This window comes from Shewanella sp. SG44-2 (genome assembly GCF_014164215.1).
Lineage (GTDB): Bacteria > Pseudomonadota > Gammaproteobacteria > Enterobacterales > Shewanellaceae > Shewanella > Shewanella frigidimarina.
Map to the genome: position 1 here is coordinate 57,672 of NZ_JACJEU010000003.1, position 223,554 is coordinate 281,225.

At 41.3% G+C, this 223,554-nt stretch carries 179 protein-coding genes and 8 tRNA genes (1 of these 187 cut by a window edge); 132 read left to right on the forward strand and 55 right to left on the reverse strand.

Features of this window, described 5'->3' with window-relative positions; all coding sequences use genetic code 11:
* Positions 1-1,775, forward strand: partial view of an OmcA/MtrC family decaheme c-type cytochrome gene (locus tag H5181_RS03085; protein ID WP_182750203.1) — the 3' portion only. Its footprint begins 583 nt before the window's first position; 1,775 of the gene's 2,358 nt are visible here — the last part of the coding sequence; the start codon falls outside the window, past its left edge; its stop codon occupies positions 1,773-1,775.
* A gap of 646 nt (positions 1,776-2,421) precedes the next feature.
* On the opposite strand, the gene H5181_RS03090 is transcribed toward H5181_RS03085, so the two are convergent.
* From H5181_RS03090 to punC, 7 genes are all read right to left on the reverse strand, one after another.
* Positions 2,422-3,957: an MFS transporter gene (locus tag H5181_RS03090; RefSeq protein ID WP_182750204.1), complete on the reverse strand. Its 1,536-nt coding sequence runs from the start codon at positions 3,955-3,957 to the stop codon at positions 2,422-2,424.
* Between the two features lie 282 nt (positions 3,958-4,239).
* On the reverse strand, positions 4,240-4,578 hold the full coding sequence (locus H5181_RS03095; RefSeq protein WP_011636389.1) for a PBPRA1643 family SWIM/SEC-C metal-binding motif protein: 339 nt from the start codon (positions 4,576-4,578) through the stop codon (positions 4,240-4,242).
* Positions 4,579-4,793: 215 nt separating this feature from the next.
* Positions 4,794-7,700, reverse strand: a complete 2,907-nt coding sequence (locus H5181_RS03100) for a valine--tRNA ligase (protein WP_182750205.1) — start codon at positions 7,698-7,700, stop codon at positions 4,794-4,796.
* A 33-nt stretch (positions 7,701-7,733) separates the two neighbouring features.
* On the reverse strand, positions 7,734-8,183 hold the full coding sequence (locus tag H5181_RS03105) for a DNA polymerase III subunit chi (RefSeq protein ID WP_059746519.1): 450 nt from the start codon (positions 8,181-8,183) through the stop codon (positions 7,734-7,736).
* Between the two features lie 466 nt (positions 8,184-8,649).
* Positions 8,650-9,333: a hypothetical protein gene (locus tag H5181_RS03110; RefSeq protein ID WP_182750206.1), complete on the reverse strand. Its 684-nt coding sequence runs from the start codon at positions 9,331-9,333 to the stop codon at positions 8,650-8,652.
* Positions 9,334-9,567: 234 nt separating this feature from the next.
* Positions 9,568-10,350, reverse strand: coding sequence for an ABC transporter substrate-binding protein (locus H5181_RS03115; RefSeq protein WP_182750207.1), 783 nt, complete (start codon positions 10,348-10,350; stop codon positions 9,568-9,570).
* A 188-nt stretch (positions 10,351-10,538) separates the two neighbouring features.
* Positions 10,539-11,822, reverse strand: coding sequence for a purine nucleoside transporter PunC (gene punC / locus H5181_RS03120; protein ID WP_182750208.1), 1,284 nt, complete (start codon positions 11,820-11,822; stop codon positions 10,539-10,541).
* 203 nt (positions 11,823-12,025) lie between these two features.
* On the opposite strand from punC, the gene punR reads away from it, so the two are divergent.
* Positions 12,026-12,928: a DNA-binding transcriptional activator PunR gene (punR, locus tag H5181_RS03125; protein WP_182750209.1), complete on the forward strand. Its 903-nt coding sequence runs from the start codon at positions 12,026-12,028 to the stop codon at positions 12,926-12,928.
* Between the two features lie 110 nt (positions 12,929-13,038).
* On the opposite strand, the gene pepA is transcribed toward punR, so the two are convergent.
* Positions 13,039-14,547: a leucyl aminopeptidase gene (gene pepA, locus H5181_RS03130; RefSeq protein ID WP_011636398.1), complete on the reverse strand. Its 1,509-nt coding sequence runs from the start codon at positions 14,545-14,547 to the stop codon at positions 13,039-13,041.
* Between the two features lie 272 nt (positions 14,548-14,819).
* Between pepA and lptF the strand changes: the two genes are divergently transcribed.
* Together lptF and lptG are read left to right on the forward strand one after the other, a co-directional pair.
* Positions 14,820-15,932: an LPS export ABC transporter permease LptF gene (gene lptF / locus H5181_RS03135; RefSeq protein ID WP_182750210.1), complete on the forward strand. Its 1,113-nt coding sequence runs from the start codon at positions 14,820-14,822 to the stop codon at positions 15,930-15,932.
* On the forward strand, positions 15,929-16,987 hold the full coding sequence (gene lptG, locus H5181_RS03140) for an LPS export ABC transporter permease LptG (protein WP_182750211.1): 1,059 nt from the start codon (positions 15,929-15,931) through the stop codon (positions 16,985-16,987). The genes lptF and lptG overlap by 4 nt, the downstream gene beginning before the upstream one ends.
* A 145-nt stretch (positions 16,988-17,132) precedes the next feature.
* Here the strand turns inward: lptG and H5181_RS03145 are convergent, their stop codons facing one another.
* From H5181_RS03145 to H5181_RS03160, 4 genes are read right to left on the reverse strand one after another with little or no spacing between them, the layout of a single operon-like run.
* Positions 17,133-17,642 (reverse strand): RDD family protein, encoded by a 510-nt coding sequence (locus tag H5181_RS03145; protein WP_011636401.1) that lies wholly within the window; start codon positions 17,640-17,642, stop codon positions 17,133-17,135.
* Positions 17,643-17,669: 27 nt separating this feature from the next.
* Positions 17,670-17,924 carry a DUF2960 domain-containing protein gene (locus H5181_RS03150; protein ID WP_011636402.1) on the reverse strand — a complete coding sequence of 85 codons (255 nt, stop codon included), beginning with the start codon at positions 17,922-17,924 and terminating at the stop codon, positions 17,670-17,672.
* Between the two features lie 15 nt (positions 17,925-17,939).
* Positions 17,940-18,290 (reverse strand): DMT family protein, encoded by a 351-nt coding sequence (locus H5181_RS03155; RefSeq protein WP_011636403.1) that lies wholly within the window; start codon positions 18,288-18,290, stop codon positions 17,940-17,942.
* Between the two features lie 10 nt (positions 18,291-18,300).
* Positions 18,301-18,795: a GNAT family N-acetyltransferase gene (locus H5181_RS03160; RefSeq protein ID WP_182750212.1), complete on the reverse strand. Its 495-nt coding sequence runs from the start codon at positions 18,793-18,795 to the stop codon at positions 18,301-18,303.
* Between the two features lie 117 nt (positions 18,796-18,912).
* On the opposite strand from H5181_RS03160, the gene H5181_RS03165 reads away from it, so the two are divergent.
* Positions 18,913-19,500, forward strand: coding sequence for a DsrE family protein (locus H5181_RS03165; RefSeq protein WP_259396927.1), 588 nt, complete (start codon positions 18,913-18,915; stop codon positions 19,498-19,500).
* Positions 19,501-19,517: 17 nt separating this feature from the next.
* Here the strand turns inward: H5181_RS03165 and H5181_RS03170 are convergent, their stop codons facing one another.
* From H5181_RS03170 to H5181_RS03180, 3 genes are all read right to left on the reverse strand, one after another.
* Complete coding sequence (locus H5181_RS03170) at positions 19,518-20,261, reverse strand: ABC transporter substrate-binding protein (RefSeq protein ID WP_182750213.1); 744 nt, start codon at positions 20,259-20,261, stop codon at positions 19,518-19,520.
* Between the two features lie 50 nt (positions 20,262-20,311).
* Positions 20,312-20,956, reverse strand: coding sequence for a DUF2913 family protein (locus H5181_RS03175; protein WP_182750214.1), 645 nt, complete (start codon positions 20,954-20,956; stop codon positions 20,312-20,314).
* Positions 20,957-21,112: 156 nt separating this feature from the next.
* Complete coding sequence (locus H5181_RS03180; RefSeq protein WP_259396928.1) at positions 21,113-21,691, reverse strand: DUF4136 domain-containing protein; 579 nt, start codon at positions 21,689-21,691, stop codon at positions 21,113-21,115.
* A 193-nt stretch (positions 21,692-21,884) separates the two neighbouring features.
* Here H5181_RS03180 and H5181_RS03185 point away from each other — a divergent pair, with 193 nt between their 5' ends.
* Positions 21,885-22,196, forward strand: a complete 312-nt coding sequence (locus H5181_RS03185; RefSeq protein WP_041413424.1) for a DUF1289 domain-containing protein — start codon at positions 21,885-21,887, stop codon at positions 22,194-22,196.
* A gap of 9 nt (positions 22,197-22,205) precedes the next feature.
* On the opposite strand, the gene H5181_RS03190 is transcribed toward H5181_RS03185, so the two are convergent.
* The gene (locus H5181_RS03190) at positions 22,206-22,793 is read right to left on the reverse strand and encodes a TetR/AcrR family transcriptional regulator (protein ID WP_041412809.1); all 588 of its coding nucleotides are present in this window, start codon (positions 22,791-22,793) and stop codon (positions 22,206-22,208) included.
* 162 nt (positions 22,794-22,955) lie between these two features.
* On the reverse strand, positions 22,956-24,377 hold the full coding sequence (locus tag H5181_RS03195; protein ID WP_182750215.1) for a coniferyl aldehyde dehydrogenase: 1,422 nt from the start codon (positions 24,375-24,377) through the stop codon (positions 22,956-22,958).
* A gap of 257 nt (positions 24,378-24,634) precedes the next feature.
* On the opposite strand from H5181_RS03195, the gene H5181_RS03200 reads away from it, so the two are divergent.
* Positions 24,635-25,066, forward strand: coding sequence for a universal stress protein (locus H5181_RS03200; protein WP_011636412.1), 432 nt, complete (start codon positions 24,635-24,637; stop codon positions 25,064-25,066).
* A gap of 39 nt (positions 25,067-25,105) precedes the next feature.
* Here the strand turns inward: H5181_RS03200 and H5181_RS03205 are convergent, their stop codons facing one another.
* The 3 genes from H5181_RS03205 to H5181_RS03215 are packed head-to-tail and all read right to left on the reverse strand — an operon-like array spanning position 25,106 to position 28,071.
* The gene (locus tag H5181_RS03205; RefSeq protein ID WP_182750216.1) at positions 25,106-25,666 is read right to left on the reverse strand and encodes a DUF924 family protein; all 561 of its coding nucleotides are present in this window, start codon (positions 25,664-25,666) and stop codon (positions 25,106-25,108) included.
* A 4-nt stretch (positions 25,667-25,670) separates the two neighbouring features.
* Positions 25,671-27,350, reverse strand: coding sequence for a PH domain-containing protein (locus H5181_RS03210; RefSeq protein WP_182750217.1), 1,680 nt, complete (start codon positions 27,348-27,350; stop codon positions 25,671-25,673).
* Positions 27,343-28,071, reverse strand: coding sequence for a PH domain-containing protein (locus H5181_RS03215; protein WP_245423118.1), 729 nt, complete (start codon positions 28,069-28,071; stop codon positions 27,343-27,345). Before H5181_RS03215 ends, H5181_RS03210 begins: the two co-directional genes overlap by 8 nt.
* Before the next feature lie 253 nt (positions 28,072-28,324).
* On the opposite strand from H5181_RS03215, the gene H5181_RS03220 reads away from it, so the two are divergent.
* The 20 genes from H5181_RS03220 to dinB all read left to right on the forward strand — a co-directional run bounded on the left by H5181_RS03220 (position 28,325) and on the right by dinB (position 46,647).
* The gene (locus H5181_RS03220) at positions 28,325-28,651 is read left to right on the forward strand and encodes a winged helix-turn-helix domain-containing protein (RefSeq protein WP_011636416.1); all 327 of its coding nucleotides are present in this window, start codon (positions 28,325-28,327) and stop codon (positions 28,649-28,651) included.
* A gap of 41 nt (positions 28,652-28,692) precedes the next feature.
* The gene (locus H5181_RS03225; protein ID WP_059746502.1) at positions 28,693-29,661 is read left to right on the forward strand and encodes a magnesium transporter CorA family protein; all 969 of its coding nucleotides are present in this window, start codon (positions 28,693-28,695) and stop codon (positions 29,659-29,661) included.
* A gap of 30 nt (positions 29,662-29,691) precedes the next feature.
* On the forward strand, positions 29,692-30,351 hold the full coding sequence (locus H5181_RS03230) for an alpha-ketoglutarate-dependent dioxygenase AlkB (RefSeq protein ID WP_182750218.1): 660 nt from the start codon (positions 29,692-29,694) through the stop codon (positions 30,349-30,351).
* 272 nt (positions 30,352-30,623) lie between these two features.
* Positions 30,624-30,923, forward strand: coding sequence for a BolA family transcriptional regulator (locus tag H5181_RS03235; RefSeq protein ID WP_011636419.1), 300 nt, complete (start codon positions 30,624-30,626; stop codon positions 30,921-30,923).
* Positions 30,924-31,087: 164 nt separating this feature from the next.
* The gene (locus H5181_RS03240; protein WP_182750219.1) at positions 31,088-32,212 is read left to right on the forward strand and encodes a TRAP transporter substrate-binding protein; all 1,125 of its coding nucleotides are present in this window, start codon (positions 31,088-31,090) and stop codon (positions 32,210-32,212) included.
* An 87-nt stretch (positions 32,213-32,299) separates the two neighbouring features.
* Entirely contained in the window at positions 32,300-32,809 is a 510-nt protein-coding gene (luxS, locus tag H5181_RS03245) for an S-ribosylhomocysteine lyase (RefSeq protein WP_011636421.1), read from the forward strand.
* Positions 32,810-33,011: 202 nt separating this feature from the next.
* Positions 33,012-35,087 (forward strand): TonB-dependent receptor, encoded by a 2,076-nt coding sequence (locus H5181_RS03250; protein ID WP_182750220.1) that lies wholly within the window; start codon positions 33,012-33,014, stop codon positions 35,085-35,087.
* A 457-nt stretch (positions 35,088-35,544) separates the two neighbouring features.
* Entirely contained in the window at positions 35,545-36,879 is a 1,335-nt protein-coding gene (locus H5181_RS03255) for a Na(+)-translocating NADH-quinone reductase subunit A (RefSeq protein ID WP_123883911.1), read from the forward strand.
* Positions 36,879-38,078 (forward strand): NADH:ubiquinone reductase (Na(+)-transporting) subunit B, encoded by a 1,200-nt coding sequence (locus H5181_RS03260; RefSeq protein ID WP_011636424.1) that lies wholly within the window; start codon positions 36,879-36,881, stop codon positions 38,076-38,078. Before H5181_RS03255 ends, H5181_RS03260 begins: the two co-directional genes overlap by 1 nt.
* Positions 38,071-38,856: a Na(+)-translocating NADH-quinone reductase subunit C gene (locus H5181_RS03265; RefSeq protein WP_182750221.1), complete on the forward strand. Its 786-nt coding sequence runs from the start codon at positions 38,071-38,073 to the stop codon at positions 38,854-38,856. The genes H5181_RS03260 and H5181_RS03265 overlap by 8 nt, the downstream gene beginning before the upstream one ends.
* Entirely contained in the window at positions 38,856-39,488 is a 633-nt protein-coding gene (locus H5181_RS03270; RefSeq protein ID WP_011636426.1) for an NADH:ubiquinone reductase (Na(+)-transporting) subunit D, read from the forward strand. Before H5181_RS03265 ends, H5181_RS03270 begins: the two co-directional genes overlap by 1 nt.
* Positions 39,489-39,493: 5 nt before the next feature.
* Complete coding sequence (nqrE, locus tag H5181_RS03275) at positions 39,494-40,102, forward strand: NADH:ubiquinone reductase (Na(+)-transporting) subunit E (RefSeq protein ID WP_011636427.1); 609 nt, start codon at positions 39,494-39,496, stop codon at positions 40,100-40,102.
* Positions 40,103-40,148: 46 nt separating this feature from the next.
* Positions 40,149-41,396: an NADH:ubiquinone reductase (Na(+)-transporting) subunit F gene (nqrF, locus tag H5181_RS03280; protein WP_011636428.1), complete on the forward strand. Its 1,248-nt coding sequence runs from the start codon at positions 40,149-40,151 to the stop codon at positions 41,394-41,396.
* 122 nt (positions 41,397-41,518) lie between these two features.
* Positions 41,519-42,532 carry an FAD:protein FMN transferase gene (locus H5181_RS03285; RefSeq protein WP_102037564.1) on the forward strand — a complete coding sequence of 338 codons (1,014 nt, stop codon included), beginning with the start codon at positions 41,519-41,521 and terminating at the stop codon, positions 42,530-42,532.
* Between the two features lie 85 nt (positions 42,533-42,617).
* On the forward strand, positions 42,618-42,842 hold the full coding sequence (gene nqrM / locus H5181_RS03290) for a (Na+)-NQR maturation NqrM (protein WP_011636430.1): 225 nt from the start codon (positions 42,618-42,620) through the stop codon (positions 42,840-42,842).
* A 233-nt stretch (positions 42,843-43,075) separates the two neighbouring features.
* Positions 43,076-43,546 (forward strand): bacterioferritin, encoded by a 471-nt coding sequence (gene bfr, locus H5181_RS03295; protein WP_011636431.1) that lies wholly within the window; start codon positions 43,076-43,078, stop codon positions 43,544-43,546.
* A 12-nt stretch (positions 43,547-43,558) separates the two neighbouring features.
* Positions 43,559-44,026, forward strand: a complete 468-nt coding sequence (gene bfr, locus H5181_RS03300) for a bacterioferritin (protein ID WP_059746496.1) — start codon at positions 43,559-43,561, stop codon at positions 44,024-44,026.
* A gap of 337 nt (positions 44,027-44,363) precedes the next feature.
* Positions 44,364-44,849, forward strand: a complete 486-nt coding sequence (locus H5181_RS03305) for a hypothetical protein (protein ID WP_259396929.1) — start codon at positions 44,364-44,366, stop codon at positions 44,847-44,849.
* 1 nt (position 44,850) lies between these two features.
* Positions 44,851-45,369 (forward strand): ankyrin repeat domain-containing protein, encoded by a 519-nt coding sequence (locus tag H5181_RS03310; RefSeq protein WP_182750222.1) that lies wholly within the window; start codon positions 44,851-44,853, stop codon positions 45,367-45,369.
* Positions 45,370-45,567: 198 nt separating this feature from the next.
* The gene (dinB, locus tag H5181_RS03315; protein WP_182750223.1) at positions 45,568-46,647 is read left to right on the forward strand and encodes a DNA polymerase IV; all 1,080 of its coding nucleotides are present in this window, start codon (positions 45,568-45,570) and stop codon (positions 46,645-46,647) included.
* A gap of 109 nt (positions 46,648-46,756) precedes the next feature.
* Here the strand turns inward: dinB and H5181_RS03320 are convergent, their stop codons facing one another.
* Positions 46,757-48,220, reverse strand: coding sequence for an aminoacyl-histidine dipeptidase (locus tag H5181_RS03320; protein ID WP_182750224.1), 1,464 nt, complete (start codon positions 48,218-48,220; stop codon positions 46,757-46,759).
* A 182-nt stretch (positions 48,221-48,402) separates the two neighbouring features.
* Here H5181_RS03320 and H5181_RS03325 point away from each other — a divergent pair, with 182 nt between their 5' ends.
* The 4 genes from H5181_RS03325 (at position 48,403) to H5181_RS03340 (ending at position 54,808) form a co-directional block, all read left to right on the forward strand.
* Positions 48,403-49,941: a leucyl aminopeptidase family protein gene (locus H5181_RS03325; RefSeq protein WP_182750225.1), complete on the forward strand. Its 1,539-nt coding sequence runs from the start codon at positions 48,403-48,405 to the stop codon at positions 49,939-49,941.
* Between the two features lie 900 nt (positions 49,942-50,841).
* Positions 50,842-52,131 carry an NCS2 family permease gene (locus H5181_RS03330; protein ID WP_011636439.1) on the forward strand — a complete coding sequence of 430 codons (1,290 nt, stop codon included), beginning with the start codon at positions 50,842-50,844 and terminating at the stop codon, positions 52,129-52,131.
* A 282-nt stretch (positions 52,132-52,413) separates the two neighbouring features.
* The gene (gene proB / locus H5181_RS03335; RefSeq protein ID WP_182750226.1) at positions 52,414-53,523 is read left to right on the forward strand and encodes a glutamate 5-kinase; all 1,110 of its coding nucleotides are present in this window, start codon (positions 52,414-52,416) and stop codon (positions 53,521-53,523) included.
* A gap of 10 nt (positions 53,524-53,533) precedes the next feature.
* Positions 53,534-54,808, forward strand: a complete 1,275-nt coding sequence (locus H5181_RS03340) for a glutamate-5-semialdehyde dehydrogenase (RefSeq protein WP_182750227.1) — start codon at positions 53,534-53,536, stop codon at positions 54,806-54,808.
* 82 nt (positions 54,809-54,890) lie between these two features.
* On the opposite strand, the gene H5181_RS03345 is transcribed toward H5181_RS03340, so the two are convergent.
* On the reverse strand, positions 54,891-55,226 hold the full coding sequence (locus H5181_RS03345) for a hypothetical protein (RefSeq protein WP_182750228.1): 336 nt from the start codon (positions 55,224-55,226) through the stop codon (positions 54,891-54,893).
* A 768-nt stretch (positions 55,227-55,994) separates the two neighbouring features.
* On the opposite strand from H5181_RS03345, the gene dnaK reads away from it, so the two are divergent.
* The 12 genes from dnaK (at position 55,995) to secF (ending at position 72,256) form a co-directional block, all read left to right on the forward strand.
* Positions 55,995-57,911, forward strand: coding sequence for a molecular chaperone DnaK (gene dnaK, locus H5181_RS03350; protein ID WP_011636443.1), 1,917 nt, complete (start codon positions 55,995-55,997; stop codon positions 57,909-57,911).
* Between the two features lie 111 nt (positions 57,912-58,022).
* Positions 58,023-59,153 (forward strand): molecular chaperone DnaJ, encoded by a 1,131-nt coding sequence (gene dnaJ, locus H5181_RS03355; RefSeq protein ID WP_011636444.1) that lies wholly within the window; start codon positions 58,023-58,025, stop codon positions 59,151-59,153.
* Between the two features lie 103 nt (positions 59,154-59,256).
* The gene (locus H5181_RS03360; RefSeq protein ID WP_182750229.1) at positions 59,257-60,489 is read left to right on the forward strand and encodes a DEAD/DEAH box helicase; all 1,233 of its coding nucleotides are present in this window, start codon (positions 59,257-59,259) and stop codon (positions 60,487-60,489) included.
* Between the two features lie 122 nt (positions 60,490-60,611).
* The gene (locus H5181_RS03365) at positions 60,612-61,418 is read left to right on the forward strand and encodes a M48 family metallopeptidase (protein WP_182750230.1); all 807 of its coding nucleotides are present in this window, start codon (positions 60,612-60,614) and stop codon (positions 61,416-61,418) included.
* Between the two features lie 79 nt (positions 61,419-61,497).
* Positions 61,498-62,115 carry an FKBP-type peptidyl-prolyl cis-trans isomerase gene (locus H5181_RS03370; RefSeq protein ID WP_101085769.1) on the forward strand — a complete coding sequence of 206 codons (618 nt, stop codon included), beginning with the start codon at positions 61,498-61,500 and terminating at the stop codon, positions 62,113-62,115.
* Positions 62,116-62,198: 83 nt separating this feature from the next.
* Positions 62,199-63,011: a 4-hydroxy-tetrahydrodipicolinate reductase gene (gene dapB / locus H5181_RS03375; RefSeq protein ID WP_182750231.1), complete on the forward strand. Its 813-nt coding sequence runs from the start codon at positions 62,199-62,201 to the stop codon at positions 63,009-63,011.
* A 174-nt stretch (positions 63,012-63,185) separates the two neighbouring features.
* Complete coding sequence (carA, locus tag H5181_RS03380) at positions 63,186-64,343, forward strand: glutamine-hydrolyzing carbamoyl-phosphate synthase small subunit (RefSeq protein WP_123883885.1); 1,158 nt, start codon at positions 63,186-63,188, stop codon at positions 64,341-64,343.
* A gap of 23 nt (positions 64,344-64,366) precedes the next feature.
* Positions 64,367-67,588: a carbamoyl-phosphate synthase large subunit gene (gene carB / locus H5181_RS03385; RefSeq protein WP_011636450.1), complete on the forward strand. Its 3,222-nt coding sequence runs from the start codon at positions 64,367-64,369 to the stop codon at positions 67,586-67,588.
* Between the two features lie 230 nt (positions 67,589-67,818).
* Complete coding sequence (greA, locus tag H5181_RS03390) at positions 67,819-68,295, forward strand: transcription elongation factor GreA (protein WP_011636451.1); 477 nt, start codon at positions 67,819-67,821, stop codon at positions 68,293-68,295.
* A 449-nt stretch (positions 68,296-68,744) separates the two neighbouring features.
* Positions 68,745-69,380: a hypothetical protein gene (locus H5181_RS03395; protein ID WP_182750232.1), complete on the forward strand. Its 636-nt coding sequence runs from the start codon at positions 68,745-68,747 to the stop codon at positions 69,378-69,380.
* Between the two features lie 136 nt (positions 69,381-69,516).
* Positions 69,517-71,328, forward strand: a complete 1,812-nt coding sequence (gene secD / locus H5181_RS03400) for a protein translocase subunit SecD (RefSeq protein WP_182750233.1) — start codon at positions 69,517-69,519, stop codon at positions 71,326-71,328.
* Positions 71,329-71,332: 4 nt separating this feature from the next.
* A complete protein-coding gene (secF, locus tag H5181_RS03405) occupies positions 71,333-72,256 on the forward strand; it encodes a protein translocase subunit SecF (RefSeq protein WP_182750234.1) in 924 nt (307 codons plus the stop codon).
* A 67-nt stretch (positions 72,257-72,323) separates the two neighbouring features.
* Here secF and yhbY read toward each other — a convergent pair whose 3' ends face one another.
* Complete coding sequence (yhbY, locus tag H5181_RS03410; RefSeq protein ID WP_011636455.1) at positions 72,324-72,623, reverse strand: ribosome assembly RNA-binding protein YhbY; 300 nt, start codon at positions 72,621-72,623, stop codon at positions 72,324-72,326.
* 90 nt (positions 72,624-72,713) lie between these two features.
* Between yhbY and rlmE the strand changes: the two genes are divergently transcribed.
* The 14 genes from rlmE (at position 72,714) to rpsO (ending at position 85,866) form a co-directional block, all read left to right on the forward strand.
* Complete coding sequence (gene rlmE, locus H5181_RS03415) at positions 72,714-73,343, forward strand: 23S rRNA (uridine(2552)-2'-O)-methyltransferase RlmE (RefSeq protein WP_011636456.1); 630 nt, start codon at positions 72,714-72,716, stop codon at positions 73,341-73,343.
* A 46-nt stretch (positions 73,344-73,389) separates the two neighbouring features.
* Positions 73,390-75,363 (forward strand): ATP-dependent zinc metalloprotease FtsH, encoded by a 1,974-nt coding sequence (ftsH, locus tag H5181_RS03420; RefSeq protein ID WP_011636457.1) that lies wholly within the window; start codon positions 73,390-73,392, stop codon positions 75,361-75,363.
* 123 nt (positions 75,364-75,486) lie between these two features.
* Positions 75,487-76,266: a dihydropteroate synthase gene (folP, locus tag H5181_RS03425; RefSeq protein WP_404948487.1), complete on the forward strand. Its 780-nt coding sequence runs from the start codon at positions 75,487-75,489 to the stop codon at positions 76,264-76,266.
* A 54-nt stretch (positions 76,267-76,320) separates the two neighbouring features.
* Positions 76,321-77,658 carry a phosphoglucosamine mutase gene (gene glmM / locus H5181_RS03430; protein WP_011636459.1) on the forward strand — a complete coding sequence of 446 codons (1,338 nt, stop codon included), beginning with the start codon at positions 76,321-76,323 and terminating at the stop codon, positions 77,656-77,658.
* 139 nt (positions 77,659-77,797) lie between these two features.
* Entirely contained in the window at positions 77,798-78,580 is a 783-nt protein-coding gene (gene tpiA / locus H5181_RS03435; protein WP_011636460.1) for a triose-phosphate isomerase, read from the forward strand.
* 4 nt (positions 78,581-78,584) lie between these two features.
* Complete coding sequence (gene secG / locus H5181_RS03440) at positions 78,585-78,920, forward strand: preprotein translocase subunit SecG (protein ID WP_059746473.1); 336 nt, start codon at positions 78,585-78,587, stop codon at positions 78,918-78,920.
* 13 nt (positions 78,921-78,933) lie between these two features.
* A tRNA-Leu gene (locus H5181_RS03445) sits at positions 78,934-79,020 on the forward strand.
* 81 nt (positions 79,021-79,101) lie between these two features.
* Positions 79,102-79,177: transfer RNA gene (locus H5181_RS03450), tRNA-Met, on the forward strand.
* A gap of 169 nt (positions 79,178-79,346) precedes the next feature.
* Positions 79,347-79,802 carry a ribosome maturation factor RimP gene (rimP, locus tag H5181_RS03455; RefSeq protein WP_041413431.1) on the forward strand — a complete coding sequence of 152 codons (456 nt, stop codon included), beginning with the start codon at positions 79,347-79,349 and terminating at the stop codon, positions 79,800-79,802.
* 31 nt (positions 79,803-79,833) lie between these two features.
* Entirely contained in the window at positions 79,834-81,333 is a 1,500-nt protein-coding gene (gene nusA, locus H5181_RS03460; protein WP_011636463.1) for a transcription termination factor NusA, read from the forward strand.
* Positions 81,334-81,358: 25 nt separating this feature from the next.
* Entirely contained in the window at positions 81,359-84,004 is a 2,646-nt protein-coding gene (infB, locus tag H5181_RS03465) for a translation initiation factor IF-2 (RefSeq protein WP_011636464.1), read from the forward strand.
* A gap of 66 nt (positions 84,005-84,070) precedes the next feature.
* Positions 84,071-84,502: a 30S ribosome-binding factor RbfA gene (gene rbfA / locus H5181_RS03470; protein ID WP_011636465.1), complete on the forward strand. Its 432-nt coding sequence runs from the start codon at positions 84,071-84,073 to the stop codon at positions 84,500-84,502.
* Complete coding sequence (gene truB, locus H5181_RS03475) at positions 84,502-85,455, forward strand: tRNA pseudouridine(55) synthase TruB (RefSeq protein WP_011636466.1); 954 nt, start codon at positions 84,502-84,504, stop codon at positions 85,453-85,455. Before rbfA ends, truB begins: the two co-directional genes overlap by 1 nt.
* A gap of 141 nt (positions 85,456-85,596) precedes the next feature.
* Entirely contained in the window at positions 85,597-85,866 is a 270-nt protein-coding gene (rpsO, locus tag H5181_RS03480; protein WP_011636467.1) for a 30S ribosomal protein S15, read from the forward strand.
* A gap of 1,160 nt (positions 85,867-87,026) precedes the next feature.
* Here the strand turns inward: rpsO and H5181_RS03485 are convergent.
* Entirely contained in the window at positions 87,027-89,063 is a 2,037-nt protein-coding gene (locus H5181_RS03485; RefSeq protein ID WP_182750235.1) for a bifunctional diguanylate cyclase/phosphodiesterase, read from the reverse strand.
* Between the two features lie 396 nt (positions 89,064-89,459).
* Here H5181_RS03485 and pnp point away from each other — a divergent pair, with 396 nt between their 5' ends.
* The 10 genes from pnp (at position 89,460) to deoD (ending at position 102,603) form a co-directional block, all read left to right on the forward strand.
* The gene (gene pnp, locus H5181_RS03490) at positions 89,460-91,556 is read left to right on the forward strand and encodes a polyribonucleotide nucleotidyltransferase (RefSeq protein ID WP_182750236.1); all 2,097 of its coding nucleotides are present in this window, start codon (positions 89,460-89,462) and stop codon (positions 91,554-91,556) included.
* Between the two features lie 146 nt (positions 91,557-91,702).
* Positions 91,703-92,614, forward strand: coding sequence for a lipoprotein NlpI (nlpI, locus tag H5181_RS03495; RefSeq protein ID WP_182750237.1), 912 nt, complete (start codon positions 91,703-91,705; stop codon positions 92,612-92,614).
* Between the two features lie 76 nt (positions 92,615-92,690).
* Positions 92,691-94,271, forward strand: coding sequence for a peptide chain release factor 3 (prfC, locus tag H5181_RS03500; protein ID WP_011636471.1), 1,581 nt, complete (start codon positions 92,691-92,693; stop codon positions 94,269-94,271).
* 274 nt (positions 94,272-94,545) lie between these two features.
* On the forward strand, positions 94,546-95,307 hold the full coding sequence (locus tag H5181_RS03505; RefSeq protein ID WP_182750238.1) for a TatD family hydrolase: 762 nt from the start codon (positions 94,546-94,548) through the stop codon (positions 95,305-95,307).
* A 177-nt stretch (positions 95,308-95,484) separates the two neighbouring features.
* Positions 95,485-96,747, forward strand: coding sequence for a NupC/NupG family nucleoside CNT transporter (locus tag H5181_RS03510; RefSeq protein ID WP_011636474.1), 1,263 nt, complete (start codon positions 95,485-95,487; stop codon positions 96,745-96,747).
* A gap of 362 nt (positions 96,748-97,109) precedes the next feature.
* A complete protein-coding gene (locus H5181_RS03515) occupies positions 97,110-97,949 on the forward strand; it encodes an outer membrane protein OmpK (RefSeq protein WP_011636475.1) in 840 nt (279 codons plus the stop codon).
* A gap of 379 nt (positions 97,950-98,328) precedes the next feature.
* On the forward strand, positions 98,329-99,102 hold the full coding sequence (gene deoC / locus H5181_RS03520; RefSeq protein WP_011636476.1) for a deoxyribose-phosphate aldolase: 774 nt from the start codon (positions 98,329-98,331) through the stop codon (positions 99,100-99,102).
* Between the two features lie 127 nt (positions 99,103-99,229).
* Entirely contained in the window at positions 99,230-100,561 is a 1,332-nt protein-coding gene (gene deoA / locus H5181_RS03525) for a thymidine phosphorylase (RefSeq protein WP_182750239.1), read from the forward strand.
* Positions 100,562-100,573: 12 nt separating this feature from the next.
* Positions 100,574-101,791 carry a phosphopentomutase gene (locus tag H5181_RS03530; RefSeq protein WP_102036815.1) on the forward strand — a complete coding sequence of 406 codons (1,218 nt, stop codon included), beginning with the start codon at positions 100,574-100,576 and terminating at the stop codon, positions 101,789-101,791.
* Positions 101,792-101,892: 101 nt separating this feature from the next.
* Positions 101,893-102,603, forward strand: a complete 711-nt coding sequence (gene deoD, locus H5181_RS03535; protein ID WP_011636479.1) for a purine-nucleoside phosphorylase — start codon at positions 101,893-101,895, stop codon at positions 102,601-102,603.
* A 75-nt stretch (positions 102,604-102,678) separates the two neighbouring features.
* Here the strand turns inward: deoD and H5181_RS03540 are convergent, their stop codons facing one another.
* The gene (locus H5181_RS03540; protein WP_011636480.1) at positions 102,679-103,371 is read right to left on the reverse strand and encodes an AhpA/YtjB family protein; all 693 of its coding nucleotides are present in this window, start codon (positions 103,369-103,371) and stop codon (positions 102,679-102,681) included.
* 162 nt (positions 103,372-103,533) lie between these two features.
* Between H5181_RS03540 and serB the strand changes: the two genes are divergently transcribed.
* Both serB and H5181_RS03550 read left to right on the forward strand, forming a co-directional pair.
* A complete protein-coding gene (gene serB, locus H5181_RS03545) occupies positions 103,534-104,520 on the forward strand; it encodes a phosphoserine phosphatase SerB (protein ID WP_182750240.1) in 987 nt (328 codons plus the stop codon).
* Between the two features lie 118 nt (positions 104,521-104,638).
* Complete coding sequence (locus H5181_RS03550) at positions 104,639-105,547, forward strand: alpha/beta hydrolase (protein WP_182750241.1); 909 nt, start codon at positions 104,639-104,641, stop codon at positions 105,545-105,547.
* A 149-nt stretch (positions 105,548-105,696) separates the two neighbouring features.
* Here the strand turns inward: H5181_RS03550 and H5181_RS03555 are convergent, their stop codons facing one another.
* Positions 105,697-108,081, reverse strand: a complete 2,385-nt coding sequence (locus H5181_RS03555) for a PilZ domain-containing protein (RefSeq protein WP_011636483.1) — start codon at positions 108,079-108,081, stop codon at positions 105,697-105,699.
* Between the two features lie 430 nt (positions 108,082-108,511).
* Between H5181_RS03555 and radA the strand changes: the two genes are divergently transcribed.
* Positions 108,512-109,891, forward strand: coding sequence for a DNA repair protein RadA (gene radA, locus H5181_RS03560; protein WP_182750242.1), 1,380 nt, complete (start codon positions 108,512-108,514; stop codon positions 109,889-109,891).
* Positions 109,892-109,980: 89 nt separating this feature from the next.
* Here the strand turns inward: radA and H5181_RS03565 are convergent, their stop codons facing one another.
* The 4 genes from H5181_RS03565 to H5181_RS03580 form a co-directional block, all read right to left on the reverse strand.
* Entirely contained in the window at positions 109,981-110,346 is a 366-nt protein-coding gene (locus tag H5181_RS03565; RefSeq protein WP_102035935.1) for a PilZ domain-containing protein, read from the reverse strand.
* A gap of 157 nt (positions 110,347-110,503) precedes the next feature.
* Positions 110,504-111,781, reverse strand: coding sequence for a YjiH family protein (locus tag H5181_RS03570; RefSeq protein ID WP_259396933.1), 1,278 nt, complete (start codon positions 111,779-111,781; stop codon positions 110,504-110,506).
* Between the two features lie 443 nt (positions 111,782-112,224).
* Positions 112,225-113,166, reverse strand: coding sequence for a U32 family peptidase (locus tag H5181_RS03575; protein WP_102035933.1), 942 nt, complete (start codon positions 113,164-113,166; stop codon positions 112,225-112,227).
* A 9-nt stretch (positions 113,167-113,175) separates the two neighbouring features.
* Positions 113,176-114,177, reverse strand: a complete 1,002-nt coding sequence (locus H5181_RS03580) for a peptidase U32 family protein (RefSeq protein WP_011636488.1) — start codon at positions 114,175-114,177, stop codon at positions 113,176-113,178.
* Between the two features lie 140 nt (positions 114,178-114,317).
* Between H5181_RS03580 and H5181_RS03585 the strand changes: the two genes are divergently transcribed.
* Complete coding sequence (locus tag H5181_RS03585; RefSeq protein WP_011636489.1) at positions 114,318-114,815, forward strand: SCP2 domain-containing protein; 498 nt, start codon at positions 114,318-114,320, stop codon at positions 114,813-114,815.
* A gap of 117 nt (positions 114,816-114,932) precedes the next feature.
* Here the strand turns inward: H5181_RS03585 and H5181_RS03590 are convergent, their stop codons facing one another.
* Both H5181_RS03590 and yegQ read right to left on the reverse strand, forming a co-directional pair.
* Positions 114,933-115,184: a YfhL family 4Fe-4S dicluster ferredoxin gene (locus H5181_RS03590; RefSeq protein ID WP_182750243.1), complete on the reverse strand. Its 252-nt coding sequence runs from the start codon at positions 115,182-115,184 to the stop codon at positions 114,933-114,935.
* Between the two features lie 12 nt (positions 115,185-115,196).
* Positions 115,197-116,561, reverse strand: coding sequence for a tRNA 5-hydroxyuridine modification protein YegQ (yegQ, locus tag H5181_RS03595; RefSeq protein ID WP_182750244.1), 1,365 nt, complete (start codon positions 116,559-116,561; stop codon positions 115,197-115,199).
* A 247-nt stretch (positions 116,562-116,808) separates the two neighbouring features.
* Here yegQ and H5181_RS03600 point away from each other — a divergent pair, with 247 nt between their 5' ends.
* Positions 116,809-117,651: an HDOD domain-containing protein gene (locus tag H5181_RS03600; RefSeq protein WP_011636497.1), complete on the forward strand. Its 843-nt coding sequence runs from the start codon at positions 116,809-116,811 to the stop codon at positions 117,649-117,651.
* A 124-nt stretch (positions 117,652-117,775) separates the two neighbouring features.
* Positions 117,776-119,278 carry a bifunctional diguanylate cyclase/phosphodiesterase gene (locus H5181_RS03605; protein ID WP_182750245.1) on the forward strand — a complete coding sequence of 501 codons (1,503 nt, stop codon included), beginning with the start codon at positions 117,776-117,778 and terminating at the stop codon, positions 119,276-119,278.
* Between the two features lie 65 nt (positions 119,279-119,343).
* Here the strand turns inward: H5181_RS03605 and H5181_RS03610 are convergent, their stop codons facing one another.
* The 8 genes from H5181_RS03610 to ettA form a co-directional block, all read right to left on the reverse strand.
* Positions 119,344-119,775: a thioesterase family protein gene (locus H5181_RS03610; protein ID WP_123777152.1), complete on the reverse strand. Its 432-nt coding sequence runs from the start codon at positions 119,773-119,775 to the stop codon at positions 119,344-119,346.
* Between the two features lie 34 nt (positions 119,776-119,809).
* Complete coding sequence (locus H5181_RS03615) at positions 119,810-120,496, reverse strand: ABC transporter substrate-binding protein (RefSeq protein WP_257984851.1); 687 nt, start codon at positions 120,494-120,496, stop codon at positions 119,810-119,812.
* A gap of 468 nt (positions 120,497-120,964) precedes the next feature.
* Complete coding sequence (locus tag H5181_RS03620; protein ID WP_404948485.1) at positions 120,965-124,795, reverse strand: EAL domain-containing protein; 3,831 nt, start codon at positions 124,793-124,795, stop codon at positions 120,965-120,967.
* Between the two features lie 523 nt (positions 124,796-125,318).
* Positions 125,319-125,792 (reverse strand): NYN domain-containing protein, encoded by a 474-nt coding sequence (locus H5181_RS03625; protein ID WP_059746445.1) that lies wholly within the window; start codon positions 125,790-125,792, stop codon positions 125,319-125,321.
* A gap of 17 nt (positions 125,793-125,809) precedes the next feature.
* Positions 125,810-128,914 carry a multidrug efflux RND transporter permease subunit gene (locus H5181_RS03630; RefSeq protein ID WP_182750247.1) on the reverse strand — a complete coding sequence of 1,035 codons (3,105 nt, stop codon included), beginning with the start codon at positions 128,912-128,914 and terminating at the stop codon, positions 125,810-125,812.
* Positions 128,914-129,954: an efflux RND transporter periplasmic adaptor subunit gene (locus H5181_RS03635; RefSeq protein WP_404948488.1), complete on the reverse strand. Its 1,041-nt coding sequence runs from the start codon at positions 129,952-129,954 to the stop codon at positions 128,914-128,916. Before H5181_RS03635 ends, H5181_RS03630 begins: the two co-directional genes overlap by 1 nt.
* Positions 129,955-130,273: 319 nt before the next feature.
* Positions 130,274-131,509 (reverse strand): hypothetical protein, encoded by a 1,236-nt coding sequence (locus H5181_RS03640; RefSeq protein WP_011636505.1) that lies wholly within the window; start codon positions 131,507-131,509, stop codon positions 130,274-130,276.
* Positions 131,510-131,797: 288 nt separating this feature from the next.
* Complete coding sequence (ettA, locus tag H5181_RS03645; protein ID WP_011636506.1) at positions 131,798-133,465, reverse strand: energy-dependent translational throttle protein EttA; 1,668 nt, start codon at positions 133,463-133,465, stop codon at positions 131,798-131,800.
* A gap of 261 nt (positions 133,466-133,726) precedes the next feature.
* On the opposite strand from ettA, the gene glyA reads away from it, so the two are divergent.
* The 9 genes from glyA to H5181_RS03690 all read left to right on the forward strand — a co-directional run bounded on the left by glyA (position 133,727) and on the right by H5181_RS03690 (position 141,270).
* Positions 133,727-134,980: a serine hydroxymethyltransferase gene (gene glyA / locus H5181_RS03650; RefSeq protein ID WP_182750249.1), complete on the forward strand. Its 1,254-nt coding sequence runs from the start codon at positions 133,727-133,729 to the stop codon at positions 134,978-134,980.
* Positions 134,981-135,094: 114 nt separating this feature from the next.
* A complete protein-coding gene (nrdR, locus tag H5181_RS03655; RefSeq protein WP_011636508.1) occupies positions 135,095-135,544 on the forward strand; it encodes a transcriptional regulator NrdR in 450 nt (149 codons plus the stop codon).
* A 64-nt stretch (positions 135,545-135,608) separates the two neighbouring features.
* Positions 135,609-136,754 carry a bifunctional diaminohydroxyphosphoribosylaminopyrimidine deaminase/5-amino-6-(5-phosphoribosylamino)uracil reductase RibD gene (gene ribD / locus H5181_RS03660; protein ID WP_182750250.1) on the forward strand — a complete coding sequence of 382 codons (1,146 nt, stop codon included), beginning with the start codon at positions 135,609-135,611 and terminating at the stop codon, positions 136,752-136,754.
* Positions 136,755-136,818: 64 nt separating this feature from the next.
* On the forward strand, positions 136,819-137,478 hold the full coding sequence (locus H5181_RS03665) for a riboflavin synthase (RefSeq protein WP_011636510.1): 660 nt from the start codon (positions 136,819-136,821) through the stop codon (positions 137,476-137,478).
* 124 nt (positions 137,479-137,602) lie between these two features.
* On the forward strand, positions 137,603-138,706 hold the full coding sequence (gene ribBA, locus H5181_RS03670) for a bifunctional 3,4-dihydroxy-2-butanone-4-phosphate synthase/GTP cyclohydrolase II (protein ID WP_011636511.1): 1,104 nt from the start codon (positions 137,603-137,605) through the stop codon (positions 138,704-138,706).
* A 123-nt stretch (positions 138,707-138,829) separates the two neighbouring features.
* Complete coding sequence (ribE, locus tag H5181_RS03675) at positions 138,830-139,306, forward strand: 6,7-dimethyl-8-ribityllumazine synthase (RefSeq protein WP_011636512.1); 477 nt, start codon at positions 138,830-138,832, stop codon at positions 139,304-139,306.
* A gap of 13 nt (positions 139,307-139,319) precedes the next feature.
* Complete coding sequence (gene nusB / locus H5181_RS03680) at positions 139,320-139,724, forward strand: transcription antitermination factor NusB (protein ID WP_011636513.1); 405 nt, start codon at positions 139,320-139,322, stop codon at positions 139,722-139,724.
* Between the two features lie 87 nt (positions 139,725-139,811).
* Complete coding sequence (thiL, locus tag H5181_RS03685) at positions 139,812-140,768, forward strand: thiamine-phosphate kinase (RefSeq protein ID WP_182750251.1); 957 nt, start codon at positions 139,812-139,814, stop codon at positions 140,766-140,768.
* Between the two features lie 10 nt (positions 140,769-140,778).
* A complete protein-coding gene (locus H5181_RS03690; RefSeq protein WP_182750252.1) occupies positions 140,779-141,270 on the forward strand; it encodes a phosphatidylglycerophosphatase A in 492 nt (163 codons plus the stop codon).
* A gap of 119 nt (positions 141,271-141,389) precedes the next feature.
* Here the strand turns inward: H5181_RS03690 and H5181_RS03695 are convergent, their stop codons facing one another.
* The 6 genes from H5181_RS03695 to barA form a co-directional block, all read right to left on the reverse strand.
* Positions 141,390-142,532, reverse strand: a complete 1,143-nt coding sequence (locus tag H5181_RS03695; RefSeq protein WP_182750253.1) for a hypothetical protein — start codon at positions 142,530-142,532, stop codon at positions 141,390-141,392.
* A gap of 71 nt (positions 142,533-142,603) precedes the next feature.
* A complete protein-coding gene (recN, locus tag H5181_RS03700) occupies positions 142,604-144,262 on the reverse strand; it encodes a DNA repair protein RecN (protein WP_059746436.1) in 1,659 nt (552 codons plus the stop codon).
* 128 nt (positions 144,263-144,390) lie between these two features.
* Entirely contained in the window at positions 144,391-145,359 is a 969-nt protein-coding gene (locus H5181_RS03705; protein ID WP_059746435.1) for an AEC family transporter, read from the reverse strand.
* Between the two features lie 88 nt (positions 145,360-145,447).
* Positions 145,448-145,648, reverse strand: coding sequence for a DUF3319 domain-containing protein (locus tag H5181_RS03710; protein ID WP_011636519.1), 201 nt, complete (start codon positions 145,646-145,648; stop codon positions 145,448-145,450).
* Positions 145,649-145,732: 84 nt separating this feature from the next.
* Positions 145,733-146,329: a YjaG family protein gene (locus H5181_RS03715; RefSeq protein ID WP_059746434.1), complete on the reverse strand. Its 597-nt coding sequence runs from the start codon at positions 146,327-146,329 to the stop codon at positions 145,733-145,735.
* Complete coding sequence (gene barA, locus H5181_RS03720) at positions 146,319-149,177, reverse strand: two-component sensor histidine kinase BarA (protein WP_182750254.1); 2,859 nt, start codon at positions 149,175-149,177, stop codon at positions 146,319-146,321. The genes H5181_RS03715 and barA overlap by 11 nt, the downstream gene beginning before the upstream one ends.
* A 102-nt stretch (positions 149,178-149,279) precedes the next feature.
* Between barA and rlmD the strand changes: the two genes are divergently transcribed.
* The 13 genes from rlmD to rpoS all read left to right on the forward strand — a co-directional run bounded on the left by rlmD (position 149,280) and on the right by rpoS (position 163,553).
* Positions 149,280-150,647: a 23S rRNA (uracil(1939)-C(5))-methyltransferase RlmD gene (gene rlmD, locus H5181_RS03725; RefSeq protein ID WP_182750255.1), complete on the forward strand. Its 1,368-nt coding sequence runs from the start codon at positions 149,280-149,282 to the stop codon at positions 150,645-150,647.
* A 184-nt stretch (positions 150,648-150,831) separates the two neighbouring features.
* A complete protein-coding gene (relA, locus tag H5181_RS03730; protein WP_182750256.1) occupies positions 150,832-153,039 on the forward strand; it encodes a GTP diphosphokinase in 2,208 nt (735 codons plus the stop codon).
* Positions 153,040-153,129: 90 nt separating this feature from the next.
* Positions 153,130-153,951 (forward strand): nucleoside triphosphate pyrophosphohydrolase, encoded by an 822-nt coding sequence (gene mazG / locus H5181_RS03735; RefSeq protein ID WP_182750257.1) that lies wholly within the window; start codon positions 153,130-153,132, stop codon positions 153,949-153,951.
* Positions 153,952-154,065: 114 nt separating this feature from the next.
* On the forward strand, positions 154,066-155,703 hold the full coding sequence (locus H5181_RS03740) for a CTP synthase (protein WP_102036125.1): 1,638 nt from the start codon (positions 154,066-154,068) through the stop codon (positions 155,701-155,703).
* Between the two features lie 274 nt (positions 155,704-155,977).
* A complete protein-coding gene (gene eno / locus H5181_RS03745) occupies positions 155,978-157,279 on the forward strand; it encodes a phosphopyruvate hydratase (RefSeq protein WP_101085635.1) in 1,302 nt (433 codons plus the stop codon).
* Positions 157,280-157,379: 100 nt separating this feature from the next.
* Positions 157,380-157,682, forward strand: coding sequence for a cell division protein FtsB (gene ftsB / locus H5181_RS03750; RefSeq protein ID WP_102036124.1), 303 nt, complete (start codon positions 157,380-157,382; stop codon positions 157,680-157,682).
* Between the two features lie 62 nt (positions 157,683-157,744).
* Positions 157,745-158,443 (forward strand): 2-C-methyl-D-erythritol 4-phosphate cytidylyltransferase, encoded by a 699-nt coding sequence (ispD, locus tag H5181_RS03755; protein ID WP_102036130.1) that lies wholly within the window; start codon positions 157,745-157,747, stop codon positions 158,441-158,443.
* 61 nt (positions 158,444-158,504) lie between these two features.
* Positions 158,505-158,984, forward strand: coding sequence for a 2-C-methyl-D-erythritol 2,4-cyclodiphosphate synthase (gene ispF / locus H5181_RS03760; RefSeq protein WP_011636529.1), 480 nt, complete (start codon positions 158,505-158,507; stop codon positions 158,982-158,984).
* Between the two features lie 27 nt (positions 158,985-159,011).
* Positions 159,012-160,085: a tRNA pseudouridine(13) synthase TruD gene (gene truD / locus H5181_RS03765; RefSeq protein WP_011636530.1), complete on the forward strand. Its 1,074-nt coding sequence runs from the start codon at positions 159,012-159,014 to the stop codon at positions 160,083-160,085.
* A gap of 3 nt (positions 160,086-160,088) precedes the next feature.
* The gene (surE, locus tag H5181_RS03770; RefSeq protein ID WP_011636531.1) at positions 160,089-160,838 is read left to right on the forward strand and encodes a 5'/3'-nucleotidase SurE; all 750 of its coding nucleotides are present in this window, start codon (positions 160,089-160,091) and stop codon (positions 160,836-160,838) included.
* Entirely contained in the window at positions 160,835-161,470 is a 636-nt protein-coding gene (locus tag H5181_RS03775; RefSeq protein WP_011636532.1) for a protein-L-isoaspartate(D-aspartate) O-methyltransferase, read from the forward strand. The genes surE and H5181_RS03775 overlap by 4 nt, the downstream gene beginning before the upstream one ends.
* Positions 161,471-161,570: 100 nt before the next feature.
* Complete coding sequence (locus H5181_RS03780) at positions 161,571-162,503, forward strand: peptidoglycan DD-metalloendopeptidase family protein (RefSeq protein WP_404948486.1); 933 nt, start codon at positions 161,571-161,573, stop codon at positions 162,501-162,503.
* A gap of 78 nt (positions 162,504-162,581) precedes the next feature.
* Positions 162,582-163,553 (forward strand): RNA polymerase sigma factor RpoS, encoded by a 972-nt coding sequence (rpoS, locus tag H5181_RS03785; protein ID WP_011636534.1) that lies wholly within the window; start codon positions 162,582-162,584, stop codon positions 163,551-163,553.
* 384 nt (positions 163,554-163,937) lie between these two features.
* On the opposite strand, the gene mutS is transcribed toward rpoS, so the two are convergent.
* Complete coding sequence (gene mutS, locus H5181_RS03790) at positions 163,938-166,523, reverse strand: DNA mismatch repair protein MutS (protein WP_011636535.1); 2,586 nt, start codon at positions 166,521-166,523, stop codon at positions 163,938-163,940.
* 285 nt (positions 166,524-166,808) lie between these two features.
* On the opposite strand from mutS, the gene recA reads away from it, so the two are divergent.
* From recA to H5181_RS03855, 13 genes are all read left to right on the forward strand, one after another.
* Complete coding sequence (gene recA / locus H5181_RS03795; RefSeq protein WP_011636536.1) at positions 166,809-167,873, forward strand: recombinase RecA; 1,065 nt, start codon at positions 166,809-166,811, stop codon at positions 167,871-167,873.
* Positions 167,874-168,641: 768 nt separating this feature from the next.
* Complete coding sequence (gene alaS, locus H5181_RS03800; RefSeq protein ID WP_182750259.1) at positions 168,642-171,266, forward strand: alanine--tRNA ligase; 2,625 nt, start codon at positions 168,642-168,644, stop codon at positions 171,264-171,266.
* Between the two features lie 457 nt (positions 171,267-171,723).
* Positions 171,724-171,921 carry a carbon storage regulator CsrA gene (gene csrA / locus H5181_RS03805; RefSeq protein WP_011636538.1) on the forward strand — a complete coding sequence of 66 codons (198 nt, stop codon included), beginning with the start codon at positions 171,724-171,726 and terminating at the stop codon, positions 171,919-171,921.
* A 1,020-nt stretch (positions 171,922-172,941) separates the two neighbouring features.
* A tRNA-Ser gene (locus tag H5181_RS03810) sits at positions 172,942-173,033 on the forward strand.
* Between the two features lie 22 nt (positions 173,034-173,055).
* Positions 173,056-173,132 (forward strand) — tRNA-Arg (locus H5181_RS03815).
* Between the two features lie 27 nt (positions 173,133-173,159).
* Positions 173,160-173,236, forward strand: a tRNA-Arg gene (locus H5181_RS03820).
* 28 nt (positions 173,237-173,264) lie between these two features.
* Positions 173,265-173,341: transfer RNA gene (locus tag H5181_RS03825), tRNA-Arg, on the forward strand.
* Between the two features lie 8 nt (positions 173,342-173,349).
* A tRNA-Ser gene (locus tag H5181_RS03830) sits at positions 173,350-173,441 on the forward strand.
* 73 nt (positions 173,442-173,514) lie between these two features.
* Positions 173,515-173,591: transfer RNA gene (locus tag H5181_RS03835), tRNA-Arg, on the forward strand.
* A gap of 602 nt (positions 173,592-174,193) precedes the next feature.
* Entirely contained in the window at positions 174,194-174,436 is a 243-nt protein-coding gene (locus H5181_RS03840) for an OadG family transporter subunit (RefSeq protein WP_182750260.1), read from the forward strand.
* A 13-nt stretch (positions 174,437-174,449) separates the two neighbouring features.
* Positions 174,450-176,228, forward strand: coding sequence for a sodium-extruding oxaloacetate decarboxylase subunit alpha (gene oadA / locus H5181_RS03845; protein ID WP_102037461.1), 1,779 nt, complete (start codon positions 174,450-174,452; stop codon positions 176,226-176,228).
* 9 nt (positions 176,229-176,237) lie between these two features.
* Entirely contained in the window at positions 176,238-177,368 is a 1,131-nt protein-coding gene (locus H5181_RS03850) for a sodium ion-translocating decarboxylase subunit beta (RefSeq protein WP_011636541.1), read from the forward strand.
* A 443-nt stretch (positions 177,369-177,811) separates the two neighbouring features.
* Positions 177,812-178,975 (forward strand): alginate export family protein, encoded by a 1,164-nt coding sequence (locus tag H5181_RS03855; RefSeq protein ID WP_182750278.1) that lies wholly within the window; start codon positions 177,812-177,814, stop codon positions 178,973-178,975.
* Between the two features lie 81 nt (positions 178,976-179,056).
* Here H5181_RS03855 and H5181_RS03860 read toward each other — a convergent pair whose 3' ends face one another.
* Entirely contained in the window at positions 179,057-180,307 is a 1,251-nt protein-coding gene (locus tag H5181_RS03860; RefSeq protein ID WP_011636543.1) for a dicarboxylate/amino acid:cation symporter, read from the reverse strand.
* 568 nt (positions 180,308-180,875) lie between these two features.
* On the opposite strand from H5181_RS03860, the gene H5181_RS03865 reads away from it, so the two are divergent.
* The 5 genes from H5181_RS03865 to H5181_RS03885 all read left to right on the forward strand — a co-directional run bounded on the left by H5181_RS03865 (position 180,876) and on the right by H5181_RS03885 (position 187,418).
* On the forward strand, positions 180,876-181,304 hold the full coding sequence (locus H5181_RS03865) for a YqaA family protein (RefSeq protein ID WP_011636544.1): 429 nt from the start codon (positions 180,876-180,878) through the stop codon (positions 181,302-181,304).
* A 66-nt stretch (positions 181,305-181,370) separates the two neighbouring features.
* Positions 181,371-184,214 (forward strand): pitrilysin family protein, encoded by a 2,844-nt coding sequence (locus tag H5181_RS03870; RefSeq protein WP_182750279.1) that lies wholly within the window; start codon positions 181,371-181,373, stop codon positions 184,212-184,214.
* A 325-nt stretch (positions 184,215-184,539) separates the two neighbouring features.
* Complete coding sequence (gene gshA / locus H5181_RS03875) at positions 184,540-186,177, forward strand: glutamate--cysteine ligase (RefSeq protein WP_049763521.1); 1,638 nt, start codon at positions 184,540-184,542, stop codon at positions 186,175-186,177.
* A gap of 2 nt (positions 186,178-186,179) precedes the next feature.
* The gene (locus tag H5181_RS03880) at positions 186,180-186,614 is read left to right on the forward strand and encodes a hypothetical protein (protein ID WP_011636547.1); all 435 of its coding nucleotides are present in this window, start codon (positions 186,180-186,182) and stop codon (positions 186,612-186,614) included.
* 186 nt (positions 186,615-186,800) lie between these two features.
* A complete protein-coding gene (locus H5181_RS03885; protein WP_011636548.1) occupies positions 186,801-187,418 on the forward strand; it encodes a hypothetical protein in 618 nt (205 codons plus the stop codon).
* 248 nt (positions 187,419-187,666) lie between these two features.
* Here the strand turns inward: H5181_RS03885 and purK are convergent, their stop codons facing one another.
* Both purK and purE read right to left on the reverse strand, forming a co-directional pair.
* Entirely contained in the window at positions 187,667-188,749 is a 1,083-nt protein-coding gene (gene purK, locus H5181_RS03890; protein WP_123884296.1) for a 5-(carboxyamino)imidazole ribonucleotide synthase, read from the reverse strand.
* Positions 188,749-189,240 (reverse strand): 5-(carboxyamino)imidazole ribonucleotide mutase, encoded by a 492-nt coding sequence (purE, locus tag H5181_RS03895; RefSeq protein WP_182750261.1) that lies wholly within the window; start codon positions 189,238-189,240, stop codon positions 188,749-188,751. Before purE ends, purK begins: the two co-directional genes overlap by 1 nt.
* 305 nt (positions 189,241-189,545) lie before the next feature.
* Here purE and H5181_RS03900 point away from each other — a divergent pair, with 305 nt between their 5' ends.
* The 4 genes from H5181_RS03900 (at position 189,546) to H5181_RS03915 (ending at position 196,373) form a co-directional block, all read left to right on the forward strand.
* Positions 189,546-191,402, forward strand: coding sequence for a VWA domain-containing protein (locus tag H5181_RS03900; RefSeq protein ID WP_182750262.1), 1,857 nt, complete (start codon positions 189,546-189,548; stop codon positions 191,400-191,402).
* A gap of 21 nt (positions 191,403-191,423) precedes the next feature.
* On the forward strand, positions 191,424-192,041 hold the full coding sequence (locus H5181_RS03905) for a sigma-70 family RNA polymerase sigma factor (RefSeq protein WP_164839198.1): 618 nt from the start codon (positions 191,424-191,426) through the stop codon (positions 192,039-192,041).
* Positions 192,038-192,886, forward strand: a complete 849-nt coding sequence (locus H5181_RS03910; RefSeq protein WP_182750263.1) for a hypothetical protein — start codon at positions 192,038-192,040, stop codon at positions 192,884-192,886. Before H5181_RS03905 ends, H5181_RS03910 begins: the two co-directional genes overlap by 4 nt.
* 202 nt (positions 192,887-193,088) lie before the next feature.
* Positions 193,089-196,373 carry a S41 family peptidase gene (locus tag H5181_RS03915; protein ID WP_182750264.1) on the forward strand — a complete coding sequence of 1,095 codons (3,285 nt, stop codon included), beginning with the start codon at positions 193,089-193,091 and terminating at the stop codon, positions 196,371-196,373.
* Between the two features lie 97 nt (positions 196,374-196,470).
* Here H5181_RS03915 and H5181_RS03920 read toward each other — a convergent pair whose 3' ends face one another.
* A complete protein-coding gene (locus H5181_RS03920; RefSeq protein ID WP_011636555.1) occupies positions 196,471-196,908 on the reverse strand; it encodes an OsmC family protein in 438 nt (145 codons plus the stop codon).
* A 275-nt stretch (positions 196,909-197,183) separates the two neighbouring features.
* Between H5181_RS03920 and H5181_RS03925 the strand changes: the two genes are divergently transcribed.
* A complete protein-coding gene (locus H5181_RS03925; RefSeq protein ID WP_123884292.1) occupies positions 197,184-197,459 on the forward strand; it encodes a hypothetical protein in 276 nt (91 codons plus the stop codon).
* Positions 197,460-197,562: 103 nt separating this feature from the next.
* Here the strand turns inward: H5181_RS03925 and H5181_RS03930 are convergent, their stop codons facing one another.
* On the reverse strand, positions 197,563-198,213 hold the full coding sequence (locus tag H5181_RS03930; RefSeq protein WP_011636557.1) for a DsbA family oxidoreductase: 651 nt from the start codon (positions 198,211-198,213) through the stop codon (positions 197,563-197,565).
* Positions 198,214-198,637: 424 nt separating this feature from the next.
* On the opposite strand from H5181_RS03930, the gene hpf reads away from it, so the two are divergent.
* Positions 198,638-198,994 carry a ribosome hibernation-promoting factor, HPF/YfiA family gene (gene hpf, locus H5181_RS03935; protein ID WP_011636558.1) on the forward strand — a complete coding sequence of 119 codons (357 nt, stop codon included), beginning with the start codon at positions 198,638-198,640 and terminating at the stop codon, positions 198,992-198,994.
* A gap of 313 nt (positions 198,995-199,307) precedes the next feature.
* Here the strand turns inward: hpf and H5181_RS03940 are convergent, their stop codons facing one another.
* Complete coding sequence (locus tag H5181_RS03940; RefSeq protein WP_123884291.1) at positions 199,308-200,381, reverse strand: GGDEF domain-containing protein; 1,074 nt, start codon at positions 200,379-200,381, stop codon at positions 199,308-199,310.
* A 416-nt stretch (positions 200,382-200,797) separates the two neighbouring features.
* Positions 200,798-201,523, reverse strand: a complete 726-nt coding sequence (locus tag H5181_RS03945) for a YebC/PmpR family DNA-binding transcriptional regulator (RefSeq protein WP_011636560.1) — start codon at positions 201,521-201,523, stop codon at positions 200,798-200,800.
* A gap of 608 nt (positions 201,524-202,131) precedes the next feature.
* On the opposite strand from H5181_RS03945, the gene H5181_RS03950 reads away from it, so the two are divergent.
* Complete coding sequence (locus H5181_RS03950) at positions 202,132-202,389, forward strand: TIGR02922 family protein (RefSeq protein ID WP_123777116.1); 258 nt, start codon at positions 202,132-202,134, stop codon at positions 202,387-202,389.
* 87 nt (positions 202,390-202,476) lie between these two features.
* On the opposite strand, the gene H5181_RS03955 is transcribed toward H5181_RS03950, so the two are convergent.
* Entirely contained in the window at positions 202,477-203,073 is a 597-nt protein-coding gene (locus H5181_RS03955) for a TetR/AcrR family transcriptional regulator (protein ID WP_011636562.1), read from the reverse strand.
* A 145-nt stretch (positions 203,074-203,218) separates the two neighbouring features.
* Here H5181_RS03955 and H5181_RS03960 point away from each other — a divergent pair, with 145 nt between their 5' ends.
* From H5181_RS03960 to H5181_RS04015, 12 genes are all read left to right on the forward strand, one after another.
* A complete protein-coding gene (locus H5181_RS03960) occupies positions 203,219-204,262 on the forward strand; it encodes an alkene reductase (RefSeq protein ID WP_011636563.1) in 1,044 nt (347 codons plus the stop codon).
* A 240-nt stretch (positions 204,263-204,502) separates the two neighbouring features.
* The gene (locus tag H5181_RS03965) at positions 204,503-205,825 is read left to right on the forward strand and encodes a leucine-rich repeat-containing protein kinase family protein (protein ID WP_259396936.1); all 1,323 of its coding nucleotides are present in this window, start codon (positions 204,503-204,505) and stop codon (positions 205,823-205,825) included.
* Positions 205,826-206,025: 200 nt separating this feature from the next.
* Complete coding sequence (locus H5181_RS03970; protein WP_011636565.1) at positions 206,026-206,217, forward strand: ribbon-helix-helix domain-containing protein; 192 nt, start codon at positions 206,026-206,028, stop codon at positions 206,215-206,217.
* A 250-nt stretch (positions 206,218-206,467) separates the two neighbouring features.
* Entirely contained in the window at positions 206,468-206,812 is a 345-nt protein-coding gene (locus H5181_RS03975; protein ID WP_011636566.1) for a zinc ribbon domain-containing protein YjdM, read from the forward strand.
* A gap of 737 nt (positions 206,813-207,549) precedes the next feature.
* A complete protein-coding gene (locus H5181_RS03980; RefSeq protein ID WP_011636567.1) occupies positions 207,550-208,158 on the forward strand; it encodes a tetratricopeptide repeat protein in 609 nt (202 codons plus the stop codon).
* A gap of 1,290 nt (positions 208,159-209,448) precedes the next feature.
* Entirely contained in the window at positions 209,449-212,994 is a 3,546-nt protein-coding gene (gene hsdR / locus H5181_RS03985) for a type I restriction-modification system endonuclease (RefSeq protein ID WP_182750280.1), read from the forward strand.
* A gap of 196 nt (positions 212,995-213,190) precedes the next feature.
* The gene (locus H5181_RS03990) at positions 213,191-214,261 is read left to right on the forward strand and encodes a Fic family protein (protein ID WP_182750266.1); all 1,071 of its coding nucleotides are present in this window, start codon (positions 213,191-213,193) and stop codon (positions 214,259-214,261) included.
* A gap of 75 nt (positions 214,262-214,336) precedes the next feature.
* Entirely contained in the window at positions 214,337-215,899 is a 1,563-nt protein-coding gene (locus tag H5181_RS03995) for an N-6 DNA methylase (protein WP_182750267.1), read from the forward strand.
* Positions 215,896-217,455, forward strand: a complete 1,560-nt coding sequence (locus tag H5181_RS04000; RefSeq protein ID WP_182750268.1) for a restriction endonuclease subunit S — start codon at positions 215,896-215,898, stop codon at positions 217,453-217,455. The genes H5181_RS03995 and H5181_RS04000 overlap by 4 nt, the downstream gene beginning before the upstream one ends.
* Positions 217,456-217,457: 2 nt before the next feature.
* Positions 217,458-221,171: a reverse transcriptase domain-containing protein gene (locus H5181_RS04005; protein ID WP_182750269.1), complete on the forward strand. Its 3,714-nt coding sequence runs from the start codon at positions 217,458-217,460 to the stop codon at positions 221,169-221,171.
* Complete coding sequence (locus H5181_RS04010; RefSeq protein ID WP_182750270.1) at positions 221,168-221,644, forward strand: hypothetical protein; 477 nt, start codon at positions 221,168-221,170, stop codon at positions 221,642-221,644. The genes H5181_RS04005 and H5181_RS04010 overlap by 4 nt, the downstream gene beginning before the upstream one ends.
* A 260-nt stretch (positions 221,645-221,904) precedes the next feature.
* A complete protein-coding gene (locus H5181_RS04015; RefSeq protein WP_182750271.1) occupies positions 221,905-223,434 on the forward strand; it encodes a hypothetical protein in 1,530 nt (509 codons plus the stop codon).
* Positions 223,435-223,554: the final 120 nt, after the last annotated feature.

A 223,554-nucleotide genomic window follows, 5' to 3' on the forward strand; every position in this document is an offset into this window, starting at 1 on the left:
TTCGTGCTTATGACGTTGTGATGGCTGATGGCACTTCAGTGAGCGATAAGATTTTATCAACTCCGGTTGATTTTATTCCTGCTACTGGCGAGCTTGCTGTTTCTGCAAAAGACTCAGTGTCTAATGCTGCATGTATTAAATGTCATAGCCCAATGGAAGGTTACGCTGATACTGATATGCGTATTGCCAATATTGGTGCTCACCATAATTACCAAAAAGTTGAAAATTGCGTAGCTTGTCATAACCCAGCTTATGCGGGTGGACAGGACGATCCTGAAAAAGGCTTCAATGCAAACTTCAATGCCATGATCCACACTATCCACGCGGGTCATCATATTGCTGACTCTCTAACTGGCGATGCTAAAAAAGAAGGATGGGGAGAAATTGGTTTCCCATCTGAGCTAAACGAATGTACCGCTTGTCATGATAATGGCACACAGTGGAACGACAACATTTATGCTGAAGCGTGTGTTTCTTGTCACGTTGATGTTGATTTAGCAACCGGTGTCAACCATAGAGGTATTGTGCCTGCTAGTGACGCTGTATGTTCTGGTTGTCACGGTTCAGGTAGCTTAAGCCCAAGTGAAGCACATAATGTTGGCGTGCGTGCAATGGCGACTGACTCTATTGTGTTTGCAGTTAGCAATGTCACTTATGCAGAAGATGCTGTAACCGTTACTATTCCTGAAACTACTAAGAATGGCGTAACAACTCCAGCGTATGATGAAATACAAGATCAGATGAGCGTTACTTTTGATGTAAGCATTGATGGTCAACCTATTGCTGATGGCTTCGATTTTGGTCCTTATGCCAATTATGACGAAATCAAAACAGGTACTGTTGACGCAGATGGCACTTACTTTGTGGGTGCATCTTTAAATCTAACAGGTGCTGTTTCTGCTGGTGGTAAGCTTGTTGTTACTAAAGTAACTAACTTTAACGTGGGTGGTAAGAGCCTTGCCATAACTCCTCGTTTCTCAGTTTGTGCAGATGCAGATGCTAAGTTAATTGCTTGTCAAAATGCGAGTGGCGTAGATCAATACGCGGTTGAGTATGTTGCTGTGACAATGGACACTGCATATTGGAACCTAGTTAATGCAGACGGTTCAGGTGCCAATATTGCTCGTCAAAGCGTACCATCTATGGTTAGCGCAGACGAAGCAAAATGTAGTACTTGTCATACATCGTTAGGTATTGCAAAGCACTACGGTAACGAGCGTTTTGACCAATGTATGGGTTGTCACAACAATACATGGGGTGGTTCATACCATGGCACTGTTGAGTACAAAACTGATGCAGTTGATGCTGATGGCGCACCAGTCTTTGCTATTGTTGAAGGTCTAACTTTCAGCAACCGTGACTTAATGACTGTTTCGCATCGCTTCCACAGCGGCTTATGGGACGACAACCGTGGTTTCCCTGCAATTCATTTGAATTCAGATATGGAAACTGAAGGTTACCCTGCAGTTGCAACTCAATGCTCAGCTTGTCACAAAGAAGATGTCGGTATCTTTGCTGCTGATGGTGGTTTAACGTCAGGTAAACGTTCAATTGCAGTGGATGCAGCAGGAACTAAATTTGTGTCTCCAGTTGCTGAGTCTTGCCGCTCTTGTCATACAAAAGCTTCTGCTCTGACTCACTTTGAGAACAATGGTGCTTATGTCGAAGGTAGTCCAGCATCAATTGCTAATCTACCAGTTGAATCATGTGCAACATGTCATGCCGAAGGTAAAGCTTACGGTGTTGATAAAGTTCACTCTGGTGCAGCGCACTAAATATTTAGATAACTTCTTAATCATCACTTAAGAAAGTAAGTAAGAGGGAGGCAGCAATGCCTCCCTCTTTTTTATTGATTTTATCCATCAGTATATAAACACTTTATGGTCATCCGTTATTTGTACTAGCCCTCGAACTTGATAACATTTAGCATCATTAACGTCTTAATCTCATCCGATTTAAACCAACCCAACCTAATCAAACCTGCTCAATATAGCCAATGCAAATAACTTGAGTTATCGCTATTTAATTGACGACTGAATTGAGATTAATAACACTCAACGTCAACTGAATCATCTAATGTGGTGGCATTTTATCTACAACAGACGATGGCTTAATGAGTCCGACACATCGACGTGTAAATCGTTGCTGCTGAGGCACTCTTGGCTGTAGTTTGGCGCGTGCGATTTGAGGAGTATGATTTATCAATCGATATTGAACCGAGTAAGTAGTAAGCAGGGTAGGTGAGGAGTACTGAATTAATGAACAAGAAGTTATTGGGAGGGAAGTTAATGATTGCGGCTGTTCTATTATGACTCGATTAAAATCTATCGACCTATTTGGGATAAAAAACAAAAAGGAAGCATTGCTGCTTCCCTTTTATCAAATCGGTACTTTCTGGTAAGTACTCTACAGCCTGCTCAACTACGCCAATTGTTGGCGCTGCATCCTTAATAGCCATTTCCCGTAGATGAATATACCTACCGCTGAAATAATCCCAATAGCGGCGATAATATACCAAGCCATGCCGATATTGTTGGCTTGATATAAAGCTTGGGTTAATGCCTGTGGGTCTTGACCTGTTACGCTGACTAAGCGACTAAATGCTTCACCTTGAGGAATGTTAGCAATATCGGTTAAGTTCATACCATGTTCAGACAGAGCTTCACGGGCGATGCGTTCTTTTGACGCGTACATGTCATACAGCTTAGGGCCGAAATAACCTTCCAACGTCCAACCTATGCCTTGAGGAAGCATGACAAAGCCTAAATACATGGCTTTTTTACCTTCAGGTGCGATGTTGCCCATAAATTCGTTTTTCTTGGGGCTAATCATCATTTCGCCGACAGAGAACATGGCAATTGCCAGTACAATCATCCAAGCCGCATTAAATGCACCGACCAAGGCAATGGCTAAAATACTCAATAAACAGCCAACAAACATGGCTGTGGTAATACGATATTTAGCCGTAAGCGCTGCAACAATGAAGCAAGTGGTCATGATCATCCCTGCATTGAGGTTGAGCATACCCTCTGGCATCACTTTTGTGCCGTCATTATTCAAGCCTAACCAGAACTGTAATATGCCGCTGCTGGTGCCTTCTGGGCCAAATAAAGAGGTGACAATGACGCTGGTATCAACCCATTCCGCAATGTGAATAGGCAATACATCAAATAATGAGTTATATAAAAACCAAAAACCAGCAAACACCAGCATGTAGTAAATCACCACAGGCTTTTTTAGTTCTCCTAAGGCATCCTTCCACAATGCTTGTTGTGTTTTCTCCCCTGTTTTTACTTGGCGTGCGCGCTCTAAACGCTCAGCTTTGCCAGGCTCTTTATAAGCTAATAAGAATAAAAAGTTAAACGAGATAATCGCTGCACAGGCGTAAAATACATTATCCCAAGATAATTGACGCATGTGTACCGCAACCAATGGACCTAAAAACCCACCGATGTTAACCACTTGGTAAAAAATCCCCCAAGCCATTGAAGTATTATTTCGGTTAGTTGACAGTACTAAGGTGCCTTGAATACCTGGTTTGAATACCCCGGTCCCCATGGCTAACAACATGGCACCGGCAAGAAAACCCCAGAAGCTGGGGAAGAATGCCATGGTTAAATAACCACATATTTTGATGATGGTAGAAACGAAAATGGTTTCTTTGTAGCCAACACGATCAGAAATCCCGCCAGTTAACACCGGCACGAAGGTTTGTAGTAACGCCCACACGGATATAATAATACCGTAATCGCTTAAATTAATGCCCAGTCCGCCTTCTGAAACAGGCGCTTTGGCGTATAAACCAGCACTGGCTTTGACGCCATAATAGGCAATACGTTCTATTAGCTCCATGCCACCGACAAGCCAAAATATATAGCCTAAACTGGTGATCGCGGCCCACATGCCTAACTGTTTTACTTCACTCAAGTCATTGCCTGAGTGTGAATTAGTGCTCATAAGTCACCCTTTTATTTTATGGTCTGTTTCATTTTTATAACAAAGGCTGACACTTTACCTAAGTTCGTGACTAATACCAAACCCTATCCATAAGTGGCCCGCTCAGAGTGCCGCTTATTTGTGAATTTGTGATGTGGTTACATAGGCAAGTCTAGTTTGTTAAGTGTATACAACGTTAACGCTAGCAATCTAAAGGCAATAAAAAAGCGGATCGTAAGATCCGCTTCAATTTTTTATCATTGGCCCGTTAGTTCTCAACGGGCCTAACGTTGGTGTTACGGTTTAAGCACCGCAACACTTTTTGTACTTTTTACCACTGCCACAAGGGCAAGCATCATTGCGGTTAGGCTTAGCTTCAGAAGTAACCGCTTTAGGTTTATTCAATAAACCGGTTAAATCAACAATGTTTTCAGGCTTATCAGCATCAATAGTGATATTAGCAAAGAGTTGCTGTTCAGCGACCATAGCAGCCACTTCATGTTGGCGAGCTTCGGTTTGAACTGACAATATTAACGGTAACGCTTCCGTGCCCAGTTTGGCTGCACGTTTGGTGTTATAACCACTTTCACCATAAGCTGGCTTAGGGGTTCTACGACCTTTAAAAAAGTATTTATCAGACATGGTTTTGACCCATTAGATAGAATGATGATATTGGCCGAAGCTTATACACCAAAAATGTAAGTTGAGATATCAAAGTTTCAATTTTGAACCAAATAAACCTAATATTATCGCCATGGGTCACATCAACAAAGATAAAAAACCAGCGAGTTATTCGCTGGTTTTTTTAATAGTGCTTTGTTAAACAAAGTAAACCTTAAGACAACAACTTAGTGCAGTTAAATCTTAGCTAATTCGACTTTTTGTTCGTTTAATTTTTCAATGTCACGAGTTAAATCGGTCATCTTAGCGCGTTCTTTATCAATTACCGCAGCAGGGGCTTTAGCCACAAAACCTTGATTAGATAATTTACCTTCAATACGGGCAATCTCTTGAGCAAGCTTTTCTAACTGTTTATCGATACGGGCCATTTCTGCGCCTACATCGATCAAACCTGCCATTGGGATTAATAGCTCCATATTGCCGACTAACTGAGTGCTCGACATTGGCGCCGTTTCACCCTCTGCTAAAATGGTCATCGTTTCGAGTTTAGCCAAACTTGCAAAGAATGTTTGGTTTGCTTCCAGACGAATACGATCTTCGTAGCTCACACCACGCAGTAACGCATTAAGCGGCTTTGATGGGGCAATGTTAAGCTCTGCACGAATATTACGTACTGCTACAATCACTTGCTTAACCCATTCAAGATCGGCCATCGCGGTCGCATCAACTTGATCTGCTTGATAAGTTGGGAATGATGCTAGCATGATGGTATCGCCAGTTACGCCTGCTAATGGTTTGACACGTTGCCAAATCGTTTCAGTAATGTACGGCATAAATGGATGCATTAGACGTTGCATTTTTTCAAGCACATTGACCAAAGTGTGGCGAGTGCCGCGCATTTGCGCTTCAGTGCCATTTTGCATAACAGGCTTGGTTAATTCCAAATACCAGTCACAGAATTGATTCCAAGTGAACTCGTATAAGGTGTTAGCGGCTAAGTCGAAACGGAAAGCGGCCATGTGATCTTCAACGGTTTTCACGGTTTGGTTAAACAAACCAATGATCCAACGATCAGCTAACGATAATTCCATCTCACCTGGTTTGCCATCAACTAACAATTGACCGCAATCTAAAGGCTCGCCAGCTTCATCGCTATCTGGATCCGTCTGCACTTCAGTGTTCATTAACACGTAACGTGACGCATTCCATAACTTGTTACAGAAACTGCGGTAACCATCAAGACGTTTCATGTCCCAGTTGATGTCACGGCCGGTTGAAGCCATTGCTGCTAAGGTAAAGCGCAGTGCATCAGTACCATGAGCTTCAATGCCATCGGCAAATTCTTTACGGGTACTCTTTTCAATTTTTGCGGCAAGTTGCGGCTGCATCATGTTGCCAGTGCGCTTTTCAACTAAGGTTTCAAGCTCGATACCGTCAATCATGTCTAATGGATCAAGTACGTTACCTTTAGACTTTGACATTTTATTGCCGACTTCGTCACGGATAAGACCGGTAACGTAAACGGTTTTAAAAGGCACTTGTGGCTTGCCATCTTCATCTTTAATGAAATGCATGGTCATCATGATCATGCGGGCAACCCAGAAGAAGATGATGTCAAAACCGGTCACCAACACGTCGGTTGGGTGGAAGGTTTTTAAATCTTCTAAATTGTCTGGCCAACCTAAGGTTGAGAATGTCCATAATGCTGAGCTGAACCAGGTGTCTAATACGTCGTCGTCTTGACGTAATACCACAGAGTCAGCAAATTTATGTTTAGCGCGAACTTCTGCTTCGTTACGACCAACGTAGACTTTGCCGTTTTCGTCGTACCAAGCTGGAATACGGTGTCCCCACCATAACTGGCGTGAAATACACCAGTCTTTAATATCGCGCATCCATGAGAAGTACATGTTTTCGTATTGCTGCGGTACAAACTTAATTTCACCGGTTTCTACCGCTTCAATGGCTGTTTTAGCCATTGACTGAACAGCCACATACCACTGGTCGGTTAGTAATGGTTCAATCACCACACCAGAGCGATCGCCATAGGGTACTTTTAAGCCGTGCGGAGCGACTTTTTCAAGTAGACCTAAGCTGTCAAATTCAGCCACGATAGCATCACGGGCTTTAAAGCGATCTAGGCCAACATAACGCTCTGGCAAGGCAATCTCGACGCCTTTGTTTGGGGTGCCATCAGTGTTAATCACTTCAACAAAACTACGTACGGCGGCATCTAAGGTGAAGATGTTGTACATAGGCAGTTGATGACGTTTACCGACTTCATAGTCGTTAAAGTCATGGGCTGGAGTGATTTTTACACAACCGGTTCCAAATTCCATGTCGACATAATCGTCGGCAACAATCGGCACTAAACGGTTAACGATAGGCAATAGAATGAATTTGCCAATTAATGACTGGTAACGTTCATCATCTGGATGTACGGCTACTGCGCTGTCACCTAACATGGTTTCTGGGCGCGTAGTGGCCACTTCTAGGTAATCTTTACCGTCGGCTGTTAATGCACCTTGGGCCAAAGGATAGCGGAAGTGCCACATGTGGCCTTGCTTCTCTTTGTTTTCAACTTCTAAATCTGAAATGGCGGTGTGCAGCTTTGGATCCCAGTTAACTAGGCGCTTACCACGATAAATAAGTTCATCATCGTATAGACGAACAAACACTTCTTGAACCGCTTTTGATAAGCCTTCATCCATAGTGAAACGTTCGCGATCCCAATCAACCGATGCGCCCATACGGCGAAGCTGTTTGGTAATCGTGCCACCAGACTGTTCTTTCCAGTCCCACACTTTATCGATAAAGGCGTCACGGCCTAAATCATGGCGAGTTTTACCTTCTTCGGCTTCAAGCTTACGCTCAACCAACATTTGAGTTGCAATACCCGCGTGGTCGGTGCCAACTTGCCACAAGGTATTTTTACCTTTCATGCGCTCAAAGCGGGTAAGGGTATCCATGATGGTGTCTTGGAAGGCATGGCCCATGTGCAAGCTACCGGTTACATTCGGTGGCGGGATCATGATGCAGTAATTGCCTTTTGATTCATCACCATGCGGCTTGAAGTAACCTTGCTCTTCCCAGTTTTGGTAAAGGGCTTGTTCGATAGACTTTGGGTTGTATGTTTTTTCCATAGGAGCGTTATGTTCTCTATCTAAATTAAGTGTTTATTCAGCTAATGCTTGAGTGCTAGGCGTAATGCCTACATTCTGATATTGACGGTAGCGATTGCGAGCAATACGCTTGAGTTCGTCATCATTAGCGACAAAATCGATAATATGGAGCAAGTTTACCGCAAAACTGGGCATTTGGTCTGCAAGATTAATCAGAACTTGACGACTTTTATTTGGCCCTAAAGTATCAAAACCAATTTCCACAGGTGCACCTGTTACTGGGCCTTCACCTTTTAAGTTGTGTGGTACAAAGGCGTTTGGCTCAAATTGCCACAGTAATTCGTCAATGGCATAAGCTTGCTGTTTGTCTTTACAGTGAATGTAGACGGTTTTTTGTTGGCGATATTGTTGTTCAGCTAACCTGCAAGCCGCTAAATAGAGCGCATCTAATGCACTCATTTGATTATGATTATCAGGCATAAGGTAAAACAAGGCTTGAGTCATGTGGTGATGCTTTTAACAGGTTAATAAGTTGGGCTCGAGTTTACACTAAAATCGTCTGCGGGTTAATGGCCTCGTGATGCGATATTCATATGACGTTGGAATAGATTAATATCCCTAGCGTCAGTTTAATACTGCTAATTAATCCTAAATATATCGCGATCATAATGGATTTTCTACGCCGTTCAGGCAGCAGTTCTATAATTGTAGGATGGCGGTCTGACTGCTGAGTAGGGGTTAAACTGGATCGCCACAATAAAAACCAAATGATGGTTAAGTTGTATGGCGTGTTGTTTATAAGGATTTGTTGCTTTCGCCATGGGCTTAACACTAGTAGTCGACTATAAACCTGTTGCTGATTTATGGATAAGCTAAAACGGGTGGTGACACGGTTGTAATAGACATCTATTTTCTGATTATCAATTAAATGTGTTTTGTGTTGTTTGAGTTCAAATCGCATTGGTTCGCCTTAACGGATTAACTCACATTTTACATGAGTAGGACGAGTCCCTTTGGTGCACTCTTTTAAAGCTCTGCGTTGTGCTTTTAACATTGAGTCATAGCCATAACCGTATCCATATCTAACATTACCCATATCGTTAACCGATACAGCCAGTGCTTTATGGTTTTTAAAGCTTTCAAACTTTATTAACACATCAATAAGCTTTTGATCATGAGTGATAAATTGACAAGCTTTAGGTTGTGGCGTTTGTTCACAGGCTAATGGGTAATGGTCAAATACAGGGTAGGAAATATCGATACTGTCAAACCAAGAAGACCAAGTGGTTTCTTGCCTAGTTATTTGTATATCTGCAGCAATATGAATTTGCAGATGCTGATCGTCAGAATCTTGTTGCCCTAACCAGACTAAGTTGAGTTTATTGTCGTTAGGATGGCCATTGGCAACGAGCACATCGCCAGCGCAATTGTCACACAGTTGCTCGTTAGCTTTTATGATTGATACTTGGGTTGAATGGCCAGTAGCGCCACCGCAGCTTCTTTCAAAGATAACAGCCTTATACATTTTATCTAATGAAAGTGATTCGGTGTAAACGGTATTACCGCACATTTTATTGAGTAGCCAGCCCAATAAAATAGTCATTAACCCAAAAAGCGCTAACGTACTGACTATTGAAATGAGTATCGCCTTCATCAGAACATCCTTTTCAGTGATTTTTATTTCGTTAAATTATATATTTATACTTATTTTGGATTTTATATTAAATTTGTTATTTACATGTAACAAGTTAACCATTGTTTATTCTTAGTCTGTTTGGCTTAGAGAGGATCTTCGGGGAGATAGCATTAAACATATTTAGTGGATAACGAAAATTCGATAGTAAAAATTATCTATTGCAGTTGTTATGTATTGGAAGTGAATGATCCATTATCGCTTAGCAATATCGGTATCAGTTGGAAAATAATCTTGATAAATGGTCTGGTAGATCCCTGATGATTTTAACTCATCAAATGCTTGCTGCCATAATGCAACCGCCTCATCAGTGGTGTCGTTTGAAAACGCAATATATAAGGTAGAGTCGTACAACTTAATAGGAGTACGTTCTATTGAGTTGATATCGATATCGGCTGCTTTTGCCAAAAAAGGCATTACTAGCTCGCTCATCGGCGCAACATCAACTCTGCCGTAACTGAGCATTTTGAGCGATTGTAATTGGGATTTGTCAGTACTGAGGTTAGTGAATCCTTGGGAGTCCAAATAGGTATGGTCAGCATTACCAAGCACTACGCCGACATTTCGGACTCGTTTTAAGTCTTCTAAATCTGCTAGTGATAGTCCGGAATTACGCTTTTGGTAAAAATACACTCCGCTACTAATAATGGGGCCTACCCATTTCATGTTTACTTCTCTTTCCGGCCTTTTAGCAATGACAAATAACGCAGTATTGGGTTGCGACTTTAATAACTGAAAAGCTCTATTAAAGGGGTACATTTCAATGTTGGCTGTTTGCTGGGTATGTAGCATCATCGCTTGAACAATATCGATAGAAAAACCGCTTAAAAGATCATTATCAATGTAACTAAATGGGGGTAATGGATGGGTGATAAATCGAACTTGCGATTGGTCTTTTGCAAATAGATCGCCCGTTGGCGTGAGTGCAAAGCAAACGCTGAGGAAGATGATATAAAGCGTTAAAGGCAAGCGTTTCATTTATGGGTGTGCCACTGCTAATGACATTATCAAGCGGTTGTGTTGCGTCATTCAATCAATTCCTTGTGATTGTTAATTTGAATGTGAGAGTTAACGTTAAGCTGTTCAATAAATAACCTAGCATATGATGAAGTTATAGACAAATTATAACTCCATCATATGATGATTATTTTATCGCCACATCACCATTATTGATCATGTTTAGTGAAGGCTTTAGATAACCTTGCTGGATCAGGAAAAGTAAAATACTGATTTATTTGTGCCCAAGAATCATGACTTTTTATCACGTGGCCAACGGCAACCAATACTGAACAGGCCAGTATTCCCCAACCAATGGCGTTATCACCCGCACTTGCCCAAACTGCCACCAGACTTGATGCCCCAAAAGAGATAGTAATCTGCAAAAAATTTTGTAGTCCTGCAGCTTTGGCCGCGTTATTGCTGAACTCTTGCAGAGCATTATTGACCACAATAGGATAAATCGCGCCATTGCTTCCTGCTAGCAAAGAGAATGCAATGAGCAGTGGCAATATTGTTTCAGTATTGAGGATCACACTGGAGGTAAAAATGGCAGCAACACATAAACCAAACAATATCAGTAAACAGTTTAGGCTGATTTTGGTGCCAAATTTGCGGATCAGTAATTTACTTGAGTAGCCACCAACAATAAACATGATGGTTTGGGGAATAAAACTTAAGCCAATTTCTGTCGCGGCGTACCCATACTGTTCCATGACAGCAGGCCACAACGTTAAGTAAGCAAAAAAAGCGCCTGAACACGCACCAAAAATAACCACATTGCCTAAATATCGCGTATTGGAAAGCAGTTGTTTATAGCGGATATGAGTTTTGCTTTTGTGAACGCTCACTTGTTCTTTAGGCACAAAAAAATACGTCATGGCAATGAGTAATACTGCAATGATACATAAGCTAATAAACACCGCGCGCCAGCCAAAACTATTCAGTATCATTGCGCCAGCAATGGGCGCTAATGCCGGAGACAATGCCACTAAAGGCATAATATTAGAGAAAATATTTTGAGCTTTATCGGCTGGGTATTGCTCAATCACAATCGCTTGCCAAATAACGGCTGCACTGCAAGCACCAATCGCTTGGAAGAAACGAGCAATATTCATCATCAGAATACTGTCACTATTCGCAATCAATGCACTTGCTAGCATAAACAGGCTTAAACCAACAAACAGTGAGTTTCGCTTACCTATTTTATGTACTAATGGCCCATACAATAACTGTCCGATAGCGAGGCCAGCTAAAAAGCTGGTTAACGACATGGCCACTTCTGAAGTGCTTGCATTAAAAGTCCCTTCAATAGATTTGAATGATGGGAGGTACATGTCGGTAGCTACAAAACCTAACATACTCAGTAAGGCTAAATAAAACAGAAACAAATAGAATGTTATATTTGTTTGTTTTGTGTTGATTAATATATTGTTATTGTTCAAATTAGGCATATTTATTTTCGTCAGTTCAATAAAGGTCGCTAGCTTAATGGTTTGCTAAATTAGCTGGAAACGTTTATTTTTGACGGCTGCTATCAAAAATATTGATACCATGATGTAATTACAAGAATGGAAGGTTTCAGTTCAATATCAAACTTTGGATGTGTTATTCACCTTGTGCTGTTAATGTACATTTTCTAGCGAGTTAAATTGATATGCTTTCACAGCAAGTTTTTGAGCTAATAGACGTTGTCGCCCAAACAGGTAGCTTTACTGCAGCCGCGAAAAAATTGCATAAGGTACCGTCTGCTATAAGTTATTCAGTCAAACAAATTGAAACTGAACTGGGAGTCGAGTTATTTATTCGCCATCATCGCAGTGTCAGCCTAACCCCAGCAGGAAAGCATTTCGCCGTAAAAGCGCGCCAGTTTCTTAACGATATGGAGTTAATGAAACGCGACACTCAACGAGTGGCCAATGGTTGGAAGCCTATACTCTCAATTGCATTGGATAATATTTCGAGAACGGATAGCGTTCATGCGTTGATTGCTGATTTTTATCGACAGTTTCAAGATGTGGAGCTGATTATCAGGATTGAAGTGTTTAATGGTGTATGGGAGGCTCTTGCTACCGGAAGAAGTGATATTGCCATTGGTGCGACAACCGCAAATCCAGTTGGTGGGGCATTTAAATTCACTAATATGGGCAATATTGATTGGCTGTTTGTGGTCAGCTCTGATCATCCATTGGCAAATATTATGCGTCCACTTCATGATGATGAGTTGCGTGTTTTTCCGTCTATTTGTCTTGAAGATACCTCTCGTGATATTCCTAAGCGGATTACGTGGATGTTAAACAGTCAACGACGATTAGTAGTGCCCGATTGGCACAGTGCTATTAACTGTTTTGTCGAAGGCTTAGGGGTTGGATATATGCCTGAACATCTGGCTCGACCGTTGATTGAATCAGGTAAGTTAGTCTGTAAAACGCTCCACAGAGTGAAACAACCTAGCCCATGTTGTTTGGCGTGGAATGATGATCAAATGTCACCCGCATTGGCTTGGGTATTGGATTATTTAGGTGATGAAGAGCAATTACATCGTCAATGGTTGGCCTAGTTTTGGTGGCATAGAGTGTTTACTTTACAGACTAATGTATTGACGTCTTCGACAATAAAAAAAGGGTAAAGCCTTAGGCTTTACCCTTTAATATGCGCCAAAGTTAATACTTATTCGCTAATTTCAACACCAGCACGATTAATTAAGAACTGGCTTAAAATCGGTACCGGACGACCGGTAGATCCTTTGTTTGCGCCACTGTTCCAAGCCGTACCTGCGACATCTAAATGTGCCCAATTATACTTCTTAGTAAAGCGAGACAAGAAACACGCTGCAGTAATCGAACCAGCCGGACGACCACCTAAGTTAGTCATGTCGGCAAATGGGCTGTCTAGCATGTCTTGGTATTCATCCCATAACGGCATGCGCCATGCGCGGTCACCACTTTGCTCACCAGCATTTAGCATTTCGTGTGCAAGCGGGTTATGCGAACTAAATAAACCAGAAGCGTGCTTACCTAATGCAATAACACAAGCACCAGTTAAGGTAGCGGTATCAATCACTAATTCAGGGTCAAAGCGCTCAACGTAGGTTAATACATCACATAACACTAAACGACCTTCGGCATCGGTATTCAACACTTCAACCGTTTGGCCTGACATCGTGGTTAAAATATCGCCTGGACGATATGCGTTACCAGCAGGCATGTTTTCACAGCCAGCTAATATACCAATAACGTTGATAGGTAATTTCATTTCACACAATGCTTTCATGGTGCCAATAACACCAGCAGCGCCACCCATGTCATATTTCATTTCATCCATGGCTTCGCCAGGTTTTAATGAAATCCCGCCAGAGTCAAAGGTTAACCCTTTACCGACAAGGACAATTGGCTTTTCTGTACTGTCAACGGCGCCCTGATATTCCATCACAGTCATGATTGATTCATTGGCACTAGCACGACCCACAGCAAGATAAGAGTTCATGCCCAATTTGGCCATTTGCTCTTCGCCAATAGTCGTAACGTTAAGGTTTTCGTACACTTCAGCCATTTGACGTGCTTGAGATGCCAAATACGCAGGGTTACAAATGTTAGGCGGCATGTTGGCCACGTCACGACATAAATGCATACCTGCAGATACGGCTGTTCCGTGTTCAATGGCTCGTTCACCAATGGTGAGTTCACGGCGCGTAGGCACGTTGAATACCATTTTACGTAATGGACGACGAGTTTCGCCTTTACGGGTTTTTAATGCATCAAATGAATACAGGCTATTTTGAGTGCTCTCAATGGCTTGGCGAACTTTCCAATAGGTGTCGCGGCCTTTGACATGCAGTTCAGTTAAGAAGCACACTGCTTCCATTGAACCAGTTTCATTTAGGGTACTGATGGTTTTTGTGATAATTTGTTTGTATTGGCGCTCGTCTAACTCACGCTCTTTGCCACAACCAACCAGTAAAACACGTTCGCTTAGTACGTTTGGTACATGATGCAATAGCAACATTTGTCCTGGTTTACCTTCTAGGTCACCACGACGAAGTAGGTTACTAATGTAACCTTCACTGATTTTATCCAATTGCTCTGCGATACCAGACAGACGGCGAGGTTCGTACACGCCGACAACGATACAGGCTGAACGTTGCTTTTCGGGGCTGCCGCTCTTTACGCTAAACTCCATGAGCACTCCTAGATTCTTAAAGACAAATTTTTATATTTATTAGATAATGTTTGCATTACGCCATCTGGCATATAATCAACGAAAAGGTGATAACTGTTTGGGATTATTAACGAAAAGAGGCGTAAATTGACAGCCAAAATAGATGTTAACCATGACCCCAAAGCACCTTCCGCGCTGGTCAGAAAACTAGCAAAACTGCTGAAAGTAGACAGTTTACATGAAAGTTGCTCTGATACCAGTAAAAAGATAAGTTTAGCCACCGGATCCTACTTGTGATTGTATTTAGATATCTTATTAGTGAAGTTTTAAAAGCACAATTTGCGGTACTTTTGGTGCTGCTAACTATTTTTATTAGTCAACAATTCGTACGCGTGTTAGCCGATGCATCTGATGGCGAATTCCCCGCGTCTTTAGTGATGACATTATTAGGGTTAAACCTGCCTCAATTGACGGTGTTAGTGTTACCGCTGAGTTTCTTTTTAGCAATATTGTTGGCTCATGGGCGAATGTATGCTGAAAATGAAATGGTGGTATTGCATGGCGTCGGTGTGAGTGAATGGTATGTCACTCGCGTAACGTTATTGCTTGCTTTTGCCAATTTATTATTCACGGCTTATTTGTCGGTTTATGTCGGACCTTGGGCTGAGGAACGTCAGAATCAGGTATTAGAAAAAGCACAATCCGAAGCAGGATTAGCAGCCTTAACGCAAGGTCGTTTTCAAGCTAGCCCAAATGGTCGAGCCGTTTTGTTTGTTGAGAAAATAAATAAAGACAATACCTTAGATAAAGTCTTTGTAGCGCAGCTCCCTGATCCTGAAGACGAAAATGGCCTGACAAATATTGTAGTCGCCAATAAAGGTCGTGTGATTGAAGATAATATTGGCAGTCAGCAGTTACAACTTGAAAAAGGCTTCCGTTATCAGGGCAGTCCTAAATCACTCGAACTGCAAGTGATTGAGTTTGGTGGTTATAAAATGGAGATTAAAGAACAGGAGGTTGACGAAAGGCGACGTAAATTATCTGCAATGCCAGTTGACGAATTGTTGGATACTCCAGGACCAGAAGCTGCAGCTGAATTTCAATGGCGACTAGCTATCCCTATCGCGATCCCATTATTGACCTTAATTGCGGTGCCGTTAGCGCGGGTTAATGTACGCCAGGGTAAATTTGCTAAAATGGGCCCCGCTATTTTGCTTTATTTAGGTTACTTTGGATTAATGATTGCAGGCCGAAAAGCCCTGCAAGATGAGGTGGTGCCGCAGTATTTAGGCATGTGGTGGATCCATGGCTTTGCGTTGTTATTAGGGTTGTTGTTACTCATTAAAGAACGCCCTACAGGGATGAAGTTCTTAGGCTTATTTAAACGTAAGCAGGTGATGGCATGAGAATCTTAGACCTTTATATTGCTCGTATGATCGTCAGCACATCAAGCTTGTGTTTACTTATTTTGACTGGATTATCAGGCATCATTAAGTGGGTAGATCAATTACGTTTGGTCGGGCGTGGGGCTTATACCATGCTGGACGCTGGCATTTACGTGCTGTTTTTAATACCACGTGATATTGAAATGTTTTTCCCAATGGCAGTACTGCTAGGTGCGTTAATTGGGATGGGCATGCTGGCATCAAACTCTGAATTAGTTGTGATGCAAGTTTCTGGTATGTCGCGTTTACAAATTACTCAATCTGCGATGAAAACGGCTATTCCGCTAATGATTATGGTTATGGCGCTGGGAGAGTGGGGCGCACCCATTGCGGAGAAAAGTGCAAAAGAGCTCCAAGCGACTAAAATATCGGGTGGCAGTTTGATTAAGTCTCATCGTGGTATTTGGGCAAAAGATGGTGACTTATTCGTTAATATTGGTGAGGTTCAAGACATTAATACGCTCAGTAATATCAGTTTATATGAGTTTAACGAACAACAAGAATTAACCCGAGTGACACATGCAAATTCCGCGGTATTTATTGACGATGCTTGGCAGTTATCTGTGGTTGAAAACACTACGGTTAAAGATGACCGCGTTATTCGTGATCACCTTGATACTGATGTGTGGCAATCTTCGTTAACACCAGATAAGTTGAGTGTGGTATCGGTTAAGCCAGAGGCATTATCCATTAGTGGCTTAATTGACTACCTAGATTACTTAAAGGTTAACCAACAAGATCCTAGTCGTTATGAACTGGCTTTATGGCGCAAGGTTATGCAACCAGTAACAGTAGCTGTGATGATGCTAGTGGCATTATCGTTTGTATTTGGACCGTTACGTACTGTGACCATGGGAGCTCGCGTTCTGCTTGGCGTAGTGGCAGGATTTAGCTTTTATATCAGTAATGAGATATTTGGCCCAATGAGCATTGTATATGAATTGCCCGCGGTGGTGGGGGCAATTGCTCCCAGCATGTTATTTACTGGCTTAGCTTTGTATTACATTCGGAAATAATCAATTGTTTGTTTAGTCGATATTGAAAGTGTATATAAAAATGGCAACCCAAGGGTTGCCATTTTTATTACTTATTTGATGATTTTTTTATTCGTTTTGCAGGCAAGCTAGTTTTGTATGCAGATTCGTTTGGTATGTAGATTTATTATGCACCATGCCAGTTACGCATTTGATTAGCTTCTACTGACAATACAACAACCTCTGAACGAGTCATCATGTCTTGCAATGCTAACTTGTCGGCATTGATGATAATCCACAAGTTACCAATACCCAGTAAAGACCAAATGACTCGAGCGCAGGCAGTAATAAAACTTAAATTTTGACCATTAGGGTGTTGAACCTTAAGTCGCCAAGCTCGCATACCTAAAGTTTGTCCACCTCTGCTCCAAAAAATGGCGTAAAAGCCACCAACACAAATGGCTATCCAGAATTGATACAAACCATGATAAAGCGGAGTGTTGTTGAGTAAGTCTGACACATGCTCGTACTCACCCATGGCAATAAGCCCGGTGCTCTGCAGACCAAAGAAAAAACCAAAACCTAGTGCACCAGCAAACATATAAACGGCAATAGCAAGCATTGAGTCATACGCCATTGCACCTAAACGTCGAACAAAACTCGCTCGTGGGAAATTAGCATGATCTGAATTCAACATAGAGAGCCCTTACGTAAAACTAAATGATTAAATCTCATCATCTTCACGAACAAATTTGATGCTCGTAAAACCAAAACGTGCAAACTCGGTTTTACGAAATTCTTTCTCTGCTTTAGCGCCTTTTTTGGATGTTAACGCAATTTGTTTTTCTAAGATTAGAAACTTTTTCAAATCAATCCCTTCAGCTTCAGCAGCTGCTTCATAAAGATCATGATGTACGTCATAGCTAAAGGCGATAGTTTTGGTTTGGCCTTTAAAGGTATAAATCACTTGGCGTGCCATGGAGAACTCCTGAAATTAATGTAATTCACTTTTAAAAATAAAGAAAACGGCACCTAAAAGGCATAAGCCTGCCCACAAATAATCAAGTTTTAAGGGCTCTTTGAGATACCAAACGGCAAAAGGGACAAATACACATAAGGTGATGACCTCTTGCAGAATCTTTAATTGTCCCACGTTCATCACGGTATAACCAAGACGATTCGCAGGAACTTGCAATAAATATTCGAATAAGGCGATCCCCCAGCTCACTAAAGCCGCGATAATCCAGGGTTTGCTATTTAAGGTTTTTAAATGACCATACCAAGCAAAAGTCATGAAGATATTACTAAGACACAATAAACCGATGGTGATGACAGATGGGTGCATGAGGAAGACCTTATGATAAGGATAAATACAGGTAACATACACCAGCAGGATAACTGTCTAGTGACTTTGTTAGTTTTACTGAGGTAGTGTTTGGCTTGAAGCCTTGTTGCAGCCAGTAAGTATGCGCACCTTGCACAGCCACCAACCCAATGCCATCAACCGCCAAGTTTTTTGCCTGATTGACGATATGATTAAACAACTTTTTACCAATGCCCATACCTTGAGCGCTGGGTGAGATGGCCATGTCATGTAAATACCAGCTATCGGCATTAATCTGGCCACTTATCTCGGTATCCAGTGACGGAGCATCGCCTTGCAACCAAGGATGAACAAGCGCGTAGGCCAACACATTACCTTGTTGTTCAAACACCACACAGCTCGTCGGTGATGCTTGCCATTTACTTTGCATGACACCTAGTGATTCAGGTGTGAGTTCGACATAGCATTGTGCTTGTATTGCCATAATAGCGGGCCAGTCTGTAGTGGTAATTGGGCGGATTGACATATCATTTAGTCTTCATACTTATTGAAGTCATAATTATACTCAGAAACAGCCTAAAACCTAAGCGTTTATCTGTGCTAGAGTAAGCATAAAAAAATAGATATAAGGAATATCAATTTAATGAAAGTCAGTTTACATTCAATGAGTAAAGGCGTTGTTACATCAACATTGGTTACATCGACAGTGGTGATGTTAATTGCGGGTTCATCATTTACAGTAATGGCTGGTGTTGAAGCATTTAAACCCGGCCCTGTGATTAAAGGTTATGGCAAAATCGCTGAAGTAAATAGCAGCTTAGTGATACCCGCTGATATGAAGTTTAAAGTTGCTTTTGATTTGGGAAACGCATCTAAACCTGGAGAATTAAACCGTAGTATCGATACCTTGGCGCGTTTTATTAATATGCACGTTGCAGCAGGCGTTAAGCTTGAGGACATTTCTGTTGCTATGGTGGTGCACGGAAAAGCGGCTAGTGATATGACTAAAGACCGTTTTTATCAACAGCTCAATGCAGGGCAAAAAAATGCAAACAAAGATTTAATTGCACAACTAATAAATAACCAAGTTAAGTTCTATGTGTGTGGTCAAACAGCTGCATATTACGGCATTACACCACAAGACTTATTACCAGGCGTTACCATGGCGTTATCGGCGTTAACTGCACATGCAGTATTAGCGCATGAAGGCTACAGCGTAAACCCGTTTTAGTTAATCATCTTGTTGAATTATCGATTAAATATATCTTGCTTAGTGTATTTGTCGATAATGCTTTGAGTTGTACCATTTTGTTCAAGCTCAGCTATAGCGGCATTAATTTGTGGTAGTAAGGCAGCATGCTCTTTACGAAGGCGCATCACTAAGTGGCCTTTTGAATGAATAGCCGCAAGAGTAATTGGGTTGTTGAGTTTTTTGGCCCAATACAACGCCGGTAAATCACCAGATATAGCTGCATCAACACGATTTTTGTAAAGTGCTTTTATGAGGTCACGTTCAGAAGTAAAGTCGACTCGAATAAATTCAGCATCATCATGGTACAAGTAACCACGTACAGTGCCTATTTCTTTACCTTTGATGTTATCTATACTTTGCCAATCGTTGGCTTTTTCTTCTAAAGTAATAATGTTTTCTTGAATAACGATAATGGGATTTGATTGGACAAAAAGTGCGCCTAATTCTTGATTCGGAAACCAACTAGGACTCACAAAGTCAAAGTCTAATAAGCCAGTATCGAGTGCATAGTTTGTTCTTTTTGGCGGGAAGTTGTGTTTTTCAATTTTAATATTAGCTTTGGCAAGCAGTAACGGGACCAGTTCTCCTAATATTCCAGGCTCTTTTGGAGATGCTGTAATGTAATAAGGCACCCAACTGCTTGATGCGTTGACGTTGTACTTGAGTAAGGTATTAGCTTGAACGGTAGGACCACAAAAAAACATCGCAAAGGAGGTAAGTGCAATAAAGCATTTTTTCATGGTATTTCCCTATTTTTACTGTTGTTTCAATACTACATCAACTTTAAAACTTAATATTGATCAAGACATAATAAACATAAACTCTGGTGTAAATTGCTTGGCATTAATACGTAAGTTTTATGATGTTTGATCAATGAGTTTTTTTTATTGCCTGGACTGAGTAATATACCTTGTTCTAGCGCTAAACGAGCCACCAGCTTTTCATCACCACGAATGTACATTGAGATGGGTTTTACAATTTTCTCATCAACGATGTGTTGATTAAAATCTTTTGCTGAAATAATTAAACTGGATTTACCATCACTGTCGAGTTTTAGTTTTGCATCAATATCGGTATCGGTGATCACTACCCATTCTTGTGCTGTGAGCCCTGCCAACATGTTCTTTAGCCCTGTACCTGTGGCTATTTCACTGTTGTTAGCTTGTTGGTATTGATCGGCAATACAGATTAATAGTCGTTTTAGTTGAGCCCCAGCTCCTTGACTACGCGCTTGACGGATCCAAGCCGTTAAGTCGTCGGCCATTAGTTTTGAAAAACGTTTTGTTTTTAATGACTCAACCATCCAGTTACATAAAAAATGGCTTTCTTGTGCTGGCGTTCTTACCGCTTTGTGTTGTGAAGCCGAGGTGTTTATGGCTTCTATTCCAGCTAGCGCAAGTGTTAATAAAGCTTGGTTATATGTTTCTGTCGTCATGTCAACTGGGTCAATAAAGTAGTGTGATGGCTAGTTTACCGTGTAGTAGCAAATTGCTAAATAGATATTTGTGTTTAGTCGCTTAACCGAGCTGTAGTCTCTATTTGAATAAGCCGCAATTCACTTAACAGTAAGCTACGGCTAAACGATGGTCGATTATTTTTTAGGTGGAAATTGCGCCAAAATTGCTACAACTGTTTGATTAATACCTTTGGCTTTATCTTCACAACCTTGATCAAAGTGGTATTGACCATTGCCACGCCAAATGAGGCGTTTATCTGTGGGATCGATAATATCAATTTGAATGGTTTGAGTTTTTGCTGTGTCACTGCCTAGCGGAATACCAATACTGGTGCCAAGACTAATACCGCCACCAGACCCCCATGTACCCGAGCCTAAACCAATAGAAAGCCCAGAATCTTTTTCTTTGTTTTCAGTCACAAAAGCATAGTTCACTACAAAGTCGGCATTATCGGCTTTAAATACATAACCTTGGTTAAGTAACGTTTGTTTAATATCATTATTAATGCGATCTGCCGTTAACGGATCATCCGTTTGCTTTACAGTGAGTTGGTTGAATGTTTTGAGTGCTGAAAAATTATAATTAACATCATAATCTTGCTTTGGTTTTGTTGCACAAGATGCAAGTAGTACTAAGCCACTCAGCAATAAAATAGGCGTGGTCCACACTGATTTACGTGTTGAATCTTGGCCTGAACGTCTTAAATTTATCATGAGACCCTCCTTATTAACTTGCAATAATGTACAAAATTAGCTCAATTAGTATAACCTTAATATAACAATGTTTAATGCTGGCTTTGGTTGATATGGCAAGCGATGGCTTTCAATCTCAGCTACAAGTGACTATATCGTATATTTAGATGTTAAGTACCAAATTCAATATTAGCTGAGGTTAAGCATTCTAATGATGGAACAGTTAAGTTTTTTTGCGGTACCCAGTCCATGTATCGGCGTTTGTCAGTCTGACCGTCGTGGATATTGTATGGGCTGCCTTCGTAGCCGTGATGAACGTTTTAACTGGATGAGCTACAGCGAATTGCAAAAACAAGATGTGATCCGTTTGTGCACACAGCGCAAACGTCGCCGTCAATATGCCTTACATAAAGCTAAGCAGCTGGAGTTGCAAACCCAGCAAACGTCACACACGCCTCAATTAGATTTTGATAGTGCGTCAACGCCTGCTGATGATGTTGATTTAACCGACTTTAGTTTAGATTAATACTTTTTATTACGCTTTCATTGCCTGCCAAAATAGCCTGAAACTGGCTTTTCTGTGTATCTCGTCATCACCTAAATGCGGGTTGTCGGTAAAAAAACGAATCGCAGCTAAATACTGACCATGACAATTTTCGAGCAATAAAGCATTGGGGATATCAGCGATAATTTGTTGCTGTTTACCTTGAGTAATCAATTCGACAACAAATCCAAGAATGCTATTCATTGCTTGCTTTCTGACGTCAGCATCAATGTCTGCTGACATCGAGTATTGTAGAAAAAAAAGTTGCTTTAAGGGTTGTGCAATGGCCCAATCGATGGCTTTTTGCCATAACGTATTGGCATCTCGTTCGATATCGCCACTAAAATCTGTGCTGCTCACCATGTTGGTAGCAAACTCTTGTTTAATGGATAAAAAAAGCTGATTCATGATGTCTTTTTTTGTCGGGAAATGATGAAACAACGTGCCCGTTGCCACACCAGCCGCTTTGGCTATCGATGCAGTCGATGTCGCATTGAAGCCTTTGTTAACAAACAACTGTAAAGCCGAATGTAAAATGGCTTGTTTTTTATCGGTGGTCACAATCGATTTACTGCTCATTGAGTCAACATGCCTTTTTAATCTATGGTCCATTAATCTTTGGTATTTTTAGCTATGCATCCATCTAGCTATGGATCATTTCTCTTGTCTTTTTTATGACAAACTTTGCTAAGCAAGTATCGCTAATAACAGCAATACTTGCAGTCGCGATGATGAGGAGAGTTAACGTAAGAAAAACTTAATCAATAATTTTTGGATCACCCCGCCATAAGGAGGATGAACAAAAATGCCTGTATTAATTTTGCCACTGTTTAATATGGTTTTAGCGTGACTAAAGGTTAAGAAACCTTCCTTGCCATGATAGTGTCCCATACCAGATGGACCAATACCGCCAAAGGGCGCATCATCGGCGGCCACATGGAATACAGTGTCATTAATACAAACGCCACCAGAATGGGTTTGCTGCAATACTTTTTGCTGCGTTTGTTGCTCGAAACTCATGAGATACAAGGCTAATGGTCGGTCATTTCGGTTGATATAACCTATTGCTTCATCCACCGACTGATAGCTAATAATGGGCAATATTGGCCCAAATATTTCATCCTGCATAATGAGCATGTCGTCTGTGGTATGTGTGACTAGCTGGGTGGCTATTTTTCGCTGAGTTGTTGATATTGGACCATCAATTGCTGAGGTGATTGTTGCACCTTTAGCCTTGGCATCTTCTAGCACCGCCAGCAAACGCTGGTATTGACGGTCATTAATGATATTGCCGTAATCTTGGTTGGTGTCAAAATTAGGGTACATTTTATTAAAGCGACGTTGATAAGCAGCAATAAAGGCGTCAACTTTTTCCGCAGGGCACAATACATAGTCAGGTGCGACACAAATTTGGCCTGCATTTAAACATTTGCCAAAAATAAGTCTTTCTACAGCGGTGTCGATTGGCATGTCTGGAGCGATGATGGCTGGAGATTTACCGCCTAATTCTAATGTTACGGGGGTCAGGTTATCAGCTGCTGCACGCATAACATGGCGGCCAACAACGGTTGAGCCGGTAAACAGAATATGATCAAATGGTAATGCTGAGAATGCTGCGGCTACATCAGCTTCACCTTCCACTAACTCGACTTCATTTGAGTCAAAAATTGTTGCTAGCATCTTGCGCAATAGCGCATTAGTTGCCGGAGTGAATTCCGACATTTTCAGCATTGCTCCATTACCAGCAGCAATAGCGGTGGTTAGCGGACCCATAGATAACATTACCGGGAAGTTCCACGGCACAATAATACCGATTACGCCTAAGGGCTGATATTGCACCGACACTTTAGAAGGGGACAGTAATAAACCAGCATGACGGCGACTGGGTTTCATCCATGACTTAAGATGCTTGATAGTGTAATTGATGTTATTCACACAAGGCATAATATCCGAAATTATGGTGTCGTTTGGCGAGCGGTGACCGTAATCATTAATTAATGCATCGATGATAGGCTGTTGGTAATCAAGTAAAGCTTGCTTTAGCTGGGTTAATTTATCTACCCGAGATTGGTAACTAGGTGCTTGATTGGACTGAAAACGTGCTCGTTGATCAGTAAGTAACTGTCGTAATTGAGTTTGATTATTATCAACGGCCATATTCATTTTCGATCTCCTGCAAAAATAACGATATTGATTTTATAAGCCCGACATTACTCGAGCTAATAAACCGACTGATTAGTCGGTCTGATGTTATGCCTGTTTATGATCTAAAGCAAGTTTTCGCCTTTGATTTGATTTTGATCACTAAGTAAGCTTTTAATACTGACTATACTTAATTTATTAGGATGGAGCCGAGTGTGTTCTCATGAGGCTTGTAATGTCATTGCAAAAGCACACTTTGCATTGTGGAGGAGAATAATATGCGAACACGTAATATTTTATGGCCTACCGATTTTTCTGATACCGCGTCACATGCTTTACGCTATGCCATTGAAATGGCAAATTTATATCAAGTGGGCATTCGTATTCTACACGTTGTAGATCAACCTTTTGGTGATGAGAATTACATGGTTCTTGCGATAACGCCCGAAGAGTTGGCTAAAAGTATGGAAGATGCAGCGGCGAGCAAAATGCATGAGTTATTAGGTCAGTTGAATACTAAATTAAAGATTGAAACGGTTATTCGACGTGGTGATGCCATTGATGAAATTTTGGCCGAAGCTAACAGTGGTGATATTGGTATGGTGGTTATTGCCAGTCATGGTAGAACTGGCCTGTCTCATTTTTTACATGATAACGTGGCTGAAGCGATTGCCAATAAAGCTGAGTGTCCGGTGTTAGTGGTCAAATAAAATCGACGCTATCGTTTACTTATGGTGATTTTCACTAGGTTAAAAGCGAGAACCCGGTTGTGTTAAAAATGCGAGTTCGGCAGCCGTAGATTCACGACCTAAAATGGCATTACGATGTGGATAGCGATTAAATTGCGCAATAATCGCTTGATGCTGTTGCTGGCTTGGTAAATTGTTGGGTGCATATTGTTCAAACAATGGCAACGCTTGCTGGTGGATCTCCATCGATTCGCTATGCATGTATGGCATGATTAAAAATGCAGCCTGGTGCACGGGTAACTCTGCTAAACAACCGAGTGTAACAGCCTGTTGTGCAAGCTCCAACGCGATATTGTCAGCGGAAAATGCGGCTGGAGTATCGCGATAAATGTTTCGCGAAAATTGATCTAATACGATTATTTCGGCCAATCGACCTTGGGCATCTTTACGCCAATGTTGTAATTCACCCTTGATAGCCGCCTGTAATGTGGCGCCATATGTTTTTTTTATCTGCAAATCTAACTCGGTATATTTTACCCACCATTGTTTTGAGGATATTTGAACAAACCAAAAATCGATAATATCGTCTACGCTGACATTTGTTGTTTGTATTTCATTCATTATATTAAATCCAATTTTGGTTATTATTGACTGTGGCATTGAGCGACTGAGCCACAATCTGTTGTGCAACCGATGTGGGAATATACGGAAATACCACGTTGCCACTGGCCAAACCGATTTCAACATAGGCTAGCTGAGCATGCTTTTGGCTTTTAGTTTGGGTAATTTTAACGTGTTGAACTTTTTCAAATGCGACCCGTTTCCATTGTTGACCGAAAAAGCCGCTATGCTGCCAAATAACCTTATCTGCCACTACATATCCCCATTGTTTATAACGAATGTAAATCGCTAACATGATCATGGTTGCAGCAAACCAAGTGAACTCAAAAAACTCAAGGCTATGATGACCATAGTAACCCACAATAGTGAGTACGATAGCTGGAAACAGCGGTAAAACGATTCGCTTTGTCAGCCAATTTATATGGATAGGCTTATAACTATTGGGTAATGCACTTGCGCCGCCACTGAGTTGGGGAATACTAGCTAGGAGTGATTCAATTTCAGTGGACTTTACACTAGGAACGAGCATGTGCTGTTTGGTTTTTTGTTCAACCTCATGGCCTTTGACTTGTTTAAAATATAAGGTCCAGCGGTTAAATAAACGTGCAATAGCGGGTTGTTGAACCTGGACTAATTGAATTCGTTTTATGGCCAGTGCATCTTGTTGATGTGAAATGACACCGCCACTTCGCTGTATTGTTTCATCATGTTTGTCGAGCTGATATGGATGATATTTTAAAATGGCCGCCACAATTGAAATTAACGAAAACAAACTGTAAATCGCAAACAAGGCCACGATTAGCATAATAGTTTGCAAACCAATGTTTTGATGGGTTTGCTGCTGGACCCACAGCCAAAACTGTTGCGCAAGCGGTGAGTCGAATATTTTATCCCAATCTATTTGGCCTGCTATGGGGCCTGCGATAACAGCAAACCAAATAAAATTGTTTTGATAAAAACCAAATAAGACTAAATCAGCTAAACTTTTACGCACAATAGGTTGGGTGTTATCGATGTTTTGTTGACTGTTTGCCTGCTGAAGTTCATCTGTCGAGGTTACTTTTGTATGGCTTAAATTTAACAGTAAACGTTTTAACGTTTGCGCCTGTAATGTATCTAATGCGGCTAAATGAGCTTCATCTTTTTTAGAACCAGCGGTTTCAATCACCAAAGTGCCGAGAGACAACGGCTTAAAGTAAAACGGCTGTTCATAACGAATATGTTGTATTCGGCTTAGCGGTATTTCATCCTTTTTGGTAAATATTAAACCGCGTTTGACTTCAAGTTGATGGTTATGAAGACGAAAACGAAATTTACGCCATTCTATTATCGCAAAAATTGTCACCAGTATTAATAAAACACTCGAGGCCAATATGCCCCACTGCATATCAAAACCTTGTTGCCACCCTGTATACACTATTGGCACGATAGCGAAACCGTTACTGAGGATATTTTTCAACGTACTGAAAATATTACTGACAATTGACCAAGCTGACAATGCTTGCCATTGTTGAAAATCATTTGTCGGATTGTCGTTGAGCTTTGCATCAACGCTATTGTTTTCTGTCTCCCCATCAACAGTTTTGACCGCGTCGGCAACATTTACGGCGAATGACCGATTAGTTTTAATTTCATCAGTATCAATAGGCTGGACATCATCTGATGATGTTGATGACTTATCCATTGTGATTATCCTGTTGAGGAGGTTGAATGGATAACGGATCCGTTTCAGCGTCAGATGACGTTGGATCAATAATTTCAGCTTCGGTGATGAGTAATTGATGACTTGCTGCTGCTTGGCTCAATAAATGTTGACGTAAATGTTCTGCTAAATCGGCATTAAGACCTGGCAGATCTATCTCAGCTAAACCGCTACCGGCACTGAAACATTTTAAAGTGACTAAATTGTATTTTCGCTCGAGCGGCCCTTGAGACAAATTAACATGTTGCAGCCGAGTATAAGGTAGTGCCGTTGTTGATACCCAAAATAAACCTTCACGAAACACCATTTCATGTTTAAACAATCCGTAAGTAATTTTGTGTGCTTTAAGGTGGATAAGCTTTATCACCACAACGGCCAATATCATGGCTGAAACCAAGCCTACTGATGCGATTATCAATGGCAGTGGTTTAGTTATTAATAGAAATGCGCTTAAAACCGTTATGATTATCACCGCCACGACACTGCTAATGATCAATAATAGTTTAGGGTAATTAGGATCAATATTGCTCAGTGGCAACTCGGTAAGTTGAATGTACTCATCTTGGGATAAAAGCGGACCGTGGTCATAATCGTGCGCTATTGTGCTTCCTGCTGAGGACATTGCTGAGGTATCACTTACCGCTAACAGATCATTTAATGGCGGTTGTGCTATAGGACTCTTTGGTTGCGGCGGTGTATCCATGTCTATTGATTTTCCATATTTGATAGCTAGCTATTGTTAAAAACTATAACTAGATTGTCTCTACATAGGTAGTGTTAATCATAGTGGGTTATTGATAAATCAATCAATTATCCTTATATCCATGATTAATTCAGTCACAATGCCGCGATTAATTCAGCCGCATTGGGCTGGCTCTGGCAATAGTGCTTGCGTGATTGACTACAGATGCAGTAATTTCTACTGAGTGATGTAGAGGTAATAGGGTGTGTGAAGGATGTTTTCGAATAATTACGTGATCAATAAATCGCAAAAAGCATTTCTACGAAAATTGTATTTAGCGCACCTGCTGGATGAAGAGCAACACAACTTATTAAGCTTACATAAATTGACTCTTATGCCAAGAAGGACATTGCAAGATGCGATAGCGGCATTTGCTGATATTGGTATTGAAGTGGATTTTGTGCAACAAGGCCAGCGGCATAATGAAGGTTATTATCGCATTTCAACTTGGGGCCCAATCAGTAGCGCCTGGGTGAATAGTCATTTTGAGCAGATTAAACAACACATTGAAACGGCTGGCGAGTCAGAAATGATCCTTTAGGTCGTCTATATTGTAATAATGGGTTGCTGAAAGGGTTATTCATGACGATACAAATACTATTATTTAATGCGCAAGGTCAGCTGTTATCACAAGGTGATGAGACTCTCATGAGCCAGTATGATCCACAACTGCAGCTAATATGGGTCGATATTTCAGGCCAGCATAGCCAAGCGTTTTTCAAGCAATACCCTTTGTTTGGCATTGATCATCTCGATTTTGAAGAAGCACAGCGAGAACGTCACCCACCCCAGTTTGAAGAATATGATTCACATTCATATTTGTTAACCCACGAGCTTATGGCTAGAGATGAGTATCTTTTGCTCGAACGCAGCCAGTTATTGCTGCATGTCAATGACCGCTTCTTGGTTACCCAACACCTGAAACCTTCTATCAGTGTTAACAAAGTGATCCAACGAATTAGTGCACAAGGTTGCCTCGAAAGTACAGAAATGAGCCGAGTCAGTTTTGAATTGATGCGCCAAATTGTGATTGATTATCTGGCGGTGATGTTGGCATTAGAAGAGCGTTTAGGGGAAATAGAAGATGAAATTTTTGATGTATCTACTGATGATTTATTAGCAGAGCTAATCGCTTATAGCAGTAAGTTACAAAAAGCCAAACGTTCGTTTAGTTACCACGAAGAAATCTTGCAACAATTACTTGGCGATGACACCCATCTGCATATTAAGATGGACTATGAACAATTGAGCTATTTATATAATCAGTTTGAACGCCTATCCAGTCGTGCCAGTCTTTATCAAGGTTTAGTGGACAGTTTAATCAATGGTTATATTTCGGTGAGCGCCCATAAAACTAACCGGGTGATGATGACGTTAACAATGGTCACTGCGATTTTTTTACCGTTAACATTAGTCGCCGGCATTTACGGAATGAACTTTGACAATATGCCTGAATTAAAATGGCATTTTGGTTATTTTTCGGTATTAATCCTAATGGCAGTCATTGTGGTTTCAGGTTTATGGATTGCGAGAATCAAGCGTTGGTATTAATTAAGGCAAGCGAGATAAGAGGGTGATTGAGTGGCAGGATTTCAACATGGATTAGATTTTGGTGAGCTACAAAATGGCTTAACTCAAGATACCGTCGTTGTGCCAACGACGACTAACCAAATCAGTCCGCCGGTTACTTGGATTAAAGGTTTTTTGTCCCCCAAGCAGCAACAGTTATTAATGATGGAAGTAGAGCAATACCCATTAGATCGCGTGGAGATTGAAGTCTATGGCAAGCAGCATTTTATTCCTCGCACCCAAGCTTGGTTTGGCGACCAGGGTTGTGATTATCACTATTCAAAATTACACATCACCGCGCTGGCTTGGCCAAAAGTGTTAAGCCGATTACGGGCAAAACTGCTTAGTGAGCATCAAATAGACAGTAACTCAGTGTTAGTTAATCGCTATGCCGATGGCCGTGACTGTATGGGCTGGCACAGTGATGATGAACCTGAAATTATCACCGGTTCGGCAATTGCTTCTGTCACGTTAGGCGCCTGTAGAGATTTTGTTGTGCGCCATAAACCGACGCAAACCAAAGTTACTTTCCCTTTGGCATCAGGCGACTTACTCATTATGCATCCTGGTATGCAGCAACACTGGCAACATGCTTTACCTAAGCGCCTTAAAGTGACTGAACCGCGTATTAACTTCACTTTTCGGCACATTATTGCTAATTACTACCGTTAATTAATGGTGAACTTTTATTGTACAAAATATTCAGGCTTAACAGCAACAAACTGACGAACACATAGGCTGATTATTCGAGTGTGGCCAGCACGTGAGGAGCGACAACATCTGGACCTAGGGGGATCTTAAATAGGTCAATGATGTTAATATGCTTAGATATCAACTTGAGAAAATGTGTGCACAAACTTTAAGTTTTAGCCCGCTTGTTTGACCTTTATTGGGCAAACCAGTACCCTTTGATTTCATCGATATGGATTAATAAGAGTATCACTATGTCTGTCGAACAAATCATTACCGATAAATTGAATCACGCCTTTGCGCCTTTGCATCTTGAAGTGATTAATGAGAGTAATCGTCATCATGTGCCGCCTAACTCAGAAACCCATTTTAAAGTGGTTGTAGTTAGTGATCAATTTAGCGAGCAGCGCTTACTTGCCCGTCACCGTTTGGTAAACCAAGCACTAGCAGATGAATTAGCCAATGGTGTACATGCGCTATCCATAAATGCTTATAGCCAACCAGAATGGCAAGCTTTGGATGAAGTACCTCGGACCCCTAATTGTAAGGGGTAATGGTAATCGTTAATTGTTATTAACGTGCTGACTGAATTATACAAAAAGCCTCGCAGAACATGCGAGGCTTTTTATTTTGTATTCGTAGTGAGGTGATGTTTGTCACTAGTTATGATTATGTTACAGTTATGAAAAGAAGCGTGCGATTGACATAGGATATTTACATGAGCAAGGTGATACAAACCTGCTGGATACTAGGCTTAACGTTATTGTTAGGCTGTCAACAAGAAACGCCTTCAAAGCTAAGTTCTGTTCCGCAAAAAGATTTTATTTCTCACCAAGTTATTGAATGGCGTTTAGCCACGTCATGGCCAAAAAACTTGCCCGGTTTGGGTATGGCTCCGGAACGATTTGCCCAATTAGTCGAGCAAATGTCTAACGGTCGTTTAGTGATTACTGTTTATGGCGCTGGCGAATTAATGCCTGCATTGTCGGTGTTTGACGGCGTAAGTAATGGCACGATAGAAATGGCCCATAGCGCATCATATTATTGGAAAGGTAAAGCGCCTGCCGCCCAGTTTTTCTCATCAATACCATTTGGTTTAAATGCACAACAGATGAATGCATGGCTTCACTACGGCGGTGGCATGGAATTATGGGAGGAAGTTTATCAACCTTTTGGTGTTTTACCGCTTGCTGGGGGAAATACCGGCATGCAAATGGGTGGCTGGTTTAATAAAATCATAGCATCCCCAGAAGACTTTAAAGGGCTCAAAATGCGCTTGCCTGGCTTAGGCGGTGAAGTGCTCAAGAAGCTCGGTGGCGTTCCCGTTGATGCACTTGCTGGCAGAGAATTATACGGCGCACTGCAAACTGGCGCAATTGACGCTGCTGAATGGGTTGGGCCTTATAATGATTTATCGCTAGGGCTGCATCAGGTGGCTAAATACTACTATTATCCTGGCTGGCATGAACCGGGTTCAACGATGGAGTTTTTGATTAACCAACAGGCCTTTTCGACTCTTCCCAATGATTTGAAAATGATTGTTAAAGTCGCTGCAAGAGCCATCAATCAGGATATGTTAGATGATTATACTCAAGGTCATATTGCCGCGATGGATGTATTGCTTAACGAGCATAATGTGCAAGTTAAACTTTTTCCCAACACAGTGATCCGCGCATTAAAATATGCAAGAGATGATGTGCTTGACAGCGAAGCGGCTAAAGACCCGTTATTCAATAAAGTACTTGAGTCTTACATGGCTAACGAGAAGTCTGTAAAGCGCTATTTTAGTTACACAGAAGATGCCTTGAGTCGCTTTGAGTTAGACGACAAAAATCAACAGTAAACTCTCACTGTGACCATGCTTAAATAGTGATATTATCGTGTTATTAGGCTTTATATTGTCAAATTATTATTTACTTTGGAGAAAGCAATGCCTTTATTAGACAGTTTTACCGTAGATCATACACGTATGAATGCTCCAGCGGTTCGCGTTGCCAAGCACATGAGCACACCTAGTGGCGATGCCATTACTGTATTCGATTTACGTTTTTGTGCACCCAATAAAGATATCCTCAGCGAACGTGGCATCCATACACTTGAACATTTGTTTGCAGGTTTTATGCGTGAACATTTAAACGGTGATGGTATAGAGATTATTGATATTTCGCCGATGGGATGCCGAACCGGTTTTTACATGAGTTTGATTGGTCAACCGACAGAAAGTAAAGTTGCAGATTCATGGTTAGCGGCAATGGTTGACGTAACCAATGTAATTGATCAAAAAGATATTCCTGAGTTAAATGAATATCAATGTGGTACTTATGAAATGCATTCATTAGAACAAGCGCAAGATATTGCTCGGATGATCATTGCTGCAGGCGTGAGCGTCAACCAAAATGATGACTTGAAACTGAGTGACGAAATTTTAGGTAACCTTTAATCGAATCGATTAATTGATATCTCAATGAAAAAGCGGCTTTAGCCGCTTTTTTTTGCGAAGCAAATATTAATATGTCGAGTAAACGTTAACGGTACGCTATTTTTATGTAACTGAAACCGTTATTGTAATGGACGAATTTTACTAACTGATTCGTCATTTTAAGCGATTTTTTGCGTGAACAGACACATATACGGAGATTAATATGTCTAACCACCCATTTAGCCTGTCAGTGATAGCAGCCGCAGTGCTTTATGTTTGCCATTCTACCAATGCCGTTGCAGAAACGGTGACCGAGTCTATTGATAACCTTAATAATCAACTCGATTTGCAACAGTCATCGATAAGCCAATTTCATTATCGCCAAAGTGATATAGCATTAGGATTGACCGGCGCGACAGTGTTACCTACCGGACCAAATCAAGATATTACTATCACACATGCTGGCGCCACTGACGGTGTAGCCATTTTACAGGATGGTATTTTCTTTTCTCCTGCGCCTTATTCTGGACAACATTTAGTGTTGCAACCCAATTTAATGCACCAGCAAAAAGTGTCTTTTTCGAGCATGACCAGTGTGACTGAAAGTTCACAAGCGGCTTTTGGTAAGCTTGACTATCAGTCGGTACAAATTAGTCCGCAAAAATATGCAACCGATGTCAACGTTGAAGGCAGTGACAATAATGCCATCAATGGTGGGGCTGTGCTGAGTGGTACTTCGAAGCAAAATGGCATGTTACTGGCAGTAGATTATCAATCTGCATCTGACGATGTGGGTTATCGCGTCGCCCGAGATGCAGATAGTATACAGAAAGATATTCTGTTCAAAATTGCTGCCGATAGTTTACCCGGAGCACGTAACCAACAAACGACAGAATTTAGTTATCAGTACTCATCACAAGAAGCTGATCGCGGAGCGTTGGGGTTAACCAGTGTTGATTTTTCAGTAAATCCGACTCAATTATATTCAGCAGCTAGCACCGACAATACTGAAGGCGAACGTCAACGTTACGTGTTAGCACATCAGCTAATCATGTCATCTACTTCAACGATGGCTACCGACTTTTATTATCAAACCTATTCACAACAATCTCAAGAGATGCAGTTTGTTGATGGTGAGCAAATTAATAATGCGTTGCTGTCTCGTATTGCTATGTTTGAAACAACACCCACCACCGATGGGATGAACTTAGGAGCGTTAACACAAAATAACGATTTCTCTGGGTTTGGTATGCAAACAAAAGGTGTCAGCATGTATGGTCAGCATCAGGTGACTTATAGTGCGCGCTACCATACAGATAAAGCTGAAATGCGTTTAGGTCAACGTGAGTGGTCGTGGAACAATGATTTATCATTGACGCCGACAACTGATGATGAATATGCACTGACGTATACTGACGATGCCTCGGCATTTTCATCAGCGGTAGATACTAAATTAAATTATGGTCAGTGGTCTATCAACCTCGGTTTAGGTTATGAGCATGTCAGTGTTTCTCGTGAGCTTGGTGATGTAAATACGAGCCTTAATGCTGCAGACTTTTCTGATGATGGCTGGTCGCCTTCTATTGAAGTGGCTTACCAGAGTGGGCCGTGGTTAGCCGCGTTACAAGCTAAACAAGCTTGGACAGCCGCTTCAGCCGGTAATATTGAACAAACAGCGCAAGAAGCGTTGCAATATCAATTAGCATTAAGCTACCAACAAGATGCTTTATCGATTGCCATGACGGCTTATATGCATGATTACGATAGCCAACATGTGAGCTGTATGCAGGGCATGATATGTGATTATGAACAAATATCATTACAAGAGAATATTAAGGATGTTTCTGTTGTCGGCGCAGATTTGAGCATAGCGTATGGACTAACATTTGATCACTTTTCAATTCCCTTCAAAGCCAAATACCAATATACCCAAGCTGAAACAGACAATGCTAATTGCAATGAATTGATGGCATGTTTTGCCGCTGATAGCCAATTACCTTGGGTACCAGAACAACAATTGACGTTAAGTTCTGGGGTTGTTTACGGCAATATGTCCATTATGGCGCAAGCTTTGTATCAATCGGAGTTAGGTTATCAAGGTGGGTTTACCAATGAGCGCGCTATCGATAGTCAATGGAAGGTTGATATCGCCGCTACTTACCGTTTGACCGAGCAGCACGAGTTGTATGTTCGTGTTGAGAATTTGTTAGACGAAGAGTTAGTGGCAAATCGCACTGCAATGGGATTCCAAGGACAGTCTGAAATGACCACATACTTTGGTTATCAAGGCCATTTCTAGGTGGTCTTTTCTAGGCATAAGCAATGTTGAATAATATTTAAACGCTGCTTGCTGTGCCTTTTATTTCCAAATACCAACACTGCCCAAGTGATGACTCACTTGGGCAGTGTTATTTGAGGCGTAACTGTTCTTGTAAACAAACAACTAAAATTATTTCTTTAAAAATTAATGCTATAGTTTTTTAAATCAGAATGGAGTAGATAACATTCACTCTTAGGTTCTAATTTAATTAGTCTGATCTAAAAGCCACCGATTGTGTTAGGTATTGGTTTGAAAACACCTATAATTTTCGTGGCGATAGTCTCATATTTGCGGTAAAATGCGCGCGACCAGCGTGATTATGATCGCATTTTCGAGTTAAATCTGCGCTAGCTCAAATGGCAAGTGTTTGTTAACACTTTGTTTTTGTAGCGGAACGTGGCGCATTGTCTTTCCTTCAAACGTAGTGCTTGTGGATATGATTACAATTAAGAAAGGATTGGAACTGCCTATAGCAGGCGGACCAGAGCAAGTTATCCATAATGGCCCAGCCATTAGACACGTAGCGACTTTGGGTGAAGAGTATATTGGCTTACGTCCAACGATGAAAATCAAAGTGGGCGACAAAGTACAAAAAGGCCAAGTTCTTTTTGAAGATAAAAAGAATTTAGGCGTTAAATATACGGCTTTAGCCAGTGGTACTATTTTAGAAATCAACCGAGGTGCAAGACGTGTACTTCAGTCAGTTGTTATTGCTGTGGAAGGTGACGATAGCGTTGCTTTTGCTCAATACGATGCTGATAAGTTAGACACGTTAGACGCACAAGTTGTTCGTGATAATCTGATTGATTCAGGTTTGTGGACTGCTTTGCGTACACGCCCATTCAGTAAAGTGCCAGCTGTAGATGCTACTGCTGCGGGTATTTTCGTTACTGCAATTGATACTCAACCTCTTGCTGCCGATCCTGTGGTAGTCATCGCTCAACATAAAGAAGATTTTGCTAATGGCCTAAAAGTCCTAGCACGATTAACTGAAGGTAAAGTTTACCTATGTAAAGCTCAAGGTGCCGATATCCCTGCAGCTAATGCCCAAGTTCAAGAGTTTGCGGGTAAACACCCAGCAGGTCTTGCGGGTACGCATATTCATCACGTTCTTCCAGCTTCAGCAACACGTACTGTTTGGCATATTGGCTATCAGGATGTGATTGCTTTTGGTCAACTGTTCACCCAAGGTGTATTAAACACTGAGCGTGTGGTTGCGATTGGCGGTCCTAAAGCGAAAAACCCTCGCCTTGTTCGTACCGTTTTAGGTGCTAGCATGGCTGAACTGACTGCTGATGAAACGGTCGGTGATGGTGTTCGTGTGATTTCAGGTTCAGTGTTAAGCGGCCGTACTGCGGTAGGCCCTCAAGCTTATTTGGGGCGTTATCATCAGCAGGTGAGTGTACTAGAAGAAGGTGACGAGAAAGAATTGTTTGGTTGGGCTATGCCTGGCGTAGATAAGTTCTCTATCACTCGTTCGTTCTTAGGTCACTTAAGCCCGTCACGTTTATTTAATATGACCACTAGCACCGGCGGTTCCGACCGTGCAATGGTACCTATTGGTAACTATGAACGCGTGATGCCTTTAGACATTCTACCTACTATGCTACTTCGTGATTTACTCTCTGGCGACTTTGATGGCGCAGTTCGTTTAGGCGCACTAGAGTTAGATGAAGAAGATTTGGCATTGTGTACGTTCGTATGTCCAGGTAAGTATGACTACGGTTCATATTTGCGTGACTGTTTAGATACGATCGAGAGGGAAGGCTAATGAGCTTGAAAGATTTTATCGAACGTATTGAGCCGCAATTTGAAAAAGGCGGTAAGTACGAAAAGTGGTATGCCCTTTACGAAGCGGCTGCGACAGTATTTTACACTCCAGGTAAAGTGAACAAAGGGGCAACCCACGTTCGCGATAACCTTGACCTAAAACGTATGATGATTACGGTTTGGGCATGTACATTTCCGGCAATGTTTGTCGGGATGTACAACGTAGGTTTACAAGCTCAAATAGCGATGGTGGCCGGCTTCGGTACACCTGATATTTGGCAAGTAGGCTTATTTGAATTATTTGGCGCTCAACTCACCGCAGACTCTGGCATTACGTCCTTGATGTTCTATGGTGCGTGCTTCTTCCTACCTATCTATGCAGTAACATTTATTGTCGGTGGTTTTTGGGAAGTACTCTTTGCGTCAGTGCGTGGCCATGAAATTAACGAAGGTTTCTTCGTTACTTCAGTGCTATTTGCATTAACTCTACCGCCAACAATTCCTTTATGGATGGTCGCTTTAGGTATTACCTTTGGTGTGGTTGTAGCAAAAGAAATCTTCGGTGGCACAGGGCGTAACTTCTTAAACCCTGCATTAGCTGGCCGTGCTTTCTTGTTCTTTGCTTACCCATTAAGCATGTCTGGTGATACCTCATGGGTTGTTGCGGACGGCTTCTCTGGTGCAACAGCATTGAGTCAAGCTGCGCAAGGTACTTTTGACTACACTTCAAACGCTAACTGGATTGATGCTTTCATGGGCTTTATTCCGGGTTCTGTTGGTGAAGTATCGACCTTTGCTATTTTGCTCGGTGGTTTAGTCATTATCTACACCCGTATTGCCTCGTGGCGTATTGTGGGTGGTGTAATGTTAGGTATGGTGGCAATTTCTACTCTACTTAATCTTATTGGTAGCGACAGCAACCCGATGTTTGCAATGCCGTGGCATTGGCACTTAGTATTAGGTGGTTTTGCATTTGGTATGATGTTTATGGCGACAGATCCTGTTTCTGCGTCGTTCACAAATAGTGCTAAATGGGCATACGGTTTCCTCATTGGTGCAATGGTGGTGTTTATCCGTGTGGTTAACCCTGCATTCCCAGAAGGTATGATGTTAGCTATCTTGTTTGCTAACTTATTTGCTCCATTATTTGACCACTTTGTAGTACAGGCAAATATTAAGCGGAGGATTGCTCGTGGCTAGTAATAAAGATTCGTTCGGTAGAACGCTATTTGTTGTTGTCGGCTTATGTCTTATTTGCTCCGTGCTTGTTTCAACCGCTGCCGTGGTGTTAAAACCTATTCAGCAAGAAAATAAGTTGTTGGATAAGCAAAAGTATATTCTTGAAGCAGCGAGCCTTATCAACCCTAAAGAAGGCAAAATCACCAAGAAAGATATTCTAAGCAAGTATGAGCAATATGTAGACGCTCGCTTAGTTGACCTTGAAACCGGTGAATTTGTTGAGGGTGATGCTAACCTTTATGATCAACGTAAAGCATCTCGTGATACAGAAACGTCATCTATCCCTGAAAATGATGTTGCCTCAATTAAACGTGTTGCAGATAAAGCTGTTGTCTACCTTGTTCGTAATGACGAAGGTAAACTGACTAGCGTGATTTTGCCTGTTCACGGTTATGGTTTGTGGTCAACGATGTACGCATTTTTGGCTCTAGAAGCTGATCTAAACACTGTGCAAGGACTTGTTTACTACGACCAAGGTGAAACTCCTGGTTTAGGTGGCGAAGTTGAAAATCCAAAATGGAAAGCATTGTGGAAAGGTAAGCAGTTATTTGATGCACAAGGCGACTTGGCTATTAGTGTAACTAAAAACCCTACAGTGGCTAGCTCTGTTCATGGTGTTGATGCACTTTCAGGTGCAACATTGACCAGTAACGGTGTACAACACTCATTGGAGTTTTGGTTAGGTAAAGAAGGCTTTGCAAGCTTTATCGCTAAAGCACGCAACGGAGGGTTAAGCTAATGGCTGACGCTAAAGAACTTAAACAGGTTCTGACCGGACCGATTATCAATAACAACCCAATAGCATTGCAAATTTTGGGTGTGTGTAGTGCACTTGCTGTTACCAGTAAATTAGAAACAGCATTAGTAATGACGATTGCATTAACAGCGGTAACAGCGTTTTCTAACCTGTTTATCTCTCTTATTCGTAATCACATTCCAAGCAGTGTGCGTATTATTGTACAGATGACCATTATTGCGTCTTTAGTAATTGTGGTTGACCAAGTATTACAAGCTTATGCCTATGCCATTTCTAAGCAATTATCGGTATTCGTAGGTTTGATTATTACTAACTGTATTGTAATGGGTCGTGCTGAAGCTTACGCAATGAAAACCCCTCCAATGATGAGCTTTATGGACGGTATCGGTAACGGTTTAGGTTACGGTGCTATTCTATTGTCTGTTGGCGTGGTGCGTGAACTATTTGGTAATGGTTCATTATTCGGCGTAGAAATCCTCAGCAAAATCTCTGACGGTGGTTGGTATCAGCCTAACGGTTTATTACTACTGCCACCGAGTGCATTCTTCTTGATCGGTGGTTTGATCTGGTTGATCCGTACTTACAAGCCAGAGCAAGTTGAAGCAAAAGGGTAGACGCAATGGAACATTATATTAGTTTATTAATTCGTTCAGTTTTCATTGAAAACATGGCACTCGCGTTCTTCTTAGGTATGTGTACTTTCTTAGCGGTTTCAAAGAAAGTGACTACTGCGATGGGCCTTGGTGTTGCAGTTATCGTGGTACTGGCTATTTCGGTTCCTGCTAACCAAATTATTTATCAAGGTTTATTGGCTCCAGGCGCATTAGCTTGGGCTGGTTTCCCTGATGCTGATTTGAGCTTCTTGAAGTTCATCACCTTTATCGGTGTGATTGCAGCACTTGTACAAATTTTGGAAATGGCTTTAGACAAGTATTTTCCACCTTTGTACAACGCGTTAGGTATTTTCTTACCTTTGATTACCGTGAACTGTGCAATTTTCGGTGCAGTATCTTTCATGGTTGAGCGTGATTACAACTTAGGCGAGAGCGTAGTATTTGGTATTGGCTCTGGCATTGGTTGGGCGTTAGCAATTGTATTGCTAGCCGGTATCCGCGAAAAGATGAAATATTCTGACGTGCCAAATGGCTTACGTGGCTTAGGTATTACCTTCGTTTCAGCAGGTCTTATGGCTCTAGGTTTCATGTCATTCTCAGGTGTTTCTCTTTAAGAGACATTGAGAAGACGCATTAATTTGAACCTTTAAGGATAAGTGAATGGGTATTCTTGAATCTACTCCAATAGATGTCTATCTAGGTGTGAGTATGTTTACTGTGATTGTCTTGGTTTTGGTATTAGTGATTTTATTCGCTAAATCAAAATTGGTGGCAAGCGGTGATATCATTATTGGTATTAACGGCGACGCAGATAAAGCAATTAAAACAGGTGCTGGCGGCAAGTTACTTGGCGTTTTAGCAGACAACGGCATCTTCGTATCAAGTGCGTGTGGTGGCGGTGGCTCATGTGGTCAGTGTCGTGTACAGATTAAGTCTGGTGGTGGTGATATTCTGCCTACTGAACTTGACCACATTAGTAAAGGTGAAGCACGTCAGGGTTGTCGTTTATCTTGTCAGGTAAACGTGAAAACTGACATGGAAATCGAACTTGATGAAGAGATTTTCGGCATCAAGAAATGGGAATGTGAAGTTATCTCTAACGATAACAAAGCGACGTTCATTAAAGAACTTAAGCTACAAATTCCTGATGGCGAATCTGTGCCTTTCCGTGCCGGTGGTTATATTCAGATTGAAGCTCCTGCTCATCATGTTAAATATGCTGAGTTTGAAGTGCCTGATAAATACCGTGGCGACTGGGAACACTTCGGTTTCTTCAAGTTAGAGTCAAAAGTAGACGAAGAAACCATTCGTGCCTACTCAATGGCTAACTACCCAGAAGAGTTCGGGATTATTATGTTGAACGTGCGTATTGCTACGCCACCGCCACGTAATTTAACCCTACCTTGCGGTAAAATGTCTTCGTACATTTGGAGCTTAAAAGCCGGTGATAAAGTGACTATTTCTGGTCCATTTGGTGAGTTTTTTGCTAAAGACACAGATGCAGAAATGGTATTCATTGGTGGTGGTGCTGGTATGGCCCCAATGCGCTCACACATTTTTGACCAATTAAAGCGTCTTAAATCTAAGCGTAAAATGAGCTTCTGGTACGGTGCGCGTTCACAACGTGAAATGTTCTATGTTGAAGATTTTGACGGCTTAGCGGCTGAAAATGAAAACTTCAAATGGCATGTCGCGTTATCGGACCCACAAGCTGAAGATAACTGGACTGGTTATACTGGTTTCATTCATAACGTATTGTATGAAAATTACTTACGTGACCATGATGCGCCAGAAGATTGTGAGTTCTACATGTGTGGACCTCCAATGATGAACGCCGCCGTTATTGGTATGCTAAAAGATTTAGGTGTTGAAGACGAAAATATCTTATTAGATGATTTCGGTGGTTAATGAGTTAACTCATCACATTGACATGTAAGTCATGAAATTGCAGCAGTGCAGACAGGGTGGTTAAACACTAGTCTTGCACGCTGCAATTTTTTTTGTTTATTTAATACAAGTGTAAATTTGACATGACTGTAAATTCAATCAAGTTATTGCTATTGCCAGCGTTGTTGTTATTGGTGAGCGCCTGCAGTTCACCAGAGCCTATTATTTCATTATCTGGTAGTACTATGGGTACCACTTATCATATTAAAGTGGTCAACAGTGACCGCTTACCTGAAGCGCAGCTACTACAAGCTGAAATTGACATGGCATTAGAAGTCGTAAACGATCAAATGTCGACTTACCGTTCAGACTCAGAACTGTCTAAGTTCAATCAATTACAAGTTCAACAAAGCGTTAAAGTATCCGCTGATACCATTAAGGTTATCGAAGAGGGTATGCGTCTTTATCAGGAGACTGATGGGGCATTAGATATCACATTAGGACCAGTGGTTAATTTGTGGGGCTTTGGTCCTGATAAACGACCGACAACCATCCCGACTCAAGCTCAAATCGATAACGCTAAAGCTAAGATGGGCATCAAAGAATTGTCGATAAAAGGCTTAACATTAACTAAGCATAATGCAGACCTGTATGTTGACTTATCTTCTATAGCAAAAGGTTTTGGCGTTGATAAGATTGCCGCGATATTAGACAAATATCATGTATCTGGATACTTAGTTGAAATAGGTGGTGAGCTTAATGTTAAAGGTACTAAGGATGACAATACCCCATGGCGAGTGGCTGTAGAGCAACCTACTACAGAAGGCCAAGCCGTTCAGCAAGTGATTGAGCCTGGGACAATGTCATTAGCAACATCAGGTGATTACCGTAACTTTTATCAAGAGAATGGCGAACGTTTTTCACATTTAATTGATCCTCGTAACGGTTATCCTATTAAGCATAAACTTGCCTCTGCAACCGTGTTACACTCTAGTTGTATGACCGCAGATGGATATGCCACTGCGATGATGGTGTTAGGAACTGAGGCTTCATTGGCACTTGCTAAAGAGAAAAATTTAGCAATAATGTTAATTGAGAAGCAAGAACAGGGTTATCAGGTCTATTACAGCGATGCGTTTAAATCGTATGTTAAGTAGCTTCTTTATTTTTTAACTAGTTGATGAAACGACTGATTAATTCAACTAGTAGTACCATAATCTGAATGAGTAATTGGAGTTTGTAATGAGCACATTTATAGCAGCGTTTGTAGTGTTATTATTGTTCTTTTTGTTAATGTCTATCGGCTATATCGTGAAAAAGAAAGCGGTAGAAGGTAGTTGTGGTGGTTTAGGTGTTTTAGGTATTGAGAAAGCATGTGACTGTGACGATCCATGTGATAAACGTAAACGCCGTATGGAAAAAGAGCAAGCTCGCAATGAGTTGCTCAATCAAAATCGAATTATTTAGCATCGTTAATTGCCTAAAGCGAAGGTTAATAGACCAATGCTTTGTAAAGAGCCTTCATTTAGAAGGCTTTTTTTATGTTCGTGTATTGCTAACGAGTTACAAAGCTTAGTTATAATGATAATGGTTATCAATTGTAAGTGTGTGAAAATAAAGGAAAATTTGCTTTTTCTCCTATAGTGTTTTATCCTATTTGTAATTGATCGAGATCACATTATTTATCGAGGGGCATTACTATGAAAGGTCATCCTAAAGTCATCAGCCAACTCAATCGAGTACTCACCTGTGAGCTGACCGCCATTAACCAATATTTTTTACATGCTCGTATGTTTAAGCATTGGGGGTTGGAAAAGCTTAATGAGAAAGAGTATAAAAAATCGATTGAAGACATGAAGCATGCTGACAAGCTGATTGAACGTGTATTGTTTCTTGAAGGTTTACCTAACCTACAACAGTTAGATAAATTGCGCATTGGTGAGCATGCTGAAGAAATGCTTAGCTGTGATCTAGCTGCGATTACTGAACAAATTGCCATTTTGCGTGAAGCCATTAAGGTATGTGAAACTCAGCAAGATTATGTTAGCCGCGATTTATTTGAAGATTTACTCGAAGACGAAGAAGAGCATCTAGATTGGATTGAGTCGCAGCAAGAGCTTATCAATCAAACGGGTATTCAAAATTATCTTCAATCACAAATTAACGACTAATAGGAAATTATCATGAAAGGCCATCCAGAAGTCATCGACGCTTTAAATAGTTTATTAACTGGCGAATTGTCAGCCATGGATCAATATTTTGTCCATGCTCATATGTATGAAGACTGGGGATTCAATGAACTGTATACCCGTATTCTGCATGAGTCAGACGACGAGAAGTTGCATGCAGCTAAATTAGTTCAACGCATTTTGTTTTTAGAAGGCACTCCAGATGTTGGCAGCCGTGAAGCGTTGAATATTGGTAAAGATGTGCAAGAAATGCTGAGAAATGACCTTGCATACGAATATCATGTAGCAGACCATTTACGTAAAGTTATCGCGCTATGTGAAGAAAAAGCGGATTACCAAAGCCGTGAAATTTTAGAAGTGTTATTAGATGACACTGAATCTGACCACATGTACTGGTTAGAGAAGCAACTCGGTCTTATTGAACGTATTGGTTTACAAAACTATTTACAGACCAAAATGTAATGTCTTAATTGATACGTCACATGTTAAATAAGCCCAACTGAGTTTGGGCTTTTTTGTATCATTTCAACACTCATGTGGAGGCTCTGGAAGACAGATTAACCGCATTGGTGCTTGCTTTTTGAACTATTCGTTTAACCTGCAAACAAAAAATAGTCCAAGACATGAAGATTTTATGGGCTATAACAACTCATTAAATAAATTATTTTTGTTTAAAAAACGTTCAGTACCTTCCCCTTACTCTGGAAGAGATACATTAAAAGTGATAATGGTTTTTTTCTAATTAAATTGATATATTTAGTTTTTAATAGGACGTATTTTAAACTATATGGAAATGGAAATGGAAATGGAAATGGAAATGAATAGAAATGTACACCTTAAAAACTTCAAAAGTAGTCAACTCATATTTGATAATGATGAAACTATAATTATTTTAAAGTTCATATTTTCGAGTCAACATTCGATTATTGATGAGTTAGATATTACTGATGAAGTTCGTGAGTTTGCTCAAGGCTTGTTAGTTGAGGCTGTCGATGCATCTTATGCGATGGGATTTATCGACTCTTTATTTCGATCAACAATGAATCCTCAAGATGGTGCTAAAAAAGTCATAATAAAATTTGGGCGCAGCGCTGCAAAACATTGGTTTAGTCATGCAACAGCTAAAGACTTAATGCAAATAAAAATCTATGACAGAGTGAGAGAGCAACTATCATACAGCTTCGGTCGTGTTTTAGTGTTGTATTTAAATGGAATAGCAAAAACAAACAGTCGACATTTTGGTGTTTTAGCTTTTAACCTAAATAACAAAGTTATATGGAGTTAAAATGAAACTTAAGTTACTAATTGGATGCGCTTTTACTATTATTATTATGTATTCATTAGGTGCTATTTATTCTCTTGAAAATAGCCGTGTTGAAGATGTTGTATTATGCAGTGTCGAAGATAATACGCATTACATACCAAATTCGTTCTGTGAATTTTATTTGTTTAATTTTAGATTAACGAAACAAGACTTAGATGATCTTCAGTCTGTAGGTGGCATAGCATTTTTATTTGGCATTTCTAATCAGAAAAAAAGATATGTTTATTTAGATAAATTTATCGACAATGGTGCCTCCGTTAATACTAAAAGTAAGATTGATGGACTACCGCCTCTTCATGCCGCAATCTTACTCAATGATAAAAAATTAGTTGAATACTTACTGAGCAAAGGCAGTGACCCTCAACTGCTAGATAGTCAATTACGGTTAAATGCTTATGATTTTGTACTGTTTTTGAAAAGAAAGAATGACTCAATAAATCGAATTGAAGTCATAAGAATGTTGTCTACAATCAATTTATAAATTGAATAATTTGCTAGATGTTTTAGCTTTTTTCAGAATAATATTTTATTGCGTTTTAGGATGGCTTGAAGCTAGCTTTTTACATTTAAAAATATCTTGAGTCACATTTATTCATTATATTAATAATAAGCAATGATTGAATACTGTTTTTATATACAGTATCATTGTTTCAATTAAGATAATGATGATGGTTATAGAATGCGTAAAATCATTCACATCGATATGGATTGTTATTTTGCCGCGGTAGAAATGCGCGATTTTCCTGAACTACGAGGAAAACCCATTGCTGTTGGCGGCAGAAGTGACCGCCGAGGTGTGATAAGTACCTGCAGCTATGAGGCCCGCAAATTTGGGGTGCGTAGTGCTATGTCCAGTTATCATGCGTTGCAGTTGTGTCCGCAATTGATTTTAGTACCAGGGCGGATGGAAGTGTATAAATCGGTGTCACTGCAAATACGTGAGATTTTTCATCGATACACTGATCTTGTTGAGCCTTTGTCTTTGGACGAAGCGTATCTTGATGTGACTGATTGCGATGCTCACCAAGGCAGTGCGACATTAATTGCCAAGGCGATACGAGATGAGATTTTTGAGGTTACCGGATTAACGGCTTCAGCTGGTATAGCACCCATTAAGTTTTTAGCCAAAATTGCATCCGATTTAAATAAGCCGAATGGACAATATGTTATCACTCCAAATCAAATTGCTGATTTTGTAAAAGACCTACCGCTGAGTAAAATTCCTGGCGTTGGTAAAGTCACTTCAAAAAAGTTAGCCGATATTGGCTTAACCACTTGTTATGATGTGCAGCAATACCCTAAAGTGCAATTAATTGAGGCCTTTGGTAAGTTTGGCCATGTGTTGGCTGAGCGTGCTCAAGGGATCGATTCAAGACAAATCAGCCCGCATCGAGTGCGTAAGTCTGTCGGGGTTGAAACGACATTAGCCAAAGACATTTTTACGTTAGAGCAATGTCATCAGGTATTACCGCAGCTTATTCAAGAGCTGAGTACTCGGGTTCGTCGCAGTGCAAAAGACCGACAGATCCATAAGCAGGTTGTGAAACTGAAATTTAATGATTTTAAGCAGACCACCATCGAGCATCGCAGTGATGAGATTTCGATTAACCTGTTTCATGAGTTATTGCTGCAAGCATTACAACGAAGCCAAGGGCGAGGGATTCGATTAGTCGGTGTGAGCGTTGGCCTAGCGGATGTGACGTTGGCTCCTTCCGAGAGTAGTGTCGATCAAATTACTCAACTCGATTTACAATTTTAGGCGCCCATTTTATAACGGAAACCATACAGAGCAAAAAGGCGACATTGCTGTCGCCTTTCTTATATGGCTTATCAGCCAATTATAACCATAGCCACAATCACTTTACTGATTACGCCTCTTTAGCTGGGATACGCTCTAATACAGCAAGCAGTAATTCCCAATATTGACCAACCGTGGTGATGTTGACCATTTCATCTGGGCTGTGCGGATAACGAATCGTCGGACCAATCGATACCATATCCATGTGCGGATAAGGTTCTTTAAATAAACCACATTCAAGACCTGCATGAATAACCATCACGGTAGGATCTTTTTTATAAATATCGTTATAGGTGTCACGCACAATTGCCATAACAGGTGAGCTAGTGTCTGGTTTCCAACCTGGATAAGCACCGCTTAAATCAATGCTCGCACCCGATAGATTTGATAGTGCGGTTAGCATACCAGTGACTTCTTCACGTCCCGAATCGATTAATGAACGAATAAGGCATAATATTTCTACGCTTTCATCTTCAGTGCTGATCACGCCGATATTTAATGATGTTTCAGTGACGCCTTCTACTTCATCGCTCATGCGGATAACACCGTTAGGGCTAGCATGTAATAAGTCGATTAAGGTATTTTGCGCTTCTTCGTCCATCACTTTTGTTGGTGCATCAATTGCGGCTAACGTGAGTAACATGGCAGGATCAGCTATGGCTAACTCTTCACGCACTAACGCTTGAAATGACTCAATAGCTTGTTTTAATGCTTCAACATTTTCAGCTGGCAACATCAATTGAACGTTAGCTTCACGCGGAATCGCATTACGCAGCGAACCACCACTAAAGCTGACTAGCTCTAAGGCTAATTCGTCACTGTATTTAAATAAAAATCGCGCTAATAACTTGTTAGCGTTACCACGACCAAGATGAATATTGACACCAGAATGGCCGCCTTTTAAACCCGACATAGTCAGTGAAAAGCTGGCGTTGCTTTGTTCTGGTGCTTGCCAAGACATTGGTACACTTATTTGTGCATCAACACCGCCGGCGCAACCCATGTAGATTTCACCTTCTTGCTCTGAATCAGTATTAATTAAAATTTCAGCATCAAGGTAACCGGCTTCTAAACCAAAAGCGCCAGTCATGCCGGCTTCTTCATCAATGGTGAGCAGCACTTCGAGTGGCCCGTGCTTAATGTCTTTACTGCCTAAAACGGCCAACGCCGAAGACATACCAATACCGTTATCAGAACCTAAGGTTGTTCCTCTAGCTTTAACCCAATCACCGTCAACATAGGCTTCAATCGGATCGGTTTCAAAATTATGTACTTTGTCGGCATTTTTTTGCGGCACCATATCAATGTGTGCTTGTAACACCACTATTTTGCAGTTTTCCATTCCTGCTGTAGCAGGCTTACGGATGATTAAATTACCCACTTTGTCTTCAACAACCGCAAGGCCTTGAGCTTTTGCCCATTGCTGAATATGTTGTGATAACGCATGTTCATGCTTTGATGGATGTGGAATAGCGCAAATTTGTTCAAACCATTGCCATAGAGGCTGAGGATATAATTGAGTTAATGCAGTCACGAAACGCCCTCTAAGATGAAATCAAGTCGATATACGACACAAAATATAACTGCGACTATTTTAACATATTCTGCGCAGTTACTTGATATTGCGATAGCGATTTGCCAAGGTTTAGTCCACAAATCTGTAAATAATTATGAACCCACTAATTTATCTATATTCCTAAAGAGTAAGGATCTTGTATGACCCAAGTGAATAAAGCGGTTACCGCGTTCCAAGTGCCAATTATTGATGTCACAGGTGATGAGGCTATTTTTGAAGGCGAAGGTTGGGACGCTGTTGTTGTGATAGCGACGAGTTTAGCTGAGATCAAACAAGATGAAGTGAGTTTGCTTGCTGCACACGCTAGTCAAATAGATTTCCGTGTCGGTAAAAGTGCCACGCTCCTTTTTGCGCCAGGGTTAGCCGGTGGTCGTTTGATTATCTCCCCAGTGACAGATAGCGACAATGAGTATAGCGATGTCAGGATTTTTGCCAAAGCCGCTCGAGAAGGTATTGCCATTGCTAAAGCCGCAGGTGCCACTAAACCTTTACTAGTTGTTCCAAGGGTAACTGACAATCGCTTTGCTAATGCAGAACAAGTTGCCGCACTGGCGTGTGGACAAGAGCTTTGGCAACCGTTAGAGGCGCGAGAAGCAAAGTCTTTACAACCGAGTTTAACCGCGATTGGATTATTGAATACTGCCACCCATAGTTTATTACTTAATGCGGCAGAATCTGGACGAGTATTGGCGCGCGATCTTTGTGGTACAGAACCTGAGCGTATGTCGGCTATTGGGTTTGCACAATATTGTGTTGATGCTTTTGCTGATAGCGATTTGGCTGTATCTGTGGTTGAGCAAGTCGAGCAGTTAAAAGCGCAATACCCATTACTCTGTGCAGTGGGCAGAAGCTCTTTTGATGTTGCACGTCATCATCCTCGAGTGGTAAAGCTTGAATATGTTGGTGAAGGCCCTATTACAAAAACCTTATTCTTTGCTGGCAAAGGTGTGGTTTACGACACAGGCGGCGCTGATATTAAAGTTGCAGGTTCTATGGCTGGAATGAGCCGTGATAAAGGTGGTGCGGCAGCAGTTGCCGGTTTAATGAAAGCACTATCAATACTGAAACCTAAAGGTATTAAAGTCATTGCTGAACTCGGATTAGTAAGAAACAGTATTGGCAGTGATGCATTTGTCACCGATGAGATCATTACTAGCCACGCAGGTGTGCGAGTCCGCATTGGTAATACTGATGCAGAAGGTCGCTTAGTATTGGCTGACTTATTATCGCATTTGCGAATACAGGCTCAAACCGCAGTGAATCCACAATTATTTTCGGTGGCGACGTTAACCGGTCATGTTGTGCGAGCCTACGGTGGTTACCCTGCATTAGTTGAAAATAGCGCGGCTAAAAAGCAAGGGGTTGCAGCAACACTCGCTGAAGTGGGTCAGTTATGGGGTGAACCATTTGAGGTTTCACGATTACGTCCAGAAGACTTTGATAAAGTTGCCGATAAAAATGGCGCTGCAGATGTGGTGTCATCGAATAATGGTCCGTCTTCAATTACGGCTCGTGGGCATCAATATCCTGCCGCTTTCTTGATAAAAGCCTCTGGATTAACAGAAACAGAACTGGCATTTACCCATATCGATATTGCAGGCAGTGCTGTTGAGGGCGATCCTTTGTATGGAAAGCCAACCGCAAGCCCTTTGGTTGCTTTATTACAGCTTTCAAATTAGAGGTGTTTTAGTTATTAAGTGGCTGTTATTATTCCATTTAATTTTACATTTACATACTGTTAACAATAGTTATACATAGTTTTAATACGAAATTATTGTAATTAAATCACTTTTAATGAAGTTTTTGTGAATTAAAGCAAATAATACTTGTAATTAAATTACAGTTTTGTATAATTCATTTCGTCGGCAAGCAATGTGTTTGTCGGCTCTAGTTAATCCAGGATGGATATAACCTCCAAGGATCTGAGTGACAAGTTGTCTCAATGGATTTGAGAAATGTACGTTCCAGGGAACCGAGCCAAGCTTTACTAGGTTTATACAACTTTACTTTAATCAGGAGCACGACTATGTCTTATACAGGTAACAGCAAATTTTATTGGCAGAACACTTGGTTTGCCGACGTAACAGTTTTACGTGGCGGTATATTCGCCATGAAACGTTAAGAATTGACCCTCTTTACGTAGTTTTAATATCCATCAACCTTTTGTTCGTCTCGTTTGACGGTTTTAGACAAGGTGGTAAATTAATTAATTTATCGCCACATCACGTTAAGTGATGCTAGCTTTCCTTTCCCCATATGGGATGCTTGTAACATGTCTGCCTACTCTATTGAGTAGGCTTTTTTTTGTCTTAAATTTAGCTCGCTTTAGTTAGACTTAAGCTAATTGGTTAGTCGCTAATTGGTTAGTGCGCTATATAAAAAACTGAAATCTTTCAACAAAAAGGCTATTGATAGCTATCAAGGTCGTAAGTATTTATAATTCCCCGCAATTAAAGTAAGCCCTCTGTAAAGATGTCGACTCTGTGAGTATGGTCAGTAGCACAAGGCATACCGTATCCTCATTTATCGTAATTTGACTATTAATCCAATGTTAACCTTTGCCCAAGGAACCCCGTTCCATGTTAGAAAAACTATTTAAACTTAAACAGAACAACACGAGTCTTAAGCAAGAGGCTATGGCTGGTCTGACTACTTTTTTAACGATGGCTTACATCATTTTTGTTAACCCTATGATGCTTGCAGATGCTGGGATGGATCATGGTGCGGTATTTGTTGCCACATGTTTAGCAGCTGCCATAGGTTGCTTAGTGATGGGGTTATTAGCTAATTACCCGATAGCATTGGCTCCGGGTATGGGGCTGAATGCCTTTTTTACTTACACCGTAGTTGGCGAAATGGGGTATAGCTGGGAAACGGCACTTGGCGCGGTCTTTATGTCAGGTGTGTGCTTCTTAATTTTATCCTTAGTCAAAATACGTGAGTGGATAGTTAATAGTATTCCAATGTCGTTACGTTTTGGTATTGCTGCTGGTATTGGATTATTTTTAGCCTTAATAGGCTTGAAAAATGCCGGTATTGTTGTGGCAAGCCCAGCAACATTAGTGACTATGGGCGATATCACCTCATTTCCAGCCTTGATGGCCGCATTAGGTTTTTTCTTAATTATTGCCATGGTTCATCGTGGTCTAAAGGCTGCCGTTATTTTTAGCATTCTAATAGTGACAGTTTTAGGAATGATATTTGGTGATGTGCAATACCAAGGTTTAATTTCTATGCCGCCGTCTATCGCGCCGACATTTATGAAGATGGACTTGTCTAGTGTATTAGAAGTGAGCATGTTGTCGGTGGTTTTTGCTTTCTTATTTGTCGATTTATTTGACACATCAGGTACCTTAGTTGCTGTTGCTCAACGTGGCGGACTGCTTGATGAAAAAGGCCGTTTACCTCGAGTAAAACGTGCCTTAACCGCAGACAGTGTCGCCACTATTACTGGTGCTGCATTAGGTACATCAACTACCACGAGCTATATTGAAAGTATCGCAGGGGTGAGTGCAGGTGGTCGCACAGGTTTAACTGCCGTTGTCGTTGGATTACTGTTTTTAGCGGCGTTATTTGTGTCGCCATTAGCCGGTATGGTGCCAGCATATGCCACAACAGGTACCTTGTTTTATGTCGCAATCCTAATGATGTCTGGTCTAGTCAATGTTGATTGGGAAGATATTACTGAAGCAGCTCCCGTTGTTGTGACGTGTTTATTAATGCCGTTAACCTTCTCTATAGCCAATGCAATTGGTCTTGGGTTTATTTCTTATGCTGCGATCAAATTGATGACTGGACGTTTTAAAGATTTAAATCCAGGTATTTTAGTGGTGGCTGCATTGTTTATTGCCAAGTTTATTTACGGTTAATTAGCTGTCCATGAGTACAGTGAATTAATAAATTGGCTAAGGCCAATACAAAAAAGGGCTATTAGCCCTTTTTTGTTTTTCTAAATAAGGCGCCAATAGCCAAGCTATTTCAGCTTAATGAAACTGAGTTAGCAGGATTAGAGACTGTTTGATAACCATTTATTAACCTGAAAATAGTTAATCTAGACAAATATTCCAGTATTAGCGGCTTTCACTATGAATTATCGAGTGAATTGGGTATAAAAATGAACTGAATATTTTTTTGTAAGCTGAGTAAGACAAATGGGTTATCGCCGCGTAGTAGTTAAGTTAGGCACCAGCGTGCTGACATCGGGCAGTAAAAAGCTTGATAAAGCACATATGGTTGAATTAGCCAGGCAAATGGCCTCGCTTATGCGTTCTGGTGTAGAAGTTGTGTTGTGTACATCAGGTGCGATAGCTGCTGGGCGGGAGCATTTACATTATCCGGTGTTGCCCGACACTATGGCGAATAAACAGTTACTTGCTGCGGTAGGCCAAAGTCAGTTAATTTTGGCATGGTCACAATTGTTCAGTATTTACGGATTACATGTTGGCCAGTTATTGTTAACTCGTGCTGATTTACAAGATCGTGAACGTTATCTTAATGCGCGCGACACCTTAAATGCATTATTAACTCACAATATTATCCCTATCATTAACGAAAATGATGCAGTGGCAACCAATGAAATTAAAGTGGGAGATAATGATAATTTATCTGCCCGCGCAGCCTTACTTTGCGATGCTGATTTACTTATCTTACTGACCGACCAAAAAGGCTTATTTGATGCCGATCCACGTACCCATCCCGACGCACAGTTGATTAAACAAGTTGTCAATATTGACGACAGTTTGCGTTTATTGGCAGGCGGTTCAGTGTCTGGACTTGGAACGGGCGGAATGGCTACTAAACTTGAAGCGGCGGATGTGGCTCGACGAGCGGGCATAGAAGTTGTCATCGCTTCCGGTCATCACCCCGATGTTATTGCCAAAGTGGCGGCGAGGGAGTCTGTCGGTACTCATTTTAGCGCAATCGAAAATCCATTAGAAAGTCGCAAGCAGTGGATCCTTGCGGGTCCAGCTTCACAAGGTAAATTAGTTGTAGATGCTGGAGCATCTGTTGCCGTTGTTGCTAATGGTCGTAGCCTATTATCTAAAGGCATTGTCGATGTTGAAGGCAATTTTGAACGCGGTGCGACCTTACTAATTGTGAATCAAACGGGTAAGATTTTGGCTAAAGGCATTAGCCGATATTGCGCCAATGATTTAACCAAAATTAGCGGTAAACATTCTGATGATATAGAAAGTCTACTGGGCTATAACTACGGCGATGCCGTGGTTCATCGCAATGATATGGTCGTACTTGATAATTAAGGATAAGCATATGTTAGCCACAGAAACAGAATATTTAACTCAATTAGGGCAACGTGCTAAGGCTGCAAGTTTTATTTTAGCGAGTTTAACTGCGAAACAAAAAAACGTGTTGTTAGCTACGATTGCCGATCACTTAGCGCAGCGGAAAAATGATATTTTACAAGCGAATGCGCAAGATATTATTGCAGCGAAGCAAAGCGGTTTAACCGAAGCCATGATAGATAGGTTGATGCTGGACGAAGGGAGGCTAGGCGGGATTATAGCTGATATTGATAATGTCATCGCACTAGCAGACCCTGTCGGCAAGGAAGCTGATAGTCGAGTATTAGATAACGGCTTACGCTTAACTCGTCGCAGTGTCCCATTAGGTGTGGTAGGGGTTATTTATGAAGCTCGGCCAAATGTCACTGTTGATATTGCCGTGTTAGCGTTAAAGACAGGTAATGCAGTGATTTTGCGTGGTGGTAAAGAAACCCTAACCTCCAATAAAATGCTAAGCGACATTATCCGTGATGCACTGGTGAGTCTAGATTTACCTAAAGATGCCGTGCAGCTCATTGATTCACCAGAGCGTAGCCTTGTCAGCGGTTTACTAAGACTCGACAAATATGTCGATATGATTATTCCTCGTGGAGGACAAAACCTACAGCGATTGTGTGCTGAGCAATCAAGCATTCCTGTCATTTTAGGCGGTATTGGCATCTGTCATTTATTTGTCGATAAACAAGCTGATTTAGTGCGGGCAATTGATGTCATTGCTAACGCTAAAGTTCAACGTCCGACTGTGTGTAATGCTTTAGATACCTTATTAATACATCAACAGGTAGCCGCTGAGTTTATTCCCAATATAGCATCACATTTACACTCGCTTGGGGTTCGTTTCCATGCTTGTGCAACCACTTTGCCTTATCTTGATGGTTTAGGTTTTGATGTAACAGCGGCACATGATGAATCGTTTTCAACAGAGTGGTTATCGCTCACGTTAGGGATCAAAGTGGTTAACGATATTGACGAAGCCGTGGAACATATCCGTCATTATTCTACAGGCCATTCTGAAGCCATTTTAACGGATAACATTCACACCGCGAGTGACTTTATGAATCAAGTTGATTCCGCTGCAGTGTATGTGAATGCCAGTACTCGTTTTACTGATGGTTCGCAGTTTGGTCTTGGCGCGGAAGTGGCGGTGAGTACTCAGAAATTGCATGCTCGTGGTCCAATGGCGTTAGATGCCCTGACCACTTACAAGTGGTTAGCTTGGGGTGATTACACCTGCAGACAATAATGCATTTTGTTCTATTTATGACAAGAAGGGCGCACATTAGCGCCCTTTGCTTTTTGTATGGAGGCTCGGTAATAACAGAGCGTTATAAATTATAAATAAGGTGACTTGGCGTTACTAGCTCAGTAAAACGCTCAAAGGTGGTTAATAACCATATCGCAAAAAAGGCACAGGTCATTAATATCGCTACAATTCTAAATACTTGCGCGTATTCCATTACATAAGTGAAATATCGACGTTGTACGGCATTGGTCATAAAAGTAGCGATAAGTGAAAATACGCACAAATACATTGCTGGATATTGTGTGGTGCTTACGCCATAAAGCTTTTCATAAACTAGAATCACCATAACAATAGTTAAGGTAACAATGCGTATCTTACGTTCGGTGTTATCACTGAAATTCCATCTTGGCAGTCCCATTGCCTTGGTTCCTCCACAATCATTTGAATTTTTAGTACTTTTTTGAATATCCTTTGTACTTTTATAGCTCTAGTTCTATTTTTTATCAAATGATTAGCGTTATTTAATACTTTTCTGTTGCAGTGTTACATTCAAAACACGAGCAATACTGCTGAAATGCCAAGTTGGTTAGTGTGGCTCACAAACAAATGTCGATTTAAATTGTGATGATTTAATCCACTCCTCAAATGATAATGCCAAGCGCAAAACTCAGCGGCAATCAATAGTGCAAATTCAATCGATAGTACCGTTGCTAAATTGCCATAATGGCTGCTGATGTAGTTCACTATCTAATAGCCGAAACTCACACAATAATGAACAATACGCTGAATATTGGTATTAGCGACGATTATAGTGCGCTAATACCATCTAATTCATCGGCAATATGGGTGCCATTTAGTAAAAAAAACACAGGTCTATGCCTTGTTGCTGCGTGATTCCGGCTGGTTTTACCATCATTACGCTTACTTAAGCCATCGCTGTTATGTGTAGCTGAAGCTCCTTAGCTTACTAATATGCCTCGTATAAAAAATCCATAAAACATGATAAATATTTACTTATACCCTTGTAATTCACTTTGTTGTCCCAATATAGGTATCAAGGCTGATATGAGTGGTAAATTTTGAATCTCAAGTTAAGCAATAAAATGCTTGAAATACTTGTTGTTCATCCCCATATCAACATCAAATAACATATTTGTGACGACTAACGTCAATTTCGGAGGACCCCATGGGCAAAATTATTGGTATCGATTTAGGCACAACAAACTCGTGTGTAGCAGTCCTTGATGGCGGCAAAGCACGCGTAATTGAAAACGCAGAGGGTGATCGTACAACCCCATCAATTATCGCTTATACCGATGATGAAATTATTGTAGGCCAACCAGCAAAGCGTCAAGCTGTAACTAACCCAACAAACACATTCTTTGCCATTAAGCGTTTAATCGGCCGTCGTTTTAAAGATGACGAAGTACAACGTGACGTGAACATCATGCCATTCAAAATTATCGGAGCTGATAATGGTGATGCATGGGTTGAATCACGTGGTAATAAAATGGCACCACCACAAGTTTCAGCTGAAATCTTGAAAAAGATGAAAAAGACTGCTGAAGACTTTTTAGGTGAAGAAGTGACTGAAGCGGTTATTACCGTTCCTGCTTACTTTAACGATTCACAACGTCAAGCAACGAAAGATGCTGGTCGTATCGCAGGTCTTGATGTTAAGCGTATTATCAACGAACCTACTGCTGCTGCACTTGCATACGGTATCGATAAGAAGCAAGGCGACAACATTGTTGCTGTATACGATTTAGGTGGTGGTACATTCGATATTTCTATCATCGAAATCGACAGTAACGATGGCGACCAAACATTTGAAGTACTAGCAACCAATGGTGATACTCACTTAGGTGGTGAAGACTTTGATAACCGTATGATTAACTATTTAGCTGATGAATTCAAAAAAGACCAGGGCTTAGATCTTCGTAGAGATCCTTTAGCAATGCAACGTTTGAAAGAAGCAGCTGAAAAAGCAAAAATCGAGCTTTCAAGCACTAACCACACTGAAGTTAACTTGCCTTACATCACTGCTGATGCATCAGGTCCTAAGCATTTAGTGGTTAAAATTACTCGTGCTAAGTTAGAGTCATTAGTTGAAGATTTAATTCAACGTACTCTAGAGCCGCTTAAAGTTGCACTAGCTGATGCTGATTTATCAATATCTGATATCAATGAAGTGATTCTTGTTGGTGGCCAGACTCGTATGCCTAAAGTACAAGAAGCAGTAACTAACTTCTTCGGCAAAGAGCCTCGTAAAGATGTTAACCCTGATGAAGCGGTTGCAGTTGGCGCGGCGATTCAGGCTGGCGTACTTTCTGGCGAAGTGAAAGACGTACTTCTACTTGACGTTACACCACTATCTCTTGGTATTGAAACCATGGGCAGTGTGATGACCAAGCTTATCGAGAAGAACACCACTATCCCGACTAAAGCTCAGCAAGTATTCTCAACAGCTGACGACAACCAAAGTGCAGTCACAATTCACGTACTTCAAGGTGAGCGTAAGCAAGCTAGTGCCAACAAGTCATTAGGTCAATTTAACCTTGAAGGTATTGAGCCAGCACCACGTGGCCAACCACAGGTTGAAGTGATGTTCGACATTGATGCTGATGGTATCTTACATGTGTCTGCAACAGACAAGAAAACAGGTAAGAAACAAAATATTACTATCAAAGCTTCTTCAGGTTTGTCTGATGAAGAAGTTGAACAAATGGTACGTGATGCAGAAGCTCATGCTGATGAAGATGCGAAATTTGAAGAGTTAGTTCAAGCGCGTAATCAAGCAGATGGTTTAGCTCATTCAACTAAAAAACAAGTTGAAGAAGCTGGCGATGCACTAGCTAGCGACGAAAAAGAAAAGATTGAAGCGGCAATTGCAACTTTAGAAACTGCCATAAAAGGCAAAGATAAAGAAGCTATTGATACAGCTACTCAAGCGTTAATCGAAGCGTCTGCTAAGTTAATGGAAATTGCTCAAGCTAAAGCTCAAGGTGAAGCAGAAGGTCAAGCACACGATGCTGGCCAAGAAAAGCCTGCTGATGATGTTGTTGATGCTGAGTTCGAAGAAGTTAAAGACGACAAAAAGTAATTAGAAATTTCAGCTAGTTACCGTTAAAGCGGGCGTTGGGGGTATCCTCAAACGCCCGTTTGTATAATTTAAGTTTAACAATTTACTCACACCTTCGAGAAACAGAACACTATGTCAAAGCGTGATTATTACGAAGTTCTCGGTGTTGGACGTGACACCAGTGAACGCGAAATTAAAAAAGCGTACAAACGCTTAGCGATGAAGTTTCACCCAGACCGTAATCCGGGTGACAAAGCCGCAGAAGCTAGCTTTAAAGAAATTAAAGAAGCGTACGAAATTTTAACCGACAGCGACAAAAAAGCGGCTTATGATCAATTTGGTCATGCTGGCGTCGACCCTAATCGTGGTGGGCACGGTGGTGGCCAGGGTGATTTTGGCGATATCTTTGGTGATGTATTCGGTGATATTTTTGGTGGTGGTCGCCGTGGTGGTGGTCAACGCCAAGCTGCGCGCGGTAGTGATTTACGATACAACCTTGAATTGTCTTTAGAAGAAGCCGTACGCGGGTTAACCAAAGAACTGCGAATTCCTACTTTAGCAGCGTGTGATTTGTGTGACGGTAGCGGCGCTAAAAAAGGCACATCTGCAACCACATGTGGTACGTGTCATGGCCAAGGCCAAGTGCAAATGCGTCAAGGTTTCTTTGCTGTTCAGCAAGCGTGTCCTACTTGTCATGGTCGCGGTAAAATCATTAAAGATCCTTGCGGCAAGTGTCATGGCGAAGGTCGGGTTGAGAAAAGCAAAACCTTATCAGTTAAAATTCCTGCTGGTGTAGATACAGGCGATCGTATTCGTCTTACTGGCGAAGGTGAAGCGGGCGAGTTTGGTGCTCCACCAGGTGATTTATACGTTCAAGTTAGTGTGCGTGAACACGCTATCTTTACTCGTGATGCCAATAACCTTTACTGTGAAGTACCTATTTCATTCAGTAAAGCAGCATTAGGCGGCGAGATTGAAGTACCGACATTAGACGGTAAAGTTAGCCTTAAAATCCCAACAGAAACCCAAACTGGGCGCATGTTCCGCCTACGAGGCAAAGGGGTTAAGTCGGTCCGTAGCCATGCAGTAGGTGACTTACTGTGTAAAGTGGTGATGGAAACACCGGTTAACTTGAATGAAAAACAAAAAGAGTTATTGCGTGAGTTTGAAGCAACATTAACTGGCGAGTCAAAAAAACACAGCCCTAAAGCTGAAGGTTTCTTTGATGGCGTTAAAAAGTTCTTTCAGGATTTAAACAGTTAATCGCGATGATCTAGCGACCTCGTTAAAGGCTGTTTACTTTGGGTAAGCAGCCTTTTTTATTGGCGAATATCGTCAATTTATCCTATTAACATTAGGCGTTAACATGTCATTTTCAGCGTTATCACTCAATTCAAGTTTATTAGCCGCATTGCCACCGACAGTGAATAAGCCGAGTCGTATCCAACAACTGGCTATTCCTACTATATTACTGGGGCAAGATGTATTGGCATTAGCTCAAACCGGCAGCGGTAAAACCTATGCTTACGGTTTGCCAGTATTGCAACGCATTAGTCAGCTCTCAACTTCTCATTTGTCTGCCGTGATCATCGTGCCGACCAGAGAGTTAGCATCACAAGTATCGCAAAACTTAGTGCCGCTAGCACAATCGCTTCATTTACGCGTAGAGGTACTTTTTGGGGGGGAAGCAATAGAGCTTCAAATTGAGCGCTTAGCTCAACCGGTTAATATTGTCGTTGCTACACCGGGCCGCTTACTCGCATTAGCTCAGCAAGGTGTTATTCAGTTTGAACACCTGCAGAGTTTGGTTCTTGATGAAGCAGACCGATTACTGGACATGGGATTTATCGCCGATATTAATGCGCTGATAGCATTAATGCCAAGTGGCCAGCGGTTATTATTTTCGGCGACGTTACCCGAATCTTTGGTCGCATTAGCTCAAAAAGTTCAGTCTGCATCATGCGTGCGAATTGAAGCGCATGCTTTGAATAGTACCGTGGCTGATATTGACCAAACTATTTATCATGTCAATAAAGGCAGCAAGGCCAAGGCGCTGACTCATTTAATTGCTTTACATCAATGGTCGCAAGTATTGGTGTTTGTAAATGCTAAAGACGATGCTGATGCATTATGTAAAAAGTTAATTAAGGCGGGTATTAACGCTGCGGCGCTTCATGGCGATAAAGAACAAGCGCTGCGAAGTAAGACCTTAGAGCAATTCAAAACGGCACAACTGACCGTATTAGTCGCAACCGATGTACTTGCGCGCGGTATTCATGTTGACGCATTGCCTGTGGTCATCAATGTTGATTTGCCTGCCCAAGCAGCAGTATATGTTCATCGTATTGGGCGTACCGCACGGGCGGGGTTAAGCGGCGTGGCATTATCATTAGTCGGTCACTCTGAATTACTCAGTTTAGAAGCTATTCGAGAGTTAACCGGACAGGCATTACCATTAGTTGAATTAGCCGGTTTTGTGGTAACGGATAAACCCACTAGCGAAAACAGTAAGCGAGCGCCGCGTGATAAACAAGCCAATCGTCGAACCGCCAATAAACGCAGTATTAGTGATTTCGCTAAACGTAAATCAACACGTTAATAAACACATGAATGCTGACTGATGTTTAACATCGTAAGTGATGCATTGGTCCAGTTGATTGGTATAGAATAAATCAATGATGGATTAGCTTTTTGGCTAAATGAATTTTAAGGGATGACAACATGAAACCTCTCGCGCTAACCCTACTTGTTTCCGCTTTATTAGTTGGTTGTGTTAATAGTCAATCGCCAACAGGTCGAGGGCAAACCCTGTTGTTTTCTGATACGCAGATGCAGCAAATGGGAGCTCAGTCGTTTGAGACCATGAAGCAAAGCGAAAAAATAAGTCAAAACCAAGCGCAAACTCAATATGTGAACTGTGTTGCCAAACGTATCACTGCGGTGTTGACCGACCAATCACAGCAATGGGATGTCGTATTGTTTGAATCAGACCAAGTCAATGCGTTTGCGCTACCTGGCGGCCATATTGGTGTCTATACCGGTTTACTTAATGTGGCGACGAATCAAGATCAGTTGGCTACGGTTATGGGACATGAAGTGGCGCACGTATTAGCCCAGCATGGTAACGAGCAAGTCTCTCGAGCTCAGTTAACGGGGCTTGGCATGCAAGCTGCGGATGCCGCATTAGGAGCATCGGGTATTGCCAATAAAGATTTGTACATGGCTGGGTTGGGGCTAGGGGCTAAAGTGGGTATTATTTTACCTTTTGGACGCAGCCAGGAGTCTGAAGCTGATATTGTTGGTCTTGAGCTAATGGCCAAAGCAGGTTTTAATCCGGCTCAAAGTGTTAATTTGTGGCAAAACATGGCTAAAGCGGGCGGCTCCCAAGGCCCTGAACTGTTATCGACTCACCCGTCACACAGTCACCGAATTGAAGACTTACAAGCGGCACAGAATCAAGTGATGCCGCTTTATACACAGGCAAGAAAACAGTCTTTGACTGAGTGTAAAATTGCTCAAGTTAAATAGCGTTTTTTGCCAACATTTACGGGGTTTATTGTGATAAACTCTCGTGCGAATTTTTTATGTTTATTGAGAGAAAATTATTATGTCAGATTTGTTCAGCACTATGGAACAGCATGCTAGCTACGGTGTAGGTCGTCAAATGGGCGAGCAACTAGCAGCAAACTCTTTTGAAGGTATCGATATCCCTGCTGTTCAAGCTGGTCTTGCTGATGCATTTGCCGGTAAAGAAAGCGCAGTATCAATGGAAGAGCTTCAAGTTGCATTTACTGAAATTAGTCGTCGTTTACAAGAAGCACAAGAAGCTGCTGCAGAAGCTGCTGCCGCTGAAGGTGATACATTCCTAGCTGAAAACGCTAAGCGTGACGGTATTACGATCACAGAGTCTGGTCTTCAATACGAAGTACTTGTTCAAGGCGACGGTGAAACACCAACGTATGATTCAACTGTACGTACTCATTACCATGGTACTTTCATTAGTGGTGATGTGTTCGATAGCTCTGTTGCTCGTGGCCAGCCTGCTGAGTTCCCAGTATCTGGCGTTATCGCCGGTTGGACTGAAGCATTACAGTTAATGCCAGTTGGCACTAAGCTTAAATTATATGTCCCACATCACTTGGCTTACGGTGAGCGTGGCGCGGGTGCTTCAATCCCGCCTTATTCGGCTTTGGTCTTCGAAGTTGAATTGTTAGAAATTATCTAGTTGTTAAAAACGCCTAAGTTAACTTAGGCGTTTTTGTATATGCTGTTTGTGTGTTTACCTTTAGTTAACACTGGGAGAATGAAATGACTGCAAAAGTGAGAATTGCTGTAGTTGGTGCCAGTGGCCGTATGGGCCGTACACTGATTGAATCTGCTAAACAGCAACAAGTCATAATACTTGGCGCAGCTATTGAACGTACAGGTTCAAGTCTAATCGGTATTGATGCAGGTGTGCTCGCAGGTGTTGGCGCGATGAATGTTGCCATTACCGACTCACTGGATAAAGTGGTTAATGACTTTGACGTATTAATTGATTTTACGTCACCTGAGTCTTCCATTATTCATCTCGATTGGTGCGCAAAAAATCATAAAGCCATCGTCATCGGTACCACAGGTTTTAACCATGCTCAAAAAGAGCAAATTGGGGCCTATTCAGAACAAGTGCCAGTGGTATTAGCACCAAATATGTCTGTCGGTGTCAACGTTATGTGGAAGTTGCTCGCACTGGCTACAGAAGTGATGGGTGATTATACCGATATCGAAATAATCGAAGCACATCATCGTCATAAAAAAGATGCTCCTTCAGGTACCGCGCTTAAAATGGGTGAGATTATAGCCCAAACATTAGGTCGGGATTTAGAGCAATGTGCGGTCTTTGGGCGTGAAGGTATTACTGGTGAACGTGATCCTAATACCATAGGTTTTGCAACGGTTCGTGCCGGTGACATTGTCGGTGAACACACCGCTATGTTCGCTGACATAGGCGAACGCTTGGAAATAACTCATAAAGCATCGAGTAGAATGACCTTTGCTAATGGGGCGATGAGGGCGGCTTTTTGGCTCTCAGATCAAAATGCTGGTCTGTATGATATGCAGCAAGTATTAGGATTGAACTAGATAATAAAAACACCATTCATTGGTGTTTTTTTTTGAAAACAATCCTACAAAATATAGACGTAAAAACGAATTTCTTATACAATCGCTAGAATTTGTCAAAATTTCGTAATTTATCGAAAATTGGTATTTTAGTGCAAAATAAAAACACATAATTTTAAGTGGCTTGGCTCTTTTCTGGAGGTCGCGTTGACACAGTCTGCCTTACTCGTACTCGAAGATGGATCAGTATTCTCTGGCACCGCAATTGGTGCTGCCGGTATCTCTGTTGGTGAAGTGGTATTTAATACTTCAATGACAGGTTATCAAGAGATCCTTACAGATCCTTCATATTCACGCCAAATAGTAACATTAACCTATCCTCACATCGGTAACACAGGTACTAATGATGAAGACACAGAATCGGATTCGGTTCATGCATGTGGCTTAATTATTCGTGACTTACCGCTTATGGCGAGTAATTTCCGCAACCAACAATCATTAAGCGATTATTTAAAAGCGAATAATGTGGTTGGCATTGCTGATATTGATACCCGCAAACTAACTCGAATTTTGCGTGAAAAAGGCGCCCAAGCCGGTTGTATTATGGTTGGTGACCTAGATGAAGCGAAGGCTCTGGCAGCGGCGAAAGCGTTTCCAGGTCTAAAAGGCATGGATTTAGCCAAAGAAGTGACCACCGATAAAGCTTATACATGGCGTAACGGTAGCTGGAAATTAGTCGGTGGTTTACCGTCTGAAACACCAGCAGCGGAACTTAAATATAAAGTTGTCGCGTACGATTACGGTGTAAAACGTAATATTTTACGTATGTTGGTTGACCGTGGTTGTGATGTGACGGTAGTACCTGCACAAACATCTGCAGCAGACGTACTTGCCATGAAGCCTGATGGGGTCTTTCTGTCAAATGGTCCTGGCGACCCTGAACCATGTGATTATGCTATTACTGCAATCCAACAAATATTAAAGACTGATATTCCAGTATTTGGTATCTGTTTAGGTCACCAGTTACTTGCATTAGCCTCTGGTGCGAAAACCTTAAAAATGAAGTTTGGTCATCATGGTGCAAACCATCCAGTGAGCAATATTGAAAAAGGCAACGTGATGATCACCAGTCAAAACCACGGTTTTGCTGCAGATGAAACCACATTGCCAGCTAATATTAAGGTCACGCATAAGTCGTTATTTGATGGTTCATTACAAGGTATTCACCTAACTGATAAGCCAGCATTTAGCTTCCAAGGTCACCCTGAAGCGAGCCCAGGGCCAACCGATGCCGCACCGTTGTTCGATCATTTCATCGAGCTAATTGAACAATACCGTCAGCACGCCAAGTAGTTATCTGGGAGAAGACAGAAGCAATGCCAAAACGTACAGATATAAAAAGTATTCTTATCCTAGGTGCCGGTCCAATTGTTATTGGTCAGGCGTGTGAGTTTGATTATTCAGGTGCGCAAGCTTGTAAAGCACTTCGTGAAGAAGGCTATCGCGTTATTCTGGTTAACTCTAATCCAGCAACAATTATGACCGACCCTGAAATGGCCGATGCAACTTATATCGAGCCTATTCATTGGGAAGTGGTACGCAACATCATTGCCAAAGAGCGTCCAGATGCAATTCTACCGACGATGGGTGGGCAAACTGCACTGAACTGCGCGCTTCAGCTTGAAGCACAAGGCGTACTAAAAGAGTTTAATGTTGAAATGATTGGTGCGACAGCGGATGCGATTGATAAAGCTGAAGACCGTAGTCGTTTCGACAAAGCGATGAAATCCATTGGTTTAGACTGCCCACGTGCGGGTATTGCTCATAACATGGATGAAGCTTATGGCGTATTAGATATGGTGGGCTTCCCCTGTATCATTCGTCCGTCTTTCACTATGGGTGGCAGCGGCGGTGGTATTGCCTACAACAAAGAAGAGTTTGAAGAGATTTGTTCTCAAGGCTTAGACTTGTCGCCAACTAACGAATTATTGATTGATGAATCATTAATTGGTTGGAAAGAATATGAAATGGAAGTGGTTCGTGACCGCAACGATAACTGTATTATCGTATGTGCTATCGAAAACTTTGACCCAATGGGTGTTCACACCGGTGACTCAATTACCGTTGCGCCAGCGCAAACGCTAACTGACAAAGAATACCAATTAATGCGTAACGCTTCTTTAGCTGTATTACGTGAAATTGGTGTTGAAACAGGTGGTTCAAACGTACAGTTTGGTATTTGTCCTGATACTGGCCGTATGGTTATTATTGAGATGAATCCACGAGTATCGCGTTCATCTGCTTTAGCGTCTAAAGCGACCGGTTTCCCGATTGCTAAAATTGCGGCTAAATTGGCTGTAGGTTATACCTTAGATGAGCTAAGTAACGACATTACTGGCGGTAAAACACCAGCATCGTTCGAGCCTGCAATCGATTACGTTGTGACTAAAATCCCACGTTTTAACTTTGAAAAGTTTGCTGGAGCAAATGACCGCCTAACGACTCAAATGAAGTCTGTCGGTGAAGTTATGGCCATTGGGCGAACTTTCCAAGAGTCATTGCAAAAAGCGTTACGCGGCCTTGAAGTGGGACGTAACGGTTTTGACTCAGTTGTCGATTTACAATCTCCTGAAGCTATTCAACGTATTCGCCATGAACTAAAAGAGCCTGGTTGTGACCGTATTTGGTACATTGCAGATGCGTTCCGCGCTGGTTTAAGCCGTGATGATATCTTCACATTAACCAATATTGACCATTGGTTCTTGGTTCAAATCGAAGATTTGATTACACAAGAAGCAAAAGTTGCTGAACTTGGTATGTCAGGCCTAGAGAAAAACTACTTACGCCAATTAAAGCGTAAAGGTTTCTCTGATGCACGTTTAGCTGATGTGTTAGGTGTTAATGAAAGCGAAATTCGTAAATTACGTCAACGCCATGAAATTCACCCGGTTTATAAGCGTGTCGATACTTGTGCTGCTGAATTCTCAACTGATACAGCTTACATGTACTCAACGTATGAAGAAGAGTGTGAAGCTAACCCATCGAACCGTGACAAAATCATGATTCTGGGTGGCGGCCCTAACCGCATTGGCCAAGGTATTGAGTTCGATTATTGCTGTGTCCATGCTGCATTAGCATTACGTGAAGACGGTTATGAAACCATCATGGTTAACTGTAACCCTGAAACGGTATCAACCGACTACGATACATCTGACCGCTTATACTTCGAACCTGTAACGCTAGAAGACGTACTCGAAATCGTGCGTATCGAAAAACCAAAAGGCGTAATCGTTCAATACGGTGGTCAAACTCCGCTTAAACTCGCGCGAGAATTAGAAGCCGCAGGCGTACCGATTATTGGTACCAGCCCGGATGCGATTGACCGTGCAGAAGACCGCGAACGTTTCCAGCAAGCGATTCAACGTTTGAACATGAAGCAGCCAGAAAATGCGACAGTGACAACTGTTGAAAGTGCTGTGATTGAAGCTGAAAAAATAGGTTATCCGTTGGTTGTTCGCCCATCTTATGTATTAGGCGGTCGTGCGATGGAAATCGTATACGACAAACAAGATTTACTACGCTACTTCAATGAAGCGGTTAAAGTCTCTAATGCTTCACCAGTATTACTTGATCACTTCTTAGATGATGCGATTGAAGTGGATATCGATGCTGTTTGTGACGGTGAAACTGTGGTGGTTGGCGCCATTATGGAACACATCGAACAAGCAGGTGTTCACTCTGGTGACTCAGGCTGTTCATTGCCACCTTACACCTTGAGTGCTGATATTCAGGCTAGAATGCGTGACCAAGTGTCTAAACTGGCTTTTGAATTAGGCGTAATTGGCTTAATGAACGTGCAGTTTGCGGTAAAAGATAACGAAATCTATATGATTGAAGTTAACCCGCGTGCCGCACGTACAGTACCGTTTGTGTCTAAAGCAACAGGCGTGCCATTAGCTAAAATTGCAGCTCGAGTGATGGCTGGCCAAAGCTTAATTTCGCAAAACTTTACTAAAGAAGTGATTCCACCTTATTTCTCGGTAAAAGAAGTTGTCTTACCGTTTAATAAGTTCCCAGGTGTTGACCCGCTATTAGGCCCAGAAATGCGCTCAACCGGTGAAGTCATGGGCGTGGGTGATACTTTTGCTGAAGCCTATGCCAAAGCACAGCTTGGTGCTACATCTGAAGTGCCTAAGTCGGGCCGTGCGTTATTATCTGTGCGTAACAGTGATAAAAAACGTGTTGCCGATTTAGCTTCTAAGTTGATTGAGCTAGGTTATGAAATTGATGCCACTCATGGTACCGCGATTATTTTAGGTGAAGCAGGGATTAATCCTCGCTTAGTTAACAAAGTGCATGAAGGTCGTCCACACATTCTTGATCGTATTAAAAATGGTGAATATACCTACATTGTTAACACCACTGAAGGTCGTCAAGCAATTGAAGACTCACGTCAGATCCGTCGTGGAGCATTGCGCTATAAAGTGAATTACACTACGACATTAAATGCTGCTTTTGCGACGTGTTTAGCGCATTCTGCAGATGATCGTATTAAGGTGACGTCTTTACAAGAGTTACACAAACGCATCAAAAGCTAATTTTTTGGTGCATTAATGATTAAGGTCGCCTTTTGGCGACCTTTTTTATGACATTTTGATGATGGATGACTAGCAAGTCTGTAAAAGCTTAGGTAAGCTGTCAGCCATCATCGAAAAGATGCATCCTAGATACGCACGCTAAGTCGATTGCGTACTTCCAACTGAATTTTTACTGTGTTGACTTATCGTCAGCACGGGATGCTTTTGTTTTTAAAGGAGACAAAGACATTATGAGTAAGGTCCCAATGACTGTAGTTGGCGCTGATCAATTACGTAAAGAACTTGAATTGTTAAAGTTCGATCGTCGTCCAAAAATTACTGAAGCAATTGCTTCAGCACGCGAATTAGGCGATTTAAAAGAAAATGCTGAATATCATGCAGCCCGTGAAGATCAAGGTATTTGTGAAGCGCGTATTCGTGACATCGAAGGCAAGTTGTCTAACGCTCAAATTATTGACGTCACAAAATTAGAAAATACTGGCCGAGTCATTTTCGGCACAACAGTGACTATTTTGAACATAGATACTGATGCTGAAGTGACGTATCGCATAGTCGGTGATGACGAAGCTGACATTAAGCAAAATTTAATTTCTGTTAATTCACCGATTGCACGTGGATTAATTGGCAAAAGTGAAGGCGATGAAGTATCGATCACCACTCCTGGTGGATTGACTGATTATGAAATCGTAAAAGTCCAATACCTTTAGGTTTGTTGAGAAAGAAGTGTGATGATTTTTTAACAGTCTGTTTTAGTTATTAAATTAAATTCATTGCTTAGGCATTAATCATACTTTTATGCTCAACATGATACCGATATAAATGACCACTAGCCTGACATAGCACTAAATAGAATACTGTTTAGTGCTTTTTTATATCCATTACAGACGCTAGTGCATGTGCTATCTATGATAAAAGATGTAAAAAAATTCATTTGCAGATTAAAGGTGCAATAGATACTATCGACGTAGTTTACATTGTTGTTACATTTTACCGTATGAGTAACAATATTATTTAATGCATTCGTTAAGAAATCGCTTTAAAACTAGTTTGTTAGATGACTATTATTAGATAGTATTTTTGATTATTTTAGTAGGCTACTTTTTGACATGTTAAGTTGAATTTTAAACATTGTGTTGCTTGATTAATTAAGGTCATTATGACGTTTCCATGGGCTCGTATACTACTAATGCTGGTAATTGTGGGGTTGTGTTCAATCTTCCTCCTCAATAGCCGTATGTTAGTTTTAGCATCGATGCCTTTTGCTACGTCTACTTCTTGTTCATATAATGTGGATACGCTGACAGATGATCGGATTTGTGAACAACCAATAAGTTCAGCCCCTCTTAATATCACCTTGGCGTCAGTAAAATCAGTAGACAGCTCAATAGACACACTAGTTAACAGTCGAGTAGACTCAAATCAACTAACTGTGTTAACCGATACGCTTATTGATGTTAATAGCACATTGTTGGGCTACGTTGGCGAACCTTCATCAACAAACCCTGTCTCTCAACGTTCTGTTTCTGAACACTCTAGTTCAAACGATATCCATTTTGTTCCTACTTATTCAGCGCGTTACCTCAGTATTGTTCAATATCAATCGGATGAATTAAAACCAAATTATCTATTAGCTTATGAATTTGTTTCTCCGCCAGTACCGAGTTTAACCATAGGTTATCAAATTAACTTTAGTCCGCAATTAGACTGGGTATTATCAACAGCTTCAGCCCCTTCAAGACTTTCCGCTTGGAAAGAGTCTAATTTACTTTTCGTTCACGCTCACACCTGTTAACTACATTATATTGATTAAAAATGTCATTAGCCTTGCTAATGAGTTTTGCTGTGGGTAGATGAATTGGGTCAATACCTATCATCACTCACATACATTTTTATCGAGGTTTTACCCCGATGTAGTGAGATCAAGTGTTATGAAATCAAAATCGAATACCAAACCGTTAAATCAATATGCTCAGTGGAAATACTGGCTATTAATTAGCACACTCATCATCTTATTTATGAGTGCTTTGCCATCTTGGTATGGTGAAGACCCTGCCGTACAACTTGCCGTTAAACCGACTCAATCACTAACAGTGGAACAAATTCACTATGTGCTACAACAAGCGGGCATAAACAGTAAGCGTATCGAGCAGCAACAAGATAATTTACTTGTGGTGTTAGATGATCCCGATATGCAAACCCAAGCTAAAAAGACCTTAGCACAACAGTTTGAACATCAGGCTCAAGTGACCTTAGCGTTAGCTCCAGCGGCCCCGGATTGGTTATTAAATTTAGGCGTTAAACCGATTAAACTTGGTTTAGATTTACGCGGTGGAGTGCAGTTTCTACTGGATGTGGATCTTGATTTAGTGTTTCAAAACCAAGCCGTATTAGTGAGTGATGCTGTAAAGCAATTTGTCAGAGAGCAGCATATCAGCGGTGTAATGGTGCGTTTTGGCACTGGAGCGGAACTGACGGTTAACAGCGCCAGTGATGATGCTCGTGGTCAAATAAGACAATTTATTGGTCAGCAGTACCCTCAATGGCAAGCCACAGGCCATCAACAAACCTTGAGTATCAATCTTTCCCAAAGTGAACAGCTCAAATTAACCAACTTAACTGTACAGCAAAACTTGCAAATTATGCGCAGCCGTATTGAAGAACTTGGTATTACCGAAGCGCTAGTTCAGCGTCAAGGAGAGAACCGGATTAGGATTGAGTTACCAGGAGTGCAAGATCCTGCCACCGCTAAAAATGTTATCGGTGCAACCGCTAGTTTGGCATTTTATCCAGTGGTGCAAGCTGACTCTCTTTATGCTGTTGTGATGAATGATGAGCAGAATAAGCCTGTCTATGTGTCAAAAAAACCAGTACTTGGTGGCGATCACATTATTGATGCTCGAGCCACTACTGGCGATTTTGGTATGGCGAAAGTCAATATCAGTCTTGATGCGGCAGGTGGCAAGTTAATGTCAGATTTTTCACGCGATAATATCGGTAAACCTATGGCGACTGCTTATAGCGAATACAGCAGAAATCAGCAAGGTAAAGCCAAGCAAACCACTAAAATTATTAGCGTTGCAACCATTCAGAGTCAACTCGGTAACCGCTTTGAAATCACTGGAGCAGGCAGCCATCAAGAAGCGCAGCAATTAGCTTTGTTATTAAGAGCTGGCTCTATGACTGCACCAGTGACTATTGTTGAAGAACGCACTATTGGACCTAGTTTAGGGGCCGAGAATATTGTTAATGGTTTTGCTGCGCTCGCTTTAGGTTTGTCGGCAACATTACTGTTTATGGCTTGTTGGTATCGCCGTTTAGGCTGGGTCGCTAATGTGGCATTAATCGCCAATTTGGTCATGTTATTTGGATTGTTAGCACTTATTCCTGGTGCTGTATTGACCTTGCCTGGTATTGCGGGGTTAGTGCTTACTGTCGGTATGGCAGTCGATACTAACGTACTTATATTTGAACGGATAAAAGAAAAGCTTGCAGAAGGTCGTAGCTTTGCCAGTGCGATTGATGTGGGATTTGATAGTGCATTTTCAACTATTTTTGATGCTAACTTCACCACTATGATTACTGCCGTGGTGTTATTTTCAATTGGTAATGGTCCTATTCAAGGCTTCGCCTTGACCTTAGGTTTAGGATTATTAACCAGTATGTTTACTGGTATTTTTGCTTCGCGTGCATTAATCAACTTAGTTTATGGCCGTGACACTCGTCGCGCCATTAAGGTGTAACTCTATGAACTCAACTCAAACAAATTATTCAACAGACAAGCTGCAATACTTAACTAAGTGGCGTTACGCATCGAGTCTAATCTCGATTGTATTAATGCTGTTATCATTAACCGTTATAGGAGTAAAAGGGTTTAATTGGGGCTTAGATTTTACAGGCGGTGTGGTTACTGAAATTCAAGTGGACCATCGCATCACTGCCAGTGAGATACAGCCATTGATGACCGCCGCTTACCAACAAGATGTTAGTGTTATTTCAGCCAGTGAACCAGGCCGTTGGGTATTACGATATGCCAATATACCAGATGAGAATCAACGCCCAGAACTGGCTGAAGTATTAGCGCCATTAAATACGGATATCAACGTGTTAAACAGCAGTATCGTTGGGCCACAAGTGGGGCAAGAGTTGGTTGAGCAAGGTGGTTTAGCCTTACTCGTCGCTATGCTATGCATTATGGGGTATCTAAGCTTTCGCTTTGAATGGCGTTTAGCTTCAGGCGCTCTGTTTGCTTTGGTACATGATGTAGTGTTTGTGTTAGCTTTTTTCGCGTTAAGCCAAATGGAATTTAATTTAACTGTATTAGCCGCGATAATGGCAATTTTAGGGTATTCGCTCAATGACTCAATTATTATTGCTGACAGGATCCGGGAGCAGTTAGTGGCTAAACCACAGTGGAATATAACTAACATTAACAACTTAGCGATTAAATCAACTTTTTCCAGAACCATGGTCACATCAGGCACTACGTTAATAACAGTTGTGGCTTTATGGATTTTGGGTGGGGCACCGCTTGAAGGTTTTTCTATTGCGATGTTTATTGGTATTTTAACCGGTACTTGGTCATCGATTTCAATTGGAGCTACCTTGCCAGAGTTTCTAGGCTTAAAGGCTGAGCATTATCAAGTTATCCCAATACCTGATCATCCCTGATTAACGATAATTCATCTCTAATAAAAAAGCCGCTGAAATCAGCGGCTTTTTATAAAAGGGTGCGAAATTATTTGGCTTTAGGCAAAGCAATTTTCATTTCAGCCGAATGACGGAAAATAACTAACACATGACCGATAAGTTGCACTTTCGTAGACTGGGTTTCACGTACAATGGCGTCAACGATGGCATTTTTTAGCTCTCTGTCTGCAGAGGCTACTTTCACTTTAATCAATTCATGATGTGTAAGAGCGCTATCAATTTCAGCCAGAACACCTTCAGTTAGTCCATTGCCACCAAGCAGCACCACTGGTTTTAGACTGTGCGCCAGACCTTTTAAATGCTGTTTTTGTTTGGTTGTTAAGTTCATTTGTACCAACTTTTGCTGAGTTACTGTTGAAAAACGGGTATTCTACCCTTATATAGAGCTTATGTAACTCTGAATCGTTGCGGAATTTAAATGACAACAAAAAAACGTACGGCGAGCTCAACTCGCTGGATGCAAGAACACTTTGATGATCACTATGTGAAATTAGCCCAGAAACGTGGCTTACGTTCACGAGCAGCATTCAAGTTAGAAGAGATCCAAGAAAAAGATCACTTAATAAAACAGGGTATGACAGTAGTTGACTTGGGGGCAGCACCGGGTGGTTGGTCACAAGTGGCTGCTAAACTTACTGGCGACAAAGGTAAAGTGATTGCTTGTGACATTTTACCGATGGATCCAATTGTTGGCGTTGATTTTCTTCAAGGTGATTTTAGAGAGGATAAAGTACTGCAGGCATTGCTTGAGCGAGTAGGTCAAGATAAAGTGGATGTGGTACTATCAGATATGGCTCCGAACATGAGTGGTTCGGGTGCTGTTGATCAGCCAAGGGCTATGTATTTAGTTGAATTAGCGCTAGATATGTGTCACCAAGTGTTGACGCCTAACGGCTGTTTTGCTGTTAAAGTCTTTCAGGGGGAGGGCTTTGACGACTACATAAAAACAGTCAAACAGGCATTCAAAGTAGTAAAAACCCGTAAACCAGACTCCTCTAGAGCGCGCTCTCGAGAAGTCTATCTAGTGGCGACTGGTTACAAGTTGTAGTAGTCTAAAGTTAATAATCGCAGGACTGTTTAAGAGGTCGAGTAATTTGAGTGACATGGCTAAAAATTTAATACTCTGGGTTGTCATCGCTGTTGTGCTGATGTCAGTGTTCCAGGGTTATTCCCCCTCTTCTTCGAATTCGCAGAAGATGGATTATTCCGCCTTTTTGGACAATGTTCGAAATGGTCAAGTTAACAAGGTCGAAATAAAAAGCGACCAACGAACTATTGAAGGAACTAAACGTACCGGCGAGAAGTTCACCACCATCATGCCTATGTATGATCAAGACTTAATCAATGATCTTCAAACTAAAGGTATTGACTATAAAGGCCAAGAAGCTGAAGAATCTGGTTTCTTAACTCAAATCTTTATTTCATGGTTTCCAATGTTACTGCTGATTGGAGTATGGATATTCTTCATGCGTCAAATGCAAGGTGGTGGCGGTAAGGGCGCAATGTCATTTGGTAAGAGTAAAGCCAAATTGATGAGCGAAGATCAAATTAAGACCACTTTTGCAGATGTCGCTGGTTGTGATGAAGCAAAAGAAGAAGTAAAAGAACTGGTTGATTATTTGCGTGACCCTACTAAATTCCAAAAATTAGGCGGCCGTATTCCTACTGGCGTATTAATGGTTGGACAGCCAGGTACAGGTAAAACCTTACTAGCGAAGGCTATTGCTGGTGAATCTAAGGTGCCATTCTTTACCATTTCAGGTTCTGATTTTGTGGAAATGTTTGTCGGTGTTGGTGCATCTCGTGTGCGTGACATGTTTGAACAAGCTAAAAAATCTTCACCTTGTATCATCTTTATCGATGAAATTGATGCTGTAGGTCGCCAACGTGGCGCAGGTGTCGGTGGTGGTCACGATGAACGTGAGCAAACATTAAACCAGTTATTGGTTGAGATGGATGGTTTCGAAGGTAATGAAGGCGTTATTGTCATTGCGGCAACTAACCGTCCAGACGTACTCGATTCTGCACTACTTCGCCCAGGTCGATTTGACCGCCAAGTCGTTGTCGGTTTACCAGATGTGCGTGGTCGTGAACAAATCCTTAAAGTACACATGCGTAAAGTGCCTTTATCAGACGATGTTAAAGCAAGTGTTATTGCTCGTGGTACCCCAGGATTTTCTGGTGCAGACTTAGCAAACCTTGTTAACGAAGCTGCGTTGTTTGCTGCTCGTGGTAATCGTCGTGTAGTTGGTATGGAAGAGTTTGAACGTGCTAAAGACAAAATCATGATGGGTGCTGAGCGCCGTTCTATGGTGATGTCTGAAGAAGACAAAGAGATGACGGCTTATCATGAAGCCGGACATGCTATTGTTGGTTGCTTAGTGCCAGAGCATGACCCTGTACATAAAGTGACAATTATTCCGCGCGGTCGTGCTTTAGGTGTGACGTTCTTCTTACCAGAAGCTGATGCCGTGAGTCAAAGCCGTCGCAAATTGGAATCACAGATTTCAGTTGCTTACGGTGGACGTTTAGCCGAAGAGCTTATTTACGGAAGTGAACGAGTCTCTACAGGGGCTTCACAAGACATTAAATACGCGACATCGATTGCACGTAACATGGTTACGCAATGGGGCTTCTCTGACAAATTGGGTCCTTTACTCTATGCCGAAGAAGAAAACGAAGTTTTCTTAGGTCGCAGTATGGGTAAATCAAAGGCTATGTCAGGTGATACTGCGTCATTAATTGATTCAGAAATCAAAATGTTTATCGATAAAAACTATCAACGTGCACAAAACATGCTGACAGAAAATATGGATATTTTACATGCGATGAAAGACGCACTGATGAAGTATGAAACGATTGATTCGTTACAAATTGATGATTTAATGCACCGCCGTGAAGTGCGTATGCCTGCTGAATGGCAAAAAGATGAATCATCTGACGATAAAGATAATGGCAATAGCACGCCTAAATCTGAAGTTGAAACGCCAGTAGATGAAGCTAAAACCGACACTAAAGTCGATAATAAAGCCGATACTAATGATGCGGATGAATCACCAGCTAAATAAATAATTTAGTGAATAAAGAAGACCCCGAAAGGGGTTTTCTTGTTTTTAATCTACTGTAGGAAAATACCATTGTTTCAATTAACTCATGCCAATAAAACGCTCGACTTATCAGCCCCTGTTGTGATGGGAATTGTAAACGTGACACCGGATTCTTTTTCTGATGGTGGCGAATACATCGATTTCGAACAAGCTTGCCGACATGTTGATTATATGGTCGAACAAGGTGCATTAATTATTGATGTCGGTGGTGAGTCAACTCGCCCAGGGGCTGCAGAGGTCTCTGTTGAGCAGGAGCTTGCTCGGGTTATTCCTATTATCGAATATACCGCTAAAACACACGACGTATGGATTTCAATCGATACCAGCAAACCTGAAGTGATGGAACAAGCTGTCAATGCTGGAGCTAATTTGATTAATGATGTGCGTGCCTTACAAATGCCAGGAGCCTTAGCGATGGCTGCGACGTTAGATGTGCCGATTTGCTTGATGCACATGCAAGGCGAGCCCAAAACTATGCAAGATGAACCTGAGTATCAAGATGTGATTGATGAGGTGGCTGCTTTCTTTGAATTGCGTATTGCATACTGCGAAGCCGCCGGAATTGAGCGCGAACGCTTAATTCTTGATCCAGGTTTTGGCTTTGGCAAAACTTTAGCGCATAATTACCGCCTATTAGCGGCGTTACCCAAATTACATGAATTTCACTTACCTTTATTGGTCGGTTTATCACGTAAAAGCATGATTGGTGACCTGTTAGCACGCGAAACAGATCAGCGTCTTGCGGGTAGTCTCGCTGGGGCATTGATTGCTGCTCAGCAAGGTGCACATATTATTCGAGTCCATGATGTACCCGAAACTGTCGATGTACTCAAAGTTATGTCAGAAACAATGGCCTACTTGTAGTGACAGCGGCACCATAACGTTATAAGTACAGTGAAATCACTTAAGAAGGGACCTGTGAAACAAAGAAAATTTTTTGGAACCGATGGTATTCGCGGCAGAGTAGGGGCGGGTAAAATGACCCCTGAACTAGCATTGAAGCTCGGTTGGGCGGCAGGACGAGTATTGTCTCGAAATGGCACTCAAAAAGTGATTATTGGTAAGGATACCCGTATTTCAGGTTACCTATTTGAATCGGCATTAGAAGCGGGATTATCAGCTGCTGGATTAAACGTTTTATTACTTGGCCCAATGCCGACCCCTGCTGTTGCTTATTTAACTCGTACATTTCGTGCAGAAGCTGGTGTCGTAATTAGTGCTTCGCATAATCCTTACTATGATAACGGTATCAAATTCTTCTCTACCGATGGCAGTAAGCTTGATGATGCTATTGAATTAGAAATTGAGGCTGAACTTGAAAAGCCGTTAGTGTGTGTTGAGTCGCACTTATTAGGCAAGGCTCGTCGAATTGAAGATGCTGCAGGACGTTACATCGAATATTGCAAAGGGAATTTTCCTGCCGACCAAACTCTCGAAGGTTTAAAAATTGTTGTCGATTGTGCTCATGGCGCAACTTATCATATAGCTCCTAATGTGTTCCGTGAATTGGGTGCTGACGTGATTGCGATTGGAGATAAACCCGATGGACTCAATATCAATGATAAAGTCGGCGCAACATCAATGGCTAAGATTTGTGAGACTGTATTGGCTGAAAAAGCTGATTTAGGGATTGCACTCGATGGTGACGGCGATCGTATTATGATGGTTAATCGCCATGGTGAAGTAGTCGATGGTGATCAAATCCTGTATATTTTAGCGGTAGATGCTCAAAAGCGTGGTATTTTAAAAGGCGGAGTAGTCGGCACGTTAATGTCTAATTTAGGCTTAGACTTAGCGCTGCAAGCACTTGATATTCCTTTTGTTCGCTCTAAAGTTGGTGACAGGTATGTCATGGAGATGCTGAGGGAGAATGAATGGCGTATAGGTGGTGAAAACTCTGGTCATATTCTCAACCTAGATCATGGTACTACCGGTGATGGTATTGTTGCAGGTATTTTAGTGTTAGCTGCGATGCGTCGTCAAAATGCATCCCTTGAACAATTAACCGAGCCGATGAAGATGTTGCCTCAAGTATTGGTTAATGTCCGCTTTGAAGGGGACTCTAATCCGTTAGATACCGATGCGGTGAAATCTGCGCAAGCTGATGTTGAGTTGCAATTAGGTGCTCGCGGACGCGTTTTATTAAGAAAATCGGGTACCGAACCGTTAATCAGAGTGATGGTTGAAGGTGATGATCATCCGCAAGTGCTTGCACATGCAAATCGTATTGCTGACGCGGTAAAGGCAGCATGTTAATCATTTGAATATTCAGATATGTTGTTGCTCGCTTAAAAAGTAGACGCTTCGACACTTTATGTGAAATATTCCCCTTTTAGCTCTTGTAACTTGATAAGTGGTTCGCTATTATTCACGCCGCTTTCAGAGGAGACAGTGAATGGCACTCAGACGTCCTATGGTCGCTGGCAACTGGAAAATGAATGGTAATTCAGCACTAGCAGAAGAACTATTTAAGAAGTTTGCTACAAAGCTCCAAAATGATTCCGCTGAAGTGGTTTTATGCCCGCCTTCAATTTATCTTGAAAGTGTTAGGCAGCTGCTTGAAGCCAATAAGCAAACCTTAGACGGTGCGCTTGTTAGAATGGGTGCTCAAAATCTTAGTCAACATGATTTTGGTGCATATACCGGCGAAATATCCGGGCAGATGCTAAAAGATTCTGGATGTCGATATGTTATTATCGGCCATTCCGAACGTCGCCGTATGTACGGAGAGACGAGTAATATCGTGGCAGAGAAGTTTGCCGCAGCACAAAAATATGGTCTGACACCGATTTTATGCGTAGGTGAATCAGGACCAGCTCGTGAAGCAAGACGTACCTTTGAGGTGATTGCGGAAGAGCTTGATATAGTAATTGAAAAAAACGGTACCATGGCTTTTGATAACGCAATTATCGCCTACGAACCTTTATGGGCTGTAGGGACAGGTAAAAGCGCAACACCAGAGCAGGCACAAGAAGTACATGCGTTTATTCGCAGTCGCCTCTCTGAAGTGTCTCCCTTTATTGGTGAGAATATCAGAATTCTATACGGTGGTAGCGTCACCCCAAGCAATGCGGCAGATATCTTTGCCCAGCCTGATGTTGATGGTGGTCTGATTGGCGGTGCAAGTTTGAACTCAAGTGAGTTTTTAAGTTTATGTACCATAGCAATGAGCGCGTAATTATATGTACGAAGTTCTGATAGTTGTATACTTGGTGGTAGCTTTAGGCCTTATAGGCTTAATTTTAATTCAACAAGGAAAGGGTGCCGATATGGGCGCATCTTTCGGAGCCGGTGCCTCAGGCACTCTATTTGGCTCAAGTGGTTCAGGTAACTTCCTGACCCGCAGTACTGCAGTATTAGCCATTGGCTTTTTTGCATTAAGTTTAGTGATTGGTAATTTAAGCGCTAATCACACTGAGCAAAATGATCAGTGGAAAGATTTAGGTCCAGCAGCAGAGCAAATCATTGATGATGCGCCTGTTCAGACCGAACAGTCAGAAACGAAAATTCCTGACTAGTATACCAGGTGTCGCCGAGGTGGTGGAATTGGTAGACGCGCAGCCTTGAGGTGGCTGTGTCTTAACGGACGTGCGGGTTCAAGTCCCGCTCTCGGCACCAGATTTAAACTAACAAATCATGGATTGAGTTTGATTAGTTATTGCAAGATATAGTGTAAATCAATATACTTGCATCAGTTGACGCGGGGTGGAGCAGTTGGTAGCTCGTCGGGCTCATAACCCGAAGGTCGTCGGTTCAAATCCGGCCCCCGCAACCAGCTCCTTGTGATTTAGTTTCGTAAGAAAATAAATCACAATTTACAGGTTTTATAATAAAATAACCTCGTGATTACGGGGTTTTTTGTTATATGAACTTTTAAATATCCGTGTTAGATGCGGGTTGCAATGGGGCTATTAGCCCTTTTTTTGTTTTTTTGGGGGTCATTTTTGGCAACAATAGAATCCAAGCTAGTTGAAATGTTAACAGTACCTGTTGAAGCTCTAGGCTTTAAACTATGGGGCATTGAGTATATTCAAGCTGGTCGTCACTCAATTCTTCGTGTGTTTATTGATCACGAGAATGGCATCAATATTGAAGATTGTGCAGAAGCCAGTCGTCAAGTTAGCGCAGTTATGGATGTTGAAGACCCTATTTCTACAGAATACACATTAGAAGTATCTTCACCTGGCGTAGATAGACCGTTATTTACTGCCGAGCAATATAGAGCTTATATAGGTGAAGAAACAAAAGTACAATTGACTATGCCTGTTGCCGGTAGTCGTAATTTAAAAGGCGTCATCAGTAGTGTTGATGGGCAAATGCTCACTATCACCGTTGATGGTAAAGACTTGATTGTTGCTTTGGATAATATCCGTAAAGGCAACGTTATAGCTAAGTTTTGATAGTTTCAGGTGAAGAACGAGGCAAGACCAAATGAATAAAGAGATCCTGCTAGTCGCAGAAGCGGTTTCCAATGAGAAAGGCCTTCCGCGCGAGAAAATTTTCGAAGCGCTAGAAATTGCACTGGCTACCGCAACAAAGAAAAAATATGAAGGCGATATTGAAGTTCGCGTAGCTATTGATCGTAAAACAGGCCATTACGACACTTTCCGTCGTTGGATGGTGGTTGACGATCAAGGTGAAGCTCTGGAAAACCCATACAGCGAAATTACGTTTGAAGCCGCTCGTTATGAAGAACCAGAGATTCAAGTGGGTGAGTTTATTGAAGATCAAATCGACTCAGTTGCATTTGACCGTATCACTACGCAAACCGCTAAACAAGTTATCGTACAGAAAGTACGTGAAGCTGAACGTGCACAAATTGTTGAACAATTTATTGAACGTGAAGGTGAGATTGTTACTGGTGTTGTTAAGAAAAGCACCCGTGAAAGCGTAGTTGTTGATTTAGGTAACAATGCTGATGGCGTGTTATTTAAAGAAGACTTAATCAGCCGTGAATCTTTCCGTCCTGGTGACCGTGTGCGTGCATTATTGTACTCAGTACGTCCAGAGGCGCGTGGCGCTCAGTTATTTTTAACGCGCAGTAAAGCTGAAATGTTGATTGAACTGTTTCGGGTTGAAGTGCCAGAAATTTACGACGAATTGATTGAAGTAATGGGTGCCGCTCGTGATCCAGGTGCTCGCGCTAAAATTGCCGTGAAATCAAATGATCGTCGCATTGACCCTATTGGTGCATGTGTTGGTATGCGTGGCGCACGTGTACAAGCCGTATCAAACGAATTAGGTGGCGAGCGCGTAGATATCGTGTTGTGGGATGATAATCCTGCACAATATGTGATCAATGCCATGGCGCCAGCTGATGTTGCATCTATCATTGTGGATGAAGACAACCACTCGATGGATATTGCTGTAGAAGCTGACAGTTTGGCACAGGCTATTGGTCGTAATGGCCAAAACGTACGTTTAGCGACTCAACTCACTGGTTGGGAACTAAACGTAATGACAGTTGAAGACATGAACAAAAAACACCAAGCTGAAAGTGCAAAAGTGATTGATTTGTTTGTGGCTTATCTAGATGTAGATAAAGATTTTGCAGCCGTATTGGCTGATGAGGGATTCACTTCGCTAGAAGAGATTGCTTATGTCCCAGAATCTGAACTATTAGCAGTAGAAGGTTTCGACGAAGGAATCGTTGAAGCATTACGTGAACGTGCAAAGGCGGCAATCTCTACAAGAGCATTAGCGTCGGAAGAAGCGTTAGATGGTGCAGAGCCAAGTGATGATTTACTAGCATTGGAAGGATTAGAAAGACATTTAGCTTATGTTCTTGCGAGCAAAGGCGTAGTGACTTTAGAAGACTTGGCCGAGCAAGGTATTGACGATTTAATTGATATTGAAGAATTAACAGAAGAAAAAGCAGGCGAGCTCATCATGGCTGCCCGCAATATCTGTTGGTTTGGCGAAGAAGCATAAGTCGATCAACAGGGGGATCTAATTGATGGCAGATACAAGCGTAGAAAAATTAGCAGCGGAAGTGGGAAAATCGGTTGATCGATTAATCGAGCAATTCTCACAAGCTGGTATGAACAAAAAACAACTCGATACTGTTTCAGAAAAAGAGAAGCAACAGCTTCTTGATTATCTAAAAAAACAGCATGGTGCAGATTCAGTTCCGACTAAAATGACATTGCAGCGTAAAACGGTGTCTACGTTAAGTGTTGCAAGCACTGGCGGTCAGTCGAAAGACGTGAAGGTAGAAGTTCGTAAAAAACGTACTTTTGTTAAGCGCGATGATGCAGAATTAGCAAAACAAGCTGAATTAGAAACTCAAGCTAAAGCCAAAGCAGAAGCTGAAGCCCAAGCAAAAGTGGAAGCTGAAGCAAAAGCAGCTGCAGAAGCGAAAGCTACTGCAGATGCGAAGAAAAAAGCGGAAGCAGAAGCCAAATTGAAATCAGAAAAAGTAAAGTCTGAACCTAAAGTGACTAAAGTTGCTGACCCAGAAACTGCAGCAGCAAAAGTTGAAGCAGATCGTTTAAAAGCGACTCAAGAAGCCGTGCTTACTCAAAAGCAAAAAGATGAAGCTGCTAAAGCCGCAGAAACTGCGCGTCAACTTGCTGAAGTCAACTCAAAGCGTTGGGCTGAAGAAGAGCGCCAACGTTTAGATGCTGAAAAGAATGGCGATCACCACATCACAACGTCTAAAGTTGCTCGTGCAGCAGAAGACAGTTCAGATGCTGATGATGAAAAACGTGGCCGTCGTGCGCGCAACAAAAACGCTAACAAAAAACGTGGCGGAAAAGATGCTCGTGACGGTCGTGAAAAACACATGCGTAACCGCAGTACAGCACCTGAATCTATGGCGCACGGTTTTAATAAACCAGCTGCAGCTGTTAGTCGTGATGTGCGTATCGGTGAAACTGTAACCGTATCTGAACTAGCGCATTTAATGGCAATCAAAGCCACTGTTATCATCAAGCAAATGATGAAAATGGGCACCATGGTAACGATTAACCAAGTACTTGACCAAGAAACAGCCCAAATGGTTGCTGAAGAATTAGGTCATAAAGTTGTACTTATTCGTGAAAACGAACTTGAGCATCAAGTACTAAAAGATCGTGATGATAATATCCAACTAGAGTCTCGTGCTCCGGTTGTGACTATCATGGGTCACGTTGACCATGGTAAGACGTCATTACTTGATTATATCCGTCGTGCTAAAGTTGCTGCTGGCGAAGCCGGTGGTATTACTCAGCATATTGGTGCATATCACGTTGAAACTGAAAACGGCATGATCACCTTCCTTGATACTCCTGGTCACGCGGCGTTTACGTCAATGCGTGCTCGTGGTGCTAAGGCGACTGATATTGTTATTTTGGTTGTTGCTGCCGATGATGGTGTAATGCCACAAACGATTGAAGCGATTCAACATGCTAAAGCGGGTAACGTACCGTTAATCGTAGCTGTTAACAAAATGGATAAGCCAGATGCTGATCCAGAGCGTGTTAAGAGCGAACTGTCTCAACATGGCATCATGTCAGATGATTGGGGCGGAGATAACATGTTCGTTCACGTATCAGCCAAAACTGGTATGGGCGTTGACGAATTGTTAGAAGGCATCTTGCTTCAATCTGAAGTTTTAGAACTTAAAGCAGTACGTGACGGTATGGCTGCTGGTGTTGTTATCGAATCGCAACTTGATAAAGGTCGTGGCCCTGTGGCAACTATCCTGGTTCAAGAAGGTACGTTACGCCAAGGTGATATCGTTTTATGTGGTCTTGAGTACGGTAAGATTCGTGCGATGAAAGATGAAAACGGTCATGCTATTACTGAAGCGGGTCCATCTATTCCAGTAGAGATTTTAGGTCTTTCTGGTGTGCCGTCTGCAGGTGATGAAGCGACAGTGGTACGTGATGAACGTAAAGCTCGTGAAGTTGCATTGTATCGTCAAGGCAAGTTCCGTGATGTTAAGTTAGCGCGTCAGCAAAAGTCTAAGCTAGAAAACATGTTTGCGAACATGGAAGAAGGCGAAGTACAAGAGTTGAACATCGTACTGAAAGCGGATGTTCAAGGTTCTCTTGAAGCGATTTGTGAATCTTTAGCTAAACTGTCTACAGATGAAGTTAAAGTGAATATTATTGCTCGCGGTGTAGGTGCATTAACCGAAACCGACGCAACATTAGCCGCAGCTTCAAATGCGATTCTTGTTGGTTTCAATGTCCGTGCTGATGCACAGGCTCGTAAGACCATTGATTCAGAAAGTGTTGATTTACGTTATTACAGCATCATCTACAACTTAATTGATGAAGTTCGTGCCGCAATGACAGGTATGCTAGCGCCTGAATTTAGACAAGAAATTATCGGTCTTGCAGAAGTTCGTGACGTATTTAAGTCTCCTAAAATTGGCGCTATCGCTGGTTGTATGGTTACCGAAGGTATCGTTAAACGTAGCGCACCAATTCGTGTTCTACGTGATAACGTGGTTATCTTCGAAGGTGAACTTGAATCATTACGCCGCTTTAAAGACGATGCACCAGAAGTCCGAAATGGGATGGAATGTGGTATCGGTGTGAAGAACTATAATGACGTTCGTGTAGGAGACCAAATTGAGGTCTTCGAAACAGTCGAAATAGCTCGCACCTTATAAGTACCAATGGAAGGGCGGCTTTAGCCGCCCTTTTTGATTGTAGACCTAACGATATGGCATATCATCATGGCAAAAGAATTTAGTCGTACACGCCGTATTGCACAACAACTCCAGCAAGAACTTGCAATGGTGTTGCAACGCGATATGAAAGATCCTCGCATTGGTTTTGTCACAGTAAATGACGTCGACGTCTCTCGTGATTTAAGTTATGCAAAAGTTTATGTGACCTTTTTTGAAGAAGATACTGAACTTGTTCAACAAAAAATTGATGCGCTTACTGTAGCTGCGCCTTATGTCCGTACTTTAGTCGCTGGCCGCATGAAATTACGCGTCATGCCTGAATTACGTTTTATTTATGATAGTTCGCTAGTAGAAGGCATGCGTATGTCTAACCTAGTGACACAAGTCATTAATAAAGATAAAGCCAAACAGCAGCAATTTACGCCTGACACACCTGATAACAGCGAGTCTGTTGACGGTGAAAAGGAGCAAGATTAATGGCTCGTCGCCCTAAAGGTCGCTTCATCGACGGAATCGTATTACTCGATAAAGATACTGGCATGAGCTCTAATTTTGCCCTGCAAAGAGTAAAGCGTTTTTTTAATGCCAATAAAGCTGGCCATACAGGTGCTTTAGACCCGTTAGCAACAGGTATGTTGCCTATTTGCCTGGGAGAAGCGACTAAGTTCTCTCAGCATTTATTAGATTCGGATAAGCGCTACCTGGTGACAGCTAAACTGGGTCAACGTACTGACACAAGTGATTCAGATGGGGAAGTCGTGCAAACGCGCCCTGTTAACGTTACTCAAGCATTACTTGACGAAAAGCTCGCATTTTTTCGAGGAACCACTCAGCAAATACCGTCAATGTATTCGGCATTAAAATACCAAGGTCAGCCTTTGTATAAATATGCTCGTGAGGGGATTGAAGTTCCACGTGAGTCGCGACCTATTACCGTGTTTGAGCTAAATTTTATTAAGCTTGAAGGTGATGAGTTAACCTTAGACATTCATTGTTCTAAAGGGACTTACATTCGCACCATTATTGATGATTTAGGTGAAATGCTTGGTTGTGGAGCACATGTGGTTATGTTGCGTCGTACTCAAGTCGCCGAATATCCTTATGAAAAAATGGTAACGCTTGCCCAATTAGAAGCGCTACTTGAACAAGCTCATAGACAAGATGTTGCTCCTCAGACCCTAATGGATCCGTTATTGTTACCAATGGATACTGCAGTGGCTAAATTTGCTGAAATTAACTTGCCTGAGGCGATGCTATATTACGTCATGCAAGGGCAAGCAATTCAAGCAGCGGGACTTAAGCCTGATGAATTAGTGCGGATCACTATTGGCGATGAACGCCGATTTGTTGGTATGGGTATCATGAATGATGATGGTTTATTAGCACCCAAACGTTTAATTGTGATCCACGATAATGATGCCGCTGAGTAGTCTGTTTACTTGGTCATTCACTTTTTCAGATAAATAATCGAATTTTATTGCGGTTAGCCAGCAATCTGGTTAGAATATCGCGCTCACTCTGGCTGAGTTAGTGATCGGCTTGAGATACATTTACTTTTTTTGGAGATACACATGTCACTAAGTGCTGAAACAAAAGCAAAAATTTTGGCTGATTTTGGTCGCTGCGAAAACGATACAGGTTCAACTGAAGTTCAAGTAGCTTTGTTAACTGCTCAAATCAACCACCTTCAAGGTCACTTTAAAGAGCACATCCATGATCACCACTCTCGTCGTGGTTTATTACGTATGGTTAGTGCACGCCGTAAGCTTTCTGCTTACTTAAAGCGTACAGACGTAGCTCGTTATACTGCTATGATCCAGAAGTTAGGTTTACGTCGTTAATTCGACATTCTGCTTACTTTTGTAAGTAGTTTAACCGTAAAGAGGGAGGCCATAAGCCTCCTTTTTTTATTGCCTAAATTAATCAAATCGCCTCAGAATTGTGCCAAACAAGTACCCACTAGTTGTCTTGGCGTTATCTACCCAATCTACAGCAATAGCATCTTGGTATTATATCTACGGGCTATTTTAATGGCCAAATATTCTATGTAAGTTGTTTTAGAATCGTCTTCTGGACGAAAATCGCTGTTTTCCCCTTGCATTGTCGACACTTGCTAAAAACTTTTTCTGCTAGTTAATTCCATCGATATTAACTTTTTAATTGGTTATGGCTAATTTTTAGATCGTTCTTTCATCGTCATCAACGTTACGCTAAGTTTTATTTCATTATTTTGGAAGATATTGAGCAGAAACTATATGGTCATTTCATTAAAAATATAACCTATTTATTTGTCTAAGCATTTACGTTTCGGCGTAATCTTCAGGTTATTTTTCATTTGCAATATCTTTTAACATCATAGCCAACACAGTAAATTGAATACTTAAGTCGTTCTATACAGGTATGTTTGAACAATTTTGTATGCTTCAACATTGAGTTGATACGTGTAATTGCAGGATTAAAGGCGCTAGGGAACACAGGAGCAGTTACCGACTGCAATTACGCTAACTGTTACGCATTTCCTTAGAAAATGTTTAACTCTTGCTGAGAGACCTAATGGGCAATGAATTTGATATGGTAGTATTTGGTATTTCTATGCCTAACCAGTACTTCCTTGCAGCTATAGATGGGCGGTGACAACTTAATATCCTGCCATCACTAACTTCTAGTTAGTTAGTGAGTGAATAAAATAACAATTTGAACCTTACATTTGCCTTAAACAATTACGGCTGAAACATTAATTTTGATGACCATATTGCAAAAGAGTTCTGCTAGGATTTTTTAGAGAATAGAGAATAGAGAATAAGGGGCAGCTTACCATTTTGCCAAATGAATTGAGCGCTTTAGATGAGGTAATATGTTACTTGCGGAAGGTTAATACGGCCACTGCCACCTCAAAACAATGTCGTTTTATATTGATGAACCACTGACTAACTCTTACGTTCAAGCCGGTCGCTAATGAATGTGTTTCGGCATCTGATACCAGACATTGAGCTTGTAGTGGTTAAACGTGCATTATTTTCGCAGTATTACAGGCAATATATTTCTCTTCAAACTCTTCTATTGGTAATGGCTGGCTGAAGTAAAAACCTTGGCCGATTTCACATTGATTTTCTTTGAGCCATTCCAACTGTTGAATATTTTCAATACCTTCAGCAACAATGGTCAAATCAAGCTGACGTCCGAGCATTAAAATAGTTGACGCAATTGCGCTATCTTCTGGAAGATCGCTAACAAATGCACGATCAATTTTCATCGTGGTAATCGGCAAGTGTCGTAAATATGATAATGAAGAATACCCAGTACCAAAGTCATCGACTGCAATACCAAAACCAGCTGACTTGAGTTGTTCCAATTTGGTAATTGCTTGTTCAACATCATTCATCAGTGACGTTTCTGTTATTTCTATTTCAAGCAATTCTGGACGTATTTGATAACGAATTGCCAGTTGCTTTATATCAGGTACTAAACTGGCATCGGCAAATTGTTGCGAGGCCACATTAACAGCAATAGGAATCGCATAATTGTATTTTCGTTGCCATTCCCTAATGACTTTACAGCTTTGTTCGATAACCCAACGTCCGATAGGAATGATAATACCTGTTTCTTCAGCAACAGGGATAAATGACATTGGGCTGATTAATCGACCGTCTTTTTGCCAGCGAATAAGTGCTTCACATCCGACGACTTGATTGGTGTTTAAATCAAACTTAGGTTGGAAATATAATAAAAATTCGTTGTTTTTCAACGCATCGTGTAACGAGGCTTCTGTACGTAATCTCACAGCTGCACGTTCTGTCATTTGTTGTTTAAAGAACGACCATTGATTAGAACCAGCGGCTTTAGCGCTGTACATAGCAATATCTGCATGACGAATTAAATCCTCTGCGGTGTTACCATCTTCTGGATATATTGATATCCCGATAGAAGCCGCTGGATGGATAGCATGCTCATTTAGTTGAATCGGAGTATTTAATTGGATCAGTAACTTATCTACAAAATCAGCTGCTTGTGCCGGGGTTTGTATTTCATCGGCTAAAATCACGAATTCATCGCCACCTAAACGCGCCACGCTGCCTCGATCACCGACCACTCTTTCTAAAATACGTGCGATTCGTGCAAGGAATTGATCCCCTAATGCATGGCCTAAAGAGTCATTGACGTTTTTAAACCGATCTAAATCGATAAAGAGTAGAGCAAAATTTCGTTTATGAACTCGTGATCGTTGAATCGTCACATTGAGTGTTTCTAATAATAAGGTTCGGTTTGGTAAACCAGTTAATGGGTCTCGCGTCGCCATCTTGCGCAGTTTATTTTGAGTCTGACTAAATTGTAATAAAATTTGATTAAATTTACTGGTAACGAGCCCTAATTCATCATCTTTATGGGCTTGAGACATAGGCAACAAGTTTTCATCTGGATAATCTGGGTCAATTTTATCGATAGCTTCACTAATACGTGCGATAGGTTGTGTTAGAAAACGATGAAACACCACTGTTAGTACAAGTGTGAGTAATAATGCACGAGCTAATGTTGCTATTAGCCCAAGTTGTAGTTGGCTAAAGAGTTTTGTGGTGAGTTTTTGAGTGTCGTAAAAAATGGTCAGTGTGCCAATGAGTTGCTGTTGTTTATTGCCTTCAAAATAGAACGGACGATACAGCGAACGGGAAATTTCTTTTCTTTCACCAAAAAGGCGATTACTTAAGGAGATGTAATTATTAGAGAATTCATCTGATTCATTGGCCTCAGACACAAATAATGAACCATCATCAAGCTCAATGACCGCTGAACCGACATTATCGACTTTGATAATACCTTCGAGTGTTTGACTAGCAAGTTTGTCATCTAACGACCATACTGCATTGGTGGTGGTTTGTTCTACGGAATTTAGCAGTTCTTGCTGTGCATCAGTGAGCTGTTGATTAGTCGTAATGACAACTAATGCAATTTCTACTATAAAGATGGCAATTGCAAAAAACAAAGCAGTAAATACTACTAAGTTCGTTTGTTTCCAGGTTAGAGACTTAAAACGGGCAGTCATGCATTATTCCATGTCATATAAGTGACTAATTTTACGTTAACTTTCGCAATTTTTTTGCTAAAATCACTCATGATTTATAGGCGATATAAAATCAATCTTAACGTGGTTAGTTAATTAGTTAACCCTACAAAAATTGACACTATTAGCTACAACTCTAGTCAAATTCATCTGTCTTGTCATCAATAATCAAATCAAATAGTAAACCTCAGGTCACTTAATTGAAAAAATCTATGTTCAAAAACGTCTAAATCATTTGTTAATACGATGATCTCACGTAGGAAAATGATTATTTTAAAGATTTTCACATTCTGTAACTCGCGTCTATTTAACTATTCAGCTGAATTGAAGTATACTTGTGCGCGTAATTAAAGGTCATTAAATTAAGGAATGGGTCACGTGAATCCAATTGTAAAGAGTTTTGAGTATGGTCAACATACAGTCACCTTAGAAACAGGTGTTATTGCACGTCAAGCAGATGCTGCAGTTTTAGCAAGCATGGGTGATACCACAGTATTAGTTACTGTAGTTGGTAAAAAAGTAGCGGATTTAAGCCGTGACTTCTTCCCGCTAACTGTTAACTATCAAGAAAAAACCTATGCTGCAGGTAAAATACCTGGTGGTTTCTTCAAGCGTGAAGGTCGTCCATCAGAAGATGAAACTCTGATTGCGCGTCTTATTGACCGTCCTATTCGTCCTTTATTCCCTAACGGTTTTAAAAACGAAGTTCAAGTTATCATCACTGTGGTTTCTGTTGATCCACAAATCGAGCCAGATATTGTTTCGATGATTGGTACCTCTGCAGCGTTAGCTATTTCTGGTATTCCTTTCAGCGGTCCACTTGGTGCAGCGCGTGTTGGTTATATTAACGATGAATATGTACTTAACCCTACGGTCGATCAGCTTGCAACAAGTTCACTAAACTTAGTTGTTGCTGGTACTAAGGCTGCTGTACTTATGGTTGAATCTGAAGCTAAAGCGCTTGCAGAAGAAATCATGTTAGGTGCAGTAACTTACGGCCATGATCAACAACAAGTTGTTGTTGATGCTATTGCTGAGTTCAAAGCAGAAGCTGGCAAACCAACATGGGATTGGACTGCACCAGTTCAAGACCAGGCATTAGTTGCTAAAATCAAAGATCTTGCAGAAGCTGGTATGACAGAAGCTTACCAAATTGAAGTTAAGCAAGACCGCTATGTACAAGTCGGTATTGTTAAAGCGACTGCAAAAGCTGCATTAGTTGCAGAGAATCCAGATGTTGATACTCGTGAAGTAGACAACCTACTTGGTAGTTTAGAGAAAAGCGTTGTACGTGGCCGTATTATCAGTGGTAAGCCACGTATCGATGGTCGTGAACCAGATATGATCCGTGCGTTAAGTGTTTTAGCGGGTGTACTTCCACGTACTCACGGTAGTTCATTATTTACTCGTGGTGAAACTCAAGCATTAGTTACCTGTACATTAGGTACTGAACGTGATGCTCAGAAAATTGATAGCATCATGGGCGAACGTACTAATCGCTTTATGCTTCATTATAACTTCCCTCCGTATTCTGTTGGTGAAACAGGTATGGTTGGTTCACCTAAGCGTCGTGAAATTGGTCATGGTAAGTTAGCATGGCGCGGTATGAATGCCGTTATGCCTTCTGCTGAAGAATTCCCATACAGCATTCGTGTTGTATCTGAGATTACTGAATCTAACGGTTCAAGCTCTATGGCTTCAGTATGTGGTACTTCATTAGCATTAATGGATGCCGGTGTACCGATTAAAACTTCAGTTGCTGGTATCGCAATGGGTCTAGTTAAAGAAGGCGACGATTTCGTTGTTCTTTCTGACATCTTGGGTGATGAAGATCACTTAGGCGATATGGACTTTAAAGTAGCAGGTACTCGTGATGGTATTACTGCTCTGCAGATGGATATCAAGATTGAAGGTATTACTAAAGAGATCATGGATATTGCACTGCAACAGGCTTATGGTGCACGTGTTCATATCCTAAACGTGATGGACCAAGCTATTGGCACACATCGTGGTGATATCTCTGCTCATGCTCCACGTATCACTACCATCAAGATTAACCCTGAGAAAATCCGTGATGTTATTGGTAAAGGCGGTGCGGTAATTCGTGCGCTAACCGAAGAAACGGGTACTACGATTGAACTTGATGACAATGGTACTGTGAAGATTGCCTCTTCAAACGGTGAAGCAACTAAAGAAGCTATCCGTCGTATTGAAGAAATTACTGCTGAAGTTGAAGTGGGTCGTATCTACAACGGTAAAGTTATTCGTATCGTTGATTTCGGCGCATTCGTTAACATTCTTCCTGGTAAAGACGGTTTAGTACACATCTCACAAATCAGTGATGAACGTGTTGCTAACGTGTCAGATCATTTAGAAATGAACCAAGAAGTAGCTGTTAAAGTTATGGAAGTGGATCGTCAAGGTCGTGTAAGACTATCAATTAAAGAAGCTCAAGCGAAAGAAACTGCTGAGTAATGTAATTTAAAGGCTTAACGACAAAAAAGGAGATCATTTGATCTCCTTTTTTTTATCTACAAAAAATAATCTGTAATGTGCATGGCTCTTAGATTGCCAGATTGCTATGATATTGAATATTAATAGAACCTGATAAGGTAAAGCGGATGGAATGTAAACTACGCACCACAATCGTTGCCGTTGTTGTCGGTGCAAGTATATTGTTGTCAGGGTGTGCTGCAACGTTAGGTTCAAAGGATAATATTGCAGGGCAGATGATTGTCGCGCCTGTCATGCCTGATTATAAATTGGAAGTGACACTCGCAAAGCTAAATGAAATTTTGGCTACTATGGAGTTAACTGACGAACAACGTGCACGTTTTCATTACGATCGTGGGGTCATTTATGACAGTGTCGGTTTACGTTTACTTGGCCGAATCGATTTTCATCAAGCATTAAAATTACAACCCGATCTCGCCGATGCGTATAACTTTCTTGGTATTTATTACACTCAAGAAGGTGAGTTCGACAGTGCTTATGAAGCATTTGATGGTGTCCTTGAATTGTCACCAAACTATGACTATGCCTTTTTAAATCGTGGTATTGCTTTATATTATGGCGAACGTTACGAATTAGCCGTTAATGATATGAAAGCTTTCTATGATCGTGATCCTAGTGACGGTTATCGAGCTTTGTGGCTGTATTTAATGGCTACTGCCGTGGATAAAAATAGCGCTTTAATTGAGTTAACTGAACAACGTAAACAATTAAAAAATGAAGATTGGTCTAGTGTGTTAGTTGATTTTTACATCGGTAAAGTTAGCCAAGAGCAAGTATTCGCTGCTGCAAAAGTGGGCTTATCACAACCAAAAGAGTACGCTGAACGTTTATGTGAGGCTTATTTTTATTTAGCTAAGCGTGCTGCTGAAAAGGGTCAATATCAGCAAGCTGCTAATTTTTATCGTTTAACGTTAGCCACCAATATTTATGATTTTGTTGAACATCGTTATGCGAGAATTGAATTAGCCAGAATGAAAAATATGATTCAACAGTCTAGCGAATTGTCATCGAAGAGCTAAAAAACACTTTGCCTAGCCAATTCTATCGATAGGCGCTATAATTTGCGCCTTTTTTAGCGGCTAGTGCAAGGTTAATATGTCAGGCAATAAAGTTGAGGTCGACAAGCGTCGTACCTTCGCCATCATTTCGCACCCCGATGCGGGTAAAACCACCATCACCGAAAAAGTACTTTTATTCGGAAACGCCTTACAAAAGGCTGGCACGGTAAAAGGCAAAAAGTCTGGTCAACATGCTAAATCTGATTGGATGGAAATGGAAAAAGATCGTGGTATTTCGATTACCACTTCTGTAATGCAATTTCCTTACGGTGGCGCGCTCATCAATTTACTTGATACGCCTGGTCACGAAGACTTTTCGGAAGACACTTACCGTACACTAACCGCAGTAGATTCTTGTTTAATGGTTATTGACTCCGCGAAAGGTGTTGAAGATCGTACCATTAAGCTTATGGAAGTGACGCGTTTGCGTGACACTCCTATTGTGACATTCATGAACAAATGTGATCGTGATATTCGCGATCCCATTGAATTGATGGATGAAGTAGAAGACATCTTAAAAATAGCTTGTGCACCCATTACTTGGCCAATAGGTTCTGGTAAGGAATTTAAAGGTGTGTATCACATCTTGCGTGATGAAATCATTTTATACCAGAGCGGTATGGGCCATACCATCCAAGAAGAACGCATTATTAAAGGGTTACATAATCCTGAATTAGATAAAGTGCTTGGATCGTATGCCAATGAAATACGCGATGAAATGGAACTTGTTGCCGGCGCTTCAAATGAATTCAATCAAGAAGCTTTTCTAAAAGGCGAGCTTACGCCAGTATATTTTGGTACAGCCTTGGGTAACTTCGGTGTGGATCATATTTTGGATGGCATCGTTGAGTGGGCTCCAAAGCCGCTTCCTCGTGAAAGTGATGTACGAAATGTCACGCCGGATGAAGAAAAGTTCTCTGGCTTTATTTTTAAAATTCAAGCCAATATGGATCCAAAACATCGAGACCGTGTTGCCTTTATGCGTGTTTGCTCAGGTCGATATGAGCAAGGTATGAAAATGCACCATGTGCGTATCGGTAAAGATGTTAATGTCAGCGATGCTTTGACCTTTATGGCTGGAGATCGAAGCCGTGCTGAAGCGGCCTATCCAGGCGATATCATTGGATTACATAATCATGGCACCATGCGAATTGGTGATACATTTACTCAAGGCGAAAAACTACGCTTTACTGGGGTGCCAAACTTTGCACCTGAAATGTTCCGTCGTATTCGTTTAAAAGATCCACTAAAACAAAAGCAGTTGCTTAAAGGCTTAGTACAATTATCTGAAGAGGGAGCTGTACAGGTCTTCAGACCAATTGATTCTAACGATTTAATCGTAGGCGCGGTTGGTGTACTCCAGTTTGAAGTGGTTGTTGGACGATTAAAAAGTGAATATAACGTAGAAGCTATTTACGAAGGTATCAGTGTGAGTACCGCACGTTGGGTGTATTGCAAAGATGAACGTAAATTAGAAGAGTTTCGTCGTAAATGTAGTCAAAATTTAGCCCTCGATGGCGGAAATAACTTGACCTATATTGCTCCAACAATGGTTAATCTAAATTTATCTATGGAACGCTACCCAGATGTTGAGTTTGCCAAAACACGCGAACATTAAATGTTAAGAAGTGTTTTGCAGATATGTTAAAAAAGGTGGCTTTGCCGCCTTTTTTATTATTATTTTTAAGAGGGAATTAAGATGATTAAGGCTATTTTTAGACTATTTATTGTGAAACCCTGGCAAAGGTACATTTTATGGTGCGATGAGATGGGATTAACCCTAGAAAATAAACGTAGCTGTGTACCACGGTTGAGTGAACCGACAAATGAAGCATCGATATCTGAGCCCGTCATAAAACAGAATGTTATTGGTCATAAAAAAGAGCGACATTATGATTGATACTCATGCCCATCTCGACATGTCAGAGTTCGATAATGATAGAACACAATTATTCGATGCCATGCATCGCCATGGTATTAGCTCTGCTATTTTACCTGGAGTGTCGGTCGATCAATGGCAAAAGCAAATCCTAATAGCGCAGCAGTTTAATTGTTATTTCTCACTTGGTATTCATCCTTGGTATGTGCCGGATGATATTGATGCGGCTATTATTTCACTTGAAGCAACGATACAGCAATATAGCAAGAATAGGCGTTTGGTTGCTGTTGGGGAGTGTGGGCTGGATAAATTACATCATTGGTCGGATAAACAATTGTTGTTACTTGAGAAACAGTTATCACTTGCTCAAATTTATCAATTACCCGTCATTTTACATGCTGTTAAAGCTCATCAAGAATTATTGTCAATATTGGCTCGCGTTAAGCTATCTAAAGGCGGCGTTGTGCATGGGTTTTATGGCAACAGTGATATTGCTAAACGATATATTTCGCTGGGTTTTAAATTAGGGATTGGTGCTTTAATACTCAACCCAAGAGCAAAAAAGCTCCGAGAAACAGTGGTTAATTTACCTTTAGAGCACTTTTTATTGGAAACTGATTCGCCAAGCATGCCACCTTTTGACCATCCTAAATCACGAAACACTCCTCTTATTCTTCCTCGAATTGTGTCCGAAATCGCATTTTTGAAGAAAAAGCCTACTGTTTGTATATTAGAACAGTTGAATAAAAATGCGTTGCAACTGTTTGAGCTTTAATTGTTTTTTAATGAACATGGAGTCATAAATTGTTTTTAATGTCGTAAGGGTTTGAAATTAAACTTTAAAAACTTGATCAAAACGACGCTTTTCGTTTCACGCTCAGTTATAATCATCAACGGAAATTAGGTGAGTTAACAACATTCAAAAAAACTGTTAACAAAAGGGTGATGATTAATGGATATAGTAATGAGTTTAGTAGGGGTGGTCACCTTACTATTGATAGGTTTTGCACTATCAAACAATAGAAAAGCAATTAACGTACGTACTGTCGGTGGTGCTTTATTAATTCAAGCATTCTTCGCTGGTTTTGTTTTATATGTTCCAGTCGGTAAAGATATACTGAAAGGTGTTTCTGATGCGGTATCAAGTGTGATTAGTTATGCACAAGCAGGTACTAGCTTCTTATTTGGTGATTTAGCTAACTTTAAAGTTGGTTTCATTTTCGCCATTAACGTGTTACCTGTCATTATTTTCTTCTCTTCTCTAATTGCAGTGCTTTACTATTTAGGCATTATGCAGTGGATCATCCGCATTATCGGTGGTGGACTACAAAAAGCATTAGGCACTAGTCGTACAGAATCTATGTCAGCTACAGCGAATATTTTCGTTGGACAAACAGAAGCACCATTAGTTGTGCGTCCGTTTATTGCGACAATGACTCAGTCTGAGTTATTCGCAATCATGGTTGGTGGCTTAGCATCAATCGCTGGTTCTGTATTAGCTGGTTACGCTCAAATGGGTGTTCCAATTCAATACTTAGTAGCAGCGTCATTCATGGCAGCACCAGGTGGTCTATTAATGGCTAAACTGATGCACCCTGAAACAGAAGCTTCTATCAACGAAATGGAAGATTTACCAGATGACCCAGATAAGCCAGCAAACGTGTTAGATGCTGCTGCTTCAGGTGCTGCATCAGGTATGCATCTTGCATTGAACGTTGGTGCTATGTTGATCGCATTCGTTGGTTTAATTGCAATGATCAACGGTATCATCGGTGGCGTAACAGGTTGGTTTGGTTTAGAAGGTATTACTCTAGAACTTATCCTTGGTTATATCTTTATGCCTCTTGCTTTCTTAATCGGTGTACCTTGGAACGAAGCACTTGTTGCTGGTTCTTTCATCGGTCAAAAGATTGTTGTTAACGAATTTGTTGCTTACTTAAACTTCGCTCCGTATCTACTTGATGCATCTGCTGAAGGCTTCAAAGTAGTAGCTGAAACAGGCGCAATGATGTCTGACCGTACTAAAGCAATTATCTCTTTTGCTTTGTGTGGATTCGCTAACTTATCTTCTATTGCAATCTTACTTGGTGGTTTAGGTGCTATGGCTCCTGCACGTCGCCATGACCTTGCAAAATTAGGTATCCGTGCTGTTATCGCTGGTTCATTAGCTAACTTAATGAGCGCGACATTAGCCGGTTTATTCTTAGCTATCTAAGTTAAGAGTAACTCCAGGGGGAATACCTCCTACAGCTGGGTCTTTACGTTAATAATAATTAGAGACCCAGTTTTGTAATAAAGTTGTTATTGATTTTTGTGTTAATCCACCGTTTCCCAATACGAAGTTATGCTGTTTTATTGATTGCAAAAGAGGATGCATTAAATTCTCTAGTCAAGATTGAAATGTCAAATTGTTAATGATGTGTGGACAAAAAGTCGCGACATTGTTCACAAAAAAGAATTTTGTATTCGTTTTTTATCGATTAAATATTGAGATTTATATCAGTAACGGTAAAATACGAATGATTAAAAAGAAGTGCTATCCAAGAAGATAGTTAAATAATATACATGGGGTTGATGATGAAAAATGTAAAAATGTTAGCTTTAGCGGGTGCAACAGTCGCTGCTATTTCTGGTAATGCTTTCGCTGCAGATCGTACCGATCTTCACGCTACTGATTACAAATGGTTGCAGTTTAATGCTATGTACTCTATCGGCGAAAAGCCTGATAACCCAGCTTCTGGTGATCAACATAACTACTTAGAAATGGAGTTTGGTGGTCGTTCTGGTGTTGTTGATCTTTATGGTTATGTTGATGTGTTCAACTTAGCAAATGAATCTACTGACAATGGTGACAAAAATCCTGGTTCAGGCACTAGTAAATTGTTCATGAAATTTGCTCCACGTTTCTCTATCGATGCGATTACTGGTAAAGATTTATCTTTTGGTCCAATCCAAGAAGTATATTTCTCAACCTTGTTCAACTGGGATGGTCTTAACGGCGAAGGCGTTAACTCTACATTCTGGGGTGTTGGTGCTGATGTAAACGTACCTTGGTTAGGCAAAACTGGTATGAACCTTTATGGTTACTACGACATGAACGCTAAAGAGTGGAACGGATATCAGTTCTCAGCTAACTGGTTCAAGCCTTTCTACTTCTTCGACAACAAGAGCTTCTTATCATTCCAAGGTTATATCGATTACCAATTTGGTGCTGACGAAGACGACAACATGTTCGTTCCTAAGACTTCAAGCGGTGGTAACATCTTCTTTGGTCTATACTGGCACTCAGATCGTTACGCGCTTGGTTATGGCTTAAAAGGCTTCAAAGACGTATACCTACTTGAAGACGAAGGCGGATTGGTTGGCCTAGAATCTACTGGTTGGTCACATTACCTATCTGCAACTTACAAGTTCTAAGATTGGTATAGTGAATCTGTTGGAGCCGCATTTGCGGCTCCATATTTTATAATAAAAGTAATATCGAACTTTCATTTAAAATCATTGTCTAACAAGAGTGTTTTTATATAAAAGTTTGTACTCTACAAAGTTTTATTTTTACGCGCTAAAAAGGATTTTTCGCGGAACAGTTGAAACAAATATCTTTGTTTTATCTTTTCCGGTCTTCAAGGATTCAAGTCGTGGTACTCGTTATCAGATTGAATACTTAGGTTAGTAAATAGCAGCAAGATTTACTGGCAATACTGAAGGCCCGGCCATAATTATAATCATATGCCAGCTACATAGTGTTGCCTGAAAAAAATTTATCAACTTTGATTTATCGTTTCGGAGAGCAATTATGACTGATTTAAAAAAAGCGGCACAACGTGGTATTGAGTTAATGGATTTAACCACTTTAAATGACGATGATACTGATCAAAAGGTCATCGATTTGTGCCATAAAGCCAAGTCTCCAGCAGGTAATACTGCCGCAATTTGTATTTACCCTCGTTTTATTCCTATTGCACGTAAAACATTAAATGAACTTGATTGTGAAGACATTAAAATTGCAACAGTGACGAATTTTCCACACGGTAATGATGATATTGCCATCGCAGTATTAGAAACTCGTGCAGCAGTTGCTTATGGTGCAGATGAAGTCGATGTTGTGTTTCCATACCGTGCATTAATGGATGGTAACGAAACTGTCGGTTTTGAAATGGTTAAAGCGTGTAAGGAAGAGTGTGGCGATGATGCGATTTTAAAAGTTATCATCGAATCTGGTGTGTTAAAAGATCCTGCTTTGATCCGCAAAGCATCAGAGTTAGCTATTGATGCAGGTGCTGATTTTATTAAAACATCGACGGGTAAAGTACCGGTAAACGCTACGCTTGAAGCGGCTGAAATTATGTTAACTGTCATCAGCGAGAAAAATCGCAATGTAGGCTTTAAGCCTGCCGGCGGTGTTCGTGATGCCGCTCAAACAGCTGAATTTTTAGACTTGGCTGCACGCATTTTAGGTGATGATTGGGTTACCCCGCAAACTTTCCGTTTTGGTGCTTCTAGCTTGTTAAACAGCTTGTTGCATACATTAGAATTAGTAGATGCTCCTAAACCTACTTCAGGTTACTAATCGCATAGATAGTCCAAAATCTCAGTATGGCCTTGGTTCATTGTCGTACTGAGGCGCTATCACTTGATAGCATCCTATTATTAAAGGCGACCCTAAAGGTGATGGGTTGCCTAAAGGGAGACGTAACATGTTTTTAGCTCAAGAAATTATTCGTAAAAAACGTAATGGCGATGTATTAAGCACTGCAGAAATTCAATTCTTTGTTGATGGCATTACTCATAACACGGTTTCAGAAGGCCAAATTGCTGCGTTCGGCATGGCGGTGTATTTCAAAGATATGAATATGGATGAACGGATTGCATTAACGATTGCGATGCGTGATTCCGGAACCGTATTAAATTGGGATTCTCTCGGCCTCAATGGCCCGATTATCGATAAGCATAGCACTGGTGGTGTTGGCGATGTAATCAGCCTAATGCTTGGCCCTATGGCTGCAGCTTGTGGCGGTTATGTGCCAATGATTTCAGGTCGTGGCTTAGGTCACACCGGTGGTACGTTAGATAAATTTGATGCCATTCCTGGCTATCAAACTGAGCCTTCAAGTGAATTATTCCGCAAAGTGGTTAAAGACGCTGGTGTTGCCATTATTGGTCAAACCGGTGACTTAGTCCCTGCTGATAAACGTTTCTATTCGATTCGTGATAATACCGCCACCGTTGAATCTATTTCGTTAATCACCGCATCTATTTTATCTAAAAAGTTAGCCGCGGGACTTGATGCTCTTGCAATGGATGTCAAAGTCGGCAGCGGTGCATTTATGCCAACGTATGAAGCATCTGAAGAATTAGCTCGCAGTATTACTGCTGTTGCTAATGGCGCAGGAACTAAAACAACGGCATTGTTAACTGACATGAACCAAGTATTGGCTTCGTGTGCAGGTAATGCGGTTGAGGTTCGTGAGGCGATAAACTTTTTGACTGGCCAATATCGTAATCCACGTTTATATGATGTCACCATGGGATTATGTGCAGAAATGCTAATTTTGGGTGGTATTGCACAGAATGAAGCTGAAGCTCGTCATAAACTAAATACTGTATTAGATAATGGTAAAGCAGCAGAGGCATTTGCTAAAATGGTATCTGGCTTAGGTGGCCCAACAGACTTTGTTGAGGCATATGATAAGTACTTACCTCATGCGAAAATTGTACGACCTGTATATGCCAACACATCTGGCTTTGCTTACAAAATGGATACACGAGAACTTGGTTTAGCCGTAGTGACCTTAGGTGGTGGACGTCGCAAACCAGGTGATGCACTGGATTACAGTGTTGGATTAACTCAAGTATGCGCATTGGGTCAGGAAGTTAACAAAGATGTTCCGTTAGCGATGATCCATGCTCAATCTGAAGATGCTTTCGCCGAAGCTGCCGCTGCTATTCAGCAAGCCATTATTATTGGTGATAGCGCGCCTGAGAAAACGCCTGAAATATATCGTTATATTCGCGCTTCAGATTTATAAAGGAAACAAATAATGAAACGTACTTTTATCTTAATGCTCGACTCTTTTGGTGTTGGTGCTGCTACCGACGCCGATAAGTTTGGTGACGTTGGCTCAGATACTTTTGGTCACATCGCGCAAGCCTGTGCTGACGGCAAAGCGGATATCGGCCGTCAAGGTCCATTGAAATTACCTAATCTTGCTCGCTTTGGTTTAGGCCATGCTGGTTTTGAAAGTACGGGTAAATTTGCTGCTGGATTTGCAGATAATGTCGAAGTCATCGGTGCTTATGGTCATGCTGACGAATTAAGCTCAGGCAAAGACACTCCTAGTGGTCACTGGGAAATGGCGGGTGTTCCTGTCCTTTATGAGTGGGGTTATTTTAGTGACCTAACCAATTCATTTCCGAAAGAACTCACGGATAAAATCCTTGAACGCGCTGGTTTAGATGGATTTTTAGGTAACTGCCATGCGTCAGGGACTCAAATTCTTGAAGAGTTAGGCGAAGAGCACATGAAAACAGGCAAGCCTATTTTCTATACCTCTGCTGACTCTGTATTCCAAATAGCATGTCATGAAGAAAGTTTTGGTGTAGAAAATTTATATAACTTGTGCAAAATTGCACGTGAAGAGTTAGAACCTTATAACATTGGCCGTGTAATTGCTCGACCATTTGTTGGTACTGGCCCTGCTGATTTCGCTCGTACTGGTAATCGTCATGACTATGCGGTATTACCACCAGCACCTACAGTATTAGATAAGCTTAAAGATGCTGGCGGTGAAGTGGTTAGTATCGGTAAAATTTCTGATATATATGCTCACAGTGGTATTACTCAACAATTTAAAGCGACTGGTCTTGAAGAGTTATTTGACGAAACCTTAGCGCAAATTAAACGTGCTGGTGATAACACGATTGTGTTTACTAATTTCGTTGATTTTGACTCTCATTATGGCCATCGTCGTGACACCGCCGGCTATGCTAAAGCACTTGAGTATTTTGATTCTCGTTTACCGGAATTATTAGCGATTTTACAACCTGAAGATTTAGTCGTTTTCACTGCTGATCATGGTTGTGATCCTACTTGGGTTGGCACTGAACATACTCGTGAACGTGTGCCGGTACTCGCCTATGGTGCAGGTTTATCTGCAGGCTCACTAGGCCGTCGTAAGTCTTTTGCTGATATTGGTCAGTCTATTGCGAGTTATTTTAAGTTAGAACCGATGAATTATGGTGAATCTTTTATTAATTAGTCACATTTTCAAACGACGGTTCTATATAAAGTTTAATGGCTTTGCTAAACTGTAAACATGACTAAGCAATACAAATAAAATAGAAACATAGGGGTTATAACATGGCTACACCACATATTAATGCAGTTGAAGGTGCTTTTGCTGAAACGGTACTTTTCCCAGGCGATCCATTACGTGCAAAATACATTGCTGAGACATTTTTAGAAAATGTTGAGCAAGTGACTGATGTACGTAACATGCTAGGTTTTACCGGTACATATAAAGGTAAGCGTATTTCTGTTATGGGTTCAGGTATGGGTATCCCATCTTGTTCAATCTATGCACACGAACTTATCAAAGACTACGGTGTTAAGAATTTAATCCGTGTTGGTACTTGTGGCGCAATCAGCACTGACGTAAAAGTACGTGATGTGATTATCGGTATGGGTGCATGTACTGACTCTAGAGTTAACCGTTTACGTTTTAAAGATAACGATTTTGCTGCAATCGCAGACTACAGCTTACTAAGTGCTGTTGTTGATTCGGCTAAAGCACACGGCACTAAAATCCGTGTTGGTAACGTTTTCTCTGCCGACTTATTTTATACTCCAGATCCTCAAATGTTTGATGTTATGGAAAAAATGGGTATTTTAGGCGTCGAGATGGAAGCAGCTGGTTTATACGGTGTAGCACATGAATTAGGCGCTAAAGCGTTATGTGTTGTAACTGTATCAGACCACATTCGTACCGGTGAGAAGACTACCTCTGATGAGCGTCAAACAACATTCAGCGACATGATTATCATGACTTTAGATGCAGCGTTAACACTGTAATTTAAACGTTAGTCATAAAATGGGCACTCATTGAGTGCCCATTTTTTATGTTTGTGATTTATGTCAGCAATCTGTCTAGGCTGGAGGGTCTTGTTGTATCTCTTCTGACTCGTCTGCTTGCGTTTCGTTTGAAGCGAGCAAGGCCGATTTTTTAGGTTTTTTACGTAATTTAGCTTGGGCTTTTCGGCGGTCAAAATCTGCACGTTTAAATGAAAGTGCCCGTGATAATAGTAAACCAATAAAGCCAGCTACAATTAACATCATCTGCTGTAATTGCATGTTCTGTTCGTGCAAGATTTTTATTTCATCGAAAAAAATATCAAGATTTAAACGTACTTCAACGTAACCTAAATTATTGTCGTCTTGAATAACATTTTCAATCAAAGGTGGATACGGTTTTAATAAACCTTTTAATATTTCAGAGTCAGCTTCTAAGTTTTCATAAGAAACACTTTGAGCAAATGCTAACCTTACACCCTGCGAATTATAGATATTCACCGACATCACTTTAGGATCCGCAGCAAGTGCTGATGCTAACCATTGCAATTGCTCATCATTTTGTAAAAACATTGCCGGAGCTGCACCATTAGCGGCTTGTTGTGCTAATAGTCTTGCCATCACTTTTGTTTGTGAATTTAGTAATTTTTGACCATTACGTAAACTTGATTGCCACAAGTACATTAGACCGATGATCAGGGTTATTGCGACAATGATTTGCACAATCCGGCTGATTTTTTGCCTTTTCTTAAGACCTTTAACAAAAATCACTTTAATCCTCAGTGTTTTTTCTATTTAATTGGAAGCTGTTTTGGGGAGTTCTTTTATCGAGCAACCATTCTGTGCTAACCCAATTACAGAGAATTATCAAAAAGCTATACTAATCGAAAAATTTGTCAGTAGATAGTCGTAACATACTAAGAGGCCGTATTGATGCTTGAACAACGTGATAATGTTTTACTAAATTTTTTATTTTCAGATACTTGTGAGACATATCAACATTTAGGCTGTGTGTTATATCGTTATCAAGAGTCAGATTACTTACTTAACTTACAATCTCATCTACCGTATCGTTGTCGAGTTATTTTTAGTGCGCAATGCTCTGCAGAGATAGAAGCCTGGTTATCTTCCATATCTATCGATACTCATATCGCAAAGCTTGACAGGCAAAACGATTTATTAGGTTTTGAACTGTCGGCTCAAACCGCTAATGATGTTTTAATGGCGTCATTCCCAACAAATATAGCTGCTGAAATAGTGCTTATTCAACAACCATTAGCTCGCCTCAATCAACCGGGGTTATTGGTGATGGATATGGATTCTACTGCTATTCAAATTGAATGTATTGACGAACTCGCTGCTATGGCTGGTGTGGGTGAGGAAGTTGCCGCAGTTACGGCAAGTGCTATGCGTGGCGAATTAGATTTTGAACAGTCTTTAAGACAACGAGTCAGTAAGCTTACCGGTGCTGATGCCTCTATTATTCAGCAGTTGTGCGACAACTTGCCGTTAATGTCTGGTCTTGAAGTAATGTTAGCCGAGTTAAAAACACATCAATGGAAACTGGTTGTCGCTTCTGGTGGGTTTACGCCATTTGTCGGTCATTTAAAAACATTGCTTAATCTTGATGCGGCATTTGCCAATGAGTTAGTTATTGTTGATGGCAAGCTGAGTGGTGAAGTAACAGGTGAAGTGGTCGATGCTCAATATAAGGCTAACGTGATTAGTCTGTGTGCGGAACAGTGGGCTATTCCATCTGGTCAGCGAGTTGCCATTGGTGACGGCGCCAATGATATTCCGATGATCCAAGCCGCCGATTTAGGATTAGCATTTCATGCTAAGCCTAAATTAGTTGCTGCTGCAGATGCATCAATCCAAAATGTTGATTTACGTGCATTAGTCTTTTGCCTACAACTGTAATTAGTTAGTGTTTACATTTATGAACAAGAATAAATATAGAATTATTACTCTATTCTAGTTGTATTTCACGGTAGTAATGTTAGTTTTAAATTTATAATCACTAACATAACTGCCTATTTTGACTATAGATATCCTCCAAAACTCACTGTTTATACCATACAGAGATGGCCAATTGCATCTGCGGCATATTCGTCCTACTTCGCCTATAGCACTCGGTATTCCTATTTTGATGTTGCATGGTGCTATGTCCAATGGAAGAGTGTTTTATAGCAGCTCTGGTCGTGGTTTAGGCTGTTTTTTAGCTAACGCTGGTTTTGATGTTTATGTGATGGATACCGCAGGACGAGGCTTAAGCGAGCCTAAAATTCATCGTGACTTCACTTTGGGGCAAGGAGAAGTCATTCGTGAGCAATTGCCATTAGTGCAGCAGTTTATTCTACAGCGTCATCCATTGGTTAATAAAGTACATTGGTGTGCTCATTCATGGGGCGGGGTGTTAATGGCCAGCAGTTTGGCTCGTTATAGCCATCTACAGTCTAGTGTGGCATCGTTATTGACCTTTGGTTCCAAACGTACTATCAAAGTGAAGTCATTTAAAAAATGGCTTATGGTCGATTTTTTCTGGAATCGTTTTGCGCCTTTTTATATTGGCAGACAAGGCTACTTTGATGCCAGTCGACTGCGCGTTGGTATGGATAATGAAAGCAGTGCATCATTATTACAAACGATTGATTGGGTGCGAGGTGATTGGGTAGATCATGATGATAATTTTCATTATGCAGAAGCCGCAACCAAAGCGGTATGGCCACCAGCATGGTTTATCGCAGGTAAAAATGATCATGTATTAGGCAATCCGTCAGATGTACGCGATATGATTGATGAATGTGGTTTTAGCCAGGTTAAGTACACTTTGCTCGCCAAAGAAAAGGGCAATTTATTGGATTACAATCATGCCGGTATGTTGACTGCTCGACAAGCCGAGCAAGATCACTTTATACAAATTAAACAATGGTATTTATCAATGTGAGCCAAGTTAGCTGTAGATAAATAGTACGTGGTTATTAATCTATTCTTTGGTTAGCCAATCTTTGGTTAGTAAAAATGCAGTTTTGAAATAAATTCAGATCATCGATTTATGCTATTTTTAATTATAATTAGCGGTTATTGAAAGATTACTTAGGCTAGTGTCATTAAGCTTGGAAAACGGATTTCAACTTCAGTAGTAATATCTAATAGCTCACCTGAACCGATAACTCTCCACAATTGCTCTTCTAATTGCTTTGCACGGTGATTAGCATGTATGTGGATATATTCTAGCTCGCGTCGAATATAGCTCATATCGGGCTTGTCAGTTGCTCCTATATACACCCTTAACGCCATGAAGCGACCCACTTTTTTACTTTGAGTAATAAATTGAATTTGTTGTTCTCTATTACCCAGTTCAGATTTAAGTTTACATTGGATCTGTACTGCACCTCTAGGGTGACGGGTGAGTTGCATAAACACTTCAAAAAAGGCCATACCATGAGTCGGTTTCATTAACTTGATAGGATCTATGATGTGTTGTTTTAATACATTGTTGTCCAGTAGTGGTTTTAAATTGTATTGCAGTACTTTATCGCTGTCTTGAGCAAATAAATGGCTTATTTCATCTGTGGTTGTGCCAATACCTATGTAAGCCATTTGAGCCGCTTTTACTGTTTTTTCAATAAAATATGGCACTCCTGGTAATTGGCGCATCACAAGGTTTTTCATGCCATCAGCCAGTTCTTTTTTCTGGCCTTCATTATCTGATAACTGCTCGAGTTTTTGTTTATTGTGAGCAATCAATTTACTTAAAAACTCTACACCTTCATGCGGGGAGTGACCTATGATGGCGCTCAAATGTAAAGTCACACCATTCATCCTGCTGCGAATTAACTGGTAAGGTAAATTTGATAAATTAGTTTTACCCGCAGCGGCTTGCAGGCGTGGAAATGATAATGTGACTGCTCCAGGTTCGTTGAAGTTAGCCGATTTCTCTAACGTCAGTTGTAAACCTCGACTCGAAATATCATGGGTAATACCAGTGGCCTGTTTGTCACCTTGTTGAATTGTGATTAAGGTTTTAAAAATGAATCGAGCCTCATGGCGCCGCTCACTAAATGGCATTGATACTTTTTTGATGCTGTGTTGTTTTATTTTTGCTTGGGAGAATATCTTTAAGCCATTCACATCAGATTGATCAAACCAGCATTGATAGTCTTTACGAGCTTCCTCGTTGGTTAAATCAATAAGTTGTAAAGTATGACTAAATTGAGCTAATTGTTGCTCAGTGAGGGCAGCATAACGTGCATCATCCCCCGGTAAAGTGGACGTTTTGTAGTTTTTGCTATGATCAATAGGTTGCATTACAATTTTAAATACGCGCCAACTTGTTTTGGTAGACGCAAAACCCAAAAACAGATGAATATTTTTGGTCGCTTTTAGCTCCGCTAAAGTGGCAGAATAAAAATGTAATTTACCGTTAGAGTTATGAATAAAACTGAATAAATAACAATGCTCACTATTATCAATGTTTTTGAGCATTTGGGTTAAACGTCTAGTATTAATAAAACTCGGTAACTGACTAATTTCATTTTCATCTTGAAAATAATGTTGGATTGGTTTGTTACCTCTACCCAATAATTCGTAGTTTATGAGTGGTTTACCTTCAATGATGGAAACGAACAGAGGTAAATGTGTTAACAGAGGTAAGTAATGTCGCTCATAACCTAACCCGGTAGCGGTAACAATGACGTCGTTGACATCTACTTTATAACGAAACTTATAGCCACGGATAAGCTGTGATAACAAGCTGTCTAATGCTTCTCCGCCACCTAGTCTTTTCAATCTAAAAACAGCACTATCATCTTTGTTTTGAATATCCACTATTTGATATTCAACACCATGTTTTAGATCATCGAGATAAAATTCATCACTGAGTTCGAGTAGTTTTACCAGTAAAGGTTTGTCTTGGTCTAAATGATGCTTTAACGGCAGCTTAATGCGAGCTCCACCGACAGATAAATCTAGCGTTGCACCACTGACTTCGGTTATTCCTTGCTGAGAAACCATAATTCGAATGCTATAATTCATTCGTTCTTCACAGCGATTAAAATAACTGCCAAGCACAACACCAGGCACCAAAAAGGGATTTTCCTCGTCAATGACCTCAACTGAAACATTCTCTCTGAGTTTAAGACGTCGAAGTTTATGCGCTTTTATAACGTGCTCGTACACACCTAAGGTATATTTGTTACGGTATAATGGTAGTGCTTGTAGCAAGGCTTCTTTAGCGGGCTCGTCTAGGAAATATCTTTGATTGGCGACGACAACTTCTTCACATGGCAGTTCTGTTTTATCTCGTAAATCGATAATTCGCGTGCACAAAGATGAGATGCGATTTAGCTCCATTTTCAATAGAAAACGGGTTGAATTCGATTCATCAACTGTTAACTGTTCAAATACGTCCTGAAAATCAGGTTCCATGATCAACGGTTTCAGTTGTTCTATTAATGCCCTGTGGTTATCTAAACTCATTATTTTTATCGTTTTAAATGCTTATTGTGAGTCTGGCTGATAATTTTATCGGCAAGAAAGCGCTGATCTTTATAGTAATATACATTTCAATGTTGTTCGATAGGAATGCACAAATGATATCGTTGTTAATACCCTCGAAACGAAGATTAACATAGCGTATTAATAGCAATGCTGTATTGATGTAACGTTAGTTTATTGCTTTTTTACAGTTTGTTTACATGAGTGTGGACAATATTTTAATCGTTGGCAAGACTCTGACTAAAGATCGTTGTTATTATTATACTTATGTGTTGCCTAAATCGTCATTTTGATTCGACCGATGTTAGGTTTAGGTGATAAAGAAAATGTGTTAACAATGATGGTTTATTGATTCTTAAGCCGAATAACATCAAGCATAAAGTACTAATTGATTTACAACATAGGAACTAACATGGCAAAAGCTCCAAAAATGGCATTTGTTTGTGACGATTGTGGCCTTGATTATCCGCGTTGGCAGGGACAGTGTCGTTGTGGTGCGTGGAATTCTTTGGTAGAAATGAAATTGTCAGCCTCAAAGAGTTCAACTTCACGATCATCTGTATTGGGATACGCTGGTGCAGTGGGTGGCGGCTCTAAAAAACTCAGTGAAGTTGAGTCAGAAGATGCCGAGAAAAGACTCACTGAAATCGGTGAGTTAGATAGGGTACTAAGTGGCGGTTTGACGACAGGATCGGTGAATATTATTTCTGGCGACCCAGGTGCTGGTAAAACAACATTACTATCCGATTTGGTCGCTCGGATGTCACAATCTATGGCTTCACTGTACTGTACTGCAGAAGAGTCATTATCTCAGTTCAAAAACCGTGTTAATCGTTTAAAGCTTAATTACAACGAAGATAATTTATTTTTGCTGTCTGAAACCAGTGTAGAAGCCATTATTGAGGAATTAGAAGCTAAGCAAATCAAGTTTGCTGTCATCGACTCTATTCAAGCGGTTGTCACCGATGCAGCCAATGGCAGTCCAGGGTCGCCTTCACAAGTTAAAACAGCGGCTCAAGCGTTTACTCAATATTGTAAGAAAAATAATGTCACCATGTTCATTATTGCTCATGTGAATAAAAATAACGAAATAGCAGGCCCGCAAACCTTGGTTCATATCGTAGATTCATTGCTACATATCGACACCAACGATGGACAAATTCGTACCTTACGCGCTAATAAAAACCGTTTTGGTGATGTTGATACCGTGGGGATATTCCGCATGAGTGAACGCGGTATGATCAGTGTTGATAACCCTAGTGAAATATTTTTGTCGGGCTCAACCACTGAATCGCCAGGCTCGACTATCACTTGTATTCGTAAAGGTAACCGTAATTTACTGTTGGAAATACAATGTTTAACCACCGAGACTGAATCTGAGTTTCCACAACGTGTGTGTGTGGGATTAAACATGAATCGGATTAAAATGCTAACCGGTATTTTACGTAAGCATACTAAAACCAAAATTTTTCATGATACGTTTTTTAATATAGTGGGCGGTTTAAAAATTGATGAGTCGGAAACCTGCATCGATCTAGCGCTTGTTACGGCATTACTGAGCAGTTTAAATGACTTTGTCGTGCCTAGAACCACTTGTATTATGGGGGAGTTGAGTTTGAATGGCGATGTGCGCCCAATTGATAGTGGTGTGCCGAGAGTCAAAGAAGCTGCGCAGCATGGTTTTACAGAGATTTTTATCCCATTCCGTAATTATCACAAAACCATGGAAGGGCTAGGGGCAAAAGTTATCCCTGTGAAAACTATCCATGAGCTGCTTGAACTAATTAATTAAGCCTCGGGTGATAAAAAGCAAAATTTGTACATAAAAAAGGTAAGTCATTGACTTACCTTTTTTGCATCTTAACTTGTTATGTCGGCTGTTTAAGGCGCTGAAGTGATTAAAGAGGTCAACTCACGATTTAATAGCTCTGGATCACCCATATTCAATTCAATAATTCGGCGAAGATGGGTAATGCTGTCAACATCAATGTGAGTACACTTTAAGCCAAGGTGTTCTGGGGTTTTATGGACAATTGCCGCTTCCATTTTCAGTTCAATGTCAGAGTCGGGTAACACAAACTCCAAAGTTAAAATGCTATTGAGCTGACCTGTATACCCAGATGGCAATTCTACTAATGCACCATTAAGACTTAAATCTAAAATTTTAGTGCGCCAAGTTTGTTCTGTTTGCGCAAGATGAGCACTGGCTGCAAAAAAAATACGAGAAAATTTACGTCTGTCATCCATAGTTTGCCCTTAGTAATCAATATCGCAATGACACAAAGTCAGTGTTTATTGTTTAAGCATACTCGATTTATCTCGATTACGCTGAGAATATTTAGTCTAAAAAAAGGAGCGCATTGCGCTCCTTAGTGATATTGAGTTGTTTATCTTCTGACTTCAACTAAATGAGTAAATGGCCCATTAATGCAATTACAGGCAGTGTCACTAAGGTTCGTAGAATGAAGATAACGAATAGCTCAAAAAAGTTAACCGGGATTTTACTACCAATTAAAAGAGCACCTACTTCACTCATATAAATAAGCTGAGTAACTGATAATGCCGCAATAACAAAGCGGGTCAAATCAGATTCTATAGAGCTGGCCAAAATCGATGGAATAAACATATCGGCAAATCCCACCACAATCGTTTTCGAGGCTTCGGTAGCTTCTGGAATATGCAGCAGTTCCAATAGCGGAATAAATGGCATACCTAAGTAATTAAAAATAGGTGTATGTTCAGCCAACACTAATGCGACGGTACCAATAGCCATAACAACAGGGATCACCCCGAATATCATATCGACAACGTTTTTAATTCCTTCAGTTAGCACATGCTTAATGCCACCAGCAGAAGATGCCCGTTGCATTGCTTGTTCAAATCCCCACGAAAATACGCCATGACTGGCTGGGATTGTTTCGTCATCTTCATGGCGAGGAGTATCATCGATATACAGATCTTTCTTCCATGATAATGGCGGTAGTTTAGGGACTATGATTGCGGCAATAAACCCTGCTAAACACACAGTCAGATAAAATGGCACAAATAAGTGCTCAAGTTTGACTTGTGATATCACCACTAAGCTAAAGGTTATTGACACGGCAGAAAAGGTTGTGCCAATAACAGCAGCTTCACGTGCAGTATAGAAACGAGTTTCGTATTGTTTGGTGGTCATTAAAATGCCCACACTACCATCACCTAACCAAGATGCCATACAGTCAATAGCACTGCGACCAGGTAAATTGAATATTGGACGCATAACTTTGGTTAATAACGTGCCAAAAAATTCTAATAAACCAAAATTGAGCAATAACGGTAATAACATGCCAGCAAAAATAAATACTGAAAATAGTACTGGTACTAAATCATTCAGAACCAAGCCACCGGTTGCAGATGAAATAATCGCTTCGGGTCCCACTTGCCAATAAACCATGACGATAAAGATTGCGCCTAGAATTCGCACCGCTAACCAAAATAAATTTACTTTCAGCAGTGTGCGTAAAAAAATACTTTTACGAACGAATTTAGGATTAATGAGTTGAGTGAGTAATGAGGCCAATGCCATTAGTACCACTATGCAGGTCATAATAAGCTGAATCGAACTGCCCATTTGGCTTTGCAATGCTTTTGAGATGATTGCAATCGGAATGGTAATCGAACCTTCGACATTGATAGGCGTCATAAACAGTAGCAAGCCAATCAGTGACGGAATAATAAAGGTGAGAATTGTTTTAATGCTATGTTTTTTATGTGTCACGTTAAATACACCTTACTTATGTGTTCTAAGTTGGCCAGCTGTGCTACCCAACTGTTTATTATGGACCGAAATTGAATGTCCATTCAGTTGTTTTTTTTGGGTAGGCAAGGTTACCCCCTTATTTGCAGTATGTAAAATGATAACTTAACCGAATAGATATTAGTTAAATGTGAGTAGATATTTACTTTAAGAAAGTGTCGGAGTATATCGTTAAAATCTAATTTAATCAGTTGGTTAATATTTTGTTGCGGAAGTGTGCTCTCTTTGGCTTTGGCACTTTTTTATGGTTTGTATGCCATTAATAAACATGGATATGATTACGGTTCATGACCACTTTTATTAATGGCTATCAAATAGCGTTTGTAACGTTATCCCGCTGGAGTATTTGGCTCAAGGGAATAGTCCATGCCCGGTAACCCTAACCAATAGCCATTGCAATGATGATTGATAATCGATGCCTGTTTATTGTCGTTAAACTGTTTTGTGATTAGCGCCTTACTATTAAATGGATCCTCTGTTATTTGCGCTAATACATGAGCAAGTTCTGAACCCATGGCTACATCGGTTAATTTATTGGGTGATATACGCCAATAATCAATTCCCATGTCTATCATTTGTGGAATTTGGTTAATCAGGTTTACCTGCGCCGCAGATTGAGTTTGAATGCCATTTAAGCGGAGTAAGGGTTGTGACTCTTGAGTTTGAGCCAGTAAGCCTTTGCTATGGCGTTGGCAAATAGTTTGACACTTATCTTTTGGCAATTGGTAATGTTTTGCGGTAAAACAGCGTGCAGAATGTGCTAAAGGCAAATAGCCGTGACCGAGCACCTCTATTTCAAAAGCGGGTTTATCACCCTGGTTGATGACGGTGTTTAACCACTTCTGTGATAATTCACAAGGCATGACAAAACGATACATCCCTTTTTGGTGCAATAAATCAAGGCTGGTCCGATTATAATTATTGATTGTTGGCCCACACACAAAGGGGACTTTCGCTTGGTGCGCATAATGTACCGCAGCCATGTCATTAGCTTCAATACTGAAATCACCATTATCAATAGCTCGTTTCAGTTCATTAAGTTCAGATTGCGCCTCTATCAAAGCCATGGTTGATAACACCACGTGTTTGCCATGAGACTTAAGCATATTGGCGAGATCTAGATAGTCGTTAAACTTCAGTTCGCGGCGACGGCTGCATACGGTTTCACCTAAATAAACGGTATCGATGTTACTCAATGCTACTTGCTGATAAAAGTGTTCAACGTCAGATTTTGACCAGCAGTAACTAATTGGAGCGAGAGATATTTTCATAGTAAAACCTTATTGCCATTGACGCTCATAAGCGCCCAATGTAGTTATTTGTCCTTCGGATACTTTTGCTAACGCTTGCGACCATTGCGGTTGCTCGCAAAAAGACTCGGGGCTGGCTAAATAAGTGTCGATAGCGCTACGCCAAACGTGGGTGACTTGGCTGACGTAAGCAGGGCTTCGCTGACGTCCTTCTATTTTAAGTGATTTAATTCCCGCTTGGGCGAGCTCGGGTAACAAGCTTAAGGTGTTTAAACTGGTAGGTGACTCCAATAAATACTTTGCATCATGATCGTATTCGGCAACATAACGGCCTTTACAGACCACCGGATAACCCAGTTGTTGGTTAGCTTCAGCTTTATCAATTAATACATTATTGAGTCGGGTCAATTTATCGCTGCCAGAATCTTGCCAACGCACATGGTTAGCAGGTGAGCACGAACCGCCTGTATTAGGGGATTGTCCTGTTACATATGATGATAAATGGCAACGTCCTTCAGCCATGATACATAAACTACCAAAAGCAAATACTTCAAGCTCAACAGGGCTCACTTTAGCTAAGTCTCGAACCTGTTTAATGGACAATACTCGTGGCAATACTGCTCGTTCGATATTAAAAGCTTGTTGATAAAATGATAGAGCCCCTAAGTTTGTGGCGCTGGCTTGTACTGATAAATGCAACGGAAGGTGGGGATAATGCTGGTGGGCATAATCGAGTAATGATAAATCAGCTACGATGAGGGCATCCATTTCTAATTGTGCGGCTAAATCAACGGCCTGATACCAGCGGTGTTCTTCACCGGGTTTGGGAAAAGTGTTTAAGGTTAAAAATACCTTTCGCCCTTGGCTTTGGGCCAGTTTTGTCGCTTGTGCTAGTTGTACTGCAGAAAAGTTTAGTCCTGCAAACGAGCGCGCATTAGTGTCATCTTTTAGTCCGAGGTAAACCGCATCAGCGCCAGCGTTAAGAGCGGCTTTGAGTGACGCTAAGTTACCTGCAGGGCATAAGAGTTCCATGTTGGTGTTCTCATTTTTTTCAAAGAACAGGAGTGTAAATGTGATTGAGTTAACATGATTTGATTTAAAACAGGTTTCGTTAGATAAATTGCCAGTAAACTCACTTGATTATTGGTTCTATTTGCAAGTAGGTACTCTCGATGGCACAAGCATTTACACAACAATTATCGGCGCACTTGTTACATTTTGCGCCTCAAGTAAGCCGTCGCTCGCTAAACTTGATGCCGGAAGCGTTAAAAATAATCGTCATCAATAAACTGCTTAATTTAGTGTTAGCGGAACAATTGAAGGCAGATGAACTCCATTTTCTCAAACAAAAGTGGGTAGGCATTTGTGTTGATGATATTGGTTTGCGTTTTGAGGTGGGTGTCGAACAACAACTACGAGTGCGTGCTTTTACTCAGCCTGATGTGACATTAAGTGCCAATGTGCCTGAGCTAATTTTGGTTGCAGCAGGTAAAGAAGATCCCGACACGCTGTTTTTTCAGCGTAAATTACGTATAGAAGGGGATACAGAGTTGGGGTTAGAGGTTAAAAATTTATTGTTGTCTATAGAGTTAGATAGCTTACCCAAACCCGCTCGGATCGGCATTGAGCAACTGGCAAAAGTATTACAAACATTAACAGCCAGTGAATAGTTATGGTGTTATTTGACTCTAAAAATCGGCGCATTAAGCGCCGTTTTTGCAGATGCTAGGTACTAAATACTAAATACTAGACACTAAATATAAGCTCTTAGTTGCTCAATCCTGAGGTTACACATTGCCAGTGAGTGCAGAGTATTTTAGTAATAGCGCATCATGTGACTCGACATGTTTAGGGTCGGGGTCGATACAATCGATAGGGCAAACAGACGCGCAAGTCGGCTTGTCGTAATGACCAACACATTCGGTGCACAACGAAGGATCGATTTCATACACCTCTTCACCCATAGTAATGGCTTCGTTAGGACATTCGGGTTCGCACATATCACAATTGATACAGCTATCGTCAATGATTAGTGCCATAAAAACCTTAATTTAAGCTGGTTGATGAGGGTTTCGTGTATCCATTCCCTCAGGTAAATTACGCATTAACATGGCTTTGTCGATATTAATATCTGCTGGAAGCGCTAGAAACACAAAATGGCCTGAGCCTAAAGCAGAGTCAATCGATTCGCCTTTGCGATTAATTAACGATTCAATAGTGATAACAAAATTACCTTCAGTTGTCATTATTTCAACACTGTCGCCAACTGAAAATTTATTTTTAACATCAATTTCAGCCAAACCCTCAGTATTTCGTTTACCGGTAAACTCACCAACAAATTGCTGGCTATCACTTACCGAGTGGCCATATTGATAGTTTTGATATTCGTCATGCACGTGACGACGCAAAAATCCTTCGGTATAACCTCGGTGCGCAAGTCCTTGAAGATTACTCATCAACGTACGATCAAAGTCTTTGCCAGCAGCGGCATCTTCAATGGCTTGGCGATATAATTGTGCCGTGCGCGCAACATAGTAAAAGGACTTAGTGCGACCTTCAATTTTTAATGAATCAACGCCCATTTTGGTTAAGCGATCCACATGTTGAATAGCGCGCAAATCTTTTGAATTCATAATATAAGTGCCATGCTCATCTTCAAAAGCGGGCATATACTCGCCAGGACGACCAGCTTCTTGCAGTAGCACTATGTCGCTACTGGGTTGGCCAGAACCCAGCGTTGGGTTTTCAAATTGAACGGTTGGGGCAACAGGGATTATATCGCCGGTCTCGGTTTGCTCTGCTGGGTGCACATCGTATTTCCAACGACATGCATTGGTACAGGTTCCCTGATTAGGGTCGCGTTTATTCATGTAACCAGAGAGTAAACAACGGCCTGAATAAGCCATGCACAGTGCGCCATGAACAAACACTTCTAATTCAATATCGGGGCAACGTTGGCGAATTTCTTCAATTTCATCCAATGATAACTCACGAGATAAAATGACTCGCTTGATGCCTTGTTGTTGCCAGAATTTAACCGATGCCCAGTTAATCGCATTCGCTTGAACCGATAAGTGAACGACTTGATCTGGAAATGTTTCGCGTACCATCATAATAAGCCCAGGATCTGACATGATCACCGCATCGGGTTTCATCGCAATCACCGGCTCCATGTCTTTAATATAGGTTTTTAGTTTGGCATTATGTGGGGCAATATTACTGACAACATATAATTTCTTACCTAGGGCGTGAGCCTCTTCAATACCGCTGGCAAGAGCCTCCATTTTGAAATCATTATTTCTAACTCGTAAGCTATAACGAGGTTGGCCTGCGTAAACGGCATCAGCACCATAAGCAAAGGCGTAACGCATATTTTTAAGCGTACCAGCGGGAGATAATAATTCAGGTTTAAACATGTTTTTCGACCTAATAGAACATTGTGTGATGAAAGGGCCGAAGCTTACTTAAGGATATTAGCGAGGACAAATATAGCCTTGGTATTTGTGAGGTTGGTTGTATTTTTATTACATCAAAGGGATTTATGACTGATAAATCAGAACAGGAAGATATAAATAATTGAGTTGTCGTCAGTTGAGTAATCGCAAACGTTATCGGTTTGGGTATATAATCCAGCATTAGAGACTATTTATTTATGGAGAACCCATGTCTACGGAACATCAACTCTTGGTTGGACTATTAAAAAAGCTCAAAGATGATGCTTTAGTTTTACCAACATTACCTGAAGTGGCCATGCGTGTTCAAGAAGTGGTGTCTCGTCAAGATTCAAGCCTCAAACAAGTAGCCGACATCATTGGGCAAGATGCCGCTATTTCAGCCCGTATTATTAAAGTCGCTAACAGTGCTTTGTATTCTCGTGGCAATAAAGCAGAAAGCATTAATGCTGCGGTGAGTCGCATTGGTTTAGTGCAAATCAAATCTATTACCACGTCAGTTGCGATGGAGCAGCTCTTTATCTCAACCAACGAAATGGTGTGGGAAGTGATGGATGAGGTATGGAAAACCTCTATTGAAGTGACGGCTTCATCTTGTGCAATGCTTGAAATGTATAACAAACGTCATCCTACTAAAAAATTAGATCGTGATACGCTTACTCTTGCTGGTTTGGTGCACAATATTGGTGCTTTACCAGTATTAACCGAGGCAGAAGTTCACCCAGAGTTGTTTGGCCGAATTGATGACCTACGCAGTTTAGTCCGTAAAATGCAGGGGCCGATTGGCCGTGCGGTATTAAAAACGTGGGACTTTGCCCCAGAGGTGATGGAAGTGGTTGAGCGTTGGGCTGATCTTCATTATTTACCTGAAAAAGTGACTTATCTCGACTTTATCCGTTCTGCGGCATTTTACACTGGCGAACTTAGAGCTGGCGAAGAGTTAGAAGAAAGGTTAGGTGTCTTTGCTCAACGTGGCTTGCCTGTTACACCAGAAGATCTCGCTAGTGATGAGTTTATTAATATGTACCATTCAATTATGCAAAGTTACGAGTAATGCTACTTTGAGTGTGTCTCACGGATATTAGTCAATGAGTTAACATTAAATGATTAATATCTAAGTGAGATGTTTTTGACGTTTAAACAACCGATGATTAAAATTGTAACATGATGAATACTTAATGAATTATTTGCTAATAACAGTGTTGTTTATGATTGTGATCATGCTGTGTACCATTGCATGTCTCCATTGGCGTCAGCATCGTTTTATTAAACAATTAACTTACTCGTTAGAATTACAATTACTCAATCAAGATTCATTTAACATAGATTCCCCTTCAAAATCCTTAAAACCGCTCATTAATGTCCTTCATCATTTGCATCAATCAAGCCTATTTAGCACCGAACGAGATAAGCTAACTGGCTTAGCTAACCGTGTCGGCTTTAAACGAAAAATGTTGTCAAAAATGCCTATTTCAGAAGGTATGTTAGTGCTGGTGGATATTCGTCAATTTCGTTTTGTGAATGATTTATTTGGTTTTTTATTTGGTGACAAACTGCTGAAAGCTTTTGCCAAACGGATAGATAACCTGAACTGTAAAGCACAGTTCATCTCACGTATGAACGGTAATGAGTTCTTGTTGTTTTTCCAGCAGCCGTTGACTATCGAGCAATTGCAAACAATCAAAAATGACTTACAAAGCCCATTTGAAATTGAACAACAGCCAATCAGTATTAAAATGCAGCTCGGAGTGTTGTCGTTAAATGAGCATCATGCAGATGTCAGTTTGATGCTGCGCCGTTTAGATTTAGCACTGAAGAAAGCCAAAGCATTAAAACAGCCGATTGCTTTTTACGATCAAGATGATGATAAAGCACAATACCGAGAATTGTTGATTATTAATGGCTTACCTAAAGGGTTAAAGCAAGGTCAATTATTTATGGTATTTCAACCAAAACTAGATATAAAAAGCGGCCGATGTAAGCAGGTCGAAGCGTTAATTCGTTGGCAACATGAAGGCTTAGGATTAATTTCTCCAAATGAATTTATTCCATTAGCGGAACAGACCGGAATGATCGATATTCTGAGTAGTTGGGTGTTAGATAACGTATTAGCTCAACAAGCCAAATGGCGAAATATGGGGGTTTACGTTAATGTAGCCATTAATTTGTCATCTACTGACTTAGACAATCCAAACCTTGCAGTCGATGTCGCCACCAAACTATCCCAGTATCTGGTTCCTGCCGAAACCATTACCATTGAAATCACTGAAAGTGTGTTGATGAAATCGCTCGAGCAAACGATTGTTACCTTAAATCAATTACGTGATATTGGGGTAAAACTTGCCATTGATGATTTTGGCACTGGCCATTCTTCTTTAGCTTATTTGCGTCATTTACCTGTTGATGAAGTGAAAATTGATAAAGCCTTTTTAGATGAGTTTGAAACCTCTCACGCGGCGAAACAAATTGTGAAGACGAGTATCGAACTGGCTAAAAATTTAGGTTTTGAAGTGACGGTTGAAGGCGTTGAATCTAAGTCGGTATTAGATGCATTACATCTTTTTGGAGTCGATACCATTCAAGGTGATTACTTTGCTAAACCATCTACTGCCAGTGAGTTTGAACATCTTTATCCGCAACTTAATTATCAGCAACATAATCATCTGCAGCATAATCATTGATAATGCTAGCGTTCCAAAAATTAACTCTTCGCAAGGTAAGTTTCGTGACATTTCGTGATAAAGCGCTAAGATCCTGCGGATAAATGGGCGATTAACTCTACAGGCATAGGTGCAAGTTGACGCTTCTGGTTCATGCAGACCATTTCAATTGTAGCTGTTACTGCAGGTTTTTTAGCATTAGGACGCCATATTTGTTGTTTCCATACGGTACGATATTTACTTTCAAAATAGAATTGAGTGCGTACATCAATAATATCTGCAAACTCAACCCCATCGTGACATAACATATCGCTGCGATAAACGGCAAAACCCAATTGTTGTTGCTGCCAAAGTTGGCTGAGTACATCTGCGCCGATGACATGTTCACGCGCACGTTCGAAATACTTTAAGAAATTAGGATGATATACCACACCAGAAAAGTCAGTGTCTTCATAATAAATTTGCACTGAAAAAGAGTGAACTGGGCTGTATTGGTGCTCCACAGAGGTGTGACTCATTACACTATGACCTTATGTTTTCATTGTATTGTGGTTAATCATTTGAGGGCAGAAGCAGTTGCTGGTACTTACCTTGTTTTTGTAACGTTAGCAGCCCTTTGTCGAGTAATTGGCTAATGTGCTCAGCTTGAGGGTTAAGTTTAGAAAATGCGACAAAAATTTTACTGGTATGATTATTAAACTTAGCTTTTATGTCATGGCTAACACCCATTTGTTTGATATAAACATCAGCAACAAGATCATACATAATGGCGGTATCAATTCTGCCGACCAATAACAAATTGATTAGTTGGCGCTGGTTATTCACCGTGATGACTTGCAGTTGTTGTTGTTCAATAAGCGTCGTAAATTCGTCGCCGTACTCATAACCATTCACAATACCAATAGTACTTTTTGTTGGGATCTGCCATTTATTATCCGCAATGGTAGGGTGCTCTTTAGCAAAGAAAAAAGAAGCGGTTACCGTAAACAAAGGTTCATTACCGAATATAAATCGATCAATAGTGCTTTGTTCTTTTGTCACATTAAAAACGCCATCAACTGAACCTCGCTCGGTCATAATCAAACCTCGAGCATAGGGTACAACAATAGTAGAAACGTCAACATCAACTTGTTTAAAAGCCTGTTTGATAAGGTTATGAGAAATGCCATTACCCACCTCGTCAGCAAAAGGAGGCCAACTGTCTTCTGCAGCTAAAGTGATTTTTAATGGTTCTGCCACTGTGATGGTCGAGTTAAATGTGTATATAACGCTCACTGATATGAATAGCAAGTAGATAAATAAACGAACTCGTTTGGGCATAAAAGTGTAATCAAAAGTTGTTTTTTTGTAACGTATTAACGACATATAATCCTTTATAGAAGTGTCCTGCTACGGCCCAGCAAGAATAACACTTTTGCAAATAAAGTGATATTCCCAATCATGTGAGCCCTCTCATTATTGATTTAAATAATAACAATGTAATGCGATATGAATAAGCATTTCACAGGCAATTATCTGCCTTGAAATGAATGTGTCTTTCGCATCAATAACGAGAGTTTAAGGCACCTTATTAGAGTTAGTTTAGAATACAGATTGATAGGTAACAGCATCGTTAGTGAAGGTTATGTGTGTTTGCAGACGTCGCAGTAAGCCGTTAACAGTTTGAGTGGTGCTTATGCGTGTATCGCTAATAAGTTGCCGTTCTCATTATTCGTTTTCCACTTCAACATATTCACATAAGGTTAACTGGTTATGTAGAAGGCATATTTCTAATTGAGTGACATCAAGAGCATGACTGAATAAAAAACCCTGAACTATTTTACAATTATACTGTTTCAATTTAAGCAGCTGAGCATGAGTTTCGACGCCTTCTGCAATGACATCTAATTTCAGCTCATTCCCTAAGGTAATGATGTTTCGCAATACAATATTACTGGTTTCTTCAGGCAAGATACTGCTTAAAAATCCCTTATCAATTTTTAAAGTATCAATAGGGAACTGAGTCAAATAGTTTAATGACGAATAACCTTTGCCAAAATCATCTAGAGCAATACGTACGCGTAATTGTTTGAGTGCTAACAGAACGTCTTGTGCGGTTTTTAAATCTTTAATGAGTAACGACTCGGTAATTTCAAGTTCAAGATGATGAGCAGGAAAGGCGGTTCGTTCTAAAATGGCTGCGATGTCATCGACAATGGTCGGTTGCGATAACTGTACCGGTGAAATGTTGACCGATATATTGCCTCTCAGTATCCCTTGTTGATGCCAGCGATATCCTTGCTGACAGGCTTGTTCAAGTACCCATAATCCGATATCGATAATTAAGCCGCTGTCTTCAGCTTGATCAATAAAGCGGCTAGGGGAAATCATGCCGTGTTGGGGATGATTCCAACGAAGTAACGCCTCTAAACCGACAATTTCATGAGTATCAACACAACATTTTGGTTGGTAATGTACTTCGAGTTGCGCATCTGACATGGCATTATTAAGTTGGTCTTTAATTAATAATCTTTCTAATAATGCCGTGGATAAGGTTTCGTTAAAAAAGTAACTTCCGTTACGACCATTCTGTTTAGCGGCGTACATGGCTGTATCAGCGTGTTTTAATAATGTTTTGGCATCTTTACCATCGTCAGGGAAACATGCCACACCAATACTGGCAGAACTGTTTAGCCAATATTGATTGATTTGATAGCCTTTATTGAGCGTTTGACGAACTCGTTCAATGATATTGACTAAATCTCGGTTCACGTCAGCCGCAACTTGCTCGTATGGAATGATTAAGGCAAATTCATCTCCGCCTAGTCGAGCTAATACATCTTGTTGGCTTAAACAATGCTGAAGCCGCTTACCAACTTGGATAATGAGCTCATCGCCTACATCATGGCCCATAGAATCGTTAACTTCTTTAAAGTGATCTAAATCGATAAACACGACCGCAGCGGTGTTATATGGATTAGACATAAGTAATGACAGTTGTTGATTAAAATGAAAGCGGTTTGCCAATCCAGTTAAGCTGTCAAAATTAGCTCGGCGACTGAGCTCTTTCATTTGTTTAATTCGAGATAACCCAAATAAAATCATGATCAATATAATGATGGTGCCGGAAGCTATTAATGCGTAATACCACCAGGCTTTTTTTATGTTAAAAGCAAATTCTGCCTGTTGGTTGCTCCACACTCCGTCACTATTAGTGCTTTGCACTTTAAACACATAATCACCCGCCGCTAGATTAGTGTACATCGCCCGAGGTAGCACTGTAGTCAGCCAATCTTGATCGAACCCCGCTAACATATATCGATATCGATTTCGTTTAGGGGCGGTATAGTCTAACGACGCAAATGAAAACTGGATCATGTTGTTGTCGTAATCAAGTATGGGCTTCGGTGGAGGGTTATGGCTGTTAATATTAATATACGATTTATTGGCTATTTTTGCCGAAGTGATATGCACAGGAGGCGCAAAATCATTTTGGCTAATAGTGTCGATATCTATCTGTATCACACCCTTATTAGTGCCTAATAGTAACTGGTGTTGATAAATGGCAATCGCTGCTTCATTAAAAGTTAAGTTGTCGGTGTTTATCACGCTAGGGTAAACACTTATTTGACCGGTTTTTAGGTTATATTTAGTTAAGGTGTGCTGGCTCGTTAGCCATAAATTACCCTGGTTATCACCGATGACGGCTTTTAAACGGTTATCTGGTAAGCCTTGTTTGCGGGTAATGTATTCAATGACAAACCCCTGAGGGGCATCTGGCGTTGGAATTATTTTTGCTAACCCGAGCCCTTGGGTTGCCGCCCACATAATGCCTTGTTCGTCTTGGTAAATACCGCCTATCCGGATGTTCTCTCTTTCATTACCTAAACTTAAATGTGATGTGATATCTGTTTTAGGATCAATAATAAAAATACCGTTAGTGGTGGCTAACCATAACTCACCCTGGGTAGCGATTAAACTGTCGAAGGTGAAATTTCCACCCGAAGTATAGAGATTATCCGCATCGTTAAAATAATGTTTTATTAAGCCTTTTTGTGGGTTAAATAGCATTACGCCAGCGTCTAAATAGCCTGTGATCCACACATTGCCTTCTTGGTCGGGGTCAACAGTATAGAAATCAGTATTAGGAAACCCATAGGGATTATTCACTTTATTACTAAAGCGTTGCACAGTGCCAGAACGTTGATCGTAAAAACTCAGGCCTTCTGCGTCAGAAAACCACAGATTATTGTCTTTGTCTGTTTTTACGTTCCAAATATTGTTTATTAATGATGGAATGGTTTTATCTTTTAAAGGACCTAATTGAACGGTTTTGTTATCGATGTTTATCTTATCAATACCCTTATTTGTTGCTACCCAGGCATCACCAGATTGTGTTAACGCTATTGCGTAAACATTGCCTCCAGATAGCTCTGATTGGCTGGCAAGGGGTTTATACAGTCGACTTGATTTTTTCAATGGCGTGTAATAAGCCGCTCCTTGATTAGTCGCAAACCAAACGACTCCTGAATGGTCGATAAATACATCATCAACATTATTGGTAGGTAATGATTGTTGATTAAACGTCTGCGAGGTTAGCCAGTCAAAATGTTCGGATGCTACAGTTAAATTTGCCGCGCCTTTGTCGGTACCGATCCAGATATGTTGCTCGTCTTCAATAGCGATGCTAGTGATGTAGTTACTGGGGATTTGACCTGGTTTTGCTTGTGTTGTGCTAAAAAAATGCTGGAAGGTGTTGTCGTTGGGCATAAATTTAATTAAGCCAAAATGTTGGCTACCAAACCAAAGTTGACCGTGATGGTCTATTTGACTCGTCAGAATGTAATCACTAAATAAATCTGCCGTAGCCACGGACGAGTCTGCTGTGGATATTGCTTGTGCTTTATCTGATTGATATAGCCGCATTGTTATACTGTTGGGTTCTAATAATGCGAGACCATGATCTGTTCCTACCCAAAGACGGTGCTGAGTGTCTTCTACTATGCTGTAAATCGATGTTTCTACGGGAGTATCTTGCTGATTTAAATATAATGGAACCGAGATGAAATTAGACTCATTTTCAGGTTTATATTGTAATCCACTGCCTGTACCTATCCATAACTGCTGTTTTGAATCCAAGTATAAGCGCATTATCCAATTGGTATTTTGAGCAAAAGGCTGTTGCGAGGTGGGGTAGATGTTAAGTTCATCATCGACGGTGAGTTGATTGAGACCATCTTCAGTGGCAAACCAAATATTGCCTAAGGTGTCTTCGATAATATCCGTAACAAAGTTATTCGATATATGCCTGTTAGATCCTGGTGAAAACTGAAAATGGATAAACTCTTGGCCATCATAACGGCTCACCCCAGCATCGGTGGCAAACCATAAGAAACCATTTTTTTGCTGATAGATAGAGGTGACCATAGTTGACGGCAAGCCGTCTGCGATATTGAGTCTATCTATCTGAAACTGTTTCGCACTTGTGGCTGAAGTGAAGGCAAGGGAGAGAAGTAAGCATAACAGTGAGCATAACCATCTTTGGAAAAAGAACACCATTAGATACCTTATTATTATTATGATTATTTTATTGGAAGCTGATTTTGGCACCTATAATAACAGGATGGTATATTGTAAATACAGTCGCTATTTTACACAACAAAATAATAACATTGTTTATGAGTTTGGGCTCTACCCATACTTTCTCTCATCCAATTTACACAATATTGATAAGAGTACATCCTTAGTATTTAATGCCGAATAGAGGTGGAATAAATGAAACTTTTTTATTGTCGGTTTCATTGTTAGCGATGTTTTGTCGCAAGTGCAGTTTTGTTGTATGCGCTAATAGGTGGGTCGATACTCTAAGTGTTTACATACAACCTGATATCGCTATAAGTAATTGAAATTTAAATGTAAACCCCATGCTCATTAATCACTATTAAGTTTGTTGTTTTTTTGCTAACAAAGCGAATAGACGCGTCAATAGCTGACCTATTACAAGTCTTCTCGTGTAAAAAATAACGCCGTTAGCAAGGCAAAGGGCTATTTGAGGGGCGTTTGTTATGCCGAGTTTAGGTTATTAAATAAGAAGCGAGGCGTCGATTGCGGTGAAGTGCTGCGCTTGATCGGTTAATGATTTTGCGGTGAGTCGCTCAACACTTAATACATGGGTGTAGCATGTGGTCGTTTGATTGATTTTTTTGAGTAATAAATCGAAATCACCATCACCAGACAGTAAAATAACCTCATCCACCGTGGGGGCTATCTCAAGCATGTCGATGGTAATCCCAACATCCCAATCTCCCTTGGCAGAACCATCACTACGCTGGATATAAGGTTTGGTTTTAACCGTAAAGCCAATATGTTTCAGTGCATCTTGAAACTTAACCTGACCGTCATCGGCTGGTGCTATAGCGTAAGCTATAGCGTGGCTAATACTGCCCTGTGCCGACAAATGCTTGTACAAGGCTCGGTAATTGAATGAACGCCCAAAACCTTGCTTACAGGTGTAATAAATATTTTGCACATCTACAAATACGGCAAGCGTTGTCATTATTACACCTGTGAAGATTAAGGCTGTTGCGCTTTTTGAGCAGCAATGGCGTCATTAAGTTGTGCTTCAACAAACCCTGGAGAGTGGGTTGACGAAGAAATAAGTCGGTACATTGCGGGTATCACCAATAGGGTGACAACGGTCGCAAATGCCATGCCGAAGAATATCACAGTTCCAACAGCAATGCGGCTTTCACTCCCCGCGCCGGTAGATACGATTAATGGTATGGCACCAATAAGGGTGGTAAAGGCTGTCATTAAAATGGGTCTTAAGCGACGAGCTGATGCGTCAATAATAGCGTTGTCGAGCGATAAGCCTCGGTCACGTAGTTGGTTAGCAAACTCAACGATTAAAATACCATTTTTAGTTACCATACCAATTAACATGATCATGCCAATTTGGCTATAGATATTCATCCCTTGATGCATTAGAACTAAACCAATAAAACCACCAAAAATCCCCATGGGAACGGTAAACATCACCACTGCAGGATTGATAAAGCTTTCAAATTGAGCCGCCAATACCAGATAAGCAATCAGCAGTGCTAAAGCAAATACAATGAGCACCCCAGCTTGGTTTTCTTTAAAGTCTTTTGACTCACCCGTGTAGGCAATTGAAATATCGTTTGGCAGTAAAGTTATTGCGCGTTGTTCTAAAAAGTCGAGGGCTTCGCCTAGGGTATAACCTTCGCCTAAATTTGCTTTGATGGTGATCGATTTCTGCTTGTTGGTATGGCTTAATCGCTGTGGTGAAGCTACTTCTTCAACTTTGGTGACAGTATCAAGGGTGATAAGCTCGCCTTTGCTGCTTCTAAAGTAAATCTTACTGAGGTCTGTGACGCTGTTAAAGCTGTTTTCATCACCGCGAAGGTATACATCATATTCTTCGCCACGTTCAACAAAGGTTGTTTCACTGCGGCCGCCCAACATGATTTCTAAGGTTGTCGCTATTTCTGAAACGCTAATCCCTAACTCTGCAGCTCGTTGCTTGTCTACCGTCACAACAAGTTCTGGTGTGGTCTCTGCGTAATCTAAATCAGCCCCGTCCAGCATAGGGCTTGCATCGGCTTCTTGTTGCAGTACTTGGGCCCATTTAAATAACTCAGCATAGTCAGAGCCGCCAAGTACAAATTGAACCGGTTCACTTGATTGGCCTCTAAATCCTGGCAACATTGGGCGTACCATGACATCGGGAATGTCTTTTAACGTTTGGCTGATTAACGCCAACGCTTGTTTAATATCGGTATCACGATCTTGCCAGTCTTCTAACTGGATAATCGCAAACCCGGTTTGATCTCCCGCTCGACCGCCAAATGCTGGTGCTTCAACACTAAATGATTTCACTACTCCTTGACCCAATAGTGGCATTAATCGGTTTTCAACGATGTCCATATTGGCAATCATGCGATTATAACTGGTGCCTTCGGCGCCTTTAATAAACGCAAATAATACCCCGCGGTCTTCTTGTGGTGAGAGTTGCGAAGGGACTTGTTGCAAGAGTAAATAGCTACCACCGATGCAGGCGATAATAATGAATGGTGCTGCTATACGCCAGTGCAATGCCCATTTGACCATACTACGATACCGTTGCTCTAAACGATTAAAGCCATTATCGATCGCAATGTTAAAACGATTTTTCTTCACATTGGCTTTTAATAATTTACTGCTCATGACAGGGGTAAGGGTAAGGGCGATAAGGGATGAAAACAGCACCGACATTGCCAACATCACGGAGAACTCAGTAAATAATAACCCGACCATGCCATCCATAAATGAAATAGGTAAAAACACCATCACCAGTACTAGGGTTGTTGATATCACAGCAAAACCGACTTCGCGAGTCCCTTTATAGGCCGCAAGTATCGGTTGTTCACCTTGTTCAATATGGTGGAAGATATTCTCAACCACAACGATGGCGTCATCAACTACTAGGCCAATGGCTAAAATAAGCGCCATTAAGGTTAATAAGTTAATGGAGTAACCCAAGCTGTATGCCGCCATAAATGCGGCAATTAACGATACAGGTACTGTTACTGCTGGAATAAGGGTTGCCCGTACTTGACCGATAAAAATGTACAGCACAAGAATAACCAGTACCCCTGTAATAAACAGGGTGTTGTAAACCTCATTAATCGAACGTGCAATAAACACATTGGCATCATAGTCGACAACCAACTGCGTTCCTTTTGGCAAGAAGCTCTGCACTTTATCGACTTCTTGTTGTACTTGCAGTGATATGTCTAATGGATTGGCATCAGATTGCGGCACTATACCTAAGCTTAAGTTAACGATGCCGTTGCTTTTAAAGGTCGAGTTTTCGTTTTCTGCACCGATGAATACGCTAGCGACATCTTTAAGGTATATAGGCGTACCATCGTCAGCGGTGTGGACAACTAAATAGTTGAAGTCTTCTGGGCTGTAATATAGACGTTTTGTTCTAACAGACATGACGGTGGTGTCGTTACGGACTTCGCCACCGGGTGTTTCAAGATTTTCACGATTTAAGGCACTAATAATGTCGTTGGTAGTTACATTTCTACCGGCCATTAATTGCGGTTTTAGTTGTACATACATGACTTTATATAAGCCACCAGAAATATTAACTGAGCTCACACCAGTAATTAAGCTAAATCTGTCTTCCAATACCCGCTGGGCGTAATCAGTGAGTTGAGTACGATCCATATTTTCAGAGCTTAAGTTGACGTAAATCGACGGTTCACCAGTGCCATTATCTTTAGATACAATTGGATCGTCAGCTTCATCAGGTAAGCGACGCTGTGCTTTGGCAACGGCATCTCGTACATCACTCACGCCTTCGGTTAAATCCCAACCTAGTTCAAACTCGATGGAAATACGTGACATGCCATTTCGAGTGGTTGAGGTGATTTCATCAATACCGCTGATGCCAGTTAATTCATCTTCAAGGCTCTTAGTGATTTTACTTTCCATAATAGTGGCTGATGCACCGCTATAAGTGGTCATCACTGTCACTACCGGATTTTGTACGTCGGGCATTTCTCTAACTGACAATTTAGAAAACGATACCAAGCCAAAAACACACAGTAATAAACTTAAAACAATCGCAACTACAGGGCGCTTTACCGCCGTATCACTTAGCCACATTATTGTTGCTCCTGTTTAACAGGGCTTGTTTTATTTTGCTTAGCTACGTCTTTTACTTTGACACCGTCACGCATATTTACCAGCCCCTGGACGACGATGTGGTCGCCGATGTTAATGCCAGATTCGAGTAACACTTGATCGTCAATTCTGGCCCCTAACATCACTTCGGTGCGTGTGGCGATGTTGTCCTGGTTGATTACGTAGACATAACGTTTGGTACCAGAATATTCAAGTGCTTGTACCGGAACAATAGGGGAAGACACGCTTGGAAATACCAGTGTTGCCGACATCATCATACCGGGCTTTAATTTACCCTTTTGATTATCAAACTGACTGCGAATATTGAGGTTGAGTGTTTGAGAATTGACGCGTGGATCAATTGCGATAATCTTGCCTGTAAAAATGGTTTTATTCCATGCTCTGCTGGAAGCGTTTACCGACATCCCTGTACTTAACAAAGAGAGATAATGTTCTGGAACTTGTAAATCGAGCTGTAACACCGATAAATCATCAAGTGTTAATAGTGACTCATTGATACTGACCATCTTGCCTCGGCTGAAGTTAACCAAACCAGTATTTCCGGAAAATGGCGCGGCTAGAGTATGGTAATCAAGATCTGTTTTGGCTGATTCAAGTCGAGCGAAAGCGATATCAACACTGGACTTTTGAGCTTCTATTTCTGTTTGAGTGATGGCGTTAACGTGAATCAACTTGTTAAACTCATTAAGCTTACGCACTTCATCTTGATAATAAGCTTGAGCTTCGGTCACGCTGGCTTTAGCTTTGCGGTTATCAAGCGTCAGCAGAGCTTGGCCTTTATTGACATATTGGTTGGATGTGACGGCTATGCTATTTATTTTGCCTGCTACTTGTGGCGCTATCATTACCGAGTGAGTTGCCGCCAGTTTTCCGATTAAGGTAATTGATTGCGAAAGCTCATGTTGTTCAACGGTGGCGGTGATGACCGGAACCACTTTTTCAGCGCGAGGAGGTGTGGGCGCGGCAATACCATTGGAAATAAACCCAATATATCCCATCATCAATACGGTAGTTGAAAAAAGACATTGGCCAAGTTTTTTGATCATGTAAATACACATCTCTATAAGCAATAATTGATGGTGTCGTTGCACAACGACATAGGCTAACGACTAGCCGGTGATTGATGCCAGCTTATTGTAATTATATTTGCTTAATTCAGCGTAAAGTAATGTAAATCTTTTAATTTTCTTTGTAACAAGGCGCATATCGATAGTCGTTTTAATGATGTTATAGCAACAAAAAAGCCATATCCGAAGATATGGCTTTGATTTATGTCACCCAAGCTGAATAAACAGTTATGTTAAAACACTGGTTAGAACATTACTTCTCGATAGGCTCGTTAGTAAATTCAATGTTTTGCTTTTTATTGACAGGTGTAACACCCATAAAATATTCATAACCTTTATCTGATGATTTCTTTTTTGCGTCATCATCACTCAACTTAATACTGGTTTGGTCAGAAAACAAGGTGTATTTAGCTTTCGCTTTTTGGGCGATAGGTTGTGGTTGTTTAACTGTTGGCTTAAGAATGCCTTTAGGGACTTCTGCTGCCACCACTTTAGCTTGATTACTGGCTTTGTTAGACGAAGTAACATTGGCAAATTTATAATTAAATACGCCATTACCTTCAACATTTTCTACGCTAGATTTATCTTGATTTTGGTAAGACGCTAAAATGCCGTGTTTACCTAAAGGGATCTCGTGAAAAAGTTTTTTGCCCGTGCCCACTTTGGTGCCATTGATATACCAATCTGCGGGTACGTTACTGATTAACGTCACCATCGCTGACTTAAGGCCTAATTCTTCATTTAACATTGAGTCGATTTTATCGTTATAAGAAGGCTTAAAGTTCATCGCCACTTTATAATGTAAATCGCCTCTCATATTCATGTTGGCGTCGATAACTTCATATGACAATAAAACACTTTTGTCATTTAAAAACGGCGATTCATTACGGGTATTGGATAAAATGCTGCTTTTAGATTCTTTCAAACAATCTGCGATAGTTTGATATTTTGAACACTCAGTCGAACCATTAATATTGACTGGCAGTGTGCTGCTTGATTTAGATAAATCTGCAATTAAACGATTAGTAATATCAGTTTTGAGTTTAAATAGTTGCTGACTTTTAGCGGCACGTTTTTTATTTATCGCCTCATATTCAGTTAATATTTCAACTTTTTCAGTTTCAAGACGCTTGCTGTCTTCTTCTGCTTTTAGGGTTAATTCATCGACTAAATTGACGGATTCTTCAATTTGTTTATAGGTTTCAGGAAGCCCCGTTTTAGCACGAATAACCTTAGGTAATTCTGTAATTAGCTCATCATAACGTTGTTGTTCTGAAACGATTGTTTTTTTCAGTCCTTCAACGTCATAGGCTTTTTTATTAAGCTGTGAGAATTTGTCGTTAACAGTGATTAGCAGGGTATCGATATCATATTGATTTTCAATTTTATTGAGAGTCTGCTTTTCTGACGTGGTAATGACTTCGAGTGCCGCAAATGAGTTGCTTGCGTATAAGCACAATAAAGCAAGGCTAATTGAACCGTATCTCACTGATATCTCCATTAAATTTCTCTACAAGCTGGAACCATCGACACTCTGTATTGCGCTGAGTGTAATCAGCAAAGAGTAAAATAATCCATTAATAATTTATAATACTGAAGTTATTTTGGCTTTACAAACAGATTGTGGTGCATTGCTCACAATAAATTGACAAAATTTTGACACTTGTCGGCATCTCGATTGTTCAATATCGACAATAATCTTTCAAATAGTGGCTAATATAATAAAGCAGAGCGCTAAGGCTCTGCTTTATTATTCAACACTTTTACTACAGACAGGTTACTTATTTAAGCGCTTGTATTTTAATCGATGCGGTTCCACTACATCGGTGCCTAAGGTGGCCTTTAACCAAGTTGAATACTCAGTGTAGTTACCTTCATAGAAACTCACTTTACCTTCATCACGGTAATCCAATATATGGGTCGCAATACGGTCAAGGAACCAACGGTCATGGGAAATAACCATTGCACAACCAGGGAACTCTAATAACGCTTCTTCTAGTGCTCGTAATGTTTCAACATCCAAGTCGTTGGTGGGTTCGTCGAGTAATAATACGTTGCCACCAGCTTGTAATAGCTTAGCTAAGTGAACTCGGTTGCGCTCACCACCCGATAATGAACCAATTATTTTCTGCTGATCGCCACCACGGAAGTTAAAGCGGCCTACGTAAGCACGGCTAGAAATTTCAGTGTTGTTGATGCGCATAATATCTTGGCCGCCAGAAATCTCTTGCCACACGGTATTTTTATCATTCATCGAATCACGGAACTGATCAACCGAGGCAATTTGAACCGAATCACCAACAGAAATAGAGCCACTGTCTGGTTGTTCTTCGCCTGAGATCATTTTGAATAAGGTTGATTTACCCGCACCGTTAGCACCAATAATACCGACGATAGCGCCCTTAGGAACCGTAAATGTCAAATCATCAATCAGTACGCGGTCACCATATGACTTGGTTAAATTAGTCACTTCAATGACTTTGTCGCCTAAGCGAGGTCCTGGTGGGATAAACAGTTCATTGGTCTCGTTACGCTTTTGGTAATCGTTGGTGTTCAATTCTTCAAAGCGAGCCATACGGGCTTTACCTTTTGATTGACGACCTTTAGCACCTTGGCGTACCCACTCTAATTCTTTAGCAATGGTTTTCTGGCGTGCGCTTTCTGTGGACGATTCTTGGGACAAGCGCGCATCTTTTTGTTCAAGCCAAGATGAGTAGTTACCTTCCCATGGAATACCTTCGCCGCGGTCGAGTTCTAAAATCCAACCTGCAGCATTATCTAAGAAATAACGGTCGTGGGTAATAGCGACCACAGTGCCGTTATATTCTTGTAAAAAGTGCTCTAACCATGCCACTGACTCGGCATCCAAATGGTTGGTTGGTTCGTCGAGTAACAGCATTTCTGGTTTTTCAAGCAATAAACGACAAATGGCCACTCGGCGACGTTCACCACCAGAGAGTACGGCAATTTTCTCATCCCAATCGGGGAGACGTAATGCGTTAGCAGCACGTTCAAGAATATGATCAAGATTATGTGCATCTTGAGATTGGATGATGGCTTCTAATTCGCCTTGCTCTTTTGCAAGTGCGTCGAAGTCTGCATCGGGCTCAGCATAAGCAGAATAGACCTCGTCTAAGCGTATTAGTGCATTTTTAGCTTCGCTTAGGGCTTCTTCAACGGCTTCGCGCACAGTTTGTTGTTCGTTTAAGCGCGGTTCCTGCGGTAGGTAGCCAATTTTTAACCCAGGCATTGGGCGTGCTTCACCTTCAATTTCGGTATCTATTCCCGCCATGATGCGCAGCAATGTTGATTTACCTGAACCGTTTAACCCGAGTACACCAATTTTGGCGCCAGGAAAGAAGCTTAATGAAATGTCTTTTAATATTTGCTTTTTAGGTGGGACAATTTTACCCACACGAAGCATGCTGTATACAAATTGAGCCATAATTATATTGTCTAATTGTCAACAAAGATGGTGATAATTCTACTGTATTATGTGCTGAACTCAACAGGCAATTGTGTGATTTTATCTAGCGTGCTTATTAGACTCAATTCGCTAAAGAATCTGCTAGCTTAGCGTTATTAACATGAATCGTTTTGTATTCAGAACACAGTGAATTTCATGTTGTTTGTACTGTAAATCATTATCGTTGCAGAGTAGAATACCGCGCAACCCTACTATTTATATAATGATGTTGGAGCTACCATGTTGAAGAAAGCGATGAATATTGCGGATTATGATCCAGAATTATTTAAAGCCATTGAAGATGAAACTTGTCGTCAAGAAGAACACATTGAATTGATTGCGTCTGAAAACTATACCAGTCCACGTGTGATGGAAGCGCAAGGTTCACAGTTAACTAACAAGTATGCTGAAGGTTATCCAGGCAAGCGTTATTATGGTGGGTGCGAATACGTTGATGTTGTTGAAACATTGGCTATTGAACGCGCAAAAGAATTATTTGGTGCAACTTATGCCAACGTACAGCCTCACTCAGGCTCGCAAGCAAACAGCGCAGTATTTATGGCGTTGTTACAACCGGGTGATACCGTTTTAGGGATGAACCTTGCTCATGGTGGTCATTTGACCCATGGTTCACCAGTGAATTTTTCTGGCAAGCTTTACAACATCATTCCTTACGGTATCGATGACGCTGGCAAAATTGATTATGACGAAATGGAACGCTTAGCCATTGAGCATAAGCCTAAAATGATTATCGGCGGATTCTCTGCATTCTCAGGTATTGTTGATTGGGCAAGAATGCGCGAAATTGCAGACAAAATTGGTGCATACTTATTTGTTGATATGGCACACGTAGCAGGCTTAATTGCTGCTGGTGTTTATCCAACGCCAGTTCCACATGCACACGTGGTTACGTCTACAACTCATAAAACATTAGCGGGTCCTCGTGGCGGGATTATTATTTCTGCAGCCGATGATGAAGTGTTGTATAAGAAGTTGAACTCAGCGGTATTCCCGGGTGGCCAAGGTGGTCCTTTAATGCATGTTATCGCGGGTAAAGCGGTTGCATTTAAAGAAGCATTAGAGCCAGAATTCAAAGTATACCAGCAGCAAGTGGTTAAAAACGCGAAAGCCATGGTTGAAGTGTTTTTAGCTCGCGGTTATAAAATCGTTTCTGGCGGTACTGAAAACCATCTAATGTTGGTTGATTTAATTGGTCGCGATTTAACCGGTAAAGAAGCTGATGCCGCATTAGGCAGCGCAAACATTACTGTTAATAAAAACTCAGTGCCTAACGATCCTCGTTCACCGTTTGTTACCTCTGGTATCCGTATTGGTTCGCCTGCAATCACTCGTCGTGGCTTTAAAGAAGCAGAAGCGAAAGAATTGACCGGTTGGATTTGTGACATTCTTGATGATGCAACTAATACTGTTGTAATCGACCGCGTCAAAGGCCAAGTTTTAGCCTTATGTGCTCGATTCCCTGTATACGGTTAATCGTATTGGATGTTTGTTGATACAGGTTTAGGTTAACCTTGTTCAACAAATAGGATAAACTTTAATGGCCGCTAATTGTTAGCGGCCATTTTGTTTTTTTCTGCAGGAGGTTCAATGCATTGCCCTTTTTGTAGCGCGACCGATACCAAAGTTATAGATTCTCGATTAGTGGCTGATGGTCACCAAGTACGTCGCCGCCGGGAATGTACTGAATGCCATGAACGTTTCACCACGTTTGAAGGCGCAGAATTAGTCATGCCTCGCGTCATCAAACGCGACGGAACTCGACAACCATTCGATGAAGAAAAATTGCGTGGCGGCATGCTACGTGCGGTCGAAAAACGCCCAGTCTCAATTGATGAAATTGAGCAAGCATTAACTAAAATTAAATCAACGCTGCGCGCGACAGGTGAGCGTGAAGTGAATTCTGAAATGATTGGTAATCTGATGATGGAACAGTTGATGAGCCTTGATAAAGTGGCATATATCCGCTTTGCATCGGTTTATCGCGCATTTGAAGATGTATCCCAATTTGGTGAAGCCATTGCTAAATTGCAAAAGTAACGTAGCCTATTAATATCTGTTTTAATGGTTTTAATGGCATTTAAGCAATAAGAGATTATCTCCCATGTCTAACTGGTCCACCTTTGACACCCAAATGATGAGTCGTGCCATCGCCCTTGCCGAGAAAGGCCGTTATACAACACGGCCAAATCCTTGTGTCGGTTGTGTCATTGTTTATCAGAATAAGATTATTGGTGAAGGTTATCATCAACGTGCGGGCCAAGGGCATGCCGAAGTTAATGCGCTGAAAATGGTGCATGATAATGGCTTGTCTGCTGAAGGTGCCACCGCGTATGTCACTCTTGAACCTTGTAGCCATTATGGTCGCACACCACCTTGTGCTTTAGGCTTAATTAACGCCAAAGTTGCCAGAGTTGTGGTCGCAGTGACCGATGCAAATCCTGAAGTGTCTGGCCGCGGGATTACCCTATTACGTGAGGCTGGTATTGAGGTTGATGTTGGATTGCTCTGCGAACAGGCCTATGACCTTAACCTAGGTTTTATGAAACGGATGAAAACAGGGCTTCCTTGGATAACCGTCAAAATAGCCGCCAGTTTAGACGGTAAAACGGCCTTGTCTAATGGAGTGTCAAAGTGGATTACCGGCAGTGCAGCAAGAGCTGATGTGCAAAAATACCGTGCTAGCCACTGTGCATTAATCACTGGTGTTGAAACCATTCTTGTCGATGATCCTAGCCTTAATGTGCGCTATGAGACGTTAGGTGAGTTAACTACACGTCATACAAAAGATGAAATCTTTCAGCCCTTAAGGGTTGTGCTGGACAGTCGCGCAAGATTAACAGCAACACAGCAATTATTTTCAATTCAAAGTCCTATTTTACTGGTTTCTGGCTGCCATTATTCCGAAAGCGTCAAGGCAGAATTTCCAGAATATGTATCATTTCTTCAGTTAACGTGTGACTCATCGGGCAGAATTCCATTGTTAGCCTTGCTAACGTATTTAGGGCAGCATGCTAATTCTGTTTTAGTTGAAGCGGGGGCCACTTTAGCTGGGGCATTTGTCGCCCAAGGACTCGTTGACGAGGTAGTGCTTTATCAAGCGCCTAAAATCCTCGGTAGCCATGGACGTAATATGTTGCAGTTACCTGATTACAGTACAATGGAACAAACGCCTGCACTGCAACTAATTGATGAACGTAACGTAGGACAAGATAAACGTTATATCCTCAGATATAATCAACCCTATTAATGTGTGAGTTGCTATGGCTAAAACCTGAGCAACAGCAAAGTTTAACAGCAAAAAGTGAGTCATTATGTTTACTGGAATAATCGAAGCCCTTGGCACATTACGTAAAATTGATCGTAAAGGTAACGATATCCGCTTAACGGTTGCCAGTGGTAAGTTGGATTTAACCGACGTAAAGCTAGGTGATAGTATTGCAACCAATGGCGTGTGTTTGACCGTTGTTGAGCGTTTAGGTGATGGTTACGTTGCTGATATATCGGCAGAAACCGTTGACTTAACGGGCTTTAGTCATTATCAAGTAGGCCAAAAGGTTAATCTAGAGAAGGCGGTTACGGCAACCACTCGATTGGGTGGACACATGGTGAGTGGACACGTCGATGGCATTGCAAAAGTTGAGCAATGCGCTTACAGAGGCAAAGCACTCGAGTTTTGGTTATCGGTACCCGCTCAATTAAGTCGCTATATTGCTCACAAAGGCTCGATCACCATCGATGGTGTTAGCCTGACCGTTAATGAAGTTGATGGCGCTCGTTTTAGATTAACGATTGTGCCTCACACTGCTGGTGAAACCACGCTGGTGGATCTAAAAGTAGGTGATAGTGTCAATATCGAAGTCGATTTAATCGCGCGCTATTTAGAGCGTTTAATGCAACCGGAAGCTAACCATGTGCAGCCTTCATCGGGCGTGACCATGGAATTACTCGCTAAATCAGGTTTTTTACGTTAAACGCGACAATTTTTACGTTAATTGCGACAGTAAAACAGCATTTTTACTCTATACATAATTCGCAATACCAGTAGATTTAATACCTAAATTTTAAATCAAACACTTACTAAATAAAGGTCTGACAATGGCGCTACATAGCATAGAAGAAATCATTGAAGATATTCGTCAAGGTAAGATGGTTATCTTGATGGATGATGAAGACAGAGAGAATGAAGGTGATTTGATCATGGCCGCTGATAAAGTGACGCCAGCAGCAATCAACTTCATGGCAACCTATGGCCGTGGATTAATTTGCCAAACAATGACCAAAGAGCGTTGTCAGCAGCTTAATTTGCCTTTAATGGTTACTAATAATAATGCCCAGTTCTCGACGAATTTTACCGTGTCAATTGAAGCGGCTACAGGAGTCACAACAGGTATTTCTGCTCATGACCGTGCAGTGACTGTACAAGCTGCTGTTGCCAAAGACGCCAAAGCCTCTGATTTAGTGCAACCTGGGCATATTTTTCCGTTGATGGCACAAGAGGGCGGAGTATTAATACGTGCTGGTCACACTGAAGCCGGTTGTGATTTAGCACGCTTAGCTGGCTGTGAGCCTTCTGGTGTGATTGTTGAAATTTTAAACGAAGATGGCACCATGGCGCGCCGTCCCGATTTAGAAATATTCAGTGAAAAGCATGGGATTAAAATCGGTACTATTGCCGACTTAATTGAATACCGTAATACGAATGAAACCACGGTTGTACGCGAAGCTCAGTGTAAATTACCGACTCGTTTTGGTGAGTTTACTATGGTGACCTTCAGAGACACTATCGATAATCAACTACACTACGCCTTGATTAAAGATGACGTAAAACCAAATTGTTTGGTGCGTGTGCATTTACAAAATACCTTCAATGATTTACTGCATTCGGAACGTGATCAAAAGCGCAGTTGGCCATTAGAAAAAGCCATGGAGCGGATAGCTTCAGAAGGTGGTGTTTTAGTGTTATTGGGTAATGATGAACATACGAGTAATTTATTGGCCAAAGTAAAAGCGTTTGAAGCTGAAGACAATGGTCAATCTCCAGCGCCAGCTATGTGGCAAGGAACATCTCGTCGTGTTGGCGTAGGCTCGCAAATTCTGTCGAGTTTAGGTGTCAGCACTATGCGTTTACTCAGTTCGCCAAAACGTTATCATTCACTGTCTGGTTTCGGTTTAGAAGTGACTGATTATATAGCTGAATAATTTTGGCTGATGGTAAATTTAACAAATTCATTAATTGCATAGCGCTCAGGGCTTTTGGCTGTGATATCATAACGCCTCTTTTTGCCCCGAGCCGGGTGCTTTAGCTAATTTAGGTAAGATAGAATGAACGTAGTTCAAGGTAATATCGAAGCGAAAAATGCCAAAGTGGCGATCGTAATATCGCGATTCAATAGCTTTTTAGTTGAAAGTCTGCTTGATGGTGCAATAGACACATTAAAGCGTTTCGGCCAGGTCAGTGACGACAACATTACTGTTGTTCGCGTACCTGGTGCAGTTGAATTACCACTTGCTGCAAAACGTGTGGCTGCAAGTGGAAAGTTTGACGGTATCATTGCATTAGGTGCTGTCATTCGTGGCGGTACACCTCATTTTGAATTTGTTGCTGGTGAATGTAACAAAGGTCTTGCACAAGTTGCATTAGAGTATGATCTTCCTGTTTCATTCGGTGTATTAACTACAGATACCATTGAACAAGCTATTGAGCGTTCAGGTACTAAAGCAGGTAACAAAGGTGGCGAAGCAGCCCTTAGTTTGCTTGAAATGGTTAATGTACTGCAACAACTAGAACAACAGCTGTAATAGTAGGAAAAGTATGAAACCTTCAGAGCGCCGTAAGGCCCGCCGTTTAGCCGTTCAAGCCATTTATTCATGGCAGTTAAGTCAAAACAAAGTTGCTGACGTAGAACATGAGTTTTTAACTGAACAGAACACTGACGGTGTTGATGTCGCTTATTTTCGTGAGTTGTTAACTGGTGTAGCATCAAAAACATCGCAAATTGATGAGCTGTTAAAGCCGCATCTTGATCGTAAGTTTGAAGAAGTATCACCAGTAGAAAAAGCCATTGTGCGTCTGGCAACTTATGAGTTGACCTTCCGTAAAGATGTGCCGTTTAAAGTGGCGATTAACGAAGGTATCGAGTTAGCGAAAGCGTTTGGTGCTGAAGATAGTCACAAATTTGTCAACGGCTTGCTTGATAAGTTAGTGAAGCATAAGTAACACCAGAACGGTATCTTCGGATACCGTTTTCATTTGTTATCAATTGTTTCAAAATTAAGGTGGACGGTTTACCGTACCAGACTGAATGTGAAAGAATTCCAACTCATCGAACATTACTTCCGCAATAAAGGCCTAAAAAGGCGCGATGTTGAGTTAAGCATCGGCGATGACTGTGCGTTAGTGAATCCTGCAGACAATAAATCGTTAGCGATTTCTTGTGATACCCTTGTTGAAAACGTCCACTTTTTAGCAGATATTCCTGCTCATGCTTTAGGTTATAAATCGTTAGCGGTTAACCTTTCTGACCTCGCCTCAATGGGAGCTGAACCTGCCTGGTTTACCTTAGCGTTGACCTTACCTGATGTTGACCAGCCTTGGTTAGCACAATTCAGTGAAGGCCTATTCGAGATTGCAGAATATTATGGTATTGCCTTAATTGGTGGTGATACTACCCGTGGACCTCGCAGCATCAGTATTACGATTAATGGCCAAGTTCCTAAAGGTACTGCATTAACCCGTGATGGTGCAAAAATAGGTGATTGGGTTTATGTGACAGGCACATTAGGTGACTCAGCTTTAGGTCTTGATATCCTCAGGGGAGTCAAAACAGTTAACACTGAAGATAAAGAATACCTAATTAATCGTCATTATTACCCAACGCCTCGTGTTTTAGCAGGCCAAGCGCTTCGTACACTCGCCACCAGTGCTATCGATTTATCAGATGGCTTAATGTCTGACATTGGGCATATATTAACGGCATCAAAAGTGGGCGCCGTCATCGACGTGAATCAAATTCCGTTATCAAACTCAATTAAAGCCAATCTCAGCCATGAAGATGCATTAAGTTATGCACTTACTGGTGGTGAAGACTACGAGTTATTGTTTACGGTTCCTGAGTCTCAACGTGGCGCAATTGATACAGCGTTAATTCATGCTGGTGTAAAATTTGTTAAAATTGGCCAAATCAGTGCAGGTGATAAATTAAAACTAGTAGAAAATGGGCTAGAATTTAACCCAATTTCACGTGGCTTTGTGCATTTTTAATTGAAGTACTATGAGACTATTAACCCAAGATAAATTTGTAAAAAAGCTTTCTTTAGCCAATCCAATTCACTTTTTGGCATTAGGCTTTGGCAGCGGTAAAGCGGCAAAAGCACCGGGTACTTTTGGTACTTTAGCCGCAGTTCCCATCGTGCTACTCATGCAACAGTTAAGCTTAACTAATTACCTTATCATTACCTGTATTAGCATGCTCGCTGGATTCTATATTTGTGGCAAAGCAGCTAAAGATATGGGCGTACATGACCATGGTGCAATTGTATGGGACGAAGTAGTTGGCTTGATGATCACCATGATTGCAGCGCCTTTAGGTTTTATGTGGTTAGCACTTGGTTTTGTACTTTTTCGCTTTTTTGATATCGTAAAACCATGGCCTATTCGCTGGCTCGATGCCAAAGTGCATGGCGGTTTTGGGATAATGATTGATGATGTATTGGCGGGAATATTTTCGTTAATCGGTGTGCAACTAACGGTCTATTATCTATAAATATATTATCAATACCTGATTATAAACAATGATTATAATCGCATCTAATACATAAAAAGAGCACATTTGTGCTCTTTTTATGTCGATAATACTTATACTAAATCAGTTGCAGCTACTTACTAGGATGATTTTGCGGTAAGTAGATTGGTCCGCAATTGCTCTAACTCTGTATTCATATTGGTTAAACGTTGTTTGTAATCTGTTCCATAAACAGTGCAATTAAATAGTTTACCAATCGGATTGTAACGTAACATCCATAATTGCTGAAAAAAATTGTCGTTAGAACAATAATTTGGTTCTTTGAGCGTGTGCATCGAGGTCGTTGAAACCGGTTCCTTTACTAGGCTGACAATATACTCAGCCATAAGATTGTCACTGTCTGTTGGCTGAAGCAACGCATAGGCTAACCATTTCTCATAAAAAGTCACGCTATCAGACTGCACTTCAATTAACATTTGTTCTGTAACGTTATGGGCAAAAAGCCATTCTCCAGAAAATATCCGTTCAAAATCACTATCAGTTAATTCGAAAGATGTTTGCCAAGCTGTAACTTTGGTTGCAACAGCTGCATCAGTGGTTTTAGCTAAGGTGCTAGCTAAATTAAGCTGATATTTGATCATGTTAACGGCAATCATATGATTGAGTGTTGAGCGAGATGAGTGATAAACCATATTCCAAAAATGTGCATCTTTGTTTAAAAATGCTACCGCAGCTTGTTGGTCAAGTGTGTTGTCAGATGTATCTACACTTATTATCGCAGCAAGCTGACGAACATCTCTTAACTTAAAAAGCAGACCCCAGTGAGCTTGATTATTTGGGGTTAAAGACTGTGGTTCTTCTTGCCAATAAGGCATATCTAATAATGAATTATATTGTTGTATATTGGCTTTATGAGCGCCAATGACATTTCTAATACTATCGCTATTATCGCTAATAAATTCACTGCATATTATCAAATCCGTTTGATAACAAGCGGTTTTAAAATTGTCAGTTAACTCAATTTCTTGCTCGCTGAAGCTGATAAATGGTTTTTTATCATTTGTTTTATCATCTCCTATTGTGCCTACGATAGTAATTGCATACTCATAGCCATTTTCGCTAGGGTCGATAGGTTGCTGTTTTAGCCAGTTTTCAACTAAAAGAGTGTTAGGTGACTTTGTTCTGTCTGTTGCATTAATAGTCACTAAACAGACAACGGTGAATACCAGTAAGCTACATATTAGCCCGACAAAAATACCCAAGCCCTTTATTACTTTCATCATTATGATTTATCCGTAAATCTATTTTAACTTTACGTTAACATATTGATTTGCTTTTTATAAGTGCATAACGATTATTGCAACAGCTCACGGGCATTAGCCAAGGTATTTTCGGTAATGACATCACCACCTAATAAGCGTGCAAGTTCATTCACCCGTTGATCTTTATCTAAGGTCTGCATGGTCGTTTCGGTGTTGCCACCTTTATTAAATTTATTCACAAACATATGTTGATGGCCATTACCTGCAACTTGCGGCAAATGGGTGACACATAACACTTGAGTCGACTCACCAAGGCTACGTAACATACGACCGACGACAGATGCTGTTGGTCCAGAAATACCCACATCAACTTCATCGAATATGAGTGTTGGAGTGGCGACTTTTTTAGCTGTGATCACTTGAATCCCTAATCCAATCCGCGATAACTCACCGCCAGAGGCGACTTTAGAGATAGGTTGCAAAGGTTGTCCAGGGTTAGTGGTAACCATAAATTCAATGCTATCGCAGCCATTAACTGAAATGTTGTCCGGATTATGACTAATCTGAATGGTAAATTTACCCTTAGGCATATTGAGCTCATGGATAGACTGAGTGACTAGCTTGTCTAATTCTTTGGCATAACGACTACGACTTTGACTCAGTTTTTGTGCATTGGTTAAATAGGCATTTCTGGTGGCTTCAAGTTGTTGTCTTATACCATCTAATTTAGTTTCATCGTCAGCAAGTTCGGTTAATTCATTCATCAATGCTTGATGATGTAGCGCCAACTTATCTGCACTCACATGATGCTTACGCGCCAATTGCATTGCCGTTGAAAGGCGTTTTTCTAAATAGGCAAAATGTTCTGGGTCAAGTTCTAAACTGCTTAAATAACTTTCAATTTCGCTAGCGCTTTCTTGTACTTGAATTAACGCATCGCTAATCATAGTACCAATAGGTGCAAGGGATTCATCATAACCTTGAAGCGTATCAGCAATACTGGCCACTTTATTAAGCAGAGATTCTATATTGCCTTCATCACTTTCGGTCAATAAGTGTAACCCTGCTTGGCAACGTTCAATTAAATCGGTGCCATTGGCTAAGCGTTTGTGTTCTTGTTCTATTTCATCAAATTCTTCCAAGCCTAAGTTAAACTCATTAAGCTCTTCTACTTGATATTGCAGTAGCTGTTGACGTGAAATGCGTTCGTGCTGAGCTTGCTCAAGATGCTTTAGCTCGTTTTCCACTTGTTTGCAGCGTTGATAGCTAGCGCTAACGCTATCAAGCAGTATTTTGTGGTTAGCATAGTGGTCGAGTAGGTTTAATTGATGCTCGCTTTTAAGCATTGCGTGATGTGCATGTTGACCGTGAACACCAATCAATAGTTGACCGATGGCTTTTAATTGCGTCACAGGCACAGGATTACCATTTATGTAGGCTCTTGAGCGTCCATCACTGTTAATGGTTCGACGCAATATACACTCATCTTCAGCATCAAGATCGCTATCTTCAAGCCAGCGTTTGGCTAAAGGAACATCATGAAGGGTAAATCGTGCACTTACTTCAGTTTTGTTGGCTCCAGGCCTGACAGTGTTGGCATCACTTCGATTACCAAGACATAATCCAAGCGCATCGATAGCAATCGATTTACCTGCACCTGTTTCGCCGGTGATGCTTGTCATACCGGCTTTAAAGTCGAGTTCTAAAAAGCGCACTATAGCAAAGTTGTTGATGCTGAGTTGGCAAAGCATAATGAATTCCTGTCAATGAAACTACCAAACCACTGTATTGATAAACAGTATATACTGATTTTATATACAGTAAAGTGGTTGAGCAATAATTATCGTTGACTATTTTATCATCTAGGTTTGATTGATCATTAAGCAATGGATTTTAAGAGTGTTTCTATTATTGGCAAACTGATAAAAGTGATTAATGTGCCATATAAAATGCCTTGGGCGCTGACGTTGGCGTTAATTTGGTAGCGGTCGGCCAATAGATACACACTTGCTGCCGTTGGTAACGCTGCTAAAATAACTCCCATGGTCAGTAATTCCTTTTCTACGCCGAACAGTTTGAGTAAACCAAAGGCGATTAATGGTTGAATAATTAACTTGAGTAAATTGATTAAATTCAGTTCCGCAATCAAGCCAATACTGAACATCTTTGTGTCAGATTGATGTCGTAAGGCTTTGGCAAGTACCATTCCTATGGCAAACAGTGCACATGGGCTAGAGGTATTTCCCACCTGGTGTAACATTAAGGCCAGACTATCCGGTAAGGTAATATGCAGTGCTGATAAACCAATGCCAATAACACTGCCAACCACGATGGGGTTTTTATACAGGGCATTAGCCATGATGACGATGGCATGGTCGGTTGATTGTTTATCACGGCTGGCTAGCTCAATTGATACTAAAGCAAAAGCAAACATGAACACCGACAACAAGCTGGCAATCGCTGCAGCGACTAATGCCATTTTATGACCTGGGAATAATAAACTCAGCAATGGAATACCAATAAATGCGGTATTACCAAAGGTAGCGTTTAATGCGCGCATTGCAGCAACGGCCTGCTTCTTAGGTGTGCTAAGTAGTGATACAACAATCACTAAGGCGTAAGTAATGACCATCGCTAGGCTAAACCCACCAATAAAGCCCCATTGAATAATGTCTTCAATGCGCGTTTCAGCAAGCACAATCAGTAATATTGCGGGGAAAGCAATGTAATAGACAAACTGATTGAGGATCAAATCGGTGTCTGCTGGCAACAGTCGCATTTTTTGAACAATACTGCCGAGCAGCATAATAATAAATACAGCGATTAGCGGGGTAAGAATACTGGACATCCCTCGCAATTCCTTAGCAAAATGATAATAAGATCACTTTACTGCTTTTCGATAGGCAGATGCAATTAGGCTAAAGGTAAACGAGTGATTATTTGTCAGATTTTAAGGCTAAATTCGCCTTTGATATTTTCGGAGGGGGTAATATTCCCAGTTCAGAAAAAAAATGCACTTGCCTTCTTAATTCAAATAACGAACCTACTCGTACTTGATTACCAATTACTAGTGTCCAGTCATCAGTTTTACCATTGGCGTTACTGAAAGTGAAACCTTGATAAAAAATTCTTCTCATTGCACGAGACTCAATAAAAAGCCTGAATAATTTCAGGCTAAATGATGTTGATTGACATTAATCGATTTGTTCTACAAGTTCGAACTACAGGCTAATACCAATATTAGACACACCAGCTTCGATAATATCTTTACGCAAACCTTTAACCAGTTCGCTGGTTATGTCTGGATTGGCTTCGATAATGTCGAGTAACATGCCTTGTAATTCTTTTTCTTGTTCCATTACTGGATGCGAAAAAACAAACTCATCGAGTTCTTCATCCATTAATGATTCATCACTAATAGCTTCAATATAATTGGCGACAGTGCTTGATGATAACTTACTGATGTTAGTGATATCTTCTTCAATTTTTCCATCTATCGCACCCATTAAGGTGGCGATGGCAACAGCCGCATCCATGGCAGGATAAGCACCATAGGCTTCAAAATCGCTAGGATCAGGGGTGTTTTCATCGAGGCGCTGTAAATGCACATCAATATTGAACTTAAGCTTTTTGTCATATTGGCTTTGCCATAATAACTCTAGTGCAGTACTTAATACCTGCGGTTGGCCAAATTCACATACTTCAGAAAATAATTGATAGTTTGGGAGCATTCTTTGACACAGTGCGAGTGCAAAAAGCTGCTTCTGAGGTAACGACAATGCCTTTAGGCGTTTAAAAAAACCGGTTTTACTGGTCATGGGGAACATCCACTGATAGCTGGTTTATCACTTGATTTGCAGCTGATTCTACCTTAGTTAACTCATCAAGTAACTCTAGTATTTCAGGTTCTAGGTCATCGATGTCAATTTTATGCTTTAATGCTGACTCAATATCCCGGCAGAGCTTTTGTGTGGTCGGTACGCCGCAATAACATGTTGCGCCATGCAGTTTATGCACTGCCTGCAATAGTGTCTCTGCATCTCTGGCTATTAATGCCTTATCGATAGTTGCGGTTGTTTCAGGTAATGAATTAACTAACATCTTTAACATGTCTAAGGCTAAATCGGTTTTCTGGTTTGCTTGGGTTAAGCATAAATCCCAATTGAGAACATGAGTATCAAAATGGGTAAATTGGGGTTTAATTATCCAGCGGCTAATGACGCCTTTTAGTGATAATTCATCAATCGGTTTAGGCAAGAAACCATCCATACCGCTAGCCAAAATATTCTCACGCTCTTCGGCTATAGCATGTGCCGTTACTGCAATAATCGGCGTATTACGGTTGAGTGATTCTGAACGTATTTGCTGGGTTGCGGTTATGCCGTCGGTTCCTGGCATTTGAATATCCATGAAGATTAGGTCAAATGGTTGTTTTTTAGCTTGTTGAATCGCATCCGCGCCATTGTTAACTGTCACCACATTGTCGACTAATTCTTTGAGCAAAGTATCAATTAACTTTAGATTGGCCATGTTGTCGTCAACGGCCAATACTGATGCATTGAGGCGTTGTGTTACATCGAGATTTATCTGCTCAGGTAAACTGACAAAAGTAGAAGGTACTGGCGGATATATTAAATGATGCGCTAGGGTAAAATCGCTCACCGGGGTGCTGAGTAATACATCTGCGTTGACTTTTAACACATTGATTATCATGTCTTGATCTAGACAGTCATGTAATAAAATCAGGCAGTCAGTATGTTGTTTGGCTTGCTGTAATAAATGAATAAAAGACGCATTGTCGGCAAAACCATGGCAGCTCATGATGATGTAATCAAATTTGCTGTTTTTAGTTTGTAACACGGAGGTGAGATTTTCTGGATTGGCCACATTAGTGATAATTAATTGCCACGACACCAAGCGGCGATTTAATGTATCGCGGGTTAATTCCCGTGGTTCATACAATAAGACTGATTTATGTTGCAACGCATCAACTGGCAACACTTCGCCAATTTCAAATTGACTGATCCCAAGTGGCAGAATAAACCAGAAATTTGAGCCTTTATTAGGTGCAGAGGTGAAGCCTATCTGGCCACCCATTTGGTTGATTAAGCGTTTAGTAATCACTAAGCCCAATCCTGTGCCACCAAAGCGGCGTGAAATGGATGAGTCGGCTTGACCAAATGCTTGGAATAAATATTCTTGCTGACTCTCATCAATACCAATACCGGTGTCAATAACTTCGCAGCGCAGGGTAATGTTATCTTCGTCCTGACCCACTAAGTGTATTTTGAGTATGACACTGCCTTTGTCGGTAAATTTGATAGCGTTACCGACTAAGTTAGTAATAATCTGGCTGACTCTCATCGCGTCGCCACTGACACTTTCTGGCACATTAGCATCAATGTCGATAACCAGTTCTAGTCCTTTCTCTTGTGCACTACCGGCAATAATAGTCAGGGTTTCAGTTAGCGTTTCTCGCAGTGCAAAAGGCATTTTTTCTAATATCATTTTACCGGCTTCCAGTTTAGAGAAGTCGAGAATATCGTTAATAATACCCAGTAGGTTACTGGCACTACGTTCAATGGTTTTTATGTAGTCGAGCTGGCTAGTATGCAGTGGTGTTTTTAATAACTGTCGTGCAAATCCGATGACACCATTGAGTGGCGTTCGTAACTCGTGCGACATGTTGGCTAAGAACTCTGATTTAATCCGACTCGCTTCAAGCGCGCGTTTTTTGGCAATATCGAGCTCAACGTTTTGAATTTCAATCTGCTCGAGGGTTTCACGTAAATCAGAGGTCGCTTGATCAATATTTTGCTGCATTTCATCGTGGTATTCAGACAATGAGCCAGCCATTGCGTTGATCCCTCGTTTAAGCAGATCCAGTTCACCAATCAAGTTGCCTTCTAGGCGAGTATCGAGTTTACCTTCACGAATTTTGGCTACCACTCGCACCATTTCAGTAATGGGGTAGTTCACGTGCTTGACTAAGCGGAAGGTAAAAAATAGGTTAAATTGCACCCCGATTAATACGATAATAAACGCCGCTATAGCTGCTCGATGTTGTTCGAGTAGGGCGTTTTCTTTATTTAGTAATACTGATATATAGCCTAAAATTCGCTCTTGTTGATTATTGTAAATAGGCGTAACGACGCCATTGGCAGAAGTATTATTATTGATATCACCGTTACTTTGGCGATTTATACTGGCAACATGTTTTGGTTCTAACCCTGTATGGGATATTATTGGCACACGAATGACCAAGGTATCGCCAATTGTTTCATGTTCTGTGCCGATTAAGTTTGCCAACGTTTGTTTGTAACGCATCGTTTCAAAATCTTTGTGGTAGTGCGAAGTGACAAAGAGTTGGTTTTCGGCATCAAAAACAGCAATAGATAGGATCAGGGATGCATTGTTTATTTGCGAGGCGGCGAGTAAAAGTTTAGTTGATTCACGATCTTGAGTGATAATGCCAAATTCGCTGGCAATGGCTAATGGCTCAACAATGTTGCTGCCTTTTTCAATTAAGGTTTGTTCCAATTCATAAAAGCGGTTTATCGTGAAATAACTTCCAAGTAGAATACCCACTACAATCGTGGGCGCTAACGCAAGTACCAGAACCCAAGAGCGTAGGCTGTATTTGGTCATATTGTTGGCACTTTTCATGGCTGTTAGGTATATCCCTGTTACTAAATCGCTGTTATTCCGTCTAGACTGCCAGATATGGCGCACTCTTGACTAGTTTTTTATTCAATACCTGAGGCCGAAATGGCACAATTTTTCCAAGCAAAACCGAACAAATCTAAGCAATTATCAGCAAAGTTAAGCCTCAGTGTCACTCAACTTGACCATTTAGGTGCAGGTATAGCGCAACATCAAGGCAAAATAGTGTTTATTCCGGGAGTGTTACCGGGAGAGACCGCTACGGTGCAATTTGTCGAACAAAAGAAAAGCTACGCTAAAGCCAAGCTCATCTCTATTGAGTCTGCATCGGCTAATCGAATCAAACCTCATTGTCCACATTACCAACAATGTGGCGGTTGTGATTTGCAGCACATGGACACTAATGCGCAACGCGATCATAAACAAACTGCTTTGGTTGATCTCATCAGCAAGCTGTCGAGTGCTAAAGCTATTGATGCTGATATTGTCGCTGACCCTATAGTGGGTGAGGCGTGGCATTATAGACGACGCGCAAGATTGGCCACATTATTTGATAAAAATACTCAGCGGTTACAACTTGGGTTTCGCGCAGGAAATAGCAATAAAATTGTTTCTATTCAACAGTGCCCTGTGTTATCTGAGTCATTGTCCGCTTTAATTACCCCATTAGCGGCTAATTTAAATCAACTTAAAGCTAAGGCTAGTTTAGGGCATGTTGAACTAACCCAAGCTGATAACGGTAATTTTGCGGTATTAAGAGTGACTAAAGTGTTGCCAGCATCTGATATTCGTTGGTTAACGGGGTTTGCCGAAAAGCACCAACTTAACTTGTTATTGCAAGATGATGCTGGTCAATTAACCCAATTGTTTCCCTTGCTGCCAGCTGGTGATGAAGTTGTCTCGTTACCTTATTATCATCTTGCACAGGAGGCTGTTCGTTGTTCATTCACTCCTGGTAATTTTGTCCAAGTTAACGGTGCTATTAATCAGGCCATGGTCGATCAAGCCATCGAATGGTTAGACCCTCAATCTGGTGAGCGTATTTTAGATCTATTCTGTGGTGTGGGTAATTTCAGTTTACCGTTGGCATTAAAGGCTGCAGAAGTCATTGGTGTTGAAGGTGTGCCTGAGATGGTGCAACAAGCCAAGCAAAACGCTGTCGACAACCAATTGGATAATGCGACTTTCTATCATGCGGATTTAAGTGCTGATCTTTCGACGCAAACATGGTTAGGCAAAATTGATAAACTGTTGCTGGACCCTGCTCGAGCCGGTGCTTTTGAAAGTTTACAATGGTTACAGAAAATGCAACCTAAAAAAGTGGTGTATGTTTCATGTAATCCGGCAAGTTTAGCGCGTGACAGTAGTGTATTATTAGCCAGTGGATATCGAATTGCCCAAGTGGGATTAGTCGATATGTTTCCACAGACACATCATATTGAAGCCATGGTGTTATTTGAATTAAATATTTAAACAACGATTTTTTAGCCGCTTACGATAGGTATGCTAAAAAATTGGCCAACTGAACGCTATTGAATTGACAAAAGAATATAGCGCTTCAAGATAGGTTGTTCAGTTGGTGTTAACACCATTTATGCACACTATGCCATGTGCATATGGTTGGATGTCAGTCGGTCATGCGGCTAAGGAAGGGTTCATGGTATCTGTTCGCGAAGCACATTTTAATACGCAAGCATTCCAATTAGATGAGTGGGTCGCTCGTTATCTCGACGACAAAGATGATGCTCAGAAGTTATTGGTATTGATCCAGCAAGTTGAGGCCCTACCGGTTAAAAACAAACTGGCTCATACTGAACTGCTTGCGCGCGCTCGCGAAATGATCGAAATCTTAGCGCCGCTGAATATGGACATCGAAACGCTACAAGCCGCAGTATTATTTTTGCTATTCGATGCGGGTGTTCTCAACGAAGAGCAAATTCTAGAGCAATACGGTGAAAACCTTGCAAGGTTAGTTGCCAGTGTTGTGACCATGAATGCCATTGGCGCATTAAAAGTCAGTCAAAACTCGCGCGATGTCGAACCGCAAATAGATAACATCCGAAAAATGTTATTAGCCATGGTTGAAGATGTTCGCGCCGTAGTGATCAAATTAGCCGAACGTGTATGCTTACTGCGTGCGGTCAAAAACGCCGATGAAGAAACTCGGGTGTTATTAGCACGTGAAATTGCTGATATTTATGCGCCACTCGCTAACCGTTTGGGCATTGGTCAATTAAAGTGGGAACTTGAAGATATTTCTTTTCGCTACTTGCATCCAACCGTTTATAAAGACATTGCTAAACAGCTTGATGGTAAGCGTGTCGACCGAGAAGTGTTTATCGACAAGTTTGTCACCCAGTTACAGCAACGTTTAGATAGCGATGATATTCGCGCCAAAGTGTACGGTCGCCCAAAACACATTTACAGTATTTGGCGAAAAATGAAGGGCAAAGATCTCAAGTTTGATGAGCTTTTTGACGTTCGTGCAGTGCGTATTGTCACCGAAAGATTACAAGATTGCTATGGCGCGTTAGGGGTTGTACATGACCTTTGGCACCATATTCCGCGTGAGTTTGACGATTACGTAGCAAATCCAAAACCGAACGGCTATCAATCTATTCATACAGTAGTCGTAGGTCCTGAAGGCAAAACAGTAGAAATTCAAATTCGTACTGAGGCGATGCATCAAGATTCTGAGCTTGGCGTTGCCGCGCACTGGAAATACAAAGAAGGTGCCAGTAATACCAAACAAACGGGTTACGAAGAAAAAATTAACTGGTTGCGTAAAATTTTACAGTGGCAAGAAGATGTCGCTGAAAGTGGTAATTTGGTTGACGAAGTCCGTAGCCAAGTATTTGAAGACCGAGTCTATGTATTTACCCCAAGTGGTGAAGTTGTTGACTTACCTTTAGGCTCAACTGTACTCGACTTTGCTTATTATATTCACTCTCAAGTGGGTCATAAATGTATTGGTGCAAAAGTCGACGGCCGCATTGTGCCATTCACGTACCAAGTTGAAACGGGTGAGCGCATTGAGATTATCACTTCAAAAACGCCTAACCCAAAACGTGACTGGCTCAATCTTAATTTAGGCTATATCAAGTCGTCTCGTTCGCGTTCAAAAATTCAACATTGGTTTAAGCAACAAGACCGCGATAAAAATATTGCCGCGGGTAAAGAGATGCTTGAGTCTGAATTAGCCCGAGTGGGTCTTAAAGTTAAAGATGCTGCAGTGGCGGTAGAGCGCTTTAATTTAAACACTATGGATGACATGCTAGCGGCTATCGGTGGGGGGGATTTACGTTTAAATCAAGTGGTTAATTTTACCGATACCAAAATTCGCAAAGTAGAAGACACTGACGAAAACTTACTTGAAGACATTATAAAGAAAGCGTCACATAAACCTAAAAAGTCGAGTAAAGGCCAAGTCGAAGTTAATGGCGTTGGTAATTTAATGAGCCACATTGCACGTTGTTGCCAACCCGTTCCCGGCGATGAAATATTTGGTTATATTACTATGGGGCGGGGGATTTCTGTGCACCGTAGTGATTGCGAACAAGTGAAAGAATTAATGCGTGCTCACCCAGAACGCAGTGTCGATGTGATTTGGGGTGAGAACTATTCTGGTGGTTATCGTATTCGCGTTAGAGTACTTGCCCATGATCGCAGTGGCTTATTACGAGATTTAACCACAGTGCTAGCGGCAGAGAAATCCAATGTGATGGCGATGAGTTCATCTTCTGATGTTAAAAGCCAAACTGCCACCGTAGAGCTTGAACTTGAATTGTATAATTTAGATGGTTTATCACGGATTCTCGGTAAACTGTCGCTCGTTGATGGTGTGATTGAGTCGCGTCGATTATAACGTAATTAACATCATGGACTTATCGAGAAGGCATCTACTTGTTAGGTGCTTTTTTATTAGATTTTATCTTTACAATAGAGGACCGTTTCTGTGGCAGATATTCAATCGTTACTGACCATCATGCAGCAATTGCGCAACCCCGAGTCTGGTTGTCCTTGGGATCAAGCGCAAGATTTTGCCAGTATTGTGCCCTTTACCTTAGAAGAAGCTTATGAGGTTGTTGATACTATTGAGCGACAAGCATGGGAAGAGTTACCTGATGAACTGGGCGACTTATTGTTTCAGATAGTGTTTTATTGCCAATTAGGGCAAGAGCAAGGTAAGTTCGATTTTTCGACGGTAGTAGCGCGAATTAGCGATAAGCTTATTCGCCGTCATCCACATGTATTTGCTCAACCAGAAAACAACGTTGTTGGTGCCATTACCAATATTCACGATTTAAGCCAAGCGTGGGATTCGTTAAAAGCCAATGAACGTCAGCAAAAACAACTGCACTCAGCGTTAGATGATATCCCTCAAGCATTACCAGCGTTATCTAGAGCACGAAAAATTCAACATCGAGTGGCTAAAGTTGGCTTTGATTGGGCCGAGCTTGAGCCTGTTGTTGCCAAAATACATGAAGAAATCGATGAAGTACTGGTAGAAGTTAATCTACGACATCAAGACCCTGATTTTTATCAGCCGAGAATTGTTGATGAAATGGGCGATTTATTGTTTGCTGTAGTGAACCTTGCTCGTCATTTAAACGTTGATCCTGAACAAGCACTACGTCAAGCCAATCATAAATTTGAACGTAGATTTAGAGGGGTTGAGCAATGTGTAGACAATAGTGGAAAACCGATACAACAGCATAGCCTGGAAGAATTAGACCACTACTGGAATGTAGTAAAACAACACGAAAACATAAATTAAGCTAAAATTAGCGCGTTTAAGTTTGTCGAAACGAGGTGGCTTTGCTATAATATCGCCCCGTCCTAGTGCTTTCTTACAAGCACGTTTTTTCCAACACATTTTCTCAGGTTCAGCATGACTACAAGGTATATCTTCGTTACTGGTGGCGTTGTTTCATCACTAGGTAAAGGCATTGCAGCAGCTTCGCTCGCGGCAATTTTAGAGGCGCGTGGCCTCAATGTAACCATTATGAAACTTGACCCCTATATTAACGTCGATCCGGGTACCATGAGCCCAACTCAGCACGGTGAAGTTTTCGTGACTGAAGATGGTGCAGAAACCGATCTCGATTTAGGTCATTACGAACGTTTCATTCGAACCAAAATGAATCGTCGCAATAACTTTACTACTGGCCGTATTTACGAAGAAGTCATTAGTAAAGAACGTCGTGGTGATTATTTAGGCGCAACCATTCAGGTTATTCCACACATTACTAACGCGATCAAAGAAAAAGTGTTAGCTGGTGGTGAAGGCCATGATGTGGCGATTGTCGAAATCGGTGGCACGGTAGGTGACATTGAATCATTGCCGTTTCTTGAATCTATTCGTCAATTAGGTTCTGAGCTAGGACGCGAACGTACACTATTTATGCATTTAACCTTAGTGCCATTCTTAGGCGCTGCTGGTGAAATTAAAACCAAACCGACTCAACACTCTGTTAAAGAGTTGCGTTCAATTGGTATTGCGCCGGATGTATTGGTTTGTCGTGGCGACCGTGCAATTCCTGCCAATGAAAAAGCTAAAATTTCACTATTCTGTAACGTAGAAGAACGTGCGGTTATTTCATTAAAAGACGTTGATAGCATCTACAAAATCCCTGCGTTATTACGCTCACAAGGATTAGATGATTTAGTCATTAAACGTTTTAATTTAACGTGTAACGAAGCTGATTTGTCTGAGTGGGAAAACGTTATTTACCAAGAAGCCAATCCAAATGGTGAAGTCACTATTGGTATGGTCGGTAAGTACATTGAACTTCCTGATGCATACAAGTCGGTGAATGAAGCATTAAAGCATGCAGGCTTAAAAAACCGTGTGACAGTGAACATTAAGTACATTGATTCACAAACAGTTGAAGCTAAAGGCGAAGAAGTGTTGCAAGGTCTAGATGGTATTTTAGTACCTGGCGGCTTTGGCGAACGTGGCGTAGAAGGTAAGATTTTTGCTGCTAAATTTGCTCGTGAAAACAATCTTCCGTACTTTGGTATCTGTTTAGGTATGCAGGTAGCATTAATTGAATTTGCTCGTCATGTAGCAGGTTTAGAAGGTGCGCACTCAACTGAGTTTAATCCACAGACACCTTATCCAGTAGTGGGTTTAATTACTGAGTGGATTAATGAAGAAGGGGATGTTGAGACGCGTCATGAGTCTTCAGATTTAGGTGGCACTATGCGTTTAGGCGCTCAGCTATGTCATTTAAAAGAAGGCACAAAAGCGGCAATAGCCTATGATTCTGCTACTTGTGTTGAACGTCATCGTCACCGTTACGAAGTGAATAACAACTACATTGAACGCCTAGAGAAGGCCGGCTTAGTGTTTAGTGGTTTGTCATCTGATCGTAAACTGATCGAGATGATTGAATTACCAAATCACCCATGGTTTGTTGCGAGTCAATTCCACCCGGAATTCACCTCAACCCCACGCGACGGTCATGCATTGTTTGAAGGGTTTATAGCCGCTTCTTATGCGTATCAAAAACGCGATATCGATTAATGAACCAGCCGCTAATGTATCCATTAGCGGCTTTTTTATTCAAGATACTTGCGTTAGATCATATAATCGCACTGATGACGTGTAACAGCAGTGAAAACTAAGTTGATGCAAAGTCTAATTCGATTTATCCTAAGCACTAATCGATTTAAAATTACTAAACTGAAAGTTATATACCAATAAATCTGCTTTTTTAAGTCTGTTATGTATTTTTATTGGTATTAACTTTTTATTTCTTTTAATTTTTTAATTTACTTACACAAAGTACGAGGGAATTATGGCTAACATCATTAAAGTGATTGGTCGCGAGATTATGGATTCGCGCGGTAACCCAACAGTAGAAGCTGAAGTGCATTTAGAAGGCGGTTTTATTGGTATGGCTGCGGCACCATCTGGCGCATCAACCGGTAGTCGTGAAGCATTAGAGCTGCGTGATGGCGACAAAGCACGTTACTTAGGTAAAGGTGTTCTTAAAGCGGTTGCTGCTGTTAATGGCCCAATTGCTGAAGCACTTAAAGGCAAAGATGCATTGGCTCAAGCTGAACTTGACCAAATCATGATTGACTTAGATGGTACCGAAAACAAAGCAAAGTTTGGCGCTAACGCCATTCTTGCTGTTTCTCTAGCTGTTGCAAAAGCTGCCGCTGCTGCTAAACACGTCCCTTTATATGCTCACATTGCTGATCTAAACGGTACACCAGGTGTTTACTCTATGCCTCTTCCAATGATGAATATCATCAATGGTGGCGAGCACGCCGATAACAGCGTTGATATTCAAGAGTTTATGATCCAACCTGTTGGCGCTAAAACTTTCCGTGAAGGCCTACGTATGGGCGCGGAAGTATTCCACAGCCTTGCTAAAGTACTTAAAGCTGACGGTCACTCAACTGCGGTTGGTGATGAAGGTGGTTTTGCTCCAAACCTAGCATCTAACGAAGCTGCACTTGCTGCAATCAAAGTTGCTGTTGCCAACGCAGGTTACGAGCTAGGTAAAGATATCACGTTAGCGATGGATTGTGCTGCTTCTGAATTTTACGACAAAGAAGCCAACATCTACGATCTTAAAGGTGAAGGCAAGAAGTTTACTTCTGAAGAATTTAACTTCTTCTTACAAGGTCTTACTGAACGCTACCCAATCGTTTCTATCGAAGATGGTCTGGACGAGTCTGACTGGGATGGTTTTGCTCACCAAACTAAACTAATGGGCGATAAAATCCAATTAGTGGGTGACGATCTATTCGTAACAAACACTAAAATTCTTAAGCGTGGTATCGACAACGGCATCGCTAACTCTATTTTGATTAAATTCAACCAAATCGGTACCTTAACCGAAACTTTGGCTGCAATTAAAATGGCCAAAGATGCAGGCTTTACTGTTGTTATTTCTCACCGTAGTGGCGAGACAGAAGATTCAACGATTGCTGATTTAGCTGTTGGTACAGCGGCAGGTCAAATCAAAACCGGTTCACTAAGCCGTAGTGACCGTGTTGCTAAGTACAACCAATTGCTACGTATAGAAGAAGCACTAGGTTCAAAAGCACCATATAACGGTCTTAAAGAAGTTAAAGGCCAAGGATAATATTTTTGCTTTAGCTTAAAAAGGCCACCACTCGGTGGCCTTTTTTGTTGTACTATAACGGACATATTTTCTAAGGATTACTTCGACATAAGTTAATATTATGAAGCAACTAATATTTTTACTGATTTGTTTATTGTCACTTTTACAGTACCGGCTTTGGTTGGGCGATAACAATTTGTCAGAATATGTCTTATTGCAAACCCAAATAGCAGGCCAAGAACAAAGTAACGGCAAGCTTGTCGCTCGAAATCAAATTCTTAAAGAAGAGATTATCGATTTAAAACGTGGCACTGAAGCCATTGAAGAGCGTGCCCGTAACGAGTTAGGTATGGTTAAAGAAGGTGAAACTTTTTATCGGGTCGTTGGCAGTGAACTACGTGAACGGAACCAATTTAATCGTTAACATTGAGTTGCACAGCAGGTTTAACCCTTAATCATATTACTTTAAATATTGGTGCTGCATATATGTCAAACAATCCTCGATCCATTATTGCAATTGTGCCTGCTGCAGGTGTTGGCAGCCGCATGGGAGCAGATAAACCTAAGCAATATTTAATGCTTGGCCAACAAAGCATTCTTGGCCATACATTAGATACGTTATTAGCTCATCCTGATATAGATCAGGTCATTGTTGCATTGCATCCACAAGACAACTATTTCAACCAGTTACCACAATCACAACATCCTAAATTAACCCAAGTTGTTGGTGGTGGAGAGCGTGCTGATTCTGTTTTAGCAGCATTAGATTATGCGCACAACTATAATCCAGGGGCGTGGGCTCTCGTTCATGATGCCGCAAGACCTTGTGTAACTCACCAAGATATCACCCAATTGATTAAGTCTGTCGCCATTCATCCACAAGGTGCCATTCTTGCTGCGCCCGTTCGTGACACCATGAAGCGCAGTGACGCCAGTGGGCTTATTGTTCATACCGTTGACCGCTCGTTGCTATGGCATGCATTAACGCCGCAATTTTTCCCAGTCTCGATTTTACGTACTCATTTATCGGCTGCATTAGCAGCGCAGGTACCTATTACCGATGAAGCCAGTGCCATGGAATGGGCTGGGGTTATGCCGGGGTTGGTTAATGGCCGAATGGATAATATCAAAGTGACTCATCCAGATGATTTACAATTGGCTGCTCTGTTTATGTCACAACAATAGTTAACTGAAATAGCCGCACTCGTTAATATCAGCTCTAAGCAAGTTAAGATAAGGTTTTTAAATGAATATTCGTATCGGTCATGGTTTTGATGTACATAAATTTGGCGGTGATAGCCCACTGGTTTTAGGTGGTGTTACTGTTCCTTATGACAGTGGACTGATTGCCCATTCTGACGGCGATGTGGTACTGCATGCCATTAGTGATGCGATATTAGGAGCGATGGCGTTAGGTGATATAGGTAAACACTTTCCTGATACTGATGCTAATTTTGCCGGTGCCGATAGTCGAGTGCTATTAAAACACTGTTATCAACTTGCACTGCAAAAGCAGTTTGTTTTAGGCAATCTTGATGTCACTATTATTGCTCAAGCACCTAAGATGGCGCCACACATTGAAGCAATACGTCAGTGCTTAAGTGCTGACTTACAAACAGATATCGATAATATTAATGTTAAAGCGACAACAACCGAAAATCTCGGTTTTACTGGACGTAAAGAAGGCATTGCTGTTGAAGCTGTTGTGTTGATGAAGAGCCAATAACCTAAAAAATAAAGAGAGTTCTGTCACATGAAAGAATTACATTACCTATTTGGTAAACCAATAAGCCAAGCTGATTTACGTACCTATAACAGCGACTTTATAGTTAAAGAAATTTTGCCTTTTACTCCAACAGGGGAAGGCGAGCATCATATGCTTCATGTGCGTAAAAATGGCATGAATACCGTTTATGTTGCCGAGATATTAGCTAAATTTGCGAAAGTGCATCCAAAAGAAGTGACTTTTGCAGGTCAGAAAGACAAAAATGCCATCACTGAACAATGGTTCGGGATACGCATTCCTGGTAAAGAAACGCCAGAGTGGACGCAGCTGAATGATGATAAATTAACCATTCTGTCGAGCAGTCGTCACAGTAAAAAATTGCGTATAGGCGCCTTGCTAGGAAATCGATTTGTTCTGACATTACGCAATATCAATGATACGGCCGATGTCGAGTCTCGTTTACAGCAGATAGCAAAACTCGGAGTCCCTAATTACTTTGGTGAGCAGCGTTTTGGCCACGATGGTAAAAACCTGATCTTAGGCAGACAAATGCTAAGTGGTGGTCGTAACATAAAAGATCGCCATAAACGCAGCATGTATTTATCAGCTGTGCGTTCTAATGTGTTCAATCAGGTGGTGTCATTTCGATTAGCTAATCATCAGGCAGATACCGTCGCGGGTGATTGCGTGATGCTAGCGGGTAGTAAAAGCTATTTTACCGCCGAAGTATGGGATGAGGTACTTAACAACCGCTTAGCTGAAAAAGATATCCAACTTTCCGCTCCACTTTGGGGAAGGGGAACGCCATTAGCACAAGGTGAGGCATTAGCTTTAGAATTAACGCCATTAGCTGAATTATCGGCTGATTTACAGGGACTCGAAGAAGCAGGTTTATCACAAGAGAGACGGCCATTATTACTTGAACCTCAAGGAATGAAATGGCAGTTTGATGCTGATACGCTCACTGTTGAATTTGTATTACCTGCAGGGAGTTATGCCACCTCGGTGTTACGCGAACTTGCTGATTATCAAGATGTCCAAGAGTCACAACGAAAAGTCATGGTTGCCGAGCAACAAGCACAAAAAAATGAAGAGTGTTAATTAATGATTAATATTTTAGTCAGTAATGATGATGGCGTGAGAGCCCCCGGTATTATTGCATTAACCCACGCATTGAGTGAGTTTGCGCAAGTATTAACCGTCGCACCGGATCGTAATTGCTCTGGTGCGAGCAATTCATTAACCTTGACTAATCCATTAAGAATTAATAACTTAGAAAATGGTTATATTTCTGTTAACGGTACTCCGACAGATTGTGTCCATCTCGCTATTAGGCAATTGTGTCAAACCGAACCCGATATCGTTGTTTCTGGTATCAATGCTGGGGCGAATATGGGGGATGACACCTTATATTCAGGCACTGTTGCAGCGGCAATGGAAGGACGATTTTTAGGTTTACCTGCCATAGCAGTGTCACTGGTTGGAAAATCATTAATTCATTACGATACAGCAGCCATCTTTGCTGCCAAAATTGTAAAAGGGTTGCTGGAACATCCCATTAGCCGTGACCAAATTTTGAATGTTAATGTTCCTGATTTACCTTTAGCACAAATTAAAGGGATTAAAGTCACCCGTTTAGGTGCCCGACATAAAGCTGAAGGTATGATAAAAACCCAAGATCCAGCGGGTAAAGATATATACTGGCTTGGTCCTGTTGGCAGTGAGCAAGATGCCGGAGAAGGGACTGACTTTGGTGCGGTTGCCGCGGGATATGTATCCATAACGCCACTCACTGTAGACTTAACGGCATACAATCAACTTGATGGATTAGCCGATTGGATAATAAAAATATGACACGCGTAGCTTCTACATCAGCAATGAATTTAGCCAAAAAATTGGCCGAAGCAGGGATCCGACATCCTGCGGTATTGCATGCTGTAGCAACAACACCACGTGAATTGTTCCTTGATGGTGCATTAGCTCATAAAGCGTATGAAAATACTGCATTACCTATCGGACAGGGACAGACAATTTCGCAGCCTTATATTGTGGCTCGAATGACTGAACTGCTGCTGCAGCACAATCCTCAAAAAGTGTTAGAGATTGGCACTGGCTCAGGTTACCAAGCAGCTGTTTTAGCATCGCTAATTCCTGAGCTTTTCACAATTGAGCGTATAAAAGCATTACAAATACAAGCTCGTCAAAGATTAAAACGTCTAGATTTACACAATGTCGCATTCAAATATGGTGATGGTTGGCAAGGGTGGTCAAACCGTGGACCATTTGATGGAATAATGGTGACAGCTGCAGCTGCAACAGTACCTCAAGCATTGCTTGAACAATTGTCCGAGCATGGCGTATTGATTATTCCGGTAGGAGAAGACACCCAGCAATTACTCAAAATTACCCGTATCGGACAGACATTCCAATCTGAGATTATAGAGGCTGTTAAATTTGTACCTCTTATTAATGGAGATTTGGCTTAGTTAACACGATAGAAATGAATTTTATCAATTATTGATGTTTTCGTTTGGAGTAAGCTTCTTTAGCTTAACAATCACGTATTTTCCCCGTTAAGGATTTTGTTTGATGAATACCGGTTGGCCAAACTTTGTGGTCTTAGCAATCATGCTCACTGGATGCAGCTTTCAAGCTGATCGTCCCGCACCGGTAGATAGCTTATCGTCAAAAAATCATGGTCCTCGATATCATAAAGGCTCGTTAAAAAACGATAAATATAAAGTAAAGAAAGGCGATACACTTTATTCAATAGCTTGGGGAGCTGGGCGTAATTTTGTCGAAGTTGCTCGTTTGAATCGTTTATCGGCTCCTTATACTATTTATCCTGGGCAAACGCTTAATTTAGCGGCTACAAATAATAGTCAATCGGCACCAGCTCGAACATCCCAACCTTATGTTAATTCAGTGCAAACCCAAGCTGTCACTAAGCCCTATATATCGAGCTCAGATAGTTCTAAATTAAAAACAATCAAACCAGCAGCTACACCAAACCCAAGCCCAGTAGTCGTTTCGGCCAGAACGAAAAAAGATCTTGATCACAAAGTGAAGCCTGCGTATTCTGTAACAACTACCCAACAAACAATTAACCAAAGTGCGAGTAGTTCTGTTGTTAATTTGCCACAGCAAGTTCAGCAATGGCTCTGGCCAGTTAGAGGTCGAATAGTTGGATATTTTTCGGCATCAGAACAAGGCAATCAAGGTATAAAGATTGCTGGTAATCGCGGCGATATTATTAAAGCCGCAGCAGATGGGAGAGTCGTGTATGCCGGCAATGCACTGCGCGGGTATGGCAACTTAGTTATTATCAAGCACAATGATGATTTTTTAAGTGCTTATGCGCATGCCGACACGATATTGGTTAAAGAAAAGCAATATGTGAGTGCAGGACAAACAGTTGCAAAAATGGGCAGTACCGGGGCACACCAAGTTATGCTTCACTTTGAAGTACGATTTCATGGTAAGTCTGTCAACCCATTACGATATCTACCTAAACAGTAATTGTTTAGCAACATAATTAACGGAGGATAAGCAAGTGAAGTAGATTAAATACCACAAATTAGGTTTGGGAGAGCAATTATGAGCCGCAAAAATAATACTGCTTCAGCAGAATGTCTTGTCGATCTAGCTAAACAACCACCAGAAGTTGCAACCGATAAACGCGATTTGGTGCAACAACTTGATATTGAAGAAAAAGTCCAAGATGACTTACAGAAAAATTTAGACGCTACTCAATTATATTTAGGTGAAATAGGTTTTTCTCCGCTACTGACAGCAGAGGAAGAAGTGTTTTTTTCACGTAAATCCCTCAAAGGATGCGAAAAGTCTCGCAACCGCATGATAGAAAGCAATCTCCGTCTTGTTGTTAAAATTTCCAGAAGATATAACAATCGTGGCTTAGCGCTGCTCGATCTTATCGAAGAAGGCAATTTAGGCTTGATTCGAGCGGTTGAAAAGTTTGATCCTGAGCGTGGTTTCCGTTTTTCCACTTATGCGACTTGGTGGATTAGACAAACCATTGAACGGGCAATAATGAACCAGACTCGTACTATTCGTTTACCGATTCATATTGTAAAAGAATTAAATGTGTACTTGCGGACAGCAAGACAGCTTGCCCAAAAGCTTGATCACGAACCTACAGCAGAAGAGATTGCCGAAAAATTAGATGTGTCTACCGGTGATGTCAGTCGTATGTTGAAGTTAAATGAAAGAATCACTTCGGTAGACTCGCCTCTCAGCGGCGATAATGAGAAGGCATTATTAGATGTTATTGCTGATGATGATTCCGTTGGCCCTGATTATCGGGTACAAAATGAAGATTTATCTAATTCGATAGTAGGCTGGTTAAATGAATTGAATACCAAACAGCGTGAAGTATTAGCGCGGCGTTTTGGTTTGCTCGGATATGAGCCTTCAACATTAGAAAATGTCGGTGCCGAAATTGGTCTAACACGTGAGCGTGTTCGTCAAATTCAAGTCGAAGCACTTAAACGTTTAAAAGACTTACTAGGGTCGCAAGGACTGTCAGTTGAAGCATTATTCAGAGACTAATGGATAGTGGAAGTATATTGTGAATATTAAGCGGTAGACTATCATCAACACACAAATGATATGTCATCGTTAATGTCTCAATAAGGTCAATTAAGGTGTTGCGATGTTCGGGTTAAAACCTATATGAGTATTTGTATTTTGACTCATGTGATTAGGTTTATCCCACTAATCGCCAACTTAATTTAAGCGTTGTGTAGTTGCAATTTGACGATATAACCTAGCTATTATTGATGGTGTTTTAATGCTATTGGTTCATTTCAACGTATTTTTAAAGTTGTTACTGAGACTGTTATTTGTTCGATGTAACACCTGGTATGTCATTGAAATGGAAGCCTTTGCAGGCTTCTGCAGTTCAAAAAACCACTTAAGCAGTTATTTTCGGCGCTAGGTGTTCGTGTGACTTAATCGCTTCAATTCATACAAATAATCTAAAGCCTGCTTCGGCGTCAACTCGTCTGGATTAATTTGGGCTAACTTTTCCAGTGCTAGTGATGGCTCTGGAATTGGAGGTAATAAGTTCATACTCACTTGAGTTGGATTCTGTTGAGATAATGTCATATCTCGGTTTTCTAGTTGATGAAGCTTATGTTTTGCCGCTTTAATGACGGAGGCCGGAACACCCGCTAGGGCTGCAACTTGTAGACCATAACTTTTACTTGCAGCACCTTCTTGTACCGAATGCATAAAGGCAATTGTGTCGTCGTGTTCTATTGCATCTAAATGCACATTAATCACTGACGGTAATAGCTCGGGCAATTGAGTTAATTCAAAATAATGAGTAGCAAATAATGTCAGGGCACTGACGTTTTTCGCAAGATATTCAGCAGCAGACCAAGCGAGTGCTAAACCATCATAGGTTGAGGTGCCGCGACCTATTTCGTCCATTAACACTAAACTGTTTGCAGTAGCATTATGTAAAATATTAGCTGTTTCGGTCATTTCAACCATGAAAGTTGATCTGCCTGATGCCAAATCATCTGATGCACCAATACGGGTAAAAATCCGGTCGATTTCACCAATTTGAGCATGGTCTGCTGGAACGAAACAGCCAATATGTGCCATTAATGTAATCAATGCTACTTGGCGCATATAGGTTGATTTACCGCCCATATTTGGGCCTGTAACAATAAGCATTTGGCGTTGTGGTGTTAATGCAACTGGGTTAGCAATAAACGCTGCTTGGCTAACTCGCTCAACGACAGGATGGCGGCCCGCTTCAATATTAATGCCAATGTCGTGGCTCATTTGTGGGCATTGATAATTAAATAACTCTGCTCGTTCGGCAAAGTTACTTAATATATCTAACTCGGCAGCAGCCGTTGCAAACTGCTGTAATTCTTGTAGTTTAGGTAACAACAAGTCAAACAGTTGTTCCCACAGTTGTTTTTCGAGCGCGAGTGCTTTGCCCTGGCTAGACAGTACTTTCTCTTCGTATTCTTTCAATTCTGGGGTGATATAACGTTCGGTGCCTTTGAGTGTTTGGCGGCGCTGATAGCTCAGTGGCACTCTATCTGACTGTAAACGGCTCACTTCAATATAGTAACCATGAACTCGGTTATAGCCGACTTTTAAGGTATTAATCCCTGTTTGTTGTTTCTCACGAGCTTCAAGTTCGACTAAATAATCACTGGCGCCTTCACTCAACTTGCGCCATTCATCTAACTCATTATTATAGCCAGTACGGATAACGCCACCATCACGAATTAACATGGGAGGGTTGTCTACAATAGCGCGTTCTAATAAATCGTGTTGTTCAGGAAATTCACCCAGTAATTGTACTAACGTGTTTAATCGAGGTTGTTGGCATATTGCTAATGTTTGCTGGATTTCAGGCAGAAGCGTTAGTGCTTGCTTTAAGCGTGAAAAATCACGTGGTCTGGCACTACGTAGTGCTAAACGAGCCATAATACGTTCGATATCACCTAAGCTTTTTAGTTGCTCATGTAACGTTTGATACAAATCTTGTTCAATCAGTTCACTGACCGCACTATGTCGATATTGAATTGTTTGACGATTGCGTAATGGCTCATGGATCCAACGTTGTAACATACGGCTACCCATAGGGGTGGCAGTATTATCCAATACCCATGCGAGAGTATTCTCCCGCCCACCAGATAAATTTTGAGTTAACTCTAAATTACGTCTGGTTGCGGCATCTAAAATAATTGATTCTGATTGATTAAAGCGCACAATCGAGTTGATATGTGGCAACGCCATCTTTTGGGTATCTTTGACATACTGCATTAAACAACCTGCAGCTTGTAACGCTAATCGTGCATCAGTAATTCCAAAACCGTGTAAATCTTTGGTGCCAAATTGATTGAGCAGTAAATTAATACAGGTGTCGTAGTCAAACTCCCACTCAGGGCGACGACGGATGCCTTTCATATTATTGATCAATAACATGTCAGTAAAATCTTCACTGTACAGTAGCTCAGCTGGATTAGTGCGTTGTAATTCGGCTTCTAAAGCTTCACGAGTGGGTAATTCAGCAACCACAAAACGACCTGATGAAATATCCAACGTCGCGTAACCAAAACCCGTTTTACCCTGATACAGTGCCGCCAGTAAATTGTCTTGTTTTTCTTGCAGTAAAGCTTCGTCGGTTAAGGTGCCAGGGGTCACAATACGCACCACTTGGCGTTCAACGGGCCCTTTCGATGTCGCTGGATCACCAATTTGCTCACAAATAGCCACAGACTGACCAATGTTAACTAATTTTGCTAAATAGCCTTCGACGGCGTGATATGGAATGCCTGCCATGGGAATCGGGTCACCGCCGCTTTTTCCACGAGCCGTCAGTGAAATACCTAGCATTTCAGAAGCGCGTTTAGCGTCATCGTAAAACAGCTCATAAAAATCACCCATTCGATAAAACAATAACATATCAGGATGGGCCGCTTTTAAGCCCAAATACTGGCGCATCATCGGGGTGTGTTTTTCTAAATCGCTGGTATCAATCACTGTCATTATGAACACTTCACTATTAATCAATCGTAGGACGTAAATCTTATGGGGCTAATCTTAACAATATTTGTCCCCAGCGTATAAATAGATTCAAACAAAAAATTTTATGGGGATAAAATATTGATGTAAATAGGCAATTCTCAAAGGTTAAAAAAAAAATCAGCTCAGCACTTGATACTGTATGACTATACAGTATACTGATGAACATATTGAAATGATTCACATCACTTCACCTAAGTCGAAATAGCATTTTACTAAACGTATTGAATGCCTTAAGAGGGTTTTATAATGAAGGTTGATCCAAATAAAGAGAAAGCACTAGCCGCCGTTTTAAGCCAAATTGAAAAGCAATTTGGTAAAGGCTCAATTATGAAGTTGGGCGAAGATCGCACAATGGATGTTGAAACTATCTCTACCGGTTCGCTTTCATTGGATATCGCACTCGGTGCGGGCGGTTTGCCAATGGGACGTATCGTTGAAATCTACGGTCCAGAATCATCAGGTAAAACGACGTTAACTCTTGAAGTGATCGCCGCAGCGCAACGCGAAGGTAAAACCTGTGCGTTTATTGATGCAGAGCATGCTCTGGACCCTATTTATGCCAAAAAGCTAGGCGTAGATATTGATAACCTACTTTGTTCACAACCAGACACTGGTGAGCAAGCATTAGAAATTTGTGATGCGTTAACTCGTTCTGGTGCTGTAGACGTTATTGTGGTCGATTCTGTTGCGGCATTAACGCCAAAAGCTGAAATTGAAGGTGAAATTGGTGATTCACATATGGGCCTTGCCGCTCGTATGATGAGCCAAGCAATGCGTAAGCTTGCTGGTAATCTTAAGCAATCAAATACTTTGCTTATTTTTATTAACCAAATTCGTATGAAAATTGGTGTGATGTTTGGTAGTCCAGAAACTACCACCGGTGGTAATGCACTTAAGTTCTACGCTTCAGTACGTTTAGATATTCGTCGTACCGGTGCCATTAAAGACGGTGACGAAGTTGTCGGTAATGAAACTCGCGTCAAAGTGGTTAAAAACAAAATTGCGGCTCCGTTTAAGCAAGCGGAATTCCAAATCCTTTATGGACAAGGTATTAACCGTACCGGTGAGTTAGTCGATTTAGGCGTTGCTCATAAATTAGTTGATAAAGCGGGCGCTTGGTATAGCTACAAAGGCGAAAAAATTGGTCAAGGCCGTGCTAACGCAGGTAAGTTCTTGACTGAGAATCCAGTCATTGCTAGCGAAATTAATACCACTTTACGTGCTATGTTATTGAATGGTGGTGCTAATTCATCAGATTCAAAAACAGAAAGTGATGAGAATATTGACCTTGAAACGGGTGAAGTATTCTAAGCTAGCCAGTAAGTTACCTCTACCGCGGTAGCGCATCTTGCGCGCCGCGAATATTACACTGCTAAAAAAACCTCCTTATTACACTGCTAAAAACTATACCGCCAAGAACGTATATATGTGAGAACCTCTAGTATTCGATGATTGTCTATCTCAGGCTTGTTAAGCCATATCCGTTACTCTGCGTTACTTTAAATCATCCCACATAGTCTTAATGCCCATATGTTTAATGATTTAACTTTTAACATTTAATGATTTAGTTCTGAATGATTTAGCATTTTAATCAAGCTGCTAGCCAAGCGAGTCGTTAGCTTATTACCTGTTTTTAAATATATTATTCTTATCAGTTACACTTTTTTATCGTTACAGTTGATGTCTATACCATTAAATCAACTGGAATTTAGCTTAGCTCAACTATGGATCATACCGAACACTCGATATAACGGTTTACTGCTAATCTACTATGTTCTCCTCAACATTTGTTTGTTAAATAAGGCGACTTGACAGCCAACAACGAACCTATTGTTTGTGAATTCAATGCCGTTGATTGGGTAAAAGACTGTTCGAGAAGCGTTTATTACTCCAGGGTGAGCTTAGTTAACCTTAGTTGGTGAGATCGCTGGTTAATAACAATTATTATCGGTTTTTGTTAAGAGGATAATCGAGGTACTCATCTCGCATGTTGACGTAAATTCAGTATATAATGCTTACATTTACAGGCTTGCATGCCAAGCTCGTTACTTTCGTATTTTCTATATTCAGGGCCATTTCATGTTTCAGACTACAGCAGAGTTAAGAAGCGCTTTTTTAAAGTACTTTGAAGATAACGGACATCAGGTTGTTGATAGCAGCTCGCTTGTTCCCACAAATGACCCAACACTGTTATTCACCAATGCGGGTATGAACCAGTTTAAAGATGTGTTCCTCGGCATGGATAAACGCAATTACACTCGAGCGACAACATCTCAACGTTGTGTGCGCGCAGGTGGCAAACATAACGATTTAGATAACGTGGGTTATACCGCTCGTCACCATACTTTCTTTGAAATGTTAGGTAACTTTAGTTTCGGCGACTATTTCAAAGAAGATGCAATTCGTTTTGCATGGACCTTTTTAACCGAAACTCTCAAGCTGCCGAAAGAACGTTTATGTGTCACTATTTATGAAACTGATGATGAAGCATATGATCTTTGGACTCAAAAAATAGGCGTGCCAGCGGAAAACATGATCCGCATCGGCGATAACAAAGGTGGAGCTTTTGCGTCAGATAACTTCTGGCAAATGGGTGACACGGGTCCTTGTGGTCCTTGTAGTGAGATCTTCTATGATCATGGCGATCATATTTGGGGTGGCCGTCCTGGTACGCCTGAAGAAGACGGTGACCGCTTTATTGAAATTTGGAACATTGTATTTATGCAATACAACCGTCAAGCCGACGGTGAAATGTTGCCATTGCCAAAACCTTCTGTTGATACAGGTATGGGTATTGAGCGAATTGCTGCGATTATGCAAGGCGTGCATTCAAACTACGAAATCGATATTTTTAAACAACTTATTGCCAAAACTGCTGAAATTATCGGTGTAACTGATTTAGAAAATAAATCTCTGCGTGTTATTGCTGACCACATTCGTTCATGTGCATTTTTAATTGCTGATGGTGTTATGCCATCAAATGAAGGTCGTGGTTATGTGTTGCGTCGTATTATTCGTCGCGCAGTTCGTCATGGTAACAAGCTGGGCGCTAATGACGCATTTTTCTACAAACTTGTGCCAACACTTATTAGCGTAATGGGCGATGCCGCCATTGGCTTAAAACAAACTCAAGCTATTGTTGAAAAAGCCTTAAAAGCGGAAGAGGAGCAGTTTGCTCGCACTCTTGAGCGCGGTTTAGTTATTTTAGATGGCGCGTTGAACAACTTGCAAGGTGATACTTTAGACGGCGACACCTTATTTAAACTGTATGACACCTATGGCTTCCCTGTTGATTTAACTGCAGATGTTTGTCGTGAACGTGATATTAACGTTGATGAAGCTGGCTTTGAGTCAGCAATGGCTGAACAAAGAAGCCGTGCACAAGCTGCAGGTAACTTTGGTGCTGATTATAATAGCCAATTAATTATCGACGCAGAAACCGTATTCAGTGGTTATACCGAGTTAACTGGTCAGCCTAATGTGATTGGTTTATATGTTGACGGTAAAGCGGTTGATACCGTGACAGCGGGTCAGGATGCCGTCGTAGTATTAGACAATACTCCATTTTATGCAGAATCTGGTGGGCAGGTTGGTGATAAAGGCCTGCTGACAGCAGATGGTGTAGTATTTACCGTTGCTGACACTCAAAAATTTGGTCCAGCTACAGGTCACCAAGGTCAATTAGCTCAAGGTCAGTTAGTGATCGGGCAACAGTTAACCGCGCAGGTGGATAAAAAGTTACGCCATCGTACGCAATTGAATCATTCTGTTACTCACTTATTGCATGCTGCATTACGCCAAGTGTTAGGCTCACATGTGTCTCAAAAGGGTTCACTTGTTAATCCTGAACGCTTACGCTTTGACTTTGCTCATTTTGAAGCGGTTAAGCCATCAGAATTGAAAGCTGTTGAAGATTTGGTTAACACCCAAATTCGTCGCAACCATGAACTTTGTACCGCCGAAATGGCCATTGATGAAGCCAAAGAAAAAGGTGCAATGGCATTATTTGGTGAGAAATACGATGACCAAGTACGTGTTGTCACTATGGGTGATTTCTCTATCGAACTGTGTGGTGGTACTCACGTTGGCCGCACTGGTGATATTGGTTTATTTAAAATTACTTCTGAGAATGGCATTGCCGCAGGAGTACGTCGTATTGAAGCTGTTACGGGTATTGCTGCAATGGCTTATATTGCCGAGCAGCAAGCCATGTTAGATGAAGCTGCACAACTACTTAAGTCCGATAGTGCTTCAGTTGTGGTCAAGTTAAAAGCTCAGCTAGATAAAGTGAAGCAATTAGAAAAAGATTTATCTCAATTAAAAGATAAGTTAGCTGCTGCGGCCAGTGCCGATATGGCAGGTGATGCGGTAGAAATTAATGGTGTTAAACTTTTAGTTAAACAGCTTGATGGTATTGACCCTGGTTCACTTCGTGGATTACAAGATGAGCTGAAGCAAAAGTTAAAATCTGCGATTATTGTGCTAGGTACTGCTAAAGACGGTAAAGTTAATTTAATTGCTGGTGTCAGCAACGATTTAACCAAAAAGGTCAAAGCGGGTGAGTTAGTTGCAATGGTTGCACAACATGTTGGCGGTAAGGGCGGTGGACGTCCTGATATGGCACAAGCTGGTGGAACTCAGCCTGAGAATTTAGCCGCAGCATTAGCCCTTGTAGAGCCCTGGGTAAACGAACGTTTAAGTTAATGAAATCTGTAGATTAGCGTTTTTTTTGGCAATTGAGTCATAAAGTCTAAGATATGCGACTTTATGACTTGAGTGCTATGAGTAGATTTGGCATAGTGAACTAACTTGCTAACAGTAAAAGCGTTTAAAGGGTTGCAAGCGTTGGGCAATGCTTACTATTGTACTTGTGTAGTACTTTAATATTGTATTGGTTTTCAATTCCTGTCGTTTTTGTTATTGGTTTGCCGTATTGGATTGTTTAGCTACTGAATCTTATATCGTGAATGTGATTAATTTACGGTTATTCTCGTTTTAAAAGACGACTAATCGTCAAGTTTTATGATTTCCTAAGAGAATTTGCTTTATAAACTGATGTATTCAGAAATTGATACTATGATTTTATGTAAAGCAGACCTTATAATGAGCGCATATTACGGATAAAGCGTGTTATGCAGATTGAACTTAAAGGAGCAATCGAATGCTAATTTTGACTCGTCGAGTAGGCGAAACATTAATGATCGGTGATGAAGTCACCGTTACTGTGCTAGGTGTTAAAGGTAATCAGGTACGTATTGGTGTAAATGCACCTAAAGAAGTATCTGTTCACCGTGAAGAGATCTACCAACGTATTCAATCTGAGAAGTCAGGAACCCCTTCTGAAGGTGGTAATTACTAATTTCGGCAGATTATGTCGATATCATTAAGCCAGCATTTGCTGGCTTTTTTGTTTTTTACATTACGGTATATTACCGTAATGCTTAATCAGTCCTTATTCGTTAAATTCTATTCGGCATTTTTACTGTTATCAAAAAGCTATTTGTGCGGTGAATTCAATCGAAAGACCAGCTAGTTAAGTGTGATTTCACGGGGTAGCCTCAAATTTAGACCCAAATTCAAATAATAACGGGTCAATTTGAATATGAGTGACCCGTTATTATTCTAACGTTTATCGCTTGACCCATCTGTTATTCTGCGTTGAGGTTACATTAGCTGTAGCTTAGAGCAACTCACCGCTTCAATTTAAGCTTGTTAGTGTAAGTAGGACTATTTCCCTTTAAGTTGATGCAAGGTTGAAGTGAAATGAATGAGGCTCTCACAAGACGATTTCAGCACACTTATTAAGTTTGTTGAATGCATCTATAAGGGATTTGTCATTATATTTGTTATCCGTCTGATGCATTTAATTAAGTTAGTGTTGAATGATCACAGGATGCTACTTGTAGTTAACAATCAGTACTAAGCCATTTTCTTTAAACGTATATTCATTTAAGTTTGGATCATTCAGCCTGATTCTAGCGTTGTAATTGTTGAACACTACAAATTCATCGTAAGCTCATGCAAGTCAAAGCAGATAAACATCTTCAAAATGGCTTTATGTTGCCATTTTCTATTACTTAATATGATGTGGAATTGTCATTGGGAGTATAAATTGTCCAATTGAGGAGGTTAAGTTGTTTAAATCAACGATGCCTTTAAAGATCTCTTTGGAGAAAACCTTAAAACGCTTGTCGGATGAACCGAGGTTTAATGAGATTATGTCTGTAAATTAAAAAGAATATTCATCAAAAAACGACTGTTTTCATCAAGATTTGAGTCTATTATCTCCAATGTGCTTAAAAACACTCCAAATGAAGTTAGGTTTCCTAAAAAGGGTTTGACTTATTTTCATCAAACAGTAATATGTGCGCCAAGAAACGGAGAGGTGGCCGAGTGGCCGAAGGCGCTCCCCTGCTAAGGGAGTATGGGCTTTAAATCCCATCGAGGGTTCGAATCCCTCCTTCTCCGCCATTTCTTACAATAGATATACGATGCGGATGTAGCTCAGCTGGATAGAGTACCTGGCTACGAACCAGGCGGTCGGAGGTTCGACTCCTCCCATCCGCACCATTATCTATTAAAGTGTTAAACATGAATGCGCGTGTAGCTCAGCTGGATAGAGTACCTGGCTACGAACCAGGCGGTCGGAGGTTCGACTCCTCCCACGCGCACCATTTCATGTTTCACTAAAACCCAATTTATGCGCGTGTAGCTCAGCTGGATAGAGTACCTGGCTACGAACCAGGCGGTCGGAGGTTCGACTCCTCCCACGCGCACCATATATTGCGGAGAGGTGGCCGAGTGGCCGAAGGCGCTCCCCTGCTAAGGGAGTATGGGCTTTAAATCCCATCGAGGGTTCGAATCCCTCCTTCTCCGCCATTCATTAAGTAACGTCGCGCACTTAACATGCAGACGATAGCAATATTTATGAATGGCTTGTTTTACCGATTTTGCGCGTGTAGCTCAGCTGGATAGAGTACCTGGCTACGAACCAGGCGGTCGGAGGTTCGACTCCTCCCACGCGCACCATAATAAAAAAGCCCTGCATTAATGCAGGGCTTTTTTTTTGCTTAATTTTCATTGTCTTTCTCATCTTACTGCAACCGCTTTATCTCATAAAAGTTGATTTTCACATCTTTATTCACTTATTACTCATGTCATGTTTAATCATCTATTTCATCAATTTGTTAAACCAATAAAGTGTGAGTAATTTTTATCATTGAATTATGAATTTGTTATTTTAAAAGTAAATATAGTGATTTTATTGATGATTCATCAGATTATTGCCATTTATTTTGTGTTTTATTGATTTTTCATAATTAGATCTCTTTATTTTGGTAAGACCAATTTACAAAAAGATAGCATTATTGTTGTAAATTGTTTATATTTTGTGACAGGATTTTAGGTTTACAGCCTCTTTTTGTTGTTTTTACAATGAAATAAAACTTCGTTGAATAATCGTTGAGTTTGAATATTTATGCTTTTGGGATAGTTCGAATTATTTATGTGGTCGTTAACAATATTGTTATCTTGGTGCACGTTATGTGACATCGCACCATGATCGCACATTGAGAGTCGGTACATAATGGTCAACGTATTGGTTTGATGTTTAACAGATAAAGTGAGGACACATGACATCGATATCTGAGCAGTTATCCGATGCGCTAGGCATCATGGTAATGGGCATGGGCTTAGTATTTATTTTTTTGAGTATTTTAATCATCGGCATTGGCATTGTTGCCAAGCTTTTTCCGCCTCCTGTAGAGGTTCCTACGCTAGCGACAGTAAGTTCTAATGCAACTGAACATACTGTTTTAGACCCTAAGTTGGTTGCCGCTATTACCTCTGCGATACATCAATACCGCGCGAAATAAATTTGGAGTCATTATGAGCAAGCCGTTAGCATTAACCGATGTCGTCCTGCGTGACGCACACCAATCATTATTGGCAACACGTTTACGTATTGACGATATGTTACCCATCGCACCGTTATTAGACAAAGTCGGATTCTGGTCACTCGAGTCTTGGGGGGGCGCTACTTTTGATTCATGCATTCGATATTTAGGCGAAGATCCATGGGATCGTATTCGCGAATTGAAAAAAGCCATGCCTAATACTCCGCAACAAATGTTGCTTCGAGGTCAGAATTTATTGGGTTATCGACATTATGCCGATGATGTCGTTACGCGTTTTGTTGAACGAGCTCATACCAATGGCGTTGATGTATTTCGTATCTTCGATGCAATGAACGATGTACGTAACCTTGAAACAGCGGTTAAAGCGGTTAAAAACGTGGGCGGCCACGCCCAAGGCACCATTTCATTTACCACTAGCCCTGTTCACAACGTTGATACTTGGGTTGATATGGCTAAACGCCTAGAAGACATGGGCGCAGACTCTTTATGTATTAAAGATATGGCGGGTTTACTTAAGCCAATGCAAGCTTACGACCTTATTAGTCGATTAAAATCACAAACGGATTTAATGGTGTCGATGCATTGTCATGCCACAACGGGCCTAAGCAGCGCTACATATCAAAAAGCGATTGAAGCGGGTGTTGATGTGCTTGATACCGCAATATCCTCAATGAGCCAAACCTACGGCCACAGCGCTACCGAAACGTTAGTCGCAATGGTTGAAGATACCGACAGAGCAACAGGTTACGATATGGTGTTGCTAGAAGAAATAGCAGCCTATTTTCGTGAAGTACGTAAAAAATACGTTCGTTTTGAAGGTGCATTGAAGGGCATTGATTCACGTATTTTACGTGCTCAAGTGCCTGGTGGCATGCTAACCAATATGGAAAATCAATTAAAAGAGCAGGGCGCAGCAGACAAAATGGATGCCGTGCTTGAAGAGATCCCACGGGTACGCGCAGATCTTGGCTTCTTACCTTTAGTTACGCCTACCTCGCAAATTGTAGGTTCACAGTCAGTGATCAACGTGCTGATGGGTGAGCGTTACAAGTCGATGACCAAAGAGACCGAAGGCGTACTAAAAGGCGAATATGGTGCGACGCCAGCACCTGTTAATGCCGAACTACAAGCCCGAGTGTTAAAAGGCGAGCAGCCTATTACGTGTCGTCCAGCCGATTTAATTGCACCAGAACTTGATAAGTTACGTGTAGAGCTTGCAGAAGCAGCCAAAGAGCAGGGCTTTAGCTTAGCTGCAGAACAAGATGACGATGTAATGACTTACGCGTTATTCAATCAAATTGGTCTTAAATTTCTTAAAAATCGCGGCAATCCGGATGCGTTTGAACCTGTCCCAAGTGCAGATGATTTACAAGTGAAAGTCGATAAAGGCCCACAAACCTATACCGTCGATGTCGATGGTCAACATTTTGTGGTCGAAGTGAGTGAAGGTGGTGAGATCGGCCATATCGCGCCAGCATCAGCAGCACCTATTGCGGCAGCGTCTGCAACGGTCGCCTCAGCGCCAACGGGTGAGATTAAATGCACCATGGCCGCGCCGTTATCGGGAAATATTTTCAAAGTGTTAGTCAGTAATGGTCAAGCGGTTAAAACCGGTGAAGTGATTATCATCCTCGAAGCGATGAAAATGGAAACCGAAATTCGTGCTCAACAAGATGGTGTTGTAACTCAGTTAGCGGTTAAGCAGGGTGACAGTGTAACTGTAGGTTCAACATTGTTATCACTAGCATAAGAGGTCGAAATGGAAGGATTATTGGCTTTTTGGGCTGAAACAGGTGTCGCTAACTTTACTGGTGGCCAACTGTTAATGATGGCTGTGGGTTGTTTATTGTTATTTCTAGCGATAATTAAAGGATTTGAGCCGTTATTGTTATTACCTATTGGATTTGGTGCCATATTAGCCAACATTCCTAATGCAGGTTTTACCGACGAAGGTGGCTTACTGTATTACGCTTATCATGTCGGGATTGAGACTGGGGTGTTCCCATTGCTTATCTTCATGGGTGTTGGTGCATTAACTGATTTTGGGGCACTCATTGCTAATCCTAAAACATTATTGTTAGGCGCAGCGGCACAATTTGGGATTTTCTCAACCTTAATTGGTGCTATTGCCTTAAATTGGGTGCCTGGTTTTGAGTTTAGTATGCAAGATGCTGCGGCTATTGCCATTATTGGTGGCGCAGATGGTCCGACGGCGATTTTCTTAGCCTCTAAACTGGCGCCTGAATTGTTAGGGGCGATTGCCGTTGCTGCATATTCATACATGGCGTTAGTGCCATTAATTCAGCCGCCGATCATGAAACTGCTCACTACCAAAGCAGAACGTGAAATTAAAATGGAACAATTGCGTGAAGTCAGTAAGAAAGAGAAAATTATCTTTCCACTGATGGTATTAGGGTTAACCATTTTATTTTTACCCGCAGCAACCCCATTAATTGGTATGTTTTGTTTGGGCAATTTAATGCGCGAATCGGGTGTGGTGGATCGTTTATCGAAAACGGCACAAAACGAATTAATCAACATAGTGACGATCTTTTTAGGTCTTGCTGTTGGGTCTAAGCTCTCAGCAGATCAATTTTTGCGTATCGAAACGCTAGGTATTTTAATCCTTGGCGCGGTTGCGTTTAGTATTGGTACTGCTTCAGGGGTATTGATGGCTAAATTAATGAGTAAGCTCTCTGGCGGAAAAATTAACCCGCTTATTGGCGCCGCTGGCGTTTCTGCTGTACCAATGGCTGCACGTGTGGTTAATAAGGTTGGTTTAGAGGCTAACAACCAAAACTTCTTACTCATGCATGCCATGGGGCCTAACGTTGCAGGTGTGCTAGGTAGTGCCGTTGCTGCTGGTGTCTTGTTGGCAGTATTAGGCTAGGGTTTTATTGGATTACTTTAAAAGCCAATGCATCCGCATTGGCTTTTTTGTTTTTGCCGTTGACTCAAACCGTCTATGCAATTGAATCACCAGGCATAATAATGATCATTTTTACTATTAAGTCAAAATAGAGATCACATTCTAATCGTTATGCTAAGTCTCGAATCTATGATTATGTGAACTCGATTATCTATTATAAATAACAAGTATCTAAAATGCAGGATAAGTCACAGCAACACATATATTAAGTCGTTAAAGTTATTAACATCAGTTTGCTCGTCGCACTTTCCCGCTCACTGAGCATGTAGATAACTTAAATAATAATAGGATTTATGATGAATAAAAAACTGCTTGCGAGTCAAGTTGCAGATAAGTTTTGCCCAAATTTTGTATCGAGCAAAAAATGTGCATTATCAATATTAACCTGTTCGCTATTACTGGCTATGGGCAGTACCTATGCTGCAGACAGTCAAGTTAACTCAATTGCCGATGCCGTAACTCAAGGTTCAGCAAACGTAGATTTAAATTTACGTTATGAATCAGTCGATCAAGACAATGCACTAAAAGATGCTGATGCGCTAACATTGCGTACTCGTTTAACGTTTGCTACAGCAGAATATTATGGATTAACAGCATTGGTTGAGTTTGAAGACTCGCGCAATTTGGCTGGTGTAAATGATTATAACGACGCGATTGGTAATAATGGGGCGTACTCAGTTATTGCAGATCCTGAAACAACTGAATTAGACCAAGCTTTCCTACAATATAAGCGTGATGCTTTTACCGCTAAAGTTGGTCGTCAAGTGATCGCACTTGATAACATGCGTTTTTTAGGGCACGTAGGTTGGCGTCAAGATCGTCAAACATTCGATGCTGTCACTATGCAATATGCGATGAATGACTTTAGCGTTGATTATGGCTACATCTACAAGCGCAACCGTATTTTTGCTGAAGTAAAAGACATTGATTCAAAAGATCACATTATCAATGCGTCTTATAACTTAGGTTTTGGTAAGTTAAGTGCTTACGGCTATTTACTCGAAGAAGATACCAATCTTGATAACGGTATCGACACTTATGGCTTACGTTTTGCTGGCGCCAAAGATTTAGATAAAATCAAATTACTTTATACGTTAGAATACGCCATACAAGATGCAGATACTGCAACAACCTCTTATTCAGCTGACTACTTGTTAGGTGAAGTGGGTGTTGGGTTTAGCGGATTAACGTTCAAGCTAGGTTACGAGCAGTTGGGGTCTGACAATGGCGAATATGGTTTTGCTACACCGCTTGCCACGTTACACGCGTTCAATGGCTGGTCTGATCAATTCTTAGGTACACCTGCACAAGGTCTTGTTGATACTTATATTTCTGTAGGCGGCAGCGTTGTCGGCGGTAATTGGGCATTGGCTTATCATGATTTTGAAGCTGACGAATCAAGCGCAACTGTTAATGATTTAGGCGACGAAATTGACGCAGTATTCAGTTTACCTATTAATAACAACTACACTGTAGGAGTTAAATACGCTGCTTACTCAGCGGGCGATGCGAGTGCTGGTAAAGTTGATACTGACAAAGTATGGCTTTGGGCAAACGCTAAATTTTAATGTTGCCTAATAATAAAAAAGCGAGTATCAAATGATACTCGCTTTTTTATTTCATTTTTGCGCTTTATGGTTCAGTTATCGTTATGACGCGACTTGCTCAACCGGTTTTTCATCTGAATAAAACTGCTCTACGTCCAATTGGCCTTCCGATTTACCAATCACAACCGCAGTCATCATATCGCCAGTCACGTTAGTTGCCGTGCGGATCATATCAATAATACGGTCTATGGCTGCGATGAAGGCAATACCTTCTAGTGGTAAACCTATCACGCCCAAAGTGACTGTTAACATCACCATCGCACTACCTGGCACTCCTGCGGTGCCGACAGACGCTACCGTTGCCGTTACCGCAATCAACATGTAGTCCGTCATATCAAGCGGAATACCGTAAATTTGCGCAATAAAAATGGCCGCAATAGCAGGATAAATACCGCCACAACCGTCCATGTTCATAGTTGCGCCGAGTGGCAGTACAAAAGCACTGTAACGTTTCGATACGCCCATTGCTTCAGTACTACGTGTGCTGGCAGGTAAAGTACCAAAGCTTGATGCGGTACTAAAGGCCACAATTTGAGCAGGCATGGCTTTACGGAAAAATTGCAGTGGACTTAAACCCGCAGCAAATTTAACTAAACCGCCATACACAAAGATAATATGAATTAACGCGGCAATATAAATCGCAATAATAAACTTACCCAATGGTAATAATGTACTTAAGCCATACTCGCCCACAACCCAAGCCATTAAACCAAATACACCAATAGGTGTCAGTTTTAATACCATACGCGTTAGTTGAAACATCACTTCAGCGCCAGCTTCAATCACGTTTTTAAGCGGTGCTGCTTTTTCGCCCACAGCATTAATGGCAATGCCAATTAACGCGGCAAAGACAATAATTTGAAGCACATTGCCGTCGGCTAATGAGGCAAACGGATTCACCGGGATCATATTGAGTAATACCTGAGCAAAGCCTGGAATATCACGTTCGCGAACTTCTGATGTGGCTAAGGCTAGGTTGCCGCCCATGTCGATAAGGCTGCCGACAGTTAAACCAATAAATGAAGCAATGGTGCCGGTAAACATAAACATGGCTAAAGTTTTAAAACTTAAGCGCTTTAAATTACCTTGTGAGCCCAGCGAGGTAATGCTCACCACAATGGCACAAAATACCAAAGGGGCAACCAGCATTTTAATGGCACTGATAAACAGATCGCCAAGAGGCTTTAACATCACGGCTGACTCGCCTAATCCGACGCCGGTGAGCGTTCCTAAAACAAAACCTGCAATGACTTTCTGCCAAAAAGGGATGCGTTTGAGCGTTTGCAATATCATGAAAGTTCCAAATTATGTCATTGTGACGTCGCTAAATCTGATTAGGCAACATCGTTGTACGTAACTCATTATGTTCATTAATGAGTGATTAATTACTTAAAAGCTAAACCCTACAATGGCGATGTGTTGCGGTATTTCGGTTTAGTTTCTTATGGCTATGCGTGGTATTTACGCTAAATAATGCCTTAATAAACCCGCTGAGGTTAATAAATATTAATCGCATTGTATGAAGTGAGCGAATGACAAACAACGTTATTTTATTATAACTTATATGAATAACTGATTTTGTTATTATAACTTTAAATTTTTTTACTATTTATTAACGAATTCGCGCTGTTGTTGCTCAATTTTTGTATATTGAGTTGGGGTAACCTTGCATATTTACGTAACAATGAACAGTATCGGGATTATGTCTAAGTTGCGATTGAGATAGTCGTGAGTGGTCTTTAGGGGTTACCGCGTTCAATATCTTCATATTGTGCTGTGCAGATATTCATTGTGAAGGTACGATAAAAATAAAATGAATAGTCATTGGAATGAATATGCTAGTGCACAATAAGATCTATCGATGACGAGTTTATGGTTAATGTTCAGCGGCGCCTTTTTGGCTGCAACACTGTTGCCTGGTGGCTCAGAAGTGTTACTGGTGGCATTACTTAATCAAACGCCATCTTTATGGTTCGAATTATTGATACTGGCCACTATTGGTAATACGCTTGGTGCGATAACCAGTTATGGTCTTGGTCGAGCAGGGCGGTTAGCCAAAAATCCACAAGATATTCAACGTCGACAATACCGGTATGCACTCGCATGGATAGAAAAATATGGTATGTGGGCCCTATTATTATCTTGGTTACCGATAATCGGTGATTTGCTATGTTTACTGGCTGGATGGTTAAAAATACCTATCTTACCAGCCTCATTATTTATGTTTATGGGTAAATTATTACGTTATAGCGTCATTGTATTGCTGATGACGTATACGTTTGAGTATTGATACCGCGTTGCTCTTGCAGCGATGGTTATTTTTGTTTTAAGGAAGGAGTCGATTTTGAAACTAAATTTGAATAAATGGATGTTAGCAGCGGCCATCAGTGCTGTATTAAGTGGTTGCGCCTATGACGCGTATCAGTCGTCGAGTTTGCCCCAAGGTGTTACCTTAATTGAAACCGCGGCCCCGACAGCAAATCAAGTTAGCATTCCTTATAAAAAATATCAGTTAGCCAACGGCTTAACCGTGATTTTGCATCAAGATAAGTCAGATCCATTAGCTCATGTCGATGTGACCTATCATGTCGGTTCAGCCCGTGAATTAGCCGGTCGTAGTGGCTTTGCACATTTATTTGAACATATGATGTTCCAAGGCTCACAACACGTTGGTGATGAACAGCATTTTAAAGTGGTTACTGAAGCGGGCGGAACATTAAACGGCACCACCAATACCGACAGAACCAATTATTTTGAAACCGTGCCAAGTAATCAATTAGAGAAAATGCTCTGGTTAGAATCTGACCGTATGGGCTTTTTACTGCCCGCCCTCACGAGTGAAAAATTCGAAGTACAACGTGAAACCGTTAAAAATGAACGTGCACAACGGATTGATAACCGTCCTTATGGCCGTTTAAATGAACGTTTTAACCAAGCGTTTTATCCAGCGGGTCACCCGTATTCTTGGCCTGTTATTGGCTGGCCAGATGATTTAGATCGCGCCACAGTTGCTGATGTGAAACATTTTTTTCAACGTTGGTATGGGCCTAATAATGCGACCTTAACCATTGGTGGCGACTTTGATGAGATCCAAACGTTAGCATGGGTAAATAAATACTTTGGTGAAATTCCAGCAGGGCCTACGGTTAAGCCTGAAGCTAAAACCATGGTGACATTGGATAAAACCCGTTATATATCGATGGAAGACAAAGTACATTTGCCATTAATATACATGGGATTCCCCACTGTTTACGCGCAACACAAAGACGAAGCCGCACTCGATCTACTCGCTAATATTCTCGGTGGCGGTAAAACATCACTTATCTATAAAAATTTGGTCAAAGATGGTTATGCAGTCCAAGCTGCAGTCAGCCATCCATGCCAAGAGCTTACTTGTCAGTTATCACTTTACGCTGTCGCTAACCCGAGTAAAGGCGGCAGTCTTGCTGATCTTGAAAGCAAAATTAATGAAACTATCAGTGAGTTTGAACAACGTGGCGTAACCGACGATGACTTGCAAAAAGTCAAAGTGCAGTTCGAAGCCAGCACTATTTTTGGTATGCAAAGTGTCGCTGGAAAAGTCTCGACACTTGCCGCTAACCAAACCTTTTTTGGTAAACCTGACATGGTGGCTGCTGATTTAGCTCGTTATGCTAACGTCACCAAAGCCGATGTAATGCGGGTATTTAATACCTACATTAAAAATAAGCCAATGGTGGTAATGAGTATTGTGCCAGAAGGGCAAACACAATTAATCGCCCACGCGGATAATTTTGAACCGACTACTTTGCCTATTGCGCAAGAAGCGGTAACGGGATTAACCGATATCACTTTCGCCAAATCTTCATTTGATCGCAATAAAACCCCTACATCAGCCGCGGCGCCGATACTAACCGTGCCGCAATTATGGGACAGTAAGCTGGCAAATGGCATTAAAGTAATGGGCACTGAAAGTGACGAAACGCCAACTGTCGAACTGCTTATTTATTTGGATGGCGGACATCGTTTAACCCCAATTAACAAGGCGGGTCTTGCTGAGTTAACTGCATCAATGCTTAATGAGTCGAGCGAGCAACGCAGCAGCGAGGATTTGGCTGGGGCGCTTGATATGTTGGGTTCATCGATTAGTTTTGGCGCCAGCGATTCACAAAGTTACCTTAAAGTGTCGAGTTTAACGGCAAACCTAGATGCCACGCTTGCCATCGTTAAAGAGCGTTTGTTTAGTCCCGGTTTTGTTGCTGCAGATTTTGAACGAGTTAAACAACAACAGTTGCAAGGTTTGCAACATCAAATGTCCGATGCTAACTATCTAGCCCGTAGTGGTTTTTCTGCCTTGTTATATGGCAACAATAGCCCATTAGGGATCAGCAGTGATGGTACGATTAAATCAATATCAGCATTAACGCTAGATGACGTGAAGCAATTTTACCAACAGCAATACCGTGCAGGTAATGCTCAAATGGTCGTGGTGTCGGACTTAAATCAACAACAAATAATGCCTAAGTTGTCGATGTTTAATGAATGGCAAGGTGAGGCGACTCAAGTTGCAGCGCTGCCTGCATTACCAACACACCTTAAAAACACCATTTATTTGATTGATAAACCTGGTGCGGCACAGTCGGTGATTAATATCGGCCAAGTGTCGTTACCCTATGATGCAACAGGTGATTATTTTAAAGCTTATCTGATGAACTACCCATTAGGAGATGCGTTTAATAGCCGTATTAATCTTAATCTACGTGAAGATAAAGGTTACACCTATGGTGCGCGCACTCAGTTTGGTGGCGCTGAAGATACCGGTCAGTTTATGGCGTATGCTAGCGTAAGAAGCGATGTAACAGGGTTAGCATTAGCTGAGTTTGTTAACGAAATTAACGCTTACCAAGCATCTGGTATGACTGACGAAGAAAGTGCCTTTATGCGCAGTTCTATTGCGCAGAGCCAAGCATTAGAATACGAAACCCCGTATCAAAAAGCCGGTTTTTTAAGAATGATCCAACGTTATCAGCTCGATAAAAGTTTTACGGCTAAACAAGACAAAATTGTGAAAAATATTTCAACCGAAGAGTTAAATAAACTTGCCAGTAAATTATTAAATATCAATGATATGGTGATGCTGGTGGTGGGTGATAAAACCACAGTTGTACCGCAGTTAACAGCGCTGGGGTATCAGATTGAAATGATGACACTTGCCGACTAGTTGAACACTTGCTACTACTAGGGTTAACACTAGCCTTGAAATAAGCTAATGTTAGCCTCATATACATGAGATATGTCCTTAGCTCAATCTGTTGTAAATATAGATTGAGCTAAATTATGTGCTTTAATCGTAATATCATACGATGTCGGTTTTTTGGCAAATAAAAGATAATGTTTGATGCTCAATCAACGGTGACGACTTATGTTGCCGTTTTTAATTTAACACCCATAAACACGCTAATTATACTGAGTTACATTTTTTTTCGCGTTTTCAGTAATAATCTCGTTTATTATCAGGTCTAGCTGTTTACTCGCAATGCGAATCCATAAAAGAGAGTAGTAAATTGAAGTCTTTCAATGAAAAAGTCGAACACTTAAGCGACACTCAAGGCCGTGAGGCTTTATTGGGCATGTTACGTGGTATTGAACGTGAAGCATTGCGTATTGATGAAAACGGCCATTTAGCACAAGACGGACACCCAGAAGCGCTCGGTTCTGCTCTGACCCATTCGCGCATTACCACTGATTACAGCGAAGCCTTATTAGAATTTATTACGCCAGTGAGTCATAGTATTGATGATTTGCTCGAAGGGTTAACGCAAACCCACGCTTACAGTGTGCGTAACCTTAACGGTCAAAAATTGTGGCCTGTCAGCATGCCATGTTACGTAGGTGAAGTCAGTGATATCCCTGTTGCACGATATGGCAGCTCCAATAACGGTAAAATGAAAACCTTATATCGTAAAGGGTTAACCCATCGTTATGGTGCATTAATGCAGATCATTTCTGGGGTTCATTTTAACTTTTCGGTGTCGCAAGATTTATGGCAACGTTTGTATGATGACAAGATGACCAATGGTGCCGCTTGTTGCAGTAAAAATATTAGCTTTGAAGACTTTATCTCAGAATCTTATTTTGGATTGATCCGTAACTACCGTCGTTTAGTGTGGGTGTTACCGTATTTGTTTGGGTCAACGCCGGCATTATGTAGTTCATTTATAAAAGATCAAGACGTCGATTTCGAATTTAAAAAAACCGGTAAAGGGACCTTATACCTTCCTTATGCAACTTCATTGCGCATGAGTGATTTAGGCTATACCAACAAAGAACAAGACACGCTTAATATTAGCTACAACTCATTGCCTGACTACCTTGAAGGCGTCGGCGCAGCAATTAAAATGCCATCGAAAAAGTTTGAAAAGATTGGTATTAATGTCGACGGTGAATTCCGCCAACTCAATAGTAATATTTTGCAGATTGAAAATGAATTTTATGCACCAATCCGTGCAAAACGTGTCACCCAAAAGGGCGAGAAACCTTCACAAGCGTTAGCACGTGCAGGCGTTGAGTACATTGAAGTACGTGCCTTAGACGTTAATCCATTTAGCCCAGTAGGGATAGATGCAACTCAAGTGCGTTTTCTTGATCTATTTTTATTGTACTGCTTATTGTCGCCATCTGAGGATACTGATGCCGTCGGCGACGCAGAGATTGCCGCTAACTTGAAAGCCGTAGTATTAGAAGGTCGTAAACCTGGACTTGAATTACAACGCAACGGTAAGACCATTAGCCTAACGCAATGGATGCACGAGTTATTTGGGCAATTAAACACAATCGCGAAGCTACTCGATGGTGATGATAGCCATGCTTACCAAACAGCCTTAAGCACGTGGTCTGAAGCTATCGATGATCCAGATAAAACGTTATCGGGCCGGGTGATAAACGAAGTTGTGGTTAAAGGCACCGACCATAGCGTGTGGGTTAAACAACTGGCAAATGATTATCATGAATTTTTAAGCCATTACCCATTAAGCGATGAAGTCGAACAAGGCTATGAAAACGAAGCTAAAAAGTCTTTGCTTGAGCAGCACAGTTTAGAAGCTCAACCACAAGATAATTTTGCGACGTTCCTCGCTCATTATTTTAGTGATCTTGTTCCAGCAGGCACTTTCGAGGCGAAGTAATCATGCAAGTTTATTCATCTTGGCGAGCACTGCTTGTTGCGGTTGTGGCATTAGCTTTACATGGCTGTGCTTCATCGCCAGATGAAATGGTAGAGTGCGGTACTGTATCGAGTTATTTAGCGCCCGATAACAGTGCCAACTTATACCGTGTCGTGGTCACTCACTTGGATGGCGTTGCCGTTATTTCAAGGCCCAACTACCTATTATCGCCAGGCGAGCATGCATTTACAGTGGCAGAGCTGATTAACTCACCAGAATTAAAAGTGTCATTATCAGCCCGTAAAGTGAAAGTGTTTACTGTCAATGTTGAGCTCGATCAGCGCTATCATATTGCAGCTCAATTCAATACCGATAAAATCTATATTGGCCAAAATCAGGGCTACTGGCAGCCAATTATTTGGCAAACAGAATCTCATCAATGTGAAATGAAACGTTAATACCCACTCCATCAATTATGTGCCCAATCAGGGTCACTCAGTCTTTTCAGTTTGAGGCGCATTGTTGAAAGAATGCCTGTTCCTGTATAAAACAATGCAACAAAAAATGTAAGGATAATTGCATTGATTTTTAATTGATGTAAAACTGAGTCCAGAATCAATATCTTAGGTACTGGTAGAGGTGTTATGAAGTTTTTTTTAGGTGTCGTTAGCGCAATTGCATTACTGTCATTAGCGGGTTGTGCCACCTCGCCTCCGAAAGAGCCTGATAATCTGTGTTCGATTTTTAAAGAACACCGTTCTTGGTATGAAGCCGCAGTAGACACCCGTGAAAAATGGGGCGTACCAGTACATGTTCCTTTAGCGATGATGTATCAAGAAAGTTCCTTCAAACACAATGCCGCACCACCTATGGAATACTTTTTAGGTTTTATCCCCACTGGACGAGCCAGCGATGCCTATGGCTACGCACAAGCTAAAACCATGACGTGGGACGACTACGTTCGCGAAACCGGTAATAGTTGGTCTAGCCGCAGTGATTTTGATGATGCGATGGACTTTATGGGCTGGTTTATTTACAAAACCCATAAAATTAATGGCGTATCAAAGTGGGATGCTAAAAACCAATACTTAAATTATCACGAAGGTTGGGGCGGCTATAAGCGTGGTAGCTATAAAGCCAAAAGATGGTTAACGCCTGTAGCCAATAAAGTCGACAAACGTTCAAAACGCTACGCTGCGCAGTATCATCAATGCAAAGAAGATTTAGATTCGTCGTGGTTATGGCGAGTATTTTTTGATTAAGTCTGAGTGACTTTGTGTAGCGGCTTACTGATGACGGTGAACAATGATTAGCGTTTTAAGTGAAATTCCTAGCTATTCAATCACAAGAAAGAATTCAATCACCAAATTTAATCACCAAAAATCAATAACAAAAAAGGAGCCTAGGCTCCTTTTTTCGTGTGTCTTTAGGTAAAGCCCTAAGAAACAGATTTGATGACTTGTTTAATTGATTTTACAAACTAATTAAACCCGCTTGTTTCACCAATCTATTAAGCAAACTCTGCCAAAATCCAATCTAATGGTGCTTGATATTGTTGTGGCATCCACACTTTTAAGTGGCTAATGCTGTCATCTAACATCGCTTTATTATGCACAGACAGGTTCAAGTGACCGACTTTACGACCAACACGAACGTCTTTGTTGTACCAAAACAGTTCGGCATTTGGCAGGCTTAACCAGCGGTCGTCTTTATCGACACCAATTAGGTTAACCATCACACATTGGAAATTAACCTGTGGTTGATGCAAAGGTAAATTACACAATGCACGCAAGTGCAATTCAAACTGGTTAATGTGGCAGCCCGCTTGAGTCCAATGGCCAGAATTATGCACCCGCGGCGCTAACTCATTGACCATTAAGTGTTCGCCAACACGGAAACATTCCATTGCCATCACACCCACGTATTCAAGGCCATGCATCACCTTGCTCAACATGTCTTCTGCTTCAGCTTGCAAAGGCGCTAAGCGGCTTAAAGGCGCGATAGATGCCATTAAAATACCGTCTTGATGCAGGTTAAGTGTCAGTGGATAAAATAAACAGCGGCCATCCTGGGTGCGTACACCGACTAGTGACACTTCTTCATCAAAGTTAATCGCTTGTTCTGCAATGGCTTCATTACGCCAATCGGCAGGGATAGTTGTTGCTTCTGCCTGCTTAAGCCAATGTTGGCCTTTACCGTCATAACCACCAGTGCGGCGTTTTAATAATACCCGTTCACCATAAGCCTGATGTAGCGCCTCTGTGCTGGTGTTATCATCAACTAATTGCCATGGCGATGTGGCGACGGCTAATTCATCGAGCAGACTTTTTTGGCTAAAACGATCCGCTAAACGACCAAATACAGGGCCATTGATAAAATGTGGATGTTGGCTGAGTTGTAAACTTAACTGCGACTCAGGCCATTGCTCGCGTTCAGCGGTGATGATGTCGTCAGCTTCTAGCGGTAATTGTGCATCTGATGGCGTCATAATATCGACTGGGCGCACATTAATGCCTAACGGTTGGCCAGCATGACTGAGCATGGCGCCTAATTGACCGTCACCCAATACCCATAGATTTTTTGGCAACGTCATTAGTCTTCTCTCGGATCGGGATTATCAAGGATCGAGCGAGTCTGCTCATTACGAAATGCTTCTAAACGCTCAGCTAAAGCGGCATCGGTAATCGCCAAAATTTGGCTAGCAAGTAAACCTGCGTTAAACGCACCAGCCGTACCGATAGCCAAGGTGCCAACGGCAATCCCTTTAGGCATTTGTACAATAGACAATAGACTGTCCATGCCAGATAGCGCCTTGCTTTGTACTGGGACTCCCAATACTGGCAAACGCGTTTTAGAGGCGATCATGCCTGGTAAATGGGCTGCTCCGCCTGCGCCACCAATAATGACTTTATAGCCTTTATCTGCAGCAGAACTTGCAAATTCCATTAGCTTGTCTGGTGTTCTGTGAGCTGAAACAACTTCAACATGATAAGGCACTTGTAACTTATCCATAATCTCAGCGGCGGCTTCCATTGTCGGCCAATCACTTTTCGAACCCATTACAACAGCAACTAGGGCTTGCATGTTAACTCCTTAACGTACTTATTCTATTAGTATATTTAGTTAACTCGCTCAGTAGGGTACAGCGGCGGTTAACGTCAATATTAAGGCGATAAAAAAGGTGCTAGATAATAGCATAAGCCGTGCTCTGTTGGCTGCATTTCAGTGTTTCTTGAGGCTAACACTCAGTTTCTAAATACGAAAACTACTTAAACACATTGTATATAAATAACCCTTTTACTTATCGCGCTCGTTATTAGCTGTATGCAAGGTCACTTTTTTGATGCGGCCAATATGAATAAATCAGTCGATAGATTAGAGGAATAACCATGAACAATACCCATAAACAACTCACTCGCAGCGCCTTAGCCATCGTTATTAGTGCGATTATTGTCAGTGGTTGTGCGCAAGAATCCAAAGACAGTGCGAAACAAAGTCAGCCCCAATCTACTTCTAAAAATCAGCCCGCTTCTAAAATTCAATCCGCGAGTAAAACGGATTCATCTGCACAAGTGCGTCCCGAGTTATCTGAGGTAGCAGGCTTAGTGATGGCGTCTGAGCCACAGGCTGACTTATACCAAGGCTCAAAGGAGCTACCTCGCAGTGCTAAAGTCATGACATCGTCAATGGCGCAGCGTATTGTGAGTTCTCAGCATGTTAGCGTAAGTGATCGCAATTTCTCTTTGGCACCAACGACTAATGATAAGTTTGAGTCGGTAGTGCAAAACGGCAATATGGTTGCTGGCGAAACACCGGTATCGACATTTTCAATTGATGTTGATACTGGCAGTTACAGCACTACGCGCAGATTAATCAATCAAGGCCAACTACCGACTAAGAATACCGTTAGGGTAGAAGAGTTAGTCAATTACTTCAGCTATGACTACCCAGTACCGACAAATACTGAGCAGCCATTTAGTGTCAATACTGAATTAGCACCATCACCTTACAATGCAGATACTCAGTTATTACGTATTGGCCTTAAAGGGTTTGATGTTGCGCCTGATAAGCTTGGCGCAAGTAACTTGGTGTTATTACTTGATGTGTCAGGCTCTATGTCGTCTGCTAATAAATTGCCATTATTGAAACAAGCCATGCTAATGCTGAGTCAGCAATTATCGGCGCAAGATAAAGTATCGACTGTGGTGTACGCCGGTGCCAGCGGTGTGGTGCTTGACGGTGTCGCAGGTAATGACTTTACCGCCATTAAAACAGCCCTAAGTCAGTTAAACGCGCAAGGTGGCACTAACGGTAGCCAAGGTATTCAGTTGGCGTATCAATTAGCGCAAAAGCACTTTATCGAAAACGGCATTAACCGAGTCATATTAGCCACCGACGGTGACTTTAACTTGGGAATGACAGATCATCAGCAATTGGTCGATTTCGTTGCCAGTCGAAGCAAAAAGGGTATTGGCTTATCAACACTTGGTTTTGGACTAGGTTCAGGTTCTGCCAGTTACAACGACCATTTGTTGGAGCAATTATCCAATAAAGCTAACGGACAATATGCCTTTATCGACACCTTAAATGAAGCACGAAAAGTGCTGGTTGATCAACTTAGTGCCACACTGTTAACCATTGCTCACGATGTTAAAGTGCAAATTGAGTTTAACCCTGCGGTGGTGTCTGAGTATCGACTGATTGGTTACGAAAACCGCTTGTTAAATCGCAGTGATTTTAATAACGATGCCGTTGATGCGGGCGAAATTGGTGCGGGTCATACTGTTACTGCATTATATGAAATTCGTTATAACGACAGCCATAATCGCCTAGTTGATCCGCTGCGTTATACCGCCACAGAATCGACGCAAATAGATGATGCTAAAGTTCATCCATATGCCGCAAATGAAGTGGCTTATTTAAAGCTGCGTTATAAAGCGATTGGCGAACAAGACAGTCAATTAATCACTTACCCCATTAACCGTGAGCAGCAGTTAACGCATTTACACCAAGCCAGTGACGATTTTAGATTTGCTGCGGCAGTTGCAGGTTTTGGTCAGCTGCTTAACCAGAATAATTATGTCCACGATACTGATTATGCTAAGTTAATTACACTTGCTGAGTCTGCAATGGGCCAAGACCGTTTTGGCTATCGCCATGAGTTTGTGCAAATGTTAAAAACTGCAAGTGTACTCGATAAGCAGGTTTTGATGACTGAAGCTGAAACTCGTTGGGTTAGCCAATAAATGCGTCACAAAAAGGATAAAATGGTGCCAACATCAATACACCCTAAGGATGAGTCGTTAATTCCTCAAGTGGGAAGTGACGAGCAACTGATGCTCGACTACCAAGCCGGCGACGTACGCGCGTTCGAAGCCTTATACCTTAAACACAAAGGCCCTTTGTACCGATATTTTGTGCGTCAATTACATGACCAGCAGCTAGCCGAAGATTTGTATCAAGATACCTGGGGTAAGGTGATTAATGCGGCGAAGCAATATCAAGTCACGGCTAAATTCACCACTTGGTTATATAAAATTGCCCATAATTTATTGATTGACCACGTGCGAGCCGTTAAGCCTCTCGATAAGGTTACCCCGCTTGGTGAAGATGAAACCATGGACAGCTTACAAGCCGACGATCAAGCTTCGCCCGAGCCACAAGTTGAGCAGCAGCAACAAGCCGATATGATGAAGGGTTGCATTGCTAAGTTACCCGCAGTGCAAAAAGAGGCTTTTTTACTCAACATTGAAATGGGCATGACCGCCGCCATGATAAGCGACATTGCCAATGTGACTTTAGAAGCAACTAAAAGTCGTATTCGTTATGCTTATCAGAGTATTAAGCAATGTATTGCTAATCAAAGGCAGGAGACAACATTATGAGTCAGCAACAAGATCATGATGCAGAGTTCACTGCATTACAAACTGAAATCAAAGATGCTTATCATCAACAACCATTAGAGCAACCCTCTGCAGAACTTGATGAAGCCATATTAGCCAAGGCGCGTTCGGGGGTTAACGTCACTAAAGTGAGTTCAACTAAAAAATCAATCTGGCAACGCAATGCTTGGGTGTACTCAAGTGCTGCCTCAGTGTTGCTGGTGGCGGGATTATTTATATTAAATCCAAGTTTGCAAAAACACCTTGGCACAGACTCGGAACAAAGCGTACCTGCTCAGCAGTCATCATTTAAGCAGGTCAAATCGACATCGGATGTACCTAAAGTAACAGAATCACCAGTTGAAGATGCCACAGCCGCAGAATCGATTGCCGTACAGGGATTGTCGATGAGTTCAGCGCCAATGAATAGTGAACGTGTTAATCGTGATGTAGTCAGTGAAGCATCTGATAACAATCGGTCTGATAGCAACGGAACCATTGAATCTCAAATGGCAGATAAATCGTCCGCGGTAATGAGTGCCGCGCCAGCACCTGCCAAAGTAAATGCAGAAGCACAAAAGAAAGCATTAGAGCTGCAATCACGTAGCCATGACAAGGAGGTGCAACAAGTGAAACAGTCATTTAATGGTTCGTTAAAAGGTGACATTGAGTTAGATACTGCTGATGTTGCTTTGGCTCGTTTAAAAGTATTAATGGCCGACAATAAACTGATTCAGGCTGAGCGTTATATGATCACCATCGATCAACGCTTCCCTGAGCTATCAGAACCGTCGCATCCACTTTATGAGCAATACCATAAAATTGTACTGCAACTGACTTCGCAGTAAGCAAAATACCAGAACAGTAAGACGGTAAAATACCAACGGCTAAGCAATTATTGCTTAGCCGTTTTTGTTTCCTGTAGAGCTTAGTTACATTTTTGTACTGCAACAATTGGCATAACTCTGATAACGTGAATCAATCAATAAAAATAGCCTACTCGATAACGCGTTATCTCTATTTATCGACTTTATAAGGAAGCTCCTCACCATGAAACTTCGTCGCTCCGTTGCGCATTGTATGTTGGCACTAGGCACTTTAGCGTGTTCATCAATGATATTCGCCAACGCCTCAAATCAAGGTTATTACCGTGCCCCAGCCTTAAACGATCAAACCTTAGTGTTTACTGCCGAAGGCGATCTTTGGACTAAGCAACTCAATCAAACCAAAGCCAGCCGCTTAACCAGTTTGGCCGCAGAAGAGTTAGACGCAACTATTTCTAAAGACGGTAAATGGGTGGCATATACTGCCAATTATGAAGGCGCAACCGAAGTGTATGTGATGCCAATTGCAGGCGGCGTAGCTAAACGTGTGAGCTTTGAAAACAGCCGAGTACGTCTGCAAGGCTGGACAGCGTCTGGCGAAGTATTGTATTCAACCGACAATGCCTTTGGCCCGGCTAACTTTTGGGTGCTTAAAACCGTTGACCCACAATCCTTAACCATTACCGATTTACCGTTAGCTGACGCAGTCGAAGGCACCATTGATGATAAAGGTGAATATGTTTATTTTACCCAATTTGGTCTGCAAGTTAGCGGCGACAATGTCAAAGTGTATCGCGGCGGCGCCAAAGGCGAAATTTGGCGTTATAAGTTAGGCAGTAAACAAGAAGCGCAGCAGTTAACCAGCGCCCATGAAGGCTCGGTTAAACAGCCAATGCTATGGAACCAGCGTGTTTACTTTGTCAGTGACCAATCAGGCAATGACAACATTTGGTCAATGACACTTGATGGCAAAGACATTAAACAACATACTCAATACAGCGACTGGCAAGTGCGTGACGCCCAGCTTAATAATGGCCGTATTATATTTCAGCAGGGCGCCGACATTAAGTTGCTTAACTTAGCCGATCTTGCAGAATCTACAGTAGCCATCGAGCTTACCAGCGACTTTACTCATCGCCGTGAGCAGTGGGTTAACGACCCAATGGATTACGCCACCTCGACAGTATTTTCTCATCAAGGCGATAACGTAGTAGTAACAGCCCGTAGCCATGTAGCTATTGCCAGCAACGATGGTCGTCGTTTAGTGCAAATAGATTCACCCGCCGATAGTCGTGTACGCGATGCATTGTTAAGTGATGACGGCAAATGGGTTTATGGCATTAGCGATGCGTCTGGCGAACAAGAAATTTGGCAATATCCTGCCGATGGTTCTGCTGGTGCTAAGCAGCTCACTAAAGATGGCAGCACCTTACGCACCAGCTTGTCGTTATCTCCCAATGGCCGTTATTTAGTGCATGACGATTACATGGGCAATGTATGGTTACTTGATTTAAGCCGCAACAATAACCAAAAAATCATTCAAAATGGCGAGGGTTTAGGCCCTTACCAAGACATAAAATGGTCTGGCGACAGTCAATTTATTGTGCTAACCAAGGCTGAAATTGGCAAACAACGTCCGCAAATTGTGTTGTATTCCATTAACGAATCAAAATCACAAACCTTGACCACAGACAAATACGAGTCGTTTTCTCCTAGCTTTAGTCACGATGGTAAATGGTTGTATTTCTTGTCTAACCGCGAATTTAAAGCTAATCCTGGCTCGCCTTGGGGCGACCGCAACATGGGACCTATTTTTGACAAACGCACCCAAGTATTTGCCTTAGCGTTAGATGCTAAAGCGTCTTTTCCGTTTGCCAAACCAACCGAGCTTACCGTTAACAAAGACGCAAAAAAAGCTGACAGTAAAGACCAAGACACCCCAGCAAAAGTCAAAGTAGAGTGGGACGGATTAAACCAACGCTTATGGCAAGTGCCAGTTGATGCAGGTAACTACAATAGCTTAACCGCAACCAAAGATAAGCTGTATTTATTAGATGGCAGCCAAGATAAAAGCGAGCTAAAACTGATTAAGTTTGACCCGCTCAATATTAAAGTCGACACCTTCAGCGAAGATGTCGGCCAATATTCGTTATCAAAAGATGGCAGTAAAATCATGCTGCGCAAACAGTCTGATCCTAAAAGCCTTATGATTGTCGATGCCGGCGACAAACTTCCCAGCGATGTATCGCGCGCTAAAGTCAGCACCGACCAATGGCAATTAAGTATTTCGCCGCAGCAAGAATGGCAACAAATTTTTGAAGACGCGTGGTTAATGCATCGCGATTCGTTTTTTGATCCAAAAATGCGCGGCGTAGATTGGCAAGCAGCTAAAGCTAAATATCAACCTTTGGTAGACAGACTGACCGATCGTAATGAGCTGAATGATATTTTCACCCAAATGATGGGTGAACTGAACTCATTACATTCACAAGTTCGCGGTGGCGATATTGCCCAAGATGCCGATGCAGCCAAAGCCGCTGCATTAGGGGCAAGGCTGACACAAACCGATAGAGGTGTGGTGATAAGCCATATTTATCAAACAGACCCAGAGTTACCGTTGTCGGCATCCCCATTGGCACGCATTGAGGTTGATGCGAAAGAAGGCGATGTGATTGCGAGCATCAATGGCAAGAAAATCACTAACATTGCCGATGTAACTCAACTGCTGCGAAATCAAGGCAACAAGCAAGTGTTGCTCGGTTTAGTCCGTGGTAAAACAGCCATCAATACCATAGTGACTCCCCATGATATTGGTACCGATGCCAAGCTGCGTTACCTTGATTGGGTTGAGCATAACGGCGACAAAGTGGCCAAAGCCTCTAAAGGGAATATTGGTTATTTACACTTATATGCCATGGGCAGCGGTGATGTCGAAAGCTTTGCTCGCGAGTTTTATACTAATTACGACAAAGACGGTTTAATCATCGATGTTCGCCGCAATCGTGGTGGCAATATCGACAGCTGGATTATCGAAAAACTGTTACGCCGAGCGTGGGCATTTTGGCAGCCAACGCATGGCAGCACAAACGCAAACATGCAACAAACCTTCAGAGGCCATTTGGTTGTGTTGGCTGATCAAATGACCTACTCAGATGGTGAGACTTTTTCTGCCGGAATTAGAGCGCTAAACATTGCGCCTATTATCGGTAAGCAAACTGCGGGCGCTGGAGTGTGGTTATCGGGTCGCAATTCGGTGACCGATAAAGGCATGGCACGAGTGGCAGAATACCCACAATATGCCATCGATGGCCGTTGGGTTGTTGAAGGCCACGGGGTTGAGCCAGACATTGAAGTTGATAACTTACCTTATGCCACTTTTAGCGGTAAAGATGCACAACTTGATGCTGCTATCAGTTATTTGAAAGATGAACTAATACAACAACCTATTGCTCCATTACAAGGCTTATCAATGCCTGACATTGGCCCTGCAGCCGACATAAAAGCGAAGTAACCTCATATTGAGTTAAGTTGAACCCCCAATAAAAAAGCCTCCTCTCAAGCGTAATAATGAGAGGGGGCTTTTTAATCATGTAAAACTGTAAAAAATCTTACTGCTTTATTTCAACTTCACATGCTAATGAGTTAGCAATAAAGCAATTTGCATGGGCTTTTTCATGTATCTTCGCTAACGTTTCTTCGTCAACTTCAATCCCTTCTGCAAACGTCACATTAGGTGCTAATGTCATCTTAACCACAGCGACTTTACCCGCCTCATTTTTACCTAAATCAGCAGTGGCATTATCAACATAACTGGCAACAGGTAGCCGCTTTAAATGGGCAATCGCTAAAAAGGTCAGCATGTGGCATGAGGACAGAGCCGCAAGTAAGCTTTCTTCTGGATTCACTTTATCAGCATTACCTTTGTATTCAGGCGCAGATGACGCTTGAATCGTTTGCCCAGTGCCAAATTTAACCTCATGATCGCGATTAAATTCACCTTCCTCACTTGGTGAAGACTGCCAATTTACCGTTAATTTAAAGCCCATTTTGTACTCCCCAAACCACATAGACGTGGTGTTTATAACAACTTAATTTAGCGTGAATTACTCTGAAAATCGGTCACTCACCAAACGGTAACACATCTCTATAGATTCAACACCAAGCGTACCCTAATGTCCATTAATTTGACCCAAATAGTCAAACTGAAACGACCACTAAATGTGGCGAAATCGATACAAACAATGTTGATAAAGCCTTATCCATTAATGCGATTTAAATATCTTTTGAATCATGCTTTTATATATGTTTTCGTTATTTATCTATGAGTTTTCAAACAACGGAATACTATCTATTTGTAATGAATGCGTATGTGCTGTGTTATGTCATTTACCACGTCGATATTACGTTAGCTGCTGGTGATAATGAATTTAAAATCGCGACAACAGATTGGTCGACAATTGACTTCGGCGCAATAGTCGGTGATGACGCTGTGACTGAAGGGCTGTTGAAAACCTTAGTGAAAAAAGGTGCCAACATGCATTTTAATGTCACAATCGCCAGTACCTATCGCTTTACGGTGACAGGCCCAAGTACTTAGACGCCAACCTTATTAGTTACCAAGTTGAACTAGGTTTAAGTGGTTGTCTCGTAAAAAACAAAACCCAGCTTAGGCTGGGTTTTGTGTGTTTCTTCAAAGCGGCTTATGCTGCTTCAGCGAGCAGTTTGGTAATCAATTCTGCAATAGTGTCGGGGTCTTGTGCGCCAGAGACTAAATATTGTTGATTAAACACAATGGCAGGCACGGCTTGAATTCCGCGGCTGATCCACAATTGCTCTTCTTCTTTTACTGCAGTTTCAAAGCGTTTGTCGCTGAGCACTGCACGTGCCTCAGCAGCATCTAAGCCAACCTTTGTAGCTGCTTCAATGAGTACTTCAATGTCATCTGGGTTTTTCTGCTCAGTAAAATAACTGCTAAACAGCGCCAATTTCAAGTCAGTTTGCTTACCCGTCTCTGCAGCCCAATACAGTAGCTGGTGGGCCAGTAGCGTGTTGTAAATACGTGATGAGTCGGAAAAGTTAAATTCAAAACCTAAATCGGCCCCCATTTGGGTTAATCGCTGACGGTTTTGTGCGCTTTGCTCTGGTGTTGAACCGTATTTTTCTGCAATGTGTTCCCCTAAATGCTGACCCTCTGATCCCATTGCTGGATTTAGCTCAAACGGATGCCACTGCAATTTAACCTCTAAATCGTCAAATTTGCTCAATGCTTGTTCAAGTCGGCGATAACCGACAATGCACCATGGGCACATTACGTCTGAAATAATGTCAATTTGGATCTGATTAGTAGCCATGAATGTTCCTGTTAATGATTAATTCGACTTAATTTAGTTAAGTCTACAAAAATAAAATGGGTATAGTTGCTTATAAATTAACTGCTTTTAGCGGTTAATTGATTGGTTTACCATCACTTGTGTAAACAACACAAAAGTTGCAACCTTTGGGACTAAATTGTGTCTATACTTAACCAGTAATCTGATGTTTAATCAATGTAAGGGGTAGGTCAATTAGATATACCCCATGCACGTTTATTAATGGTATTGCTGGTAAAGTATACAAACAGATATAAAACACATTATAGGTTTGAGTACTTGTGATACAAAGCACATGCCGATGTCTAAATATGTCAGCCTGCATTTGTACAACAACACTATTTATGTCAGCATGCAGTTGTAATACGCAATAAATTTGGCAAGTAAATTCTTTTAAGGACAATCTATGAAAATAAATCTTTCTGGTCACCATGTTGATGTTACTGATACTGTCAAACAACACGTAGATGAAAAATTCGCTAAAATAGCTAGCCATTTCCCGACGCTTATCTCGCTAGATATCATCATTGCTAAAGAGCATGGTGAATATGATGTTGAAATTAGAACTAACTATGAAGGAACTCGCATTGCTGCTAAAGGTACTGACTTAGTCATGTATCCCGCTATCACGAGCGCCGCTAAAAAATTAGATGCGGCACTAAAGCATCGTAAAGGTCAATTAAAAGCAGACTTACATGAAAAACCAGATGTAACTGCACCTGAAATCGCTTACGAAAAAGTGCAAGAAATGGACTTACGTTAAGCATCGTCGTTTATATAACGATACCCAAAAACGCAGCCTAGGCTGCGTTTTTTTGTTCAAGCGTCATAATAACTAACCTTGTCCAGTCATAATAACCTAGCAACTCAAGCTTGCTTCGACTTGCTAGAACGTTGCATTGCTAAAAAGCTAAGCGCAGTAAAGCATCAATACGTTCGCTGCAGCTTGTTAAGTTTGTAAAGCCTCTGCGTTATCTTTGTATAGAGTCTAGCCGCGAAGCGTTCTAGCATTTAGCTGTTATTTTGGGATATAAAACAGCAATAACATTTATGTGATGGACAATACTCCAGTCGGCTCAAAGGTCGATAGATGTTGTTTGCTGTGGATACACTTGGTTTCTGCCATTCTTTTTCGCTTGATACAAATTTCTGTCGGCATTGTTGATAAGTTCATCAATATTTTGATCATCGGTTAATTGTGAAATGCCAATACTGATGGTTAGGCTAATCTCGTGTTTAAGAAAATGCACCTTATGATGGTGTACGTTAGTACGAATTTTTTCTGCAATGACAGAAGCTTGCTCAGCCGAGGTTTGCGGCAGAATAAACAGAAACTCTTCGCCTCCCCAGCGTGCGACACAATCTTGCTGCCTCACACTCTGTTTAAACACCTGCGATAACTCAGTAAGCACCATATCGCCGCAATTGTGGCCGTATTTATCATTGACCATTTTAAAATGATCAAGATCGCAGAGCAAAACAGATAATGGTTCGTTGTTTCGTGAAATTCTTGATTTTTCCTGCTGTAAAATGGTTAACGCATTACGTCGGTTAGCCAGTGTCGTTAATGGATCAGATAATGCGAGTTGTTGATATTTTTTACCGAGCTTCAGCGCACTATTGTAGGATAACATTCTTGAATATTCATATAACGCGGAGAGGAAGGTAGTGGTTAAAAATGACAATATTAACCGGACTTTAAACTCAGTTGAGTAAGTTGCATATTGAGGCATCTCTATCGGTGAAAACATAATAATAGCGATAATACTCAAGAAAAATAGCAGGTTAACCAGACCATAACTTAATCCCAGTACATAAACGGAAACTGGCGCCACAATAAATATCCACAATGGACCTGTTTGTTCCACCCCGCCAGTAAAGACTAAGTAGAACATCAGTATATATAACGAGTAAATGATAATAAAAGAGCTCAGGTTAAGCTTGTTGTATTTTTTGAGTACAATGTAAGCCAAACAGTAAATGATGCTGGAGACAAATAGAGTGATGGTTAATACATTATTACTGTTAAATAAGCTTATTACGCCCATCACAAAAGTCATCGACATTCCGACTAATGAAAACAGAGATATAACGCGAGCCTGCTGAAGTTCTCCGTTACTTTTACTTTCATTTTTAATGAATGTTAGCAATGGGCCATCCTTTAAATGCTTCGTGCCGATATGTCGTTAGAATTGATTTGAGTGATGTTTGATATTCAAAAAGAACTTGTATAAAGAATATTATTTAGAGTGACATGAATTAAGCTTTTATCCAATGATCTTTTTAACATGCCCAATTTAACATGCTTAAAGTAATCAAAGCGGTAACATCGGTAAGGGTGATAACCTCGAATGCATTGCTGACAAAGTGTTCGACTGTTGAACTTTTAATCTTTCAGATTCATCGCTTTTATAGAATCTATCCGCGAAGCGTCCTAGTGTTTAGCTTGTGAATGTTTAGGTTGTGGATATTGAGAGTGACAAAATGACGTGACGGCTTTGATAGAAACAAGCTGCAAAGCGTTCTAGCACTTAGGCTTAGAACGCTTTAACAGCCTTAGTTTGAGTTATTCTTCGTCGTTAATGTCTGCATTGTGGTAAACGTTCTGAACGTCATCACAATCATCAAGAGCCGCTAAGAACTTTTCAAAACTTTCAATATCTTCACCAGTAAGTTCAGTCATTGTTTGTGGCACAAATGCTAAATTCTCTACCTTAAAGTCTATCTCTGGAAAGGCTTCAGTTAACACAGTGCGCGCATTGTTAAACTCAGATACGGGTGCAAATACGCTAATGATGCCATCTTCTAGCTCTACATCGGCAACGTCGACGTCGGCCATCATAAGCAATTCAAGAATGGCTTCATCGTCTTCACCTTCAAACACAAAAACTGCTTGATGTTCGAACATATGGCCAACAGTACCAGGGCTACCTAACTTGGCATCATTTTTAACAAATGCTTGGCGAACCTGAGTAAATGTGCGATTACCGTTGTCTGTTAAGCAGTCAACAATCACCATACAGCCGCCAGGACCAAAACCTTCATAGCGGGCGGTATCATAATCTTCACCACCACCACCACGAGCTTTTTCAATGGCACGTTCAATTACGTGTGCTGGAACTTGATCTTTCTTCGCGCGGGCAATCAAGCTACGTAGTGCTAGGTTGCCATCTGGGTCGACGCCACCTTTAGCGCAAATATAAATCTCTTTACCGTAACGTGAGTAAATTCGTGTCTTTTGGCCAGCGGTTTTCGCCATGGACTCTTTTTTATTTTGATATGCTCTGCCCATCTTAATCTCGTTTTATTAAATGTTTAAAGGCTAAAAATTGTCACCGATTCTAGCAGGAATAAGTTGTGCTGTTTAGGTGCTGGTTCTAAATTTTGCATAAATAACCTTGTAGCAAAATAATAAAAGGTTATCAAACAGTCCTTTGCCCTAGTCACTAGGTTGCATTCACGTACAATAGATCTGCAATTGCCAAGTAAATTGGTGTTGTTTATAAGGCAACAAAAACGTTTGCGATGACCCACGTGAAATCGTCTGACTTTTTGCGTTGGCCTATTTCTCATCCCGAGATGAGGTTTAATAGGCTTGTTTACAGTGTAAATACTGCATAATAAAGCGCTAGCACCTCGCACTTACAGGACATAAGTATTCATATTTACACATCAGTTGTGTTAAGTTTATGTGCTAAGAGCATTAAATCGATAATACAATTTAACAGTGTATTATCGTATAAAGCCGAAATATAAAAATAAGAGAAACGACTTCTCTATTGGGTGAACTCAATAGAGAAAGTCCATTGTTTAATCCTTTTACCCTGAGATGTATTGATGAGTTAGATGATCAATATCATTTCTAAACTTAATCAGTATGTTAGAAATGAGAGTCCGAATATGAAATCTGAATCTGCTGAAGGTCAAACGTCAAATACGACGGTGACTATTTTGTATTACGAAGCCCCTGTTGGTTTAGAAATGCATAATGCTGTGATGACCGATCTGCAAATCAGCCAAACTGGGCGTGTAATGATCCCTGAATCATTTCGTCGAGGTAAATCTATTATTGCGGTATTAGAAGGCGAGTGCAAAATACTTAACTCACTGGGTGAACGTGTTTACTCACAACGAGTTATGAGCAAATTAGAAAATTAAATGAAGCTCAAGTAAAAAAAGACACGTGAAGTGTCTTTTTTTTTGTAATTTTTAACATGTGGGCATTTATCACGCGAGTTAGCTGTACTATTTTACCGGCTCACAGCGTAGTAAATCAGCTAACAGTTTATCTGCTAAAGGCTGTAATACTTGCTCATTAGGCTGAGTGTGAGCCACTGTTCGTAAACCGTATATTCCCATCACTAAATACTGCGCTAAAAATTGACTGTCGCTGTCCTGTGCTATCAGCTTCTGCGCTTTTGCTGTATCGAACACCATTGCAAGTGACTGGTGCCATAGCTGTAAAAACTGGCAAGTCATTTGTTTTATTTGTTCATCTTGCTCGCCCATTTCACTGAGTGACTTGGTCAGTAAACACGCCTGGGTAGCATCACAGCTTAAACATTCTTGTACGATTAGCGCTAAATAAGCACCTAAGTTGTCGACTGCTGATCGGTCATTGGCAAACAATTGCTGAAACTGTTCATTACGATCTTGTTGGTATTGCTCAATAGCAGCAATAAATAAGCCTTTTTTATTATCAAAGGCACAGTAAATTGACCCCGGATGTAGCCCCGTTGCTTTAGTGAGATCTTGCATGCTGGTTTTAGCGTATCCATTCACTAAAAAGGTGCTCATAGCAGCACGTAAAACCGTTTCTCTATCAAATTCAGCGTGTCTCATATCTGGTCACTTCTGGTCAACAACAAAGCGTGATAACTCATAACGCTCGAGTCTAACTACATTTGATCGATTATTCAAAAATTACTTGAATGTGTATTCAATTAAGATTAATCTTGAATGTATATTCAAGAAAGGAGATCGTCACATGACGGCAAGTTTATTTACACCATACAAACTCAATGACACCCTAACATTATCAAACAAGATTTTAATGGCACCATTAACGCGTTGTATGGCGGATGATGATCTTGTTCCTACTCAAGCTATTGCAGACTATTATGCTCGCCGTGCTGAAGCGGGTTTGATTATCAGTGAAGCGACAATTATTCGTCCAGATGCACAAGGCTATCCAAATACCCCTGGTTTATTTACTCCAGCTCAAATTGACGGCTGGCGCGTAGTGACCGATGCGGTGCACAAAAATGACGGCAAAATTTTTGCTCAGCTTTGGCACACAGGTCGTGTAGCACATCCACACTTTTTTGATGGTGGCGACGTATTATCTGCTTCTGCACAAGCTGTTGAAGGTACTGTGCCTAGAATGCGCGAATTAGTTTACCAAACGCCAAAGGCTGCCACGTTAGATGATATTAAGCAGTTAGTTGTTGATTATGCTCAAGCAGCTGCAAATGCGATTGATGCTGGTTTTGATGGTGTCGAGATTCATGGTGCTAATGGTTATTTAATTGATCAATTCTTACATCATGACAGTAACCGTCGTGAGGACGAATACGGCCAAACCCCTGAAAACATGTCACGTTTTGCTTTAGAAGTGGTTGACGCTATTGTTGCCAGAATTGGCGCAGATCGCACCGCTATTCGCGTTTCTCCAGGTGCCTATTTCAATATGGCTACCGATCCACGCGACCGTGACGTGTTTGACTACTTGTTACCTGAGTTAGCTAAACGCAATTTAGCATTTTTACATGGCGGTATTTTTGACGATTCAATGCAGTTTGATTACTTAGGTGGCAGCATATCGACCTACCTACGCAGTGTTTACACTGGCACCTTAGTGGGTGTAGGTAGCTACACCGCCGAAACGGGCAGTGCAGCCATTACCGACAACAAGTTTGATTTGTTGGCTATTGGCCGTCCATTTATTGCTAATCCAGATTATGTGGCAAAAGTACGTGATGGCGGCGAATTAGTGGCATACGCCGATACCATGTTAACGGAATTGATTTAACCTAGTTTGTTGTTTTACGTTACTGATTTCAGCAGAGGTTAGTAAAACGTAGTTTGTAGGAATCCATTTCTAAGCAGTATTTTCTATGTTAGAAATGGCGCTAAAGTCATCAACCCCAATTTTTGTTTTTTAGCATCCGTCTTGGCCACAGCTTTTGCTGTGGTCTTTTTTTTGGCAGAAATTTGTCTCAGTGAGTGCACTCTATTACTATGTCGACAATTTTCGGCAAAGAGAAACATGATGCAAACACTGCAACAATTAAATGATGGTTTGTTACTGGGTTATCAACGAGTCAATATCGCAGAACAACTGACGGAGTTTCCTGTAAAACTGTTTGAGTTAGCCGATACTCTAGAAGTACTCGATCTTAGCAATAACCAATTATCGTCATTGCCCGATAACTTTGCTGACTTGCATCAACTCAAAATCTTGTTTGTGTCGAATAACCTATTTGAACATCTACCAGCCGTATTAGGCCAGTGTCCAAAGCTCGAAATGATAGGTTTTAAAGCCAATCAAATTCGCACCGTACCCGAAACATCCATTCCAAAGCAAACTCGTTGGTTAATATTAACCGATAACCACATTGAGCAGTTGCCAGACAGTTTAGGTCAGTGTCATCGTCTGGAAAAACTCGCGTTAGCGGGTAACCGATTAACCGCACTGCCTAATAGTATGGCTAATTGTCATCAATTGGCTCTTATCCGTTTATCGGCTAACCAGCTTACCGCCTTACCATATTGGTTATTTGAGCTACCTAACTTAGCCTGGTTGGCTTTTGCAGGTAACGCGTTTAGTCATGTAGAACATTGCGATAATACTCGCGTACCTATAGTGCCATTAACCCAGTTTACGTTAGGTCTGTTACTCGGGCAGGGCGCATCTGGATTAATTTATCAAGCAACTCACCATACAGAAAGCTCAGTTGACACAAGCTTTAGCAGCGACGCTGATGTCGCAATTAAATTGTTTAAGGGCATGGTAACCAGTGATGGTTATCCAGCAGATGAGCTTGATTGTTGCTTAACCGCTGGCGAGCACCCTAATTTGATTAATGTGGTGGCACAAATTAATCAACCAGAACAACTGGGTTTAGTGATGCAACTTATTCCGCCAAGCTACGGCAATTTAGGTTTACCGCCGTCGTTGCAAACCTGTAGCCGTGACACTTTTGAAGCGCAAACGGTATTTACCTGGGCGCGCATTACTCATATTGCTAGCCAAATGGCTGATATTTTGGCTCACTTACACCAAAATGGTATAAGCCATGGTGATATTTATGCCCACAATATCATGATAAATACCCACGATAACGTGCTGTTTGGTGATTTTGGCGCCGCCTCAAATTTAAAGCAGTTCACCCCACAGCATTTGCAATTAATGCAAGCTATTGAGATTAGGGCGTTTGGTTATTTGGTCGATGACATGCTAAACCTCATCGATAACCCAGACACACCACAAGCGGCAATGTTGCGCCAGTTAGTGCAAGATTGCTTGCAGCACAGTTCATCAACCAGACCGACTTTTAAAGCGCTGTTACCACGTTTAGCGAGCATTGCTTAACAGCTAAACACACTCGGGCTAGGGCATCATTAGGTTTAACCAGCCTAGTTGTTTCTTAGCTCGAGTAAATGGTTTTAGTTAATAGCTCTAATGAACAGCTCAAGTGAATCGTTCTGCGAATAAAAAATACTGAATATGGTCTTTAGCTACACACTACATTATAATCAAATTATCATGTCGTAATGAAAGGCTAGCCCACTGTGGAAAATAAAACTGCACGTTTTACTGTATTAATGGACCCGCTAAAAAAGCAGGCATTTGAACAACTGTGTGCTGCGCAAGATCTCACCCCATCACAAGTCACCCGTCAGCTTATTCGCGAATACCTCGAAAAGCATGATGTGAGCTTTGGTGACAATCAAAGTCGCCCTAATCCACAAGTAAAAAGCTAAGCTTCAATTTGCCTATTGTTAGGCTATTGGTGACACTAGTGGTAATTCCAATAGTCACGTTAGCAGGCTAGTGGATCAGCTGGTTTATCACCCTAGGGTAGTCAAATTGTGATAATGGCATTATAATGTTATTACAATATTCGGCAGGGTAGATGTTTTTCTATCTCACGCCAATCGATAAAGCCTGTCGAACTGCGTATTAGCGCTATTAACTTATTCGACAACTGCCAAGAACACAGAGAGTAAAGATATGAGTGATGTAATCCCGCCATGCCCAAAATGTGAGTCTCCGTACGCTTATTCAGACGGCACATTGTTAATTTGCCCAGAATGCGCCAATGAATGGAACCCAAATGAAGAAGTGGTTGATCCAGACGCCATCATTTTAAAAGATGCTAACGGCAATTTATTAGCAGAAGGCGACAAAGTCACCTTAATCAAAGACCTTAAAGTAAAAGGTTCATCACTCGTGCTTAAAGTCGGCACTAAAGCAGTGATCAACCACTTTGTCGACGGCGACCACGACATTGACTGTAAAGTCGATGGCAACGGCCAAATGATGCTGAAATCGAAGTTTGTTAAAAAACAAAGCTAATAACGATTGAACTAGTCGTTATAAGTGACCATTAATCAGCTTTAGGCTGATTAACAAAAAATCCCCGCAGGCAGCAATGCCAGCAGGGATTTTTTATGGACGCGGGTTCAAGTCCCGCCGCCCCACCAATTACCGAAAGGGCTTAGCAGCAATGCTAAGCCCTTTTTTCTTTGTCTAATGGCGACAAAGTTGCGACAGCCAATAAAATATTCAACTCATGATTAATCAACATTTATAGCAATGTCCATATCAGCTAACACATAAATGCCCCAAAGCTTGTTTAGGTTATGGCCTGCGGCCACTAACGTCGTGGCGCTTCGCCCACACCAGACCAAAAGGAAACCAACGGCTGTTCCCTCTTGGATCACCCAGCCGCCCCGCAACATTTTCTGAAAAGCGAAAAGGTCGCCATGGGGTTAAATTTAACTTTGACCTGCATTTGCAGACTGCTTCGGCCTTATTCGAAAATACTAACGCTTCCGATGGTACATCCTGTACCGCGAAAGCTAAGCTCACATCCATGTGAGCTTCACGCTATTTTCTTCAACGTCCTCAAGTTCAGAGTTGAATCACACCATTTCCAAGTCAAGAAAACTAACTCGTTTTTGCCCCTTTCAATGTTAGGGCCGATTACCCACTCAGTTCAGTAGAACTTCATTTGGCTTACTTTTCCCCATATCATTAATGTGTTTCAATATCTGGTGTTGGGGGAAGAATAAACTGAAGAGGGCTCTATAATGCATCCAGAGTATGATGAACTGTCTTTATGGGATGATGCAATACGTCTGGTGAGTGAAAATAAATACGACCAAGCTATTTATCTATATAAAAATATGGCTAAAAATGGAATTGATGAGGCGTTGGTTGAAATAGGGCGGCTGTATGAAATGCCATCAACAGCGACTATTGAACAAGACTTTTCAAAAGCGGCTACATTTTATAAAAAAGCGATTGATTTAAGTGATGACATGTATGCTTATACAGCTCTTGGAAGGCTTTACTTTTTCGGGGTAGGTGTGGATCAAGACTACATAAAATCAAAACAGTTGTATTTGAAAGCTGCGAATATGGACGGACTAGTAGCCACATTGATGTTAGCTCGTATTTATCGTTACGGGCATGGTGTTCAACCTAATTTAACTAAAGCAAAAGAGCTCTATCAGAAATCAATTAGGCTTGGAAGCTATGTAGCCCTAAAGGAGAGTGGTGGGTTGGATATTTCTTGTGGTGAGGTTGTAAAAGGAATAGCAAAAGTAATAAAGGGGACTTGGAATATTTTCTTAAGGGTGCGAAAAGACATATCTAATTATGGAGTTATTGTTAGTGAATGTGTAAAAAACCAATAGAGAAAACTTATCAGGACAGGTATGACCAATCGAATTTAGGTCGCGTTTAATGTTGTTAACTTATTCACTCCTAAATTAAGCCCAATCATTGGGGCTTTTTTTTGCGCTGAAGAAGGCAATTTAACCAGCAGAGTCTGCCGTGCTCACCAGTAGAAGGTATTAGTTGTGAACAGTAGAAGGTATTAGTTGTGAACAGTAGCCTGTACAATTGTGAAGTGGAGCTGTGAATTTTACCACTTACTCAGAAGTTTTCAGTACAAAACCTTATCTGAAAAAATATAAATTGATTAATCGTTCTAACAAGGTTTTGTCCAAAAATGAGTTAGAGCGCTTAGTTACAAACAAGGTTGAATCGAAGATAGTAGAGACACGGGTGCAATCGCGGCTGTGACCATCGAAAACATGGATGTTTTCGCAGAGCGCCCATGGATGGGTTTACAGCGTGTCACCGAAGTGATTGCATTGGGGAGCACAACTGGGTAAGCATGCGTTCGGGCATTACTAAACAAGATACTTTAGAACAACAAGAACCAGTTCAGATGTGGCGGCGGGGCTCGCTATTTTTACTTAACGTACTGTTTTTATGGGATTTTGCATTATCTTTATTGTTTAGGTGTTACGTTGAGTGTTACATAAAATACCAGTCACTTTAAAATATTTAAAAAAATTTTAATATTTCCCCAAAAAAACTCCTCTTGGACTTCCTCATATCATTTAGTTAATGAAAACACTTCGATAATAGTTAACGCTTAGTGGCAACGAGGGTTATTGAACCGCTCCATATAGTTTATTTACCTAAGGTTCTAACTCCATGAGCGTTGGTTTATTTATACTTCGATTGCTTTTAACAAATGGATAAATTTTACGATTGTTGGAAACAAAAGAGAATTGTGACCTTTTTAGTATAACTGGAGAAAACATAATACTTTTTCATCTATGTCGAGTGACAAATAAGTTACGGCAAAGAATCCTTCGTAACCTATCACGGTATTCATGCGTTTATTACCAGATGGTGTGATAGTAGAATATTTTAATAATTTCGTGCAGTGTTTCATGACAATAAACATGATGGCCAGAGGCTTGTTGTCACCAATGCAGGGGGTGATCATAAATATGGAAATAGTTTTCACTTGCTGGTTTTTTAAACGAATTTAATTTATCTGAAGTATTGTTGTGAAACAAGGGTTCTTCAAGCAACATTATTGATAAAATAATAAACTAAAATCGTGATACTCTAATTGGCAAAAGGTATGATTAAATACGATAAAAGCTTAAAGCATCGAGGGAATGATGGCATTAGATACAGCAAACCAACAAAGTGCAGAAAATCTGTCTAACTTTTTTTTTCTCACGCCTTACGATCCTATTTTTATCGATTTAGCCATCAGTGCTGAGCGCGTCTTCACCAGCGACCCTAATACTACCCTAATAAAATTACGCCAACTCGGCGAAGCGATGGCACAAGATATTGCTGCCAGATGTGGAATAGAATTCGACGATAAAACTACTCAAGCAGACCTGCTGTATAAAATCCATCGAGAACTGAATTTAGAGCCTGTTGTACGCCAGTTATTTCACTCATTACGTATTGAAGGTAATAAAGCGACTCATCAATTCAAAACTCAGCACAAAGAAGCTTTAGAAGGTTTAAAGTTAGCTCGTAGCCTAGCGATTTGGTTTCATCATACATTTGGCGATCAAAAGACCGCATTTAAAGCTGGTCCGTTTGTTGCGCCTCAAGATCCAAGTCAACACCTACAAGATTTACAAACCCAGATAGATCAGCTGCGCAGTGAACTTAATGAAAACCACCAGCAATTAGCAGATAACCACCAGCTAACAGATTTACTAACACGTGAAAAAGAAGAGTACGCAGTATTAGCAGAGCAAATGGATGCCGAAGCGCGTGCGTTTTCTCAACAAGCATCAATACATGAAAAGGCACTTGTAGAGCAAAAATGTCAATTTGAAGCTCGTATCAAAGCACTTCAAGCTGAACTAGCCGAGCAAGCTAAGGCGGATACTCAAGCAGCAAGTAAACATAAATCCGATTTAAGTAAACGGGCTAGTAACGCGGGTATTCAAGTTGAATTAAATGAAGAGCTAACTCGTGTCCTTATTGACCAGCAACTTCAAGCAGTTGGATGGCTTGCTGATACTCAAAGACAGACGTTTAATAAGGGTACTCGACCAGAAAAAGGCAAAAATCTAGCCATTGCAGAATGGCCAACACTGCATAAAGGTCAAAGAGGTCGTGCCGACTATGTATTATTTTGTGGCCTAACCCCTATTGCCGTTGTTGAAGCGAAAAAAGAAAACGCCAATGTTGCGGGTAAAATTACTCAGGCCGAACGTTACTCAAAAGGATACAAAGTAACTCCTTCCCAACAAAGCGCTTGGGAGTTAGAAGGTCGCACCGTTGCTTGGGCGGATGAAGACGATGGCCACTATCACATTCCCTTTGTCTATTCCTGCAATGGCCGCGAATTTAATAAGCAACTGGCCGAGTTATCGGGCACTTGGTTTCGGGACACGCGCAAGCCCAGCAATGCAAAGAAAGCATTGCAACAGTTTCACTCCCCAGATGGCCTGCTCGACAAGTTAAAACGTAGCCGTGAAGATGCAGAGAAATCACTTCAACAAGAAGGATTTGATTACCTCGGCTTGCGTGATTACCAGCAAAAAGCCATCGCAGCAGTTGAATCGGCCTTAGAGCAAGATCAAACCGAGTGCCTGCTGGCAATGGCAACTGGTACAGGAAAAACCCGCACTATTATTGGTTTGATGTATCGATTTTTAAAGGCCGAGCGCTTTAGGCGTATTTTATTCCTCGTCGATAGAACCGCCTTGGGTGAGCAAGCGTGTGACTCCTTTGATGAGGCCAAGCTTGAGCAAAACAAAGTGCTGTCGTCTATCTACAATATTGCCGAGCTTGGCGATATGAGTAGTGAAGCCGAAACTCGTATTCAAGTGGCAACAGTGCAAGCCATGGTAAAGCGTATCTTTATGTCCGACACACCGCCGCCACTGGATGAATTCGACTGCATCATTGTCGATGAAGCCCACCGAGGCTATGCCTTAGATCAGCAAATGACAGAAGGTGAGCTTGTTACTCGCGATGCCAGTCAATATTTGTCTAGCTACCGGCGGGTATTGGATTACTTTGACGCGGTACGCATCGGCTTAACGGCAACCCCAGCCAAGCATACCAGCGAAATTTTTGGTAAACCGGTTTACACCTATAGTTACCGTGAGGCTGTTGCCGATGATTGGCTTATCGACCACGAGCCACCTATCCGTTATGAAACCCTATTAAATAAGCACGGCATTAAGTTTGAAAAAGGCGAAACCGTCACGTCTATTAATACCCAAACCGGTGAAGTTGAAACAGCTGATTTAGAAGATGAATTACAGTTCGATGTTGAATCCTTTAATAGAAGAGTGATTACCGAGTCCTTTAATGAGGTCATCTGCCAAGAGTTAACCAAAGAGTTAGACCCTTTTGGCGATGAGAAAACCCTGATTTTTTGTGCCACAGACGTGCATGCAGACATGGTCAAACGCTTATTAGATAAAGCCTTCATCGACATGTACGGCGATGATTATAACCAAGCAGCAGTGGCTAAAATTACCGGTCAAAGCGACAAGGTCAGTCAGCTTATCCGCAAATACAAAAATGAGCGTTATCCTAATATAGCCATTACAGTGGATCTGTTATCTACGGGTATAGACGTACCTAAGATTTGTCATATCGTGTTCTTGCGCCGAGTTAAGTCGCGTATTTTGTATGAGCAGATGATGGGCCGTGCTACCCGTCGCTGTGACGATATCGGTAAAACCGTATTCAAAATTTATGATCCGGTTGATATCTATAGTGCCCTTGAAGCCGTCAATACCATGAAACCGATAGTCAAAGACCCTAACATCACTCTTGAGCAGCTGGTGGACGAGTTAAGTGACGATACCTTTTTAGAGCGTGCGCTTAATACCCCAGGTGAGCAGGTTGGCACTAGTCATGCGCATGATGTACTAAATCAACTTGGGCAGAAAGTGATGCGGGTGATGCGTAAAGCGGCCAAAAAAGCCGAAGATAAGCCTGAGCTTAAAGCTAAGCTAGACCAACTTCAGGAGCTATGGGGCGTAGCGCCCGATAAGCTCCACCAGCATTTACATCAAATTGGCCCTAAAGAGGCGGCACAATTTTTTAAGCAGCATCAAAGTTTGATTAATCAGCTAGCCGAAGTTCGTTATCTTGTTGGCAGTGAAAGTATGCCAATCATCTATGAAGGGCGAGATGAGTTCATAGAGCGCCATCAAAACTATGGTATACACGAAAAGCCCGCTGACTATCTTGAAAGCTTTAATCATTTTATTAAGCAGAATATCAACCAATCAGCGGCCTTGTCTGTGGTGGTGAATCGTCCTAAAGATCTCACCCGTGCGGAGCTTAAAGAGGTCAAACTCTTGCTAGATGAGGCGGGCTTTAGTGAAGCACATTTGCAAAGTGCATGGCGTAAAAATACCAACCAAGATATTGCGGCCAGCATTATCGGTTATATCCGCCAAGCGGCGCTCGATGAAGCATTAATCCCTTTTTCACAGAGGGTTGATCACGCCATGCAACGCATTTTCAGTCAACACGATTGGAATCCTAACCAACGTAAGTGGCTGGATCGCTTAGCCAAACAGTTAGTTCATGAGGCGGTGATAGATAAAGAATTTGTTAATCAACGTTTTGCCGATCAAGGAGGTGCAAAGCGTTTTGATAGCGTGCTTGATGATCAGCTCGACACTATCCTTGATGAGCTAAATGAATACCTGTGGCAGGTTGGTTAGTCATTGGTGATGCAGATAGCTATAGTAAACAGGGATATTTATATATCTTGCCTGTTTTATGTATAGAAACCATATTTTAGTATATATGAAATATATGAAATATATAGAAAACGAGATTTTTTATATATGTCTTCGTTGATATGTATAATAATATCCGGCATTTATGCATGTAGCTTTTCAGTACCAAGGAAATAATATGCCTCAGCTTCTCCACTTACCACTACCTAATCCTGAACAATTAGAGACACGTGCAGTACTCAAACAGTTAGCCGTGGCTCACCGTTATCTTGCTGAGTTAAAGGGAGTAGCAGCAACCATCCCTAACGAAAATATTCTCATTAGCACATTAACGCTGCAAGAGGCGAAAGACAGTTCGGCGGTTGAAAATATTATTACCACCCATGATGAGCTGTTTAAGGCTGAGCTATTATCCGAACAAACCAGTATTGCAGCAAAAGAAGTGCGGGATTATTCTGCAGCGTTACGACAGAGCTTCGTTAACGTGCGTAAGCAAGGTTTGATCAGGTTAAGTGATATTTTAGAAGTACAATTAGCGCTAGAAAAAAATAGGGCAGGCTTTCGAAAAGTCCCAGGTACGGCATTGAAGAATGCTGCTACCGGTGAAGTAATATATACCCCGCCTCAAGATGCCATTGAAATTGAAAAATTAATGGGGAATCTGGTTAATTATATTAATGACGACGATTGCTGTGAGCTTGACCCATTGGTAAAGATGGCACTCATTCACCACCAATTTGAAAGCATCCATCCCTTCTATGATGGCAATGGTAGAACAGGCCGAATAATCAACATTTTGTACTTAGTGGCAAAAGGGCTCCTCGATCTACCTGTACTGTATTTAAGCCGCTATATTATTCGCAATAAATTAGATTATTACAACTATTTACAAACCGTGCGCGATAACGGTGATTGGCAGCCATGGCTGCTATTTATCCTCAAAGGAATAGCCGAAACAGCTCAACAAACCATTGAATTAATTCAACAGATTAAATTGCAAATGAGCCAAATGAAAAAGGGTATTCGCAGCCAATTACCAAACATTTATCGTCAAGAGTTACTGAATAATATCTTTAGCCATCCCTACACAAAAATTGATTTTGTGGTGCAAGATCTTGGCGTCTCCCGTATCACAGCCACTAAATACCTAGAGCAATTGGTCGAACATGGCTTCTTAGTCAAGGAAAAAATCGGTCGCAGTAATTACTATATCAACCAACCATTATTTGCTTTATTCGCCCAAAATTAAACGAACAAGCGTAGATTATTGGAATAAATAGTCAGTAAATTCAGTCAGCGTATTTTATATAAAATTGAGAATCAAATGAGCAACAACGATATTGTCCAAAAATTATGGAACCTGTGTGACGTACTCCGTGATGACGGCATTAACTATTCAGACTACGTTACCGAGCTAGTCTTGCTGCTGTTTATTAAAATGGTGCACGAGAACACCGAGGCAGGCTTACTCAATAAACATACCCTGCCAACAGGTTGCCGCTGGACCGACTTAAGCGATAAAGATGGCTTAAACCTGCTCGATGACTATAAGCGCATGTTGCTCACCTTATCAACGGGGAAAGACAGCGAGGGTAACACCCTACATGCAGATCCATTGATCTTAGCCATTTATGCCGATGCACAAACCCGCCTGCGTGAACCGCGCCACCTAAAGCAACTTATAAAATCACTCGATTCTATCGACTGGTTTAGTGCCCAGAAAGATGGCTTAGGTGACTTGTATGAAGGTTTATTAGAGAAAAACGCTAACGAGACCAAATCTGGTGCGGGCCAATACTTTACTCCCCGCGCCTTGATTGACTCCATGGTACGGGTGATTAACCCACAAGCCGGTGAAGTTATTCAAGATCCCGCCGCAGGCACCGCAGGTTTCTTGATAGCCGCCGACAGCTATATTAAAGCGCAGACGGATGACCATTTTAATTTAGATGCCAAACAAGCCGAGTTTCAAAAGAATAAAGCCTTTGTCGGCGTAGAGTTGGTACCGTCTACTCGCCGATTAGCATTGATGAACTGTTTATTGCATGGCATGGAAGGCGATGAAGAAGGTGTCGTGCATTTAGGTAACTCATTAGGCCAAGTCGGCATGAGTTTACCCAAAGCTGATGTCATTTTAGCTAACCCGCCCTTCGGTACCAGTAAGGGCGGCGATGCTTCTATCACCCGTGACGATTTAACCTATCCCACCAGCAACAAGCAACTAGCATTTTTGCAGCACATTTACCGTAATTTAAAGCCTGGTGGCCGCGCCGCCGTGGTATTGCCAGATAACGTCTTGTTTGAAGCGGGCGTCGGTACCGATGTGCGCCGCGATTTAATGAACAAGTGTAACCTGCACACTATTTTGCGCCTACCAACAGGCATCTTCTACGCCGCTGGGGTGAAGACCAACGTGCTCTTCTTCACTAAAGGATCAGAGGCCGACAAGTTACAAGAAGAGGACTGCACCACCAATACCTGGGTGTATGACTTACGCACCAACATGCCTAACTTTGGCAAACGCACACCGTTTGGTGAACAACACTTAACTCCATTTGAAGCTGTGTGTAATGTTCCGTTAGCAGAAAGAGTTGAAGGTGAATGGTCGTTTAATGTCGAAGAAGTTGAAATCGAGAATGCCGAGGTAAACCAAGGCATAGAAAAGCGTCTAGCTCAAAGCCGCTGGCGCGTGTTTAGCCGTGACTTTATCCGTGACACCAAAGGTGACTCACTGGATATCTCATGGCTCAAAGATGCCAACAGCGTCGATGCCGCCGACTTAGGTACACCAGAAGAATTGGTTGACGAAGCTATGACTGAGCTCAAAGGTGCTTTGGCTGATTTAGAAGCTTTAGTTGCGTCTTTGGCTGGTGGGGTGAAAAGATGAGTCAAGTGATCTCAGACGGTTGGTTGAACTCAAAACTTGAAGATGTCGTAGACACTATTGTTGGTGGTGGAACACCGAGTAAAGCAATTAGTTCTTATTTCCAAGGTGACATCCCTTGGATGTCAGTAAAAGATATGAACAAGAATGAACTTGTAGATACTGTTGATCATATTTCGCAAGAAGCTGTTGAAAATAGTAGTACCAATGTTATTCCTGCTGGGACACCTATTGTTGCCACTCGTATGAGTTTAGGCAAGATTGTTACAGCCAGTTTTGATTCTGCGATCAACCAAGATCTAAAAGCTTTGTTCTTAAACACTAACGTTGAGAAGAAGTATTTTGTTTATTGGTACCGTTCTATTGCTAATTTGATTGAATCATTAGGTACAGGTACAACAGTTAAGGGCATTCGATTAGAGATTTTAAAGGGGTTAGAGTTTCCGCTCCCCCCACTAGCCGAACAAAAAGTCATAGCCGACAAGTTGGATGAACTGCTGGCGCAGGTGGAAAGCACCAAAGCCCGCCTCGATGCCATCCCCGCGCTCTTAAAATCATTCCGCCAATCCGTCCTCGCTGCCGCAGTCAGCGGCAAACTGACAGAAGAATGGCGTGAGGATAATGGGTGTCAAATCACTCAAACTGATATCCAACAAGCATTTAATAGAGGCTGGGAAACTGAAAAATTAAAGGAGTTTGAATTAAAGGGGAAACCGCCTAAGAATGACTCATGGAAAAATAAACTACCACAACCTTATTTACCTACATCTGAAGAACAAAAACTCTTTAACGATATTCCAAGTGAATGGGAGTTTGTTTCAGTAAATCAGCTTACAAGGTTCGTCAAAGATGGTCCTCATTTCAGCCCTAAATATTCAGAGTCAGGGGTTCCATTTATCAGTGGAAGAAACATTACCATTGATGGCGTTGATTTTACTTCAGCAAAGTATATTTCTGAAGATCTTCATATCGAACTAAGCAAAAGGTGTAAGCCTGAGTTAGGTGATATTCTTCTAACCAAAGGTGGAACGACTGGAACAGCATGCGTAAATAAGTACGATTTTGACTTTAATGTATGGGTACATGTGGCAGTACTAAGAGTAACTGACGAAAACATTGTTAACCCTGAATATTTGTCACTAGCATTCAATTCACCTGATGTTTACTCACAATCACAATCTTATACGCATGGAGTAGCAAATAGGGATTTGGGGCTAAAGCGAATGATTAAAATTTGCTTCCCTATTCCTCATATTAAAGAACAAACCGAAATCGTTCGTCGTGTCGAAGACTTATTCGCCTTTGCCGATAAAGTCGAAGCCCAGGTCAATGCCGCGCAAACACGGGTCAATAATCTCACTCAGTCAATACTCGCTAAAGCTTTTAGAGGCGAGCTAACCGCCGACTGGCGTGTCGAAAACCCTGAACTCATTTGCGGCGAGAACAGCGCACTGGCCTTGCTTGAGCGCATTAAATCTGAACGTGAAGCGCTTGCATTAGCAGCCAAAGCCGCAAAGAAAAAGCCTGCCAAGAAAACTAACTCAAGGAAGAAAGCTTAGTTATGAAAATTATTGCAGATAGATATCGAGCTCTAAAGCCAGAAATTAGTTACTTAACCGATGAAGTAGTGATTTCCCAAGCTTGGAAGAAAACTCATGCCTATATTCGAAGTTTCAATTGGTATGCGGACACTTTAGCGCTTGATGTTTCTGCGCTTGGAATCGAATCGGAAGCAAGTAAATGGGGGCAACAACTAAAATTAGGCAGGCCACTAAATAAACTAGAATTGGTGCCAGCCGCGAAGAGTGAAAACTGGATTATTGATAAAATAGATGGTTGGATTCCCAAAGCATTAAAGGAGGAAGATACAGACGAAGAGCGAGTAACGAATCCTCCAATTAGGCCATTGGCGCATCTCAGCATAAGAGACCAGACATGGGCTACTACAGCGATGATGTGTTTAGCTGATGCAGTTGAAACAGTCCAAGGCGATTGTAGTCGTGGAATTAATAAAGGCGTTTATAGTTACGGCAACCGTTTAGTATGTGATTGGAATGATGATAACAAGGCTTGGTTTAGATGGGGAAACAGTGAAGTTTATAGGAAGTTTTTTTCTGATTATCAGAGTTTCTTACAAAGGCCGATAAAAATTGGCCAACTACTAGTAGAACAAGAACAAGATGCTGAGCATGTGTATGTTGTCAATTTAGATTTATCAAAATTCTACGACAACATTGACCGCGGAGTGCTCATTAAGCGCCTTAAAAATATCTCTAAAAAATTTGGTCACAATCAATGCGACATGTTTTGGAACCGCTTTTCCAAGATTATTGATTGGCAGTGGAGTAGCAAAGATCTGCAATTTGCTGCGAGCAACAGTATCATCCTAGCCTCGGGCAAAGGGTTACCTCAAGGTTTAGTTTCTTCAGGTTTTTTTGCTAATGCTTATATGAGTTCTTTTGATAAAGAAATCGGTAGCATGATAGGTGGTGAATTACCTATATCAGGTGGAGTTGTATTGCATGATTACTGCCGTTATGTAGATGATTTAAGGTTGGTAATTAGCACTGAAAATGAAAATGTTTATGGTGTTAAAAGAGCTATTCAGCGCCTAGTTCGTCGCTTACTGAAAGAGTATGCAGGTAAGGATATAAAGCTTAATTCAAAGAAAACAAAAATTACAGCCATTTCTGATTTAGATAATAGCGGTAGCATGGCGAATCGCATTGATATCCTTCAAGGGGAACTTAGTGGGCCTGCAGATCGAGATGTACTAGACAATTCATCTGGCACATTAGAAGGTTTATTATCTGTAGAAAATGAAGATTTACCTGATTTAACACCTCATCATCAAGATCTTCCTCTCGTACAGTTAGCCAAATTCGATCATGATATTCGACCTGATACTTTAAAACGATTCGCAGCAAATCGATTAGAAGGCATCATGCGCTCAAAGCGCAGGATTACGTCACTAGATGATAACGCTGCATTGCTAAGCAGTAAGCAGCTTAAGAATGAAAGTGAACTATTAGCTAAGAAACTGATATTTGCTTGGATGAAAGACCCTTCACTAAGCATCGTGTTAAGAAAAGCAATTGAGATTTACCCTGATGCAGAGCTATTTGAACCTGTTTTTGATTCCATCTATTCCCGTAGTAATTTTTGTGACGATTGTAGTGTAAATCAAGTATCTGCAATTATGATGGATTACTTACTTGCGGACTTATTTAGATGTTGTTGCGATTTTGATGGTTTTTTTCAAAAAATTAGTTATCCATCATCTATCGATCCTACTTCGGTATTAAAGTTAGCTTCTTTTTACGCTCAAAAAGTTTTGGGCTCTAAAAATAAGAAGCCGTTTATAGAAAGGCAGGCCCTTTTACTTTTAGCTATTATGAAGAAGCCTGCTCAATACAATCCTAATATCAAGTCAATTCAAACAATTCTTCATTTGATTCTAAATGGCATATCGCCATCATTTTTACATGATAAATGGGTGCTTTTTGAAATCGCTGGTCAGATAAGTGGTAATAACGACACTTATGCCAAACAGTTGCTGCGTGATATAAGTGACCTTGACAATAAGGTCAGTATTATTGAAATGTTTGCAAAACGAGGGGGACCGTTTTGGCTCGCTCTTTGGGATAAAATAAATAAAACGAAAAAGCTGAAATCAGCTTATAAAACAGTAGGTTGGGCTGCTCCTGTGAGTGCTTCTAAGATTCAAAATACATCGCTTAAGTTATCAAAAATCATAGCGTCAGATTCAAATGGTTTTGAACATGAAGCAGCCCTTATAAAGTTAGGTCTAAGTTTATTACAGTTGGTTAACCTTAAACCAAGAGCTCTAACTCTTTCACCTAAAGCAATCAAAATTGAATTTCCTAACGGCAGAAGTTGGAGTGATATTTGGCACCCGAAAGTTGCAACTCTTGAATGCGCTATTGATGAATCATCTACGACACTCGATCCACGTTTTTCTGAACCAAAATGGCTTATACCTGATGCAGAGGATGTTAATCAAGCTGCAAGAAAAATTTACTGGATAGGGACCATTTTAAGAGCTGCAGCCGTCGGTGGTTGTGACTTTACTGGTAGCCGATGGAAAACTAGTAACTCTACTACTTATAAAGGTGTAAGAACATCTTGGTCGAAACGTCGGATGGGAATGATGCATTCACCGGAAGCTTTAATTGGTGAGTATGCAACTGTTACCGATTGGTTTTCAGAGTTGCTAATGAGATGTCTACAATGGCCAGGCTTTGAATCCAGCTTCGTTAGGCATGAAGATATTCGTGACATTGTGGATTTAAGCACATTTGGTTTAAGCCTCAATGCTAGACTTTCCAAACTTAACGAGTTGTACTGCAAAGCTTCTGATATGCCCGCATTACCTTCTGAAGTTAAAAGGCCGCAGTTTAAAGGAAACTCAGGCTTTAGAATTGTAACCGTTCAACAATTACTTCCTCGTTCTTCTGACTTTGGAGAAGCCGATCCACAGCTAAACCGCTCAAAGGTTAGAGCTGCACATCGTGAGCATTTGTTATCAGTTTGTCAGGTTGCATACAAAACGCTCTCCGCTAAGTTAAAAGCAGAGGGTACACCAGGGAGACCTGCTGCTGACTTAATCATTTTTCCTGAGTTATCAGTTCATATTGATGACCAAGATATTATAAAACGACTAGCAGATAAAACTAGATCGATGATATTTGCTGGGCTGGTCTTTACTGATCACGACGGAAAATTAGTAAACATTGCAAGGTGGTTCATCCCTGATTACAGGGAAAGCGGTAGACAATGGATTATTCGAGACCAAGGTAAACTTAACATGACCACTGACGAGGAGGAACTTGGTATCGAAGGGTATCGCCCTTGTCAGCATCTAATTGAAGTTCACCGAGAAGATATGGAGTCTTTTAAAATATCTGGCGCTATATGCTATGACGCTACGGATATCAGCCTAGCTGCAGATTTACGAGATAAGACAGATCTATTCATTGTTGTTGCACACAATCGAGATGTAAATACCTTCGATAATATGGCTGCAGCACTGCATTATCACATGTACCAGCACGTTGTGATTTCAAACATTGGTGAGTTTGGTGGCTCGACTATTCAGGCCCCTTTTAAGGAACCTTATGAAAGGCTGATTACTCACGTCCATGGAGCTAATCAAATTGCTATCAACGTGGCAGATATTGATCCTCATGCTTTTACTCGCGAACACAAGACTTACAAGAAAAGAAAGGCTAAACCTGCAGGATTTAAACGATGAATAATGAGAATGTGACTTGTTTTTATACTGGCTGGTCAGCACTTTTAGATGTTGAATTATGGATGAAGTGGATGGATGTTTCTGCAAGTTTAGCAACTATTGCAATAGCTGGTGCTGCTCTATTTATTGCTTATAGACAGCTAAATTCGAGCAGAGAGGAAGCTAGAAGTACAACCGCTCATAACCTGTATCACCAGTATCTGACCTTATGTATAGAAAAGCCAGAGTATGCTAATGGCATGGTTAAGCCTCAAGAAAGATCTGAGAAGTATAGTAAGTACTGCTGGTTCGTTTCTTCCATGCTTTTTACTTTTGAACAGATTTTAGAAACCAAAGCTACTGATCCAAAATGGCAACGGACTATTAAATCTCAACTGCAGACTCATAAAGAGTTTCTAGCACATTCTCGTACAGTGAGAGAACGTGAGTGGAATGATGGGCTTCAAGCTATTATTGACCAAGTTTTAGAGTGATATTCGCTATTTGTTTAATTTGAAGCCAACTTCTGCACCTAGAATACTGATGGTCTAAATCTAAGAAAAAACACTTAGAAGTAAGGATGCTGGTGGACTCATAAAGACCAAATTAGCCTTACAAACTGTGAGCTCTATCTACCCAGATGAATATATGAGCAATATAGGAACGTGAGTTCAACCGGTAAAAGTTTGAACCAGTGCAATTTCAATGTGATCTGATGTAACTAGGTGAATTAGATCAGAAGGAACATCTAAGAATGAAAAAGTTATTTAAATCGGTACTCGATGCTCTATTTTGTAGAAAAAATAAGTTAAACAATAATACGCCGGAGCCTGCATACCTTTCACATCAGATCAGGCCAAGCTCTTCCAAAGATGTCGAGGTTAAACGCGTCAATGCAGACCGTTGTCAGCGTATTCTTAACTATTGGCTTGATACGGAGTTGTTCGATCTCCCTGAGTGCCCGATTTTTGACAAAAACAAGCTTCTTAGTGTTCCCGCAGATAAGTTTGCTGAAAACTGGGGCCAGGAAGCAGAGAAAAAGTATAAGTCAGGAAAGCTAAAGATAAGCAAGGATAGTCGGCTTCTTGTGATGTTCCAGTGTCATCGGGCTGGATATATCGCAAAAAATGATGAAAGGCATCCTAACTACAAAATTCCTCGAACCTACCTTGTGGCGCAAGCCATGATTCCACGTTGGGATGAAGTGAGAAACTCTATCGTTTGGTCTCGCTCTGAAGAAGATCAAGACTTAATCATAAATCTTGCAACGATTCGTACTCTGTATCGCCGATGCCGCCCGTCAGCGGCAGCTAATATGAGCCTTTCTGACTGGGTTAAGGCAAGGATGGAAAACATTGAGAGCATGCTGAATACAGGCCTAGCTCAGGATGATGAAGATACTCCACTTGATACAGAAGAGTTGCAGCGGAGGATTATTACTATAAATCGGGAGCTTGCAGGGCAATTCTGGCCAGATGATCAAGCTCGAGAATACATGTTACAGCAGTGCCAACCCATCGAAAGTGGTTTTCAAGATGATAAGTTCGATCAACCCGTTAGGTTGGGTGATGGTGGTGTGACTTTCCGATGGCGTTTTTGCTATTACCCTGATGGTAGTGAGAGTCAACAGTTGGGGCCTTTCTTTGTGGATGATCTTGAGAGGATCATAGCTCGGGTGGAGAAAGAGGGAACTCAAGGGATGTCAGAGCCATTGCAAGCATATTTGCTTGGAAAGAAAGAACAAATTGAAATCGGAAACGCTGTTAATCAAGGAAAATTTTTTTGGCCATTAACCAATGGATTGATCTATGGTCGTTGGCCAGAAAAGCCCCAACATGGTCTCTGCTTATTGCAAACTGTGGCTGTTAATGTCGCCAGAAAAGCTAAAGACAATCCTGTAGTGGCGGTGAATGGCCCTCCTGGTACCGGTAAAACAACGTTATTAAAAGATATTATTGCTGATAAATTTGTTGCCCGTACCTTAAGGCTTAAGGAGCTGAGCAAAGATGAAGGCTGGGTTACGAAAGAAGAAGTGACTAAGGCTGTAATGCAGTACAGTATGGTCGTAGCGTCCAGTAATAATAAGGCCGTAGAAAACATCTCTAAAGAGTTACCCTCACTTGCCAAATTACCTAATGACTTTGCTGGCAGCACGCGACACTTTAGGGAATTGGCTTCCAAGGGAGATTGGGGATTGTTCTGTGCGGTCTTAGGCAATTCATCCAACCGCAAGGCCTTTAAGCCTCTGTTGAAGAAGTTGCGTGAACATATGAACAATGTCTGATGTGGTCAACTAAATCTGTACACCAACAGGAGTTGCGTCTTTACGCTGCCATTTCGGCTGCTGTTGGCGCCATATAATTGTTATAACTATGACCCCGTTTTATATTGTAGTGCTTCAATA

Coding starts and splice junctions, on each gene's coding strand:
- H5181_RS03930 (WP_011636557.1), bottom strand. CDS start 198,213: ATGGCTACTAATCAGATCCAAATTGACATTATTTCAGACGTAATGTGC.
- H5181_RS03285 (WP_102037564.1), top strand. CDS start 41,519: ATGACTGTAAATTCAATCAAGTTATTGCTATTGCCAGCGTTGTTGTTA.
- H5181_RS03110 (WP_182750206.1), bottom strand. CDS start 9,333: ATGAAGGCGATACTCATTTCAATAGTCAGTACGTTAGCGCTTTTTGGG.
- H5181_RS03710 (WP_011636519.1), bottom strand. CDS start 145,648: ATGAGAAGAATTTTTTATCAAGGTTTCACTTTCAGTAACGCCAATGGT.
- carB (WP_011636450.1), top strand. CDS start 64,367: ATGCCAAAACGTACAGATATAAAAAGTATTCTTATCCTAGGTGCCGGT.
- nqrM (WP_011636430.1), top strand. CDS start 42,618: ATGAGCACATTTATAGCAGCGTTTGTAGTGTTATTATTGTTCTTTTTG.
- H5181_RS03955 (WP_011636562.1), bottom strand. CDS start 203,073: ATGAGACACGCTGAATTTGATAGAGAAACGGTTTTACGTGCTGCTATG.
- H5181_RS03600 (WP_011636497.1), top strand. CDS start 116,809: ATGTCTACGGAACATCAACTCTTGGTTGGACTATTAAAAAAGCTCAAA.
- H5181_RS04015 (WP_182750271.1), top strand. CDS start 221,905: ATGAAAAAGTTATTTAAATCGGTACTCGATGCTCTATTTTGTAGAAAA.
- nusA (WP_011636463.1), top strand. CDS start 79,834: ATGAATAAAGAGATCCTGCTAGTCGCAGAAGCGGTTTCCAATGAGAAA.
- H5181_RS03980 (WP_011636567.1), top strand. CDS start 207,550: ATGCATCCAGAGTATGATGAACTGTCTTTATGGGATGATGCAATACGT.
- H5181_RS03345 (WP_182750228.1), bottom strand. CDS start 55,226: ATGGGACTGCCAAGATGGAATTTCAGTGATAACACCGAACGTAAGATA.
- yhbY (WP_011636455.1), bottom strand. CDS start 72,623: ATGAACTTAACAACCAAACAAAAACAGCATTTAAAAGGTCTGGCGCAC.
- H5181_RS03100 (WP_182750205.1), bottom strand. CDS start 7,700: ATGGAAAAAACATACAACCCAAAGTCTATCGAACAAGCCCTTTACCAA.
- recN (WP_059746436.1), bottom strand. CDS start 144,262: ATGCTTTGCCAACTCAGCATCAACAACTTTGCTATAGTGCGCTTTTTA.
- H5181_RS03920 (WP_011636555.1), bottom strand. CDS start 196,908: ATGGGCTTTAAATTAACGGTAAATTGGCAGTCTTCACCAAGTGAGGAA.
- punC (WP_182750208.1), bottom strand. CDS start 11,822: ATGCCTAATTTGAACAATAACAATATATTAATCAACACAAAACAAACA.
- H5181_RS03610 (WP_123777152.1), bottom strand. CDS start 119,775: ATGAGTCACACCTCTGTGGAGCACCAATACAGCCCAGTTCACTCTTTT.
- rpoS (WP_011636534.1), top strand. CDS start 162,582: ATGAGCCGCAAAAATAATACTGCTTCAGCAGAATGTCTTGTCGATCTA.
- H5181_RS03305 (WP_259396929.1), top strand. CDS start 44,364: ATGGAAATGGAAATGGAAATGAATAGAAATGTACACCTTAAAAACTTC.
- rbfA (WP_011636465.1), top strand. CDS start 84,071: ATGGCAAAAGAATTTAGTCGTACACGCCGTATTGCACAACAACTCCAG.
- lptG (WP_182750211.1), top strand. CDS start 15,929: ATGAGAATCTTAGACCTTTATATTGCTCGTATGATCGTCAGCACATCA.
- hsdR (WP_182750280.1), top strand. CDS start 209,449: ATGGCATTAGATACAGCAAACCAACAAAGTGCAGAAAATCTGTCTAAC.
- H5181_RS04000 (WP_182750268.1), top strand. CDS start 215,896: ATGAGTCAAGTGATCTCAGACGGTTGGTTGAACTCAAAACTTGAAGAT.
- H5181_RS03330 (WP_011636439.1), top strand. CDS start 50,842: ATGTTAGAAAAACTATTTAAACTTAAACAGAACAACACGAGTCTTAAG.
- H5181_RS03485 (WP_182750235.1), bottom strand. CDS start 89,063: ATGACTGCCCGTTTTAAGTCTCTAACCTGGAAACAAACGAACTTAGTA.
- H5181_RS03255 (WP_123883911.1), top strand. CDS start 35,545: ATGATTACAATTAAGAAAGGATTGGAACTGCCTATAGCAGGCGGACCA.
- H5181_RS03965 (WP_259396936.1), top strand. CDS start 204,503: ATGCAAACACTGCAACAATTAAATGATGGTTTGTTACTGGGTTATCAA.
- H5181_RS03160 (WP_182750212.1), bottom strand. CDS start 18,795: ATGTCAATCCGCCCAATTACCACTACAGACTGGCCCGCTATTATGGCA.
- ftsB (WP_102036124.1), top strand. CDS start 157,380: ATGAAGCAACTAATATTTTTACTGATTTGTTTATTGTCACTTTTACAG.
- H5181_RS03590 (WP_182750243.1), bottom strand. CDS start 115,184: ATGGCACTAATCATTGACGATAGCTGTATCAATTGTGATATGTGCGAA.
- H5181_RS03585 (WP_011636489.1), top strand. CDS start 114,318: ATGGCACAAGCATTTACACAACAATTATCGGCGCACTTGTTACATTTT.
- relA (WP_182750256.1), top strand. CDS start 150,832: ATGGTATCTGTTCGCGAAGCACATTTTAATACGCAAGCATTCCAATTA.
- serB (WP_182750240.1), top strand. CDS start 103,534: ATGCTTGAACAACGTGATAATGTTTTACTAAATTTTTTATTTTCAGAT.
- H5181_RS03565 (WP_102035935.1), bottom strand. CDS start 110,346: ATGGATGACAGACGTAAATTTTCTCGTATTTTTTTTGCAGCCAGTGCT.
- H5181_RS03215 (WP_245423118.1), bottom strand. CDS start 28,071: ATGGATACACCGCCGCAACCAAAGAGTCCTATAGCACAACCGCCATTA.
- H5181_RS03905 (WP_164839198.1), top strand. CDS start 191,424: ATGGTGCCAACATCAATACACCCTAAGGATGAGTCGTTAATTCCTCAA.
- ispD (WP_102036130.1), top strand. CDS start 157,745: ATGTCAAACAATCCTCGATCCATTATTGCAATTGTGCCTGCTGCAGGT.
- H5181_RS03625 (WP_059746445.1), bottom strand. CDS start 125,792: ATGACAACGCTTGCCGTATTTGTAGATGTGCAAAATATTTATTACACC.
- H5181_RS03515 (WP_011636475.1), top strand. CDS start 97,110: ATGAAAAATGTAAAAATGTTAGCTTTAGCGGGTGCAACAGTCGCTGCT.
- H5181_RS03915 (WP_182750264.1), top strand. CDS start 193,089: ATGAAACTTCGTCGCTCCGTTGCGCATTGTATGTTGGCACTAGGCACT.
- ettA (WP_011636506.1), bottom strand. CDS start 133,465: ATGGCTCAATTTGTATACAGCATGCTTCGTGTGGGTAAAATTGTCCCA.
- H5181_RS03220 (WP_011636416.1), top strand. CDS start 28,325: ATGTTTTCGAATAATTACGTGATCAATAAATCGCAAAAAGCATTTCTA.
- deoA (WP_182750239.1), top strand. CDS start 99,230: ATGTTTTTAGCTCAAGAAATTATTCGTAAAAAACGTAATGGCGATGTA.
- H5181_RS03635 (WP_404948488.1), bottom strand. CDS start 129,954: ATGATGGGATATATTGGGTTTATTTCCAATGGTATTGCCGCGCCCACA.
- mutS (WP_011636535.1), bottom strand. CDS start 166,523: ATGACAGTGATTGATACCAGCGATTTAGAAAAACACACCCCGATGATG.
- H5181_RS03865 (WP_011636544.1), top strand. CDS start 180,876: ATGACGAGTTTATGGTTAATGTTCAGCGGCGCCTTTTTGGCTGCAACA.
- H5181_RS03960 (WP_011636563.1), top strand. CDS start 203,219: ATGACGGCAAGTTTATTTACACCATACAAACTCAATGACACCCTAACA.
- H5181_RS03880 (WP_011636547.1), top strand. CDS start 186,180: ATGCAAGTTTATTCATCTTGGCGAGCACTGCTTGTTGCGGTTGTGGCA.
- H5181_RS03505 (WP_182750238.1), top strand. CDS start 94,546: ATGATTGATACTCATGCCCATCTCGACATGTCAGAGTTCGATAATGAT.
- secG (WP_059746473.1), top strand. CDS start 78,585: ATGTACGAAGTTCTGATAGTTGTATACTTGGTGGTAGCTTTAGGCCTT.
- H5181_RS03695 (WP_182750253.1), bottom strand. CDS start 142,532: ATGATGAAAGTAATAAAGGGCTTGGGTATTTTTGTCGGGCTAATATGT.
- nusB (WP_011636513.1), top strand. CDS start 139,320: ATGAAACCTTCAGAGCGCCGTAAGGCCCGCCGTTTAGCCGTTCAAGCC.
- H5181_RS03885 (WP_011636548.1), top strand. CDS start 186,801: ATGAAGTTTTTTTTAGGTGTCGTTAGCGCAATTGCATTACTGTCATTA.
- hpf (WP_011636558.1), top strand. CDS start 198,638: ATGAAAATAAATCTTTCTGGTCACCATGTTGATGTTACTGATACTGTC.
- H5181_RS03250 (WP_182750220.1), top strand. CDS start 33,012: ATGTCTAACCACCCATTTAGCCTGTCAGTGATAGCAGCCGCAGTGCTT.
- H5181_RS03165 (WP_259396927.1), top strand. CDS start 18,913: ATGAAAGTCAGTTTACATTCAATGAGTAAAGGCGTTGTTACATCAACA.
- nlpI (WP_182750237.1), top strand. CDS start 91,703: ATGGAATGTAAACTACGCACCACAATCGTTGCCGTTGTTGTCGGTGCA.
- H5181_RS04010 (WP_182750270.1), top strand. CDS start 221,168: ATGAATAATGAGAATGTGACTTGTTTTTATACTGGCTGGTCAGCACTT.
- H5181_RS03200 (WP_011636412.1), top strand. CDS start 24,635: ATGCGAACACGTAATATTTTATGGCCTACCGATTTTTCTGATACCGCG.
- nqrE (WP_011636427.1), top strand. CDS start 39,494: ATGGAACATTATATTAGTTTATTAATTCGTTCAGTTTTCATTGAAAAC.
- H5181_RS03170 (WP_182750213.1), bottom strand. CDS start 20,261: ATGAAAAAATGCTTTATTGCACTTACCTCCTTTGCGATGTTTTTTTGT.
- H5181_RS03190 (WP_041412809.1), bottom strand. CDS start 22,793: ATGAGCAGTAAATCGATTGTGACCACCGATAAAAAACAAGCCATTTTA.
- H5181_RS03155 (WP_011636403.1), bottom strand. CDS start 18,290: ATGCACCCATCTGTCATCACCATCGGTTTATTGTGTCTTAGTAATATC.
- H5181_RS03605 (WP_182750245.1), top strand. CDS start 117,776: ATGAATTATTTGCTAATAACAGTGTTGTTTATGATTGTGATCATGCTG.
- H5181_RS03555 (WP_011636483.1), bottom strand. CDS start 108,081: ATGAGTTTAGATAACCACAGGGCATTAATAGAACAACTGAAACCGTTG.
- H5181_RS03705 (WP_059746435.1), bottom strand. CDS start 145,359: ATGTCCAGTATTCTTACCCCGCTAATCGCTGTATTTATTATTATGCTG.
- H5181_RS03095 (WP_011636389.1), bottom strand. CDS start 4,578: ATGTCTGATAAATACTTTTTTAAAGGTCGTAGAACCCCTAAGCCAGCT.
- infB (WP_011636464.1), top strand. CDS start 81,359: ATGGCAGATACAAGCGTAGAAAAATTAGCAGCGGAAGTGGGAAAATCG.
- deoD (WP_011636479.1), top strand. CDS start 101,893: ATGGCTACACCACATATTAATGCAGTTGAAGGTGCTTTTGCTGAAACG.
- H5181_RS03630 (WP_182750247.1), bottom strand. CDS start 128,914: ATGTGGCTAAGTGATACGGCGGTAAAGCGCCCTGTAGTTGCGATTGTT.
- H5181_RS03235 (WP_011636419.1), top strand. CDS start 30,624: ATGTCTGTCGAACAAATCATTACCGATAAATTGAATCACGCCTTTGCG.
- secF (WP_182750234.1), top strand. CDS start 71,333: ATGAACTCAACTCAAACAAATTATTCAACAGACAAGCTGCAATACTTA.
- H5181_RS03260 (WP_011636424.1), top strand. CDS start 36,879: ATGAGCTTGAAAGATTTTATCGAACGTATTGAGCCGCAATTTGAAAAA.
- H5181_RS03530 (WP_102036815.1), top strand. CDS start 100,574: ATGAAACGTACTTTTATCTTAATGCTCGACTCTTTTGGTGTTGGTGCT.
- purK (WP_123884296.1), bottom strand. CDS start 188,749: ATGACGTTGCCAAAAAATCTATGGGTATTGGGTGACGGTCAATTAGGC.
- rpsO (WP_011636467.1), top strand. CDS start 85,597: ATGTCACTAAGTGCTGAAACAAAAGCAAAAATTTTGGCTGATTTTGGT.
- H5181_RS03365 (WP_182750230.1), top strand. CDS start 60,612: ATGAAACCTCTCGCGCTAACCCTACTTGTTTCCGCTTTATTAGTTGGT.
- nqrF (WP_011636428.1), top strand. CDS start 40,149: ATGGGTATTCTTGAATCTACTCCAATAGATGTCTATCTAGGTGTGAGT.
- H5181_RS03945 (WP_011636560.1), bottom strand. CDS start 201,523: ATGGGCAGAGCATATCAAAATAAAAAAGAGTCCATGGCGAAAACCGCT.
- prfC (WP_011636471.1), top strand. CDS start 92,691: ATGTCAGGCAATAAAGTTGAGGTCGACAAGCGTCGTACCTTCGCCATC.
- H5181_RS03925 (WP_123884292.1), top strand. CDS start 197,184: ATGAGTTTTCAAACAACGGAATACTATCTATTTGTAATGAATGCGTAT.
- H5181_RS03090 (WP_182750204.1), bottom strand. CDS start 3,957: ATGAGCACTAATTCACACTCAGGCAATGACTTGAGTGAAGTAAAACAG.
- H5181_RS03570 (WP_259396933.1), bottom strand. CDS start 111,781: ATGACGCCTATCAATGTCGAAGGTTCGATTACCATTCCGATTGCAATC.
- H5181_RS03325 (WP_182750225.1), top strand. CDS start 48,403: ATGACCCAAGTGAATAAAGCGGTTACCGCGTTCCAAGTGCCAATTATT.
- greA (WP_011636451.1), top strand. CDS start 67,819: ATGAGTAAGGTCCCAATGACTGTAGTTGGCGCTGATCAATTACGTAAA.
- H5181_RS03950 (WP_123777116.1), top strand. CDS start 202,132: ATGAAATCTGAATCTGCTGAAGGTCAAACGTCAAATACGACGGTGACT.
- deoC (WP_011636476.1), top strand. CDS start 98,329: ATGACTGATTTAAAAAAAGCGGCACAACGTGGTATTGAGTTAATGGAT.
- dnaK (WP_011636443.1), top strand. CDS start 55,995: ATGGGCAAAATTATTGGTATCGATTTAGGCACAACAAACTCGTGTGTA.
- H5181_RS03310 (WP_182750222.1), top strand. CDS start 44,851: ATGAAACTTAAGTTACTAATTGGATGCGCTTTTACTATTATTATTATG.
- H5181_RS03840 (WP_182750260.1), top strand. CDS start 174,194: ATGACATCGATATCTGAGCAGTTATCCGATGCGCTAGGCATCATGGTA.
- H5181_RS03620 (WP_404948485.1), bottom strand. CDS start 124,795: ATGGTGTTCTTTTTCCAAAGATGGTTATGCTCACTGTTATGCTTACTT.
- rlmD (WP_182750255.1), top strand. CDS start 149,280: ATGGCACAATTTTTCCAAGCAAAACCGAACAAATCTAAGCAATTATCA.
- ribD (WP_182750250.1), top strand. CDS start 135,609: ATGTCTAACTGGTCCACCTTTGACACCCAAATGATGAGTCGTGCCATC.
- bfr (WP_011636431.1), top strand. CDS start 43,076: ATGAAAGGTCATCCTAAAGTCATCAGCCAACTCAATCGAGTACTCACC.
- csrA (WP_011636538.1), top strand. CDS start 171,724: ATGCTAATTTTGACTCGTCGAGTAGGCGAAACATTAATGATCGGTGAT.
- H5181_RS03775 (WP_011636532.1), top strand. CDS start 160,835: ATGACACGCGTAGCTTCTACATCAGCAATGAATTTAGCCAAAAAATTG.
- truB (WP_011636466.1), top strand. CDS start 84,502: ATGGCTCGTCGCCCTAAAGGTCGCTTCATCGACGGAATCGTATTACTC.
- H5181_RS03740 (WP_102036125.1), top strand. CDS start 154,066: ATGACTACAAGGTATATCTTCGTTACTGGTGGCGTTGTTTCATCACTA.
- yegQ (WP_182750244.1), bottom strand. CDS start 116,561: ATGTTTAAACCTGAATTATTATCTCCCGCTGGTACGCTTAAAAATATG.
- H5181_RS03975 (WP_011636566.1), top strand. CDS start 206,468: ATGAGTGATGTAATCCCGCCATGCCCAAAATGTGAGTCTCCGTACGCT.
- H5181_RS03105 (WP_059746519.1), bottom strand. CDS start 8,183: ATGACTCAAGCCTTGTTTTACCTTATGCCTGATAATCATAATCAAATG.
- purE (WP_182750261.1), bottom strand. CDS start 189,240: ATGCAAGCCCTAGTTGCTGTTGTAATGGGTTCGAAAAGTGATTGGCCG.
- H5181_RS03900 (WP_182750262.1), top strand. CDS start 189,546: ATGAACAATACCCATAAACAACTCACTCGCAGCGCCTTAGCCATCGTT.
- H5181_RS03860 (WP_011636543.1), bottom strand. CDS start 180,307: ATGATATTGCAAACGCTCAAACGCATCCCTTTTTGGCAGAAAGTCATT.
- H5181_RS03175 (WP_182750214.1), bottom strand. CDS start 20,956: ATGACGACAGAAACATATAACCAAGCTTTATTAACACTTGCGCTAGCT.
- H5181_RS03665 (WP_011636510.1), top strand. CDS start 136,819: ATGTTTACTGGAATAATCGAAGCCCTTGGCACATTACGTAAAATTGAT.
- secD (WP_182750233.1), top strand. CDS start 69,517: ATGAAATCAAAATCGAATACCAAACCGTTAAATCAATATGCTCAGTGG.
- proB (WP_182750226.1), top strand. CDS start 52,414: ATGGGTTATCGCCGCGTAGTAGTTAAGTTAGGCACCAGCGTGCTGACA.
- glyA (WP_182750249.1), top strand. CDS start 133,727: ATGTTGAAGAAAGCGATGAATATTGCGGATTATGATCCAGAATTATTT.
- truD (WP_011636530.1), top strand. CDS start 159,012: ATGAAAGAATTACATTACCTATTTGGTAAACCAATAAGCCAAGCTGAT.
- ispF (WP_011636529.1), top strand. CDS start 158,505: ATGAATATTCGTATCGGTCATGGTTTTGATGTACATAAATTTGGCGGT.
- nrdR (WP_011636508.1), top strand. CDS start 135,095: ATGCATTGCCCTTTTTGTAGCGCGACCGATACCAAAGTTATAGATTCT.
- bfr (WP_059746496.1), top strand. CDS start 43,559: ATGAAAGGCCATCCAGAAGTCATCGACGCTTTAAATAGTTTATTAACT.
- H5181_RS03180 (WP_259396928.1), bottom strand. CDS start 21,691: ATGATAAATTTAAGACGTTCAGGCCAAGATTCAACACGTAAATCAGTG.
- recA (WP_011636536.1), top strand. CDS start 166,809: ATGAAGGTTGATCCAAATAAAGAGAAAGCACTAGCCGCCGTTTTAAGC.
- H5181_RS03370 (WP_101085769.1), top strand. CDS start 61,498: ATGTCAGATTTGTTCAGCACTATGGAACAGCATGCTAGCTACGGTGTA.
- H5181_RS03395 (WP_182750232.1), top strand. CDS start 68,745: ATGACGTTTCCATGGGCTCGTATACTACTAATGCTGGTAATTGTGGGG.
- H5181_RS03340 (WP_182750227.1), top strand. CDS start 53,534: ATGTTAGCCACAGAAACAGAATATTTAACTCAATTAGGGCAACGTGCT.
- H5181_RS03115 (WP_182750207.1), bottom strand. CDS start 10,350: ATGAAACGCTTGCCTTTAACGCTTTATATCATCTTCCTCAGCGTTTGC.
- H5181_RS03510 (WP_011636474.1), top strand. CDS start 95,485: ATGGATATAGTAATGAGTTTAGTAGGGGTGGTCACCTTACTATTGATA.
- dinB (WP_182750223.1), top strand. CDS start 45,568: ATGCGTAAAATCATTCACATCGATATGGATTGTTATTTTGCCGCGGTA.
- H5181_RS03850 (WP_011636541.1), top strand. CDS start 176,238: ATGGAAGGATTATTGGCTTTTTGGGCTGAAACAGGTGTCGCTAACTTT.
- H5181_RS04005 (WP_182750269.1), top strand. CDS start 217,458: ATGAAAATTATTGCAGATAGATATCGAGCTCTAAAGCCAGAAATTAGT.
- H5181_RS03990 (WP_182750266.1), top strand. CDS start 213,191: ATGCCTCAGCTTCTCCACTTACCACTACCTAATCCTGAACAATTAGAG.
- H5181_RS03580 (WP_011636488.1), bottom strand. CDS start 114,177: ATGGAACTCTTATGCCCTGCAGGTAACTTAGCGTCACTCAAAGCCGCT.
- H5181_RS03910 (WP_182750263.1), top strand. CDS start 192,038: ATGAGTCAGCAACAAGATCATGATGCAGAGTTCACTGCATTACAAACT.
- H5181_RS03150 (WP_011636402.1), bottom strand. CDS start 17,924: ATGGCACGCCAAGTGATTTATACCTTTAAAGGCCAAACCAAAACTATC.
- barA (WP_182750254.1), bottom strand. CDS start 149,177: ATGAAAAGTGCCAACAATATGACCAAATACAGCCTACGCTCTTGGGTT.
- H5181_RS03240 (WP_182750219.1), top strand. CDS start 31,088: ATGAGCAAGGTGATACAAACCTGCTGGATACTAGGCTTAACGTTATTG.
- oadA (WP_102037461.1), top strand. CDS start 174,450: ATGAGCAAGCCGTTAGCATTAACCGATGTCGTCCTGCGTGACGCACAC.
- H5181_RS03195 (WP_182750215.1), bottom strand. CDS start 24,377: ATGAATATGGCCGTTGATAATAATCAAACTCAATTACGACAGTTACTT.
- ribBA (WP_011636511.1), top strand. CDS start 137,603: ATGGCGCTACATAGCATAGAAGAAATCATTGAAGATATTCGTCAAGGT.
- H5181_RS03225 (WP_059746502.1), top strand. CDS start 28,693: ATGACGATACAAATACTATTATTTAATGCGCAAGGTCAGCTGTTATCA.
- H5181_RS03270 (WP_011636426.1), top strand. CDS start 38,856: ATGGCTGACGCTAAAGAACTTAAACAGGTTCTGACCGGACCGATTATC.
- H5181_RS03145 (WP_011636401.1), bottom strand. CDS start 17,642: ATGTTGAATTCAGATCATGCTAATTTCCCACGAGCGAGTTTTGTTCGA.
- pepA (WP_011636398.1), bottom strand. CDS start 14,547: ATGGAGTTTAGCGTAAAGAGCGGCAGCCCCGAAAAGCAACGTTCAGCC.
- tpiA (WP_011636460.1), top strand. CDS start 77,798: ATGGCACTCAGACGTCCTATGGTCGCTGGCAACTGGAAAATGAATGGT.
- H5181_RS03185 (WP_041413424.1), top strand. CDS start 21,885: ATGGAACAGTTAAGTTTTTTTGCGGTACCCAGTCCATGTATCGGCGTT.
- H5181_RS03360 (WP_182750229.1), top strand. CDS start 59,257: ATGTCATTTTCAGCGTTATCACTCAATTCAAGTTTATTAGCCGCATTG.
- H5181_RS03690 (WP_182750252.1), top strand. CDS start 140,779: ATGAGACTATTAACCCAAGATAAATTTGTAAAAAAGCTTTCTTTAGCC.
- rlmE (WP_011636456.1), top strand. CDS start 72,714: ATGACAACAAAAAAACGTACGGCGAGCTCAACTCGCTGGATGCAAGAA.
- H5181_RS03205 (WP_182750216.1), bottom strand. CDS start 25,666: ATGAATGAAATACAAACAACAAATGTCAGCGTAGACGATATTATCGAT.
- H5181_RS03575 (WP_102035933.1), bottom strand. CDS start 113,166: ATGAAAATATCTCTCGCTCCAATTAGTTACTGCTGGTCAAAATCTGAC.
- dnaJ (WP_011636444.1), top strand. CDS start 58,023: ATGTCAAAGCGTGATTATTACGAAGTTCTCGGTGTTGGACGTGACACC.
- eno (WP_101085635.1), top strand. CDS start 155,978: ATGGCTAACATCATTAAAGTGATTGGTCGCGAGATTATGGATTCGCGC.
- luxS (WP_011636421.1), top strand. CDS start 32,300: ATGCCTTTATTAGACAGTTTTACCGTAGATCATACACGTATGAATGCT.
- punR (WP_182750209.1), top strand. CDS start 12,026: ATGCTTTCACAGCAAGTTTTTGAGCTAATAGACGTTGTCGCCCAAACA.
- H5181_RS03715 (WP_059746434.1), bottom strand. CDS start 146,329: ATGACCAGTAAAACCGGTTTTTTTAAACGCCTAAAGGCATTGTCGTTA.
- H5181_RS03210 (WP_182750217.1), bottom strand. CDS start 27,350: ATGGATAAGTCATCAACATCATCAGATGATGTCCAGCCTATTGATACT.
- H5181_RS03855 (WP_182750278.1), top strand. CDS start 177,812: ATGGGCAGTACCTATGCTGCAGACAGTCAAGTTAACTCAATTGCCGAT.
- dapB (WP_182750231.1), top strand. CDS start 62,199: ATGACTGCAAAAGTGAGAATTGCTGTAGTTGGTGCCAGTGGCCGTATG.
- radA (WP_182750242.1), top strand. CDS start 108,512: ATGGCAAAAGCTCCAAAAATGGCATTTGTTTGTGACGATTGTGGCCTT.
- surE (WP_011636531.1), top strand. CDS start 160,089: ATGATTAATATTTTAGTCAGTAATGATGATGGCGTGAGAGCCCCCGGT.
- alaS (WP_182750259.1), top strand. CDS start 168,642: ATGTTTCAGACTACAGCAGAGTTAAGAAGCGCTTTTTTAAAGTACTTT.
- folP (WP_404948487.1), top strand. CDS start 75,487: ATGGGAATTGTAAACGTGACACCGGATTCTTTTTCTGATGGTGGCGAA.
- H5181_RS03995 (WP_182750267.1), top strand. CDS start 214,337: ATGAGCAACAACGATATTGTCCAAAAATTATGGAACCTGTGTGACGTA.
- ribE (WP_011636512.1), top strand. CDS start 138,830: ATGAACGTAGTTCAAGGTAATATCGAAGCGAAAAATGCCAAAGTGGCG.